Genomic DNA, 229653 nt, shown 5'->3' with positions numbered 1-229653 from the left:
CCGCGACTATCTTGGCCTGGGTACGCTCGCCGCGACACCGGACAGCCTGACCATCGCCAGCTTCTTTGGTCCCGATACGCACTCGTGGAGCTGGGCGCTGAAGCTGCTCTTTACCGTCGTGACCCTGAGCGCGGGCTTCAAGGGGGGCGAGGTCACGCCGCTGTTCTTTATCGGCGCGGCGCTCGGCAATGCGCTCGCGCCGATGTTCGGAGTACCGTCGGGGCTATTCGCAGCGATCGGCTTCGTCGCGCTGTTCGCGGGCGCGGCCAACACGCCACTGGCTTGCACGTTCATGGGGATCGAGTTGTTCGGCGCGGCCTATGCGGTGCCGATCGCAGTCGCGTGCTTCGTCTCCTACCTCTGCTCAGGCCACAACGGCATCTACCTGTCGCAGCGCGTCGCCGTGCCTAAGGTGCCTGCCGCACACCTCACACCCGACGCCACCCTGCGCGATGCCCGCACGCACCGCGCTTCTCGCCGGCGCACGCGCGCCTGATTCCGCTTCCCACCGAAAGCCATGCCATGCCCGATCGTTTCACCGTTCAGCACCGCGAAGTCGGGATGCTGCGCATCTATCTGAAGCCCTCCGACAAGATCGGCTCACGTCGCTTCTGGGGGGCAAAGCCGCTCTATCGCGAGCTGATCCGGACCGCGAAGGCGGACGACATCATCAACGCCGTCGCGCAACACACCCATTACGGCTTCAGCAATCGCGGCCCGATTCGGGAAAATGGGTCGGAGATTGCCGATCCACATCTGACGATCTGCGTAGAGCTGGTCGGTGACCGTGACCAGCTCGACTTATTTTGTCGGCGGCATGGCGATCTGCTTGGCGACAAAGTGATCGTCTACAAGCAACTGGAGCATTGGACGATCAGGCGCAAAACTTAGCGAACCAGAGCCTGATCGGCGTTCCCGGTTGGAAACGACCAGCAAGATGGCCGAGGCTTTCCCATTAGGATGGTATTTGAGACTGACAGTCAACCTGCGGTCCAAGCAGCTATATTCCCGTCCGCGTGCGGCTTTGCTAAATGGCGGATGAGGATGTGCCAGGGGGCTTGTCCGCCCTTAGACGCCCTAATGATCCGCGCCCAGCCTGTCAGTTTCTTCGACCGGATCGTAGCCTGGTCACTCCACCTTCAGCTCCCGATCGTGGTCCGGTATCTGCTCGCGGCGATCACGATCCTTGCCGTGGGCTGGGGACGTGTCCTGTTCGTACCGGACACGTTGCCGTGGCTGCTGTTCATTCCTGCGACGATCGCCATCGCGTTGGTGGCGGGCAAAGGGCCGGGGATTTTTGCAGCCTTTCTGTCGGCAGCCACCGGCATCGCATCCCTCGGCACCATCGAGCATCCCACCTGGGTGCCGCGGCAGCAATGGGTGGCGGCATCCCTGTTCCTCATCGTCATGCTTGGCATTGTCATGCTGAGCGCCGAGTTGCGCGAATCCCTGCGACGGGCACGGCGGCTCAACGAGGAGCTTGTCGAAAGCGAGCGGCAGGCGGTCGAGCGGCAGGCCTTCCTGTCCGGCGTGCTGGCCAGCTCAACGGATTGCATCAAGGTCCTCGACCTCGACGGCAAGCTGACCTTCATGAGCGAAGGCGGACAGCATGTCATGGAGATTAGCGACTTCAATGAGGTCGTCGGCTGTCCGTGGCCGGACTTCTGGCAGGATGCCGGCAACGCCGAAGCCAAGGCCGCGATCGAGGCAGCCAGGCGCGGTGAGGCGCGCAGCTTCATCGGCAAGGCCGACACCTATCGCGGAACGCCGAAATGGTGGCACGTCGCGGTCAGCCCGATCGCCGGGCTGGATGGGCGCCCCAACCGCATCCTGTCGGTGTCCCGCGATATCACGAACCTGCGCGCGAGCGAGGAAGAGCGCGACCGCTTCGTGCGACTGGCGGAGAACAGCACCGACTTCATCGGCATGGCCCGTACCAACGGCAGCGTCTTCTACGTGAACGATGCGGCGAGGCGCCTCGTCGGTCTGGAGGATGCCGACATCACGCAACTGACCATCGCCGACTTCTTCCCACACGATCGGATCGAGACGGTCATGCGCGAGGTGCTGCCGGCGGTGGACCGCGACGGCCACTGGGCCGGCGAGCTGGATTTCCAGCATTTCCGCACCGGCGAGCTGATCCCGGTCCTCTATTCCGTATTTCCGGTCACCGACGCGATGGGAACGCTGATCGGCTACGGCACCGTGACCCGCGACTTTCGCGAACGGCGCCATGCCGAAGACGATATGCGCCTGATGAACGGCGAACTGGCACATCGCCTCAAGAACGTGCTGGCGGTCGTCCAGTCGATCTCCCAACAGACATTGAGAACCGCCCCTGACATGGCCTCTGCCAGCCACGATCTTGGCGCACGTCTCGTCGCTCTGGGCGCGGCCACGGACGTGCTGACTGGCACCTCCTGGCGCTCGGCCGACCTGTGTGAGGTTGCAACGCGCGCGCTAGCACCGCACGGCGCAATTGGCGAACGCATCCTGCTCGACGGCCCAAGGGTAAACCTGAAAGCCGAGGTGACGGTCGCTTTCGCGCTGGCGCTGCATGAACTGGCAACGAACGCGGCCAAATACGGCGCGCTGTCGAACGATAGCGGTACGGTGACGTTTGGATGGGACATCGCTGGCAAAGGTGCCGACGCCACCCTGTCGATCTGCTGGCAAGAGCAGGGTGGCCCGTTGGTTTCACCACCGCAACGCAGAGGTTTCGGATCGACCCTGATCGAACGCTCACTCAAATCATATTTCAGGGGGCGGGCGGCAACTCATTACAAACCGGAAGGTTTGTCGTTTGAACTGGAGGCGCGGCTGAGTGATGCCGCGACCACGGGCGAGTAGAGAGTATGGGTCAGAGCAATCCGATCGGCAGCAACACGGTCCTCATCGTCGAGCCTGAGGCGCTGGTGCGCTTTGACATGATCGCCTTCTTTGAAGAGCGTGAATGGCGCGTGTACGAGGCCGAGGATGCCGACCAGGCGATGGACATACTTGACCAGCGCAAAGACATCCGGGTTGTACTGATCGACGCAATGGCGAGCGGGCGGATGGATGGGCTAAAGCTCGCTCATTATGTTCGCGAGCGATTTCCCCCGACATTGTTGTTCGTTGTATCAGGTAACGTCCCGATCCCGCAGGATGCTTTGCCGCAGAAGGCGACTTTCCTCCCTAAACCTTTCGACCTGCACCGGGTCATGCGTCAGATCGAGCAAAGCCCCGTCACGCCTTAGCCTAAGCTATCTTCCCAAAAACGAACATGTTGCGAGAATTGGACCTTAGAACGGTACGATTCACTGTCCGGTGGCAGGCCCATTCTCTAAACCTGTTCCCGATTGCCCATTCCCAAAACGCCTGGTCGGAGATGGAAAAGCGGGAATGGATTTGATCGGCGCCTTACCCACATGTCAGGCGATGCTCCGGCAGGACGTCGAGCAGGTAGAAGGTCCGGCGTACGTCATGTTGATCGCCATGATCATCGCCGATCTGCCGGTCGCCAGCGCGATCAAGGAATGCCAGAGCGGCATTGATCGGCTGCTTGCCCGTCAGCTCCTCGCGGGCGTCGCCGTCACATGTCCGCGAATGCAGATCCTTGTCGTTCAGCACCGTGATGCGCCACGCTAGCAGCAAATCCCTGGAACGCCTTTGCCAGCCTTTCGGCATGTCGCGACGATTGAAGGCCGGTAGCGCCATGGCCTGACGGGGAAGCGGCCGGGTGCCCCGAACGGGCAGAAGTTCCTGAACGAACGCTTCTACCTGCGCTTCCGCCTGTTGATAGCGCAGGATCGCCACGCTCGATGCCGCCAGGGGCGACAGGCCGGAAAACCACATCGGGTGAAAACTCTTCGAACCGGAATGCGAATTGCGGGCTGCGACCAACTGCTGGAGGAAGGCTTCATTGGCGCCCTCCAGCCGCTTCGCGATGCTCTCCATCAGGACGGCGACTTTTCTGGCAGCGCGGCGCGGATCGATTCCTCGTTCGTCGGCTTCCCGTTCCACCTGCACCCGAAGGCGGCGGATCAATGCGCGTTCCTTGACGAGCGGGTTGTCAGCACCTTCGTCGGTTCCGGCATCCCGATGGGCGCGATAGAGATCGAGCAGGTGGACCAACGCCTCGCGCATCTCGCGCGCGCCCCGCAGCACAGCGGCGGGTTCGACGACCGTTTTGTCGGAAGAGAGAAGATCACCGAGCGGGGCCGAGGTGATCTTTGCATTACGGGCGAGGATCATCTGCACGTCATGCGCGCACCAGAGCAGTGCCTGGCATTCTAGCGCCGCCTTGACCCTGGCACGGGTTTCCACCGTCATCGTATTGTCGCCGGACGCGATGAGGTCAGCACGAAGAGCCTGGATGACGCGACGGTGGTGCCCCGTCACCAGCCAGCGATACAGCGGCCGACAATCGCCCCGGATCTGCCAGAGGTTGTGGATATGGGCGGTGAATCGGCTCATGCCGCCGCCTCCCCCCGGCCAGCCTTCAGCGATGGTATCGACGAGATTTCGATCCCGCTTGCTGGTGATCATGCGCAGCGCGAGGTCGGACAGTTCCTCTTTGCTGTCGGGCACGTATTTGCCGGGCAACAGCTCTTCCTTCTGGTCGAGCACCCCCATTGGGAGCCGCGATAGATCGGTCAGCGCCGGATCGAAGATGCGGCTGGCGAAATCGTCACTTGCGACCCCGCCATAGTAATATTCCTGGTACAGGCACGCCATTGCCGCGTCCGGGTCGATCTCACGGCTGGTGACGACGAGTCGCACGAGCGAGGGCAGATCGCGGATGGTCAGCGTCTTGCTCGCGGCGGCGATCTTCTGGCGGCGACGGGTTTCCTCCTCGCGGGCGGTGCGGACGCGTCGCCGCTCATCTCGACTGGGTAGCAGCAGTTCCATCACAGCTTCTCCAGTTCCTGATCGATGCGCGCCTGCAGACGAGAGGCGAAATCCTGCAGCTCACGCTGCAACATCGCGGCCTTGGCATAGGCGGTGATGCCGCTGCGGCCGCGCTTCTGATCGTCTTCGACGGCCGTCACGGCGGCGGCGAGCGCAGCGGATTTATCGTCGAACAGCGCAAATGCATCGTCGATGTCGTCGGGCATGTCGATCATCTTGGTTCCTTTCAGAGGTCGGTCGGCAGGGGCGGCTCCTGCCAGTAGGTTGGGTTGCCGCCGTGGACGTGGATCCAGTCGAAGGCGTCGCCGCGGGTCGCGGGGGTCTCGGTGGAATCGGGAAAAGTGATGCCCAGCAGCTCTTCGAGCGTGCGGATGAGGAAAAGCTGGGCAGTGGTGATGTCGCGCTTGCGCCAGCGCTCACCGGGGCCGGTCCGCCCCGAGGTGATGAACCGCTCGACCTCGGCGCGGTAAAGCGGCGCACGTTGCCGCCACTGCAGCACGCGGCCCCATTGGCGGCACCACGGCCCGATGGCCGGATCGGCCAGCAGCGCCCTCACCTGCCCGGCAAAGCTGGTGTCGCCATCATGGCGCGGCAGGCGATCGATGAGCCGCGGGATCCGGTCCGAGTGGCTGAGCAGCCCGAGAAGCGCGGTGTCGTCGACCTCGCCTAGCCCGAGCATCACGAGCACCGACCCCAAGGCGTATTTGCGCGCGTCTGCAGACCCCGGCCCGCCGCGGCGCTTGTCCATGGCGTGTGCCTGACGCTGGAGCTCGCGAAGCTGCGCGTCCTCGGCGGCGATCTTCGCCTCGAGTTGCTGGCTGGTGCCATCGATGGCCGCCCGGAGCCGGGCGAAGTCTCGCTTGCGTTCGTCGTCATGGGTCATGCCGAACGGCGTGTCACGACGACGAGCAGCTTACCGTCGACCTACCCCGACGAAGTCGAACGGCGGCGCCGGCCCTTACGGGTAGGTAGACGGCACCACCCATGGGCCCAGGATAGAGCGAAGGGGTGAAGGAGTGGGGGGTGGTGCGCGATAAAGTGTATTTCGGGGCTAAACGCCCCCGAAAACTGCTCTGCGCCACCCCCCCACCATGACGGGAAGAAGGGTCGACGTGGTGAAGCTTGCAACGCTCCGGAAAGGCGCACCCGCCGTCGCCGCACAACTGGCGGCGGCGCGTAGCGCGCGCAACCGTGCGACGCGGGCGGCCCATATCGAGGCGGCGGAAGAGCGTGCCTCGGCCCGGCGCTACAAGCGCGCCCGTGCCCGCGAGGATCGCGAGCGGGCGATGACCAAGGGCGTCCGGGTCACGGTCGCCGAGCATGAACGACCGCGCACCAAAGGGCGCGCGCCGCACAAGCTATTCTATCGGCTTGGCGGCAAGGCGATCCGTGGGCGGCTGCTGACGGGAGGCGCGGCATCGGGCACCCGGTCGGTGCATTTCGCAATGACCGCGCGCGGCTTTGCGTCGAAGACCGGGCGTCGCTGGCGGACCGGCGAAGGCGAGCGCGCCGCCCAGTACATCACCCGCGAAGAGGCGCTCGAGGGCGGCGAGGCCGGCTGGTGGTCGACGATCGCGCAGGACCGCAACGAGCTCGTCGCGTTCCACCGGGCCAGCGAGGCGCTCGAGAGGCACGACCGCGGCAATGCCAACGTCTATGTGACCGAGATCGTCGCGCTACCTGCCTCGGCCAACGCACGCCAGCGTCGTCATATGATCCGTCGCTATTGCCGGTATTTCGACGAGCGTGGCCTGCCGTACACGGTCGCGATGCACAAACCTGATCCGCAAGGTGACGTGCGCAACTACCATGTCCACATCGTTTATTCGCTGCGGCCCGCCACGCGCCTCGGTCCATACGACTGGCGCTTCGCCGTATCGAAGGTGAGCGATGTCAACACGCCCGAGGGCATCGCGACGCGGCGCAAGCTGGTGGTCGACGCGATCAACGCGACGCTGCGGGCTAACGGTAGCGGGCAACGCTACACCCATTTGTCCAATCGTGCGCGGGGCATGGCACCGCCTGCGCGGAAGATCGGCCAGAAGCGGAATTGGGTCATCCGGCGGCTCGCCGATGCAGAAGCGGGGTATGCCCGATTGGTCCGGTTGAAGACGATGATTGACCGGTTCGGCGACGGTATTCAGACTATCGCCAGGGCTCATGTGGCGCAGGATGTCGCCAAAGATCGCCTGACCGACAAAGCCGATACCATTGGGAAGGCGCTGGGCGAACAGAACAGGCGGCTGGCATTCTGCCGCGCCCACCTGACGAACTGGCTGAATGATCGCCGTCTCCGTCAGCGCCTGCGCCGTCACGAGGACGCCTTGGCCAAGGCGAAGGCGGCGATCGAGGCCGATCTTGCCGCGGCGAGTGCCCTGATCGATGCGACGGATCAGCGCGCCCGTAATGTCGATACGGCGATCCGGAAGACCGCGGCGGACCGTCTTCGGGCCGTTCGCCAGCGTGTCGGCATAGTCGAAATCACTGCCATGCGGCTGGAACAGCTCCGTGGCGACGCGAGGGATCGTCTCGAACGCTGCCGAGCGGTTCTGCGCGCGCATCACACACGCGTACCGGCATTGTCACCGTCAGTCCGCGTCGCAGACGATCGGGTCGACGTTCCTCCGAACATCTCGCCCGAACCCACGATCGGCCTCGCCGAAGCACTGCGCGAGCGGGAGGTGCAGGCACTCACCAACATCCATGCGCAGACATTCGTCAAACTTGCTGGGCTGGGCGCCAGGCCGATCCGCGGCGCCAGCGGCCGTTGGACGATCGATACCGTCGGCCTGTCCGTTGCAGAGCGCCGAGCAGTCGAGCATCCCGCATTGGCCGCGGAAACCCAGCGGCGTCTCGCAATCATGGCTGCTGACCCTCCGGCACCGATTACGCCGGAAGTGGTTGTGCCACCGCAACCTGCGGATCGTGCGCCCGCCATCACAGTCGATCCCGCTGCACCAACGGTACGGCGGCAGCCCCCGATACTGAGCAAAGGGCCGAGCGATGTCGGACCCGGCTCGCCGTCCCGGCCACGTGGCCCCGAACGCTGATGGCGAAAAGCGAAGATATCAGGCGAACCATGGCCTGAGGATGAAACGGGAAAGGAGCCTGTCGGCTGCACCATAATGGTGAAAATGGACCTGAAGGCGACGCGAGCAGCCCCGCGCCGCCGGACTGGAAATGATATGAAGACGAAGACGAACGTGGTGCCCGGCTGGCTGAGTCCCGCGCAAGTGATGGATACGCTGTTCGACGTGCGCGAGCCCGGGTGCGAGGAACTGGGCTATGCTCTGCTCCGCCCCCGCGCCAAGCAGAAGGCGAACAGCAGCTCCGCGCTGATCCGCGCGAAGATGGCACCGGTCGAGCCGACCAGCGTCGCGCGCACGACCGCCTGCGGCATCCCGGTGACCGCCCGTCAGCATCGGCTCGTGCTCGCCCGGGGTGTCGGGGACATGGCACTGGCGCCGCTGCTCGAAGAATACGACCGGGCGGTTCGCCCGCACCAGCGCCTGCTCGCCGGCGTGCTGACGGTGCGCGGCGATATCAGCGCGCCGCTCCACGACCTGTTCGACATGGCGACCAGTTACGCCGCGATCCATCTCGCCTGCGGCCGCTCGCTAACCAGCGTAGTCGTGGCGCATGCCCCCGGCGATGAACTCAGCCGCGCGCTGCCGCACGTTCATATCTGCATGCTGGCGCGCCAGCACACGCCGAGCGGCTGGGCCGCCGAGCACCCCGATCTTGCTGACACGACGCACCGCATGTGGGCGGAGGAATGGAGCGCGTTCCGCAACGGGTGGGAGCAGTTGGCCGCCGCCTGATCATGTGGACGGGGCGGCGATGCCGCCCCGTCTTTAGCCGGATTGGCGAACCGCGTCAGAACGACGATTTCGGGTCCGTACCTCCACCGACCGCACGGCTGACCGCATTCTGCCACGCCCGCTCCGCCGCCACGCCTTGCGACAGGGAGATGTTCAGCTTGCCATAGACGTCGAGCTCGGCCGCAAGACCCTGATGCGGATTGCCCCAGATCTGGCGGCACCGGTCGCCGCCCGTGCACCAGTTCGCCTCGTAGATGGAGGCGGCAACCTGCGAGGTTTCGGGCTTGCCGTAGCGCTTGACCATCTCGGCGGCGATCTGCTCGGGCGTCCGTCCGGCGGCGGGGGCGACGTATTTTACCAACTTGACGGCGTCACCGGTCGGCATCGGCTGGAACTCGACGGTCAGGCGCTCGTCGCCTTTCGTCGCGTTCATCACCGCAATGCCGTTCTTCGGCTCCTCGATCGGGAAGACGTCGCGCTGCCGCTTGGCCTCGTGGTCGACGGTCGCGGCCCAATCCTCGCCCGCCGACGTCTCGACCTTCCATCCGGTACGGGCAAGCGTCGCCTGCACCTCGGGCGCGGCCATGCCGATACGGATGCCCGCGATCGTCAGCGGTGCGGCCGCGGTCTTCGTCTGCGCCGCGGCCTCCTGCTCGGCAACCGAGGCCGATCCGCAGGCGGTGAGCAGCGCCAGCGCGGCGGCGGCGGTGAATTTCGTCATCATGTCATGTCCTTCTTCTGGACGCGCGGGTTCGTTCGCCGGGATGCGTCCCGGCGTGGCAGGTCCGTTGGGGGTGTGTTTCTAGGGGTGGGCTGTGCTTGCCGGTGGCGAGCGGGCCCGTACGGCGAGCCTCATCGCAGCACCAGCGCGACGAAGCCTGCGGTGTCCTGCGCTCCGGCGACGTGGCCGGCGTCGAAGGCATGGGCGACGCCGAGCCGCAGCGAGGAGGTGGGCGACAGCGCAGCCGACCAGCCAAGCTCGACGTCCATCTCGCGTGCGGTCGGTGTCAGGTCGACGCTGGTCAGGCGAGTGGCGAGCACGCCGGTCATCAGGTCATAGGCGACGGGCGCCTCGACTACTGCGCGGGCGCGCTCGAGCCGGAGCGGTGATGATAGACCGAGCGTGACGGTACCGCCGCCGAGGCGATGCGCGGCGTCGAGCGCGAAGGCCGTCCCGGTCATCGGGCCGGTGAAGCGCAGCAGGTCCGATCCGCCAGCGATCCGAGTGGCGGCGGCTGTGGCCCGAGCCGACAGCAGGACGCCTGCAACGCTGCGGCTGGCAGTCAGGGTGGCCAGCGTAGTCCGGCTGCCGGAGAGGGCAAATCCAGCGGGGCCGCGCAGTCCCAGCACCTGACCGCGTTCAGTCAGGTCGGACAGCTCGACACCAAGTCCCAGCGGCGTCGCAAAGGTGACACTGCGCAAAGCAGAGCGGCTGTCGCGCGATGCGCCGGAAGCAAAGCTCGCCGACCAGCCGCCGCCGCTCCACGAGGAGGACGTGCCGACCGGCGCGGCGACGACACTGCGCAGGGCAGAACCGGTGATGCCCGCGCCTTGCCCGATCGCGGCATTGGCGCTGAAGCTGATCGTCTGTCCCGCAGCAGGCGAGAAGGAGAAGGTGGCCGGGCGGCCGGAACGCGCCGCGGCCCAGGGACCGGTGGCAGCGGAGGCGAACCCCAGTTTTGCGTCGTTGGCCGTGGTGGCCAGCCACGGCGTATCGATCGTCCCCAGCATCGCACCCGCTAGCAACCCCGAACCCCGGCTGCGCGGTGAGGCGCTGCCGGTCATGGAGAAGTCGCGGCCATAGCGGTCGAACACCGTCATTCGGGTGACGGCGGCGGACAACTGCCCGCCGCTGCCGAACGGGCTCGACAGGCTGAGCGACGAATAGCGCGCCAGCACCATGTCGGCGGCGGCGAAGGCGCTGGCGGGGGCCTGCGCCTTCATCGCCGCCTCGATGTTGAGCAACCCAGCGCCGAAGATTTGGTCTGCACCCTTATCGCCGAGGTCGGTCGCGGTATCGAGCAGGATGCGCGAGATCGCCTTGCCGCCGAGCTGCGGCCAGTTTTGCTTGAGGAGCGCAGCGGCCCCGGCGATCGCGGGGGCGGCGAAGCTGTTGCCCGTGACCGTGGTGATTTGTCCGTCCTTGCCAACGACGCTGACGTCCGTCGCGACCACCGCAAGCGTGCGGTCGGCAAGCTCGCCGGGCAGGCCATTGCCGCTCGGCGGGCGCAGCGTACTGTCGACACGGATGCCGAACAGGAAATTATCCCTGTTTTCCAGATTGTTGCCGAGGAGATTGCGGGTGATCGTGCCGGGTGCGGCGCTCTTGTCGTCGACGAAGTTGGAGACGGACTGGACCAGCAGCCGGTCGGCTTTGACGACGCCGTCCATGGCGGTGCGTTGGTCGATCGCCACCTGACCGGCTGCCTCGCCGTTCAGGCTCAGCGAGATGACAAACGCGCCTTTCTCCACCGCATAGGTGATGGCCGGGGCGATAGCCATCGGGTTGGCGCCATCGGCCTCCTTAATGACGGAAGTGGCGGTGACGTTCTCGAGATTCGGCGCTGCGATCTTGAGCGCAAGCAGCGTCGCGTCATAGGCGACGCCGTGCATGCCGTTCCCATTCCTGGCTGCCAGCGCAACCGAGGCGACTTCGGTGCCATGGCCTTGCACATCGTCGAGCGGGAAGGTCACCGTCTCCGGTGCACAGGTCGCGCAACGTGCGATCTTGTTCTCGAACGCCTTGCTGTCGGGCGAGATGCGGCCGGCGAACTCGGCACTGCTGGTGGCGATGCCGGTATCGATGACCGCGATGGTCACGCCCTTGCCGGTGATGCCCTTGTCATAGGCATAGGCCGTTTTCGCACCGACGACCGCACCGGACGCCTTGTACTCGGGGCTATCCGCAGCACTGGGCGGCGGGGTTGGCGTGGGAGACGGCGTCGGTGTCGGGCTGGGCGTCGGCGTGGGGGCAGGCGTCGGGATCGATCCGGACGAGTTAACGCCTCCACCGCCTCCGCCGCCACAGGCCGCAAGTAGCATGGCGGCCGAAATCACCGATGGTATTTGAAATGCTTTCCGCCACCGGCGGCTGTGTCCCGCAACCATACGCACCCCCGTGTCGGGCGATGCATCGGCTTCCCCAGCCGGCGGCACCGCCCCGTGAAACGAGGCGATGCCGGCCCGAAAGCCGGGGATTGGAAACCTGTGATGAGACAGGCGCGAGCGTCTTTGGGCCCTGGAAGAGCCTTGGACATCCACGCCCGCTCCCCGGCCGAAATCTCTTTCGACCGGGCATGCGGCTACCCATCACGAGGTTTCCACGCCTCGGTCCGCCTGCTGGCGAACCGGCCTTGTGTAAGCGGAACCCGTTAACGAACCAAGTCCTGCCGTGCAGGAACGTCGTTCGGGTTGCTGCAACATGCGGCAAGCTGGGCAGCTTCTTTTTGAACAATATGACGTAGTTCGAGATACTTACCTCCTGCGGCAGCAACAATCTGCTGGAGGAAAGAAAATGAAGCGACGCCTTACGCCCCTGTGGTTCAGCGTGAGCGCCGGACTGCTGCTGACCGCCCTAATCGCCGGGCGATGCTGGCAGCTCCAGCCAGCTGGCAGCATCACCGGCTGGGTGCCGGCCATGGCCGAGGTGTATTGCCCGGCCGCCGCGATCCATCGCTCCGGCACCATCGCCGACAGCGCCCGAACCCTCGATGGCTGGGCCTATGCCGTTATCGGTGACGCCATCGTTCGCGATGGCCGCGATCGCTGCCGCGTGAGGCAAGGAAAAGCGGCCGGGGCGGAGCGAAGCCCTGAAGAGAAATGAAAATCGAAGGGGCCTGATCCGGACCAGCCGGTCCGGGGATCACGCTTGTCCTGCAAAGGCTCCGTCACCCCATGATCCATGACACGCTGTCGACCGCCTCGGTCGCGCTGATGAACTTCGTCCTCGCAGCCCTGGGCTGCGATGAACCCACGCCGATCTTCGGCAACTCCGGCCTGCCCGGCGCGATCGAATGCCTCGATCACGACGTCATCATCGCGATGACCCCCATCACCGAGCCGATGTTCGACCAAGCGCTGCTGCGCTGTGCCGCGACGCGCCGTCGCGATACGCTGTTAATTCGACATGGTTTCCACCCCGAAACGATCGACCCCGTCCGCGTCGACGTCGCGCTGCGCTCGCTCACCGGCCCGCTGCTGCTCACCGATCTCGCCTTCTTTCGCGACCGTGACCGCGACCTGCATCTGGTGCCCGAGCGCGGGGGGCTTTCGGTGAAGATCGGCCACGACGGAATCGAGGTCGCCACCCGGCTGCCTTGGGACAGCATGTGGGACCGCGCCGCCGGACTGGAAAACGCCGCAGCCCAAATCGTGCTCGCGTGCCGCAGCGAGCACCAGGGTTGAGATGAACGACATGATGAACGGCCCCGATGCGGGGATGAAACAAGGAGATAGAATGATGACCGTCATGACCTTCGAAGCCGCAGTCACCCGCGCCATCGTCAAGCTGCTGCTCGGTAGCCGCAAGCTCAAGCCCGGCGTGGTCATCACCGGTGGCGATCCGCTCGGGATCGAGGACCAGATCAAGATGGGCCGCCACGCGGTCGAGATCGATGCCGATGTGTTGCACCTCGAATATCGCAACCATCCGACCCCGGCGCTGACCAGCATTGCGCTGTTCCTGCCACGCGATGGCCGCTGCCACATCCAGAGCGGTTGCCGCCCGTGGCTGTCGAAGTCTGGTAACCGCGGGCTGATCCTGCCGCAGGCCCATGTGCGCGGCCATTTCCGCCTCGCACCGCGTGAGATCGTGCACATCGACGGCAAGCCCGCCGACGATCTGAGCGAGGGCGTGGAACGCGCCAGCGCATGGCTCACTCGGCAGGTCATGCGGCCGGGCGTCCAATATGACGACGCGCAGTGCACACTGTGGGCGCAAGCCGCCTGATCAATCGGACGAGGGTCTATCACCCTATACGGACGAGCCGGGCAATTCGGACACCTGCCAATAAAATTGTTACCTTCGTGTCCGAATATGCCACCCTGTCCGTATAGGGTATGAGGAGGCCGCCATCTCGCTGACAGATCCAACGCCGATCACAGATGATGTCGACGACGATCCTTATCTATCGATCGACGAGGTGCGCGAACGCCTGCGGGCGTTGACCACGGATCAGTACCGGCGTCTTGCCGTGCGATCACAATATCTTGTCCGCGATCAGCGGCTGCTCGCCGCCGATCTTCGCCAGGAGGCGATCTGCCGAGCGCTCGATGGTCGGCGCAAGTGCCGTCAGAGCTGGGACATCGTCGCGTTCCTCAACTGGGTCATGCGCAGCATGATTCGCGACACTTACCGCGACGAAGCGGAAGGACGGACGCTGGTGCTGCGCGACGACCTCGACACCGCCGGACTGGACGATGACCTGCCCTCGCTCGATCAGATGACGCACGATGCCATCGATTATGGACGCACGATCGCGAGCATCCGGGAGGCGCTTCGCTTCGATCCGCAGTTGCTCGCCCTCGTGGATGCCATCGCCGACGGGAAGCGCGGCGAGGAACTGCAGCGTCAATTCGGTGTCGATGAGCATGGGCTCGCGGCCCTCCGTCGGCGACTGAACCGCGCGCGCAATCGTGCCGTCAAAGGAATGAGGCTGCCATGAACGACGAAGACGAACTCGCCCGGCTGCGCCGACTCGATGATTTCCTCGAGGGCGGCGAACCCGACCTCGACGACTGGCACGCCGAACTCGATGCCGCCGAACTGGCGGTGAAGAAGGCGCGGCTTGGCGACATTCGCACGCTGCTCGACCGTGACGGCGGCGCGTCCGTCGTATCGATCGATCGCGCCCGCCTCCGTGCCGAATTGCAACGCGCGATGGCAAGCAACGTCGACACACCGTTGACGCTGGCCGCACGCGGCACCCATCCCGACGACTGGGACGCGCTGATTGACGATCTGGCCGAACTCGAACGGATCGATGCCGACCAGTCGAAATGACGAGCCTGTCGCCGGCGGAGCAGCTGCTTCAGGAGCTCGGCATCACCGAAGCGGATGAGATCGACGTCGAGGTGATCGCCTGGTCCGTCGGCGCGCGGGTTCGCTATCGCGCGCTGCCGCAGGGTGATGCACGGATCGTCGGCATGGGCGACCGGGCCATCATCACGGTCGATGATCGGGCAAGCCGCGTGCGCCAACGCTTCTCGGTCGCGCACGAGCTTGGCCATTGGCACCATCATCGCGGGCAGCGGCTGATCTGTCATGATGCGTCATGGAATGCGCAAGCTGACACCTGCGAGCGCGAGGCCGATCATTACGCCGCGAATCTACTAATGCCGTGCTTCATGCTCGTGCCGTGGGTGGCGGAAGCGCCGATGTCGTTCGAGTTGGTGAATGGCGTTGCTCTGCGATTTCAGGTCAGCAGATTGGCGGCAGCGCTGCGATTGGCCGACGTCCACACTGGCCGGTTCGCCCTCATCGTCGACGAGCCGGATGGGCGCCGCTGGTTCAGGCGATCGGCCGCTCTGGCCAAAGGGTGGCGTTTGCGGCTTGACGTCCCAATGGACCAAGGCGGCGAACCCATATCTCAACCGAAGCAATGGTCGGTGCCTGCGCAACGTCATTTTCTCGGTCGAAACCTTAGCGGCATACGGCTTCGTTGCGAAACGGCTCACGCTGCCTCAGGACAAAGGCTGACCCTCATCACTGCCCCTGTATAACGCCAGCTGACGGCCGTCTGAAAAGCTCAGCCTGCTGCAATTTGGTGGAGAGCCGTCTGTCCGCTTTCGGACGCTGAGGTGAAGTAGGCGGCCGTTCGTTCATGAGGCTCGCGACGGCAGCTATGCGCCCCATTTTCAGCCACTCGACCGGCAGGGCCGCCGTCCTAGAAGCCGACGTTCATCCACTATTCGATCTGGGGCAATTCGGGCTACGTGATCGCAGAAATATCGATCTGAGGTGTTGTCAGAGCCGTGCCCTGCGTTCGGCTGTTACTCGCTTTCCAGAAGAGATGGGGGAAAAATGTCGATCAAGGATGTCTGGGGTCGCTGGCGGGATCTCACTCGCTTTCGTCTTGCCTGCGAGATGGCTCTTTCTAGCTACCGAAAGAGCTTTCTGGAATTGCCAATCAGAGACGTTGCGAACACGAAGATTTTTGATGAACGCGGACCTACACGGTTTGAATGCGGTTACGATGACTTCGTTGATGCTCTTACGGACGAGACTTATCTTTATCAGTTACTTCTGACCGCTCATGCTTCATTAGTCGAAGAGTTTGGCCGCACAATCGTTGCTGATTTACTTATCAGAGGGGTCCCAAGATCGGCATTTGGTGGGTTAGATACATCTAGCCCTACACATGAAGCCGCCGAGCAATATATAATGCGCTGCAACGTCGAAACTTGGGGCGGCGCCATTCTTAATGTGGTTGGGCGTGACTGGACGATAGTACCAGGTGGCGCTGGAGATGTTGTTCATGCGTTTGTCGCTAGAAATATAATCTCGCACGGTGCGAAAGCCTACAACCAAATTGCGATTAATAGGCTTAACGGAGTTGCGCCGGGTAAATTCGCTTTCGTGAGTGGAACGGCACTAGCTCTCGACCGAGAGACGTTTCAGCAGCATCTGTCCCGGTTACGCAATTTTGCTAGGGTCATTTGTGGCGTGCCCAACAAGGTCACTGTTGCACCGTAGGCCACCAGCGGAGTCTGTCGAAAAACGGGCCATTACCGCCCAGAGAAGGCGCTTGAGCTATGCGCCCGACTTTCGGCCGTTCGACGAGCGGCAGCGTTATCCCGAAAGCCGCCCTTTGTTCAGAGGACTTCGATTATTAGAGGTAAGTACCAGATGCCTGCTTCTGATCTCCGAGCTGAGGACGTGGCGCTGCGAAGCGACGCCGAACTCCGCACGCTGCGCGCGAGGGCGAAGACCGCAATCATGCGGTGGGTCGACGACGCAGAGGCTCCCGCGGGCGCGCGGGCTGCGATGTCGCGTTCCGTCGATGAGATGCTGGCAGAGTTGGCCGAACGTGACGCGTGGTTCGAGGTCATGACAGTAGTGCTCAGAGATACCGCGGGTCTCGACATCGCGCTGCGCTCCAGAACATGGCGTGCCTATCCATGCGAGACGATGCTAGCGGTCACGACCGTTGTCCCGGGCTGGGCGCGGGGCTGGCGCGAGGTGATTTCAGACGAGACGGCGCGTGACCACCTAACGTGGTTCCTGCACTATGCAAGGCAGTACATTCACCGCTCGCGTGTGGCGAGGATCTTGATGGCCGCGTGGGATCGGGACAGAAGGGTGCTGCATCCCTTTGGATCGGGCGGGACGAACCAGTTCTACAGCCCGGGGTTCAGGCCGGCGCCCTCGGTCGTACGGATGCTCGACGCGGCGGAGCGAGAGGCCAAGGTTCACTGGGGGGCGTCGGCCAGGGAACGTCGGGTCCGTTCGGTTTGGTCAACGGCGAACACGCTCGACCCCGAGATTCATCAGGCCGTCTTCCACTTCATCCGCGCCCAGTCGCTGCTCGCCCATGACTTCGAGCTGGAGGCCGTTGTCGCGCTCGACTGTGCCTTGCAGGCTGTCGCAACGATGCTGATGCGCGGCGGTAGGCTGACGAACAAGGCGACGAGGGCCGAACTGTGCGTGGCGCTCGGCCTCAAACAGTCGGCGGCCGGCGCGGCGATGGAAGGCTCCTTTGTCCGCAATGTGGTCGGCGCGCATGCCGGCGGCTGGCGCTGGTGGGACTCGGGCGAGGTCACCGAAGAGTTGGTGCCGGCGCTGACGCGGACCGTGCGACGGGCGATTGGGCGCGCCGCCGCCATCGAGCCTGAGATGCGTCGCGTCGATCCGGATCCGGCCAGCTGGTACGAATGGCTCCTAGTCAACTTCTCGACGGTTTGGGATAGCGTATGGCTCCCCAAGGCTTCCGGCTCGCGCTAGCTCGGTCTCCCGTAGACCGGCGTTAACCTTTTTCCGGCTGCCGCCGCTCGCCCGCCCGCAGCGGTCGTCTGCAGGCTAGCAACGAGAGCGACGGCTACGCGCCCCAATCTCGGTCGGTCAGATCAAGTCGGCGCGCTCCTGAAAGCTGCCATCGATTCACACGCTTGAAGTCGCGGCTGCAAACGACTGACGTTGGAACTAAGCGGCCGCCTTGTCGTGACATGCCGCTTGGCTGGTCTCGTCAGGAGCCACCCATTGGGGTTACCCGCATCGCCGCGTCAGAACTGGTCTCTGTCCTCGTTGGATGACGCATGATCTGTCGGCCCATCGTTGTCGTCATCCGGCTCGTCGCCATACCAGCTCGACAAATCGACCTTGAGCACGTCCACTTCGTCAGCGCGCTGCCCCTAATAAACTCAAAGGACTACTCGCTGGTCTCGAACGTGCGGTAAATGAACGGCAAGGCCTCCTTGCCGTAGGCCCGGTGCCAAGCTGGCTGCAGCCACGCTGCGACCGCGAGGTCGAGTGGCTCAGGGTCGTGGACATTGCCCAGCAAGTCGCTGTCAACCTCACCCGTCCGAGCTGGCTCAATGCGGCGCAGTTGCTTGAACAGGTCCTCGTCCTCTACGAGGCTGACCGCACGATCCTGCTTGGCAGGAACCTGCAACAATTGTTCGCGCCACGAATCGAGGCGAGCTTCGTTCGGCAGGCGGGCCTGATCGCTCATTTAGACGATCTGCTGGCGGACAAGGCTTGGCATCCACAGCTTCGTCCAGCAGCGGAAAACCTGCGTCTCGCAATTCGCGCGCGTCAACCGGAGAACCGCCCGCGTATAGCGCTGGAGGACCCCAGCTACCCTCTGCTGAGCGGCGTCCTCCCCGATGAGCAAGCAGGACGAGACCTCCCCGCTGATCTGGCGCAGGCGCTGGAAACAGCATTGGCGGCTCATATCTCACAGCGAGAGTTGCCGGCAAAACCGGTGGTCAACCGCATTTTCGAAAAGATCGCGTTCTCGCTCGCTGCATGTCCGGATTATCAGGGCGTCGTGCGCCAACGCTTCGATGATCTGCTTTTGCAGATCATTGCTTTCTGCTCTGACCGCCAGGACGCAGACAAGCGCACTGCAGGGACCAGAATCGCGTATCTTCGATCCAAGGCAGCCAGCGAGGCGGACCTCCAATTCGACCTACGTGAATGGCTCGCGGGCAATATGTCTGCGGCGGACGTAAGGTCCGAGGTTCCCGGGGTCGCAGCGGGCCGCACTGACCTCTATATCGGCTTTGGAGCGTTTCGGTTCATTATCGAGCTCAAGAAGTACAGCGGGCGGGTCGATCCATCGGTGGCGATGAACTACCGCGGCCAAGCCGCAACGTATCAGGCAACGGGGGTGAGGCTGGGCTTCCTTGGTATCCTTGAACTTGCCGACCGAGTCGGACCGCCGCCCAGCCTCGAGGAATGTTTTTGGCTTGACGTTTTCGTTCCGGCGGATGCCGAGCTGCCACGTTATCTGGTCACGTTCCGGGTTCCAGGGATGTTAAAGCCGCCTTCGTCGCTGCCGTGACGAGCCTTGGCAGAACGGCACGACGCTGACAGGTTCTTAACGGCGCACTGCCCCCGTGAACGCACTACCGAACGGCGGCTTTCGCCCGCTCGTGATCCGAAAGCTGCTAGTCAGCTGACGGCCCAATATCAGCCGTTAATCGGCACCTGAACGGATGTCCGGAGTTCGCGATCGGGAAGGACAGCCTGAGCGTCCGGTCCTCGGTCCCGTGACGTGATCGGTAAGGCCGTCGCCGCTCCCCCCGCCTTGTTCGCGCTTGATCTCTCGAGAGCTGTCGCGCCGAAATCCCGCGGTGTCGAGCGTGGCTTAGCTCCGTGCCCACTGAGTGACGACCCGCGCAGCCTCGCTATCACTCATAAGTTGTGCATCTCGGTCGTTAAACGCGGTCAGCTCTGAGGCAAGTTCCTTCACCCTCAACGGCGCTCCTGAGCCGAGAATTCTGATCGCGTCTAAATAGAAGGCTTGTGCCCTCGCCTTGTCCCCTTGATCACTTAAGGCTTCCGCAATCCACTTTCTCGCATAAGCACGGTTTGACTTACTATGTAGTGACGAATCCCTCTCTAAGTCATGGAACGACATCTTAAAGCATTTAAGTGCATCCTCCCCTCGTCCCATCTTTTGGAGGCATCGTCCGACGTTACCATAGACGACGCCCTCAAAGCCGTAATCCCCCCCGCCATCGAGTAGCTCGTCTAGGGGGCGACCCTTGAGAAAAAGGTCTAAAGCGAGCGCCGGTTCGCCGACGTCGCGCTGCGACAAGGCAAGCGTGTGCTCGCAGTCAAAATTTGTGTCGACGTTCGTCTCTTCCTTCAAGCGGACCCCGCGCGCAGCCCATTCTACTGCTTGGTCGAACTCACCCCTCTGCCAATGTGAAAACGCCTTCACATCACAATAATGAATGTAGCGCGCCGTTTTTTGGGGAATCGTAGCCTCGTAGTTGCGAAGCATCTCGTCGGCGGAGCTGGTCTCCCCTAACTGGTCTAAGGTACTAACCATCACCCCAACCGTCTTGTCGAATTGCTTGTACTTTGCTGATGCTGTTTCCCAGTCTATTGCCTCAAACAGAACTTTCGCAACACGGACGTATTCCTGAGTGTGGCCGCCGCCGATCAACGCGTCTTCCGCGTCCGAGAGCGTATCAAACGCCTTGTCAAACAGGCCCGCGGATACCTCCAACTCGACCTTTTGCGAATACCTATTCAGCATCGCAAACGGCATATGCACGCCCAGCAACGTGCTGAAGGTGCCTATGATGGCTTGGTAACCGTTCAGCACTACCTTGATGAACCCGGCTCGCTGCGTCGGCGAGAAGCGCTTGCGCACAAATTGCCTGACCAGCGGGTGAAGGTCAAACAGATCCGGTGCGTTTTCGGTCTGCTTGACGACGATCAGGTTGAGCGCGCGGAGTGATTTGAAGGCGCGATTGAATTTGTTGTATCCAAGTTGCGAAGTAGCAAAACGCTCGATTGTCTTTTCCGTTTCAGGCCGCAGAGCCTCGGCCATCAGCCTGAGGAGGGTCCGCTCCCTATCCGCCAGGCGTCCCCAAATCGAGGATAGGACGTCGGGAACGTTGTCATTCCCCCGCTCCATTTCGCTCAGCTGCTTCCTTAGGGTTGTGCCGGGAACTTTGTTGACCTGGACGGCGAGCAGGTCGAGCCAGAAGGCGTGACCCTTTGTGCTAACCCATGCTTCGCGGACGTCCTCGTCGGGAATATTCTGGCCGGGATTTCGGTTGGCGAACAGCTCAATTGCCTCTTCTTCGTAAATCCCGTGCAGATTAAGCGTGATGATCGATGTCGAGGTATATTGCACGTCGGGGCGACATGTTAGCAGCAGCCGACTGGTCGAAGCGGTCGCCGCCATCGCTTGCACGAGGGTGTCGAGAAGCCCGGTGAAAACGCTGTTCTCAAGATCGACATAGCTGTCGACATTGTCGAACACGAGAATGGCGCCCGCATCGCTTACGTGGCTGATGAATACTTCGACAAGCTCCGCGTCGCTCGCTGATGCGAGGTCATCGGACGTGATGCCACCCGACGAGAAACGCACGATGACCTCGACCACCTGTGTGCGGATGCGGTCGCTTTGCTCCTTGCAGTCCCGCCAGTCCCACTGGCGAAAGCCGCCTTCGATGTCGTCTAGCCGCCGGACGTATTGGGATGCCAGGACAGATTTCCCCTCCCCACCGAGACCACAAATGATGGCGACCCGAGCGCGAGAGGTCTCGAGAGCCCGCAGCTCAGCATCGCGGCCGACCCACACCTCTACATTAGGCGGACGATCACATTCGAGGTCGGTCAGCTTGAAAAGCTTGGGGCGCAGTGGTGTAGTTGCGATCGCTCCGGTCGGTGTTTTTCCGTCCTGTGGTCTCTCGCCCTGATCATGATCGGCATCCCAGGCGCTCAGCAATTCCGGAAAAAAGGTTTGGCAGTCGATACCGGCATAGGCAGTGATGCGGTTTCGAGCTAGTCCTGGCTCGAGGGTCTGACCTAGATACTCACTGATCTTGGGTTCTTGGTCATAGAAGGTCCAGATTATGTCCGGCATCAGATTGCTGTTCGCGACAACCCCTCGAATCGCCGCCGTGAAGATGTCGGGCCATCCCCCGTACGCGGTAACCACGACAATAGAGTCTTTGAGGATCGTGAGCAGACTGTTGGCCAGGTTGGGGCGATCGACCAGAAGCTGGTTCTTGTCATGCAAGGTGTCGGTGCTATGCCAATAACCGTGGATATGGGCTACTTGGCAGCCTCCTGCCTTACTTTGCGACAGAGACCCGTCGGTTGCAAGATCAGTACGCCACGCATTTCCGCCGTTCTTTTTAACGCTGACCTCAATCAACGGATCGAAGTTGGACGTGATGAGCAGCTTTCCGAAGCGCGCCGGATACCGTGCGATCAATGCACCGATTGCGTCGATGGCGGGGGGGATATTCCATACATTCCCATCATGATCGAGGGTGTTCAGCTCCTCAGCCGACAAGCTTCCGATTCGATCGGTCCAGCTGCCATTCGGCGGGTTCGTGAGCGCCTGTGCGACAGCTCGCTTCACGATCAGGTTAGCGGCATCCTGGCCTTCGCGCCCGGCCACGAACTCGAAGGCTGTTTGATAGCGATTGTCTGATGACTCTAGCCGTTGGTCCAGGGTCGCCAGCTGATTACCTCTTTTTGCGTACCGCGCGCGTATCAGTTCCACGATCTCGCCAACATTGGCCACACCTGGAACGCCGCCATAGGAAGCTGCAGCCGGAGATCCCACAACGAATACGACTGACTTGGTTGTTTCCTCCAGGCCTTCCTTGAGGCGAAATAGAAGAGCGTCCTTATCGTGAAAACTCATCGTGATATGGCCCTATTCCGTCAAAGTCACTCGGCCGCTCTGAAGGCTATTTGTGCTGCTCAGCTGGCGGGCATGGCGTGTTTAGATCCTTCGTGACAGCGGCAGGCCCGGACCGCAAGCTACCACCCTGAAGTTCCTTGAAATCGTTCAGCGTGACGGGAGGGCGGCCGCGAGCAAACCGGGCAGACCGTGCGGCGGGGCCAGCTATGCGGCTTCGATACGGACGCCGAGATGAATTGGCGACCGGAGTTGGGAAGCGGGCAGGCCGCGACGAATGACCGATAGTGGGTCAAAGCCATCCGTTCCGCCGCGCCGTGCGGCCCGCTTCGATGCGGTTCGCAGCGCCTAGCTTCCCTGCCGCGTCTGAGAGGTAATTGCGGACAGTGCCTGGGGACAGACCGAGCCGATCGGCGATGTCCTTGTTCGACAAGCCCTCTTCGGCGAGGCGCAACGTATCGCGTTCACGGTCGGTAAGCGGATCGTGACCAATCTCCCCGGCTGCCGCGGCGAGATCGGCGGGGATCGCGCGACCGCCGGCCGCGACCGTCCGTATCGCGGCAGCAAGGTCGTCGACCGGCGCGTCCTTCAGCAGATAGCCGCGCACGCCGGCGCTGCGTGCGCGGGCAAAGTAACCCGGCCGGGCGAAGGTCGTCACGATGACGACGGCGGTGCGCGATCGATCATCGGCCAGCCGCCTGGCAAGATCGAGGCCGGTTTGACCGGGCATCTCAATGTCCGTCAGCAATATGTCTGGCGCGAGATCCCGCACCATCGCGATCGCCGCATCGCCGTCGGACGCGCGGCCGACGATCGCAAAGTCCGGCTCGAGCGACAGCAATGCTGCAATGGCGCCGAGGACAAGAGCCTGATCCTCTGCGATGACGATTCGAATGGACGTCATGCCGGCACCATTGCCTCGAGGCGGGTGCCAGGATGGGCACCGCCCAGTTGCAGGGCACCGCCGGCGGCGATCAGTCGCTGGCGCATCCCAATCAGCCCGGTGCCCTCGCTGCCCGACAAGCCGATGCCATCATCCTCGACGATCAAGCGGGCGTGATCGGTCTCGGCGACGACATGGATCCTGCAATGCCGGGCGCCTGCGTGACGGATGACGTTGGTGACGGCCTCGCGCAACGTCATCGCCAACACCGCGCCCGCGTTAGACGGAACGTCGGCCGCGTTCCCGTCGACGGTCGGCTGGATGCCTGCCGTTCGCAACGCGGCGATCGATGCCGCCGCTTCCTGCGCCAGACCGCCGCCAGCTTGCCCGGCCAGCGCCGCGCGAACATCGGCGAGACCAGCACGCGCCGCGGCGGCGATCGCCTCGACCTCCGCGCGCGTCGCCTTCACGTCCCGGTCGAGCAGTCGCCCGGCAAGATCGGCCTTGAGTGCCACGAGCGTCAGCGTGCGGCCGACGACATCGTGCAGATCGCGCGTGATCCGCTCACGCTCGGCTGTACCGGCAAGCCGGCGAACCTCCTCTTGGGTTGCGAGCAGGGCCTGGGTGCGATCGTAAAAGGCTTCGCGCGAGATCGTCGCCCCGCCGGTCATGACGACAAGCAGCGTCCCAGGCAGCCACCACAACGTCGGCTGGATCAGCACAAGTCCAGTCACGGTCGTCGCTACGGCGATGGCGGCGATACCCAGGATTGCCCAGAGCCGCGGACGGGCATGCCCCATCGCCGATGCGGCGTAGATCGGAAAGACGGTCCACCCCACGGGCCAAGCGGCGAGGGCGATGCCGATGGCCGTGATAGCGGCACAGGCAGCAATCAGCCTTGGCCCCTGCCAGCGATGCGCTGCGACATAGAGCGGCAGGAACGCGACGACGCCCAGCGCCGAGGCAATGATCGTCCTCGCGTCAGGCCATTTCCACAGCCAGGGGAGGGGCAGGAACACCAGGTAGACGAGCCAGGGCCACGGCCCGTCCCACCATCGTTGTTCTGCGGTACGCATCGTACCCATGTCGGCTTTGTTTGGGTGCCCGGTCAAGCCGGGCTCCGCCGCCATCCGCTCCAGGCCCAGGCGATGCCCGCGCCCGTCATGGCGGCCACCGCCGTTGCATGCCCCATTGCCGTACCAAGCGTATCGACGTTGACGATCCAGCGTGCAAGCTGGCCGAGATGATAGGATGGCGTCAGCTGGCCGAGCGACCGCATCCATCCGGGCAGCATGACGGTCGGAATCCACAGGCCACCCAACACCGATCCGCCGAGGAACAGGGCATTGGCCATCGCCACCGCGCCCTTCCCGCTCATCCGCATGCCCATGCCGAAGCCGATCAGCGCAAAGGGGATAGCCGAGCCGAGATGCAGCAGTGTCAGCGCGGACCAGGTCGCTGCCGGCAAGCGGACACCCGCGATGATCGCCAACGCGTCGATCAGCACCAGCGCCAGCGCCGTTGTGGCAACGGCAGCGACCAGCTTCGCCGCGACATAGGCGCCGGCCGGCATCGGCGAGACCCGCTTCAGTTCGATCAGTCCCTGTTCGCGCTCCATGGCGACGCCCGCACCGAAGCCGAACAGCGCTGGGCCGGTCGCGGCGAAGACGCCATAGCCCGCCAGTGTTTGCAGCGCATAGTCGGGGGAGGGTGACCTCGCGACCGCCAGGGTGAACAGTCCGTAGAACGCGGCAGGGGTCAGGACGGTCGGAACGAGGAACTGGGGCAGCCGCGACGTCCGCTTGAGTTCGGCAATTGCTTCGCGCAGCCAAACGCCGTGCGGGGCAGCAAGGATTGCGGTCATGCGGCGATCCTTTCCGGCGGGTTGCAGAGCAGGGCGGCGATCGCGTCCTCCAATGTGGCATCGGCGACACGCAAATCGGTGAGCGTCCTATCCGCCTCGAGAAGCGCCCGCACGGTCGCCGCGGCATCCGCGGTGACGATGTGCAGGTCCGCCCCATCCATGCCAGCGTCTCTGACCGCGGGAGCCGACGCGGCGTGCTCCAAGGTCAGTCGGCTCCGGCAGCGGATCACCGATCCCCCCGCTCTTGCCCTGAGCGCGGCAGGCGTATCGTCGGCAACGATCTTGCCGGCGTCCATCACCAGGATGCGGTCGGCGAGTGCATCGGCTTCGGCGAGGTCGTGGCTGGTCAACAATACCGCCGTTCCGCTATCGGCCAGCGCGCGTACGGTGCCCCACAGCACGCGGGCGGAGGCCCGGTCCATAGCGGCGGTGGGCTCGTCGAGAACGAGGAGGTCGGGCCGGCCGCAGATCGCCAACGCATAATGAACGCGGCGTGCCTGACCGCCCGACAGTGCCGCGCAGCGGCGGTCGGCGAGGTCGTCGAGGCCCGCGAGCGCCAGCGTCTCGTCCAGCGGTCGCGGGTCAGGATAATATCCTGATTGCAGCGTCAACAGCTCGGCGATCGTCAGGACGTCGGGCAGGCCGGCGCTTTGCAGCATGACACCCAGCCGCCGGCGCGCGGCGGGTCGCCGTGGGTCGAGTCCGAAGATCTCCGCTGAGCCCGCATCCGGCACGATACGGCCGGTCAGCAGCGATACGGACGTCGTCTTGCCCGCGCCGTTCGCGCCGAGCAGCGCGGTCACCTCGCCGAGGCGGATGCCGAGATCGAGGTCGGCGAGGACGCTGCGTCCACCGAGGCGTTTGGACACGCGGTTCAATCGCGCGACGTCGGACAGACCGCCATTCATCGCAAGGTCGCCGGTGTCAGTGCGGCGTCCAGCGCGGCAAGGACTTTCGGCCAGCCGTCGATCCGCGCGGCACGGTTGCCGGCGACGCTGCCACCGAGCGGCGCAGCCGTGCCGGCCGGCTGAGTCGCAGGGTCGACGGGCGGCCCGAATGCGGCATGGCCCGCGTCGGGATAGGCAAGCACGGTGACTGGGTATCGATAGTTGGCGGCCTGCAGCCGTGTTTCGACCGCCCGCGCCATCGGGCAGGACGGCCACAGCCCATCGGCTTCGCCGCACACCATCACGATGGCAGCCTGCGCCCGCTCGGCGGGGATGGCGCCGAGCGAGGCTTTCGCCGGATCGGCCAGCGCATCCGCGTACAAGGCATGGATGCCCCGCCATTCCCCCGTCCAACCGTAAGGCGTGAAGGGCACCGGTTTGGCCCCCTCGGTCCATGAGCTTTCGGTCACGATCCCATCCCGGTCGATACCCGGCCACACGACGCTGGATGGAACGCCGAGCACCGCGATCTTCAAATCGGTGCGCCGCGCGGCGACCAGCAACGCCGCCTCGGCGCCCTTGGACGTGCCGACGATGCCGATGCGATCGCCAGCGACCCCGGGCTGCGCCTTCAACCAGTCGAGCGCGCGGGTGAAGGTTTCGATGGGGATCGACTTCAGCGCAGCGGGCTGGCCCGGGCTGCCAAAATACGAGAGCTGGAGCACGACATAACCGTGAGCTGCCAGCGCGGCTGCCTGGTTGGCGGCCGCCTTGCCAAGGCCGCCTTCCGACCCGCCGAGCAGCAGGATGGCAGGTGCCCGGCCAGCGCGCGCCGCCCGATAGAGATCGGCGATCATGCCGCCTTCGCGGATGTGTTGCGGGGCGATAGCCACAGCTGACGCCGGCGTGGACGTTGGAGCTGCGGCAGGCGCGAGGACAGCGGCAAGTGCCAAGGCAGTCAGGAGCATTGTTAACCTCGTCGATGAGGCTCAGTTCCTGCCGCACTTGGTGCGGCCGACATAGTGACAGATGTCATGCTTCGGCAGCATCAAGGCGGATTTACTCGACCTGCACCGGTCTCGTCCATGCAAGGCCGCGGATCACGTGGCGAAGCAGATCCGCGTCGCCATCGGCGTCATGAACGAATGACCGTAAGCGGGAAGCGAAGCGATAGGCGTGAGCGTCGGCAATTGGGTCTTTTTGTAAGGGCGCCGTGCACATTGATTGATGATGATGCCACAAGCTTTTGATGAATTTCAGGGTAGGTGGACCGCAAACATCTAAGAAGAATGGCACCGCTCGGTCACCATGCCGCCGGTGCCACCTCCTCTTGCGAAAGACGCGACCGCTCGGACGGCTGAAGCCGGGTGTCCGCGGGAGTTCATCGTCGACCTTCCGCCTGTGATCGGGCTTCTGCCCGGCGAGGTCGATCTCATCGTCAGCATGCTTGGCGAGGCCCTGACCCAAATGTTCAGCGAAGAAGATAAGAATGCTGCCGGGCGGCATGGGCATTAATTTTAGGATGAAAAAGCATGAGCGAGCCGCTGCGCGCCTATGGGTATGTCCGCGTCAGCAACGATGACGAGGACGGCAACAATGCCAGTATTGTGGCTCAGATCGCCGCGATCAAAGACAGGGCGAAACGCGACAACGTCGAATTGATCGAGATATTCCAGGAACTGAACGTCTCCGGACGCAAGCTCCGTCGCCCTCAATTCGACGCCATGATGGCCAAGGCGACGGGGCCGGAGCGACCGGTGGACATCATCTATGTCTACGCCTTGTCACGCTTTGCCAGGCGACTGCTGACGCAGGTAAACAGCGAGCACAAGCTCGAGCAGGCTGGCGTCCGGCTGATTTCGCTGACCGAAGAGTTTGGCGAAGACGCCAATGGTCAGCTCATGCGCGGCCTATTCGGCGTCTTCAATGAGAAGCACGCTCTGGACTCATCGATCTTCACGCGGCGCGATAGACGCGGAAATGCACAGTCAGGATATTTCAACGGCGGCCCGGTGCCGTTCGGCTACCAGGCTCGCACCGTGGTGGTCGAAGGACGCAAGGAACGCCGCAAACTCTTCATCGTGGAGGAAGAAGCCGCCGTCGTTCGGCTGATCTATGATCTGGCGCGAAGCGGCCTCCACGGCACGCCGATGGGCACACGCGCGATCGCCCAGCATCTGAACGCCTTGGGATACCGGATGCGTGGCCGCGAATTCTTTCACAGCAGCGTCGATGGCATCCTGACCCGTCAACATTACGGCGGCCATTATCTCGATAGAACGGCCGACAGCAAAGGTCGAAAGCCCTCGATCGAAGAGAGCATCATCGTGCCATGTCCAGAAATCGTTCCGCCCAAAATCATCGCTGAGGTCGCGGCGCGCCGTGCGAGGGCTGCCCCCAAGGTGACGCCGCCGCGTGTCACCAACGGCCCTACGCTGCTGACCGGTATCCTGAAGTGCAACGCACCCGACTGCGGAGCCGGCATGACGATCCGCACCGGCAAGTCCGGACAGTATATCTACTATGCCTGCAACGCCAAGCTGACCGGCGGTGCCGGGCGCTGTGAAACCCGTGCGATCCGGCAGGACGAGCTCGACAGCATCGTCCTCTCCGTTCTGACGGATCGTATCCTCCAGCGCGACCGGCTCATCGAATTGCTGCAGGCCGTGCTCGAGAAATCCGATACGGCGGATGCGCAGCGGCACCAGGACCTCGAGCGTATCAGGCGGGAGAAGGTCGAAGCGGAAAAGCGCATGCGCCGATTGCTGGAAGCGCTTGAAGAGGGCGTGATGTCGGCCAAAGACCCGCTGTTCGCCGAGCGGCTCACCCAGCACCGTCAGAACGTCGCGCAATTGGACGCCAGCGCGCGTAGCCTGACGCTCCAGCTTGAACGAGGGCCGCAGCGCATCAGCGAGGAGACGATCGCCAAGTTCGGCAAGCTGATCAGCGAGCAACTGAGAGACGGAAACCCGGCGCTGCGAAAAGCCTATGTCCGGCTGCTGATCGACAACGTCCGCCTCGACAACCAAACCATCAACATCCAGGGCAGCAAGGCGGCGCTGGAAAGTGCGGTCGTGCGGGACAACGATGCCGCCATATCCATGGTGCCCGGTTTTGACCGGAAGTGGTGCCGCTTACAGGACTCGAACCTGTGACCCCCGCATTACGAATGCGATGCTCTACCAGCTGAGCTAAAGCGGCCCGTCTCGTGAACCGGCTGGTGTCCGGTCAGGTGGGCGCGCTTAACAGGTCGGTTGGGGGCTGGCAAGCGACTTTGTGATCCCAAGGGGTGGCGTTTACGGGTGGTTAACTATGGTCTGGGCATGACAGGGCCATGGCCAGGAAGACAGTCATGAACCGCGAACCGCAGCAACCCGCCGGGCCTTCGGCACCGGCCGACCCGGCTCTGGGCGGGGCGGAGGATGCCTTGTCGCGCTTGGGCGGGGTGGAGCGGCGCCTGCATGCGCGGGCCTATCATCACTGGGTTTCGCTGTTGGGCGATGCGCGGTTTCCTGCGATCGGGGCGCTGGATACCGAGGCGATCGGGGATTTCGCGGCCAATTCGGTGCTGCTGGATTTTCGCGGCGATCGGATCGATCCCGCCATCGCCTATATCGGTCAGGCGCTGCGCGACGAAGGCGCGATGGCGCGGCGGCCGGTGCGGATCAGCGAACTGCCCCAGGGTGCGTTGCTGTCCAGGCTGACCCGGCATTTCGACCATGTCCTGACCGATCAGGTCCCGGCCGGGTTCGAAGCCGAATTCGTCAATGCGCGCGGGCGCATGACGCTCTATCGCGGTATCCTGCTGCCCTATTCGTCCGATGGCCTGATGATCGATTTCATCCACGGCGTCGTCAGTTGGAAGGAAGTGGCTGATCCGCTGCTCCAGGCGGCGCTCGATTCGGAGCTGATCGGAGCGCAGGCCGCGAACGGGGAGGTGCCGCCGCCCGGTGCCGCCGCAGCTTTGTGGAACGTATCGCCGACCGAGGCCGAGGACGGGCCGGCGCCGATCGCGCATATCCCCTGGCCGACCCAAGCCGCGCCGGGCACGCCGGTCGTGCTGGTCGGGCAGGTGGCGGAAGATGGTAGCGTTGCCATTACCGGTTCGGTGGTCGGCGATACGCGGCTGGCCGACAGGGTATTGCGCGCCTCGCAATGAAAATTGCGCTGCGGCGCAACATCTTTTCTCGTGAGTCAGAGGGTTGAGCGGGGCGAAAGCCGGGCCTAGGACTTTGCGTCTATGGCACCGAATATGTCGCATCCGATGGCCGACGCGATTGCCGCACGGCTGACCCAGGGCGCCCTTCCGGCGGAGTTGCAGGGGTTCGGCCCCGCGGAGGTGGCTGCTGCGGCGGCCTTCGTCGCGGGGGTGGCCCAGCAGCGCGCGCCGGGCGAGCCGTCGATCGCGCTGGAGCCGATGTCGGGCGACGACACGCACCGCCGCATGCGCCTCGCCATCGTCAATGACGACATGCCCTTCCTGGTCGATTCGATCGCGGCGATGGTCGGCGCGGACGGTATTGCGATCGACCGGGTGATTCACCCCGTCCTGCCCGTCACCCGCGATGCCGAGGGACAGCTTCAGGCGATCGGCACGGGCGGTCGGCCCGAATCCTTCATCTATCTGGAAATGGAACGCGCCGATGCGCGTGACCGGCGTGGGCTGGTCGATGACTTACGCGCCGTGTTGACCGATGTGCGTGCCGCCGTCGCCGACTGGTCCGGGTTGCAGGACGCGCTGGCCGCCGATGCGACCACGCTGGGCGAGAAGAATGGTGAGGGCGCCGCACTCCTACTGTGGTTCCTGAACGGCAAGCTGACGCTGCTCGGCCATGAAAAATGGTATGAGGACGGCCGTGAGGCCCCGGCGCTGGGCGTCGCCCGCACGCCGCATAAGGTGCCGCTGCTCGCCGACACGTCGCGCCAACGCGCGCTGGACTATTTCGTCGAGGGCGGTGCCGCGCCGCTCTTGCTCAAGTCCAATGCGATCTCGACCGTCCACCGCTCGGTGCCGCTCGATCTGGTGCTGGTGCCGGTGATCGAGGGGGGGCGCGTCGTCGGCCTGTCGATCCATGCGGGGCTGTGGACCAGCGCCGCGCTGGCCAGCCCGCCGCATGAGGTGCCGGTGCTGCGCACGCGCCTCGCCGCGCTGCAGGCCAAGTTCGGCTTCGACCCGCGCGGTCATACCGGCAAGGCGCTGACCCATGCGCTGACCGCGCTGCCGCATGACTTGGTGACGGCGTTCCCCGCCGAGGCGCTGGAGCAGCTGGCGCTGACCGCCATGTCGCTGGCCGACCGTCCGCGCCCCGAGCTGGTGCTGATCCGCTCGGTGTTGCAGCGGCATCTGTTCGCGTTCGTCTGGTTGCCGCGCGACGAGCTGACCACCGCGCGGCGTGTCGCGATCGGCGACATGCTGGGCGAGGCGGCCAATGGCTCGCTGCTCAACTGGTCGATCGCGCTGGAGGACGGCGTCGTCGCGCTGATCCGCTATACCATCGACCTGCGCCAGGATGGCCGCCTGCCCGACACGGCGGCGCTGTCCGAACGGCTGCGCAAGATGGTGCGCGGCTGGATGCCCGATGTCGAGGCGGCGCTGGCCGAGCAGGTGCCCGCGCCCCGCGCGGCGCGCCTCGCCCTGCGCTGGGCCAATGGCTTCCCGACCAATTACCGCAATGTCAGCGATGCGGCCGAAGCCGCCGCCGACATTCTGCGGCTGTCGTCGCTGGAGAACGAGTCGAGCCGTTCGGTCCGCCTCTTCCCGGTCCAGCCGGGGCAGGATCGCCAGCTGAAGATCTACAAGCTGAACGGTGCGCTGCCCTTGTCGGACGCGGTGCCGGTGCTGGAGAATTTCGGCTTCCGCGTGATCGGCGAGCTGCCGACCCGGCTGCGCGACGATTCCGATCCCTTCGTCCACGACTTCATCGTCGAGACCGAGGCGACCACCGAGCCTAAGGGTGCGGCGGTGCTGGAGGGGGCGATCGCGGCCGTGCTGGAGGGCGCGGCGGAGAATGACGCGTTTAACCGCCTGATCGTCGATGTGGGGCTCAGCCCGCAGGCGGTGGTGCTGTTCCGCGCCTGGTTCCGCTATCTGCGCCAGGCGGGTCTGCCATACGGCCTGACCACCGTGGTCGATGCGCTGCGCCGCGCGCCGAAGCTGGCGACCGCGTTGATCGAGCGGTTCACGGCGGCGCATGACCCGAAGGCGAAGGGCGATATCGCCGCCGCCGATGCCGCGATCGCGGCGGGGCTGGATGCGGTGTCGGCAATCGACGACGACCGTATCCTGCGCAGCTTCCGCGACATGATCGCGGCCACGCTGCGCACCAACGCCTTTGCCGAAGCGGGTAAGGAAGCGCTGGCGTTCAAGCTGGACAGCCACAAAATTCCGGGGCTCCCTGCGCCGCTGCCATGGCGCGAGGTGTGGGTCTACAGCCCCCGTGTCGAGGGCATCCATCTGCGCGCCGGACCCGTCGCGCGTGGCGGCCTGCGCTGGTCGGATCGCCGCGACGACTTCCGCACCGAGATTCTGGGCCTGATGAAGGCGCAGCGGGTGAAGAACGCGGTCATCGTGCCGACCGGCGCGAAGGGCGGTTTCTATCCTAAGCAACTGCCGTCGCCCGTTACCGACCGTGACGGCTGGGCCGCCGAGGGCAAGGAAAGCTACCGCGTGTTCATCCGCGCGCTGCTGTCGATCACCGACAATATCGTCGAGGGCGCGGTGGTGCACCCGGACGGCGTGCGCGTGCTGGACGGCGAGGACCCCTATTTCGTGGTCGCCGCCGACAAGGGCACCGCGACCTTCTCTGACGTCGCCAATGCGCTGGCGCTGGAACGCGGCTTCTGGCTGGGCGATGCCTTCGCCTCCGGGGGTAGCCAGGGCTATGACCACAAGGCGATGGGCATCACCGCCAAGGGCGCCTGGGTGTCGGTGCAGCGTCACTTCGCCGAGCGTGGCGTCGACGTGCAGACGCAACCCATCCGCGTCGTCGGCTGCGGCGACATGTCGGGCGACGTGTTCGGCAACGGGATGCTCTTGTCCAAGGCGATCAAGCTGGTCGCCGCGTTCGACCATCGCCATATCTTCCTCGACCCCAATCCCGATCCCGCGATCAGCTGGGACGAGCGCGCGCGCATGTTCGCGCTCCCCCGGTCGAGCTGGGCGGATTACGACACCAGCCTGATCTCGCCCGGCGGCGGCGTCTTCCCGCGTTCGGCCAAGACGATTGCGCTGTCGGACGAAATCCGCGAGGCTTTGGGCATCACCGCGACCTCGCTGGAGCCGGCGGCACTGATCTCGGCGATCCTGAAGGCCCCGGCCGATCTGCTCTGGTTCGGCGGCATCGGCACCTATGTGAAGGCGGCGGCCGAGAATAATGTCCAGGTCGGCGATCCGGCGAACGACCGCCTGCGCGTTGATGCCGAGGATCTGCGCGTCACCGCCATCGGTGAGGGTGCGAATCTGGGCGTGACCCAGGCGGCGCGCATCGCCTTTGCCGAGCGCGGCGGGCGGATCAACACCGACTTCATCGACAATTCGGCGGGCGTCGACTGTTCGGATAACGAGGTCAACATCAAGATCGCGCTCAACCGCGAGATGATCGAGGGCCGTCTGGCAGAGGGCGACCGCAACACGCTGCTCGCCTCGATGACCGATGACGTCGCGCATATCGTGCTGGAGGATAACCGGCTCCAGACGCTGGGCCTGTCGATCGCTGAGGCGGACGGCGCGGGCGCGATGCCGAGCTATGTCCGCGTCATCGAAATCTTCGAGAGCGCCGGGCGGCTCGACCGCGCGGTCGAGGGGCTGGGCAGCAACGACGTGCTGCTGCGGCGCGGGCAGGACGGCATCGCGCTGACCCGGCCCGAGCTGGCGGTGCTGCTGGCGACGGCCAAGCTGACCCTGCAGGACGCGATCGAGACCAGCCCGCTGGCGCTCGACGACGAATTGCGCCCCGATCTGCACGCGGCCTTCCCGCCCGCCATGCAGGAGGCTTTCGGCGAGGCGATCGACCAGCATCGCCTGCGTGGCGAGATCGTCGCGACCAAGCTGGCCAACCGGATCGTCAACCGCATGGGTATCCTCCACCCGTTCGAGCTGGCCGAAGAGGAAGGCGCGGCGATGGCCGACATCGCGGCGATGTTCGTCGTGGTCGAGCGGCTGTTCGACCTGCCCGCGCTCTGGACGGCGATCGAGACGGCGGCGATGCCCGAGGCGGCGCGGATTGCGCTGTTCGACGAGGTGGCGCGCGCCACGCGGTCGCAGATCGCCGACCTGTTGCGCGCCATGCCCGCGGGCACCTCGCCCGGCGCGGCGCTGGAGCGGTTGCAGCCGGGGATCGAGCGGCTGGCGGCGGAAACGCCTGCTTTGCTGCGCGACGAGGCCAAGGCGCAGAGCGCGCGCGTCGTCGCCGCGCTGGAAGAAGCGGGGGCACCTTCCGACCTCGCGGCACAGGTGGTGCGCGTGTCCGAACTCGACGGCGCGGTGGGACTGGCCGATCTGGGCCAGCGGCTGTCGCTGGACGAGACGCGCCTGACCCATGCCTTTACCCGTCTGGGTCAGGCGCTGGGCCTCGACTGGGCGCAGGGCCAGGCGGCGCGGATCAGCCCCAGCGATCCGTGGGAACGCCTGTTGATCGCTGGCTTGGCGCGCGATTTCCAGCAGCAGCGGCTCGACTTCCTGGGCCGTGCGGGCGCGACCGATCCCGAAGCGGCGGTCGAGGCCTGGCTGGAACGCAATGCGGCGCGGGTCGGCCAGTTCAAGGCGGTGATCGACCGGGCGCGTCTGGCGGCCCAGCCCAATGCCGCGATGCTGGCCCAGATCGCGGGGCAGGCGCGGGTGCTGCTCGGGCGCTAACTGTTCCCCGGCGAAGGCCGGGGTCCAGTTTCCGTGTCGTGTGAGGCGCGCAAAGCGCCGCGTGGGAGGCTGTTCCCGCGCGGCGCTTTTGCGTTCACGCGAAGCCGCGATGACGCGAAGATTGATTTCGCGCGGAGACGCGGAGGCGCGGAGAAGAAGGTTTGTTCGCGCAGAGGCGCAGAGGACGCAGAGAAGGTAAGCCGCGCGCAGCGCCCTCTATTCGTCAGCGTCTGAGGTAAGAGGGCCGCTGGCGCGGCGGGCGAGACACCTCCGCGTCTCCGCGCCTCCGCGCGAACAAACCTTCTTCCTTCTTCGCGTCCTCGCGGCTTCGCGTGAAAAAATCAGATCGCCGCGCACTTCTCCAGCAACCAGTCGCGATCCGCGCCCTCCAATTCCGGCGCCAGAACCTCCGCCACCCGCGCATGATAGGCGTTGAGCCACCCACGCTCCTCCGCCGTCAGCAACTCGGGAATGATCAGCGTCCGCTCGATCGGGCACAGGGTCAGCGTCTCGAAGCCCAGCATGGCGCGATCCGCGCCCGCGATTTCGCGCGGCTCGACCAGCACGAGGTTCTCGATGCGGATGCCATATTCGCCCGCCTTGTAATAGCCCGGCTCGTTGGACAGCATCATGCCCGCGCGCAGCGGCTCCATCGCCGCGCCGCCGGGATAGTTGGGGGCGGCGATGCGCTGCGGTCCCTCATGCACCGACAGATACGCACCCACGCCGTGGCCGGTGCCATGCGCATAATCCAGCCCGACCTCCCAAAGCGGGCGCCGCGCCAGCGAGTCCAGATGCCCGCCCAGCGTCCCGTCCGGGAAGACCGCGGTGGCCAGCCCGATATGCCCCTTCAGCACACGGGTAAAGCGGTCGCGCATCTCGTCCGTAGGCGCGCCGATCGGCATGACGCGCGTGATGTCGGTGGTGCCGTCCTGATACTGTCCGCCGGAGTCGATCAGGAACAGCTGGCCCGGCTCGATCGCCGCGTTCGATTCCTCGGTGACATGATAATGCGGGCTGGCACCGTGCGCGCCGGTCGCCGAGATGGTCGAGAAGCTGGTGTCCTTGAGCAGCCCCGTCGCCTCACGGCACGCCAGCAGTTGCGCGGCGGCGGACAATTCGGTCTGCCCGCCCTTGGGGCATTCGCTCTCGACCCAGCGCAGGAAGCGCACCATCGCCGCGCCGTCGCGCACCGAGGCGGCGCGGTGTCCGGCGACTTCGGCGGGGTTCTTGATCGCCTTGGTCAGCACCACCGGATCGCGAAGCGCCAGCACCTTGGCCCCGCCCGCCTCCAGTGCTTGGGCGATCGCGGCGACCGCGCGTTCGGGATCGGCGACCACGCGCTTACCCGCAAAGCCGGTGAGATAGCCCTCGAATGCCGCGCGATCATGCAGCCGCACCGCATTGCCCAGATGGGCGCGCACCTCGGGCGTGATCTTTTCGGGTGCGACGAACAGGTCGGTCTCGCCATCGGCATGGACGATCGCATAGGAGAGCGCGACCGGCGTGTGCGCGACGTCCGTACCGCGCACGTTGAGCGCCCAGGCGATCGAATCGAGCGCCGACAGCACCACCGCATCGGCGCGCTGCTCGGCCAGCCACTCGCCGATCCGCGCGCGCTTGGCGGCCGAGCTTTCGCCCGCCACCGCATCGTCCTGTACCGTCAGCACGGCAGGGGAGGGGGCGGGGCGGTCGGTCCAGACCGCGTCGATGGGGTTGACCGTGACCGCGACCAATTCGGCCTCGCGATCGGCGAGTGCGGCGGCCATGTCGGCGACCTGCTGGCGCGTGTGCAGCCACGGGTCGTAGCCGATCCGCTGCCCCGCCGCCGTCTCGCGACCCAGCCAGCCCGCCACGCTGTCCTGCGGCACCGGAATATAGGCATAGTCGTCGCCCGACACCTGCTCGCGCACCTGCAGCGTGTAGCGCCCGTCGGTGAAGATTGCCGCCTTGTCCGCCAGCACGACCGCTGTGCCCGCCGAGCCGCCAAAGCCGGTCAGCCAGCCAAGGCGCTGTGCATAGTCGCCGACATATTCGCTCATATGCTCGTCGGTCAGCGGCACGACGAAACCGTCGAGGTCTTGGGCGGCCAGTTGGGCGCGAAGGGCGGCAAGGCGGGCGGAATGGGACATGGTACGGCCTGACAGCAATAGGAAACACGGCCGGTCTAGCCCCCCGCCCGCACAGCGTCGAGCCTGTCGGGGCTTGATCCACTTGTCAGACGATATACGATCGAAGGCGTGACGTGGGAGGGGTGTGCATGATGATCGACCGGCGAAGCATCCTGATAGGCGCTGGCGCGGCGGCGCTGATCGGCGGCACGGGACGCGCGGCAGAGCCCGATGCGTTTCACCCCGGCGAGGTGTGGAACGATACCAGCGGCGTCGCGATCAATGCGCATGGCGGCGGCCTGCTGCGCCATGGTGGACGCTGGTGGTGGCATGGCGAGCACAAGACGGCGGGCGAGGCGGGCAATACCGCGCTGGTCGGCGTCCATGCCTATAGCTCGGCCGATCTGGTGAACTGGCGCGACGAGGGCATCGCGCTGCCGGTATCGGACGATCCCGACAGTCCGATCACGCGCGGCTGCATCCTGGAGCGGCCCAAGGTCGTCTATAACCGCCGCACCGGCAAATTCGTGATGTGGTTCCATCTGGAGCTGAAGGGGCGGGGCTATGGCGCGGCACAGGCGGGCGTCGCGGTCGCCGACCGGCCGCAGGGACCGTTCCGCTTCCTGCGGGCGGGCCGGGTCAATCCGGGCATTTGGCCCGCCAATGCCACGGCCGAGGACAAGGCGCCGGGCACCACGCTGGCGCGCGACTTTCCCGGCGGCCAGATGGCGCGCGACATGACGGTCTTCGTCGATGGCGACACCGCCTGGCATGTCTATGCGTCCGAGGAGAATGCCACGCTCCAGATCGCGCGGCTGGCCCCCGACTGGACGGCCCATGATGGCTATTATGTCCGCGCGCTGCCCGATGGCGGGAACGAGGCGCCCGCGCTCTTCAAGGCCAAGGGGCGTTATTACATGTTCGCCTCCGGCCTGACCGGCTGGCGGCCCAATCCGGGGCGGGTCTATGTCGCCGATAAGGTCACGGGGCCGTGGCGCTCGCTGGGCAATCCGGTGCGCGGGAGCGAGGTCGACCGGAAGACGACCTTCTACTCGCAATCGACCTTCGTCCTGCCGCTGCCGCCCGAGCGGCCGGGCGCTGAGCCGCGCTTCATCTTCATGGCCGATCGCTGGCGGCCGGAAAATGCAATCGACGGGCGCTATGTGTGGTTGCCGGTCGCGTGGGAGGGGGAGACGCCGGTGCTGCACTGGCGGGATCGCTGGACGCTGGCCGATGGATGGAAATAGCCTGACCTCCACCCCTTCCGGCGGGGGCAAAGCCTAGCTACATCCGGGCGATGACCGAACCCGCCGCGCCGACGCCGCCCATTGCCCAGATCCGTCCCCACAGCTTCACCGCGCACGGGATCACCATCACCGATCCCTATGCCTGGCTGAAGGACCCCGCTTACCCGGAGGTCGAGGACAAGGACGTTCTCGCCTATGTCGAGGCGGAGAATGCGTATTTCGAGGCCGTCATGGCCCCCCGCCAGCCGCTGATCGACCGGCTGTATGAAGAGATGAAGGGGCGGATCAAGGAGGACGAATCCTCGGTTCCCCAAAAGGACGGCGACTGGATCTACTGGACTGGGTTCGAAACCGGCGGCCAGTATCGCAAATGGTGGCGCAAGCCCGTTGCGGGCGGCCCCGACGAACTGCTGCTCGACGAACCGGCGCTGGCCGAGGGCAAGGAATATTTCCGGCTGGGCGCGTTTTCGATCAGCAACAACGGCCGCTATCTGGCCTATGCGATCGACGACAATGGTTCCGAACGCTTCGAGGTGCGGATCAAGGACCTGACCACCGGCGAACATCTGCCGGAGGTGATTCCGGGCATGTTGTCGGAGATCGTCTGGGTCGCCGACGATAGCGGCTTTCTCTACGGCGTGGCGAATGCGCAGTGGCGCACCGACAATGCCCGATTCCATCGGCTGGGCACGCCGGTCGCGGACGATGTCGAGCTGTTCCACGAGGATGACGAAGGCTACCGCGTCGCCGTCGCCGAGACCTCGGCGCGCAACTGGATCGTGATCGCGACCGGCGATCACGTCACCAGCGAGGTGCGGCTGCTGCCCGCCGATAACGTCTTTGCCGAACCGATCCTCGTCGCGCCCCGCAAGGAAGGCCGCGAGTACGACGTGGACGAGCATGACGGCACGCTGTTCATCCACACCAATGACGTGGACCCGCAATTCCGCCTGTGCACCGCCTCGATCGACAATCCCGGCGACTGGCACGAGCTGATCGGCCCGAACCCGCATTTCTACATGACCGGGGTGGAATGCTATAAGGACTTCTTCGTGGTCGAGGGGCGCGAGGACGGTTTGGACCGTATCGCCATCCACCGCTACGACACGCCGACCGTGCCGCAGCGGATCGAATTTCCCGAGGCGAGCTATACGGCGGGCCTTGGCGACAATCCCGAGTACGACGTGTCGGTCCTGCGCCTGGGCTATGAGTCGATGGTCACGCCGGGCACCGTCTATGATTATGACGTGGCGACCGGCGGGCTGACCGTGCTGAAGGTCCAGGACATCCCCTCGGGCTATGATGCGGACAAGTACCGCACCGAGCGGCTGAAGATCGCTGCGCGCGACGGGACGATGGTGCCGGTGTCGATCGTCTATCCGAAGGACTTCCCGCGCGACGGGTCGGGCAAGCTGTTCCTCTATGCTTACGGCGCGTACGGCTATGCGATCCCGCCGGGCTTCTCGACCGGGCGGATGAGCCTGCTCGATCGTGGTTTCGCCTATGCCATCGCGCATATCCGCGGCGGCGACGATCTGGGCCAGCAATGGTATCTGGACGGCAAGCTGGAGAAGCGGACCAACACCTTCCATGATTTCGTCGACGTGGCGAAGGGACTGGTCGAGGGCGGCTGGACGAAAGCGGGCCAGATCGCCATCGCGGGCCGCTCGGCGGGCGGCGAGCTGATGGGGGCGGTGGTCAATTCCGATCCCGAGCTGTGGGGTGCGGTGATCGCCGATGTACCCTTCGTCGATGTGCTCAACACCATGATGGATGCCGAACTGCCGCTGACGCCGGGCGAGTGGCCCGAATGGGGCAACCCGATCGAGGATGCAAAGGCGTTCGAGCTGATCCGCAGCTACAGCCCCTATGACAATGTCCGGCCCCAAGCCTATCCGCCGATGTTCATCTCGGGCGGGCTGAACGATCCGCGCGTCACCTATTGGGAGCCCGCGAAATGGGCCGCCAAATTGCGCGCGACCAAGACCGATAACAACCTGCTGCTGCTCAAGACGAACATGGGCGCGGGCCATGGCGGCAAGTCGGGCCGCTTCGAGTCCCTGCGTGAGGGGGCGGAGGAGCACGCCTTCATCCTGTGGCAGATGGGAGTGGAATCCTGAGTATCGAGGCGATCGTCGCGCGCTACGGGGTGGCGGCGATCGCGCTGGGCGCGGGGCTGGAGGGGGAGACTGCGGTTGTCACCGGTGGCATCCTGGCGCATCAGGGGCTGGTCGGCTGGCCGACTGCGTTGCTCGCCGCCGCGATCGGGTCGTTCATCGCTGACCAGATCTTCTTCACCATCGGGCGTCGATCGCGGGACGGGCGCTGGGTCGGCAAATTGCGCAAGCGGCGTGTCTATGCGCGGGTGACCAAGATGATGGAGCGCTATCCGATCGGCTTCATCTTCGCCTTTCGCTTCCTCTACGGCCTGCGCACGATCAGCCCGGTCGCGATCGGGACCAGCAAGGTGTCGACCCGGCTGTTCGTCGTGGTCAACGCCGCATCCGCCGCATGTTGGGCGTCGATCTTCATCGGCATCGGTTATCTGTTCGGCGAGGCGTTTCAGGAACTTGCCGCGCGCTATCGCCCGTCCTTGCGCCATATCCTGATGGCGGCGGCGCTGGTCATGGTCGCCGCTGCGATCGGCTGGGGCGTTCGTGCGGTGTGGCAGAGATACAGGGAATCGAACGAACAGGCATGAGCCGTTTCACGCTGAACTTCACCGCCCTCCCCGAGCATATCGACGAGCTGGGCCATGTGAACAACGCCGTCTGGGTCCAGTGGATTCAGGCGATCGCGGGCGCGCATTGGGAGGCCGTCGTGCCCCCTGAGCATGCCGCCGCCCATGTCTGGGTCGTGACCCGCCACGAGATCGACTATCGCGGCAATGTCGTGGCGGGCGAGACGGTGACGGCCGAAACCTGGGTGCCCGACCCGCCCAAGGGCGCGCGCTTCAACCGTCATGTCCGCTTTCTGGGCGCGGACGGACAGGTCAAGGTAGAGGCGGTGACGACCTGGGCCTTGATCGACCGCGCCACCGGCCGCCTGCTGCGCGTCACGCCCGAGATCGCCGCGCCCTTCTTTCGGCTTTGACCGCAAGAAGCGGGACGCATCCTCGCCCCGGTTGGGCTAGGCTTGGTCCATGTTGAGCGAATGCACCATGGCCTCGCCGGTGGGCGAGCTGACCCTTGTGGCGAGCGAGCAGGGCTTGCGCGCGATCCTCTGGGCCGAGGAGCGCGTGGGGCGGGTGCCCCTGCCCGAGCGGCAGAGCGATCCGGCGCATGCCATATTGGCCGAAGCGGTGCGCCAGCTGACCGACTATTTCCACGGCGGGCGGCGCGATTTCGACCTGCCGCTCGACCCCGTCGGCACCGATTTTCAGAAGGCCGTGTGGACCGGGCTCAACGCCATCCCTTATGGCGAGACGCGCAGCTATGCCGCGCTCGCCGCCGCGATCGGGCGGCCCGGCGCGTCGCGCGCGGTGGGGGCGGCCAATGGCCGTAATCCGCTGTCGATCGTCACACCGTGTCACCGGGTGATCGGCGCGAATGGCACGCTCACCGGCTTTGCGGGTGGGCTGGCGATCAAGCAGTGGCTGCTGGCGCACGAACGCGGCGAGCCGACACTGGCGCTGGCATGAGCTATCCACCGCGGGCCTTTCGCGAGACGCGGGCGGAGGTGCTGCTCGATGCGGTGGCGGAGATCGGGCTGGCATCGCTGATCGTCGTCCGGGACGGCGCGCCCGAGGCAGTGTCGCTGCCGATGCTGGCGGTCCGCGATGGCGCGGCCTGGGTGCTTGAGGGGCATGTCGCGCTCGCCAATCCCCTGTGGCGGCTGGCCGAGGACGATACGGCGGCGCTGGCGATCTTTCAGGGGCCGCACGCCTATGTCCATCCCGGCTGGTATCCGACCAAGCGGACCCATGGGAAGGTCGTGCCGACCTGGAATTATGTCGTGGTCCAGGCGCATGGTGTCCTGTCCGTCACGCGCGATCCCGGCTGGCTGGCGGCGCATCTGGCGCGGCTGACCGATGCGCGCGAGGCCGGACAGGCGGAACCCTGGTCGATCGAGGATGCACCCCCGGACTTCATCACCGGTTTGCAGCGCGGCATCGTCGGCCTGACGTTGCGTGTCGCGCGGCTGGAGGGGGTGTGGAAGATCGCGCAGCACCACCCGGCGCCGAACCGGCATGGCGTCATCGAAGGGCTGGCGGCGTCGCCTTCGCCGAACGATCGGGCGATGGCCGCGGTGATGGCCAAGGCCGAGCGCGACCGGGCGGCGTAACCCGGTGACAGGTGACGGCAATGTCACTGGCTGGGGGCGGTATATGGCCGTATCGGTCCCGATATCATGCCGTGTCGGAGACGCCGAATGCGCCTGTCGCTATCCTGCTTCGTGCTTCCTGCCGCCTTGTTGGCCGCGCCCGCGCTGGCGCGGACGCCCTGCTGTCAGAATCTGGGCGAGGTGCGGACCAATATCGACCGGATCGACGACCAGATCCTGCGCCTGATGGCCGAGCGGTCGCGCTATGTCGCGCAGGCTGGCCGCTTCAAGACTTCCGCCGCGACCGTCCGCGACGAGGCGCGCATCCGCCAGATTCTGACGCGCATCCGGGCCAAGGCGACGACGACGGGGGTGGACCCGGACGTGGCGGAAGCGACCTTCCGCGCGATGGTCGAGGGCTTCACCGCCGAGGAAGCGCGGCAGGTCGGGCACTAGAGAAGGATGACATGAGCTGGAATCGTCATTGCGAGCGTAGCGAAGCAATCCAGAGCGTCTTGCCCGGACACTGGATTGCTTCGCTACGCTCGCAATGACGGACTGGGTCAAACTGACGTCATCGCGCTCTAAATTCCTCTCCGTGCAGGGGGAGGAATCACGAAGGTTGGTCTTCGTCCCAGACGATGGCAATCGGCGCATCGATCCCCAGGACCGCATGGACAGGACAGGCCGCCGCCGCCGCTTCCAGCCTTTTGCGTTGCGCTGCATCGTACCGCCCCGGCACCCGCACCGTCACGCCCAGCGTCGTGATCCGGCGCGGGGCGTTGCCCATTTCCTTGGTGACGGTCGCGGTCGCACCGGCCAGGTCCAGCCCGGCGACCTGCCCCGCCATCGCCATGATGCTGAGCACGCAGCCGCCCAGCGACACCGACAGCAGGTCGCTGGGCGAGAAATGCTCGCCCCGTCCGCCCAGCGCCTGCGACGCATCCATGACCAGCACCGCGCCATTGTCGGGATGGGCAACATGGCAGCGCAGGCCGCCTTCATAATGAACGACGAAATCCGACATGAGGCTTACCCGCTATTCCTAAGGGCCGTGGCGATGCCGTTGATCGACAACAGGATGCCCTCGCCGATGCGCGGATCGTCCTCGCCCGCGCGGTGGCGCTTCATCAGTTCGATCTGCAGCAGGTTGAGCGGCTCGATATAGGGAAGGCGCAGGCGGATCGACGCCTCCAGCGCGGGGTTGTCGGACAGCAGCCGCGTCTGGCCGGTCACCCCCAGCAACCCGTCGCGCGCGCGGTGCCAGCCGTCATGGATGCGCCCGAAGATCGCGTCACGCAGCCTCTCGTCCTCGACCAGTCCGGCGTAGCGCCGCGCGATGCCGATATCCGACTTGGCCAGCACCATCTCCATATTGGCGAGTGTCGCGGCGAAGAACGGCCAGTTCCTGGCCATGTCGGCGAGCAGCGCCTTGTCCTCGAAATTCGCGATCGCGGTGCCGACCCCGAACCAGCCGGGCAGCATGACCCGCGCCTGTGCCCAGCTGAACACCCAGGGGATGGCGCGCAAATCCTCGATCGCGTCGGATTTCTTGCGGCTGGCCGGGCGGCTGCCGATCTTCAGCCCCGCGATTTCGGCGATCGGCGTCATCTGGCGGAAAAAGGTGCGGAAGCCCTCGGTGCCATAGACCAGGTCGCGATAGGTGGTGAAGGCGGTCGCCGACAACGCCTCCATCGCGGTGGTGAAGCGCGCGGTGTCGGCCACCGAGAGCTGGTCCGGCTCCAGGCTGGCGAGCAGCGTGGCCGAGGCCATGGCTTCCAAATTGGTCAGCGCCGAGTCGCGCGTGCCATATTTGCCCGCGATCACCTCGCCCTGTTCGGTGATGCGGATACGGCCCTGCACCGTGCCGTGCGGCTGGGCACGGATCGCGGCGAAGGCGCTGCCGCCGCCGCGCCCCACGGCCCCCCCCCGCCCGTGGAACAGCTGCATCCGAACGCCCGCCTCGTCGAAGACCGGACGGAAGGCGCTCGACGCCTTGGACAGCGACCAGGTGGAGGTGAGATAACCGCCATCCTTGTTCGAATCCGAATAGCCGATCATCACCTCCTGATGGCCCCGCGCGCGGACGATCGCGGCGATTTCGGGCAGCGCGAAATAGGCGCGCATGATCTCCGGCCCCGCCTCCAGATCCTCGATCGTCTCGAACAAGGGCACCGCCATGATCGCGGCGGTGGCGGGCGTGCCGGGGCGGTAGAGGCCGAACTCCTTCAGGAGAAGGTTGATCTCCAGCAGGTCGGACACCGACTTGCCCATCGACACGATGTAATTGGTGATGCACTTCGGCCCATAGGTGGCATGGGCATCGGCGGCGGCCTGGACGATCGCCAGTTCGGAGCGGGTCTCGTCCGAATAGTCGGCATAGCGGCTGACGAGCGGCCGGGCATTGGCGAGTTCGCGACGGAGCAGCGCGATGCGGGCATCCTCGTCCAACGCCAGATAATCCGCTTCGACGCCCGCGACCTTCAGCAGCTCGGCGACGACGCGCTCATGCACCGCCGAATTCTGTCGCAGGTCGAGCGTGGCGAGGTGGAAGCCGAACGTCTCGACCGCACGGATCAGCCGCCCGAGCGCCCCGCCACTGGCCAGCGCACCGTCGCCTTGGGCCGCCAACCCCCGCGCGATCGCGACCAGGTCGGTGCGTAAGCCCTTGGGATCGGGATAGGGCTCGCCGGTGAGGCGGCCGGGGCGGGGCGGGGTCTTGCCGGTCAGTTTCTGGTGCGTCGCGGCGAGGCGCGCGTAAATGCCCGACAGCGCGCGGCGATAGGGCTCATCCGATCGGCTCAGGGCCTCGTCGCCGCTCGCCTCGGCCAGCGCCAATACCGCCTCGTCCACCTCGGCATGTTCGGTCGAGATGGACAGCTCGGCCCCCAGCGCGTGCACCGCCTCGCAATAATGGGTCAGCACCGCATCCGCCGCCTGCGCGAGTGCGGTGGTCAGCGACTCGGCGGTGACGAAGGGATTGCCGTCGCGGTCGCCGCCGATCCACGAACCGGGGCGCAGGAAGGCGGGTACGCGCGTCCCGAACGCCTTGTCCCAACGCTGGTACAAAGCGGGCAGCACCGGCAGGAATACGTCGCGTAGGTAAGACAGCGCCGTCTCCACCTCGTCGGTGACATAGAGCCGCTCGCGGCGCAGCACGCGGGTCTGCCAGAGCAGCGCGATCTGGCGGCCGATCGCGGCCTCGACCTCGTCGCCATCGGGCGTCACGTCGCGGCCCGCATCGCGCATCGCCAGCAGTTCGGCGATGCGGTTGCGATGGTCGATCATGCTCTTGCGCCGCACCTCGGTCGGGTGCGCGGTCAGCACGGGCACGACCAATGCCTCGGCGAGCAACGCCATCGCCGCGTCGCGGTCGATGCCCTTGTCGGCCAGCGTCTCCAGCACCTGGGCCATGTCGGTGCCGGGCTCGCGCGCAATGCCCTGCCGATCCTCGGCCAGATTGGCGAGCATGGAAAACAGCATGAAGCCGCGCACGAAATCCAACGTCTCGTCGAGTGCGAGGCGTTCCAGTTGCAGGTCGACCGAGCCGTCCTCGCCCAGTCCGCGATAGCGATCGACCGAGGCCCGGCGGATCGCCTCCGTCGCCTCGAACAGCGCGTCGCCACCATAGCGGCGGATCACGTCACCCAGCTGGGAGCCCAGGAATCGGATGTCGGCATTGTTGGCGATCGGCGGGAGACTGGTCATGACCGCTATTGCTGCAACGCAATAGGGCAGTCGTCAACCGATTGCGCATGGTAATTTTGGTATAATATTAAGGCTTGTCGGGAGTCTGAAATTGCGTCGTGTAGTCGGATCAGCCACGATGGCTGTTCACCAACAGCAAAGGTTTTTTACAGAGGATTGATGTAATGTAATATCATTAATGCCATGCCGTCCATGCGGGTGTCGACGGTCGGGGCCGCCCCCAGGGGACCGCGACGGCATCCTGGCTATTCGGAAGAAGGACGGAACGATGTTCACCGACGAACTGGTACACAAGGCACTACAGACCTGGTGCGACAATGTGGTCGCGGTCGGCAAGGTTCATGCCGAAGGTGGCGATGTCCGGGCCTTCGCATCGCAGATCCTCAGCGACAATTACGATTACGACCAGGGCAAGGTCCTGTTCAAGCCGACCCTGACCTTCGGCGCGCATACCTTCCGCCCGACCAAGGAGGGAGCTTTGTCCTATTTCGTCGGTGGTAACGCGGCGTTTCCCGACGACAAGGGGTTCAAGCTGAAGCCATGGGTGAAGGTCTGGTACAGCAAGCTGGACTATATCCTGCATGGCGATCTGGCGATCGTGCAGTGCAATGTCCACTTCATCGGCGAGGACGACAGCCATATCTTCGTGAACAAGAGTTTCGTGTTCAAAGAATGTGATGACGGGAAGGTGCGCATCGTGCTGCACCAATCCTCCTTGCCCTATCAGCCCTGATGGCCCGGCGTGCGGTGGTCGTTCGGGTCGTGAGGCCCCGCGCACCATGGGAGCGATGCGTCGGATGACGGCCATCGGCATGGAGCGGCGGATCGCCATCGGCGGCGATAGCGCGTCGCTGGACCGGATCGTGCGGCCCGATGTCGCCCTGGCCATTTGGTGGCGGCCCATGCCCCAGACGCTACGGGCGGCGTTGCGCACCCTCGACCTGACCCTTGTCGACGATGTCGCGGTCGAGATCGATTTGGAAGGATCGATACAGGCCGTCCTGCGCACCGCCGGATATTCGGGGAGCGTGCTCGATCTCCTTGGCGCCGACGTGGACCGCCTCATCCGGCGTCATGCGGCGCTGACCGGGGAGGATCGCCAGCGGGTCCGGCTCTCGGTCATGGAGCGCGAGGCGGACGCGCGGTTCCATGCCGATTGCACGACATTCGGGCTGACCTGCACCTATATCGGCCCCGGACGGCAATGGTGCTGCGCCGAGGGGCAGGACGCCATCTATGAAGTGCCGACAGGGGCGGTGGGGGTGTTCAAGGGGCGGACGCTGCTCGACCCGCCGTTGATCCTCCACCGTTCGCCACCCGGCGGCCATCCCCGCCTGAGGCTGAGAATCGATCCGGTTCGTAGCGGTGATCCCGACCGACCGACGTCCGCCCGTCCCCAGGCCGATCCCTGCTGAACCGTTAGTTCGTATTTCCCGGCGCGCTGGTATTCGCGCCCGTCGCCACCGGATTGCTCGGCGTTGCCGGGCGTTCGGTGCGGGAGGCTTCGCGCTCTTCCGAGGTCACGGTGCCGTCGCGGTTCAGGTCCATCCGGTCGAAGCGGGCCAGCATGCCCTCGAAGAACTCACTCTCGGTGATCTCGCCGTCCTTGTTGCGGTCCAGTTCCCACAGGCGCGAATTGGTGGTGGGCATTTCGTCGGCGGTGATGATGTCGTTGCCGTCGCGGTCCAGTTCGCGGAAGCGGCGCGCCATCATGCTGCCGAAGTCGACGCGGGAGGTGACGGAGGGCGGCACGAAGCCCGCCTTGGCGGCTTCCCGGTCGGCCTCGGCGCGGTTTTCCGCCTTCTTGCCGCACGCGGTGGTGGTGGCGGCCAGTGCCATCAATCCCAGGCTCGTCAGGCCCCTTGCCCATCCACGCATTCGACACTCCCGGCTTCGTTACGCTTCCAACTCAACGTCCCAATAGAGCCAGTCGTGCCATGTTTCATGCAGATAATTGGGTGGGAAGCTGCGGCCATGTTCCTGTAAATGCCAGTTTGTCGGGCGGATCGGCTCGATATGCAGCGGCATTGCGGCCTGACGCGGGGTGCGCCCGCCCTTCTTCAGGTTGCACGGCGCGCAGGCGGTGACGACATTCTCCCAGGTCGTCCGGCCGCCTTGCGCGCGCGGAATGACATGGTCGAAGGTCAGGTCGCGATGCGATCCGCAATATTGGCAGGCGAAGCGGTCGCGCAGGAACAGGTTGAAGCGGGTGAAGGCTGGAAATTGCGACGGCTTCACGAATTGCTTGAGCGCGATGACCGAGGGCAGCTTGACCTTGGCGGTCGGGCTGCGCACCTCGCGCTCATAATGGGCGACGATATCCACCCGGTCGAGGAACACGGCCTTCACCGCGGTCTGCCAGGGCCAGACCGACAGCGGATAATAGGACAGCGGCGTATAGTCCGCATTCAGTACGAGCGCCGGACACGAGTCCGGGTGTCGGATCAAGTCGGGATGAAACACAGCTCCTCCCTTCGTGGTACGCCGACGCTCTTCGCGCAGGCGCGTGACATGGCTATGACACTCGGGCGTATGAGAACATGGGATGGGAATCGCGGTCAAGGGGCTGCGCGATGAGCGGAACGGCTCCCGTGACGCGGTTCGCGCCCAGCCCGACCGGGCGGCTGCATCTGGGCCATGCGCTGTCGGCGGTGCGCGCGTTCGATATGGCGCGAGGCGGGGGCGGGCGGTTCCTGCTGCGGATCGAGGATATCGACGGCACGCGCAGTCGGCCCGAGCATGTCGATGCCATCTTGCGTGATCTGGAATGGCTGGGGCTGGAATGGGACGATCTGTCCTTTCAGTCCGAGCGGCTGGACCTTTATGCGGCGGCGCAAGCGCGGCTGGCCGACCTTCTCTATCCCTGTTTCTGCACCCGCGCCGAAATCGCCGCCAGCCTGTCCGCGCCGCATGGGGCCACGCCGCTCTATCCGGGGACATGTCGTCATTTGTCGCCCGAGACGCGTGCTGCGCGGATGACCGAGCCGCATAGCTGGCGGCTGGACATGGCGCGGGCGGTCGAGCGCGCTGGGGCGCTAAGTTGGCATGACGCATATGGAGGGGAGGTCGCGGCCGACCCGCTCGCCGAAGGTGACGTGATCCTGGCGCGCAAAGATGCGCCCGCCAGCTATCATCTGGCGGTGACCGTGGACGATGCGGCGCAGGGCGTGACGGACGTGGTACGCGGAGTCGATCTGTTCGACGCGACGCATGTCCACCGGCTGTTGCAGGCGCTGCTGGGACTGCCGACGCCGTTCTATCACCATCACCCGCTGATCCTCGGCGCGGACGGCCAGCGTCTGGCCAAGCGGCACGGCGCGCCCGCGCTGGCGGCGATGCGTGAAGCGGGCAAGGACGGCCGTGCGCTCGCCGATGCGCTGCGCCGCAATATGCTTCCTGCTGGATTTCGGCTGGGGGAGGCGTAAGCTTCCGCCCATGACCATTTTTCTCGTGATCCTGCTGATCGCGGCGATGCTCGCCACCGTCGTCGCGCTGGTGCGCGGCATCGTCACCTTCATGCAGGAGGCCACGGCGGAGGCGAAGGGCGAGGGGCCGACCGCCTCCCAGCTGAAATCCAACCGGATGATGCAGCAGCGGATTTTCTTCCAGGCGCTGGCGATCACGGTCGTCGTGCTGTTGCTGTTCATGGCGGGGCGGACCTGATCCCTTGGTCAAGCTGACGAAAATCTACACCCGCACCGGCGACGAGGGCACCACCGGGCTGGTCGACGGATCGCGCCGGTCCAAGGCGGACACGCGCATGGTCGCGATCGGCGAGGTTGACGAGGCGAACAGTGCGATCGGCGTGGCGCTCTTGTCGATCGAGGGGCCGCTAGTCGAGCGGCTGACCATGATCCAGAACGACCTGTTCGATCTGGGCGCGGACCTCGCCACGCCCGGTGACATCGAGGGTGCGCTGCGCATCGTGCCCGAACAAGTCGCGCGGCTGGAGGCGGAGATCGACGCGATGAACGCATCGCTGTCGCCCCTGACCAGCTTCATCCTGCCCGGCGGCAGTGCGGCCTCGGCCCATCTGCATCTGGCGCGCGCCATCGCCCGGCGGGCCGAGCGCGCCGCCGTCGCACTGGCCGAGCAGGAGGCGACCAACCCGCCCGCGCTCGCTTACCTCAACCGATTGTCCGATTGGCTTTTTGTCGCCGCGCGCACGATGAACCAAAGCGGCGCATCGGACGTTCTTTGGGTTCCAGGAGGGGCGCGCATGGTACGGTAAAGGGCCGACCGGCCTCCCCATAATCCGGGGAGCGCCCAATGCCGACCCTCGTCCCGTCCTCCGCGGCGGCGCCGACGCCTGCCGATTCTCTTGCGTCCCGCTACCGCGCGGTGCGTGGCCTGACCCTGGCGCTGGCCGAGCCGCTGTCCGATGCCGATGCGACCGTCCAGTCGATGCCGGACGCCTCGCCCGCCAAGTGGCACATGGCGCATACGACCTGGTTCTTCGAAACCTTCGTGCTGCGCGACCATGTGCCGGGTTACGGCCTGCACGACCCGCGCTTCCCCTTCCTGTTCAACAGCTATTATGAGGCGGAAGGAAAGCGCCATGCGCGTCACCGCCGGGGCATGATTACCCGCCCGACGCTGGACGAGGTGCGGGCGTACCGCGCGCATGTCGACGCCGCGCTGTTGGCGGCGCTGCCCGACCTGCCTGCCGAAGCGCTGGAACTGGTCGCGCTGGGTTGCCACCATGAGGAGCAGCATCAGGAGCTGTTCGTCACCGACATCCTGCACCTCTTCTCCGAAAACCCCCTCGAACCCGCGCTCTATACGCCCGAGCCCAAGGCGCCCGTCGCGATGCCTGGTCCGATCGGCTGGATCGAGGGCAAGACGGGCATCGTCGAGGTCGGCCATGACGGGCAGGGCTTCGCCTTCGATTGCGAAGGGCCGCGCCATCAGGCGCTGCTCCAGCCTCATGCGATCGCCGACCGCACCGTCACCAATGCCGAGTGGATGCAGTTCATCGATGATGGCGGCTATCGCGACGCGCGGCTGTGGCTGTCGGACGGCTGGGCCTGGGCGAAAGGCGAGGGGATCGCCGCGCCGCTCTATTGGGAGCAACACGATAGCGGCTGGACCCGCTTCGGGCTGGACGGGCGGCGCGCGATCGACCCGGCCGCGCCGGTCACCCATGTCAGTTTCTACGAGGCGGACGCCTTCGCCACCTGGGCAGGCGCGCGCTTGCCGACCGAGTTCGAGTGGGAAGCCGCGGCCGCTGCGCATGACGCATCGGGCGGCAACCAGATGGACCGGGCCGGTGCGATCGAGCCGCGCCCCGCCGCCCAAGGCCCCGCCTTTTTCGGCGATGTCTGGGAATGGACCGGCAGCGCCTACCGCCCCTATCCCGGCTTCCACCCCGTCGAGGGGGCGGTCGGCGAATATAATGGCAAGTTCATGAACGGGCAGTTCGTCCTGCGCGGCGGCAGCTGCGCGACGCCGCGAGGGCATGCCCGCGCCTGTTACCGCAACTTCTTCTACCCCCATCAACGCTGGCAGTTCACCGGCGTCCGCCTAGCAAAGGACCTGTAATCATGCTGAAGCCCGAGATCGAGGACGGCCAGATGTCGCTCGCCGACCCTGCCTTTCGCGCCGACGTCCTGGCCGGGCTGGAGCGTCGCCCGCGTGCCATCCCCGCGCGCTGGTTCTATGACCGCCGAGGGTCCGAGCTGTTCGAGGCCATCACCGACCTGCCCGAATATTATCCGACCCGCACCGAGACCGCGATCCTGGAGTCGATGTGCCCCGATCTGGTCGCGCATGTCGGCAAGGGCCGCGCGGTCGTCGAGTTCGGTTCGGGCTCCTCGACCAAGACGCCGGTGCTGCTGCGCTGCGTCGCGCCGTCGGCCTATGTGCCGATCGACATTTCGGGCGACTTCCTGCGCGACTCCGCGCGCGGGCTGCAACAGGCGTTCCCGGACCTGCCGATCCATCCGCTGGAGGGCGATTTCATGCGCCCGCTGACGCTGCCCGCGATGGTGGCGGATGCGCCCAAGCTGGGTTTCTTCCCCGGCTCGACCATCGGCAACATGACGCCCGCCATGGCGACCGACCTGCTGCGCGCGATGCGTGGCTCGCTGGGCGAGGGGGCGATGCTGCTGATCGGGATGGACCGGACCAAGCCGAGCGACGTGCTGGTCCCCGCCTATGACGATGCGCAAGGGGTGACGGCGGCGTTCAACCGCAACCTGCTCGACCGGATCAATCGCGAGCTGGACGGCACCATCCCCGTCGACGCCTTTCGCCACCGCGCGATCTGGAATGACGACCGCTCGCGCATCGAGATGCATCTGGCGGCGGAGCGCGATGTCGACTTCACCATCGAGGGGCGCCCCTTCGCCATGGCGGCGGGCGAAACCATCCATACCGAGAACAGCCACAAATATGGCCCGCGCGATGCCAAGATCCTGTTGCGCGCGGGCGGCTGGACGCCGATTGCGCAGTGGAGCGATCCGGACGAACTCTTCGCCGTCTATCTAGCCGAAGCACAATCGGCTCGGCTCGCGCCATGAACGGTCCGGCGTGATAATATGACGCCAATGTAATTTTTGTTAAAGTGATGGGTCTTTTTCAGAGGTCGCGGCGTTTCGCTTCCGGTTTGGCCAAGGCTTCGCGTCATAAGAAGTCAACGGTCCCGCCCCACGAAAAGTTCTTCTGACCGTTACGCAATAACAGAAGAGTGTCTTCGTGGTTCCTTATCGGGAGGAGCATGATGACGGAAAGCGCACAATTGCTCGATGCGTTCGACGCACGGGCCCAGCGCCGCGATCAGCGGCGCGACTTCTTCAAACTCGCGATCGGGGCGGCCGCTGCCGGAGCGACCGCCTTCACCCTGACCAGCAAGGCCGGGGCACAGGCGGCGATCACCGACACCGATATCCTGAACTTCGCGCTGAACCTCGAATATCTCGAGGCGCAATTCTATGCCTATGCCGCCAACGGTACGGGCCTGCCCGCCAGCCAGCTGACGGGAACGGGCACGCAAGGGGCGGTGACCGGCGGTGTGGCGGCCAATTTCGGCGACGACAGGATCGTCCAGGCCTATGCCCGCGAGATCGCGGCGGACGAGGCCGCGCATGTCGCCTTCCTGCGCACCGCGCTGGGCAGTGCGGCGGTGGCGCAACCCGCCATCAATATCTCGGGCGAGCCCGGTGGCCCGTTCGACACGGCGGCCCGCGTTGCCGGAGTCATCAAGGACGGGCAGACGTTCAATCCCTATCGCTCGGCCAATGAGTTTCTGCTCGGCGCGTATATCTTCGAGGATGTCGGCGTGACCGCCTATAAGGGCGCCTCACCGCTCATCAGCAACAAGACCTTCCTTCAGGCCGCGGCAGGCATCCTGGCGGTCGAGGCCTATCACGCCTCGATCGTGCGCACGACGCTTTATGCGCGGGGCTATGATCCCACCAATCCGCAGCAGTCGCTGATCGATGCCGCGGGCCTGATTTCCAGCCTGCGCGACAGCGTCGACGGCTCGACCAAGCTTGACGAGGGGATCGCACGGACCACCATCAACAATCAGTTGGTGGCCAATATCGTGCCCGCCGATTCCAGCGGTATCGTGTTCAGCCGGACGCCGGGCCAGGTGCTCAACATCGTCTATCTGAACAAGGCGGCGGCGACGCTTGGCGGGTTCTTCCCGGCCGGTGTCAACGGCACCCTGCGCGCCAGCGTGGCGAACTAATCCCCTTTTTCCTCCTCTGGAGAGGATTTTCCTCATGAGCGAAGAACGCTTCATTCTCGATGTGATCGAAGAAGCCTCGGCCAAGCGCCGGGCCGATCGCCGCCGTTTCATGCGCATGGCCGCAGGCGCGGGTGCGGTCGGGGGCCTGGCGATGCTGGGTGCCTGCAACAATGACGATAACGATGTCATCGTCGTGCCCACGCCCACCCCGACGACGACCCCGACCGGTTCGGTCACCGACGCCGATGTGCTGAACTTCGCGCTCCAGCTCGAATATCTGGAAGCGCAATTCTACAGCTATGCCGCGTTCGGCACGGGCCTGTCCTCGTCGCTGCTCGGCGGCACGGGCACGCAAGGATCGGTCGCGATTAACACCAGCGCGTCGGGCGGCGCGGGTCAGCCCCGTCAGGTCCAGTTCCAGGACCCGATCGTCGCGCAATATGCGCGCGAGATCGCCTATGACGAGATCGCGCACGTCACCTTCCTGCGCAACGCGCTGGGCAATGCGGCGGTGGCGCAGCCGTCCATCAACCTGTCGGGCGACGCCAATGGCGCCTTCACCGCGGCGGCACGTGCGGCCAATGTCGTCGGCGGCAGCGCGACCTTCGACCCCTATGCGTCGGACGAGGCCTTCCTGCTCGGCGCGTTCCTGTTCGAGGATGTCGGCGTCACCGCCTATATGGGCGGCGTCACCCTGCTGACCAACAAGACCTATATCGAGGCGGCGGCGGGCATCCACGCAGCCGAGGCCTATCATGCCGGTCTGGTCCGCACGACCCTGTACCGCAAGGGGGTGAGCACGACGACGCCCATCTCCAACCCCTTGCCGCTCACCAGCTCGGCGCAGATTCCCGGCGGGGCGCTGATCCCGGCGGCGGGGGCGATCTCGGACGCGCGTGACAGCCTGGACGGCTCGGCCGATCTGGATCAGGGCATCGTCGCGACTGTCAACGGTGCGCAGGTGGCGAACCTCGTCCCCGCCGATTCCAACGCCATCGCCTTTACCCGCACGCCGGGCCAGGTGCTGAACATCGTCTATCTGAACAAGGCGGCGGTGACCGGCGGCGGCTTCTTCCCCAGCGGGCTGAACGGCAACGTCCGGACCAGCGCCGCCAGCGGCTGAACCCTCTCCCTCCCAAGGGTTCCTTGCCCCGATCGGTCGCTAGTCCCCTGGCCGATCGGGGCTTTTTTTGACGTTCGTCCCAGCGATAGGGCGTGCCGCGCAAAACCGCTTCTTATCCGCCGCAATTCCGCTTATGCAGGGGCCATCCCCGGGGGAGCGCTGGCCTGCGCTTGAGAGGGGGGCAAGAGCCCCCGACCCGCTGAACCTGATCCGGCTGACACCGGCGTAGGGAGGGAGCGGCCCCATCTCTCATGGTCCGTTTCCTCCGCATGGAGTGGACGACTATGGCAGATATTCCCGCAAAGGCCGAGATCGGCGTGACCACCGGCCCCATTCGTGGCTCGAAGAAGATTCACGTCGGCCCGCTGAACGTCGCGATGCGCGAAATCCATCTCGACCCGTCCTCGGGCGAGCCGCCGTTGCGCGTGTACGACACCAGCGGTCCCTATACCGACCCGACCGCGCGCATCGACATCATGGGCGGTCTGCCGCAAATTCGCCGCGCGTGGATCGAGGCGCGCGGCGATGTCGAGGCCTATGACGGCCGCGAAATCCGCCCCGAGGATAATGGCCAGCTCGGCCCCGACCGTTCGGGCGGCGTGCCGCAATTCCCGCGCACCGGGCTGAACCGTCCGCTGCGGGCGAAGCCCGGCATGAACGTCAGCCAGATGCACTATGCACGCCGGGGTATCATCACGCCCGAAATGGAATATGTCGCGACCCGTGAGAATCTGGGCCGCGAGATGCTGCGTGAGTATGTCCGCGACGGCGAGAGCTTCGGCGCGGCGATCCCCGATTACGTCACGCCCGAATTCGTCCGCGACGAAGTGGCGCGCGGCCGGGCGATCATCCCCAACAACATCAACCACCCCGAATCCGAGCCGATGGCGATCGGCCGCAACTTCCTGGTCAAGATCAACGCCAATATCGGCAATTCGGCGGTCGCCAGCAACGTGGCGTCCGAAGTCGACAAGCTGGTCTGGTCGATCCGCTGGGGCGCGGACACGGTCATGGACCTGTCGACGGGGCGCAACATCCACGACACGCGCGAGTGGATCATCCGCAACTCGCCGGTGCCGATCGGCACGGTGCCCATCTATCAGGCGCTGGAAAAGGTTGGCGGTATCGCCGAGGAGCTGACCTGGGAAATCTTCCGCGACACGCTGATCGAACAGGCCGAGCAGGGCGTCGACTATTTCACCATCCATGCGGGCGTGCGCCTGCCCTACATCCCGCTGACCGCCAAGCGCGTCACCGGCATCGTGTCGCGCGGCGGCTCGATCATGGCGAAGTGGTGCCTGGCGCATCACAAGGAGTCGTTCCTCTACGAACGCTTCGACGAGATCACCGAGATCATGAAGGCCTATGACATCGCCTATTCGCTGGGCGACGGCCTGCGTCCCGGTGCGATTGCGGATGCCAATGACGAGGCGCAGTTCGCCGAGCTCTACACGCTGGGCGAGCTGACCAAGCGCGCCTGGGCGCAGGACGTGCAGGTCATGATCGAAGGCCCCGGCCATGTGCCGATGCACAAGATCAAGCAGAATATGGACAAGCAGCTGGAGGCGTGCGGCGAGGCGCCCTTCTACACGCTCGGGCCGCTCACGACGGACATCGCGCCGGGTTACGACCATATCACCAGCGGCATCGGTGCGGCGATGATCGGTTGGTACGGTACGGCGATGCTCTGCTACGTCACGCCCAAGGAGCATCTGGGCCTGCCCGACCGTGACGACGTGAAGGTCGGCGTCGTCACCTACAAGCTGGCCGCCCACGCCGCCGACCTGGCCAAGGGCCACCCGGCCGCCAAGATGCGCGACGACGCCCTGAGCCGCGCCCGCTTCGAGTTCCGCTGGCGCGACCAGTTCAACCTGTCGCTCGACCCCGACACGGCGGAATCCTACCATGACCAGACGCTCCCGGCGGAGGGCGCCAAGACCGCGCATTTCTGCTCGATGTGCGGCCCGAAATTCTGCTCGATGAAGATCACGCAGGAAGTGCGCGAGTTCGCGGCCAAGCAGAACGCGCCGGTAGAGACCTTCGTTGCGGCGGAGGATGCCGAGGCGGGGATGCAGGAAATGAGCGAAAAGTTTCGCGAGAAGGGCGGGGAGGTTTACCTTCCGGCGGAGTGATGCTGTTTGATCAGTCTGAATCAGACAACATTGAATGCCGCTTTTCAACGGATTGATATTTGGCCGGAAGGGGAGCCCCTTTCGGCCAATATCCTATTCCCTTCAGATTCAAGAAGCGCTTTGAACGCCAAAGGTTTGTACCAAAAACTTTGGTTTTGTCCGTGCCTGGAAAATGAAATCCTTGGGTTTCTAGCCGCTCCATAAGCTCACTGCGCGATAATGGTTTGCCCGCCTCGATGATCAGCGCTTCGGCCGCATCCATTACGTTTTTGAGCTGTGCGCCCGTCAAGCGGTGACGTGTGGCCGCAGGCTCCTCAAGAGATAGCTCATAATTAGCTGGCTTTGCGCCGTTGAGAGTGCGAGCCTCGAGTCGAAGATAGTCCGCAATCAGGTTTTCCACCAGTTTGAGTTCCTGGCGGAGTCTCTCTCGGCGTTCATATGCTTGGCGCAGAAGCTCGTCCATGCTCAATCCCTCGCAGCCAATGCCTAATAATGACTAAAAGTCACATCTTGCAAGATTTGGACTCGAAAGAGTGTTGACGTGAGTGCTTCATGATGTATGTATGAGTCGGGTTATCAGAATCTTAAGGAGTGCCCGAGAGTTTTGCATGGGAGCCCGGCAATGCCGGAGGAGCGAAGAGGGCCGACCTTTCGGTCGGCCTCCCCGATGTCTCAACGTCGGAGCGACGCGAAACCTCTTTGGTTGCACATTGAGAATCGCACGCTCCGACGGTTGGGTCAACCCCAATCCATTCACGGAGACGTTCCATGGCCGATCAGGCAATGCGTGACGACGGCAAGACGTATATCTTCCGTCAGTGCATCACGCTTCGGAACGGGAAGCGGATTTGTAAGCCCAATGGGCAAGCATTTCGTATCCCGGTGAACGATAACGACAACAAGTAAAATGTTGAGCCGACGTCGTATGGCGTCGGCTCAATAATGATACCGGCACTGCGCCACTTGCAGCACCTGCTCGTCGCCACTGCCCGCCACGCGGTACACCAGCCGATGCTCATGGCTGATCCGGCGCGACCACCAGCCTGACAGGTTGCCGCCCAGCGGTTCGGGTTTGCCGGTCCCCTTGAACGGGTGACGTCGGCATTCTTCGATCAGGGCATTGAGCTTGGCGAACAGCTTCGCGTCATGAGCATGGAGGTCGAGATACTCGGCCCATGATCGTGACGAGAACTGGACCTTCACGGCTGGATAAGATCGTGCGTTTCGCCGCCGCCCGCTTCCAGCTCGGCGATGCTTTCCAGCAGGCGCTGGGCGTTCTTGGGCGAGCGCAGCAGGTACAGCGTCTCTTCGATCGAGGCCCATTCGCTGGCCGAGATCAGCACGGCCCCTTCACCCCGCTGGCGGGTGATCGCCACGGGCGCGCGGTCGGCGACGACCTTGTCGATCATCGCCTTTAGATTCTCGCGCGCTTCGGAATAGGAGACGGCCTGCATACAACTGAAGTTGTACAACCATCTGTCCAATGTCAAGGCTCACCGCTTCCGCACGAACTCCGCGCGCAGCACCAGGCCCTTGATCCCGTCGAACTTGCAGTCGATTTCCTGCGCGTCGCCGGTCAGGCGGATTGACTTGATGAGGGTGCCGCGCTTCAGCGTCTGGCCGGCGCCCTTGACGGTCAGGTCCTTGATCAGCATCACCTGGTCCCCGTCGCTCAGCACATTGCCGACCGAGTCGCGCACAACGACCGCCTCGTCGCTCGCCGCACCGGCCTTGGCCGCGGCGTCGGCGGCGCTGATCCATTCGCCGGTCGCTTCGTCATACACATATTCGTCGTCGGCCATCGCCCTTGTCCCTTGTCTGATCGGTGGAATGGCGGGCGCTATGCGCGCTCCGTCTAAATGATGCCAGTGTGATTACAGATGGGCGGCACCCGGAATCAGGACAGTGGCGGCAGCGCCCAGTCGATCGGCGGCTGGCCATGCGCGGCCAGAAAGGCGTTGGCCTTCGAAAAGGGCTTCGAGCCGAAAAAGCCGCCCCGCGCCGACAAGGGCGAGGGGTGGACCGAGGTCAGGACATAGTGCCGCCCCGCGCCCATATCGCGGACGAAGCCCGCCTTTTTCTGGGCATAGGCGCCCCACAGGATGAAGACGACCGGCTCGGGCTTGGCGGCGACGGCGCGGATCACGGCGTCGGTGAACCGCTCCCACCCGCGCCCCTGATGCGAGGCGGCCTGGCCCATGCGCACGGTCAGCACCGAGTTGAGCAAGAGCACCCCCTGCCGCGCCCAATGGTCGAGCAGACCGTGGGAGGGCGGCGCAATGCCCAGGTCGGTCGCCATCTCCTTGTAGATATTGACCAGGCTGGGCGGCGGGCGGACGCCGGGCTGGACCGAGAAGGCCAGGCCATGCGCCTGCCCCTCGCCATGATAGGGGTCCTGCCCCAGGATCACGACGCGCACCTGATCCAGCGGCGTCAGGTCCAGCGCGCGGAACCATTCGGACGGGCGGGGAAAGACACGCTGCCCGCCTGCGCGCTCCTCGGCGAGGAAGGTCTTCAGTGCCTTCATATAGGGCTCGTCGAACTCGGGCTGCAGCACCGACAGCCAGCTTTCGTGAAGGCGAATGTCACTCATAAAAACCTCATGCCGTTCACCACCGAAACGCGCAACCGCATCCGCCGACGATCGTTATGCAAGCGATACGGTCGCTCTCCCGGTGGCCGCCAATAGGAAGGAACTGGATCATGCAGCGTTCGACGATTCTGCTGGCCGTCATGGCTGCCGCGCTCCCGCTGGCGGCCTGTGGGTCGCACGAAACGGCCAACAACAGCGCGGCGGCGGCGGCGACCAGCAACGGCACCGAAATGAGCGCCGATGCGCTGGGCGCCAAGATCCGGGCCCTTCCCGAGGGTCAGCGCCGCGGCGTCCTGTTCCGCGCGATCCGTGACGCCGGGCCGAACGGTGCCAGCTGCCAGTCGATCACCGCGATGAAGGAAATCGCGCCGGTCAACGGCAACCCGACCTGGGATGCGGTGTGCGACGACACCACCCAGTGGACGATCGTGCTGACCGCCGACCAGTCGGCCAGCGTCACTGGCCCCGGCCCCATCACCATCAAGAAGTGAGCCGGACAGGGGCTCGACCGTCACCGTCGGGGATGGTCGAGCCTCGCTAGCGTCGCGGGGTCGTCCTGCCCGTCGAAAAAGCGTTCGAGCGCTTGGCGAAACGGGGTGGGATCGTCAGCGACGGCGGCGAACAGGGTCAGCGACGATCGCAGCTTCATTGCATCGATCCCGCCGAACACCGCCTCGGCCGAACCGGGCGCGGCCATCGCGGCGGCCACCAGCTGATGCAGGCGGGGGCCGAGCAGCGGATGCGCCAGATAGGCCCGCGCCTCGTCGCCATCGGCGATCGCATAGAATATCGCGGTGGGGCTGCGACCCAGCCCCGCAATCTGCGGGAAGATGTACCACATCCAATGGCTTTGCTTCCGCCCCGCGCGCAGTTCGGCCAGGGCGGTGGCGAAACTGTCCCCCTGGGCCTCGACAAAGCGGGCCAGCGCGGCATCATGGGGCGGTGGGCGTGTCATGCACGGGCAACCGGCCGCGCGGTCAAAGCGTTCCCGCCATCACGAGATTCGTCAGGAGAGAGAGATGCGCCGTTTCGCCTTCCTTGCCCCTTTGGCCCTGCTCGCGCTGTCGGCCTGTGGCGGTCAGGGTGAGGATGCCGACTCGGATGTGGCTCCTGGCAATTTCACACCGCCGGGCACGGCGCGTCCCACCCCGATCGCGGGGGTGGCGCAGGTCAATCCGCTGACCGCCTATATCGGCCATTATCCCAATGATGCGGTCGGCGGCGTGACCTTCTTCGACCGGACCGAGGTGGCGACCGCGCTGCACGAGGCGGTGGGCGACCAGAAGCTGATCCAGCGGATCATCTCGCGCGGCGCGGTGACGGTGCCGATCTTCCGCCAGGGCGAACAGGGGATCGCCGCGCATGGCTGCACCCCGCATGACTGCGCCGACAATAACTGGACGGTCGAGTTGGACCTGAAAACGTCCAAGGCGCGGGTCTGTTATCACGACCGCGATACGATGGGCGACCGCAGCCACTGGTATATGGGCGGCGCGCCCGTGACCCAGCCGGGGGAATGCGCGCAGGAGTGAGTTCAAAAACTCCTCCCCTGTAAGGGGAGGGGGACCAGCGAAGCTGGTGGAGGGGTGTCCCCTATCGAGAGCGGGACAACCCTCCGTCAGGCCTGACGGCCTGCCACCTCCCCTGCAAGGGGAGGAATGGCTTCAGAACGTGTAGGCCACACCCAGCGCACCCAGCCACTGGCTGCGCGAGCCGACCTGCGACACGATCGGGCTGTCGGCGAAATTGCCGAGTTCGCGGCCATAGGTCACGCCGCCGACCAGCTTCCATCCCTTCAGCAGATTGCCGGTGATCGAATAGGTGGCAAGGCCCCCGACCGACCAGTCCTTCCACCCGGCGCGGGCGTTATAGACGGGCAGGCCGCTCGCCGCGCTCTGTTCGGGGGTGATCGAGAAATAGCGGCGGGCATAGCCGCGCCCGGCATGTTCGGCGGTGGCGAACAGGCCGACCGCCGCCTTGGTCGACAGCGGGGTGAAGTAATTGACCGAAGGCTGCCAGATGCCGCTGTCGTGCACGCCGGTCACGTCATGACGATAGCTGACCGAGACGGAGAGCCGGTCATAGGGGCTGGTGATGACGCCGATCTTGCCGATACCGACATAGCCGCCCAGCTCGACCGCCGCACCGATCTTGCCCAGCGCCGCGACCTGCCGGTTGCCGATCCCCGACGTCGTGGTGCGATCGAGATTGACGACGCCGATCGGCCCCGCCTGAATATCCCAGTCCCGATTGGCCTTGTCGCCGATCAGGTCGACCGACAGGCGGTTGCCGATATAGGTGATGGTGTGCCCGTCGATATAGGCGAGCGCGGCGGGCGCGGGCGAAAAGGAATAGTCCTTCGACCCCTCATAGCGCGGCAGATAGGCCGCACCCAACCCGACCGTGATCGTATTCTTGCCCAGCTGGCCCGCCATCTCGGCGGCGGCAGGGTTGCTGGACGGCGAGGCGTCCTGCGCAAAGGCGGGGGCCGACAGGGACAGTGCGCCCAAAGCGATCAGCGGGGCGGAAACGCGCGGAGATAGGCGCAAAACGGAAAACTCCCTGAATCAGTTATCCGAAATGCAACGCGACGGTAACGATTTCGCTCCGGCGGATTGTGTCAGAATATGTACCGCATCCTGATCTGTTGTGTTTCGGCAACAGAATCCACGGTGAAGCGCGCCGCCGAAAAGCGCGGCGGGCCGAAGCGGATCACCGGGTTGCGCGAAAAGCCGAAGCCCTCGCGCGGAATGCCCGCCAATGTGTCGAGCTTGGCGTTGTTATTCTCGTCATGGATGACGGCGGCGGCGTAATTGCCATGCGGCAGGCCGTCGAGCCGGATGCCATGCTGTCCGGCGGGAACCGAACGGGTCAGCGCGCGGGCATCGTCGACGCATTGCGGGAAATTGTCGGGGTCGGCGGTCAGGCACAGCCGGATCATCCCCTTGGCCGAGCGGAGCTGGTCGATCCCGATGTCCAGCCGACTAACCGGCGCGGCGCTCATCAGCGGCAGGGCGGCCAGCAGCAGCGCCAGCCCCCGTGCTCGCCGCCCGGCGCGCGGCCTGCGCATGGGCGCGCTCGAAATCGCCGAGCCCCCGGTCGGTGCCGCATAGTCGATCCCAGAACCGGAAATAGAGTCCATAATTGCACCCATATTGCTCATGATGCCGTTGATGATGGCTTGCGGTGATGAGCCACCCCCCCAGGTGCCCCTGCCACAGGAATCGCGGGAAAATCTCCCATCCCATATGGTTGGTCACGCCCATAACGGTCATGATGGTCAGCACCAAGCCGAGCGCGGCGATGTGAATCGGAATCAGAAAGACGAGTAGCGGAATTACCACAGCGCCGGTCACCGCCTCGATCGGGTGAAACGCCATTGCGGCCCAGGCGGTCGGCGGGCGGCTGGCATGGTGAACGGCATGCGCGGCCTTGAAGACCGCCGGGCGGTGCATCCAGCGATGCGTCCAGTAGAACCAGGTGTCGTGCGCGATCAGATAGAGCAGCACCGAGACGGGGGCGTACCATAGCGGCCAGGCGTGGATATCGGCGTAGATCCGCGTCCAACCCCGATTCTGCCAGCCCCAGGCGACGATCCCGGCGGGCACGCCGTAGATGGCGGCGGAGGCGAGGCTCCACCAGATTTCGCGACGAATCTGCGGGTCGAGCCCGGCATAAAGGTTCGGATGCCGCGCCTTGGTCGCCAGCGCGAACGCCCCCGAGGCGAGCAGATAGCGGACACCGACGATCAGCGTCATGGCGATGGCGGACAGGATCAGGGCAAGCGTCACGACGGACAGTGTAACCTATTGGGGGCGGGGCTTGAACCGCGAACGTCTGATCCTGGGCCTTTTGTTCGCGCAGAGGCGCAGAGAGGTTTGGATGGGCGTCGGCGTCGGCCACCCATTCGCCCGCTACCCGTGCCGCACCGTCGATGAAGAGAAGCGGCCTGTCGGCCCGGCGTGACACCTCCGCGTCTCCGCGCGAACGGAGGATGTAGCAGGTCTTTTATTCCTCCCCTGGAAGGGGAGGGGGACCAGCGAAGCTGGTGGAGGGGTGTCGCCCTATCGATGGCAGAACACCCCTCCGTCAGGCCTGACGGCCTGCCACCTCCCCTGCAAGGGGAGGAATAGACTGCGCGTCTAATCCCGGTGGAAAATCAAAATCGCCCGGTCATGATATGTCCCCTCGACCGGCGCGGCATAACCCAGCTTCTCCGCCAGCCGGATCGACGCGGCATTGGCTGGATCGATGATGCAGCAGGTCCGCGTAATGCCTTGCCCGTCCGCCCAGTCCAGGATCGCGCGCATCGCTTCACCGGCATAGCCCTTGCCCTGCGCCGCCGGGGCCAGCGTCCACCCAACCTCCGGCACGGTCAGCTCCGGCGTGATCGCCCGCCGCGATTCCAGCAGGCCGATATCGCCCAGCACGCCGCCGGTCGCGCGGTCGCACACCACCCAGGCGCCGTATCCGAACACGCTCCACTGCCCGACCGACCGGAGCAGCCGAATCCAAACCTCTTCGCGTGGTCGGGGCTGGCCGCCGATCATGCCGTACACCGCCGGTTCTGCCCACATCGCCGCCAGCGCGTCGAGATCGTCGGGGTGGTGGCCGCGTAAGACAAGCCGATCGGTGGTCAGGGTCGGGGCGCTCATGCCCCGCAGCTTAGCCTGCGTCGCGGATCACCGCCAGAAACGCCTCGCCGTAAGCATCGAGCTTGCGCGCACCGATCCCGGACAGCAGCGACAGTGCCGCCCGGCTGGTCGGCCGCTGCGCCGCCATGTCACGCAGCACCGAGTCGTGGAAGATGACATAAGGCGGCACGCCCGCTTCCTGCGCCAGCTCGCGGCGCTTGGCGCGGAGTGCCTCGAACAGCGGATTGTCCGCCGGGTTGGCGGCGACGGGGGCGGCCCGACGCCCCTTCTTCTCGCGCTTGGGCGGCACGACCAGCGATAGCCGCGCCTCGCCCTTGATGAGCGCGCGCGCGGCGGGGCCGAATTCCAGGCCGCCATGAGGATTGGTGCGCAGTGCATCACGCAGCAACAGCGCGCGGTGGACGGGCTTGAGCAGCGCCACCTCGTCGCCCGAGACGATATTCCACACCGACAAAGCCTCATGCCCGTTCATCAGGCTGCGCTCGGTCGACTGGCCGGTCAGCACCTGCTCGATATACCCTGCGCCGAACATCTGGCCGGTGCGGAATACCGCCGACAGGAATTTCTGCGCCACGGTCGTCGCATCGACCGCGTCGGGGCTGCCGAGGCAATTGTCGCAATTGCCGCAATCCTCGGCCAGCTCCTCGCCGAAATGGCGCAGCAGGATGCGGCGGCGGCATCCGCCCGTCTCGACCAGTGCGCCCAGCGCGGCCAGCCGCGCGCGCTCGCCCGCCTGCCGCTCGGGATCGACCTCGGCCATGCGCTGGCGGGCGCGGGCGAAGTCCTCGGCGCCCCAGAAGAGGTGGGCGACCGACGGATCGCCGTCGCGGCCCGCGCGGCCCGTTTCCTGATAATAGGCCTCGATCGATTTCGGCAGGCCCGCATGCGCGACGAAGCGGACATCGGGCTTGTCGATCCCCATGCCGAAGGCGACGGTGGCGCACATCACCATGTCTTCGCTGGCCACGAAATCGGCCTGGTTCTTGGCGCGCACCGCCGGGTCCAATCCGGCATGATAGGCGCGCACCGGGCGGCCGGTGCGGGCGAGCGCCTCGGCCAGCTTCTCGGTGGCGGCGCGGGTCTGGGCATAGACGATGCCGGGGCCGGGCGTATCGGCGACCACCCGCGCGATCTGCAGGTTCACATTCGCCTTGGGGGAGATGGCATAGCGGATATTGGGCCGGTCGAAGCCCGAGACGATCATCCCCTCGGTGGGAATGCCGAGCTGCTTGGCGATGTCGGCGCGGGTATGCGCATCGGCGGTGGCGGTCAGCGCGAGCCGGGGCACGTCCGGGAACGCATCCATCAGCGGTTCGAGCAGCCGGTAATCGGGACGGAAGTCATGCCCCCATTCGCTGACGCAGTGCGCCTCGTCGATCGCGAACAGGCTGAGCGGCGCGGAGGCCAGTAACTCGCGGAAATGCCCCGATGAGGCGCGCTCGGGCGCGACATAGAGCAGGTCGAGCTGGCCGTCGCGGAAGCGCGCCACCGTTTCGGCGCGATTCTGGTCGACGCTGGTCAGCGTGGCGGCGCGGATGCCGACCGCTTCGGCCGCGCGCAGCTGGTCATGCATCAGCGCGATCAGCGGGCTGACCACGACGCAGCAGCCATCCATCATCACGGCGGGAAGCTGGTAGCAGAGCGACTTGCCCGCCCCCGTCGGCATGACGGCCAGCGTGCGCTGCCGTGCGAGCACGCGGTCGACCACCTGTTCCTGCACGCCCCGGAACTGGCTGTACCCGAAAACTTCGTGGAGCTTGGCAAGGGGGTCGGCGACCATCGCCGTGCATGTAGCGAGCCCATGGGGGCGGGGGAAGGGCGGGGGTGCGATTGACCGCGGCCGTCCGGCGGCCCCGGCCTCTTTTCGCTCCGTCCCTTAAACCGGCGACATCCGGAAACATCTGCGTCTTGCGGGGTTTTCACGCTCCATCATCCCGATCCCCAAGAGGAGATGTTTCATGAACACCGATACGATCAACGGCGCGGCCACCGACTTCGGCGGACAGGTCAAGCAAGGGCTGGGCGCCGTGCTGGGCGACAAGTCCATGCAGGCCGAGGGCAAGGGCGAGCAGCTGAGCGGCAAGACCCAGAAGGTGTTCGGCGATGCCAAGGACAGCGTCGACCAGGCGGTCCGCCCGCTGCTGGATCAGGCGCGCCAGTTCGTGAAGGATCGTCCCTTCGCCTCGGCGGCGCTCGGCGGCGTGCTGGGCCTGGCGCTGATCAACACGCTGCGCGGCAAGTAACGTGCGGCGACGGCGCGGGCGGCTTATCCGTCCGCGCCGTCCCACCGTCATTTGGGCAGCTTGATCGTCGGAGCGAGCCGTTCGAGCACGGTCTGCGCATCATAGGAATGCGGCGTGCTGGCCGTGACCGGCGTGTTCGACATCTTGATGATTGCCGTCGCCTGGTAATTGTCGATGGTGTTGATATCGACCTGATCGCCCCAAAGGGGACCATCGACCCAGGGCTGCCAGGTGCGCCAGCCGAACGGGCCATGATAGCGCCAGCTGGGCGCCCAATAGCCGCCCCAGCCATTCCAGCCGAAGCCGGGACCGGCGGGTTGCAGATCGGCATAGATATTTTCATCCAGCGCGTTGTCGCCCCGCTTCATGGTGAAGGTGCGATAGCCCTTTTGCAGGGTCAGCTGTGCCGCGCGGTAGAAGAGATAGCGGTCGACCGTGTCGCGCGACGTGACGCTGTTGCCGGTAAAGTTCACCTCATAGGTATCGGCGGACAATTGCCTGTCGCTATAGCCGGGCGTGTTGGCGCTGACATCGGCGGCGGGGTGGTAGGTCGTGGGCGTCGCGCATCCGGCCAGCGCGATCGAAAGGGCGAGGGCCGACGCGGCCAAGCCGCGACGCGCCAGGACAGTCAAAGCCATAGGACATACTCCTGTTTGCGATGGTCAATGCCGACGGATCGAGCGCGACCGTGCCGCGTCGCATGGGGGCTGCGCGACCGGAGCGGTTGGCCAACTATGTCGGCGGTTCGGCATGGTTCGGACCATCGGGCCTCGTCTCATCCATTCTTGGCGAAGAATGGATAAGGACATGGCGCGCCACAATTTACCGTATCGCCGGGCGATTGGTAAGTTGGCGTCACATGGTTCTGAACACGCCAGATGATTACGTGCCGATCTGCGAAGCGGAGATCAGCTATGGAAGCGCGATCTTCATGTCATTCCTGCTCTCCCTTTGTTGGAGGATGACTGCTTTGCTTGGGTGTGGTGAAAAATCCCGAACATGTCGCTCGGTTTCCGGGCGCTTCATTATCTTTTTGTAATGATCGCGCATATAATTGAAGCGGCGCAGGATTTTTTCCGGGCGGGGGCGGCACGCCCCGCGTCGGCATGGCATCAACCATGAGAAAAATTCCTCTTTGCCACCACCAAACATGCTTTGTCGGCGCTGCGTCGTCTGGATAGCGTCGCCTCCGGTGATCCGGCCGGTCTCCACAACCCATCAATGCATCTGCACTCACTTGTAGAGGAGATACGGATTTGTCGTGGTTCGGATGGATCGCCTGTCTGTCGGTAATCGGCCTTGGAATGGCGGACGCACCCGCTCGGAAACCGGTCGATATTCCCAAGGTTGAGCGCGAAGGCGTGTGGCAAGCGCCCGCCGGGGGGACGCAAATCCCGCTCTGGCCCGCCCATGTGCCGCTCGCCAGGCCCGATAGCGGCGATCATCCCGAGGCGACGGGCAATGGCTCTCCATTGGTGGGCGGGCGGAAATGGTATTGGGCCAGCTATATCACGCGGCCGACCATGACCCTGTACAAGCCGAAGGGCCGCAATACCGGCGCCGCGCTTCTCGTCATTCCCGGCGGCGGCTTCCACGCCGTGGCGACCGATCTGGAAGGCACCGAAATCTGCGACTGGGCGGTGCGGCAGGGGATCACCTGCGCGATGTTGAAATACCGGACGCCGCAGGTCTGGCCACGGGTCGACGGCCGGCAGCAGCGGCCCAAGATCCTGCTGGGCCTGGAAGATGCGCAGCGTGCGATGGGATTGTTGCGGCAGCACGCCTCGGCCTATGGGATCGATCCGCACAGGATCGGCGCGATCGGCTTTTCGGCCGGGGCCTATCTCGTGGCGGATATGAGCAACAGCTATGATCACACCTATCCGCCGACCGATGCGGCCGACCGGCAATCGCCGCGCCCCGACTTCGCCATCGTCGCCTATACCGCGCGGATGCTGGACAACAGCAAGGGCCGCAACAGCCTGGAGCTGCGCCCCTGGGTGACGATCAATCCGAAGGCGCCGCCGACCCTCATCATCCACGCCATGAACGATCCCACGGATAATATCCGCCAGCCCATGGCCTATGCGCTGGCGCTGAACGATGCGGGCGTGCCGGTCGACATGCGCGTGTATGCGCGAGGCGGCCATGCCTTCGGAATGCGGCCGACCGGCGATCCGGTGACGCGCGAATGGCCGGGGCAGGTCCTGCAATGGCTGCGCAACCTCCATATGCTGTAAAGCGGCAGGCGGCGGACGGGGCACGCCCAACCCGCTTGCCCCGTCCGGCCCCTTCGCCTAGCGCATGGGCCCATGAAGCGATTGGCCATTTACTGCGGGTCGGCGACCCCCTCCGACCCCCAATATATCGAGACGGCGCGCCAAGTCGGGCGTGGGCTGGCGGAGCGGGGGATCGGCGTCGTCTATGGCGGCGGGCGGCTGGGCCTGATGGGCGCGGTGGCGGATGCGGCGCTGGCGGCGGGCGGCGAGGTGATCGGCATCATCCCGCAGGCGCTGGTCGATGCCGAGGTCGCGCATCGCGGCCTGACCGAACTCCATGTCGTGCCCGGCATGCATGAGCGGAAGAAGGCGTTCACCGACCTGTCCGACGGCTTCATCACCATCGCGGGCGGCACCGGCACGATGGACGAGCTGTGGGAAGCGCTCAGCTGGGCGCAGCTTGGCTATCACGCCGATCCGGTCGGGCTGCTCAACACCGGCAGCTATTATGACCATCTCGTCGCCTTCTGGGACAAGATGGGCGAGGTCGGCTTCCTGCGGCCGCAGCACCGCGAGCTGCTGATCGTCGACACCACGCTCGACGGGCTGCTCGACCGGATGGGCGCGCATGTGCCGACCCAGCCGATCGTGCGCATGAACGCGGACGACCTGTGAGCGACACTGCCGCCCAGACCGAACGGGCGGCACTGGTCGCGGCGGCGCGGGAGTCGATCGCCAAGGGCTCGAAGAGCTTTGCGGCGGCGAGCCTGCTTTTCGACCCCGAAACGCGCGCGCGCGCCTGGCTGCTCTATGCCTGGTGTCGCCGCTGCGACGACATTGCCGACGGGCAGGATCATGGCCATGGCATGACCCGCGTCGCCGATGCGCCCGTGCGGCTGGCCGAGCTGACCGAAAAGACCGAGGCGGCGCTGGCGGGCCGGGTGGTCGGCGATCCGGCCTTCGATGCGCTGCGCGTCGTCGTCGCCGAGACGGGGATGCCGCATCGCTGGCCCCGCGACCTGATCGCCGGGTTCGCCCTGGATGCGCAGGACTGGCGACCGGAGACCGAGGACGATCTCTACCGCTATTGCTATCATGTCGCGGGTGTCGTCGGCTGCATGATGGCGGTGACGATGGGCGTCGCGCCCGATGACGAGGCGGTGCTCGACCGCGCCTGCGACTTGGGGCTCGCGTTTCAGCTTGCCAATATCGCGCGCGACATCGCCGAGGATGCGGGGGCAGGGCGGCATTATCTGCCGCGCGAATGGCTCGCCTATAAGAGCATCGCGCCCGATGCGATCATGGCGCCGTCGCACCGGCCGGGCCTGAGCGCGCTGGCGCGGCGGCTGACCGATCAGGCCGCCCGGTTCGAGGCGAGCGCGCGGATGGGCACGCCTGCTCTGTCCTATCGCTCGGCCTGGGCGGTGCTGTCGGCGGCGGCGATTTACGGCGCGATCGGGCGCAAGGTCGCCAAGCGCGGGCGGCGTGCCTGGGACGTGCGGGTCGGGACCGGCAAGCTCGAAAAGCTGGGCTTCATGACGCGCGCGAGCCTTCAGGCGGCGCGGCGGGACAAGATGCGGATCGTCCCACGCGATCCGACGCTGTGGACGCGGCCGCGCTGAACCGACATGGCGAGGGGCTCAGCCCCGCACAGGCTTGCGCTCGGCCTTCGCCATCTGTGCGCCCATGCGGCGGCAATCGGCACCGATTACCGGATAGGGAACATCGGTATTGGCGGCGATCCGGTTGGCCAGATCGGCGCGGCATTGCGCCATGGTCTGGTAACGGGCGGGCACCATCCGCGCCTCGGTGCAATCGACGCTGCCGTCACCGCAGCCCAGGATCGCCATCACATAGAAAATCGGTTCCATATAACCGCCTCCAGCTGATGGTAGAACGAGGGTGCGCGGCGAGTGGTTCCGGCTTTCGGACGACCGCCTGTACGCCCTCTTGCCTTGTCCGCCATTGAACTTGGGCGCGGTTCGTCCGACATGGGGAGGACATGCCCCCACTCGACCCCACCGCCGGCACGACCGACCGGCCGCTGCTCCCGACGCTTCGCCGTTTCCTCCCCTATCTCTGGCCCGCCGGAGAGCCCGCGCTTCGCGTGCGGATCGTGGCGGCGATGGCGCTCGTCATCCTGTCCAAGCTCGTCCAGGTGCTGGGCGCGGCCTATACGTTCAAATATGCGGTCGACCGGATGGCGGGGGGCGACCGGGGGGCGGTGACGCTCATCATCCTGCTGGTCGTCGGCTATGCGGGCGCGCGATTCGCCACGACTTTGTTCGACAATTTGCGCAATGCGGTATTCGAGATGGTCGGGCAGGACGCCACCCGGCGGCTGTCGGCCGACGTGTTCCGCCATCTCCACCGCCTGTCGCTGCGTTTCCATCTGGAGCGGCGAACCGGTGCGGTGACGAAGGTCGTCGAGCGGGGGACCAAGAGCATCGACACGATGCTGTATTTCCTGCTGTTCAACATCGCGCCGACCGTGTTGGAGCTGGCGCTGGTCCTGACCATTTTCGGGCGCAGCTTCGGTCCCGTCCTGGTCGTGACGACGATCGCGATGGTGGTCCTCTATATCGGTTTCACCCGCAAGGTGACCGACTGGCGCAATGCGCTGCGCACGCAGATGAACGACCTCGACACCGGCGCCGTTGCGCATGCGGTCGACTCGTTGCTGAACTTCGAGACGGTCAAATATTTCAACGCCGAAGAGCGCGAGGCCAAGCGCTACGAAACCGGCGTCGCCGCCTATGCGCGTGCCGCCACCAAGTCGGAAAACTCGCTCGCCTGGCTGAACGTCGGGCAGGCAGCGATCACCAGCCTGATGCTCGGCTTCGCCATGGCCTGGGTCGTGCGCGAATGGAGCCGTGGCGCGGCCTCGCCGGGTGACGTGGTGCTGGTGTCGACCTTGCTGTCGCAGCTGTTCCGGCCGCTCGACCTGCTCGGCATGGTCTATCGCACCATTCGTCAGGGGGTGATCGATATGGGCGCGATGTTCGATCTGATCGACACGCCCGCCGAAGTGGTCGACACGCCGGGCGCGCCGCCGCTGATGGTGACGGGCGGGCATGTCCGGTTCGACCATGTCGTGTTCGGTTACGATCCCGAGCGGACTATCCTGAAGGGGCTGACGCTCGACATACCGGCGGGCACGACCTGCGCGGTGGTGGGACCGTCGGGGGCGGGCAAGTCGACGCTCGCGCGGCTGCTCTATCGCTTTTACGATGTGAATCAGGGCGCGATCATCATCGACGGCCAGCCGGTGTCGGCGGTCGCGCAGGACTCACTTCGCGCCGCGATCGGGATCGTGCCGCAGGACACGGTGCTGTTCAATGAGACGATCGGCTACAATATCGCCTATGGCCGTGAAGGCGCGGACCAGAATGATGTCGAGCGCGCGGCGAAGGGCGCGGCCATTGCCGACTTCATCGAACGCCAGCCGCAAGGCTATGCGACGCGGGTCGGCGAGCGCGGACTGAAACTGTCGGGTGGCGAGAAACAGCGGGTGGCGATCGCGCGCACGTTGCTCAAGAACCCGCCGATCTTGATCCTGGACGAAGCGACCAGCGCGCTCGACAGCCGGACGGAGGCGGACATTCTGGCGACGCTCCAGGCGATCGAGCGCGGGCGCACCACGCTCGTCATCGCGCACCGCCTGTCGACCGTGGTCCATGCCGACCAGATCGTCGTCCTCGACGGCGGCTGCGTGGCCGAGCGCGGCACGCATGGCGAATTGCTGGCCAAGGGCGGGCTCTATGCCGAGATGTGGGCCCGCCAGGCGGCCGAAGTCGAACAGGCGGAGGAAGACGCGCTGCTGGTTTAAATATTCCTCCCCTGCAAGGGGAGGTGTCAGACCGCAGGTCTGACGGAGGGGTGTCGCGCTATCGAGAGGGGGACACCCCTCCACCAGCTTCGCTGGTCCCCCTCCCCTTGCAGGGGAGGAATGTCAGAGGCAACTCAGCCTTACCTGCTTGGCGGGCTTGTCGAACACGATCGACGAACAGCGGTTCAGCTGATCCGCGCCGATCGACAGCCAGTCCTTCTTGGGATTGTGCTTGCCCTTGCCGGTGACGACCACTTCGTCGGGGTCGCCGGGTGCATCGGCATCCGCGATGGTGGCCGTGCTGCCGAAATCGGTGGTCCGCACCCCCAGCTGTGACATGGCAAAGGGGCCGATCGCGATCGGCGTCTTCAACGCCAGCGTTCGGAGCGGCCGCGTCACCCCAAAGGCGATCTCCTGCTTCGTGATGGCACCTGTCAGCTGTCCGTTATACGCGCGGGCCAGTCGAACGGCACCGCCCGCATTGGTGGTGGTGCGCGCGCTTCTCGGGCTGAACAATATTTGCATCGGTTCGCCCTCGACCGTGATCACGACGGAACGCGCGCTCCAGTCGCCGAACATGCCGCCGCCAGCCATCGGCAAGATGACGGTGTGCTCGCCTGGCCGCACTGCATGGAGTTGGAAGCGGATGACGGGATCGGGCAGGCTGGCCGGACCGAAGACGCCATCGGCTCCGGGGGCGAAACGTGGCTCGGTAAAGGCCACGCGCCGCTTATAGGGGGCCGTATCGCCCAAACAGATTTCGGCGATGGCTGTCTTGCCCGGGATCTTGGTCGAACCAACACCGATGACGATCGAGAATATGCCCGGCTTCATCCCCGCCGCTTCGGCAAACGATTTGGTGATGATCGGCATGCCCGGTGCGCCGGGGTCGATCATGACGACGCGCGTGACGCCGTTGATCGACAGGTCGGCCCGTCCGTCCGGGGCAACCACCCGCTCCCGAGGAGACGGCGCGGCGGCCGTAAGGACGGCCAGCATGGGCCAGGCAAGACGGCGCATCGTGAACTCTCCCGGTGTCGTGACGACCGGGTAACGATCGGGTGTAATCGTGTCGGCTTTGTGGCCGAACCGGACTTTATCGCGTCGGGTGGTCCTGAATGAAATCCGCCATCGCCGTCACCACGCCCGGCGCGATCGGCAGATTGGGGTCGGCATAGGTCGCCAGATTCGTGCCCCGGCTGTCGCCCTCCACCGTCTTCAGCACATGATTGACGCTCGGCAGCAGCACCAGCGTCGCCTTGGGCTGGGCGGCCTTGAGGATCTTCGCGTCCTCGACCGTGACCTGAAGGTCGGCTTCCCCCTGTACAATCAGCAGCGGCTTGGCAGTCGCCGCCGCCAGTTTGGCCGGGTCCTTGGCGAAGCTGTTGACCAGAAAGGGCTGGACCGCATCGGCGAAGATCATCGGCAGCGGGGGCATCAGGCTGGCGGCGGGGATGGTCCGCCCGGCCTCCAGCGCGTCGATCGCGCGGTCGGCATCGGCCAGGATCGGCGCATTGGCCGGATTGGCGTGGAACTGCGCCCGCATCACCGCGCCCAGCCGCCGTCCGGGGGTGGAGACGGCGATGACGCCGCACAGCCCCGCCGGTCGGGCGGCGGCGGTGTCCAGCGCGACCAGCCCGCCCTCGCTATGCCCCAACACCCACACGCAGGGCGCGCCGGTCTTTGCCCGGATCGCGGCGATCCAGGCGCGGGTGTCGGCGGCGTAATCGTCGATCGTCACCCGATTGGCATCAGGGATCGCGCCCGCGCTGGCGAACATGCCGCGCTTGTCGATCCGCACGCTGGCGATGCCCTTGGCGGCGAGCCCTTCGGCCAGCAGGCGGAGCGGGGCGGCCTTGACGCCCAGCGGGGTGTTGCCGTCCCGGTCGGTCGGACCCGATCCGGGGATCATCAGCACGACCGGCACTTTGGCGCCCTCCGGCCCGGTCCAACTGCCCTTCAGCGGCCCTTGTGGCCCCGGCGCGGCGATATCGCGGTCGACCATGGGCGCGGCGGCGGCGAGCATGGCGGCGAGCAGCGCAGCCAATGACATGGACATTCCCCCTCGGTCGATGCTTCAGCGTGGGCGGCTCATCCGCCAGCGGCAATAGGAAAACACGACCGGTGTCAGCACCGCCGACAGCAGCGCGGTCATGACGATGCCGCCGCGATTCTCGGCACTGATCGGCAGCAGCGCGACGATGACGATGCCCAGTCCCGTACCCGCGAACAGCCAGGCGCCAAAGCGGTGGGTCGCGATCCAGTTATCGGTATCGCTGATCGTCCACGGCGTGCGGATGCCGACGAAAAAGCCCGGCCGCGACTTGGGCAGCGTGTTGCCGATCGCGATCAGGAACAGCCCCAGCCCGACCAGCATCAGACTATCCGGCGGCGTCCAACCCAGGGCGGGGCCCGCGACCATCGCCTCCACCCCGATGAACAGCGCCAGCATCCCGGCCCATGCGGTGCGCAGCAGCGGCGCGCTGCCCGCCATGTCCCGCTGCAACGGCTCGATCCGGGGCAGTGCTGCCATGACGGCGGACACTGCCATGGTCAGCACCACCGGCAGGAACAGGGCATAGCCCGCCTCGGCAAAGCGATCCGCTTGCCCCGCCGCATTCCAATGGGTCGGCAGCATCGTGCCCGGCGGCAACTGGGCAAGCGCGAGGGCCGAGACCAGCGCCATGCCGCCCGCCACCACGGCGGACGCGACGATCAGCGGGCGGAACGACATGCCGAATTCCCCTTATCCTCTTCGCCGACGCCCATCCGGGTCATGAATCCCATCACCACCTGTTCCAGCATGGACAGGTTGAGCGTGTAGACGATGCTTGTCCCCTGCTGCTCGGCCAGGATCAGCCCGGCGGCCTTCAGCTTGGCGAAATGCGCGGACATGGTGGGACGCGACACGTCGAACGCGTCGGCAATGGCGCCTGCCGACATTCCGCCGCCGCGCAGCATCTCCAGGATGCGGCGGCGCGTGGGATGGGCAAGGGCTTCGAACACCGGGTCCATGCCCGATGTTTAGCATAATGGCTAATTAGCGGGAAGACTAAATTGTAAGCCTGCCTCCTGCCGTCATTGCGCTCGCAATGACGCCCTATTTCCGCTCCAGCATCAGCGCCGCCGTCGCCTTGGCGCTGCCGACCACGCCCGGAATCCCCGCGCCGGGATGCGTACCCGCACCCACGAAATACAGGTTCGGAATCGAATCGTCGCGATTATGGACCCGGAAGTACGCGCTCTGGGTCAGGATCGGCTCCAGCGAGAAGGCCGAGCCCATATGGGCGTTGAGGTCGGTCGCGAAGTCCGACGGCGCATAATGGAACTTGGTGACGATCCGATCGTGGATGTCGGGGATCAGGCGGCGACCGACTTCGTCCAGAATGCGCTTTTCCAGGATCGGCCCGACCTCGTCCCAGTTCATCGGGAACTTGCCCATGTGCGGCACCGGGGCCAGCGCGTAGAAGGTCGAATGCCCCTCGGGCGCCAGGCTCGGGTCGGTAACGGTCGGGTGGTGGAGGTAGAGCGAGAAATCCTCCGACAGCACGCCGGTATCGTAGATGTCGGTCAGCAGCCCCTTATAGCGCGGGCCGAACAGGATCATGTGGTGCGGGATGCCCGGCCAGCTGCCCTTGATCCCGAAATGCACCACGAACAGCGAGGGCGAATAGCGCTTGCGCTCCAGCCGGTTGACCGTGCGCCGCGCCGAGCGATTGTCGGCCAGCAGGTCGCGGTAGCTGTGCATGATATCGGCATTGGTCGCGACCGCATCCGCCGGGATGGTCACGCCGCTCTTGGTCACGACGCCGGTCGCGCGGTCGCCCAACGTCTCGATCCGGGTGACGGGATCGCCCAGCCGGATGACGCCGCCGATCCGCTCGAACTGCGTGACCAGCCCGGCGACCAGCCTATTGGTGCCGCCGCGCGCGAACCAGACGCCGCCGTCGCGCTCCAGCTTGTGGATCAGCGCATAGATGGCGCTGGTCGTCATCGGATTGCCGCCGACGAGCAGCGTGTGGAAGGACAGGGCCTGGCGCAGCTTCTCCGACTGCACGAATTTCGACACCATGGCATAGACCGAGTTCCATGCCTGATACTTGGCCAAGGCGGGCGCGGCCTTCACCATCGAGGCGAAGTCGAGAAACGCGACATGGCCGAGCTTCTCATAACCTTCGCGGTAGACGCCCTCGGCATAATCCAGGAACTTGCCATAGCCGGCGATATCGTCGGGGTTCAGCTTGGCGATTTCCGAGCGGAGCTGGGTGTCGTCGTTGCTGTAGTCGAAATTGGTGCCGTCGACCCAGTTGAGCCGGTAAAAGGGGTGGACCGGATCGAGCTTGACGTCCTCCGACATCGACCGGCCGGTCAGTGCCCAGAGTTCCTCCAGACAGGCCGGATCGGTGATGACGGTCGGTCCGGCGTCGAAGGTGAAGCCGTCGCGCTCCCAATAATAAGCGCGGCCGCCCGGCTTGTCGCGCGCCTCGACGATCGTCGTCTGCACGCCCGCCGATTGCAGGCGGATGGCCAGCGCCAGCCCGCCGAAACCCGATCCGATGACGACCGCGCTCTTCATGCCCGGCCTCTCAGCGCCGCGATCGCGCGCAGGATCGGCACCGGCGGCCGTCCGGTCAGAACTCGTGCCTTGTCGGCCATGGTCGATTGCCCCGCATAGAATCGCCCGATCAGGTCGGGCGGAAGTCGATAGAAACGCTCGAGAACGCGGTATCGCTCATCGGGCTCCGCCGCCTTGAACAACATCGTGTCGAGCATACGGTAAAAGCCGCGTGCGTCCCATGCGTCGCGCGCCATGCGATAGGTCGCGTCGTGCAGGTCGGCGCCCTGGAAATCGGTCCGCTCGGCCAGCATCGCGGCCATGCGGATCGCATCGGGCAGCGAATAGCCGGTGGTCGGGTGGAACAGCCCGGCGCGCATCCCGGCCTTGGGCGTCTTGGCTCCGCCGCTGCGCCAATAGCCGTCGAAATCGCCGCCCATCGCGACGGGCAGCACGCCCGCTTCCTCGCGCACCACCTCGGCAGTCACCCAGTCGCGCGCCTCGGCATAGCGTTCGATCCGCTGGACGATCGCCCGCCGGTTCAACTCGGACGAGGTGGAGTAATAGGTGTCCTCGACGAAGATGCGATCCTCGGCAAAGGGCAGGGCATAGACGAAGCGATAGCCGTCGATCTGCTTGACGGTCGCGTCCATCACCACCGGCCGGGTGCAGCCATGCGGCCGCTCGAGGCGCAGTTCCTGGCCGACGAACTTCTGCCAGCCGCACGACAGCGCGGACAGGTCGCCCACCCCGCGCGCGTCGATCACCCCGGTCGCCTCCACCCGGTCGCCATCGGCAAAGACGGCGGCGGTGGCCGATACCGCCAGCACCTTGCGCCCCAGGATCAGCGCCTGCGGCGGCAGGGCGCGACGGACCTCGGTGTCGAGGCGGTGGCTCTCGATCGAATAATAGGTCTGGTTCAGCGTGCGCGAATGCGCCGGGAAGGCGACGTCGTAACTGCGCCAGCCATGCGCGACGAGCCGCTCGACGATCCAGCGGTCGCGCTTGGCCACGTCGCTGCCGAAAAAGGACCAGATATGGTTGCCGCCGATCGTCTCGCCCGCATCGACCAGGCGCACGTCGAGCGAGGGGTGGCGGGCTTTCAGCGCCAGTGCGATCAGGCCCCCGGCCAGGCCTGCACCAATGATCGCGACATCGCAGGAGATTTTGGCAGCCATCGACCTACCGCTACCGGAAAGCGGGGCCAAGGCAAAGGGCCGGTGCCATTACAGCAGGACGGCGGTGTCGGGCGCGTCGCCGGTCGCGAAGCCGCCGGTGATCGTCCACGCGGCCAGATCGACGATCGCGATCCGGTTATTCTCCAGCGCGGCGTAGAGGATCGATCCCCCGGCGGGCAGGTTCAGCCCCGGCGCGGCGGCGGGCAGGGGCAGGCGGGCTTCCTCGGCCAGGTTGGTGGGCGAATGGCGGGTCAGGCTCTTGTCGGCGGTGTTCGACACGATCAACCGGCCATCGGGCTGCACGACCACGCGTACCGCCTCGCCGCGCAGAGTCGTGCGGGCGCGGGGTTGCAGCGTCACCGCGTCGAGCGCGTGGAGAATGCCCGCCGGGCGGTCGATGACATAGAGGGTGCGCTCGTCGGGGCTGAGCGCCAGGCCCTCGGGCGCCTGACCGATATGCTGCTTGACCGGCGCGAAGCTGGCATCGTCGGGGTTCACCATGATGACCATGCCGCTCATCGTGTCGGCGATATAGGCGCGGCTGCCATCGGCCTTCACCACGAAATAATGGCTGCGCGCGCCGCCGACCGGGATCATCCGGTCGGGGCTGTCGGCGGTGGCGGGGGTGTCGAAGCGGGCGAGGAGGCTGTCGGTTTCGGACAGCGCATAGAGGCGGCCCTGCGCGTCCATCCGCATCCCGTGCCAGCGGCGATGCGGCGACAGGTCGATGGTGCGGGCGAGCTTGCGCGCCGCCAGGTCGATCACCCAGAGTTGGTGCCCGCCCTCGCCGCCGAACTGCCAGCCCTTGACCCCATATCCGCCGATATAGGCGAAGCGGCCGCCCGGATCGGCGACTATCTCATGCGGCTGCACGCCCAGCGGCACCTGACCAAGCCGTTCGCCGCCCGGCACGTCATAGAAGGCGACACGCCCTTCGCCCTTTTCGACCACGGCCAGCACGCCACGCCGTGGCGCCGCCGCCTGTGCCCGGCGCGCGGCGAGCGGCAGGGCGGAAGCCAGGCCCAGGGCGGCGAGGCTCCACAGGCCCTGTCGGCGATCGATCAGCGGCATGGGGTCGGCTCCTGTACGATGGGGACGGCAACCAGACGTGGCGCGGGGCGGTATGTTCCGCGAGCGGGCGGACCCGATGCCAAAGTGATGCGTCTTTTCCGGCAAAGCAGGCCCGCCACCAGTTGCGGTGAAACGGCCCATTGAATAGGTGAACCGCATGATCCGCCCACTCAACGAAAGCGTCGCCGTCGCTCCCCAGATCCGGCCCGAGGATGTCGCCGCGATCAAGGCGGCGGGCTATTCCGCCATCGTCAACAACCGGCCCGATGGCGAAGAGCCGGGCCAGCCGACCGGCGACTCGATTCGCGCGGCCGCCGAGGACCAGGGGCTGGCCTATACCGCCATCCCGGTGACGCCCGGCGGGTTCAGCCACGAGATGGTCGACCAGATGACCCAGGCGCTGGTCGAGGCCAAGGGGCCGGTGCTGGCCTATTGCCGGTCGGGCACGCGCAGCTGCAACCTGTGGGCGCTCGCGGCGGCCAAGGCTGGGCGCAACCCGACGCTGATCGTGATGCAGGCGGAAGGGGCGGGCTATGACCTGTCCGGCCTGCGCCCGGCGCTGGACGCGCTGGCGGGCAACGCCGGATGATCCTGCCGCTCGTCGGTACGGTGACGACCGGCGCGCTGGCCGGATCGGGTGCTGGCGTGGTGCTGGGCGGGGCGGGCATCGCCTGGCTCTGCACCCGCCGCCGCGACCGCCGGGTCGGCTCGCCCGAGGATGTCGCCGCCGCCGCCGAATCGGCGCTGGCGGGGTTCACCGTGGCGGGGGCCGTGGTCGGTGCCGATGGACAGGGCGCGCTGGCGGTGGCGACCGATGGCCGGGTCGCGGCGATCAAGCGGCACGGCCGCCGCATGGTGGTGTGCGAAATCCCTTGGGCGCGGGTGCGCTCGACCGCCGGGGGCATCGTCGCCGAGGTCGAGGGACGGGGCGGACCGGTGATGCTGGCCGGGGTGGACGTGCTGGACATCCGGCGGCTGGCGCCGCGTTGAGGGAGGGAATGCCCCTCCACCATCCTTCGGATGGTCCCCCTCCCCATCAAAGATGGGGAGGAATGATAGTGCAAAATCCTCCCCAAGCGCGCTTGGGGAGGGGGACCATCGCGCTAGCGATGGTGGAGGGGCAAGACCCCCGATGATCGACGGCGCCTTCCTCGCCCTGGCCGCCGCCGGGGGCTTTGTCGGCGGCGCGATGAACGCGCTGGCGGGGGGCGGCAGTTTCTCGACCATGCCGACGCTGATCGCGCTGGGCCTGCCCTCCACCACCGCCAACGCGACCTCCAATGTCGCGCTGCAGCCCGCCGCCATGGCCAGCGTCTGGGCCTATCGCCATGGGCTGGAGCCGGTGATGGGCGTGTCTATGCGGCGGATGGCGGTGCTGACCTTCGCCTTTGCGCTGCTGGGCAGCATCCTGCTGTTCCTGACGCCGCCGCGCGCCTTCGACCTGATCGTGCCCTGGCTGTTGCTGACCGCCACCATCGCGATTGCGGGCGGGCGGCACGCCTCGGACTGGTTGGCGCGGATCGCCCGGCCGGGGCCGCGTGCACTGATGGCGGCGCAGGCGGTGCTGGGCATTTATGGCGGCTATTTCGGCGGCGGCATCGGCATGATGCTGACCGCCGCCTGGGGCTTGCTGTCGGGCCGCGATCCCGCCCAGCTCGCCGCCCCGCGCACGCTGATGCTGGCGACCGCCAATGCGGCGGCGACGCTCGTCTTCGTGCTGACGGGTATGGTCGCCTGGGCCCAGTGCCTGCCGATGCTGGCGGGTGGCATCGTCGGGGGATGGAGCGGGGCGCTGATCGGGCGCAAGCTGCCCGCCGGACTGATCCGGGGATGGACGCTGCTTCTGACGACCGTGACGACGATCGTGTTTTTCTACCGGGGCTATGTCGCCTGACCGATCAGGCGGGCGCGGATACCGCCTGTCCCTCGATCTCGGCCAGCATGTCGTACAGGCATTGTCGTTCCTGCTGGACGCGCTGGCGGATGTTGCGCTCGAGCGGGGCGGCATCCTGGCGATAGCCTTCCCAGTCGGTCGCGATGGCCTCCAACGGCCAGCGGGCAATGAAGGCCGACACCGAGCCGCCGAACGCCGGCCATGTCTCGCGCAGGGCAAGCAGTCCGGCGCCGCCCTTCGTTTCGGCATGGCGCTGCGCCAAGGGGAAAATCTGCTCCGTTAGAAAGCCTGCATGGATGCGACCGAGTCGGGCTAGTTGCCACCGGGAATGGGCCAGTGCCGGATGGTCGGGCTCCGCCGCCTCACATAGCCGCTGCTGCGCCTCCATCGCCTGCTCCATGGCGGCGAGATTGTCTTCGAATTCGGTCAGCATGATGGGGCCTCGGGCAACATGCGCCCATCATAGGTGAAAGACGTTGCAAAGCCGTAACCACCTCATGCGGTCGTAAGGCAGGAAGAAGGGGGCGGGCATCGTGGCCCGCACCCCTTGCCGGTCGAAATCGCTTACTTCGCGCCGTCGCACGCGCCGATGCGGCGGCCCTCGGTATGGACCTTCTGGGACATGGGATGCGCGCCGGTCATCTCCATCTCCTGATCGGTGGTGAAGCTGGTCGCGGTGAAGCTGCCCCTGGTCTTGCTGTGCATCGTCATGTCGCCGGGCATCTTGCAGGTCAACTCGCTCTCCACCTTGCCGCCTTCGAAGGTCGAGCTTTTGACGGTGCAGTCCGACTGCGCCTGCTTCAGCAGTTCGGCGGGGCCCTTGGCGGCCTGTTCCGCGGTCAGGCAGATGCTGTTGGTGGCAGCCGGCGGGGTCGAGCTGACGCCCTTGGGCATATTGGCCATCTTCAGGTCGCTGACCTGCGTCTTGACCTCCCATTTGCCGGGTTCGAGCTTGGCGACGGCCGATCCCGATCCGGTCTGGGTTTCCGTTACTTCGCCGGTCGCGGCATTGCTCGTCACGGTGGTCGAGCCGGTCTTCTGGTCGCAGGCGGCGAGCGGCAGGGCGCCGATCAGGATAAGCGGGACGAACAGCTTCATAGGGGAAACCCTCCTTTGGTTGGTCAAGCGATTATCGACGACGGCCGTTTCGCTTGTGGCATCCCAACACTTTGAAACGGCTTTGGGTTTCGCCTCCCGCCGCGCGGTCAGCTTTGGGGGCGGACCGGGGCGGGGTGGGGAGAAGAGGCGGACGGCCCGGTCGATACGGGCGCGTCGCCCGCTCGCCATTCGACCTCGGCGATCAGCGTGCGCAAATGGCGTTCCTCCGCCAGAAGGCGCTTGTCGGCCTCGCGGCGATAGGCGTCGGCGGCGCGGGCATAGCCGTCCGTATCGGCGATCACCACGTCCATCGGCCAGCGTGCGATGAAGGCCGACAGGATCTGGCCATAACCCGGCGTTTCGTTGCGCAGCGTCAGCAGCCCGGCGGCGGCCTTCAATCCGGCATGGCGCTCGGCAAAGGGAAAGACGACTTCGGCCAGGAAGAGCATCCGTTTGCGGCTGGCCTGTGCGCTCTGCCACCGGACGTGCCGCAGGGCCTGATAATCGGGTCGTGCGGCGTCGCACAGGTTGCGATGGGCATCCAGCCAGCGCACGACGGCGGCGTGATGGTCCCGAAGCTGGGTCAACATGATGGGCCTTCTCAATACCCTTCTTAATACATGGCGCCACTCATGAACCCTATGCGTTACAAAGCCGTAACCGATTACGGAAGGGCCGCGCCGCTGTCCGTCGAGGCGCGGGATCAGGCGTCGGGCCGTCGCATTTCGAACCGGGCGGCTTCCGTCACCTCGAAATAATCGACCGGCCCGCCACCGCGCAGGATCGGGCGGGCGCGGGCGGTCTGGTAGATGCCGTTTTCGATCAGATCGGCGGCGATATGGATGCCCACCGCCTCGCCGATGACCAGCCACTGGTCGAGTTCGCGCCCCTCCTTGGTCTCCAGCCGGATCAGCTGGGTCAGGCGGCATTCGAACGATACCGGGCTCTCCGTCACGCGCGGGGCGGCGACCAGCCGGCCGTCCTCGGCCGTCATCCCGGCCAGCGCGAACTCGTCCACCTCCGCCGCCACGGTCGCCGCGCTGGCGTTCATCGCCTCGGCCAGCGTCATGGTGGCGAGGTTCCAGGTGAAGACCTTGGTCTCGGCGATGTTGGCGACCGAATCTTTCCACCCCTGCGACGAAAAGCCGATCAGCGGCGGGCGGTAGTTGAAGACGTTGAAAAAGCTGTAGGGTGCCAGATTGTTGACGCCCGCCACCGACCGGCTACCGATCCAGCCGATCGGGCGCGGGGCGACGATCGCGTTCAACGGATCATGCGCCAGCCCATGACCGTTGACGGGTTCGTAGAAATGCCAGTTGTCGATCATGGTGGTCACCGAAAGGGAGTGGAATGCAAGCCGGAACGCCGACCGAGCCGGAAAGAGCCCCGGAATCACCAGGCGCCGTCATCCGTCGCCACGGATGGGTGACGCGGATCTGGCACTGGGTCAACGCGGTGGCGGTGCTGATCCTGCTGGGGTCGGGGTTGGGCATCTCCAACGCGCATCCCCGGCTCTATTGGGGACGGTACGGCGCGAATTTCGATCACGCCTGGGCTAGCCTGCCCTATTTCCCGGCCTGGCTGACCATTCCGGCGCGCTATAATCTGGCGATCTCGCGACGTTGGCATCTGTTCTTCGCGCTGGTGCTGGGCTTCGGGCTGCTGGCCTATATGATCGGCGGGCTGGTGACGCGGCATTTCCAGCGCGATCTTCGTATCCGGGGGCGCGAGCTTCGGCCCGGTGCCGTCTGGGCCGACGTCCGGCGGCATCTGGCCTTTCGCTTCCATGACGCACGCGATCCGCGGGCCTATAATCTGTTCCAGAAGCTGAGCTATGCGGCGGTGCTGTTCGTCGCCCTGCCGCTCGCCATCCTGACCGGCATCGCCTTGTCGCCCGCGATGGACGCGGCCTGGCCCTGGGTGCTCGAGATTTTCGGCGGGCGGCAATCGGCGCGGTCGATCCACTTCATCACCGCAAGCGCACTGGCGCTGTTCACCATCGTCCATCTGGTACTGGTCATCCTGGCCGGGCCGCTCAACGAGCTGCGGTCGATGATTACCGGCCGCTGGAGGGTGCCGGAATGATTGCCCGTCGCACCATCCTGACCGGCGGCGCGGGGCTGCTGCTCGCCGGTTGCGACAAGGTCATCCAGCAGCCGACCGCGCGCAAGATCCTGTTCGCAGGGGAAGACATGCAGAAGGGCCTGCAACGTGCGCTGATGAACCGGGGTGCGCTGGCCCCCGGATATCGCCGCGATCAGATGTCGCCGATCTTCCGCACCAACGGCACGCGTAATCCGGGCACGCCCGAATATGCCGCACTCGCCGCCAATCGGTTCGAGGATTGGCGGCTGACGGTCGGTGGGCTGGTCGGCAAGCCCTTGTCACTGTCGCTCAAGCAGATCGGCGAATTTCCGGCACGCCGCCAGATCACCCGCCATGACTGTGTCGAGGGATGGAGCGCGATCGGCGAGTGGATGGGGCCGATGCTGGGCAATATCCTGAAGGCCGCCGATATCAGCACGCGGGCGCGCTACATCGTCTTCACCTGCGCCGATCTGTATGGCGGGCAGCCCTATTATGAATCGATCGACCTGATCGACGCCTTCCACCCCCAGACGATCCTCGCCTGGGGCATGAACGGGCGGATGCTGGACATCGGCCACGGCGCGCCCTTGCGGCTGCGGGTCGAGCGGCAATTGGGGTATAAGCACGCCAAATATCTGATGCGGATCGACGCGGTCGACAGTCTCGCCAACATAGGTTTGGGCAAGGGCGGGTACTGGGAAGACCATGTCGATTATGACTGGTATGCCGGAATTTAAGGCACTAGGGCGTGCCATATGGCGCTGATCGATCTCTTTCTGTCGCGCGCGGTCCGCAAGGGCCGCCTGACCCTCACCCATCATGATGGAAAAATTCGTGAATTCGGCTCGCCCGAGCCCGGTTATCCCGATGTCGCGATTCGCTTTACCGATTCGCGGGTTGCGGGGCAGATCGTCCGCAACCCTGCGCTGGCGGCGGGCGAGTCCTTCATGGACGGTCGCCTGGTCGTCGAGAAGGGCGATGTCCGCGATCTCGTCGAGCTGCTGACCGCCAATGACAAATGGGAAGCGGGCCGCGCGAACCTGAACCCCTCATGGGTGGTGCGCGCGGGCGGTGCGATCAAGCACCGCATCGACCGGATCAACATGGAGCGCCGGTCGAAGAAGAACGTCGCCCATCATTACGACCTGTCGGCCACGCTCTACGAACTCTTCCTCGATACCGACAAGCAATATAGCTGCGCCTATTTCACCGATCCGCAGAACGACCTGGAACGCGCGCAACGCGACAAGAAGGCGCATATCGCCGCCAAGCTGGCGATCCAGCCGGGGATGAAGGTCCTCGACATCGGCTGTGGCTGGGGCGGCATGGCGCTGTACCTGCACCAGAAATGCGGCGCCGAGGTGCTGGGCGTTACCCTGTCCGAGGAACAGCTGAAGGTCGCCCGCGCGCGGGCCGAGGCGCTGGGCGTGGCGGACAAGGTGAAGTTCGAGCTGATCGACTATCGCCGAGTGGAGGGCCAGTTCGACCGCATCGTCTCGGTCGGCATGTTCGAGCATGTCGGCCCGCCGCAATATCGCACCTTCTTCCGCAAGTGCCGCGACCTCCTCACCGAGGACGGGGTGATGCTGCTCCACACGATTGGACGGCTGAACGGGCCGGGCGTCACCGACGACTGGACGACCAAGTACATCTTCCCCGGCGGCTACAACCCTGCGCTGTCCGAGATCGTCCGCGCGCAGGAAGGCTTGCGCATGTTCCTGACCGATGTCGAGGTGCTGCGCTGCCATTATGGCTGGACGCTCGACATCTGGTACGACCGCACCGTGGCGGCGAAGGACCGCATCGTCGCGCTGTATGACGAGCGCTTTTATCGCATGTGGCTGTTCTACCTCGCGGGCGCGGGCGCGGCGTTCCGCAATGGCGGCTTGTGCAACTATCAGGTGCAGCTGACGCGCGGGCGGCTCTCGGTGCCGGTCACGCGGGATTATATGTACGAAGGCGAACGCGCGCTGCGGGATTGAGTCGTCTTCTCACCGTAGGGGCATGCCCTCACCCTTCCGGCGCTTCGCGCCTCCCTCCCTCTCCCAGCGGGAGAGGGAAGGGGCCCGCCCGCGATAGCGGGTGGGAAGGGTGAGGGCAGGTTTCACCCCAAAGCCGCGAACTTCTCTTCCGCCTCGCGGTCCAGCTGTGCGCGGCTCTTCTTTTCCGCAGCCGTCTTCAACTGGCCGCAGGCCGCATCGATATCGCGCCCGCGCGGGGTGCGTACCGGCGCCGAGATGCCACCCTCGAACACGATGTCGGAGAACCGCCGAATCCGCTCCGGCGTCGAGCATTCGTAATCGGCACCCGGCCAGGGGTTGAACGGGATCAGGTTCACCTTGGCGGGCAGATCGTAATGGCGCAGCAGCCGGACCAGTTCATGCGCATCGGCGTCCGAGTCGTTCTTGTCCTTCAGCATCACATATTCGAACGTGATGCGCCGGGCGTTGTTCGCACCCGGATAGTCGGCGCAGGCCTGCAGCAGTTCCTCGATGCCGTATTTCTTATTGAGCGGCACCAGCTCGTCGCGCACGTCCTTGGTCACGGCGTGCAGCGACACGGCCAGGTTCACGCCGATCTCCGCACCCGCCCGCGCCATCATCGGCACGACGCCGCTGGTCGAGAGCGTAATGCGACGCTTGGACAGCGCCAGCCCGTCGCCGTCCATCACCAGCTTCAGCGCGTCGCGCACCGCATCGAAATTATAGAGCGGCTCGCCCATGCCCATCATGACGATGTTGGTCAGCATCCGCCCCTCGGGCTGGCTGGGCCATTCGCCGAGCGAGTCGCGCGCCAGCATGACCTGCCCGACGATCTCGCCCGCGGTCAGGTTGCGGACCAGCCGCATCGTGCCGGTGTGGCAGAAGCGGCAGTTGAGCGTGCAGCCGACCTGGCTCGACACGCACAGGGTCCCCCGATCGGCGTCGGGGATGAACACCATCTCGTAATCCTGCCCATCGGCCGAGCGCAGCAGCCACTTGCGCGTGCCGTCGCTCGACACCTGCGCCTCGACCACCTCGGGGCGGCCGATGACGAAGCGTTCCTCCAGCCAGGGATGCTGCGCCTTGGCGATGTCGGTCATGTCGGCGAAGCGAGTCGCGCCGCGATTATAGAGCCAGTGCCAGATCTGCTTGGAGCGCAGCTTGGCCTGCTTCAACTCCATGCCGCCGGACAGCAACGCCTCGCGCAGCTGGTCCTTGGTCAGGCCGATCAGGTCGACGCGACCATCGGGACGCGGTTGCACGCCACGCGGCACGGGCACGGGATCGATGTGCCCCGGAATGGGCATGAGGGCGGCCGAAACTGTCTGCATTGCGCGGCCATAGCGCAAAATCGCGGCGATTTCCATCCTCCCCTGCAAGGGGAGGTGGCAGGCCGAAGGCCTGACGGAGGGGTGTCGCGCTATCGAGGGGGGACACCCCTCCGACGCGCTACGCGCGCCACCTCCCCTTCCAGGGGAGGAAAGCTTTTAACCCGCCACACACACCAGCGTCGCCGCATCGATCGCCGCCGCCGCGCCTGCCAGCGCATAGGTGTCGGCAAAGGGCCGGTGGCGCGGGTCGACGGCGGAGACGCTCATGCTGCGGCCCGATCGCATGGCCATGACCAGCGCGTGGTCGGTGGCGGCATCGGGGGCCCAGACATCTTTGTCCGTGCCGACCAGCGGAAAGCGCCGCTCGCCGATCGCTAGCGTGACGGCGGCGGCGCGGTCGCGCGGGAGGCTCAGATGCGCGTGGAAGGATTCGCGCAGGCGCTTGGCGGGCCAGGTGCCGACGCTGGCGAATCCGCCCGTCCGTCCGTTCGCCAGCACCGGCTTGGCGATGGCATAGCAGCGATCGGGATCGCGAAACGCACCCCAGCCCTTGTAGATGCCGATCGTCTCGCGCGCGAGGACGGGGGCGGCGACCAGTACGAGGCAGAGCGCGATGCGCCTCATGGGCAGGCCCGGTGGATCACCGTCTCTTGGCCGCCCTCGACCATCACGATCGATCCCTGCGGCAGGCGTTCGGCGACGGGTACGCCGCATAGCGAATCGTCGGGCAACCCCAGCAGCAACCCGCGCAGCACCCGGCTGGACAGGCCGTGCATCAGGATCAGCCGGTCGCCGTCATGTCCGGCAGTGTCCGCCATCCACGCCGACAGTCGCGCCGCCATCGCCGCATAGCGTTCGCCATCGGGTGCGCCCACCGCCATGCCGTGCGGATGGACGATGGGGCCATGGATCGCGGTCAGCGCCGCGAAATCCTGTCCGCCCCAGCTGCCGAAACCCAGTTCGATCAACCGCAGATCATGCCGCGTGTCGTGCCAGTCGAGCACCAGATGCTCGGCGATCACCGCCAGCGTCTGAAGCGCGCGGCCCGCCGGCGAGGACCAGAGGGTCAGCGCAGGGGACTCGCCCAGTCGTTCGCGCAACGCTTCGCCGATCGCTTCGGCCTGCGCGAATCCCCGGCGGGTCAGCGGTGTGTGCAGCGCGACCCGGTCGCCCTGGATGCGTCCGATCCGGTTGAACACCGTCTCGCCATGCCGGGCGATATAGTCGCGGCCTTTGCGGGCGGGCGGGGCGGGGCGGGTGGTCATGACCCGCCATCCCTGTCGCGGCTGTTGCGTCTATGCAACGCTTTTTCCTGTTTAGCTGAGGTTCATGCAACGTCCGACGTTTCGCGCCATTGGTGCCGCAACCGCCGAATGTAACGGCGGCCGGTACAGTAATGGAGTATAGTGTATGCGTAAGCTCATGCTCGCCGCCCTGGCGACCTCGGCAGCCATCGCCGCTGCGGCCCCCGCCGCCGCCCAGACCGCGCAGCCCTTCACTGGTTTCCGCGTCGAGGGCCTGATTGGCTATGACAGCCTCAACGATCGTCAGGGTCAGGACAAGAGTTCGAGCGACGGCGTGCTCTATGGCGCCGCGATCGGGTACGACATTCCGGCAGGTCCGGTGGTGCTGGGCGCCGAGGGCGAGATTTCGGGCAGCAGCTCGGATACCCGCAGCAACGGCATCCGCGTGCCCGGCGACCAGTTCCGCCTGGGCGCAGGCCGTGACCTCTATGCCGGTGCGCGCGTCGGCTATATCATCTCGCCGGTCGCGATGGGCTATCTGAAGGCCGGTTACACCAATGCCAAGTTCGATGCGCGCTACACGACGGCGGGCGTCACCACGTCCAACGATCAGGAAGTCGGCGGCTATCGCCTGGGCGCAGGACTCGAATATGCGATCAGCCCCAACACCTTCGTAAAGGGCGAATATCGCTATTCGCATTATGACGAACTGGACGGCGTCGGCATCAACCCGAACCGCCACCAGCTGATGGCGGGCCTGGGCCTGCGCTTCTGACGCGGGATTCTTTTCCACATTAACGGTGGTTTTACTACCAATGATGGAGGGGTCGGAGCCTTGCTTCGGCCCCTTCTTGGCGGGTAGGAACCAAGGCCATTTATCACTATCGGATTCAGGCCATGCGGTCGTTCCGGCGGGGGATCAGGAAATGAAGGCGACGATCGAACGCGCAACGCTGCTCAAGGGGTTGAGCCATGTCCAGTCGGTGGTGGAGCGGCGGAATACCATTCCGATCCTCTCCAACGTGCTGCTGGAGGCGACCGCCGAGGGCCAGCTGCGCATGATGGCGACCGACCTGGACCTGCAGATCAACGACAGCGTGGCGGCGGCGGTCGACCAGCCGGGTTCGACCACCGTGTCGGCGCACACGCTGTTCGACATCGCGCGCAAGCTGCCGGAAGGGTCGCAGGTCCAGCTGACCGCTGCCGAGGGGCGGATGACCATCGTGGCGGGCCGCGCCCGCTTCTCGCTCGGCACCCTGCCCCGCGACGACTTCCCGGTCATTGCCGAGGGCGAACTGCCGACCCAGTTCGAGCTGTCGGTCGAACTGCTCAAGCAGATCATCGACAAGACCCGCTTCGCCATCTCGACCGAAGAGACGCGTTACTACCTCAACGGCATCTTCCTGCACGTCGCCGAGGATAACGGGGCGCCCGTGCTGAAGGCCGCCGCCACCGACGGCCATCGTCTGGCGCGCGTTACCATCGAGCGCCCGAACGGCGCCGAGGGCATGCCCGATGTCATCGTGCCGCGTAAGTGCGTCGGCGAGCTGCGCAAGCTGCTCGACGAGGTCGACGGCTCGGTCGGCGTGTCGCTGTCGGGCACCAAGATTCGCTTCGACCTGGGCCAGGCGATCCTGACCTCCAAGCTGATCGACGGCACCTTCCCCGATTACAGCCGCGTCATCCCGACCGCGAACGACAAGATCCTGAAGCTGGACCCCAAGGCGTTCATGCAGGGCGTCGACCGCGTCTCGACCATCGCGACCGAAAAGACCCGCGCGGTGAAGATGGCGCTCGATCGCGACCGCATCACCCTGTCGGTGACCAGCCCCGAAAACGGCACGGCATCGGAAGAGGTGCCGGGCGAATATACGTCGCTGGGCTTCGAGATCGGGTTCAACAGCCGCTATCTGCTCGACATCCTGGCGCAGATCGACAGCGACACGGTGGAGGTCCACCTGGCCGACGCCGCCGCGCCGACGCTGATCCGCGAGAATGACAAGGCGCCCGCGCTCTACGTGCTGATGCCGATGCGGGTGTAAGCGCCGGTCGATGGCACTGCTCTATTATCCGCGAGCGGGGGAGATTCTGATCTGCCGCTACGACGAGGTGGTAATGGAGCCGGAAATGCGAAAGGCGCGGCCGGCGCTGGTCGTGGGGCCGCGCCTTCGGCGTCGGGGGCGTCTGGTGACGGTGGTGCCACTCAGCACCACGGCACCGGAGCCGCCCGAAGCCTATCATTGTCAGATCACTCTGACCGTACCTCTGCCGCCGCCGTTCGACAGCCCGGTCATGTGGGCAAAATGCGATATGCTGTCGCCGGTCTCGATCGATCGATTGGATCGTTTCAAACAGCCCCGACAACGCGGCGACCAAGGTCGGCAATGGGTTTCCGGACAGGTCGAGCCGGATACGTTGCGAGATGTGAAGGCTGCCATTCTGTGCGGACTCGGTCTCGATTCCTTGACAAAATGGCTTTGATCGACTAGGTGAACGGAGTTCCCGCTCTGCTTCGGTATCGGGCTTGGAGACTGTCCTTTCGGGGGCAGCCGACCTCACTCCCGGCGATAACAAGCCTGTGGGGTCGTAGATAGGAAAGGGCCGCTTCGGTGGCCCTTTCTTTTTGCGTGCGGGACACGGATTTCTGCCATAGCCGTCTGGCAACCATGCTCACCCGCCTTGTCCTCACCGATTTCCGCAATCATGCCGACCTCGCGCTTCATCCGGGCGCGGGGTTTGTCGTGCTGACCGGCGAGAATGGGGCGGGGAAGACCAATGTGCTGGAGGCGGTGTCGCTGCTCGCGCCCGGCCGGGGCCTGCGGCGGGCGAGCCTGTCGGCGATGGCGCGGCAGGGCGGCAAGGGCGGGTTCGGCGTCGCCGCGACGATTGTCGGGGACGTCGAAATCGCGACCGGCGCACTGCCCTCCGCGCCCGAGCGGCGGGTGGTGCGGGTGCAGGGGGCGGCGACGAGCGCCAATGCGCTGGCGGACTGGCTGTCGGTCCTGTGGCTGACCCCGGCGATGGATCGGCTGTTCGTCGAGCCCGCGTCCGAGCGGCGGCGGTTTCTCGACCGGCTGGTGCTGGCACTGGCCCCGGCGCATGGGATGCACGCGACCCGCTATGACGCGGCGATGCGCGAGCGCAACCGGCTGCTCGCCAGTGAGGGGCCGGTCGATCCCGACTGGCTGAGCGCGCTGGAGGCGCGGATGGTCGAGCATGGCGCGGCGATCGATGCCGCGCGCGTGGCGGCGGTGGCGGCGCTCGACCAGCGGCTGGTGGAGGTGCCTGACAGCGTGTTCGCGCGCGCCTCGCTCGCGCTGGAGGGAGAGGCGATCGATCCGGCGGGTTTCGGCCATGCGCTGGCGATGGGACGCAGGCGGGATGCGGCGGCGGGGCGGACGCTGGTCGGGCCGCACCGTGCCGATCTGTCGGTGACGCATGTGGCGAAGGGGCAGGCGGCGGCGCTGTGTTCGACTGGTGAGCAAAAGGCCCTGCTGCTGGGCATCGTGCTCGCCCATGCCGATCTCGTGACCGAGCGGCGTGGGCAGCCGCCGGTCCTGTTGCTGGACGAGGTGGCGGCGCATCTCGACCCTTCGCGCCGGGCCGCGCTGTTCGAGCGGCTGGCGGGGCGCGGGCAGGTGTGGATGACGGGGACCGAGCCCGCCCTGTTCGTCGATGTGCCGGGAGAGGCGACACGGGTGGCGTTTTAGACCAGGATGACATGAGCTGGAATCGTCATTGCGAGCGTAGCGAAGCAATCCAGTGTCCGGGCAAGACGCTCTGGATTGCTTCGCTACGCTCGCAATGACGGATCGGGTCAAACTGACGTCATCGCGCTCTAGACCCGGCGACAGACCCGCATCGCCACCATATCCAGCGCACGGTCGTAACTGGCCGTCTCGCCCGCGCTCAGGAACCCTTGCTTCGCCACGAAGCGGTTCGCGTCGCGATGGATGCGCGCGACGTCGTTCCACAGCTTTTGCGCCTCGCGCTGCGTCAGGCGGCGGGCGGTGCGGGCGTTGCCGATATCGGCCTGCAGGATGTTGGCGCGCATCGATATATGCGCCTGGCGCGGATCGCGGTTGATGCCGCCGACCTGTCCCTTGATCGCGCGCTGCTGCGCCAGGTTGCAGCTGGGATAGTCGCGCCGCATCGGCTGGGCCGACAGCGGGGCGGCGGCGAGCGTCGCCAGCATGGTCGCGAGGATGAAGGCTTTGCCGGTCATCGCAATCTCCAATGGCAAAAGGCGGGAAAGGATACGCGCAAGGGCGGCGATGGGCTCCCGATCCGGGCATGAAATCGGCGTCACGGACGCTTCGTCACACGCCGGTTTCGTCGCCTGTCGCAAGAGGGCGTGAAAGGGGCGCGCTGCGTGCCATTTTGCTTCCCCTTAGGGGCGGTAATTCCTATATACTCGCTATGGCAGATACCCCCCAGACGAATGAGTACGGCGCCTCCTCGATCAAGGTGCTGAAGGGCCTCGACGCGGTGCGCAAGCGGCCGGGCATGTATATCGGCGACACCGACGACGGCTCGGGCCTCCACCACATGGTGTTCGAGGTCAGCGACAACGCGATCGACGAAGCGCTGGCGGGGCATTGCGACCGCATCGATATCCAGCTGAACGCCGACGGCTCGGTCAGCGTGACCGACAATGGTCGCGGCATCCCAACCGGCATCCACCCCGAAGAGGGCGTGTCGGCGGCCGAGGTCATCATGACCCAGCTGCACGCGGGCGGCAAGTTCGAGAATACCAGCGACGACAACGCCTATAAGGTCTCGGGCGGCCTGCACGGCGTCGGCGTGTCGGTGGTCAACGCGCTGTCCGAATTCCTGGACCTGACCATCTGGCGCGATGGCGAAGAGCATTACATGCGCTTCGCGCACGGCGATGCGGTCGCGCCGCTGAAGGTCGTCGGCAAGGCCGAGCCGGGGCAGAAGGGCACTCGCGTGACCTTCCTGCCATCGCCCGCAACCTTCAAGATCACCGAGTTCGACTTCGCCAAGCTCGAGCATCGCTATCGCGAGCTGGCCTTCCTGAACTCGGGCGTGCGTCTGTTCCTGACCGATGCGCGGCATGACGAGCCCAAGACGGTGGAGCTGTATTATGAGGGCGGGATCGCCGCTTTCGTGAAGTGGCTGGACCGGTCCAAGTCGCCGCTTTTCCCCGAACCCATCGCCATTCATGGTCAGCGCGATGCGATCGGCATGGACGTCGCCCTGGAATGGAATGACAGCTATTATGAGAACGTCCTGGCGTTCACCAACAACATCCCCCAGCGCGACGGCGGCACGCATATCGCCGCCTTCCGCGCGGCGCTGACCCGCACGCTCAACAATTATGCCGACAAGTCGGGCCTCCTGAAGAAGGAGAAGGTCACGCTGACCGGCGACGACATGCGCGAAGGGCTGACCGCGATCGTCTCGGTCAAGCTGCCCGATCCGAAGTTCAGCAGCCAGACCAAGGACAAGCTGGTCTCGTCCGAGGTGCGCCAGCCGCTGGAGTCCTTGATCGCCGACAAGCTGGCCGACTGGCTGGAGGAAAATCCGCAGAATGCGCGCGCCATCATCGCGAAGGTGATCGACGCCGCCGCCGCGCGCGAGGCCGCCAAGCGCGCGCGCGAACTGACCCGGCGCAAGGGCGTGATGGACATCGCCTCGCTGCCCGGCAAGCTGGCCGATTGCCAGGAGCGCGATCCCGCCAAGTCCGAACTCTTCCTGGTCGAGGGTGACTCGGCCGGTGGTTCGGCCAAGCAGGGGCGCAACCGCCATTTCCAGGCGATCCTGCCCTTGCGCGGCAAGATCCTGAACACCGAGCGGGCACGGTTCGACCGCATGATCTCGTCGCGCGAGATCGGCACGCTGATCCAGGCGATGGGCACCGGCATCGGTCGCGACGATTTCAACACGGACAAGCTGCGCTACCACAAGATCGTCATCATGACCGACGCAGACGTCGATGGCGCGCATATCCGCACGCTGCTGCTGACCTTCTTCTACCGTCAGATGCCCGAGCTGATCGAGCGCGGGCACCTCTATATCGCCCAGCCGCCGCTCTACAAAGCGACCAAGGGGCGGTCGGAGGTCTATCTCAAGGACGACACCGCGCTCGACGAATATCTGGTCGAGGCGGGCGTTGCGACCATGGTGCTGGAAGGGCCGGGGGGCGCGCGGTCGGGCAACGACCTGAAGGCGCTGGTCGATCACGCACGGCGGATGCGCACGCTGATGCGGTATGTGCCGCGCCGCTATGACGCGTCGATCATCGAGGTGCTGGCGCTGGCGGGCGCGCTCGACCCCGTGCTGACCCGCGAGCAGCGCATGGCGACGGTGGTCGAAACCACGCGGCGGCTGGAATCGGGCGATCACGAGGCGCGCTGGTCGGCACGGCTAACCGAGGATGGCGGCGTCCATTTCGAGCGGCTGTGGCGCGGCGTGACCGATCACCATATCGTCGAGGCCAGCTTCATCGCCTCGGCCGAGGCGCGCAAGCTGCACACGCTGGCGTCCGAACAGGCCGAGAGTTTCGCCCAGGCGGGCAAGCTGGTGCCGCTGCGCAGCGCCGCGACCGAGCCATCGGCCGATGTCGTACCGACTGACGAGGAGGGCCACACCACCACGCTGGCGCGCGGCGAAACCCGCGTCGCGCGGCCGAGCCAGTTGCTGGAGGCGATCCTGACTTCGGGCCGCAAGGGGCTGGCGATCCAGCGCTATAAAGGCCTGGGCGAGATGAATGCCGAGCAGTTGTGGGAAACCACGCTCGACCCGGCCGTTCGCTCGATGCTGCGCGTGACCTCGGACGATGTCGCGGCGGCGGACGAGGTGTTCAGCCGGTTGATGGGCGAAGTCGTCGAACCGCGCCGCGAGTTCATTCAGGACAATGCGCTGAACGTGGCGAATCTGGACGTGTAAGCCACCGGGACCCCGCGCTGTCGATGCAGAGCGGGGGACATCGGGATCGAGGAGAGCAGGCATGAAGGCGATCGCACTGGGACTGATGCTGGCGGCGGGCACCACCGTCGCGGTGGCGCAGCACAAGCCTGCCGCTCCGGCCAAGGTCCCCGCCACGATCGCCGCCGCGCTGGCCGATCCCGCACGAGCCGATCAGGCGGGTGACGACGAACGGCGTCAGGCGGCGGCGGTGCTCGCCTTTTCGGGTGTGAAGCCCGGCGACACGGTAATCGATTACCTGCCGGGCAAGGGCTATTGGACGCGCATCTTCTCCGGCATCGTCGGGCCCAAGGGGCATGTCTATGCCTATTGGCCCGCCGCCGGGCAGAAATATGCGGAAAAGTCCCTGCCCACGATCCAGGGTTGGAAGTTGCCCAACGTGACGGCGCAGGTGCAGGCGGTGAACCTGCCCGCCTCGGACAAGCCGGTCGACCTGTTCTGGACCGTCCAGAATTATCATGACGTCGCCAATAATGCGGGCGAACCGGCGCTGCGCGCCTTCGACCAGGCGGTGTTCAAGCTGCTGAAGTCGGGCGGCACCTATGTCATCATCGATCATGCCGATACGGTGGGCAGGGGGCTGGCCAATACCAACACGACCCACCGGATCGATCCCGAGGCCGTCAAGCGCCAGGTCCAGTCGGTCGGTTTCCGCTTCGTCGGGGAAAGCCGGGTGCTGCGCAATCCCGAGGACGATCATTCGAAGAATGTCTTCGACCCCGCCATTCGCGGGCGGACCGACCAGTTCGTCTACAAATTCCGCAAGCCCTGAGGCCGGTAAGCGAAAGGGGCGCCTGGAGAAGGATGACATGAGCCGGATTCGGCATCGCGAGCGTAGCGAAGCAATCCAGTGTCCGGGCAAGACGCTCTGGATTGCTTCGCTACGCTCGCAATGACGCAGGGCAATCTGACGTCATCCCGCTATAAGGCCTCTCCCGGTGGGGGGAGAGGCGCAGGCTGGCTTCGCCCGACGCTGGCTTAGACGGGTACGCGCAGCATCGCCCGCACCCCGCGATGGGATGGGTCATATTCCACCGCCGTCTGCAGGCTCTGCGCCATCGCGCGGATCAGCTTGGCGCCCAGGCCGGTGCCTTGCGGTTTCTGGTCCGCCGCCATGCCGCAGCCGTCATCCTCGACTGCCAACAGGCAATGGCCATCCGCCTGGGCGACCGAAATCCGAACCTCGCCCGCGCGGCCCGGATAGGCATATTTGCAGGCATTGGTGACCAGTTCGGTGACGATCACCCCGATCGACACCGCGCGGTCGGTCTTCACCCGGATCGGTTCGGCGGACAGGGTCAGCGTACGGGGCAGGACATCGCTCGACCAGCTTTCGCCCAGTTCCTCGATCAGCGCGCCCAGATAGTCGCGCAGGTCGACCTGTTCGACGTCATTGGCGGTATAGAGCCGCCGGTGCACCTGCGCGATCGCGCGGATGCGGCGTTGCGTATCCTCCAGCGCCTCGCGCGCCAGGCCGTCGGGCATGACGCCCTTCTGCAACCCGATCATCGCCGAGACGAGTTGCAGCGAGTTGGCGACGCGGTGATTCACCTCGCTCAGCATCGCCTCCAGCCGGGCGTTGGTGGCGCGCAGCTCGGCCTCGGCACAGGCCTTGGCCCGCTCCAGCCGGGCGCGGTCGAGCACCTGCGCGAAGGTGGCCGAGAGCAGGTCGAAGAAATCCTCCCCGACCGTCTTCACCACATAATCGGCCGCCCCCGCCTTCAGCGCGGCGACGGCGATCCGCCCCTCGTCCGATCCGGTGACATAGACGACCGGCGGTGATCCCGGCAGGGCGGTGATCGCGGCCAGCGTCTCCAGCCCGTCCATGCCGGGCATATAATGGTCGACCGCGACCAGATCGAAGCCGCCGTCCGCCGCCATCGCAAGGCCCTCGCCACCCGAGGCGGCGCATGCGACCGCATAGCCCCGCCGCTCCAGCGCGCGCGACACCAGCCGCCGCAGCGCGTCGTCATCGTCGATATAGAGGATGCGGGGGGCCGGGCCGCTCGTCATGACGGGGCGATCAGCCCTCGACCTCGGGCACCTGGATCACCGACAGGAACAGGCCCAGCTGGCGGATCGCCTGGGCGAAATTCTCGTAATTCACCGGCTTGGTGATGTAGACGTTACAGCCCAGATCGTAGCAGCGCTGGATTTCCACCTTGTCGTCGGTGGTGGTCAGCACGACGACGGGCGCACGGCGCAGCGGGCTGCTGTCGTCCTTGATCTTGGCCAGGATGTCGGTGCCGCTCATGTCGGGCAGGTTGAGGTCAAGCAGGACCAGCGCCGGGCCGCTCTTGGCCGGGCCGTCGGGCGCATGGAACAGATAGTCGAGCGCGGTCGTCCCATCGGTGAAGTGCCGGATGTCGTTCAGGATACCGGCGCGCCGGATATTCTTCTCGATCAGGCGGGCATGGCCTTCATCGTCTTCGATCATGACGATGCCCACGGAGCGATGGTCGTTCATTCAGGCGCCTTCGATGGAGAGGGTGGGAGGTAGCGACAGGAAGAAGGTCGCGCCTTCACCCAGTTGAGATTCGACCGAAATCGTGCCGCCCAGCCGATAGGCGAGCGCGCGGACATGGGCGAGGCCGATGCCTTCGCCCGGCTGGTCCTGCTGGCCCGAGCGGCGGAACAGGTCGAAGATGCGCTGATGGTCGCGCGGATCGATGCCGCGGCCATTGTCGCGCACCGCCACGATCACCCGGCCGTGCGTCTCCTTGGCGGAGACATGCACCTCGGCGGCACGGTCGGGATGGCGATATTTGGTGGCGTTCTCGACTAGGTTGGAGAGAATTTGCTCCAGCGCGATCCGGTCGCTGACGATCATCGGCATGGGGCGCTCGATCGTCACGGTGACGCCGCGATTGTCGATCACCTGACGCATCGAATCGGTGATCTGCTCGACCAGCTGGTCCAGCGGAATCATCTCGGGTGCCAGCACGCGGCGCCCTTCGCGGCTGAGCTTCAGGATGGCGTTGATCAGCCGGTCCATCTTGGCGGTCGAGGTGCGGATGAAGCCGATCGCCTCGGGCAGGTCCTCGCGCGCGGCCAGGCGCGCCTCCTCGGTCACGATCTGCGGCGCCTCCGCCTCGGCCCGGTCGATCAGGTCGGCCAGCGGCTGGGTCGCGGCCGACAATTCGGCGGTGAAGCCCATGACATTGACCAGGGGCGAGCGCAGATCGTGGCTGACGATATAGGCGAAGCGCTGAATTTCCTCGTTCGCCAGCGCCAGGTCGGCGGTGCGTTCCTTGACCTGTTCCTCCAGCGTCGCATTGAGGTCGGCCAGCGCCAGCCGCGATTGCTGAAGATCATGGGTATAGCGGCGAACGGTCAGGAAGGAGAGGATCGATACCAGCAGGAACAGCAGGAGCGCGACCGCCGCCACGATCGAGAAGTGGCGGCGACCGGCGACCTGTTCGGCATCGCGCAGGGTCAGCAGGCGGCGTTCCTCGTTCGCCATGCGCTGGAAGACGGCGCGCAGTTCCTGCATCCGCCGCAAGCCGCTGTCCGTGCGGAACAGGCGAAGGGCTTCCGCGCCGCGCCCCTGTCGGACCAATTCGTTGGTCCGGCGCTGGGCGACGTCGAGCGCGGCCAGCCGCTGGATGACCAGGGCCATCGGCTCGCGCTGGTTCGGATTGTCGGCGGTCAGGCGGCGGAGTTCGGCGATCTGCGGGATCAGCGCGGCATGGGCGCGCGTGAAGCCTTCGAGAAAGGCCGGGGTTCCCGCCAGCATATAGCCCCGCCGCGCCGTTTCCTGCTGTTCGGTCAGCCGTCGCGCTTCGACCAGTACGGATTCGACGCGATAGGTGTGGATGATCCAGTCGGTATGCTCGTTTTCCTGGCGAATGGCATAGCCCGCCGCCACGACCGCCACGAGCAACGCCAGAAAGCCCGTCGCCATGGCGGCGATCAGGACACGGCCGACGGGTATCCCGCCAAATGGCGTGCGAGCCAACCCTTGCATGGATCATGCCTTATCGAAGGAATGGCAAAGACGCCAGACCGGTTTAGTTACGATCGTGACGACAATTAGGGACAGTTAGAGGAGCAGTTCCTGCGGGCTGGGACGCCCGACATGCCCGCCGCCGCGTCGGCGGGCCATTTCGGTTTCGGCGGTGAAGCGGATGTCGGGATCGCGGTCGCTCAGGAAGCCGATCAGCGATTCCTCGTCGATCTCGCGCCAGTCCTTGCCGCGATCGGGGCCGTAGCGGACGCGTGGCAACAGACCGGGACTGCGCGACCATTCGAGCAGCTGCGCCAGGCTCGCCTCGTTCAGCTGGTCGCGCAGGTGATGCGCGGTGACATAGGCGTCGGGAAAGGCGCGGTGGATGGGCAGGCCGCGTTCATGCACCAGCCCCTGCGGCTTGCGCCAATAGCGCAGCACCTGGTTGGAGAAGCTGGGGCTGTCGGGCCACAGGCGCAGCGCGCATTTCCAGGTGCAGATCCAGTCGGCCGACTGGGTCATCGCGGGCGTGCAATATTGCTGCTCGAAATCCGCCCGGTGCGCGGCGAGCGCGAGGCGGCGCGGCCAGGGGTCGAGCACGCGGCGCGCGACGTCATGCCACCAGGGCGCATCGGCGACCTGTTCGTCCAGGATATGGTGGATGGCCTGGGTGATCGGCGGGATGGGGCGGCCCGGATTGACCAGGATGCTGCCGCCTTCGCCCTCCAGCTCCCAGCGGCCGTCCTTGCCCAGCGCCACGTCCTGCCAGCCGATCTCGCACACGCCGTGGGTGGGCGGGGCCTGTCCGGTCGTCTCCAGGTCGATGACGCGGATAATCTGGGGCTGGGGACGTTGCATCGCCCCTATGTGGGCGTTCGGGCCCCGAAAAGCGAGAGTTTATCCCATCAGCGCGCGGTCGCGCAGCCCCCGCCAGACATGCAGCGCCTGTACGGTTTCCGCCACATCGTGCACGCGGATCAGTTGCACCCCCGCCTCGGCCCCCTTCACCGCCAGCGCCAGCGAACCGCCGAGCCGCGCATCGACGGGCGCCTCGTTCGACAGCGCGCCGATCATCCGCTTGCGGCTGGCCCCCAGCATGATCGGGCAGCCCAGGCCGTGGAAGATGGCCAGCCCGTTGATGAGGGCCAGATTGTCGGCCAGCGACTTGCCGAAGCCGATACCGGGATCGACCATGATCCGCGACCGGTCGACCCCCGCCGCCGCGACCGCCGCGATCCGCGCCTCCAGCCAGTCGAACACCTCGGTCAGCACATCGCCATAACCGACGCGGCCATGCCCGCCCTGCGCTGGATCGGGCGAGTGCATCAGGATCACCGGGCAGCCCGCCTTCGCGACCACCTCCAGCGCGCGGTCGTCCCACAGAAGTGCGGCGACATCGTTGACGATGCCAGCCCCCGCCGCCAGCGCCGCTTCCATCACGGCGGCCTTGCGCGTGTCGATCGATACCAGCGCACCGCCCTTGGCCAGCCGCTCGATGACGGGGGCGGTGCGGGCGATCTCGTCGCCTTCCCAGACGGGGGCGGCGCCGGGGCGGGTGGACTCGCCGCCCAGGTCGATGACCGCCGCACCCTGCGCGGCCATCGCCATGCCGCTGTCGGCCGCGGCGGCCGGGTCGCCGACATGCTGGCCGCCATCGGAGAAGCTGTCGGGGGTGACGTTCAGGATCGCGGCGACCTGCGGCTGGTCGAAGCGCAGGGTGCGCGGCCCCATGACCCAGGGCGCACGGGGGCTGATGAAGGCGGCGTGAAGCGCCTCGGCGCGGGGGGAGCCGCCCAATTCCTGCGCAAACCGCGCGATGGGGACGATGCGACGCTTGGTCCCTTCGCGGACTTCGTAGGCGGCGAACCACTGCATCCCACCCGCCAGCCGCGCGACGCTACCATCCTCCAGCCCGACGGGGGTATCGACGAATTGGACGGGGCGCAGGTGCATGTAACGATTCCTGATTCCTCCCCTGTAAGGGGAGGTGGCAGGCCGGAGGCCTGACGGAGGGGTGTCGCGCTATCGAGAGGGGTACACCCCTCCACCAGCTTCGCTGGTCCCCCTCCCCTTACAGGGGAGGAATAAGCGGTGTCAGGGCTGTGTCGCCAGCAGCCAGGTCTGGCGCATCGCGTCGATCGGCTTCAGCGCGCCCTTCTGCTCATAATGCCAGAAGGTCCAGCCATTGCAGGTCGGCCGGTTCTGAAGCAGCGAACCCAGCCGGTGGATCGACCCCGCCTGCCCGCATTCCGACAAAAGCGACCCGTCCGCCCGCACCGTCGCGCGCCATTTGCGCTTGGCATCCATGAGCGGCATGCCGGGCATCAGATAGCCATTTTCGACCAAGGTCCCGAACGCCACCTTGGGCTGTGCCTTGGGGCTCTGCATCGTCGCCAGCGCGCTTTCGTCGAGCGGCAGTGCGGCCTCGATCCGCTCGATCGCGGCGGCGCAATAGGTCGGCTCGCGCTCGATCCCGATCCAGCGGCGGCCGAGCCGCTTGGCGACCGCGCCGGTCGTGCCGGTGCCGAAGAAGGGGTCGGCGATCACGTCGCCCGGCCGGGTGCAGGCGAGCAGGATGCGATAGAGCAGCGCCTCGGGCTTCTGGGTCGGATGGACCTTGTGCCCGTCCTTCTTCAGCCGCTCCTGACCGCCGCAGATCGGAAATTCCCAGTCCGATCGCATCTGGATCTCGTCGTTCAGCGTCTTCATCGAGCGATAGTTGAAGGTGTATTTCGCCTTCTCGCCCTTCGATGCCCAGATCAGAGTTTCATGCGCGTTGGTGAAGCGGGTGCCCTTGAAATTGGGCATGGGGTTCGACTTGCGCCAGATGATGTCGTTCAAGATCCAGAAGCCCAGATCCTGCACCGCGGTCCCGACGCGGAAGATGTTGTGATAGCTGCCGATCACCCAGAGCGAGCCATTGTCCTTCAGCACGCGGTAGCATTCGGCGAGCCAGGCACGGGTGAAGGCGTCATAGGCGGCGAAGGTGTCGAACTTGTCCCAGGCGTCGGTGACGGCATCGACATGGCTGCCATCCGGGCGGAACAGTTCGCCGCCGAGCTGGAGATTATAGGGCGGGTCGGCGAAGACCATGTCGACCGACTTGTCGGGCAGCGAACGGAGCGCGGCGATGCAGTCGCCCATCAGGATCTGGTCGAGCGGCAGGTCGCTTTCGCGGTGCGCCGATACCGGCCGCGTCCCGATCGGCTTTGCCACCGTCTGGATCACCCCCATGTTAACCGTTCCTTCTACCCTCGAACCTTCGCATCCACCCGGAATGAGTCAGTCGTCAAGAGGCGATTCGCGTCCGCGACTCGCGGGAATCCGCCAGATTCGGCACAGCGTTGCGGTTTCGGGGCAGATATTGGGGGTGTGGATAACTTTGCCCCCAAGGGAGTGGGTGTGGCGATTGCGACTCGGGTTAATCTAAAATCCTCCCCATCGGAAGATGGGGAGGGGGACCGCGGCCGAAGGCCGTGGTGGAGGGGCATGGCCGGTCCGGCTCGCCCCTCCACCATTGCTGGCGCAATGGTCCCCCTCCCCAAGCAAGCTTGGGGAGGAATTAGAGGTCGAGGTAACACTGCGCCACGGGCGCGAAGCTGCGGCGGTGGAGGGGTGTCGGCCCATGGTCGCGAAGCGCCGCCAGATGTGTCGCCGAGCCGTAACCCTTGTTCGAATGCCAGCCATAAGCGGGCCATTGCTCGGCCGCTTCGATCATCATCTGGTCGCGGACATGCTTGGCGACGATCGAGGCCGCGCCGATCGCCAGCGACTTGGCATCGCCGCCGACGATCGCGGTGGCGGTATAGCCCCATTTTGGCAGGCGGTTGCCGTCGACCAGCACATGCGCGGGATGGCATCCCAGCGTCTGGGTCACCGCGTCGACCGCCAGGGTCATCGCCTTCATCGTCGCCCAATAGATATTGAGCCGGTCGATCTCCTCGGGGTGAACCACCCCGACGCCGACCACCGCACAGGCGCGGATTTCGGCACATAGCCGCGCGCGCGTCTTTTCGGTCAGCTGCTTGGAATCGTTGATGCCGCCGGGGCAATCGCGTTCGGGCAGGATCACGGCGGCCGCGACCACCGGCCCCGCCAGCGGTCCGCGCCCCGCCTCGTCCACGCCGCACAGGGGCATGGGGAAACCGGTATCGACCATGGCTGGGGCTTTATCGCGGGCGAGCGGGGATGGGAAGGTGCCTATTCCTCCCCTGTAAGGGGAGGTGGCGCGCGAAGCGCGTCGGAGGGGTGTCCTCCTCTCGATAGCGTGACACCCCTCCGTCAGGCCTCCGGCCTGCCACCTCCCCTGCGAGGGGAGGAATTTCACCCCCAACGCGCGGCGAAGGCGGCCGCGTCCCAGCCTTCGCGACTGATCGCGGCGAGCAGGTGGTAGAAGGGGACCATGCCCATCGCATGGCCCATCGGCCCATGTCCCCGGCCCAGCCCCGGCGCGGCGGCGAGCGCGGCCTGGACGAAGGCGATCGCGCGGTCGACCGCATCGGCGAGCGGCAATCCCTGGCCCAGCCCCGTCGCGATCGCGCTGGCCAGCGTGCAGCCGGTGCCATGGGTCGCGCTCGTCTCCAGCCGGGGATGCTGCCAGCGCTGTTCGCCGTTCGGCTCGACCAGCCGGTCCTCGATCACCGGGCCTTCGCCATGCCCGCCCTTGACCAACAGCGCGGGCGTCTGGTGCCGTACCACCGCCTCGCCGCCCAGCGCCGCCAGTTCGGGGAGATTGGGGGTGGTCAGCGCGGCAAGGCTCAGGAAGCGTCGAAAGGCGGCGATCACATCCGCGTCCGCCAGCACCGATCCGCTGGTCGCGATCATCACCGGGTCGAAGACGACCGGCAGCGCCAGCGCCTCCAGCCGGTCGGCCAGCGCATGCGCGGTCTCGGCCGATCCGATCATGCCGATCTTCACCGCATCCGCGCCGATATCGGCCAGCACGCTGTCGATCTGCGCCATCACCATGGCGGTGGGGACGGGGTGCACCGCCTGCACCCCCAGCGTGTTCTGCGCGGTGATCGCGGTGATCGCGGTCATCGGATGGCCGCCCAGCATCGCGACCGTCTTGATATCTGCCTGTATGCCCGCGCCGCCCCCGGAATCGGAGCCTGCGACGATCAGGATGCGGGGTAGGGGCGTGGCGCTCATATTTTTTCGTCATGCCCGGCGGGCCGGTGCCGGGCAAGCGCCACCGCGCGGGCAAGGGCGGAATCGGATGGCCGGTCCAGGCGGGAATGGTCGCGGAAAGAAACACTTGGCCGCCAATCGAGCGGCGGTGCACGGGCTGCGGGAATATGGCCTGTTCGTGACGTTTGGTTTCCGAACGCCGCAGCCCCTTCTCCCGCTGCACCGCGTCATTATTTCGGCCCCGCATCCATCGGCGTGCTTTCGCGTTGCAGCGCATCGTGGATGATGAGGGAGACCGAATTTGATCGTCGACGCCGTACCCCGCACCCGTATCATCATCGCCGAGGTGTGGCGGCCTTTGCTGGCGCTGTTCATCTGGGACGTGATCGTCACGGTCGCCTATTATGTCCTGCCGTTCAAGGCGCCTTCGCTGCCGCTGACCCTGTTCGGCACCGCGCTGGCGCTGTTCCTGGGGTTCCGCACCAATTCGGCCTATCAGCGCTGGTGGGAGGGGCGGCAGCTCTGGGGCCTGATGATCAACGCCTCACGCAATATCGCGCGTAGCACGCGCAACTTCCTGCCCGAGCCCGAGGCGCATGACCTGAAGCGCTCGATCGTGCTGCGCCAGATCGCCTATGTGAACGCGCTGCGCTGCCAGTTGCGCAAGCAGCCGGTCGACGGCGAAGTCCTGCGCTTCCTGTCGCACGGCGAGGCGGAGCCTGCGCTGGCGCGGACCAACACCGCCAACGGCCTGCTCGACGGCACCGGCCGCCGCATCGCCGACGCCCAGCGCAAGGGCTGGATCGACACCATCCAGCAGACCCAGATGGAATCGGTGCTGGTCGACATCGCCAATTCGCAGGGCGGCATGGAGCGGCTGAAGAACACGCCGCTGCCCAACCAGTATCGGTTCATCCCGGCCTTCTTCACCCGGCTGTTCTGCGTGCTGCTGCCGATCGGGCTGGTCGAGACGCTGGGCTTCGCGACGCCGGTCGGTTCGTCGATCGCAGGCCTGATGTTCCTGGCCGCGTTGCAGATCGGCGACGACCTGGTCGATCCCTTTTCCGATACGGTCCACGACCTGCCGCTGAGCGCCATGTGCCGGACGATTGAGATCGACCTGCTCCAGGCGATCGGCGACCCCGCGCCCGAACCGATGAAGCCGGTCGACGGGGTGTTGTGGTAAGCGGCTCTTACATTCCTCCCCTGCAAGGGGAGGTGGCAGGCCACCAGGCCTGACGGAGGGGTGTCGCCCTCTCGATAGCGGGACACCCCTCCACCAGCTTCGCTGGTCCCCCTCCCCTTACAGGGGAGGAAAATGCCCTTACGCCGCGTTGTCGATGCCCAGTTCGCCCAGCTTGCGATAGAGGGTCGAGCGGCCGATCCCCAGCCGTCGGGCGACTTCGGTCATGCGGCCGCGATAATGGCCGATCGCCAGGCGGATCACATCGGCCTCGATATCCTCCAGCGCGCGCAGATGGCCGTCGGGGCGGAACAGGCTGATCCCGCCATTGGCGCTGCCCGCCGAGACACCCGAGCTGACCGAAGGACGATCGCCCAGCGAGGCGATCTGCGGGAAATCGGCGGGGGTCAGCGCATCGCCCTCGCACAGCACGGCGGCGCGGAAGAGGGCGTTCTGCAACTGGCGGACATTGCCGGGCCAGTCGTATCGGCGCAGCAGGTCGAGTGCGTCGTCGGTGATGTCGAGGGCGCACAGGCCCGGTTGCTGTGCGATACGGCCCAGCAGATGGCGGGTCAGCGCGGGCACGTCGTCGGCGCGGTCGCGCAGCGGCGGCACCGCGACATGGACGACATTCAGCTTGTGATACAGGTCCTCGCGGAACCGCCCGGCCTCGACCGCCTCGATCAGCCGCCCGTCGCTGGCGGCGATGATACGGACATCGACATTGCGGGCATGGCGCGCGCCCAGCGGCACGATCGCGCCGGTTTGCAGCATGTCGAGCAGCCGCGCCTGCGTCTCGTTCGGCATGCCCGACACTTCGTCGAGGAACAGGGTGGACCCGTCCGCCTCGACCATCTTGCCGATGCGGCGCTCGAAGGCACCGGCAAAGGCCCCTTCCTCATGGCCGAAGATGATGCTGTCGAGCAGATTGGCGGCGGTGGTCGCGCAGTTGACCGGGATCATCGGCCGTTCGGCGCGGGGCGAGGCGGCGTGGATCGCCTTGGCCAGCGATTCCTTGCCGACGCCGCCCTCGCCCTCGATCAGGACGGCCGCGCGGGTGTGCGCCGCCTTGGACGCGATGGCCAGCGCGGCGCGGAAATCGGGGGCGTCGCCGACGATCTCGTCAAAGGCGAGAAGGGCGGGGATCTTTTCGGTCAGTGGGCGGAGTTCGCCGCTGCTTTGTCCTGCGACGCACGCCTCCAGCGCGGCGAGGAGGCGTTCGGGGGCCAGCGGCTTGACCAGGAAATCGGTCGCGCCCGCGCGAATCGCCGCCACCGCCTGTGCCACCGAGTCGTTGGCGGTCAGCATCAGGATGGGCAGTTCGGGGCGAAGCGCGTGACAGTCGGCGATCAGCGACGTGGCACCGTCGCCGGGTGCCCAATGGTCGATCAGCACGGCGTCGAGTTCACGTCCCTGCGCCGAACCCAGCACCGAGGCCGCCATATCGGCATCGGTGGCGAACAGCGTGCGCCAGCCGCCACGCTGCGCCAACGCCGCGATCAGACGTCGCTGCGCCGGTTCGTCATCGATCAACAGCAGCAAACGTTGGCCGTTGCGCGTCATAACTCGTCCCGTTGCCCCAATTGGCGGTTGTATAGCGCAACTTTATTAAAATCTGCGTTAAATCGGGACAATTTCTTTTACCTATTGCCGCCGCCCCGCACCGCCGCCGAAATTATCCCGGCGGGGCAGGAGGATGCGTGCATCGCTTCGCGTCGTTTCGGGGTTGATCCCTGGGCTTGGGTGAATAATCTCGGTGCCGGTTCATGCGGCGCGATCGACGGCGGCAGGCCGATAGCGGAGGTGAGGATCATGGCGGGCAACGACACCGGCATCAACGGCAACGCCGGCGGCATGAAGGCGCATGTCGCCACCTATGACCTGATGATCGGCCTGCTCAAATGGGGCGCGGTCGTCGCCGCCGTGCTGGTGGCCATCGTCCTCTGGCTGATCGCCTGATCCGGTGAGCCTGCGGATCGCCGTCCTTCGCGAAACCATGGCGGACGAGGCCCGCGTCGCCGCCACGCCGGAGACCGTAAAGAAGCTGACCGCGCTCGGCGCGACGCTGGCGGTCGAGCGGGGGGCGGGGCTGGCGGCCGGGATCGCCGACAGCGATTACGAACAGGCGGGCGCCCGGATCGCCGCGCGCGCCGACGCCGTGGCGGGGGCCGGGATCGTGCTGGCGGTGCAGGCACCCGAGCCTGCGACCCTGGCCGGGGCCGCGCCCGGTGCCTGGGTGGTCGCGGCCTTCGATCCGTTCCGTACGCGTGAGAGGGTGGCCGCCTATGCGGCGGCGGGGCTGGAGGCGCTGGCAATGGACTGGATGCCGCGCATCACCCGTGCCCAGTCGATGGACATATTGTCGTCCCAGTCGAATCTGGCGGGCTATAAGGCGGTGCTGGAGGCGGCGGGCGCCTATGGGCGGGCCTTTCCGATGATGATGACGGCGGCGGGCACGATTCCCGCCGCGCGCGTCTTCGTGATGGGGGTGGGCGTCGCGGGGCTTCAGGCGATCGCGACCGCCCGGCGGCTGGGGGCGCAGGTGTCGGCGACCGATGTGCGCTCTGCGACCCGCGAGCAGATCCAGTCGCTCGGCGCCAAGCCGATCTTTGTCGAGGGCGTGGCGGGGATCGAGGGCGAGGGTACGGGCGGCTATGCGGGCGAGACGAGCGAAGCCTATCGCACGGCGCAGGCCGAACTGGTCGCCGGGCATATCGCCAAGCAGGACATCGTCATCACCACCGCGCTGATCCCCGGCCGCCCCGCGCCGCGCCTGGTGACGGAGGCGCAGATCGCCACGATGCGGTCCGGCAGCGTCATCGTCGACCTGGCGGTGGAGGCGGGCGGCAATGTCGAGGGTGCGGTCGCGGGCGAGGTGGTGGAGCGGCACGGCGTGAAGATCATCGGCCACCGCAACATGCCCAGCCGGTTGGCCGCCGATGCCTCCGCGCTGTTCGCGCGCAATCTGCACAATTTCCTCGCCGCCTTCTGGGACAAGGACGCCGGGCGGCCGGTCCTCGATGCGGAGATCGGCGACGCGATCCGGCTGACCCAGGGCGGACAGGTGGTGAATTCGAGGTTGCAGTCGTGACCGTTATTCCTCCCCTGCAAGGGGAGGTGGCGCGCGCAGCGCGACGGAGGGGTGTCGGGCTATCGAGAGGGGGGACACCCCTCCGTCAGGCCTTCGGCCTGCCACCTCCCCTTGCAGGGGAGGAATTGAGTGTTGCAGGGCTATGAAGACGTTGGCGTTCGGGCGCGCGGCTTGCGGCAGGCGATGTCGCCGCCCGAGATCACGCTATGGCAAGCCCTGCGTCGTCGTCCAGGCGGTTTCAAGTTTCGACGCCAGCATCCGTCAGGCCCCTATATAGCCGACTTTTATTGCCACGAAGCGAGACTGGTCATCGAAGTCGATAGCGAAGCGCACGGCTATGGAGATCGGCCAGAGCGGGACGCTCTCCGGGATATGTGGTTCGCGGAGCGTGGTCTTATGACGCTCCGCATCGCGACCAACGATATTCAAAAAGACATCGAAGGTGTGACCAGACATATCCTAACCACCGCCGCCAGCCGTCATTCCGGGGAGGAGTAACATGGACTTCATAGCGATCCTGTCGATCTTCGTGCTGGCGTGTTTCGTCGGCTATTATGTCGTCTGGTCGGTGACGCCGGCGCTGCACACGCCGTTGATGGCGGTGACCAATGCCATTTCCTCGGTCATCATCGTCGGTGCGCTGATCGCGTCGGCGGCGACATCGGGGGCGACGGGGTCGGGGGTCGCCAAGTGGCTGGGTCTGGGCGCGGTGGTGCTGGCCAGCATCAATATCTTCGGCGGCTTTGCGGTAACGCAGCGGATGCTCGCCATGTACCGCAAGAAGGAGAAGCGCTCGTGATCGCGCCCGTGCCGCCCGCGCTGTCCACCGGGCCGCTCGCCCCGGCGGTCGAAGCCGTTGCCGCGAACCCCTGGGTCTCGCTCGCCTATCTGGTGGCGGGGGTGTGCTTTATCCTGGCGTTGCGCGGGCTGTCGAGCCCGACGACCAGCCAGCGGGGCAATCGCTTCGGCATGATCGGCATGGGCATCGCGGTCGTCACGACGCTGGTGACGCATGTGCCCCTACGAGCCGACGCACTGCCAGTGGGGAATCCCCATGATCTGATGATCGACTGGACCGCCGCCTTCGAAATCCTCGCCGCCATCGGCCTGGGTGCCTTGATCGGCATCACCACCGCCCGCCGCATCGCGATGACCGCGATGCCGCAACTGGTCGCCGCTTTCCATTCGCTCGTCGGCCTCGCCGCCGTGGCGGTCGCCTGCGCCGCCTTCCTGAACCCGGTCGCCTTCGACATCGCCGATATGGTGGTGCCGATGATCGGCCAGCCCTTTGCCAGCATCCACGTGGTCAGCCGGGTCGAAATGGCGCTGGGCGTCGCGATCGGTGCGATCACCTTTTCGGGATCGGTCATCGCCTTCCTGAAGCTCAACGGCAATATGGGCGGCAAGCCGATCCTGCTGCCCGGCCGCCATGCGTTGAACCTGGGTATCCTCGGCGCGATCGTCATCCTGGTCGCGATGTTCACGCGGGATCAGGCGCCCTGGATCTTCTGGACGATCACCATCCTGTCCTTCGTGATCGGCTTCCTGCTGATCGTGCCCATCGGCGGCGCGGACATGCCGGTCGTGGTGTCGATGCTGAACAGCTATTCGGGCTGGGCGGCCGCCGCGATGGGCTTCACGCTCCACAACAGCGCGATGATCATCACCGGCGCGCTGGTCGGTTCGTCGGGCGCGATCCTGTCCTACATCATGTGCCGGGCGATGAACCGCAGCTTCATCAGCGTGATCGCGGGCGGCTTCGGTGCGAGCGATGCGGGCGGCGGCGCTGGCGGTGCGGCGATCGATCGCCCGTGGAAGCGCGGCAGCGCGGAGGATGCGGCCTTCCTGATGAGCCAGGCCGAACAGGTCGTGATCGTCCCCGGCTATGGCATGGCGGTGGCGCAGGCGCAGCATGTCCTGCGCGAGATGGGCGACCTGCTGAAGAAGGAAGGGGTGCGCGTCAAATACGCCATCCACCCGGTCGCGGGGCGGATGCCGGGCCATATGAACGTCCTGCTGGCCGAAGCGAACGTGCCCTATGACGAGGTGTTCGAGCTGGAGGACATCAACGCCGAATTCGCACAGACCGACGTCGCCTTCGTCATCGGGGCCAACGACGTGACCAATCCGGCGGCCAAGACCGACAGATCCTCGCCCATCTACGGCATGCCGGTACTGGATGTGGAAAAGGCCAAGACGGTGCTGTTCATCAAGCGGTCGATGGGCGGCGTCGGCTATGCGGGTGTCGATAACGAGCTATTTTATCGCGACAACACCATGATGCTGCTGGCGGACGCCAAGAAGATGGTCGAAGAGATCGTCAAGGCACTCGGCTGAGTGTCCGATTCGGACTGACGTCGACTCCCGGACGTCGGTCGGGTCGTATCGGTGGCATGGGCGAAGGAGCGGGGGCTCCGCGCCTGTCCGACCCTTGCGGCCAGGACGATGGAGCAGCCCGCATGGCGGGCTGCGGGGGAGCGGCATGGACGATCAGGATCTATACGGCACCGGCTTTGCGGTCGTGGTGATCGGCGTACCCGCGCTGGCCATGGCGGCGGGCGACATGGTGCGGCAGGCGGGCGGCCGGGTGCTGCGCACGGTCGACTGGTCGGCGGTGGCGGAGGAGATCGGGCAACAGGCGGGACGGCCGCTCCTGCTGGTCGACACGCACGGCGCAGAGGCCGCGACGATGGAGATCGCGCTCGCCCGGATCGATGCCGTGGCGACCGCGCTCGACCTGCCCATCGTGGTCAGCCTGGCGACCGCCGATATCGATCTGGTCGCCGCGATGCTGCTGGGGCCGCGCGTCGCGATGCTGTGCGATGCGAGCCCGTTGGAGCTGGTCGCCGCGCTGGCGATTGCGGGCGCGAACAATGGCGGCGCGACCATGCTGCATGCGCATGTCCGCGAGGGCGAGTCCGAACGCCTGCGCAAGCTGAATGCCGAGGTGGCACGCATTGCCGAGGCGCTGACCCGGCTGTCGGTACAGGAGGATGAGGATTTGCGCGGCGGCGTCAGCGATCGGCATCAGAGTTTCCACGCCGCCCCACCGCGCCCGCAGCCGGGCGATGCCGAACTGGTCCGCCGCATGATCCGCGCCCGGCGGCTGCGCGACGGCTTTTTCGGCGGCGGCCTGTTCGAGGAACCCGCCTGGGACATGCTGCTCGACCTCTATGCCGCGCAACTGGAGGGGACGCGCGTATCGGTGTCGAGCCTGTGCATCGCCGCCGCCGTCGCGCCGACCACCGCGCTGCGCTGGATCGGCAAGATGACCGAGGCGGGGCTGTTCGCACGCCAGCCCGATCCTGCCGATCGCCGCCGCGCCTTCATGGTGCTGACCGACGCCGCATTGGAGGGGATGCGCGGCTATCTGAACGCGATCCGGCGGTTGGAAAGACCATAGCCTATCCCGCCAGCGCCCAGCGGATCGCACCGCCCAACCGCCGTGTGCCCGCCCGGATCGCGGGGCGGACCGCGCCATAGCCGTCCAGTCCATGCAGTCGCGCCGCCCAGTCGGGCAGCAGCGCGATCCCCGCCTGGGTCAGCCAGCTGCCGATCGGGGCAAGCGCGGGGCTGGGCGCGGGCTGGTTGAGAAGGGTGCGCGCCACCGCCCGCGTGCGGGCATCGACGCGCAGTTCGGGGCGGATCGAATCCAGGAAACGCGCCAGTTGCTGCCGGTTCTCGGGCACATGCTCGGCCCCCAACCGCCGGGCGATCGTCGCCATCTCCGCCAGATAGCGGTCGGCTTCCGCATCCGGGAAATCGGAATCGCGATAGGTGCGGTGCGCGCGCAGGAAACTGTCGACCTCGGCGGCATGGACGAAGGTCAGCAGGTGCGGATCGTTCGCGCTATAGGGCGTTCCGTCGGCCAGGGTGCCGCCGATCCGGTCGTGCACCGCCCGCACGCGCGCGATCATCCGCTCGGCCGCGTCGGTCGCGCCGTAAGTGGTGACCGAGATGAACCCCGCCGTGCGCCGCAGCCGCCCGGCCATGTCGCGGCGGAAATCGCTATGATCCCAGACCCCGGCCAGCGCGGCGGGGTGGAGCATCTGGACGAGCAGCGAGGCGATGCCGCCCGCCATCATCGCGGTGAAGTCGCCATGCACCGTCCAGGTCGCCGATCCCGGCCCGAACAGCCCGTCATCGCCCGGCGGCCGGGTCAGGTCGAGCTGACGACTGCCGACCACGTCGCGTATCTGGTCGGCAATCTGGCGGCGGACGGGAAGCATGGGACGAGAACGCACCGGCACAGGCTTGCGTTGCGTCGGCGATCGATGGCCGGTCAGCCCCGCTTGGCGGCGTCCCAGGCGGCGATTTCGTCCGCGAAGTGCCGATCGATCACCAGATCGCGCGCCGTCTCGCTCGCCAGATCGACCTCGACCGAGCCCGCCCATTCATAGGTGGCGTTGCCCGACAGCGTGACCATGCCGTCCTCGCCCGCAAAGGCACGGACCAGCCCGCCGCGATTGAACACGACGGTCGGCCTATCCCAGGCGATCCGCCCGGTCAGGCAGGCGGCATAGGTGGAGGCGGCCATCGCGCTGCCGCAACTGTCGGTCAGGCCGACCCCGCGCTCGAAGGTGCGCACGAACAGCGAATCCCCTCGCATCGCGACGAAGGACACATTGGCGCGGTTGGGCAGCCATGCGGGCGCGGCCTCGCACACTGCGCCCAGCCGGATCAGTTCGTCCTCGTCCACCGTCGTCTCGACGAAATGGACGAGATGCGGATTGGGCATGGTGACTGCGGTGAAGCGCCGCTCGGCATCCAGCATCGGCAGCACCGCATCGACCAGCGTCTCGGGCGCGCCATGGATCGGCCAGGCGGCGGTCGACAGTCCGGCGGGCCCGGCGGTCTCGCGCACCGTATAGACGCCCGGCGCCAGATCGGCATCGCGCACCGCATCGGCGTACGAGGTCTTCAGCCGCACGGTCGCCGCCTCGATCCCTAGCGCCTCGAACCCCGCCCGCGCGACGCAGCGCACGCCGTTGAGGCAGGTCTCGGCCTCGCTGCCGTCGCTGTTGCGCATCACCATGCCGAACGCCGCGCGCGCGTCGCCCGGCACCAGCAGGAGCAGCCCGTCACCGCCCACCGGGCCGCGCCGGTCGGCCAGCGCCCGTGCGACCCCGGCCCAGACGTCGGCGTCCAGCGACAGCGCGCGCGCATCGATCATCGGGAAGTCGTTGCCCGACCCATGGCATTTGACGATCGCGAACCGCATGCTGGGGCTATCTCCGCCATCCGAAAAGACGCGCCCGTCTAGCCCAGCCGGCGGCGCTTCGCCAGCGGGCGGCCACGGGACTTGCCAAGCCCGACCGGCTGTAGGACATCGGGCGATCAACCGATATAAAAGCAAGGGGTGGGGGAGCGATGATCACCGCGATCCGCGAGGTGCGCCGGGCCAAGGGGATGACGCTGGACGATGTCGCGCGCGCCTGCTCACCCCCCACCACGCCGCAGACGATCGGGCGGCTGGAAATGGGGACGCGCACCGTCTCGCTGCCCTGGCTGAACCGGATCGCCGCCGCCTTGGGCTGCACCCCCGCCGATCTCGTCACCCTGCCGATCCGCGAGACATTGCCGGTCGCGGCCCTGCTCGGCCCGCGCGGGGCGGTGGCGCCGCGCAGTGCGCGCTCGGTATCGCCCCCTTGCGCGACGCCGGGCATGCTGGCGGTGACGGTCAGCGGCGCGGTCGGCGATTACCGCGCGGGCGATGAGCTCTGGTGCGAGCCGCTCGCCCCGGATAGATTCGCCGATGCCATGAATCGCGATATCCTCGTGCCCCGCGCCGCCGGTGGCTATGTCTTTGCCCGGCTGGCGGGCGTGATGCCGGACGCGCTGCACCTGTTGCCGCTGGAGCCGGGTGCGGCGGGCGTGACGATCGCCGCACCCGCCTGGATCGCGCGGGTGGCACGGCTGGTGCGCACGCTATGATCCGCGCGATTCTGTCGCTGGCCTTCGCGCTGGCGCTGCCCGCCGCCGCGCAACAGGCGGTGCCGTCCGCACCGACGCCGCCGCCGGTCGAAAAGCCCGAGCTGGTCCGCGCGTTCCCGCATGACCCCACCGCCTTTACCGAGGGGCTGTTGATCGCCGACGGCAATCTGTACGAAAGCACCGGACGCGAGGGTGAGAGTGTCATCCGCCAGGTCGATCTGACGACCGGCAAGACGCTGCGCCACGCCACCGTGCCTGACGGGCTGTTCGGCGAGGGCATCGTCGCCTGGGGCCCCGAACTGCGCAGCGTCACCTGGCATGGCGGACGCGGTTTCCGCTGGAGCCGCCCTGCGCTCAAGCGCACCGGCGAGTGGCGCTATGAGGGCGAAGGCTGGGCGATGACCGATGACGGGCATCATATCATCCTGTCGGACGGGACGCCGCGTCTGCGCTTCCTCGACCCCGCGACGATGAAGGTCGTGCGCACCTTGGACGTGACGGTCAATGGACGGCCGCTCAAGAACCTGAACGAGCTGGAATATATCGACGGGCAAATCTGGGCCAATGTCTGGATGACGCCCTATATCGTACGGATCGATCCGGCGACCGGCGTCGTCGCGGGCGTCGTCGACCTGAGCGACCTGGTGGCGCGCGAGGGGCTGACCGACCGGGATTCGGTCGCCAACGGCATCGCCTATGACCGGGTGAAGCACCGTATCTTCGTCACCGGCAAGAACTGGCCCGAACTGTTCGAAATCCGGCTGCCCAAGGCGGCGCGCTGATTCCGGTCCCTCGCGGTTCCCGCGGATCGTCAAGGCTTGGATACGGCGGCGGACTTGCGCGTTAACATCGTATATTGCCTCGATTATAACATGGATTATAGCGGATGACGCCGTCATGATCCGATCGTGAGGGGATGCCGCAATCACGGCCCGCTGGGTCGGGTGTGCGGAACAGGTGGATAAGGAGCGCAGTTTCTTGCCGACGAGTACTCGTTTTGTCGTGTCGTTGCACATGCTGGCGCTGATGGCGGAGCATGGCGACACGCCGCTGCGCTCCGAGGATATCGCGGTCAGCGTCAATTCCAACGCGGCGGTGGTGCGCGCGCTGCTGCTGCGTCTGGCGGCGGCGGGGCTGACCCGGTCGCAACTGGGCAATCGCGGTGGCGCGATGCTGGCCAAGCCCTCCTCCGACATCCGGCTGGTCGATGTGTACCAGGCGGTCGAGGACCGGAACTTCTTCGCCTTTCACCGCCAGCCGCCCGAGGGCGACGGGATGATCGACCGGCACATCACCGCCAGCCTGGAGACGATGCTGACCCCGGTGCGCGAGGCGCTGGAGAACAAGCTCGCCGGGCTGACGCTCGACGACGTGCTGGAGGATATCCGCGCGCGCGCCGGGATCGAATCAGACGAGTTTCAGATCGACCGGACGGGTGTCGGGAAAGAGCGTCGCCAGGCGGTCGCCTGACAGGCCGAACTGCCGCTGGACCAGCCCGCCGATCAGCGTGCGGTAATCGGTCAGCACCGGCAGGTCGCGATTCTGGTTGAGCGTGGCGGCGGACAGGGCGACCTGCTCGCCCGCCATGCGCCCGCCCGACACGCCGCCGCCCATCACCCAATAGATGCTGCCATGGCCATGGTCGGTGCCCCGGTCGCCATTTTCGCGGAAGGTGCGGCCGAACTCCGACACGACGACGACCGTCGTGTTTCGCCAGGCGTCGGGCCCGATCGCCTGCGCAAAGCCGGCCAGGCCGCGTCCCAGATCGCCGATCCGGTCGGCGAGATAGCCGGTCGCACCGCCCTGGTTCACATGGGTATCCCAGCCGCCGACATCGACGAATGCCAGGTTGAACCGGTCGCGCATCAGCGTGCCGATCCGCTGCGCCGATAGCGCAAAGCCCTTGGCCGAAACGGCGCCCCGGCTGGCGGCCTTCATCTCCTGATCCAGCGTCTTGTATACGGTGTCGCGTACATTGAACCCCTCGCTGACCGAGCGGGCGAGGTCGGGATGCCCGGCATACATGCTCTGGATCAGTGCGGCTTGGCGCTGGTCGATCGGCTTGCCGACATTGGCGAGCGCGAGATTGGGGATGGGGTCCTCGCCGCCGCGAAAGCACAGCGGCAACTGGTCGGTAAAGGCGATCGGCTTGTCGCCCGTGCCGAGAATGTCCGCCAGCCGCGCCATGAAGCCAGAGCCATAGTCGCGGTGGCCGCCGACCGGCTGGCCCAGCTCGATCGTGTCCTGAGTCTCGAAATGGCTGCGGCTCATATCGTCGGTGCCCGCAAAGGGGACGAAGGCGATCTGCTTGGCCTGCCAGAGCGGCAGGATCGAGTCCTTCAACGCCGGGTGCAGCGCCCAGTCGGCGTCGAGCGGCAGCGGGGCGTTCGGGTTCGCCGGATCGGGCTTGGGCAGCGCGATGGTCGGGCGCGACTGGCGGTAGAAGTCGCTGGCGCTGGGCACTACGATGTTCACCGCGTCATAGGCCCCGCGCAGGAACACGACGAGCAAGCGGCTGCCCGCCTGCGGCGCGGCAAAGGCGCGGCCCGCCATCACCATGGGGGCCATGGCGGCGGCGCCCAGCAACAGGTCGCGGCGGTGGATATGGGGAATCCTCATGCGATCCTCCTATCGGTGCATGAATTCGGGCGAGGAGAAATAGAGCGCGTTCCACTCCGCCGGGGACCGCGCCTGGGCGAGCGCGGCAAGCGTGGGCTTACCCAACGACGGCATCCGAGCGGCAAGGATCGGCGAATCCTTCAACACCGGCACCTGGGCGGGCGGGGGCGGCGTGCCCGGCGCGGCGTCCACGGGCTGGAACAGCCGGGCCGCGCCGTTCCCGATTTGCCGCGCGATATCGAACCGCGTCGCCATCTGCCCCGGCGCGACCCAAGCCACGCTCGACAGGTCATAGCCGTCGGGCGTCTCGTGATCGTACAGCCCTTCGCCCATCTGGCGAATCCAGCCGACGACCGGCTGGGCATTGGTGACCATTCGGTCGCCATAGGCCAGCCGCACCGCCGACAGTGTATAGCCGACCGGGTCCTTGAACCCACTGCCCAGCGAGCCGGAAAATTCGCGCGAACGGATCATCGTCTTCAGCACCGCCGCGATGTCGCCATGCGTCCGGCGGAAGGTCGCCGCCATCCGATCGACCAGCGCGGGCGGCGGCGTGTCGCCCATGAAATAGGTCGCCAGTTTCAGCGAGACGTGATGCGCGGTCGCCGGGCTGTCGGCGATCAGGTCCAGTGCCTGCTCGACCTCGGCAAAGCCCGACCCCTTGATCTCGTGGCCCAGGAAATGCTTGGTGCCGAAATCGTGGCGCGCCGGGTTGAACTCGAACAGTCCGGCACGGAGATAAAGCGGCTGGAGTTCGGGTTTCAGCTTGGGCGCATCGGGTTTCTGGTTGACCCCGACCCCGGTCAGGATACGCGCCAGCTCCTGCACGTCCTGCTGGCTATAGCCCGAGCCGACGCCCATGGAGTGCAGCTCCATGATCTCGCGCGCATAATTCTCGTTGATCTTGCCCCTGGCGTTCTGGTCGTTGTCCAGATAGCGCAGCATCGCCGGGTGGCGCAGCGTCGCCTCCAGCAGGTCGCGATAGCGGCCCAGCGCATGGGCGCGGATCGTCTCTTCATAATCGCCGACCATCGCGCGAATGTCGCGCTTGCCCGCCTGGACGTTGAAATGGTTGAACCAGAACCAGGTCATCCGCTCGCGCAGCTGGTCGGGGGAATAGAGCGCGCGCAGGACGAAGCGTCGCCGCGCCTCGTCGGCCAGCCCGTTCATCGCTTTCTGATAGGCTTCGCGCGCGGCCTTTTTCTGGTCGGGGTCGGTGATCGCCTTCAGGTCGCGCTGCATGGCGTCGGTTTCGACGACAAGCGCGGCGACCGGCTCGCGGGTGATGCGCATGGCATCGATCTGTGCCTGGACGGCAGGGGGCAGGGGATCGGGCCGGTCGTCGAGTTGATGGCGCAGCCAGGCATCGCTGCCCGGTGCGGGACCGGTCGCAGGCGCGGCGGACGGCCCCCAGCCTAGCCGTTCCGCCCAGGCCGCGTCACGGGCTGCATCGGCGGCATAGGCCGGGACCGAGGCCATCAGCGCCGATGTCAGTAGCAGCCAGGAAGCGATCCGCGCCATGCCTCGCTCTCCATGTCGGCCTGCCGCCAACGGATTGGGCGCAGGCTTCTTCGGACAATAATGTCGCGGATGGCGGCTGAACACCGGCTTGCCCGGACATGAAAAGCGCGTCAGCGGACGGCCATGAGGGCGTGAAATTCCTCCCCTGTAAGGGGAGGTGGCAGGCCGTTAGGCCTGACGGAGGGGTGTCCCGCTCTCGAGGGGGGACACCCCTCCACCAGCTTCGCTGGTCCCCCTCCCCTTACAGGGGAGGAAAGGGTTACTTCGGCAACGTGCACCCCTTAGCTCGCGTCACCGGGTTGCAGCGTTCCATCACCCCGCCGGGCAGGGTCACGGTGAAACCGCGATTCCAGGGGCGGGTCGGTGCGCCGGGATAATAGTCGGTCGACACGGCCTGCGCGCCGCTGTCGATCGCGGCCTGTTGGCGGCTATGGTCGTTCTCGCGTGCTTCCTTCGTGTCGGCGTCGCTGCGGGTGCGGACGATGAAGCCCTGCTTCACCCACGCCCGGATCTCCGCGCCATCGGTGCGCGGATCGCCGACGATCTCGACCGAGGCCTCGGGCTGGTCGGTGTCGTACCAGCCGAAGATCGGGCGACCTTTCAGCGACGGATGCCCGGCGCGGTAACGGTCGGACACGTCGCTGGGGGTATCGAGGACGAAATAGATTTTCCCGCGGGCCTGCTCCAGTGTCGGCCAGCCCTTGGTCGTGACCGCCTCACGCAACGTCTTCGCATTGCCGCGCACGTCATCGGGCGTGATGATCCGGTTCGGCTTCAGCACATCACGAATCTCACCGTCCAGCGCGTCGAGCAGCGGCGCGGTCAGCGGCAGCGGATCGGTGACGCCGGGCTTGTTGATCGGCCGGTCGGCGGCGTTGATCGTCACCATGATCGGCAAATGACGCGGATGCGCGCGCGACCAGGCGTCGATCTGGCCGATGCACTGTTTGAAGGTGCCGCAGGAGCGGTAATCGACTTCCGGGATGTGGAAGACCTTGAAGCCGGGCTTCATCATCGCCGTCTCGTCGAAGCCGGTCTTCTCACCCGCCGCACGGGCGATCGCCTCGCCCTTGGGATGGGCGAAACGGCCGCCTTCGGGGTCGGCGAAGATGTCGATTTCCAACTGGCGCACGCCCCGGTCGAGCTGCTGCGCCAGCGTCAGATGATCGTAATCCAGCGCGGCGGCGAGTTTGGGATCGCGCCGTTCCAGCGCGGCGAACACGGCGGGCGCGATCCGCTTCTTATAGCTGTTGTGCGAGCCGATCACCTGGATGTCGTTCATCCGGAGCGGCTGTCGCGGCGCCGGGGCGGCAGCGGTCGCGAGGACCGCCGCCAAAGTGAGGAAGACCTTCATCAGAACTCCGCCCGCACGCCGAACAGGATCGTCCGGCCATAATAGTTGATCTCGCCGAAGCGCAGGCTGTTGTCGTTATAGGTATCCTGATGCGCGCCCGCGATGTTGATGCCCTCCAGGCTGAGCGTCAGATTCTCGGCCGCGCGCACCGACAGCTGCCCGTCGAGCGAGCCGAAGGCGGCGACGTAGGTGGGCGCCTGCACCGTGCTGCCCGTGCTCGACAGATACTTGTCGCGCCAGACATAGGACAGGCGCGCCGACAGCGGCCCCTTGTCGTAGAAGCCGACCAGGTTGAAGCTGTTCTTCGACAGGCCGATCAGCTGGTCCTTGATGGTGCGCGACCCCGCCGTATAGTCGGCCTTCACTTCGGTATGGGTGTAGGACCCTTGCACGCCGAAGCCGTCGAACGGCGCGGGCAGGAAGGTGAAGACCTGGCTATAGGCGGCCTCCGCGCCATACACCTTGGCATCGCCGCCATTGACCGAGGTGGTCAGGCGCACGGTGCCGCGCCCCGGAATATTGATCTCGGTATTCGACTGGGTGATGTAGTCGTCCATCGCCTTGTAGAACACCGCGCCCGACAACATGCCCGACGGCGCAAAATACCATTCCAGCGAGCCGTCGAACTGGGTGGCGAGGAAGGGGACCAGCTGCGGGTTGCCGCCGCTGGCGGTGGGGGCGTCGGTCGACACGGTGATGCGCGGCGCGGTGTCGGTGACGTTGGGACGGGTCAGCACCCGGCTGGCGGCGAGGCGACCGACCAGCTTCGGCGTCAGGTCGGCGCGCAGGTTGAAACTGGGCAGGACGTTGTTGAAGGTCTTCGGATAGCTGACCGGGGTCGCGGTGTTGCCGCTGGTCAGCGTGCCGCTCGCCACCTGATCGGTGTGGACGTAACGGACGCCCAGATTGCCGCTGACCGGCACTTGCCCTGCATCGAACTGGTAATCGGCGCGGACATAGGCGGCGGCGATTTTTTCCGACACGACGAAGGACGAGCGCAGATCGCTGTTGGTCAGCGGTGCATTGGCGACGGCGGGGGTGAAGAAATTGCCGACATAGGCGTCGGTCACCGGGACCAGCCAGTTGCGGAAGGCATTGCCGCCGACGCCCGACAGGAAGTCGCCATAGGGCATCTGCTGATAGGCGCCCGCCCCCAGGCTGGTCAGCGGCGCGCCCGCAGGCGGATTGACGATGAAGTCGCGGCGGAAATAGTCGCGCTTGCGCCAGTGATATTCGCCACCCGCCGCCAGTTTCGACAGGAAGCCGTCGAAATCATGGCCCACGTCGAGGCGCGAGAAGACGTCCCAGTCCTTGCTGTCCTTGGGCGCGATGTTGAACGGGTACAGCTTGTAGTTTGCCGGATTGGTCACATCGACCGGCGTGGTGAAGGTCGGCATCGTCTGATAGCCCGCCGACGCGTCATAGCTGAGCGGCGCGATGAAATAGGCGCGGCTGCGCACGGTGCCGGTCCGGTAATCCGGGTGATAGCTGTGCGCCGCCGACCAGTTGACGTTGGCGGTGACGTGCCAGCGATCCGGGTTCCACGTCTGTTTCAGGCCGATGGTCAGCAGGTCGTGGCGGTTGAGGCTGTATTCGCGCGACGCCATGAAGCGGACATTGTTGATCGTCGCCTTGGTGATGGTGTCGCCGGTGACGGTATAGCCGGGCTGCAGCACCGTGCCGCCATCATCGGGATAGATATCGAGGCCGAACTCGTCATAGGCCACGTCCAGCCGCGTCGCGATCACGTCCAGTGTCGTCTGGAGTTCGGGGGTCGGCGCCCACTGCGCCGACACGATGCCGGAGATGCGCTTGCGATCCTCGGTCTCGACGGTGGGGCGGGTGCGGGTCGGCGAATAGAGGCCGGTCGGCGCGCTGCCCGCCTGGGGTGAGGTGTAGCGGTTGAGCAACCAGCCGAAATTCATGAACCGGTCGTTGCGGACCGTCTTGCCCCAATATTGCGCGCCCGCCAGGATGCCGAAGTTGCCGTCGCTGTTCTTCGCGCTGGTCAGCACGGTGACGTTGGGTCGCACGTCCTTGGTCTGGGTCGTGTAGGTGCCGCGCATGTTGATCGTCGTCTTCGTGCCGACCTCCAGCGGGTGGAAGGTCTTGACGTCGATATTGCCGCCCAGCGCGCCTTCGCTCATGTCGGCGGTCGGGGTCTTCACCACGTCGATGCTGGCGGTGAACTCGGCGGGCAGCATCTCGAAGCGGAACTGACGCCCCGCCGCGCCGCCATTCTCGATCAGGTCGTTCAGCGCGATGGTGCGGCCGTTGAGCAGCGTGTTCTGGAACTGCGGCCCCAGGCCCCGCACGCTGACATATAGCCCCTCGCCGCGCGGACGGGTGATCGCCACGCCGGGAACGAGTTGCAGCGCCTCGGCGACATTCTGGGTCGGGAACTTGCCGATATCGGTCGAACTGATCGAATCGACGCCATAGGCTGCACGGCGCTTGGTCTCGATCCCGGCGGCCAGGCTGCGGGCATAGGTGCCGTTGACGACGATATCCTCGCCCTCGGTGCCCGCATCGCCGGCCTGGGCGGCCTGTGGCGCGGCGGCGGCGGCCGTGGTGGCCGTGGCGTGGTCCTGAGCATGGGCGACCAGCGGGCCGGTCGTCAGAATGAGCGAAGCCGATGCCTTTAACAGGCTGCGAAACGTCAACATGAAATGGTCCCCCATCGGCTGTCTTGCCGGTTCGGCGGGGGCGTTAGGTATGGTCGATGTCAGCTTGGCGTAAAATTGATGACGCTGATGTGAAACGCGCCAAGTGGATCAAAAAGCCATCAAAATCATGGCGGATTGACGATTGATCGCCAAAAAGCGGTGCTGCGGCGCGTGCCCGAAAAGGGATCAGCCGGGGGTGATGGCGGGCAGTTTCTGAGTGCCCGTCACCTGCGGGCTGAAGCGTCCGATGGTGCGCGCGGTGCGCTCGGGATCGCGCAGCAGCACGCGGCCGGACTTCCACATCAGCTCGCCGTCGCGTCGCGCCTGCTGGATCATGCGGTTGACGTGCACCGGGGTCAGCCCGAGCGCATCGGCCAGCATCTCCTGGGTCAGCGGCATCTCGAAACTGCCGCCCACGGTCAGCCCGGCCAGCGACAGCCGCTCATAGATTTCGAGCAGGAAGTCGCCGATCCGCTCCTGCGCGTTCAGTCGGCCGAGCTGGACGACATGGCCGAGCAGATAGGCCTCGTCCAGCGCCTCGCCCACGGCATAGGCCTGGGCCAGACCCGATCCGGCGGGGGCGGCGGGGGCGGGGCAGGCGGTGCATTCGGTCAGCGCGATCACCGTCGCCGACGCGATGGGCAGCGCCTGATGCGCCGAGCCGATAACGTCGCCAGGCAGGTAGAAGCTCATGAACTGGCGCCGCCCGTCGGGCAGGATGCGGACCCGCGCGGCCCAGCCGTGGAGCAGCAGCAGCGGCTCGGGCATCGGGCGGCCGATCGTCATGAAGGCGTGGCGCAGCGGATAGCCGCGCGCCCGGTCGGCGGCCGCGTCGAGGCAAGCCAGGTCCGTCTCGTCAAGCGGGGTCAGCGCGGTCAGTCGGCGGATCGCGGCGGCGGCGACGCCTTCGGACACGGCAGGCGACTGGACGGGAAAAGGGGCGGCGGGAAAAGAGGTCATGCGCATCCTTTGTCGGGTATCAACGCGCCGATCGCATGGATGATGCGATCGGGCTGGAACGGCTTGGCGACGATCGACGCGGATCGATAGGGGGCGGGCAGCGCCCATTCGTCATAGCCGGTCAGGAAGGTCCAGGGCACGTCGCGCGCCGATAGCCGGTCGGCGATCTTGAAGGCGCGCTCACCCGCCAGATTGACGTCGAGCACCGCGGCATCGAGCGGCTGGGTTTCGGCCAGGTCCAACCCCTGTTCCAGGGTGGCGACGGGGCCGACCACGATCGCATCGACCGCCCGCAGCGCACGCTCCAGGTCGCGGGCGATGAAATACTCGTCCTCGACCACAAGGATACGCTTGTCCGCCAGCGGCGATCGACGGTTCATCCCACGGTGCTCCGGTTCGGCGGGTCGGCATCGTCTGCGTTCCATGGTAGCGTTATCACGCATAGGACGCCGCCACCGCGAAAATCCAATCTGGTCCGCGCACCCAGCCCATAAGGCAGAGCCTCGCGGATCAGTTCGGTCCCGAATCCCTGTCGAACGGGCGGAACCGGCATCGTTGGTACACCTGTTTCATCCCATTTTACAATCAGTTCGCATTTGCCATTTGATTTAAGTTCAATCGCCCAGGCGATCGACAGCCGTCCGGTGGCGTGGCGCAGGGCCCCATATTTAAGCGCATTGGTGGTCAGTTCGTGGATCGCCAGCCCCATCGACTCGGCGGTATCGGCGGGAAGCGAGACGTCGGGCCCCTCGATCGACAGCCGTTCGTCCTCGATCGCACCCACGCCCAGCAGTTCGTCACGGATCAGATTTTCCAGGTCCACCCGCCCCGACCGGGTCTGGGTCGCGACCACCTGGGTCCGGGCCAGCGAGTCGAGCCGCCCGCGGAAATGATCCGAAATCTCGTCGATCGGCCCGCCGCTGTCGACGGTGCGGGTGAAGATCGAACGAACGATGGTCAGGATGTTGCGCACCCGGTGCTGCAACTCGGCGACCAGGGTTTCCTGCCGCTCGCGCAGACGGCGCAGCGTATCGATGTCGGTCGAGGTGCCGAACCATTCGACGATCGCGCCATGATCGTCGCGCACCGGGGTCGCGCGCGTCTTGAACCAGCGATAGCGGCCGGACTGGGCATGGCGCAGCCGCCCCTCCATCGCCAGCTTGCCGCGCTCGCCCGCGCCTTCCCAGAAACGGCGGGCCGCCTCACGGTCGTCGGGATGGACGGCGGCGAGCCAGCCATGGCCCAGGCTCTCTTCGACGCTGAGCCCGGTCATCGCCACCCATTGCGGACTGGCCCAGGTCCATTGGCCGTCCTTGGTCGCGGTCCAGACGAGCTGGGGTATCCCCTCGATCAGGCTCAGCAGCCGCCGCTGGCTGGCGCGCGAGGCGATTTCGGCGCGTTTGCGCAGCAGCGCCTGGACGATCGCGGGGGCCAGTTCCTCGGCAATGGCGCGCTCGCGCTCGGTAAAGCCGGTCGGATGATTGCCCAGCGCGAACATGGCAAAGGTCTCGCCGTCACGGCGCAGCGGCACGCCCAGGAAATTGTGCAGGCTCGGATGCCCCTCGGGCAGGCCGACCCGGTCGGGGTGATTGGCCGGATCGTTGACGATCATGCTGCGGTCCTGAAGGATCACCTGGCCGAAAATACCCTGGATCTTCATCCCGTTGGGCAGTTGCCGGTTGGTGTATTCGGGATCGTCGCCGTGATAGGCGGCCCAGCCGCGCTCGCTGATCGCGATATGGTCCAGCCGGTCGTGCGAGGTGCGCCGCTCGCCGAAGAAACTGAACGCCGCGCCGGTCAAATCCTCGGCCACCGCCAAGCACAACTGCCCCAGTTCCTCCTCGGTCGAGGCGCGCAACGCTTCCTGCAGGATGCGGTTGATTCCGGCGAGGACATGGGCGCCATGCGGCACCAGTCCCTGTGGGGGGACTGACAAAGGCGTTTGCCCGTGGAGAGAAGCAAGTTCAGTCATGCGTGACAATGTCCGATCGACGTCAACGATCCCGGTCGCTGCGGGCTCCCCGATACACACGATTTCGGATCAACTGGCAAATGGCCGGGGCGGACCGAATGGCGCAGGCGCGTGCACGGCTCTCGCCTCCCGAACGGTGCGGGGCTATGAGCCGGGTGTCTGCAACCACTGGTCCGGTCCATGCCCGCCTCCTTTCCGTTCCCTCGCGCCATGCTGCGCCTGATCCTCCTGGCCTGCGCCATGGTCGGCATGATCGCGACGGGCGTGCCGGTACGGGCGCAGGGCAATGCGGCGGAGCCCGCCGCTTCGCGCATCGCCCAGGCCGAGCTGGACGTGCGTGCGGTCGACCGCGCGCTCGACGCACGGGTCGATGACGAAGACCGCCGCGCCCTGCGTGACCGGGCGCAGGGGGCCAAGGACGCGACGACCCAGGCCGTGTCGGACCTGACCGAGCAGCTGGCGCTGGTCAATGCGCGGATCACCGGGCTGGGCACGCCGACCCCCGGCGAGGTCGAGGCCCCCGAACTCGCCGCGCAGCGCAAGAGCCTGTCGGCGATGCGCTCCACCCTGGACGCCGCGATCAAGCGCGGGCGGCTGGCGGGGGTCGAGGCGGGCCAGCTGATCGACGAGATCGACCAGAGCCAGGCCGAGCAGTTCAACGAGAAGCTGTCGTCCAAGGCGCCGTCGCCGCTAAGCCCGGCCTTTTGGAGCATCGTCCTGGAACAGGCGCCGCGCGACCTGCGCCGGGTCGGGCTGTTCCTGCAACAGGGCAATACCCAGGTCGCGCGCCAGTGGCGCGGCGGCATTCCATGGGACGCGCTGCTGGGGCTGGTGCTGGCGGTCATCCTGATCGGCCCGGCGCGGGCAGGGGCGCATCGGCTGGCCCGGCGCCGCCTGATCGCCGAGGCCCCGCCCAGCCGGGTGCGGCGGTCGGCCTATACCTTCTGGCGGGTGGCGGTGGGTACGCTCTGTCCGCTCGCGGCGGCCTTTGTCTTCGTCCAGGGACTGCACTGGTCGGGGCTGTTGCCGCAGCGCTGGAGCAGCCTGCTCGACGGCTTCGTCTTCGCCTCGGGCGTGGCCGGGTTCACCGCCGCGGTGACGGGCGCGATCCTGATGCGCAGCCAGCCGTCATGGCGGATCGCCCCCCTCGACGACGAAACCGCCCAGCGATTGCGCCCCTTGTCCTGGGTGCTGACCCTGCTCACCTTCACCACCGCGCTGGTGGGGGCGTTCGAAAGTGCGATCGGCAGCAGCCGCAGCGCGGTAATCGCGACCCAGGCGGCCGAAGCGCTGCTCCATCTATTGCTGATCGTCGCGACCCTGGTGGTGCTGGGCCAGTTGCGCGCCCGCCGCGCCGCGCAGGCCGAGGAGGCGACGAGCGCCGGGGTCAGCGCAGGCCTGAGCGTCGCGACGCTCATCGCCTGGATCGCGGTCGGGGTGGCGGGGCTGGCGCTGCTGATCGGTTATATCTGGTTCAGCTGGTTCGTGGCACTCATGATCGGCTGGACGGTGCTGCTCGGCTCGGCGCTGTATCTGATGCTGGTCGCGGCGGACGATATCGCGACATCGATCTTCGTGCGCGACAGCAGGATCGGCGTCACCCTGACCCGCGCGCTGGGCGTGCGCGGCAGCATGGTCGATCAGTTCGGCCTGATCCTGTCGGGTATGGCGCGGCTGGCGCTCGTCCTGGTCGCGCTGGGCGTCTTGCTGCGTCCGTTCGGGGCGAGCGGCGATCCCGGCGCGATCTTCGACCAGTTGGCCAGCGTCGCCGACGGGATCAAGGTCGGCAATGTCTGGATCTCACCCGGCGCGATCCTGCGCGGGCTGGCGGTGCTGTTCGTCGGGCTGGGGCTGGTGCGCCTCTTCATGCGCTGGCTGGAGCATCGCTATCTGCCCGCGACCGACCTCGACGGGTCGGGGCGCAATTCGGTCAGCCTGGTCGCGCGCTATATCGGCATCGCGCTGGCGGTCATCTGGGCGCTGGCGTCGTTGGGCATCGGGGTGGAGCGGATCGCGCTGCTCCTGTCCGCCCTGTCGGTCGGTATCGGTTTCGGCCTTCAGGCGATCACCCAGAATTTCGTCTCCGGCCTGATCCTGCTGGCCGAGCGGCCGATCAAGATCGGCGACCTGATCCGGGTCGGCACCGACGAGGGCGACGTCAAGCGGATCAGCGTGCGGTCGACCGAGATCGAGCTGGCCGACCATTCGACGCTGATCGTCCCCAATTCCGAACTCATCACCAAGTCGGTGCTGAACAAGACGCTCGCCGGACCGCTCGGGCGCATCCAGATTCAGTTCTCCGTGCCCATCGAGACGGATGCGGACATGGTGCGCGCCATCGTCCTCGACGCGTTCACCGCCGAAGAGGCGGTGCTGGCCGACCCGGCGCCCAAGGCGTTCATCGACTCGATCGTCGACGGGCGCATCCACTTCAACTGCTTTGCCCATGTCGAAAGCCCGCGCGCCGCCTATGGCACGCGGAGCGCCGTCCTGTTCGCCTTGCTCGCGGCGCTTAGGGAAAAGGGGATCGAGATCGGCACGCTGCCCCAGAAGATGGAACTGGTGCGCCAGAGCGGGACGACAAGATCGCCAGCACCGGCCGAGTCCGACCAAGATGAAACGAAAATGAAATGAACAAGTCCGGATTGGTCATGGAAAGGTAACACCAGCTTCTTCGAGCGTCCCTATCCGCGCGGCCAGCGACGACCGGAAGGTCGATCGGGGGATAAGGACAATAACCACCATGAATACCAACTTCGTTCGCGCCGCGCTGCTGGGCGGTTCCGCGCTTCTGGTTCTCGCCGCCACGCCGGCCTTCGCCGCCGACACCAAGCCTGCCGCCGATCCGGCCCCGGCTGCCGCCGCGACCGATCCCGCCACCGATGCCGGTGAGCTGAAGGACATCGTCGTTACCGCAACCAAGCGCGAGACCAGCCTTCAGAAGACGCCGATCGCCATCTCGGTCCTCGATCCGGTCGCGCTGAAGGACCGCCACGTCCAGAGCCTGCTCGACCTGGCCGATGGTTCGGTGCCCAGCCTGCGCGTCGCCACCTTCGAGGCGCGCCAGTCGGCGCTGACCGTCGGTATCCGTGGTATCGTGCCGTTCGACCAGAACCAGACCGCGCGCGACACCGGCGTCGGCGTCTATTTCGACGGCGTGTATCTGGGCCGTTCGCAGGGTCTGAACGCCGCGCTGTTCGATATCGAGCGCATCGAAGTGCTGCGCGGGCCGCAGGGCACGCTGTTCGGCCGCAATACCGAGGGCGGCGCGCTGTCGATCGTCACCGCCAAGCCGACCGGCAAGTTCGGCGGCTCGATCACCGCAGGGTTCGGCAATTACGGCGCGTACAACACCACCGCCCACGTCAACCTGCCCGAGTTCAACAACATCGCGATCAAGCTGGACGGCGTGATCCAGCACCAGAACCCGTTCGTGAAGAACCCGCTGCCCGGCAGCGTGGGCTGGGGCGCGTTCAACCGCGTCGGCGGCCATGTCGCGGCGGTGTGGAAGCCGGTCGAAGGCTTCTCGGCCGAACTGTCCTATGACCAGGCGAAGGACGAGAACTCGCCCTTCTACAGCCAGCTGCTCAACTATAACCCGAAGGGCCTGCCGGTCGCGACCCTGGCGCAGATCAATGCCAATGGCGGCAAGCTGCCGGCCGGGACCATCGCACCGCTGTCGCCGCTGGTCGTGGTGTCGGGCGACAACCGCATGAAGACCGCCGATATCGGCGTGCCGCAGCAGTACAGCGTCGACCGCACCCACGGTTTCTCGGCCAAGCTGAACTATGACGTGGCGCCGGACCTGCAGCTTCGCTCGATCACCGCATGGCGCGGCGTGTCGACCGACCAGTGGGACAATTCGGGCGGTGCGCACCGCACCATCTTCCTGCCGAACGGCAAGTTCAGCCGCTACAGCCTGTCCTTCATGCAGCAGCACCAGTTCAGCCAGGAATTCCAGGCGGTGGGCAGCCTGCCGCAGCTCGATTACGTCGCGGGTCTCTATTATTATACCGAAAACGCCCGTGAGACGGCGGCGACCCCGTCGACCAACCAGTGGAATTCGGACGGCACCGGCTACACCATCCTGTCGCAGACCGCGCTGGGCAACATCACCTCGGGCAACCAGGGCTGGGCACCGGGTTCGTTCTTCTTCCAGCGCGGCAGCTTCGCGCGCGCCTATAGCTATGCGGCGTTCGCGCAGGCGACCTATACCCCGGCGGGCTTCGATGCCTTCCACCTGACGCTGGGCGGTCGCTACACGAAGGACAAGCGCAACGGCACGCTGTATCTGGTGCAGGGCAAGTCGACCAACTTCCCCTTCACCTTCAACAACAACCGGTTCGATCCGATGGTGACGGCGGCGTTCGACGCGACCGACACGATCCATCTCTATGCCAAATATTCGACCGGCTACCGCGCGGGCGGCGCCAACGACCGGTCGCAGACCTTCGCCGCTTTCGGCCCCGAATCGGTCAAGTCCTATGAGATCGGGTCGAAGATGGAGTTGCTCGATCGCCGCGTCCGCCTGAACCTGGCCGGCTATATCATGGACCGCACGGGCACCCAGATCGACTTCGACAATGTCGACACCAACCCGGCGAGCCCGACCTACAACCTGCATACCGAGGAAACCCGCAACGCGCCGGGCACGTCCAAGATTCGCGGGATCGAGGCGGACGTCACGGTCAACCCGGTCGACGGGGTGACGGTGGGCGCGTCCTACGCCTATACCTACACCCGCATTCCGGCGACGCCGAACCCGTTCCTGAACAACGCGCTGACCCAGGTGTTCGTGGTCTATACCCCGCGCAACGCCGCCTCGGCCTATGCCGATTACGAAGTGCCGCTGGCAGGGTCGGATGCCAAGGTCCGTTTCCACCTGGACGCCAATTATGCGGGCCCGGCCTATAGCTTCCAGAACGAGACGACGCGTACCGACAAGACCTTCGTGGTGAACGGTCGCATCGCGCTGGCCGACATCCCGCTGACCGAGGGCGGCACCAAGATGAGCGTCTCGCTGTGGAGCCGCAACCTGCTCAACAACAGCTTCGTCTATCGCCGCTCGGCGGCCAATGCGACGACGCTGGGCGATTACGGCAACTTCAACCCGCCGCGCACCATCGGTCTGGAGGGTACGGTTCGCTTCTGATCCTTGCGAGAATACCCCAAACTTCAGGGCCGTCCTTCGGGGCGGCCCTTTTTTGCTTATCGTTCCTCCCCTGCAAGGGGAGGTGGCAGGCCGAAGGCCTGACGGAGGGGTGTCCCGGCTGGCGAGAATGGGGGCTCCTCGCGACCGGGGACACCCCTCCACCATCCTTCGGATGGTCCCCCTCCCCTTGCAGGGGAGGAATGAGTGTCAGCGGCGGGGCAGGATCAGCGTCACCACCAAGCCCGGCGCGGCGTCGCCCAGTGTCAGCCGCCCGCGATGCAGCCGCGCGATCGCCTCGACCAGCGGCAGGCCCAGGCCATGCCCTCCCGCCGCCTCCCGCGCCGTATCGAGCCGTCCGAAGCGGCGCAGCGCCTGGGCGCGATCCTCGGGCGCGATGCCGGGGCCGTTATCCGCCACACTCAGGGTCAGCGCCTCCTGCGCCGCGTCGAGCGAAACGGTGATCGTGTTGCCGCCATATTTGATCGCATTGCCGATCAGGTTGACCAGCGCCTGGGTCAGCAACTGCCGGTCGCCGGCGAAATCCGGGACCGCGATATTTACGGCCACATCCAGACGATGCCCGGCATCCTCGGCGACCGGGATCATCATCGTCGCGGTATCGCGGACCAGTTCGGACAGGTCGAAGGCGGTGAAACCCGCCTTGCGATGCCCGGCCTCGATCTCGGCGATACGCAGGAGCGCGGCGAACATGGCGAGCAGCGCGTCGCACTGCGCCAGCGCGGCGCTGGCCCGCTCGGCCTGCACCGGATCGCGCGCGTCCGCGACCAAGCGTGCCAGCTGGCCGCGCAACCGGGACAGCGGCATGCGCAGGTCGTGGGCGATGTCGTTGGCCTGGCTGCGCATCGCCTCCATCAGCCCGGTGATGCGGTCGAGCATGTGGTTGAAGGCGGCGGCCTGGCGGTCGAACTCGTCACCCGATCCGGTCACGGGTACGCGGTGGCGGATATCACCGGCGATGATCGCCTCGACCGTGGCGCGCTGATCGGCGATGCGGCGGCCGACCAGCATCGAAAAGGCGATCAGGCCGCCGACCACGGTCAGGATGATCGAGCCGAACCCGACCAGATAGATGCGGGTCCGCGTCGCACGATAGCTGTCGAACGGTTCGGTTTCCGCCACCACCGCCAGCCGCCGCCCGTCACCCGCGTCGCGGACCAGCGCGCGGCCATGCGACAGGCCGATGATCCCGTCGCGCTGGCGCAGGTCCGACCGGCCCATCGGCAGGGCGAAGCGCGGCGCGATGTTGCCGCCCAGCCGCCGCCCGTCCGCCCCCAGCAGCAACAGGCCGACATCGCCGGTGTCGCGCTGGCCCGACAGGGTCGCGATCCGCGCGAGGAGCAGCGGGGTGGACAGCCGCGTCTCGCCCGCATCCCGCTCCAGCACCAGGTCGGCGATCACCTCGATCCGCCGGTCCACCGCCCGCGCAACCGTCACCCGGTTGGCGGCCAGGATGGCGATGCCGGTGGCGATCGTCGCGATCAGGAACAGCGCCAGCACGCCGACGGTCAGTCCGCGCAGCGACATCCGACGGATCGCGCCTTCGATCATGGCTTCAGCGAATAGCCGATCCCGCGCACCGTTTCGATCGGGTCCTCGCCGCCATTCTCGGTCAGCTTGACGCGCAGCCGCCGGATATAGACGTCGACGATATTGGTCTCCGGCTCGAAATCATAACCCCAGACCCGCTCGATCAGCATCGCACGGGTCAGCACCTCGCCCGCATGACGCGCCAGTTCGGCCAGCAGCTTCAGTTCCAGATTGGCCAGCGTGATCGGTCGGCCAGCGCGCCAGGCGCGAAAGCTGGTCGGGCTGACCACGATATCGCCCGCGCGGATCGTGTCGGTTTCGCTCACCGTCCAGCGGCGACCGCGGATCACCGCCTGGATGCGGGCGACCAGTTCCTGCGGATCGACCGGCTTGACGACATAATCATCGGCCCCCGCCTCCAGCCCGTCGACCTTGTCCGCCGCCATGGACAGCGCAGTCAGCATGACGACGGGCACCGTGATCCCGCTGGCGCGCAACGTCTCGACCACCGACAGCCCGTCGAGGCGCGGCATCATCCGGTCGAGGATCACCGCGTCATATTGCTCGCGGTCCATCGCGGCGAGCGCCAGGCGTCCGTCGCCGACATGCTCGACCCGGTGACCCAGCGCGATCAGGTCGGCGGCGAGGCCGTGGGCATAGGCGTCGTCGTCCTCGACCAGAATCAGATGCAGGCTCATCGCATATTTTCCAAACCGTGATCGCCTTCGCCCTACCGGGCAAAAGCGCGGTGGCAAGTCCTACCCCGCCAGCGGGGCCAGCCGAGCCCCGAACAGCTGGACGAAGCGGTCGAGCGGGCAGGGCACGCCCACCGGACAGCCGCGAACCTGAACCCGCTTGACCGAGACGGCGGCGGCATGGGCGCGAATCTGCGCGGGCGACTGGGTGCGATAGTCGACGGTGACGAAGGCGCGGCCCTTGGCATCGTGCCAGCGCTCGATCAGGATCGCGCCGCCGGGTGCTGCGTCATTGGTCGCATAGCCCGGCGCGACTAGGTCGAAGCGGAGCAGCGCGGCGAGCGCGGTGACGTTGGTGTCGTGCCCGACCAGCATGTCGAGCTTCGTGCCATCCCTGGCGGTCAGCGCCGCGATCATATGCCGCCCGAATGCCGCCGACTGGTGGGCGGCCATATAGGGCGAGCGGCTATAGACGTCGAACAGCGCGGCATGGACCGTCCCCAGCCGCGCCAGCACCGCGCCATCGACCGGCAGCCCGCCGACCGAGGGCGGCAGGCCTTCGGCATATTGCAGCAACAGCACCTGCGCGGTGCCCGAGGCGGTGCGGATCGGCCCGCTCAGGTCGATGCCATGCCCGTCCGCCGAGGGCGTCAGCCGCGCCGGTCCCGCCGGATCGCAGCCCTTGGGATCGCCACAGCCCAGCACCTGGTTCAGCAGCCGCAGCGCCGGGCGATTGCGCGCGACCAATGCATCCATGCCGCCGGTGAAGCGGTCGATGTCCGCCACCGCCGCCTTTGCATCGAAACGGGTGGCGCGGGCGCGTAGCGGCTCGAACAGCGGATCGACCTGGCCCAAGGGCTTGTGCGCGACCGGGATCGCGCAATCGGGGGCGAGACCCTTGGCATAGGCGTCACCGCTGGCGATGGTGCGGGACGAGCTGTTGGTCCAGATGCGGATGCTGCCGGGGACGGGGCAGCCATGGGGTAGCAGGCCTTGCGCGGTCCACGCGGCCCGGTCGGCGCGCGCTTCGGCGGCGAGGGCTTCGGCCCCGTGCGGGGTCAATTCGCTTTCCGGCGTCGTCCATGTCGGCCAGGGCTTTGCGGTGCGGGTGCCATGCGGGACTTCGCCGTCCAGCGGCGCGCGCACGCCGTGGCGCATCAGCACCACCACCCGGTCGAGAGTCAGGCCCTGGGGCGCGGCGGGGGCCTGCGCCGTCACCGGCGCGGCGAGCATCGGAAGCGCGAACAGGGCCAGCGGCGCGCGCAGGCGGCGGAGAAGGGCGGAGATGGCGATCATCGCGCGGGTTTGGACCGATTTCGGGTCAGAACTGTGACATTGCCCTCGTCTACTTGGAGGTAGGCTACGCCGCCGCCAGAGAATTTTTCGAAGTCATCAAAATCCGGTCAATAAGTCATCGGACTGTCACAGGCCGTCTCTAGCGGGGCCGTCGAAGGCGCCCAGAGGCGTCGCCCATCATAATTGTTCCAGGGGGAATTCCATGACCGCTTCGTCCAAGCGGGCGCATGTCGTGCGCCTGTTGTGCAGCACCGCCGCAACCTTCCTGATCGCCGGGCCCGCGCTGGCCGCCGATCCGATCGCCGCCGCCAACGAACCGGCGGTCGCCAGTGCCGATCCGCAGGTCGGCGAGGACGTGGTGGTCAAGGGCCATCGCCAGGCCGTGGTCGATGCGCAGGACGAAGCACTACGCAGCCAGTCGCTCGCCACCGTCGTCTCGGGGGAGGAACTGCGCCTTCAGCCGCAGCAGAATCTCGCCGACCTGCTGACCCGCCTGCCGGGCATCAGCGCCTCGGTCGACCAGTCGCGCAACGCGGCGGCGACCGGCGAGGCGCAATATGTCTCGATCCGGGGTCTCGACACCTCGTACAATGCCTATTCGTTTGACGGCGTGCGGCTGGCGCAGACCGATGCGCGCACCCGCGCCATCTCGATGAACCTGCTGTCGCCCTTCTCGCTCCAGACGGTGCGCGTCGACAAGGCGCCGACCGCCAAATATGACGGCGACGCGATTGCGGGCATCATCGACATGATCCCGATCACGGCCTTCGACCTGCCCAATCATCGCAGCCAGATCCGCCTGCAAGGCCAGGTCGCGGGCCGTGCCGCCGCGCGGGGCGAAGACCCCTGGGGCGGCGTCGCGCAGTTCGAGACGGCGCAGCGTTTCGGCGATTTCGGCATCTATGCCTCGGCCTATTATGGCCTGAAGCATGTGCTGGGCGAGTCGACCGCCGTGCAGCATGACTGGGAGAAATATAACAACAACATCCCCGGCATGATCCGCGACAATCTGGACAATCTGTTTGCGCGCGGTGCCCAGTGGCAGGCGTTCCGCAACCGCATCCAGCGGCTGGGCGGTACGCTGAACCTCGACTGGAAGGGCGAGACGACCGACCTCTACTGGCACTCGACCTATGGCCAGTATAATCTCAAGAGCTGGATGGACCAGACCGCGCTGCGCCAGACCAGCCTCGCGCCGTACCAGATCAATCCGAACCCCAATAAGGGCTCGTATGACGCCGCCGGATACCGCGCCGATTACGGCCTGACCGCGACCGACTATTTCCGCACCGAGCATAGCAACCAGTCGCTGGTGACAACCAAGATCGGTGGCCAGACCCGCTCGGGCGATTTCACCTTCGACTATCACGGCGCCTATTCGCGGGGCACACAGGATTATCCCTTGCGTATCCAGTCGGGCTTTGCGGGCGCCCCCTATATCGGCACCGCCGACAATACGGGTGTCGCCAATTACCGCATGGTCACCTCGATCGGCCAGCGCACCTTCCCGCAGGTCGTGCTGACCGACGCGGCGCGCGCGTATCTGACCGATCTGACCAAGCTGAAGCAGTGGTACGTTACCCAGCAGTTCGAAAATACCTGGGAACGCCGCCTGGAGGGGCAGTTCGACACGACCTGGCACCATGCCGACCAGGGTCTCGTCTCGATCTCGGCGGGCGCCAAGGTCGAGGATGCCAAGCGCTACGCCAATGCGCTGGGCGATGACGGCGCGCTGCAATATACCTTCCCCAACGCCGATGGCAGCAATTCGCCGCGTTATGCCGCGACGGGCCCCGGCCTGATGACGCTGCCCGGCCGGATGCTCGGCGGGTTCATGAACAATGCGGCGCAGGTGCCGATCTTCCTGATCGACACCCGCTACATCGAGGATCAGGTCGCGCGGCTGTCGAGCCCGAAGATCGCCAGCCTCGACCCGGTCAAGCTGAAGGAAAACCGCCTCGACGGGCGCGAGAACCGGCTGGCGGGCTATGTCATGACGACGCTGCAGTTCGGCGACCTTCAGGTCGTGCCGGGCGTGCGCTACGAATATAACCGGTTCAAGGGCACCTATTGGCAGGACCAGGGCAACGACACCGGCAAGTTCGTCACCTCCAGCCGCAACTATGACATGTGGCTGCCCAGCGTCATCGCCAACTACCGGCCCAATGACGACATGGTCATCCGCGCCTCGATCCGGAAGAGCTATTCACGGCCGGCCTTCGACCTGCTGCTCGGGCCGACGCAGGTGACGCGCAACGATCTGGGCGAGGTGACGGGGGTGTTCATCCCCAACCCCAATCTGAACGCCCAGACGTCGTGGAACTACGACGCCTCGTTCGAATATAAGGGGCCGGGCACCGACTTCTTCTCGATCAGCCCCTTCTACAAGTCGCTGAACCACGTCCTGTTCGCGACCGGCACCACCAACGCGACCGGCGACTACAATATCTGGGGTAACCCCCAGTCAGAACAGCAGGGCGGGGTCGAGGTGTCGAGCCTGACCACCGATGCCACCGGCAAGATCTACGGCGTCGAACTGTTCGGCCGCTATGCGCTGAAAGGGCTGCCCGGCCTGCTCGACGGGCTGGGTCTGCAGGCCAACGTCACGGTGCAGCGTGCCACGGCGCGGGTGTTCGTCAACGGCCAGATGCGCGACCAGCGCATGACCCAGGCGCCCAAGATCATGTACAATGCCGCGCTGTTCTACACCCATGGCGGGCTGTCGGCGGAGTGGAATTATAATTATACCGGCGACCGCCTGTACGATCTGCGCTCCAGCCGCCCGGATACCTATATCCAGCCGACGACCATCTCGAACCTGATCGTCAACTACACCCTGCCATCGGGCATGACGGTCGGCGCGTCGGTGCAGAATCTGTTCAACGAACACAGCTATTGGGCGACGACCAGCGAGCGTAAGGCCTATCTCTCGAACGACCGCAAGGGCGGCTATGTCGAGACGGGGCGCATCTACATGCTCAACCTGACCTACCCCTTCTAACTCCATCCCCTCCCCGATCCGGTGCCCGCCCCCTATGGGCACCGGAGCGCTCCTGCGCCGACGGTGCGTTCGCTCGCGCCGTCGGCGGTTTTGTGTGGGGTTCCTGACCCCATGGTCGCGCGCTAGCATGACGCGAACGAGAGGACGTAGCCGACATGATGAAACGCCAGCGCCGCCAGCATGAGATCGTGGCGCTCCTGGGAGAAGGCGGGTTTCACGGCATCGGCGAACTGGCCGGGGCGCTGTCGGTATCCGAGGAGACGGTGCGGCGCGAACTGCGCGTGCTGGAGGCGTCGGGCACGGTGGTCCGCGCGCACGGCGCGGTGCGCATCGCCAAGGTCGAGACCGAGGGGTCCTTCGCCACCCGCCTGCAACGCCATGCCGAGGCCAAGCAGCGGATCGCCGCCGCCGTCGCGCCAGTGGTGGCGGACGGACAGGCCGTCTATATCGATGCCAGCACCACCGGCCATTATGTCGCGCGGGCGCTTCGCGATCATCAGGGGCTGACCGTCGTGACCAATGCGGTCGGCGTCGCCGCCGAACTAGGCGGGCGCAACGACAACCGCATCATGCTGGCGGGCGGCGAGATGGATTATGAGTATCGCGCCTGCTTCGATGCCACCGCGCGCGAGTATCTGGCCATGTTCACGCCTGCGCTTGCCATATTGTCGGTCGAGTCGGTCAATCTCGACCATGGTTTCGCCGACTATCATGCGGGTGAGGCGGCGGTGTGCCGGATGATGATCGCCCGCGCGCGCCGCACGCTGATCGCCGCCGACCAGAGCAAGTTCGACCGCCCCGGCACCATCCAGGTGGCGGCGCTGGACGCGGTGGCGATGCTCGTGACCGACGCGGCCCTGTCGCCCGCTTATGCCGAGGCGCTGGCGGGCGTGGAGGTGGTGGTCGCCTGACCACGCGGGATCAGCAGCGCGACGCCGGTGCCCGCCAGCGCGAGTGCGGCGTGGATGGCCCAGAAATGCGGCTGCACCATGCGGGGATAGAGCGCGCCCAGCTCGCCCACGACGAGGTGCGCGACGAAGCCGTGCAGATAGAACAGCCCGGTCATCAGCCCGCGCCGTGACGGCGGCGCGGCGGCCGCGACGATCGCCAGTGCCGAGGGCCAGGACAGGACGACGCCGAGCGACAGCAGCAGCACCGCGCAGAGCGGTCCGCCGAGCCCGATCATCGCACCGCCACGGGAAAACCAGGCAAGCAGCGCATACGCCAGCGCCATCGCCACGCCCCCGGCGGCCAGCTTGTGCGCGGCGCTCGGCTCGCGGGCAAGGCGGGGCCACAGGCGATAGGCGAGCAGCGCCAGCGCGATGGTGAACAGGCCGTCCGCCGCCGCCAGCCAGTTCGGGGGGACGGCCCGTCCGCCGAGCGTCAGGTCGACATGCGCCTCGGCCCAGAGCAGCACCATGTTGTTGAGCTGTTCATAGGCACAAAAGCACAGGGTGACCGCCGTGATGGCGGGGATCACGCGGCGCCAGTCGGTCGTGCGCGGTGCCGCCGCCGGGGTGATGGCGACGGGGACGGGCGGGGCGGACCGCAGGATCAGGATCGCCGCGATCATGCTGCCCGCCATGGCGACGAAGGCGGCGGGAAAGCCGAACCGAAGCGCCAGCCAGCCGCCGATCAGCGGCCCCAGCATCGCGCCGCCGTTGAGAAACGCCAGATAGCCCGCGAACATCCGTTCGCCCCGCGCCGCCCCCCGCAGCGCGCCCACTTCGGCGGCCAGATTGCCCTTGAGCAGTCCGATGCCGCCGATCAGCAGCGCCAGACCGGCCAGCGCCCAACTGCGGCTCGCCAGCGCGAGCAGGCCCAGCGTCATCAGCACCGCGCCGCCATACATGGCGCCCCGCCGTCGCCCGCTCCTATCGGCAATCCATCCGCCCAGCGGTAGGACCAGATAGGTGAGCGCGCCGTACAGCCCGTAAAGCTGCGATGCGAAGGCGATGTCGCCATGCGCGCCGGTCACGCTCTCGATGCCTGCGCGCAGAGTGGACAGCCCCATCACCGCGCCGCCCCCGGCGAGCAGGTCGGTCACCAGAAACAGGGTCAGCAGCGACTTCGCCCCCTGGATCGCAAAGCGCTCCCACCCCTCGACGCTGGCGAGCGTCCAGAAACCGGGGGCGGGCGGGGTGGTGTCCTGCGGACGGATGACATGAACAGGATTCGTCATTGCGAGCGTAGCGAAGCAATCCAGAGCGTCTTGCCCGGACACTGGATTGCTTCGCTACGCTCGCAATGACGTGTCGGGTATGGGGCGGATGGAACGGATGCCGTCACGCCCTAGCGTCGGTTTGTGACGGGTTCGCGGCGGCTCGACAAAGACGGTCGCGCGGGGCACCACAGGGCATGGACCTGTCCGCGATCGTCGCCGATATCGCCGCCGAGATGGCCGAGGCCCCCGACTGGGGCACACCGGCCGATTATATCCCCGCGCTGGCGGATATCGACCCGCACCGCTTCGGCATCGCCATCGTCGAAGCGGACGGGCAATGCCATCTGGCGGGTGATGCCGAGGAGAGCTTCTCGATCCAGAGCATTTCCAAGGTCTTCGCGCTGACCCTGGCGCTGGGCGCGGTCGGTGACCAGCTATGGCGGCGGGTGGGACGCGAGCCGTCGGGGACGGCGTTCAACTCGATCGTGCAGTTGGAAACCGAAAGCGGCATCCCGCGCAACCCGTTCATCAACGCAGGCGCGATCGTCGTCGCCGACGTGCTGCTCGGTGGTTACGAACCGCGCGAGGCGATCGGCGAGATGCTGCGCTTCGTCCGTGCGCTGGCGGGCGAGGAGGATATCGTCATCGACGCCGCCGTCGCGCAAGCCGAGATGGATACGGGGCACCGCAACCAGGCGCTGGCGCATTACATGCGCGCCTTCGGCAATCTGCATCACCCGGTCGAGCGGGTGCTGGGCGTCTATTTCCACTTCTGCGCGCTGGCGATGAGCTGTCGACAGCTGGCGCTGGCGGGGCGTTACCTGATGGCGCGGGGCGTCAATCCGGGGACGGGGCGCTCGGTCGTGTCACCGCAGCGCGCGCGGCGGATCAACGCGCTGATGATGAGCTGCGGCCATTATGACGGGTCGGGCGAGTTCGCCTTTCGCGTCGGCCTGCCCGGCAAGTCGGGTGTGGGCGGCGGCATCTTGGCGATCGTGCCCGGCCGGGCCTCGATCGCCGTCTGGTCGCCCGGCCTCAACGCGCGCGGGAATTCGCAGCTTGGTACGCTGGCGCTCGAACGGCTGGTGCAGCGGACGGGCTGGTCCGTGTTCGACCCGCAAGCCGGTTGACCGCGCGTAAAGGAGCAAAGGCGGCACTGCCCCGCACCGACAGGATCAGGTTCAGCGCGATCCCAGCGATCGAGGCCGCACCGAACAGCCGCACGATCCGCTCGCCGGTGACCGCCGTGCCACATGCCGTCAGGGCGAGCAGCAGCACCGCGCCGCCGAGCAGTTTCAGGCCACCGCGCAACCGCGCGTCATGGTGCGTCCCCGCCTCCTTGGCATGGCGGTGGGACCCGGCGGCGAGCAGCCAGAAGCCGACAAAGCACAGGGCGATCGTATCAAGCATGGGCAGGCTCCATGGACCGGCGTAACCGGCTGGGGGGCAGAGGGGCGGGGCGGGCGCTGATCCGGGCGGCGACGGCAAAGCCGATGCCGATGGCCAGGCAGGACAGGTCGAAGGCGACGAACAGCCGGTCGCCGTCGAGCAGCGAGGGGACTAGCCAGCGCGAGGTGGTCAGCGCGTTGACCACCGGGATCGCCGCCCAGAAGGCGGCGGCGATGCCGAACAACAGCGTCCAGGCACGCCGGGCGGACAGACCCAGTTGCGCCAGCGCGAGCAGACCCCAGGTCCAGAACATCGCCGACACTTCCATATCGGCGCGGCCTGCCATCTCGGCCGGGATCAGCCGGTTGGCGAGCAGATAGGCCGCCATGCCCGCCGGAAAGGCGGCGATGACCGCGATGTTCAGCCGTTCGGCCAGCCTCAGTCCGAAGAACGGCGCTGCGCCGGGCTTGCGCCGCTTGGCGGTCCACAGCAGCAGGCCGGTGCCGACCATCGCCGCGCCGGTCAGCCCCATGACAAAATAGGCCCAGCGCAGCGCGGGTCCGGCGAAGGTGGCGAGGTGCAGGCCCAGCATCACCCCCGCCGTCTCGATCGACGAGGCGGGAGCGCCGCTGCGGCCCAGGAAGCGGCCGGTCGCGCCGTCATAGGTGGCGATGGGGGTGCGCGAACTGATCGCGCCGCGCTTGGCTTGGGCGATGGTGACGCGGGCGGCGGCATCGCCGGGATTCTGGATGATGACGCGGGTGGCCGGACCGCCCAGCCGCTGCTCGGCATTGCGGACCAGCGGGGCGATCGCGACCAGCGGTTGGCGCACGCCGCTGGCGGGCACATCGGCGGGCGTGCCATAGGCAACCTGCATGAACCTGGCCGGGCTGGCATAGTTCATCAGCACCGGCCAGGGCATGTACATGGTGATGAGCGTGATGAGCCCGGTATAGGTGATCATCGCGTGATAGGGCAGACCGAGCACCGCCGAGACGTTATGCGCGTCCAGCCAGCTGCGCTGCCCCTTGTTCCAGCGCAGCGTGAAGAAGTCGGCGAAGATGCGCTTGTGCGTGATGACGCCCGAAATGATCGCGCCCAGCATCGCCATCGCGCACAGCCCGGCCAGCCAGCGTCCCCAGGGATGCGGCAGCTGAAGCTGGAAATGGAAGCGATAGAATTCCTCGCCGCCCCGCGTCTCGCGCGCGGTCAGGGGGGCGCCGCTGACCGGATCGAGGTCCAGTTCGTCCTTGCGATGCCTGGGGTCGGGCTTGGCAGGCACGCGGAAGACGCGGGTCGCGACCGTGCGCGCGTCGGGCAGATAGATATACCATTGCAGGTCGTCGGGCCCGACCCGCGACAGATACCGGACCGCCGCGCTCGCCGCCTGGGCCGGGGCAGTGGCCTGGGCATGGATTTCGGGCTGCATCCACCGGGTGATCTCGGGCCGGAAATAGGCCGAGGTGCCGGTGAGGAACATGGTGAACAAGATCCACCCGGCGATCAGGCCCAGCCAGCCATGCGCCCAGGCCATGGTCTGCCGCCAGCCGCGCTGCACCCCCGCACCGCTCATGCGCGCACGCCCAGCAGCTTGAGCAGCACCGCCATGCCGATCGCACCGCCCCAGATCACCGCGCTGACCCGGCCCAGCCGGACCTCGTGCAGCGACCAGAGGCCGATTGCGGCATAAAGCAGGAAGGACAGGATCATCGGCCAGCCCGTCGCCTCGACCCGCGCGGTCGCATCGGGGGCGGGCAGCAGCCGCGCGCCCAGCATCGCGGCCGCGACGGTAAAGCCATAACCGCCCAGAATCGCGGTAACCCAGCGCCACGCCATGGCGATGCCGCTGCGCCACCGGCGTCCGGCTGGTTCGTCAATGGCTTGGCCCGATGCCACCCGCGCTTTCCCCTTGTCATCTCGATGTCACCGCTTTAGCAGCATTTGAGAGTCACTATCAATAGCAGGGAGTAAATTTATGCGCGCACTTCGCGGAGCGCTGCTGGCAGCGTGCGCCACCGGGGGAATGCTGGGCGGCGCGCTTCCTGCCCATGCGCTGACCCTGTCGGACGAGGACCAGCAAAGGCTGCGCAACGAGGATATCGTGGTCGAGGGGCAGCGCGACAAGAAAAGCGCATCCTCGGGCACCAAGACCGACGTGCCGCTGATCGCGACGGCGCAAAGCATCACCGTCATCGATCAGGAGGAGCTGACCCGGCGCAATGCCCTGTCGATCAACCAGGCGCTCGGCTATGTCGCGGGCGTCGCGCCCAACCAGCGCGGTAATGTCGCCACCCGCTATGACCAGCTCTATCTGCGCGGTTTTGCGCCGGGTGTGTTCATGGACGGGATGCGGCTGCTCGGCGGCGTCTATGCCAGTCCGCAGGTCGATTTCCATCTGGTCGAGTCGGTCGATGTGGTGAAGGGTCCGGCGGGCGTCACCTATGGCTCGGGCACACCCGGTGGCCTCATCAACCTGACCAGCAAGCTGCCCTATGCCGGATCGGGCGGGCGGATCGAGCTGGCGGCGGGCAATTACGCGCTGCTGCGCTCCAGCATCGACGTGAACCAGCCGCTCGACGCCGATAATCGCTGGCTGTTCCGCATGATCGCAGGCGCCGAGGAGTCGGACGGCTTCATCAAATATACCGCCAATCGCCGCTATTATGCGCGTCCCATGCTGACCTTCGCCCCCGACAAGGCGACCAGCCTGACCCTGATCCTGAATTATCAGCGCGATCCCGAATCGGGGTCGTATAGCGGTGTGCCGGTCTATGGCTCGGCGCTGCCCAATCCGTTCGGGGGGCTGCCGGTCGATTTCAACACGTCCGAGCCGTCCTACGAAGCCTTTGACCGGACGCAGAAATCGGCGACGATCCTGTTCCGCCACGACCTGAACGACCGGCTCAGCTGGACCACCAACGCGCGTTATCTGGCGATCGGGCTGCATTATCGGCAGATTTACGGCTCGGGTTTCGTCACGCGCGGCACGGGCGCGAACGCCAATAGCGACTTCTCGACGCTTCAGCGCGGCGGTGGCGGGTCGGACGAGGCGTTCCAGACCTTCACCGTGGATAATCATCTGGTCGGCAAGCTCGATACCGGCCCGGTCAAGCACACCCTGTTGGGTGGCGTCGACTGGCAGCATAATCGTGGCGAGAATTATCAGGCGTTCTTCACCGGGCAGAATGCCAATCCGGTGTTCAACATTCCGAACCTCAGCCTGTTCGCGCCGGTCTACGGCGTGCCGCTGCCGAGTTTCCCGATCACCCAGACGCACAATTACACCAAGCGCGATCAGGTCGGTGTGTATCTGCAGGACCAGATCGCGATCGGCGGCCTGCAACTGATCGCCAGCGGGCGCTGGGACACGTATAATCAGACGACGCAGAATCTGAACGCGAACACCGTTACCCGGTTGAATCAGACGGCGTTCACCACCCGGCTGGGCGCGCTGTACGAGACGAAGATCGGCCTCTCGCCCTTCGTCAGCTATTCGGAGAGTTTCGAGCCGCAGGCGGGCAGCAGCTGGGACGGCAGCAACTTCATCCCCGTGACGGGCCGCCAATATGAGGCGGGGCTGAAATATCAGCCGCGCGGCACGACCGCTTTGTTCACCCTGTCCGCCTTCGACCTGCGTCGCCGCAACGTGCCGGTCGCCGATCCGCGCGCGGGCACCGGCAATATTCCCAGCAATGCACAGATACAGATCGGTGAGGTGGCGATTCGCGGGATCGAGCTGGACGGGCGCGGTACGGTCGCGCCCGGCTTCGACGTGGTGGTCGCCGCCACCTATAACGACCCGCGCGTGACCCAAGGGTCACCCGTGGTCGGCACCGGCGACCAGTTGAGCGGCGTCACCGGCACCCGGCCGCTGGGCGTGCCGCAATGGAGCGCGTCGAGCTTCCTGTCCTATGATCTGGGCAAGGCGGGTGTGGCGAGCGCACTCGGCGGCCTGAGCGTCGGCGCAGGGATACGCTATGTCGGCGAATCGGACGGCACCGCGACCACCGTGGCGGCCGGAAAGACCGTCGTCCGCCGCTTCCAATCACCTGATTACTGGCTGGCGGACCTGATGCTGGGCTATGATCTCGGCCGGATCAGCCCGGTGATGGAGGGGCTGCGCTTCACCGCCAATGTCGCCAATCTGTTCGACAAGCGCCACATCACCAGCTGTTTCTTCAACAATGGCTGCTATTACGGGGCATCGCGGACCTTTGTAGGCAGCCTGCGCTATTCTTGGTAAGGGCGCATCCGATTCATTCGCATTTGACGTGTCCGTCCCGCCCGCCGACCGATCGGCGGGGCCGGGGCGCAAAGGAGTTTTGAGGTTTGTCGACCGATACTGCCCTGCCCGAACTGACCCCGACCACCGCGCTGAGCGTCGAGACGGTTCAGAGCGTCCATCACTGGAACGAGCATCTGTTTTCGTTCTCGGTGTCGCGCCCCGACAGCTTCCGTTTCCGCTCGGGCGAGTTCGTGATGATCGGGCTGCAGGGCGACAACGGCAAGCCGCTGTTGCGCGCCTATTCGGTGGCCAGCCCGTCCTATGACGAGAAGCTCGATTTCCTGTCGATCAAGGTGCAGGACGGCCCGCTGACCAGCAAGCTGCAAAAGGTGCAGCCGGGCGACCAGATCTATCTGGGCCGCAAACCCACCGGCACGCTGGTCGCCGACGCGCTGCTGCCCGGCAAGCGGCTGTTCATGCTGTCGACCGGCACCGGCCTGGCCCCCTTCCTGTCGGTTGCGCGCGATCCGGACATTTACGACATGTTCGACGAGGTGGTGATCGTCCACTCGGTCCGCCGGGTCAGCGATCTGGCCTTCCACGACGAGCTGGCGGGCAAGCTGGCCGACGATCCGCTGGTTGGCGAGGTCGCGGCGGAGAAGTTCCACTATGTCCCGACCGTCACGCGCGAGCCGTTCCACACCTCGGGGCGCATCGACGCACTGATCGACGATGGCCGGTTGTTCGCCGGGCTGCCCAGCGCGCATGGCTTCAACCCGGAAACCGACCGGATCATGATGTGCGGCAGCATGGAGATGATCAAGTCGCTGGGCGCGAAGTTCGAAGAGATGGGCTTCCCCGAAGGCTCGAACGCGCAGCCGGGCGCCTATGTGATCGAAAAGGCGTTCGCGGGCTGATCCCTTCCTCCCCTGCAAGGGGAGGTGGCAGGCCAAAGGCCTGACGGAGGGGTGTAACCCGTTGTGATGGATCGGTTCCTCGCAACCGGTGACACCCCTCCACCAGCTTCGCTGGTCCCCCTCCCCTTACAGGGGAGGAATGTATGGATGTCCCATCCGGCTTATCCTTCTTCCGCGCCCCCGCGACATTTGTCGGCACGCACGGCACATTTGTGCGACATTTGCGTCCTAACGCCCGAAAGCTCGGATAAGGGGAAAGGGACGGACATGCGGCTTTGGGCGGGTTTGATGCTGGCGAGCGCGATGCCCGCGATCGCACAGGCGCAGGTGACGGCCGAGCCCGCGCCGCAGACCCCGACGCAACAACCTCCGGCGACAGCTTCCGCCCCGGCGACCGCCACCCCCGCGACGCCGCAGGGGCAGACGACCAGCCCGCCCCGCACCCAGGCCCAGCCCGAGGCGGACGAGGAAGGCGAAGAGGCCGAACCCGACGTCGTCGTCACCGCGCGCCGCGAACCCGGCAAGGTGATCGGCGACATCCCGCCCGACCAGCAGCTCAGCCCCGCCGATATCCGCTCTTACGGGGTGTCGAGCGTCTCCGACCTGCTGACCGAACTCGCGCCGCAGACGACCAGCGGACGTGGCGGGTCGCCAGTAATCCTGCTCAACGGTCGCCGCATCGCGGGCTTCCAGGAGATCCGCGACCTGCCGACCGAGGCGATCCTGCGCGTCGACATCTTCCCCGAAGAAGTCGCGCTGAAATATGGCTATCGCGCCGATCAGAAGGTCGTGAACTTCGTCCTGCGCCCGCGCTTCCGCTCGCTGGCGGCCGAGGCGATCGGCAAGGTGCCGACGCAAGGGGGGAGCGCGACCGGGCAGGGCAGGCTCGACTGGTTGCAAATCCGGCGCGACAAGCGGCTGAGCATTCACACCGATTATTCCGAAACCTCGCGCCTGACCGAGGCGGAGCGCGGCATCATCGCGCCCGCCTCCAACGCCTCGCTGGGCGGTAATATCGTCACCGCCGATCCCGGCCTGGCCGCACTGACCGGGACCAGCCCCAGCGTCGTCGGCGTGCCCGCCGGGCTTTCGGCCGCGCCCAGCCTGGCGCAACTGGCGGGCAGTCCGGCGACCAGCACCGACGTCACCCCCTATCGCACGCTGCAATCGGCGCAGCGGCAATGGGACGCCAACGTCGTCTATTCGCGCAACATCTTCGACAAGGTGTCCGCCTCGTTCAATGCCGAGGTGCAGACGACGCAGAGCAACAGCTGGAACGGCCTGCCCTCGGCCAATCTGGTGCTGCCCGCGGGCAATCCCTATTCGCCCTTCACGACGAGTGCGACGATCAGCCGGTTGATCGACGCCTATGGCCCGCTGGTCCAGAACAATACCGGGTTGACGGCGCATTTCGGCACGGTGTTCAACGGCGATCTCGGCAAGTGGCGCTGGTCGGTGACCGGCTCCTATGACCGCGCCGAAAGCCGGATCGCGACCGATACCGGGCTGGACACCGCAGGGTTTCAGGCGCGGCTGAACGCGGGCGATCCGACCGCCAATCCCTATGGACCGCTTGATGGGCTGAGCTTGGCGGCGCGCAATTTCGCGCGCTCCACCTCGTCCTCGGGTGAGGTCGATGCGCTGCTCAACGGCCGGGTCTTCGCGCTGCCCGCAGGCGATGTACAGGCCAGCGTCAAGGTCGGCGGCCAGACCAGTGATTTCTCCAGCAGCTCGACGCGGTTCGGCATCCCCCAGTCGGGGGACGTGTCGCGCGACATCGTCAACGGCCAGGCCAATATCGACCTGCCGATCGCCAATCGCGACCGCCAGGTGCTGGGGGCGATCGGCGACCTGTCGCTGAACCTGAATGTCGGCGCGGATCACCTGTCGGACTTCGGCACGCTGACCACGGTCGGCTACGGGGCGAACTGGTCGCCGCTGGAGGGGGTGCGGGTCATCGCCTCCTGGACCGATCAGGAGGATGCGCCGACCGCGCAGCAGCTGGGCAACCCGACGATCACCACGCCCAATGTCCGCCTGTTCGACTATGTGCGGGGTACGACCGCGACGATCACCGCGATCACCGGCGGCAATCCGAACCTGGTCTCCGACAACCGCCACGTCATGAAGCTGGGCCTGACGCTGAAGCCCTGGCGCGACCGCGACATCAACCTGACCGCCAATTATTATCGGATCAACACCGACGATCCGATCGCGTCCTTCCCGACGCCGACCGCCGCGATCGAGGCGGCCTTCCCCGACCGCTTCACCCGTGACGGGGCGGGCAATCTGCTGCGTGTTGATTCACGTCCGATCAATTTCGCCGGGACCGAGCGGTCGCAGCTTCGCTGGGGCATCAATTTCTCCAAGCCGATCAAGTCGAAGATCCAGAAGGAACTGGCGGCGTTCCGCGCCGGGACCGGGCCCAATCCCTTTGCCGGGCTGAACTTCCCCGGTCGCCGTGGTGGCGACGGGGAGGGGCCGCGTCGCGAAGGGCAGGGCGGCCCCGGTGGGCCGGGTGCGGGTCCGGGCGGGCCTGGGGGACCAGGCGGACCGGGCGGGCCCGGCGGCGGCTTCCGGGGCGGCGGCTTTGGCGGCGGTCGCGGCGGTGGTGGCGGGCGCGTACAGTTCGCGCTCTACCATACCTGGACCTTTGCCGACCGGGTGACGGTGGCCGATGGCGGCCCGGTGCTCGACCTGCTGCGCGGTGATGCGATCGGATCGAGCGGCGGCACCTCGCGCCATCAGGTGGAGGCGCAGGCGGGCTATTCCAACAACGGCGTCGGCGTGCGCCTGTCGGGCAATTGGCAAAGCGCGACGCGGGTCAATGGCGGTACGCCCGCCAATCCGCAGGCGCTCAACTTCGGCAGCCTGGCAACGGTCGATCTGCGGCTGTTCGCCGATCTGGGCCAGCGGCTCGATCTGTTGAAGGCGCATCCCTGGCTGCGCGGCACGCGGGTCAGCCTGTCCTTCGACAATCTGTTCAACCAGCGTCAGCGCGTCACGGACGCAAACGGCACCGTGCCGATCGGCTATCAGCCCGGCTATCTCGATCCGCTGGGCCGGACCGTTCGGCTGTCGATCCGCAAGCTGTTCTTCTGATCCACGGGGCGGCCCGATTCGGCGCCGCCCCACAACTACATCCGATCCGGGATCGATTCGGGATCAGCGCCATAAGATTTTGGTTAACCTACCCTAATTTTGCTGCCATCTCGTAATTTCAGGAATTGCGGCGCTGCGGCGGAACCGGGATAGCAGCCGGTAAACCGCATGAGTCCGCTTCGATCGCGGGGGATGCATGGATTGGGGCGGAGAGGTCATGGGTGACCGCTATGACAGGCGGGGTGAGGACGGGCCGGACGGGATCGACGATCGTCTTCGTCGCATCCGCGACGAGCTGGCGGTCGTGGAATCCATGGTTCGCCATGACAATGACGTGCGGATCGGGGCTGCCGATATCGGCGCCGTGCTGCGCGCCGCGCGCGAGGGGATCGGGGGCTTTTTCAGCGCGGACCTGTTCGCCGATCCGGCCTTCGACATGTTGCTGTTCGTCTTCCTGGAGGAAGAGGCGGGGCGCAGCGTGGAAACCAGCGCCTGCTACCGCGCATCGGGCGTACCGCGCACCACGGCGGTCCGCTGGATCAACATGCTGGTGTCGATGGGCATGTTCCACAGCGCGCCGCATCCGACCGATCGTCGGCTGGCGCTGCTGAGCCTGAGCGACGAGACGCGCGCCTCGGTCCGGCAATGGCTGGAAGGGCTGCGTCCGCTGGTCGAGCGGATGACGGCGCGGACCGGGAGCGTTCCGAAACCCGCCTGACGGGTTCCGGCCGGTCTCAGGCCGCCTTCGCCATCCGCATGCGCAGCCGGTCGGCCAGCGTCTCCAGCGTCACCCCGTCGATCCGCGCCGCAACCGGCGCGTCGGACCGCAATATGTCGGCGATCGCCAGTTGCGCCTGGGTGATCCGGTCGACGTCCTGGATGCTGACCATATGGCGGCGCAGCGTGTCGGGATCGCTGCCCAGCTCATAGGCCAGGTCGGCGAGCGAGCGGGTCAGGTCGACCAGCTCGTCCGCCAATGCCCGGGCGAGGACCGGGTCCATGCCCGCGATCGTCATTTGCTGCACAGCTTCACGATATTGGCGAAGATCGCGTCGCCCGCCACCGGCTGCGACACCGCGCCCTTGTTCAGGGTGAAGTCGGTGCCGTTGCGACCGATGGCATAGGCGCCGCCCGCCAGCATCGCGCGCAGGCCCGCCGAACCGTCCTCGTCGTCCAGCGCCAGCAGCACGCCCAGGCCGTTGCTGCCCGCCGCCTTGGCGACCGAGGCGAAGAGCAGCGAGATGGACGGCCGCTCGCCCGACACCGGCTCGCGCGCCAGCAGGCGCAGCGTGCCTTCGGGCCAGGTATCGACGACCATGTGCGTCTCGCCCTGCGGCGCGAAATAGATGGTGCCCTGTTCCACCTTCATGCCGTCGGTCGCCTCGACGACCTTGGGCGCGATCTGCTCGCGCAGCTGCTCGATCATCGGGGTCAGCAGGCCCGGCGACATCTGCTGCACGACTAAGGTCGGCGGGCAGTTGGCGGGGAAGCTCTGGAACAGGTCGAACAGCGCCTGGGTGTTGGCGGCATCCGCACCGATCGCCAGCAGACGGCCGTTCCAGGTAATGTCGGGGGTGGGCTGCTTGCGCGCCGATGCCGCCTTGCCCGCCATGGCGCGCTTCAGATCGGCGTTGCGCGCCGACTTGATCCGCTTGCCCAGCTTGCCGATGATCGCATCCAGCTCGGACTGGACCGCGACCTTGGGCTTGGGGAAACAGTCGATCGCACCAAGGCGCAGCGCCTCGACCGATTCGGCGGCGCCCGCGGCGGTCCGGGTCGAGAACATGATGACCGGCATCGGCCGCTCCGCCATGATCTCGGCCAGATATTCCAGGCCGCTCATGCCGGGCATTTCGACGTCCAGCGTCATCACCTCGGGGCGATACTGGTCGACCATCTTGCGGGCCTCGGCCGCACCGTCGGCGGCGCCCACCACCTGGACGCCCTTGATGCGTTCGAGCGCGCCCGAGATGAGGACCCGCATCGTCAGCGAGTCGTCCACGACCAGAACCTTAACGTCCGCCATTACTCAATACCTTCCAACGGAAACGCCGTTACGTCTTGAAAAAGCTGGGATTACGCGGCTTCGGCCGTCAATGTCACGCTATCGGTCAGGCGATCAAGCGCCAGGATCAGGATCAGCCGCTGTTCGATGGTGGCCAGCCCTTCCAGATAATGCGCCGCCGTTGCGTCGCCCATGTCGGGCAGCGGCTGCATCGCCTCGGGCGGCACGGTCACGATGTCGTTGACCGCATCGACGATCAGGCCCTGAAGCTGCTCGCCGATTCGGACCACGATAATGACGTGGCGCGCGCTGGGATCGGTCACGCCCCAGCCGAGCCGATGGCGCAGGTCGAGCACCGGCAGGACCACGCCGCGCAGGTTCACGACGCCGCGCACATGGGCGGGCACGTTGGGCAGCGGGGTCGCGGGCGACCAGGCGCGGATTTCGCGGATGGCCATGATGTCGACGCCCAGGATCTGGTCGCCGAGCTGGAAGGTGATGAGCTGACGCGACATGGTCGGTTCCTCTCCGGAGGGGATCAGTGCAGCACGCGGCGGATGGCCGCGGCGAGCTTTTCGGGGTTGAACGGCTTGACGATCCAACCGGTCGCGCCCGCTTCACGCGCGCGCGCCTTCTTCTCGTCGGAGCTTTCGGTGGTCAGCACCAGGATGGGCAGGTTGCGGCGATCGGGCTGGCGGCGCAGCGCCTCGATCAGGCCGAAGCCGTCCATGCGCGGCATGTTGATGTCGGTGATGACCAGGTCCGGCGTGGTATCGGCGGTGACACCGTCCAGCGTATCGAGCGCATGGACGCCGTCTTCGGCTTCCAAGACGCGATATCCCATATCGGTGAGCGCGGCGCGCAGAAGCATTCTCATGCTGGGCGAATCGTCCACGGTCATGATGAGTTGGGACACGAACTGGCCTTTCAGGTAAGGATCGAGGGACATTAGAAAAACTCCACGTCGCCGGTGGCGGCGGGTGGCGGTGGCGGAGCCGGGCGGGCGACGCGCGGCAGGGGGACCGCCGTGTCGGTCACGTGCCGACACCGGGCCAGGCCCAGCGCCGGGCGAAACTCGACGCGGCGGGCGCTGACCCCGCCGACATCCTCGCCGACCAGCGCGATCCGCTCGTCCGCCAGGAAGCGGCGGGCGAATTGCGCATTGGCGGTGCCGATGTCGCGAAACCCGTCGCGCATCATCGCACCACCGAACAACCTGGCTTTCAGGCTGTGCCGCTGTGCGCCGAGCGCCATCATCGCGTTGATCAGAACTTCCATCGCATACACACCATAGCGCTGCATGGATTTAGGATCGGTTTCCGCGACGCCCGGTTCGGCGAGCAAAAAGTGATTCAATCCGCCGATTCCGGCGATCGGATCGTACAGGCACGCCGAAATGCAGCTGCCCAGCACGGTGGTCAGGACAACGTCCTTGTCTTGGCTGACTCGCGTCTCGCCCTGGATGACGTTGATTCGGCGAAGCCCGTCGCCCCGCGCCAGCCGGGTGAAGGGCATTGGCGGCGGCGGTGGGGGGAGGGAGCTGGCCATGGCGGGGATCACGCCCGGCACCGGTCGATCAGCGCGGGCGCGATTCGCGTCAGCGTCAATTGCTTGGTCACCGCTCCGATCTCCTGCGCGACGCCGGGCATGCCGTACACGACGCAACTGTCGCGATCCTGGCCGATGGTGAAGCATCCCTTGCCCCGCATGGCGAGCAGGCCGTCGGCCCCGTCGCGGCCCATGCCGGTCAGGATCGCGCCCACCGCCTTGGTCCCCGCCGTCTTGGCGACGCTGTGGAACATGCGGTCGACCGAGGGGCGGTGGCCGCTCATCGGATCGTCGGGGATCAGCCGCGCGCGATACTGGCCCTCGACGCCGCCGACTTCCATGTGATGGGTGCCGCCGGGCGCCAGATAGACATGGCCGGGCAGCAGCGGCTGGCCGTGACGCGCCTCGGCCACGGTCGGCTTGGACAGCCGGTCGAGCCGGGCGGCGAAGCTGGTCGTGAAGGTCGCGGGCATATGCTGGACGATGACGGTCGGCGGGCAGTTCGCCGGAAAGCCGCTCAGTACCTGGATCAGCGCCTCGACGCCGCCGGTCGACGCGCCGATCGCGATCAGCGATCCGGGGATCGGCTTGAAATCGGCCATCGGCACGGGCGCGGCCGGGGCCATGTCGCGCACGCGGATGCGGCGGCTGCTGGCGGCGGCCTTGACGCTTTCGGCGATGCGCGGGTCGACGCAGTTGGTCGCGGGCTTGGCGCAGCATTCGACCGCGCCCAGTTCCAGCGCGCGGATCGTCGTGTCCGCGCCCGCCTGGGTCAGGGTCGACAGCATCACCACCGGCATGGGGCGCAGCCGCATGACGCGCTCCAGGAAGTCGAGCCCGTTCATGTCGGGCATTTCGACGTCCAGGGTGATGACATCGGGGTCGAGCGCCTTGATCATCTCACGCGCCTGGTGCGGGCCGTTGGCGGCGCCGACCACTTCGATCTCGGGGTCGCGACTCAGCATACCCGCGATCAGCGCGCGCATGGTGGGGGAGTCGTCGACAATCAGCGTACGTACGGCCATCAGGATACTTTCTGGAAAGCGGTGCGACCGATGCAGTGAAAGCGCGCCGATACTTCCGGCGGGATGCGTTCGGCATGACCAATATAAAGGATGCCGCCGTCGACCAGCTGGTCGGCAAAGCGGGCGAGCAATTGGGCCTTGGTCGGTTCGTCGAAATAAATCATGACGTTGCGGCAGAAGATGACGTCAAATGGCCGCCGCATCGGCCAGTTGCGCAGGAGGTTGAGTTCGCGAAACGCAATCGGATTGCGCAGCGCGGGAAGCAGTTCGTCCATATCGCCGACCCGGCGACACCAGGTCGAACGCATCGCGGCGGGCATGGCGCGGGTGGTGTCGAGCGGATAGCGGCCCGCACGCGCGGTCGCGATCACGCTGGGCGACAGGTCGGTCGCGAGAATCTTGAAGTCCTGGTTCGCCAACTTCTCGGCGGCGCGGACTTCCTGGCCCGCGATGGTCATCATCAGCGAATAGGGTTCCTCGCCGCTGGAACAGGCGGCCGACCAGATCCGCACCCGCCCGCCGCTCGCCAGACGCTGCGAAAAGCCGGGCCAGAGCTGGTCGTGGAAATGTTCGAAATGATGGTTTTCGCGGAAGAAGGAGGTGTGGTTGGTGGTCAGCGAATCGACGGCACGGGCGCGTTCCGCCGGATCATTCTCGATCAATGCGAGATAATCGGGGAAGTTGCGCAGCCCGCAGGCTCGCAGCCGCCGTGCCAGCCGCCCATAGATCAGCTTCGCCTTGGTCTCGGGCAACAGGATGCCCGATTCGGCGTAGATGATGTCGGCGATCGCGCGGTGGTCGGACGCCGAGAAGGCGAACTCCATCTCGCGTTCGGTCTCGCGCGACGAAAGGGCGGCAAAGGCGTTCACGCCGCCATATCCTCGATGAAGGCGCTGGTCCCGCGCCCGTCACGGCGCCAGCGGCCGATCAGCGCATCGACGTCGAGGATGAGGGCCACCCGGCCATCGCCCAGGATGGTCGCCCCGGCCAGCCCGTGGATGGCGCGGTAATTGGCCTCCAGGCTCTTCACGACGACCTGACGCTGGTCCTGGATCGAGTCGACCATCAGCACCGCCTGGCCCTGGTCGCTTTCGACCACGATCAGCACCGCATTTTCGGGCTTGGCGATCGCGCCGGTCACGCCCAGCTGCTCGCCGACGCGGTGGACGGGGACATAGGTGCCGCGCACGTCGAGCAGCGGCGACTGGCCACCCACGACATGCACCTCGTCGATACCGGGGCGCAGGCTCTCGACGATATGGGTCAGCGGGATGACGAAGGTCTGGTCGCCGACCGTGACGATCATGCCGTCGAGCACGGCGAGCGTCAGCGGCAGGCTGAGCGAGAAGCTCGACCCCTTGCCCAGTTCGGACTGGATGCCGATGCGGCCGCCCAGCGCCTGGATGTTCTTGCGCACCACATCCATGCCGACGCCGCGGCCCGAGATGTTGGAGACGACGGCGGCGGTCGAAAAGCCGGGGGCGAAGATCAGATTGTCGATCTCTTCCTCGGACAGCTGCGCATCGGGGGCGATGATGCCGCGCTCGATCGCCTTGGCCTTGACGCGCGCCCGGTCGATGCCGCGCCCGTCATCGGCGACGGTGATGACGATCCGGCCCGACTGGTGCGCGGCCGATAGGGTGACGACACCCTCGCCGTCCTTGCCCGCCGCCTTGCGATCGGCGGGGGTCTCCAGGCCATGGTCGACCGCGTTGCGGATCAGGTGGGTCAGTGGCTCGCCGATGCGCTCGACCACGGTCTTGTCGACCTCGGTCATCTCGCCCTCGACCTCCAGGCGGACACGCTTGCCGGTTTCGACCTCGAGTTCGCGGATGATACGCGGCACGCGGCTGAAGACGGTCTTCATCGGCTGCGCGCGGATCGCCATGGTCGAATCCTGAAGCTCGCGCGTCAGGTGGTCGAGGTCGGACAGCTCGGGGATCGAGCCCATTTCATTTTCCGACAGGCGCTGCGCCAGCATCGCCTGGGTGATGACCAGCTCGCCGACCAGATTGACCAGCCGATCCAGCTTATCGAGATCGACGCGGATCGTCTGGGCGGCGGCGGCGGCGACACGTGGGCTGTTCGCCGCTTCGACCACCGACACGACCGGAGCGGGTGCAGCGGCGGGCGTCGGTGCGGCCACGGGGGCGGGCGCGGCGGCCATGACGGGCGCCGGGGCCGGTGCGGCGACGGCGACCGGGGCGGGGGCCGCCTCGACCGGGGCGACCGGCAGCGGGATGACCTCGGCCACCGGCTCGGCGGCGGGTTCGATCTCGGCCTCGACCACCACGGCGTCGGCGCGGGTGACGGTCAGGCGGCATTGCGGATCGGCAAAGTCGAAGACCGCGCGGATATCGTCCTCGTCCAGCGTGCCGGGCAGCGCCATGGTCACGCCGATATAGGCGCGTTCGGCGTCCAGCCCGTCGAGCTGCGGCAGTTCGGACAGATCGGCCGACAGCGTGCGGCCACCCATGCGGACCAGTTCGCGCAGCGCGAGCATCGGCTCGGCGCCATGGTCGAAGGCGCGCGGGCCGGGATGCACGGTGACGATCCACTCGGCCGGACCGGCGGGCTCGGCCGCGGGGGCCGGGTCTTCGAGCATCGCGAACAGCGCGTCGAAATCGTCGAGCGCGGCGGCCGCGGCTTCGGACGTCGGTGCGGCGGCGGCGGGTTCGGGTTCCGGTTCGGCCTGGCCCGCGCCGCTGCCGATTTCGCCCTTGGCGGCGGCGTCCAGCCGGTCGAGCATCGCCTGGTCGGCGGGCAATCCGCCCTCGCCCCGCGCGGCGGCGACATGGTCGGCCAGCGTGTCGAAGGCGGCGACGATCAGGTCGATCAACGGCTCGCTCAGCGGCAGCGTGCCGTTGCGAATCAGGTCGAGGACGGTTTCGTAATGGTGCGAGAAATGCTGGAGCCGTTCATGCCCGAACGCGCCCGCGCCGCCCTTGATCGAATGGACCGAGCGGAAGACGGTGTTGATCGTCTCGTCGTCATGGCGATCACGCTTCAGGTCGGCAAAGGCGGTCTCGAGCGCGCCGAGTCCTTCCTCGCATTCCTGGAAGAAAATCTGCTGAATCTCGTCGAGGTTCATCGGGTCAGGCCTTTCAGGCAGCGGCGACGAGGCTGTCGAGCCCCGCCAGCGCGATCATCGAAGCCAGCGGCTCGGATGGGCTGTTCAATTCGAAGTCGGTCGGGATCGACGCGGCCATCGCCTGCGCGCTGGCCAGCACCTGGAGACAGGCCTGTCCCGCCTGGGCCACCTGCGACCCGTCGAGCGTGATCGGGTCACCCGACGCGATCAGGTCGAGCAGCGCCTGACGCAGCGGGACGGCGGCAGCGGTGTCGAGCAGGGGAGGAAGGGACAGAGCGGTCACAGCGAGACTCCAGTCGCAGGGTTCTGTACGCAGCATGCCGCACAGGTCGTTAAGAAAGCGTGGGTTAACCGAATTTTACGCTTGCCCGCCGGTGCCCTTGGCGGGCGCCGAGGTTGGGGCCGGGGTGCGGACCGATCAGAATTCGGTCCAGTCGTCCTCATTGACCGCCAGCGCGGCATTACCGACCGACTGGGGCGCGGCATGAACCGGCGCGGCCGGGCGCGTGGTCTGGGCGATCCGGCGTCCTGCGGCGGCGGCGCGCTGCTGCAACTGATGGACCGGTTGGGCCGACGGAGCCGGGGCCATGCCGTGGCCCGGTTGATGGTCGATGCGGAAGCGGGCGATCTCGCGCGCCAGGCCATCGGCTTCGACCGCCAGCGAACGGGCGGCGGCGGTCGCCTGTTCGACCATCGCGGCATTCTGCTGGGTCACGCCGTCCATTGCGGATACGGCGGTATTGACCTCCTGAAGCCCGACGGCCTGCTTCTCGGCCGAGCTGGCGATGTCGCCGACCAGCGTGCTGATCTCGGCGATCTGACCGATGATCCGCTCCAGCGCACGGCCGGTTTCGCTGACCAGGCTGACGCCCGATTCGACCTGGTCGGAGCTGGCGAGGATTCGCGACTTCACGTCCTTGGCGGCGTCGGCCGAACGCTGGGCGAGGGCGCGCACTTCGGAGGCGACGACCGCAAAGCCCTTGCCCGCGTCCCCGGCGCGCGCCGCCTCGACGCCCGCGTTGAGGGCGAGCAGATTGGTCTGGAACGCGATGCCGTCGATCACGCTGATGATCTCGGAGATTTCGCTCGACGCGCGTTCGATCCCGGCCATCGCCTCGACCGCACGGCGGACGACTTCGCCCGACTGCTGCGCCTCGATCCGGGCATCGGCGACGGCGCGATTGGCGCGGTTCGCGCCCTCGGCGGTCTGGCGGACGGTCGAGGTGATCTCGTCCATCGCGGCGGCGGTTTCCTCCAGGCTGGCGGCCTGCTGCTCGGTGCGTTGCGACAGGTCGTCGGAGGCCTGGCGGATATCGCTGGCGCCCGCATTGATGCCATGCGTCGCGACCGTGACGGCGCCCATCGCGCGCCCCATCGATTCCATCGCGCGGTTGAAGTCGGTGCGCAGCTTTTCATATTCGGGCGGGAAGGGGGTGTGGATCGTCTCGGTCAGATTGCCCTCGGCCAATTCGCCCAGGCCCTTGCCCAGCGAATCGACGACGATCTGCTGTGCCTGCCCCGCCTTCTTCACATCGGCGGCGTTGCGGCGGAAGACGTGCATCGCCTTGGCCATGCGGCCGATACAGTCGTGATAATCAGCATAGAGAAGCTCGCGATCGACGTCCCCGGCGGCCAGATGCTCCATGGCGACGACGCTGCCGACATAAGGGTCGCAGATCAGCTTGCGCGCCACGCGCATCGCGACCAGCGACAGCACCAGTGCCGCCCCCGCCAGGATGACGGGCAGCGACAGCGACAGGCCGCCCTGGGCCATGATCGTCGACGCCAGGCCGACCGCCGCTATGCCCCCATATAGCGCGGTCAACACGTCGAACTTCAGACGAATCGGTGCCGTCTTGGCAAACCAGGACAACATAAAAGCATTCCCTCCAGAATCGGGATTGCGAGCGTTATCGCTCGCAGGGTGCGTCGGAGGGGGCGGGCAGAGACCAATTCCTCCGGCGTGTGTGACCATAATGGGCAGGAACGGTAAAAATCCTGTTTCGATTCGGTCACGAAACCGGAGGGATCGTGCGATTTTATCCTTTTTCCATGAGACTTTGTGTCATTCCGCCCGCCGACAATATCTCGATCCAATAGCCATCGGGATCGGTGATGAAGGCGATGTCCTTCATCTTGCCGTCCTGCGGGCGCTTCTTGAAGGGGACGCCCAGCGTTTCGAAACGCGTGCAAGCCTCGGCGACATCGGCCACGCTGATGCCGATATGGCCAAAGCCGCGCGGCTCGCTATTGCCGTCATGATAGCCTTTGAAATCGGGGTCCGCTTCGGTGCCCCAATTATGGGTCAGTTCCAACGTCGTTTCCCGGTTGAAGATGAACCGGGCGCGCTCGGCCGGGTCCTTGGGGATCGTCTCACCCTCGCCGAGATAGGCGAGGAAGTAGAGCGAGAAGCGCATCTCTTCGAAATCCAGCTGCTGGAGCAGCGTCATGCCCAGCACGTCCTGATAGAAGGCGAGCGAAGGCTTGGGGTCGCGGATGCGCAGCATCGTCTGATTGAGCGTGAAGCTCTCGGTTCCGGCGGGACGGGTCATCATCGGGTCCTTTGAAACGGCAAGGCCCTCCGCCTTGTGGGGGCGAAGGGCCTCGGGTCGGGAATGGCGGGGTTCAGGCGAGCGTCAGGCCGACATCCACATTGCCCCGGGTCGCGTTGGAATAGGGGCAGACCTGATGCGCGGCGTGCATCAGCCGTTCGCCATCGGCCCGCTCGACGCCGGGCAGGTTCACCAGCAGATCGACGGTGATGCCATAGCCGCCTTCCTCACGCGGGCCGAAGCCGACCTCGGCGGTGACGGTCGCGTCCTGCGGCACCTTCACGCCTTCCTTGCCCGACACCGCCTTCATCGCGCCCAGGAAACAGGCCGAGTAACCGGCGGCGAACAGCTTTTCCGGGTTGGCGCCATCGCCGCCGGGCCCGCCCATTTCCTTCGGTACGACCAGCTTGACGTCGACCGAGCCATCGTCCGACCGCGCCGCACCGTCGCGCCCGCCGGTCGCCGTCGCCTTGGTCTTGTAGATCACGTTCACGCCCATGTTGCTCTCCTGTAGGTCATTGGGTCCAGAATCGATTCGATGGCGTCAGCGCGTCAAGGTCCTGTGCGTTCCATCGCGACCCGATTACCGCGCCGTCGCCTGAATGGCATCCGCCGACCAGCCGCCGCCCATCGCCTGATACAGGGTGATATAGGCGGTGAGCTGATTGGCCTGCGCCTCGGCCAGGGCGAGTTCGGCGGAGAGCAGGCCGCGCTGCGCATCGAGCTGTTCGAGATAGGAGGAATAGCCCGCGCGGTAGCGGTTGGACGCGATGCGCAGTGCCTCGGCCTGCGCCGCGCGCTGCCCGGCCAGCGCCACCGCCTGCTCGCCCGAGCGGCGGACCGAGGCGAGGCTGTCGTCCACTTCGCGAAAGGCGGTCAGCGCGGTGCGGCGATAGGCGAAGGCCGCCTGGTCGCGCCGGGCCGCACTGGCATCGGCCTGGGCGCGCAACCGTCCCGCGTCGAAAATCGGGGCGAGCACGCTGCCGCCGATCGAGAAGATGGTGATCGGATTGTTGAGCGCGTTGGACAGCACCACGCCCGCCGTGCCGGTCAGCCCCAGGCTGGGTAGCATCGCCGCCCGCGCGCTGTCGAGCGAACGGTCGGCGGCGACCAGCGCCTGTTCGGCCTGGAACAGGTCGGGGCGGCGGCGGAGCAGGTCGGCGGGCAGGCCGTCGGGGATGGCGGGGCGGACCAGCCTGTCGATCGGAAGCCCGCGCGGAATCGGGCCGGGCGCGCCGCCGATCAGGACGCTAAGCGCGTTCTCCTGCCGGGTCACCGCCAGCTTGGCGGCGGCGACCAGCTGTTCGGTTGCGCGATACTCGCCTTCCGCCTGGCGCAGTTCCAGATGGGAGGTATAGCCCGTCTCGGCCCGCCGCCGCGCGATGCGCAGCGCATCGGAGCGGGCGGCCAGCGTTTCCTCGGCGATGTGCAGCCGATGGTCGAGCGCGCGCAACGTGACATAGCCGCTCGCCACCCCGGCGGCGAGCGCGAGGCGGACGGTATCGCGGGCCGCCTCGGTCGCCAGCAACTGCGCACGGGCGGCGGCGCGGGTGTTGCGCAGGCGGCCGAACAGGTCGAAGTCGTAACTCGCCTGAACCAGCGGCTGCGCACCGAACTGGTCGAGCCCGGTGCCGAAGGCGGTGACGCTGCGCCCCTCGGTCAGCGGCAGGCCCGCCGTGACATTGGGGGACAGCTGCGCGCGGGCCAGGCGTTCCTGCGCGCGCGCCTCCTCGATCCGCGCCGCCGCGCTGCCCAGATCGGGGCTGTCGGCCAGCGCGCGGGTGACGAGCGCGGTCAGTTGCGGATCGCCGAACGCCTGCCACCAATCACCCGCGATCGGACTGCCCGGCCCCAGCGTGGTGCGCCAGGCGGGCGGCGGCACGACGGCGCTGGCGATGGGCGCAGCAGGGCGCGGGCCGATGCACCCCGCCAGGAGCAGGGCGGCGGCGAGGGGGAGGGCGGCGTGTCTCATCGCACGCTCGGCCCGCCCGTCGTGTCGACGCTCGCCTGCACCGACATGCCGGGGCGCAGGCGGGCGGCCAGGGGCTGGCCCGGATCGACGCGGATGCGCACCGCGATACGCTGCGGCACCTTGGTAAAGTTGCCGGTGGCATTGTCGGACTTCAGCACCGCGAACTCGGACCCGGCGGCGGGCGAGATCCGCTCGACATGGCCCTTCAGCCGGGCATTGCTCAGGCCGTCGACGGTGAAGCTGGCGGGCTGTCCCACCGCCATGCGCGCGGTCTGCGCTTCCTTGAAATTGGCGATGACCCAGGTTTCGGGCGGCACCAGGAACATCAGCTGCGAGCCCGCCGTCACATATTGGCCCAGCCGCACGCCGACTTCGGACAGGCGGCCATCCTCCGGCGCGCGGACCACAGTGTTGGCCAGGTCGATCTGCGCCAGCCGCCGTGCCGCCTCCGCGCCCGACACGCCCGCCTGCTGCCCGCCGCGCCCGACGACGACGGTACGGACATCCTGTTGCGCGATGTCGCGTGCGGCCTTGGCCTGTCGCAGCTGCGCCTGCGCCTGGCGGAGCGCGGCAAGCGTCTGGTCGCGCTCGCGCAAGGATACCGAGCCGTCGGTAACGAGGTCGTTGACCCGCGCCATATCGGCCTGGGCGCGCATCAGCTGCGCCTCGGCATTGGCGACGGCGGCACCCTGCGCGGTCAGGCTGGCGGCGCGCGAAGCCTGGGCCTGGCGGCTGTTGGCGAGCGTGGCGGCCTGTGCGGCGACCTGCGCGCTCGCCTGGTCGACCCGCTGGCGATAGATGCGGTCGTCGATCCGGACCAGCGGCTGGCCTGCGCGCACTGTGTCGAAATCCTTGACCAGAACCGCGGTGACATAGCCGCTGACCTGCGGCGCGATCACCGTCGTCCGGCCGCGGACATAGGCATTGTCGGTCGACTGCACCTCGCTGGAAAAGGGCGGCAGCCGCCACGCCGCCAGCACCGCCGCGATCCCGCCGATCACCAGCAGTGCGATCAACGCGCGCGATCGCCACCCGCCCGAGGGCGGACGCCACCCCGAGGCGGGGGCGGGCGGCGGAACCGGTGCGGGTGCAGGTGGGGGCGCCCCCGCTTCGGCGGCGGCTTCCTCGGTCATCGGGGTGGGGGAGACGGGCGATCGGGTATCGGTCATGGCTGCACCTTGGCCGCATGAGCGCGGCGCGCACGCCGCCAGGTCAGCAGCGCGAGGAAAAGGGTGACGGCCGCCGCCAGCGCGGCGACCAGTCGGAAGACGTCGTTATAGGCGCGGATATTTGCCTCCCGCGTGGCGGCCCGCGACAACAGGGCGGCCCCCTCGGCACGGGCTAGTGTCGCGTCGCCGACCACGCCCGACACCCGCATGCCGGCCGCCGCGATACGTTGCGTCACCTGTGGGTCGGTGGGGTCGATATTCTGGACGATGGCGGCGCTGTGCGCCTTTTCGCGGATCACCTGATAGGTGCCGAGCAGCGCGGTGCCGCCCAGGCCGCCGACCGAATTGAGCATCCCGAACAGCGCGATGAAGCTGATGACATGCCCGGCCCCCTGTTGCAGCGCGCGGGTCATGCCGAACAGCAGCGACGGGCCGAGGAAGAAGGTGGTGGAGAAGGCGATGACCGCCTGGGTGGCATAGAGTTCCGGCGCGCGGGTCAGGTTGGTCGAGAAGCTGTCGGCATAGGCAGCGATCGCGACCAGCCCGATCGCGAACATCACCGGATGGGTCAGCCGGGTCACGTCCAGCGTGATCGCGCTCATCGCCACCCCCGCGATCGAGGCGATGAAGGCGATAGTGAACAGCGTGCCGAACTGGTCGTTATTCTGGCCGAGCGCGGTCAACAGGCCGACCGCGCCGAAATTCTGCTCCGAAAACACGATCCGCGCCATGATCGTGACGATCGCAAAGCGGACGATGTCCATCGACCCCAGCCAGCGCGTGTTGAGCAGCGGATTGGCGCGGTTATGCTCGATCCAAAGGGCAGCGGCGAGCAGCGGGATGGCGATGGCCAGCGCCCAGCCGATCCACGCCGCCTGCGTCCACCAGACCAGCCGCCCCTGGCCCAGCACCGCGCAGAACAGGCCGATCGCGGGCGCGTAGAGCGCAAAGGTCAGGAAATCGAGCGGTTCGAACGCCTTGACCCGCTGCGTCGGCGGCAGGCGCAGCGCGATGATCGCCGCCAGGCTGACCGCGGCCAGCCCGAACTCGAACAGATAGAGGGTGCGCCACTGCGACATCGCCAGCAATTCGGGTGAGAAGAGCCGTGCCAGCGGCGTCGCGCATTGCGGCACGCCGATGCCCAGCACGATCGCCTTCAGCCGCCATTTCGCCGGCAGCGCCTGCATCATGTAATACAGGCCCAGCGACGACAGCGCGGCGGCCGCCATGCCGCTCGCCCCGCGCACCGCGATGGCGGTGGCGAAGTCGCGGACGAACAGATGGGCGAAGGCCAGGATCGTATAGAGCCCGGCGAACAGCAGCGCGAAGGGCCGCAGCCCGAATTGCTGGCGAAACTTGATGAGCAACAGGTTGATTGACGCGTTGGTCATCACATAGACGATAGGCAGCCAGGCGATCTCGGTCGGGTCGAGCCCCAGTGCGCCCTGCAACTGCACCGTGTTCACCTGGACCAGCGCATTGCCCAGGCCGCCGGTCAGCCCGATCAGTACCGCGATCACGCCGTACGCGATGCGTCGCCGGTTGGGATGGTCGAAATTGCCGGGCGAGCCGGGAATGGTCGGCCGCTCATGCGGGGCGAAGGACCATTCCTCCTCGCTCCAGAATTGCCGAAATCGCGATGCCATCCCTGTCCTTTCGCGCCAGCGCCCCCAACGCGCAAGCGGCCAACTCGGGCTCGTCGGCGCCGATCGCCCCATGCGCAGGGGCGGGTGGCGGCGCTGACGATGATGAATGGGCGGGGCATCCTCCATTTCGGCAGACATGGCCGGGCACGCAACCGGCTTGTGCGTGGGAATCTTAAAAGAAAATACGTTATTATCGTCGCTTATCCTGCTTCTTCGGGCAGGATGACCTTCGCCGAGGACCGATTTGCCGCGCTCTCCGATGGGGCAGAAACTTGACGATATCGTCAATCAATCGGTGCGTCTTAAATCATTGTTGATATCATGGGTTTAAACATTCATCGGGGATACATGAAAAGGCTTCGGATGAACGCGCTGTTGCGAAGAGACGAACCGGAGCCCGTATACCGCGAACTCGTCGACGGCCTTGCCGACAATATCGTGCCGATGGCCATCCTGTGCGGCATGATCCTGTCGGGCGGCATTCATATCCTGTCGATCATGCCCAGCCGCCTGGTCCTCGTCGCGACGATCTGCGGCGTGCTGAGCTGTCTCCTGAAGATCGGTGTGATCCTGGATCATCATCATCGCCGGGCGTCGTATCGCAGTGCGTCGCTCGACCGGGTGCGGCGGCATGAATGCGTCCATGCCGTCACCACCCTCACCGTCTGCCTGTCGATCAGCCTGTATTCGGTGGCGATCTACCGATTGCCGCTGGTCGTGCTCCATTTGCTGCCGGTCGCGATCACCTTCGGCTATAGCGCAGGGCTGATCGCTCGGGTGTCGATCCGGCCGAATATCGCGAGCGGTGCGATTATCTGTCTGGGGGTGCCCAACGCCCTGGCGATCGGTGCGCGCGGCGGGCAATATCTTTTCGTCGCGGCGATCGTGGCGATCTTCGTCGCGGCCGGATTACAGAGCGTCGGCTATGTCTATGCGACCGCGCGGCGCGCCGTCACGCTGCGGCTTCAGATGGAGACGCTGGCGCGCCACGATCCGCTGACCGGCCTGTTGAACCGGCTGGGTCTGCGCGAAGCCTTTGAGACGCTGACCAGCGGCGAGGCGGGGCGGATCGCGGTCCATGCCTTCGACCTCGACGGGTTCAAGGGCATCAATGACGGGTTCGGCCATGCGGCGGGCGACAAGCTGCTCACCATCCTTGCCGCGCGAATCCAGGCGGTCGTTCCCGAGGGTACGATCGTCGCGCGGGTCGGCGGCGACGAGTTCATCGTGGTGCAGCGGGGCGGGGCCGAGGCGGCGCAAGGGCTGGCCGAGCGTCTCCATATGCAGCTGACCCAGCCTTGCGACCTGGTGGGGGCCTGCGATCCGGTGCATGGCGATTCGAGCGGCCCTGTCGGCAAGGCGTCGACCGTCGCGGTCGGGATCAGCCTGGGCTATATGGTCGGCGTGGTGCCCCATGCCGATCTGGAAGACATGATCCAGCAGGCGGATGCGCGCTCCTATGCCGCCAAGCGGGCCGGTGGCGGCATGCGGGGGCCGGGCGATGCCCCGGACCCGCGCTTCATGCGTCGAGCATCGCCCGAATACGCGCTGCCAGATCGGCAAAATCAAATGGCTTTGTAATCAGCGCCACCCCGGCGTCCAGTCGCCCGCCATGGACGATCACGTCGCGGGCATAGCCGGTGGTGAACAACACCTTCAGCTCCGGATGCAGCGTCCGCGCGGCCGAGGCCAGATCGGCCCCGGTCATCCCGCCGGGCAATACCACGTCGGAAAACAGCAGCGCGATACGCGCCGCATCCGGCGCATCGAGCAACGCCAGCGCCGAGGCGCCATCCTCCGCCTCCAGCACGTCATAGCCCAGTTCGCGCAGCGCCTCGGTCGAATAGCTGCGGACATCGGCATCGTCCTCGACCACCAGGATCGTCTCCGACCCGCGTATCGGGTGCGCGGCGGGCTGCGGCAATTCGGGCGCGGCGGTCCCCTCGCCGTGAAAGCGCGGCAGGAACAGGGTGACGCAGGTCCCCTCGCCGGGATGCGACTCGATCTGCACCTGGCCGCCCGACTGTTTGGCGAAGCCGTACACCATCGACAGGCCCAGGCCGGTGCCCTTGCCGACCTCCTTGGTCGTAAAGAACGGCTCGAACACCCGGCCCAGCGTCGCGCGGTCCATGCCGGTGCCGGTGTCGCTGACATCGATCGCGACATAATCGCCCGGATCGGTGGGATAGGGCACCGGCCCCGCCGCCATCGTCGCCAGCCCGTCGAGCGTGGCGTTGCGCATCGCGATCGACAGGGTGCCGCCATGCGGCATCGCATCGCGGGCATTGACCGCCAGGTTCAGGATCGCGCTTTCCAACTGGTTGGGATCGGCCTCCACCAGCCACAGATCGGGGGCAGATTCGACCGCCAGATGGACCTGTTCGCCCAGCGTCCGGGTCAGCAGGTCGGACAGGCCGTCGACCAGCCGCCGCGCATCGACCGATTGCGGGGCGAGCGGTTGCCGCCGCGAAAAGGCGAGCAGCCGCTGGGTCAGCGTCGCGGCACGCCTGGCGCCCGTCATCGCGTTGGTGGCGGCCCGCCGGGCGCGCGGATGTTCGTCGATGGGCAATAGCCGGTCGAGCATCTCCAGATTGCCGACCACGACCTGAAGCAGATTGTTGAAGTCGTGCGCGATGCCGCCGGTCAGCTGGCCGACCGCCTCCATCTTCTGGCTCTGGCGCAGCTGCGCCTCCATGTCGTGCAGCCGCTCCTGCTGCGCCAGTCGTTCCGAGACATCGGTGGCGAACTGATAGGCGCCGATCGGCGTGCCCTCGGCCGAGACCAGCGGGCTGAAGCGCAGCTCGTAATGCCGCCGTTCGCCCGCCATGTCCTCCAGCGCCTGGATGACCGAGAAATCCTCCCCCGCCAGCGCGCGGGTCCAGTAATCGCGCATCACCGACAGGATTTCGGGGCGGCCCGCCATCGCCTCGCTCTTGTGCTGGCCGATCATGGGGCGGAGGCCGAAGATGCGTTCGAAATCCTCGGCGGCGGCGCGGTTGATCGCCAGATAGCGATGGTCGAAGCCCAGCACCTGGACCATGGTGCCGGTCGAATCGATGATGTCGGCGAACAGCTTGCGCTCGGCCAGCGCCTCCACCACCCGGCGCTCCAGCACTGCATTGACGTCGCGCAGCGTCGCTTCGGCCCGGCGGCGCTCGTCGATGTCGATGACCGAGCCGATCATGCCCAGATAGGCGCCGTCGTCGTCGAAGCGCGGAATGGCGGTGACCATCATCCAGTGATAGCCGCCGCCTGCCTGGGTCAGCCGGAACTCGGCCTGGAAGGCCCGCGTCTCCGCAATGGCGCTGCGAAAGGCCTGCTCGACCGATTGACGGTCGTCGGCGTGGAGCGTCTTGATCCAGCCGAAGCCCAGGCCCTGCGCGACGTCCTGCCCGGTCTGCAGCTGCCAGGCGCGGTTGATATAGGTGCAATGCCCATCGGCATCGGTGACCCACATGATGATCGGGGCGTGATCGGCGACGTTGCGGAACCGCGCCTCGCTCTCGCGCGCGGCGGACAGCGCGACCTCGCGATCCTGCCGGTCGCGCATCCGCGCGCTGCTGTCGATCACGGTCGCCAGGATTCCCGCCGGGCGGCCGGTTTCGTCGGCGATGGGGGTATAGTCCAGGTCCAGCCAATGCTGTTCGGGCAGGCCCTTGTGATCGAGCAGCATCGCCTGATCGCGATAGGCGAGTGTCCGGCCCGCGAGCCCTTCGGCGATGATCTGCGCGTTGAACGCCGCCGCCTCGGGCCATATTTCGACCAGCGGCGCGCCCAGCATCGCAGGGTGCCGGTCGCCCGAAAATTCGGCATAGCCCGCATTGTAGATCAGGATGCCCTCGGGCCCCCAGATGGTGGCGATCGGAATCGCGGAGGCCAGCGCAATGGCGATCGCGGTCATCCGGCTCTGCGGCCAGGTCGCGATGGGCCCAAGCGGCGTCGCAGCCCAGTCATGCCCGGCGATCAGCCGACCCATCTCACCCGCGCGCGCCAGAACAGCGGCAAAACCGGCAGGGATATCGGCAGGGTCGTGGGCAGTCTCGATCATGCTCGGTTCGTCTCCCCTCGAAACCTGGCGCACATCCCGCTGTAGCGTTGCTTTGCCACGAGGAATAGAGGGGCAGGCCGGTATCTTGCTCTGAATGGATGCAAATGTCCCGCCCAGCACCGCCTTGTCTTGGCGAAGGCGCGTCGCGACTGTTACGATCGGTCGTCATCGTGGTGACATTTTGCACGGCCCGGCCGCCCCGGCTCGCACGCAGCACTTTGTCACGGAGCCGATAGGCATTTGCCATGTTGGACTGCTAGAAGGTCGATAAAAGACAGGAGAGACTGGCATGAGCGCACATCTTCACCCCGTTCCGGACTGGGCCGATAGCGCGTCGATGGATGCCCAGGGCTATGCCCGCGCCTATGACGCCGCGCGCACCGATCCCGATGCCTATTGGGGCGAGCAGGCGAAACGCCTCGACTGGATCACGCCCTTCACCACCGTCAAGGATACCAGCTTTGCCGAGGCGGATTTCCGCATCAACTGGTTCGCCGACGGGCAACTGAACGTCGCGGCCAACTGTATCGACCGCCATCTGGACAGCCGCGCCGATCAGGTCGCGATCCTGTGGGAGGGCGATGCGCCCGGCACCGAGCGGCGGATCACCTATCGCGAACTCCACGAACAGGTCTGCCGCCTCGGCAATGCGCTGAAAGGTCTGGGCGTCGCCAGGGGCGACCGCGTCACCATCTATCTGCCGATGATCCCCGAGGCGGCCTTCGCGATGCTCGCCTGTGCGCGGATCGGCGCGATCCATTCGATCGTGTTCGGCGGTTTCTCGCCCGAGAGCCTTGCCAACCGCATCGTCGATTGCGACTCGCGCATCGTGATTACGGCCGACGGCGGCTGTCGCGGGGGCAAGGCGGTGCCGCTCAAGGCCAATGTCGATGCCGCGCTGGAGCATGACGGCGTTTCGGTCGACCATGTCTTGGTCGTCCGCCACAGCGGGGCCGAGGTGACGATGAAGGACGGTCGCGACCAATGGTATGGCGATCTGGTCGAGGCCGCCGCCGCCGACTGCCCGGCCGAGGCGATGGGGGCGGAGGACCCGCTGTTCATCCTCTATACCAGCGGCTCGACCGGCAAGCCCAAGGGGGTGCTGCACAGCAGCGGCGGCTATCTGCTCTGGGCGGCCTATACCCACCAGCATGTCTTCGACTATCGCGAGGGCGAGGTCTTCTGGTGCGCCGCCGATGTGGGTTGGGTCACCGGGCACAGCTATGTCGTCTATGGCGCGCTGGCGAATGGCGCGACGACCCTGATGTATGAGGGCGTGCCCAATTACCCCGATTTCAGCCGCTTCTGGCAGATCGTCGACAAGTACAAGGTGTCGACCTTCTACGCCGCGCCGACCGCGCTGCGCGCGCTGATGCGCGAGGGCGACGATTGGGTGAAGAAGACCGACCGCTCCTCGCTTCGTGTGCTGGGCTCGGTCGGCGAGCCGATCAATCCGGAAGCCTGGGAATGGTATTACCATGTGGTCGGCGAAGGCCGCTGCCCGATCGTCGACACCTGGTGGCAGACCGAGACCGGCGGCCATATGATCGCGCCGATCCCCGGTGCGGTGCCGCTGAAGCCCGGTTCGGCGACCAAGCCGCTGCCCGGCGTGCTGCCCCAGATCGTCGATGCCGAGGGCAAGGTGCTGGACGGCGCGGTCGAGGGCAATCTGGTCATCGCCGACAGCTGGCCGGGGCAGATGCGCACTGTCTGGGGCGATCATGATCGCTTCTTCCAGACCTATTTGACCACCTATCCGGGCAAATATTTCACCGGCGACGGATGCCGCCGGGACGAGGACGGCTATTACTGGATCACCGGCCGGGTCGATGACGTCATCAACGTGTCGGGACACCGCATGGGCACCGCCGAGGTCGAGTCCGCGCTGGTCGCCCATGCCAAGGTCGCCGAAGCGGCGGTCGTCGGCATGCCGCACGACGTGAAGGGGCAGGGCATCTATGCCTTCGTCACGCTGAACGCGGGGGTCGAGGAAGACGAGGCCCTGCGCGCCGAGCTGATCCAATGGGTCCGCCGCGAGATCGGCCCGATCGCCACCCCCGACGCGCTGCAATTCGCGCCCGCTCTCCCCAAGACCCGCTCGGGCAAGATCATGCGGCGCATCCTGCGCAAGATCGCCGAGAATCAGGTCGATGCGCTGGGTGATACCTCGACGCTGGCCGATCCTGCCGTGGTCGATCACCTCGTCGCCCATCGGATCGAGCCGGGCAAGAAAGCGGCGGCCTGACAGGGGCTGCCTGACGGGGGCTGCCTGATAGGGGCGGGGGCCGCCGCGCGTTCGGCGGCCCCCGTCTGACGGGCTATCGGGTCAGGGCGTCTTGCGCACCGGCGGCAGCGCGGCGCAAATGTCCACGCCGCCGGCGGGCACGGTGAAGAAGTCGTTCCGCCGATTCTCCCGCGCCTTGATCCAGGCGGCGAAGCGCGGGGACACCGTCTCGCGATACTGGAAATGCGGGCGCTCGGCGGCGGGCATGTCGCTGGCGAGCCGGGCGGACACGATGCGCAGCCGCTGTCCTGCGTCCTTGTAGAAACCCAGATCGCCAGTACCGCGCGGCAGGGTGGAGAGCGCGTCCATTCCGTCGACCACCCGGCCGACCACCGCGATATTGCGGTCCAACGCGCGCGGCGAATGGCCGATGATCGTGTAGAGTTCGGCGCCGCTGCCCGTGCTGGGCGCCAGATCGCGCGCGACCCCGACCATGCCATAGCAATGCGGCATCCACTCGCTGGACGCATCGCCCGCCAGCGGCCAGCCGTCACGGCTATAGCCCGCCCAGGCCGCATAGGGATCGGGCTTGCTCAACCGCGCGGTCGCGCTGTTGCCGCTGTGCACATATTCGGCCGGGGGATTGGCGACGATGCCGGGGGGCAGCGGCTTCTTCTCGGTCGCATCGCCCCATTGTGCGACGTAATTTTCCTGCATGCGGTAGACGCTGGTCCCCGCATCCCACCAATGCGCCCGCGCCAGCGCCCGGATATTGGCGACATGGACCGGCGCCTGCCCCGGCGCGAGCCGCAGCGTCACCGTCCGGCCGTTCGCCAGGGTGAAGACCAGCAGTTCGTCATCGGGCACCGCGATCCAGTCGCCAGGCAACGGATCGCCCGCTTGCGCGACAGGAGCGGGGGAGGGCGAAGCCTGCGCCAGAAGCGCGGCGAGCAGAAGCGCGATCGTCATGGTCGACCAGACTGCCCCAGCCCAACGCGCCACGCAATCGCTTGCGCGGCGCGTGGAAGCGCATTAGGGGCGCGTGTTCCAGGCATGGACTCAATGCGGAGCGGTGGCCGAGTGGTCGAAGGCGCTCGCCTGGAAAGTGAGTATACGGCAAAACCGTATCGAGGGTTCGAATCCCTCCCGCTCCGCCAAAAATCCCTGATTTTATTGGGTAAAATAACAGTCGGGATCACTGCGCCTATATTCATGCCCACTTTTGATTCGGTTCTTTGCGGTCGAACGTGAACGTTGGCGAAGCGTGCGTTAGGTGATCTTTAGATCAACCTGCTTTCCATAGACGGATGGCAGAAGGACGCGTGTAGATCTGCGCACGCCGGATGTCATGATTCGTCCCGGCTGCGTCCAGAACATGTCGCGCGGTCAGCGCTCCGGGCAGTGCGCGGCCAGGCAGCGTAGCGGGAGGGACATCACCCGGCATCGCTACGATCAGGCGCACCGGGATGCTGCGTGCCATCGCCCCGTCCGGTAGCATGGGAGACGTCCACCGTCGCCCTGGCGGAGTGGCAGAACCTTGCAAGCCAGGTCGCGGCTTTCAAAGACGGACAGCACCGGTGAGGCGCTTACTGCCCCTGTGGGGGTGGCGTGTCGGTCTTGGCCTCCGTCGGCGTGCTGGTGGCGGCCTGGGGCAGGTCCACCTTGATTTCCACCCGCCGGTTCTTGTCGCGGCCCTCGGGATCGTCCGTTCCGTCGCGCTTGCGGTTCGGCGCGATCGGGTTCGCCTCGCCCATCGCGATAACGGTGATGCGATCGGGCGCGGTGCCCTTTTTCACCAGATAGTCGCGCACCGCCTCCGCGCGGTGGCGGGAGGCGACCAGATTGGTGGCGTCGGAGCCGGCGGAATCGCTATGCCCCCAGAGCGTGATGGGGCCGCCCAGTCGATAGGTCGGGTCGGCGACCAGCGTGTCGAGCAGCGCCAGGCCCGCCTGGTCCGGCTGCGTACCCTTGGCGGGGAAGGGGATGGTGCGCTCGATCGGCTCGGGCGTGGGCGACGGGGTGGGCGCGGGTTCGATATCGGGGCGGATGATCGATTTGGTCTCGACCGGGGGCTCGGCCATGGCGCTGTTGTTCATCGCCATCGCATTGTCGTCGGCGGGCGCTTCCACCGCCTCGTTCGCCACCGTCTTGCCGCCGGGCTGGCACGCCGCCATGCCCAGGCCGAGCGTCGCCACCGCCATGGCGCGCGCCGCCCGATAGGTCCGCTTCGATATCGTCATGCCATGGCCTCCCCATTCTAGAATATGGTCTTGTTGTCCGAATCCGCGTGGCGCGACGGTCCGTAGGATATGACGATATCACCATTTTGCGGCGTCGGTCGCGCGGCGTGCGTGAAGAAGCGGATGCGGCCGTCCTTGCGCAGCACGAAGAGCATGTCGGCTTCGTCGGGCAGGGTCGAGCGAGCAGTGTCGAAATTGAACTGTTCGCTGATCCGCGTCTTGCGGAAGGTCCAGCCCGCCGCCTCGCGCTGAAGAATGTCCTCCACGCCGTGCCCGGCGGTGAACATGGCGCGCCCGCGCAACGCCTCGGGCAGGCTGCGATGATCCTCGTCATCGCCGCTGCCGCCCAGCTGATAGACCGAGTCGCGGCCGATATCATGGGCGAATTCGTTGCAGACCAGCGCGTTATAGGCTTCGTTCTCGGTCGTCGCGACCATCACCTGGAACTGGCTGAGGTCCAGCCGCTCCTCGGTCGTCTCGGCCAGGATTTCGCCATGATAGGTCTCGATCCCCGCCTGGCGCGGGCTCGCCAGCCGCTGCCAGCTGGTATCGGCGATCATCACCGGCAGCCCCAGCGACTGGATCTGCTGTGCCAGCGACACGCTCCAGGGGGTGCTGCCGACGATCAGCAATCCCTTCTGGGTGGCGCCGGTGACCTTCAGCCAGCGCGCGACGAAGCGGATGCTGAAGCCATGCGCGATGATCGTCGCCACCACGACCGCAAAGGACAGGGTGACGAGGATGTTGCCGTTGCCATAACCGAGCTGGTCGAGCCGCAATGCGAACAGGCCCGATACCGCCACCGCGACGACGCCGCGCGGCGCGATCCAGGCGATCAGCAGGCGCTCGTTCCAGGGTAGCTTGCTGAAGGCCAGCGCGATCAGCACGGTCGCCGGGCGCACCAGGAACAACAGCGCCAGAAGGAAGGCGGCAAAGCGCCATTCGAACAGGCGCAGCACCTCGAAATCGAGCGAGGCGGACAGGAGGACGAAGACGCCCGAGATCAGCAGGACGGTGACATTCTCCTTGAACGGATGAATGTCGCGCAGCGAATCCAGCCGCATATTGGCGATCGCCACGCCCATGACGGTGACCGCCAGCAGCCCGGTTTCCTGCTGGATCAGGTTGGACAGGACGAAGGTGCCGATCACCGCGACCAGCAACACCGGCGCCTTCAGATATTCGGGTACATGCCCGCGTGGAAAGGCCCAGGCGATCGCCCGCGCCATCGCATAGCCGATCAGCCCCGACACCACCGCCGCACCCAGCAGCGCGGTGACGACCGACAACAAGGTGCCGCCCTCGTCGACCCGGCGCAGATATTCATAGGTGATGACGGCACAGAGCGCGCCGAAGGGATCGTTGACGATGGCTTCCCATTTCAGGATCGCGCGGGGCCGCGCGGCGATATTGCTCTGGCGCAGCAGGGGGATGACGACGGTCGGCCCGGTCACGACCAGGATGCCCGCGAACAGGATCGCCACCGGCCAGACCAGCCCGGCGACATAATAGCAGGCCAGCGACCCCAGCACCCAGCCGAGCGGGATGCCGATCATCATCAGCCGGGTCACCGCCCCCTCGGTCTTGCGCAACTCGCGAAAGTTCAGGCTCAATCCGCCTTCGAACAGGATCAGCGCGACCGCGACCGAGATCATCGGCTCCAGCAGTTCGCCGAAGATATGTTCGGGCACGATCAGGCCGGTGATCGGTCCGGCGACCACGCCCGCCGCCAGCATCAGCGCGATCGCGGGCCATCCGGTCCGCCAGGCGATCCACTGGGCACCGATCCCCAGAATACCGATCAGCGCGAAGACAAGGGCTTGTTGTTCCATAGGGCGACTTAACCCGTGGCGCCTCCAAAGGTAACCGGGGATGTGACGGCTGGCGGCGTCGGCGGTGCTACAGGTCGATGGCGAAACTGGTCTTGATCGTCCGCGGCAGACCCTGCGCCAACAGGCTCGACCCGGTCGAGGCCCAGTAGCGGCGGTCGGTGATATTGTCGCCATAGGCACGGATCGTCGCGCGCTTGCCCAGCAGATCGAACCGATAACCCAGGCCCAGGTCGAACGTCTCGTAACCCGGCGCATAGCCCTGGTTGAGCGCATTCACCGCGCGCCGCCCGACCCGGAACATGCCCGCCGACACGCTCAGTCCCGGCACGCCGGGCAGGCGATATTCGGCGAAGAGCGAACCGGAGAATTTCGCGGCATTCTCGATGTCCTTGCCCACGACATTGGCCGCGCCGGTGCGCTGGCGCGCCGACAGCGTCATCGCGCTGGCGGTGATCGATAGATATTTGCCCAGTTCGCCGACCGCGCTGAACTCGCCGCCCTCATAGACCGCCTCGCCGTCCTGCACGAAGACATTGGCGCTGTTCAGATAGGCGGACGGCCGCGCGATGTGGAAATAGGTGCCGGTCAGCAACAGTCCGGCCAGCGGCTCGATCTTGACCCCGGCCTCCTTCTGGCGGCTGATCGCGGCGGGCAGGATTTCACCGGCATTGTTGGCGATCTGCTGGGCGATCGGGCCGGGCTCCAGCCCCTCGATATAATTGGCATAGGCGCTGACCCAGCGCACCGGCTTGACCATCAGGCCATAGGAGAGCGTATCGGGCTTCACTTCATAGGCGCTGGTGCGGCTGACATCGGTGTAGCGGGTCTTGCGCCAGCCGATCGTCGCCTGCAGCCAGTCGCCCAGCGAAGCCCGGTCGAAGACATAGACGCCCAGATCCTCGGTCCGTGTCGGGTTGGGAATGATCCGGGGCGGCGACGGTTGATAGGGGATGAGGACCGGGTTGTAGAGATTCTGCGCGAAAGTGCGGCGCACGGCGGTCGGCACATTGCCGTCGCGGGTCTGATAGGCGACACCGACCAGCAGGCTGTGTTCGATCGGGCCGGTGCGGACGGTGCCCGACAGGTCGGTGCGATAGACGATGTTGGTATAGTCGTTGCCGGTCGTCTGCGCGACGGTGAGCGTGCCGTCGCCGGTCGCCGGATTATAGCGGCCGAACGAGGAATAGGCCCGGTCGCGGGTCAGATAGGACCGCCCCACCGCGCCCGCCAGTCGCCAGCCGGGCGCGAAGTCGTAGTTCACGCGGGCGAGCAGGTTGGTTTCCTTCCCCCGCGCCTGCATCCAGTCCGCACCCAGATTCTGACGCGGCGAGAGGAGCGGCGGCAGCGTGATCCTGCCGTTGACCGCCGTCAGGCTGAACTCGGTCGGCTCGGTGATCGTCTTGTAGATATATTCGGCGTCGAGCAGGATCTGGAGGCCGTCGACCGGTTTCCAGTCGAAGGCGCCGGTCACGAAGCCGCGCATCCCCTGGGTACGGCGGACGCCGGTTTGCAGGATATCGGTGCCCGCATTGATCCGCACCCCCGCGGTGCCGAAGCGGCGGCTGACATCGGCATGGGCGCCGACCGAGCCGTTGCTGTCGCCCTGAATCGCGATCCGGGTCAGCGGGCCGTCGGTTGGCCGCTCGGTGACCAGATTGACGATGCCCGAGGGGGTGGCGAAGCCGTAATAGAGACCGGCGGCGCCCTTCAGCACCTCGATCCGGTCCTTGCTCTCGATCGGCTGTTCGATGAGGTTGACGATCGGCAGCACGCCGTTCCACCGGACATTGGTGAAATTGTTGAGCGTGATGCCGCGCACCGCCAGATTGCTGTAGATGCTCGTATTGATCTGCGCCTGGCTGACCCCGGCGGTGTTGCGCAGGGCATCGTTGATCGATCGGGCCTGCTGCGCATCGAGCAGCGGCCTGGTCATGATCGCGACGGTCAGCGGCGTGTCGAGCAACCGCGCATCGCGGAACGTGCCCGCCTGGACATAATCCGCACCGAAGCTGTCGCGCCGGTCGGCGGTGACGACGATCTCGCTGCCGGTCACGTCCGCCGCCGTCTGCGCCATGGCCGGTACGGCGAACACCGATCCGGGGGAGGCGAGTGACATCCAGAGCAGAAGGCCCCGCGCGGAGCAGGACGGCGGCACAGCAAACATGGACGATCCCCTTCGGGAACGGGGCAATGCCATTTGTGCGAATGACATGCAATAGCGCAATTATTTTGCAGAAGGGCCCGCGTGCCTGATGGCTGCCTATCCCATTGCTTTGACGCCATAAGCTGCGCCAGCACGTCCGAACTTTCCCACCGATCGCGCGCATGGATCGGGAAGATTCGCTTTTATAACAATGGCTTGCTGGAACTTATGCGTCTGGCATTCGCTGGATTGGCCATGACCCATGACAGGCAGGCATCGGCGCGGCGCGGCAATCTGGTTCTTGGCGGCACTGCTGCCCTGGGTGCCGTGGCGGGATTGCTATGGCTGACCCGTGGCGCGGCGAGTGCGAAGGGCGCCATCACATATCCGCCCGTCGACACGCCCAAGCCCTTTGCGGCCGATATCTGGATCGTCGATAGCGGGCCGATCCGCGCCATGGGGATGACGCTTCCCATTCGGATGACGGTCGTCCGGCTGACGGATGGCGGGCTCCTGCTCCATTCGCCGACCCGCTACACGCCCGCGCTGGGGCAGGCCCTGACCGCGCTCGGCCCGGTGCGGCATCTCGTCGCGCCGACCGTCGCGCACTGGACGTTCCTGAAGGACTGGCAACAGGCCTGTCCCGAGGCGACCAGCTGGGGCGTGCCCGCGCTTCGCGCGCGGGCGGCGGTCCGCAAGGCCGGGGTGCGGATCGATGCGGATCTGAGCGATCAGGCGCCCGAGGCCTGGGCGAGCGATATCGCGCAGGGATTGGTGCGGGGCGGCGGCGGGTTCGAAGAGGCGTGGTTCCATCACCGGGCCAGCGGGACGCTGATCCTCGCCGATCTCGTCGAGAATCTGGAGCCCGCCAAGCTGACCCCGATGACCGCTGCGGCGATGCGTGCGACCCTGGCGACGCGCGCGACGACCGGCCTGCACGTGCGCGCGGCGCTGCGGATCGGTGGGGCGCGGGTGCGGGCAGCGGTCGGGACGATGATCGCCACCGCGCCGGAGCGGGTCATCTTCGCGCATGGTGCCCCGTTCACGCGCGATGGTGCCGACCGGCTGCGGCGGGCCTTTGCCTGGCTGATCTGATCGGAGGGGGCGAGGTTTATCGGCCGGATTCCCTGTCCGCATACCAATCGGCATAGCCGGTGTTGCGGACCATGTGACGGTTGAGATCGGGCGCGCCGTCGTCCCACCATACCGGGCCCCGCTCGCCCAGCGCGACCTTCGCCGCCTGAACCTGCGCCCTCGCCTGACGGAGCCCTGCTTCGTCCTCCTGCGCCATCGCGCTCCGCACCGCGCGCCGGGCCTGCATCAGCGCATCGACCAGCTTCTGTCGTGCCTCCGGCGTCAAGGCGGGGTTGCTCCTGCGCCACAATCGCCCCCGCACGACGATATAGCGGCCATCGGGCGTGGTCGGCGGCTGGCCTGTCGACGTCGCCACCGCATCGCCCCCGTCGCACGATTCCGTCGCCTGCCGACGCGTGGGCCGTTTCGTGCTGGTCCCGCTGTCTGCCTCGGCCATGGAAGACAGACGAATGCGGGGGCGTGTCGTTCCGGATGGTCTGGCGGTCCGACGGCGAAAGGCCTAGGTTGGGGCATGGCCGCTTTTGACGACAGCATCGATCCCGAGCTTGGCGCCGCCTGCAATCGTCTGGCGGCATGGGTGGAGGCGTTGCCCGAGGGCGCGGTGATCGATCCCGCCTCCGACCTGCGCGAAGACGATCTGGCGCTGATCCTGCGGCGTCTCTACGCCACGCGGCATCTGGGGCGGGATGTCCCGGCCCCGACCGCGCGGGCGTCCGTTCCGGTGACGGCGAAAAGCTGACGGCCCGGCCGAGTACGACATCGGCCTTTCGGTTTTTTCCTTGGTTTCGAACGGCTCCGATTGCGTTCGGGGGCGTTCTGTGGCGTGACCGGCGGACAAGCGTCGGACGCGCCCATGGAGCCGTGATGTCCGATCAGCCCAGCCAAACGCCCGATCCAAAGGCGCCGTTGCCCGACTACGAGACGGCCAGCGACAGGCCGCCCGCCAGTCCCGACACCGGCCCCGATCATTCCCCGCCGGACGAAACGTCGCTGTCCCAACGCACCGAAGACGAAGCCGCCGCGCTCGGCGACTTCGCCTGACCGCCGCCCTCCGGCGCCCCCCTGTTTGTAATCGGGAGATCTGTCATGGATGATGAACGCCTCTGGAGTTTCGAGGAAAGCCTGTGGACCCAGGGCCCGGACAATTACCGGGAAAAGGTCGATGCCGAGGTCGTGATGGTGCTGCCCCGCCCGCCCTTCGTCGTGACCGGCGACGCGGCGGTGTCGGCGGTGGCGGATACCCCCGTCTGGGACAGCGCGGCGTTGACCGAGCGACAGGTCTCGCGCCCGCAGGAAGGGCTGATCGTCATCGGCTATCACGTCGCGGCCAGCCGGGGTGACGAGGCCTATGAGGCCTATTGCACCTCGGTCATCCGGCGGCTCGAACATGAGGTGTGGCGCGTCGTGCAGCATCAGCAGACGCCGAAACTGGCAAAGCCGCTGGCCGAGGCGTAACGACCGGGATCGGACACGGCCGGGCACGTCCGGCCGTGTCGCCTGCGATCGATCCCTGCCCCGCGTCCGCGTGTCGTGGTGCCGGGGCGAGCGCCCGGTCCAGCGCGGCGGCGAGCACCGGCGCGGCGCTCCCTCGGACCATCGTCTCATGGTCGCCGGGAATTTTCGCGCTGGTCAGCCTGCCCCGCACCACCGCACCCCAGCCGGTATCGGTGCGCCGCGCGGTCGGCTCCAGCGAAAGCACGTCGCCGTCATAGGGGCGGGCGACATAGCGGTGGGTGGCCTGTTCGACCCGCTGGCTGACACTGGCGCTGCCCGACGGCGTCGCCTTGCCGTGCCGCAGATGGGGCCGCAGATGGGACAGCCAAGTGCGGGCGTCTTGGATCAGACGTCGCCGGGGCCGGTCGGCATCGAGCAGGACGAGCAGATCGACCGCGCGGCCTTCCTCCGCCAATTGCCGCGCGAGCTCATAGGCGACGATGCCCCAGCGGCACCATCCGCCCAGCCGGAACGGACCGACCGGCTGGGTCGACAGCAGATGTTCTTTCAGCCGCGCCGCGACCGCCGCGATCGACAGCGCGCCCGCGCCGAGCGCATCCTCATCGCGCGGATCGATGTTGAGCGCCAGGACCGGCTGATCGGCGGACAAATGGCGCAGGATGGTGCGCATCAGCGGCCCGGTGTCGAGCCAGAAGAGCGGCGGCCGTGTCCCCTCCGGATTGAGCAGCATCATTCCCCGGTCGGCGGGCTGGTCGCCCAGCGCGATGCGCGCCGCCATCGCGGACAAGGTGGAATGGCGCATCAGGTCGATCAGCGCCAGGCGGACGCCGAACGCCGTCTCGATCCGGCGGGCCAGCCGCACGGTCATCAGCGAATAGCCGCCCAGGTCGAAGAAATCATCGTCCGCCGCGATCGACCCGATATTGAGCAGATCGCTCCAGATCGCGGCCAGCCGCCGGTCGATCGCATCGGTCGCCTCCGCCGGAAGCGCGGGCGGTGCCGCGGCAAAGGGATCGGGCAGGGCGGCGCGGTCGATCTTGCCATTGGGGGTCAGCGGCATGGACGACAGCGTCGTGATCCGGTCGGGGATCATATAGGCGGGCAGGCGGCTTGCAAGAAACGTCTTGATCGCCCGCGTGCCGAGCGGTCGTTCGCGCGGCACGGCATAACCGACCAGCAGCGCCTCGCCCGACGGATCGGTCCATAGGCGCACCGCGCTCCAGGCGATGTCGGGATGCAGGGACATCGCCGCCTCGACATCGCCCAGCTCGATGCGAAAACCGCGCACCTTCACCTGATCGTCGATCCGCCCCAGGCAATAGAGCGCCCCGCGCTCGTCGAACCGACCGAGATCGCCGGTCCGGTACACGCGCGACCCATCGGCCATGCGCACGAAGCGCTCGGCGGTCAGCTCGGGCCGGTTGCGATAACCACGCGCGACGCCGGTCCCGCCGATCACGATCTCGCCGACCTTGCCCGGTGGCACCGGCCTCAGGTCGCTGTCGGTGACGTGCACCGAAATCCCGCTCATCGGCCAGCCGATCGGGATGGCGTCGTGACTGGGCGTCACGTGGCAGGCGGTGGACCAGACGGTCGTCTCGGTCGGGCCATAGATGTTCCACAGTTCGTCACAGCGCAGCAGCAACCGGTCGGCGAGCGAGCGGGTCAGCGCCTCGCCCCCCGCCAGGATGCGCAGGCCGGGGAGGCCGCTCCAGCCATGTTCGACCAGCGCGCGCCAGGTGGAGGGCGTCGCCTGCGCCAGATCGGGGCGATGCGCGGCGAAGGCGGCGGCGAGCCGGGCGGGATCGGCGGCATCCTCCAGATCGACCAGCGCCAGCGACCCGCCGACGTAAAAGGGCAGGAACAGGTCCGGCACCGACAGGTCGAAGCTGATCCGGGTGAGCCCCAGCATCGTCTCGCCCGCGTGGAAGCCGGGGCTCGCCGCCATGGTGGCCAAGAGGGCGACGAGCGAGCCATGTTCGATCTCCACCCCCTTGGGACGGCCGGTCGAGCCCGAGGTGAAGATGACATAGGCCAGGGTCGCGGGCGTGATCGCCGGGGTGGGGACCATCATCACCGGCTCGCTTTCGTCCTCGGCGATCGTCACTGCTACGCCCAGACCGGCGACGATGTCGGCATGGCAGCGATTGGCGACGATCAGCGCGGGCCGTGCATCCTCCATGATATGCGCCAGGCGGCTGGGCGGGGTCGACGGGTCGATCGGCAGATAGGCCGCGCCGATCTTCAGGATGGCGAGCAGCCAGGCGGGCAGGTCGACGTCGCGCGCCAGGCAGACGCCGATCAGCGGATGATCGTCGGCGAGCAGATAGGCCAGCCGCGCCGCCAGCTGGTCGACCCGTGCCGCCAGTTCGCCATAGCTGCGCCGTTGTCCCCGCGCCGTGACCGCCGGGGCGTCGGGATTGCACCAGGCATGGCGGGCGAAAATATCGGGCAGGGTGCGCCAGGCGCGTGTCGTGACATGGCCGGTCGTCTCTTGCTGGCGCAGCACCTGCTATCCCCTTCCTCAAATCCCCCGGTCCTGGCCGGTCACCCCCAGCATCGAACGGTCCGTCGTGCCCCGATATGTCGAATGATGGATTGGCCGAGGGGGCGGGCGGCTAGGCGGAAGGCATGGCTTTGCACTCTTTGCCGCGCGACGCGCTTTTCCGTAACGGCTCGCGATCGGAGCGGCCCTGTCTGTTCTTCAACGGCAAATTCTATTCGGGCAAGACCAACGGGGTCCACCGGGTCGCGGATCGGCTGTTGCGCGAACTGGATGCGCTGGCGGTGGCGGGCGCGGCCCCGGCGGGTTGGGATATGCGGTTGCTGCTGCCCATGCGCGCCAACTGGGCACCGCGCTTCGCCGCGATCACCCCGATGCCGCAGCGTTATGGCGCCAGCCAGTTCTGGGAGCAGATGATCCTGCCCGTGGCCGCGCGGCGCGGGGTGCTGGCCAGCTTCGCCAATCTCGCCCCCGGCTGGCATTCCGCCAAGGTGACGATGGTGCATGACGCGCAATTCCTGCTGTCCCCCGAAAGCTATGCGCCCAAATTGCGCTGGGGTTATCGGCTGCTCGTGCCATGGGGCGCGCGGTCGAGCCGGGTGGTGCTGACCGTGTCCGACTATGCGCGCGACAGCCTGGCGACGTTCGGCATCGCGTCGGCCGCGCAGACGCAGGTGCTGCATAATGGCGCGGACCATATTCTGGACGTGCCCGCCGATCGACGCGTCCTGGACAGGCATGGGCTGACGCCCGGCTCCTATGGCCTGATCTTCGGATCGACCTCGGCATACAAGAATGTCGCGGCCGTCTTTGCCGCCTTTGCCGATCCGCGTCTGGCCGTGATGCCGCTGGTCGTGGTCGGGCCGTCGCGTTCCGTGCTGGAGGCGGCGGGACTGTGGCCGCCGCCGGGCGCGGTATTCGTCGGCGGGGTCGATGATAGCGGCCTGCGGGCGCTGTACGAAGGCGCGCATTGCCTGCTCTATCCGTCGCGGACCGAAGGTTTCGGCCTGCCCCCGGTCGAGGCGATGCTGTGCGGCTGTCCGGTCGTCGCGGCCCCGGCGGGGGCGATCCCGGAAGTATGCCGCGACGCGGTCGTCTATGCCGGGATGGACGATATCGGCGAATGGGTCGGCGGCGTCCTGATGCTGGGCGAGCGACAGGTGCGCGCGGCCAAGATCGCCGCCGGTCGCGCGCGCGCCGGGCATTTCACCTGGGCGGCGGCGGGCGTCAGGCTGGCCGGGATATTGAACGCTGTGCTGACGCCCTGACCCGGCGATCGCCGTCCCGCACACTCAGTCCGAAGTGACTCTCCGCCAGCCCCATGATGCGCGCGGCATGACGTTCGGGCGACAGGAAACGGCGAAGTGCGCCGTGCTGCCGGGTGGGCGAGGGGGGCATCGCCAGCATGGGCGTCAGCGTCGCCGCCAAGGCGCCGGGCTGGCCCGGATCGAAGATCTGCCCCCCGCCGAAGCGGCGCACCAATTCGGCGGAGCCCGCGCGCGACGACACCAGCACCGGCACCCCCGCCGCCATGGCCTCGGCCACGATCAGTCCCCAGGTCTCGTTCCACAGCGAGGGCAGGACGACGACGCCGCAGGACCGCATCGCCGCCGCCATCGCCTCGCGCGGGGCCCAGGGACGGTGGGTGAGACCGGGCGTTTCGGCGAGCATCGGCTCCAGCGAGCCTTGACCGACGAACAGCCCGGTGCGGCCGGTTTCGCGTAGCGCCTCGACCAATAGTCCCACGCCCTTGTCCGCCTCCAGCCGCCCGAAATAGCCGATATCATAGGTCGGCGGCGGCGCGGGCGGCGGCGCGGCATCGGGGATCGACAGGGGATTGTGCAGCACCGCGTGCCGCTGATCGGGGAGCAGCGGCATGATGGTCCGCTGCGCATGTTCGGACAGATGCAGGAACAGGCGGCGGCTCGGCCGGGTCGCGGTCGCGGCATGGCGCACCGCGTGGCGAGCGAGGCGGCCGAGTTTGGGCACGCGGCCCTGCCGGTCGCAATCGCTGGTCAGGCAGTGCCGCCGCATCGGCCGCCGGTCGCAGGGCTGGCCGGCCGCGAAGTCGTAATAGATGCCGTTCGGACAGACCCAGAAATAATCGTGCATGTAGATCATCGTCGGAAACCGGCTGGCGATGCGCAGTGCGGCGGGCGACAGGTAGCGGGTCCATTGGTGGAGCACGATCAGCGTCGTGTCGGTGTCCATCCCCGCCAGTTCGCGCGACACCGCCGCCCCGGCGTCGGGATTGTAGATGGCGCGCAACATTCCAGCCGGGCCCGCACCGCGCAGGTCCGCGCCGCCCAGGCCGCTATACCGCTCGGGCTCGACCTCGGGATGCGTGCCGAACCCGGCCATGGCATGGACATCCGCCCCCGCCGCCCGGAGCGCGCGGTAGCTGTCGAGCGCGGCATGGCCCGCGCCGCCGCTGCCCGGCCCCTCGCCGCCAATATAATCGGACAGCAGGACGATGCGACCGCTACGCATGCGCGACCCGTGGTGCCGCCATGCGCGTCTCCTGCGCCACCGGTGACAATTCGGCATAGAGCGCTGCCAGCTCGGCATTCATCCGCTGTGCGGTGAACATGGCCTCATAGCGGGCACGCCCGGCGGCGCCCATCGCCTGCCAGGTGGCGCGGTCATGGCGGGCGAGCGCGCGCATCAGCCGTTCGGGGTGGTCGGGGGGCACGAGATAGCCGGTCACGCCATCGACCACGATCTCGCGCAGCCCCCCCACATCGGAGGCGACGACCGCGCAGCCGCCGCACATCGCCTCCAGCGCGACCAGGCCAAAGCCTTCCCAGCGCGAAGGCACCACGACGACATCGGCGGCGGCGATCTCGGTCGCGACCTCGGACAGCGATCGCCAGCCGAGATATTCGATCTGCGGGCTGCGCTTGCGCGGGGTGGTGGCGGGGCCGGCCACCGCCTTGCCGATGACGCGCACCGCGACATGGTCCTGAATCGGCTCGACCGCGTCGAGCAGCGTGTCGAACCCTTTTTGCGTGTCGAGCCGCCCGACGAACAGCACGCGCACCCGGTCATCCTGCCACCGTGCGGGGCGTTCGCTGTGCAGGTCGGTGATGCCGTTCAGGACCAGGGTCAGGGCGGCGGGATCGATGCCGATCCGCGCGCCTTCGCGCCGTTCATGGTCGGAGATCAGGACGATCCGGTCGGCGGCGGGGGCGAGGATGCGTTCGGCCCCCTCGACCAGGCGGCGCTTCCAGGCCGAGGAGCGGCGGTCGAACGCCCAGCCATGCGGGCAATAGACGATGCGGAACGGCGCGCGCCGCCATCCGCCATACATCAGCCGCAGCACGGCCCCGGCAAAGCTGGAATGGGCATGGACGATCGTCGGCCGGACCTGTGCGATCGCCTGCGCGATCGCGCCCGCCAGCGACACCATGCCGCGGACCGAGCGATGCTTTCGCCGCCAGGGGATCAGCAGCCGCCGGTCCACGCCGCTCAGATGCGCGGCATGTTGGGCGGGGACGAGCGCACGAACCCGATCGCCGCCATAACGCCGCGCCTGATCCGACAATATCTCGGTCAGATAGGTGCCGACGCCGCCCTGCGCGGATTCGGCGATGTGAAGAATCCTCATCTGCCCTCTCCGAAAAGCCGGTAATAGGCTTGGCCTAGCCAGCGCGTGTGTCGGCAACTCCATCATTTGACATGATTGGCCGTACGTCGCCGTGGTCGGATGTGGCATGACCAGAAAGGGCGGCGGAGAAGCGATACAGGCAGCGGTCCGGCCCGTCGGCGCGGCACCGGCGACGCGCACGCTGTGGACCGTCCAGGCGCTGCGCGGGGCCGCCGCGCTGATGGTGGTGATCGGCCATGGCCAGAGCGCGGCGGCGGTAATCGTGACCGCCGCCGGGGGCGATTTCGCGCGCTCGGCGCTGCTGCCCTGGGGGGCGGGGGTCGACCTGTTTTTCGTCCTGTCGGGCTTCATCATGGTCCATGCCTCGACCCGGCTGTTCGGACGGCCCAATGCCCGCGCGGAGTTCCTGCGGCGGCGGCTGATGCGGATCGTGCCGCTCTACTGGCTGGTCACGACGGTCTTCCTCGCCCTGCTCGCGGCGGCGACGATGAAGGGGGGCGATCGCTTTCCGGATGCGGCGGCGGTCCTGGCCTCCTATGCCTTTTTTCCCGCCGACACCTATGGCGACGGGCGGCTGTTTCCGGTCTTCGACCTGGGCTGGACGCTGAATTACGAGATGTTCTTCTACGCGCTGTTCGCGCTGGTGGTGGCGTTGCCGCGCCGGGCCGCGCTGGTGGCGCTCGCGGGATTGCTGGTCGCGCTGGTCGGGATCGGGACGGTGGTGCCGGGGCCCTCGGCCTTGTGGTTCTGGACGCGGCCGATCATCCTGGATTTCGGGCTGGGCCTGGCGGTCGGGGCGGTGATGGGGCGGGGGATGACCCTGCCGCCGATCGGCCGGATCGTGCTGGCGGGGGGCGGTGCGGCGATGCTGCTCGCCGATCCCTTTCATATCTTCGATGGTGGGGCGGGCGTGACCGTCGCCAATGACTGGCCGCGCGTGCTTTGTGCCGGGTTGCCGATCGCGATGCTGCTGGCGGCGGCGGTGCTGGGGCCGGAGCCGGGGATGCCGCGTATCCTGCTGCCCGCCGCGCTGGTCGGGGATGCGTCCTATTCGCTCTATCTCGTCCACCCCTTCGCGCTGATCCTGACCGAGAAGCTGGCGCAGAAGCTGCCCGCCATAGGTGCGGCCGCCGGGGGGGCGTTGGCGGGTTTCATGGTCGTCGTCGCGCTGGTCCTGGCCTTTGCCGTCCATCGCTGGATCGAGCGGCCGATGACCGCCCATCTCGCGCGCCGGGTCGGGCGCGCGTCCCCGCTCTTGCCGCGAAGGGTCGCGGCGCATTCCGGAGAGTGAACGATGCAAAGCCTGCGCCACCGATTGCGCCATTGGACGGGACGGGCCGATGCCTTCGCCCCCGAACCGGGGCTGGAGGCGATCTATCGCGACCTGTTCCTGCGCGAGCTGAAGCTGTTGGGCGAGGAGGATCGTTTCTTCCCGACCGGCGGTGCGGCCAATTACAGCCTGCTCTATCTGATCCTGCGCATCGGGGTGGAGTTCCGGCCCGTCTCCGTCCTGGATGTCGGGGCGGGGCAGAGCAGTCTTCTTTGGGCGATGCTGCAACGGCGCGGTCTGGTCGGCGAGGTGCTGACGCTGGAGAACGACCCCGAATGGGGCGAGCGGATCGCGGCGCAGGTGACGCATGAGGTGCTGGTCACCCCGCTTACGACCCGGACGGTCGGCAGGCGCGCGGTAGCGACCTATGACTGGTCGGCGGCGCGGGCCGGGCGGCGCTTCGATGTCGTGCTGTGCGACGGTCCGCGCGGCACGCCGCGCCATTCGCGCGGCGGCGTGCTGGCGATGCTGGACGATCTGCCGCCCGACTTCGCGCTGATCCTCGACGATGCCGAGCGGAACGGCGAGCAGGATACGGTCGGGGCGATCCATGCCCGGTTGCAGGCCGACAAGGTCGATTACGGCGTCGGCGTGGTGCGCGCGGCCAAGACGCAGGTCCTGTTCGCGGGCGGTCGCTTCCTGCCCGCTACCTTCCTGTAACCGCCGCATCCGGCGCCGCCCCGCGCGCGAGCAGCGCGGCCAGCGTGCGCCGGACATGCAGGTGCAGCGCGGCGTAGCAGGCCAGCACGGCCGCGCCGTAAATCCCCGTCGCCGCGATCCACGCCGTCCAGCTCGCCGGATGCAGGCCCGTGGTGATGGCCACCCCCGCAATACCCGCCCCCGTCGCGAGCAGCGCGGGGGCCAGCGCGCGGGCCAACCGTTCGACACTCAGGCCGGTCAGCAGGACGGTCATCGCCAGAAAGGCCAGGCTCATCACCGTGATCGCCGCCGTATAGGCCTGGACCAGCGCCATCAGCCCATGCGGCAGCGCCAGCACGAAGGTCGCTACCAGCAAGGCCGTATTGACCACGCTCAGCAGGAACTGCGCCCGCACGCGCCCCGCGACCATCAGCAGCGCGCCGTTATAGGAAGCGATCGCCTGAAGCGCTCCCGCCGGTGCCAGCCAGGCGACGATTCCGGGCACCGCGGCCCAATGGCCCGAGAGCAGGCGGTCGACCGGAAAGGCAAGCCCGAAGGTCAGATAGAGCATGGCGGGCGTGACGATCAGCGCGGTGGCGGACAACACGCCCTCCACCGTCGCCTGTGCGCGGGCGCCGTGCGGGTCCTCGCCCCGCAATGTCGACAGCAGGATACCGCTGGTCGGCCAGGTGATCGCCATCAGCGGCGCGAGCATGAACTGATAGGCCAGGCCGTACACCCCCACCGCCGCTGAGCCCAGCCACGCGCCGATCAACAGATTGTCGCTGTTGCGCGCCAGGAAGTTGAGGATGTTGTTGGCCAGCACCCAGCCGCCGAACGACAGCAACCCCGCCAGCCGGTTAAACCGGGCATTGGGCCGCAGGACACCGCGCATCGTCCATCCGAACGCGCCCAGCCGCATCGCCTGCACCAGCAGATTGTACAGGACCAGCGCCCAGACCCCGGCACCGCTCCAGGCGGCGGTGAGCCCCGCGATGGCGGCGAGCGCGATGGCGATGGCCTCGATCCGTGCGATCCCGGCATAGCGCAATTCGCGCTCCATCAGCGCGCGCGGCGTGGCGGCGGAAATCGACAGCAGCACGACCCCCGCCATCGCCGCCATCACGGGCGCGAGCCCCGCCATGCCGATCGCCCGCTCCAGCGGCCAGGCACCCGCGACCAGCAGCGCCGCGCATACCGCGCCGCCGGTCATCATCGCCCCCATCGCCGCCCCCGCCTCGTCGCGCGACAGGGTCGGCGCGCGGGTGATCGCGCTGGTCATGCCCAGGTCGGTCAGCATCGCGATCAGCACCAGGAACGGCGTGGTGAAGACGATCAGCCCGTAATCGCCGGGCAGCACGAAGGCGGCGATGGCGATGTTCATCCCGAACTGGACGGCGTTGCGATAGAGGCTGAGCCCCGACATCGAGAGCATGTTCTTGGCAAGCATGGCGGTCTCCTGGTGTCGCGCCTGCCTGACCATGGCGGGGCTCCATGCCATGCCTCATTTGAGGCATCCGGGGTTGGGCGGCGGGGTTAGGCCAAGGGCATGGGCATCTCGGTACAGGGTGGCGCGCGGGCGCCGATCGATCGCGATGAACCGGTGCCGCGCCGGTTGCCGTTCGGGGCGATCGTCGCACTGACCGCCGCGCTGGCGCTCAACTGGGCCTTGGCGGCGGCCTTTCCGGGCACGCTGTTCTCGCTCCTGTCGTTGATCCTGTTCGGTGGCCTGTTGGTGCTGGTCGGGCGGATCAGCGAGGCGGGGCTGATCCTCTTGCTGCCGCTGGTCATCACCCGCGGCGCGACGCTCGTCTCGCTGCTGGTGATCGAGGCGGGGGCCTATATGCCCGAGGTCAACCAGCTCGGCGCGCCGGGCGATGCCAGCGCGTCGTTCGTCGCCTTCACCGCCTTGTTCTTCCTCGTCTTCGCGCTGGTCTTTCGCCGGTTCGAGCGGCTGTTCCTGGCCTATGCGCGCTCGCCTTTGCTCGATCGGCTGGTGGCGTGGCTCGGCTGGCCGGTGGTGGGGCTGTGCATGGCGCTGGGCGGGTTGGCGCTGCTCCACGGGATGCAGAGCGGGTTTCCGCTGCTCGCGGGCGTCGACCGGTTCCTGTACCGGCGCGAATATAGCAGCGGGCTGGTCCTGATCCTGCTCGACAACAAGTTCCTGTTCGCCGCGATGCTGGGCGCGGTCGCCTTCGCGCCGCGATACCAGCCGCTTTTGAAGACCGCCGCGATCCTGACCTTCCTCGCGCTGACGGCGCTCTATTTCCTGTTCGGCGACAAGTTCTTCACCATCCTGGCCGAGGTCGCCTTCTTCGCCATGCCGCTGCTCCTTGCGCGGCAGGGGCGGTTGGCGGGGACGATGCTGCGGCTGGCGGTGCCGGTCGCGGCGTTGCTATGCGCGGCGCTGGGGGCGACGCTGTACATCTATTCGGGCTATGGCCGCCTGCCGCTCGACCGCACCGTGACCTTGGTCGGCGAGCGGATCGCGGGGCAGGGCGAGTTGTGGTTCGTCGCCAACCGCGACGCGCGCCGGGTCGCCCATTGGGACGCGCATCTGGTCCAGCGGAATCTCGACACGCTGGGCGACAAGTCGCCGCCCGCCTCCGCCTTCGCCAACGGCGTCGAGACCTATTATTTCATCCAGCATTACGCCCCCGCCGCGCTGGCGCGCAGTTTCCGCAAGAATGGCGGCTGGGTCCAGCTGACCATGGGGACCGAGGCGATGGCGCTGGTCATGTTCGGCTATCTCGGCGTCGCGGCGATCATGACCTTTCTGGGTGTGCTCGTTGCCTTCGCCACCCTCTATCTGCGGCGCGCCTTTGCCTCGGCCTTTCCCTTGAGCCTGTTCTTTGCGGTGTGGACCTTCCTTCAGGTCTATTTCTCGGCGCAACAGGCCTCGCTCTGGAGCATCGCCGCGCCGGGGCAGATCAACCGGCTGCTGCTGTTCGTCACGATCGAGATCATCCTGCTGGCGGTCAATCGCGCGCAGATCCTGGTCGGCTGGGACCGGGCGCGGGCGGCGCTGTTCGCCGCGAGACGCACGGCGTGATCTGGACGCGGCGCGGCATCGTCGGCACCGGGCTGGCGCTGGCGGCCGCGCCGGGATGGGGCGGGCCCAGGCGCTATCCGCGTCAGGTGCTGGCCTTTTATTATCCCTGGTACGGCAATCCCACGACCAGCGGGCGCTGGCTCCACTGGCAGGGTCCGCGCGGCGAAGCGCCCCGGCAAAGCCCGACCCTCAACCATCCCCTGCTCGGCCTGTATGACAGCCATGATGCGGGCGTGATCCGCACCCATGTCGCCCAGGCCAGGGCGGCGGGGATCACCGCGCTGATCGTCAGCTGGTGGGGGCCGGACTCGTTCGAGGACAAGGCGTTGCCGATGATCCTCGATGCCGCGCGCGGGGCGGGGTTGCACGTCACCGTCTATCTCGAACAGCAGAAGGACGGGGCGGGCGGGGCGGCGCGTGACATCGCCTATCTGACCCGGACTTACGGCGCGCATCCCGCCTGGCTGCGGGTGAAGGATCGGCCCGTCCTGTTCCTCTACCTCCAGGCGCTGCGCGACCTGCCTGCGCGCGACTGGCGGAAAGCGGCCGAGGGGCTGTTCCTGGTCGGCGACGTATCCCCGCGCGAGACGCGGGACTTCGCCGCCTGGGCGCCGTTCATGGACGGCATCCATGTCTATGTCCTCGCCCCCTATCTGAAGGGGATGACGCCGCCCCAGATGAAGGCCTGGGCCGACCGGACCTATCCGCTGTGGCGGCGGATGAGCGGCGACAGGCTGTTCTGCGCCACCGTCATTCCCGGCTTCGACGACACCCGCGTTCCCGGCCGTCCGGCCCCGCGCCCCACGGTCGCGCGGCATGACGGTGCGACCTATCGCACGCTGTGGGACGCCGCGATCCGCCACGATGCCGACTGGGTGCTCGTGACCAGTTTCAACGAATGGCATGAGGGCTCCGAGATCGAACCGTCCACCGAATATGGCGACCGCTATCTGACGCTGACCGCGCGCGCCGCGCGCCGCTTTCTGGGAGCCTGATCCGATGCGCGTGCTTCATGTCAGTTCGGTCTATCCGCCGCATGTCGTCGGCGGCGCGGAAAAGGTCGTCGCCATGCTCGCCGAGGCGCAGGTGCGGCACGGGCATCAGGTGGGCGCGGCCTATCTGTCGCGTGAAGCGCAGGCCCCCGGCGAACGGCACGGCGTCACCGTCCTGCCGCAGCGCAGCCGCAACCTCGTCTGGATGGAGGAGGTGTTCGCCGCGCCGCGCGCGATGCGTACCGCCAACAAGCTGGGGCAGATGGTCAATTATCGCGGGGCGGCCGATGTCGCGCGCGCGGTCGCACAGTTCCGCCCCGACATCGTCCACACCCATTCGATGGTCGAGCTGCCGCCGATGATCTGGGGCGCGATTGCGGACAGCGGCGCGCGCAGTGTCCATACGCTGCATGATTACGACCTGATTTGCTCGCGCGCGTCGATGTTCCGGGGTGGCCGCTCCTGCGAGGAACGTCATGCTTCGTGCCGGATCACCGGCGCGTGGAAGGCGCGCTTCGCCAGGCGGATCGATGCGGTCGCGGCGGTGTCGCAACCGGTGCTCGACGAACATCGCCGCTTCGGCCTGTTCCAGGAAACGCGCGCGACGGTGATCTGGAACGGGGTCGATGTGCCGCCGGCTCGGCAGCGCTCCGACCGGACGGGCGACGTCATCTTCGGCTTTCTCGGGCGGCTGGTCCCTGAAAAGGGAATCGAGACGCTGCTCGCCGCGTGCCGCTTGCTGCCGGAGACCGGCTGGCGGTTGCAGGTCGCGGGCCGCGCCCAGGAAGGCGATGCCGGCTATCGCGCGCTGGCGGAGGGGATGCCGGTCGAATTTCTGGGCTTCACCGATCCGCAGGCGTTTCTGCGCAGCATCGACCTGCTCGTCGTACCGTCGATCTGGCGCGAGCCGTTCGGGCTGACCGTCGTCGAGGCGTTCGCGCAAGGCGTGCCCGTCATCGGGTCGCGGCTGGGCGCGATCGGCGATCTGGTCGGCGCGGTGGGCGAGGAATGGCTGGTGCCGCCCGGCGATCCGGCGGCGCTGGCCGCGCGGATGTTGGCGGTGATGCAGGCCGGGCGATCGGCGCTGCCCGCACCGCCCGCCTTTGACGGCGTGCTGTCGGTGGTGACGCCGCAGCGGATGCTCGACGCCTATGATGCGCTCTATGCCGAGGTGCTGGCATGAGCCCGCGCGTCCTGCATCTCTCCAGCCTCTATCCACCGCATATCGTCGGCGGCGCGGAGCGATCGGTGTCGATGCTGGCCGAGGCGCAGGCGGCCGAGGGTTGGGATGTCGCCGCCGCCTGCCTGACCCCCGGCGACGCGGTGGAAGAGGCGCGGCACGGCGTCACTGTCTTTCGCATGCCGCACGGCAACGACTTCTGGCTGGAGGACTGGGCGGCGCATAGCCAGCGCCAGCGCGAATGGGCCAAGTTCAAGCAACAGGCCAATTTCGCGATCGAACGCCGCTTCGGCGCGGTGCTCGACCAGTTCCGGCCCGACATCGTCCACACCCATTCGATGGTCGATATCTCGACCCGCGTCTGGCACGCGGCGCGCGCGCGGGGGATTCCGATCGTCCACACGCTGCGCGACTTCGACCTGCTCTGCGCCGCCAGTTCGATGTACCGGGAGAGCGGACCCTGCGCCGGGCGGCATCTGAAATGCCGGGTGCTGACCTTTACCAAACGGTTCGACCAGCGGCTGGTGACGGCGGTGACGGCGGTCGGGGCGGACGTGCTGGCGCGCCATCTGCACCATGGCTTTTTCGGCCATGTCGCCGCCGACCGGCGCCGCGTCATCTGGAACACCGCCGCGGTCGAGGGGGTGGCGGCGGACTATGCCAAGCCCGCGCTCGATGGCCCCATCACCTTCGGCTATCTGGGGCGGATCAGCCCGGAAAAGGGCGTCGATACGCTGTTGAAGGCCGTCAGGCGCCTGCCGCCGACCGGCTGGCGTCTGCTGATCGCGGGCGCGGCGCTGGGCGATCTTGCCCCCTATGAAGCCTTGGCCGAAGGGCTGCCGGTCGAGTTTATCGGCTTTCAGAAACCCAGGGCGCTGTTCGACCGGATCGACTGCCTCGTCGCGCCGTCGCTCTGGGCCGAGCCGCTCGGGCGGACGGTGCTGGAGGCCTATCAGGCGCATGTCCCCGTCATCGGTGCGCGCAGCGGCGGCATTGCGGAGATCATCGCCGACGATGCCTGGCTGGTGCCGCCGGGCGATGTCGCGGCGCTGGCGCAGCGGATGCAGGCGCTGCTGGTCGCCGGGCGACCCGGCCCGCCCCAGGGCCGCGCACGGGTGGTGGCCCGCACCACGCCCGAGGCGGTGGCGCGGGCTTTTGCCGAGGTTTACGCCGACATTCTTCAATAGGCACCCTGCCGCGTCACCACGCAGCGTGCGGTGCCGATCAGCACCTCGGCATAGAGACGCGGCGACATGCGGCGCGCCATCAGGCAATCCATCGCGACGCGGCGGCGATAGCCGATGTCGTTGCGCCCGCTGATCTGCCAGATGCCGGTCATGCCCGGCCGTACCGAGCAATAATCGACGAAGCGGCGGCCATAGCGCCGCACCTCGGCCGCGACGATCGGACGCGGGCCGACCAGGCTCATCTCGCCGCGCAGGATGTTGAAGAGCTGGGGCAGCTCGTCCAGGCTGGTCCGGCGGATGAAGCGGCCGATCCGGGTGACGCGCGGGTCATGGCGCAGCTTGTGGTCGCGCGCCCATTCGGCCCGCGCGGCAGGATCGCTGGAAAGCAGCCGCGCCAGCCGGGCATCGGCATCCCGCGCCATCGAACGGAATTTGTAGCACAGGAAGGTCCGGCCATCCTTGCCATAGCGGCGATGGCCATAGATCGGCGAGCCGCCACCGCTTTCCAGCACGATCAGCGTCGCCACCACCACCATCAGCGGCGACAGCAGGATCAGCAGCAGAAACGCCAGGATCATGTCCGCCGTCTGCAACAGTCGGGGACGCGAAAGGGGTGGGGATTGGGAGACGTTCATCGTTGCACCTCGCTCTGGGAATGAGCGAGGCAACGATCTTGGTGCCATTTTCCGCCGATCATTTGATGGGTTCTTGTGGCCCGTATCGCGTCCGTCGATCGAAACACATCAAAAGACAAGTTCGCACCTAGTCTTTTGGTAAGAATGTATATCAGGTTAGTGCGCTGCACCATTTTCTAGATCATCATGGTTAACGAATCATAAAGATGATGACGATTGCAGCCGGATCACCGGCTGTAACTGCAGGATTACGGAAGTCCGCCGGATAAGGGGGCGGGGCTATCCAGTCGAACGGCCGATTATCGCGAATGGAAACAGGCAGGGAACTGCCAAGGGAGGATCTATGCGCAGTGGCGTATCGCGTAATTTTGCGACCCGTCTGATGACCCTGTTCCTGGCCACCGCCCTGCCGGCGGCGGCACCGGGGCAGCAACAGGCGGTTTCGGCGGCGACCGACGCATCGGCGCAGCTTCCCATCTATAATTACGTCCTATCGGGCGGCGACCGGGTGCGGGTCGTGGTGTTCGGCGACCCGGCATTGGGCGGTGAGTTCACCATCGCCGGATCGGGGCTGATCGCGATGCCGCTGATCGGCGAGGTCGATGTGCGCGGCCTGACCTCCACCCAGTTGCAGGACCGTATCGTCGCCAGGCTGGCCGACGGCTATATCAAGGACCCGCGTGTCGCGGTCGAGGTGCTGTCGACCCGGCCCTTCTATATCCTGGGCGAGGTCAACAAGCCCGGCCAATATCCCTTCGCCAACGGGCTGACCGTGCTGGGCGCGGTGGCGCAGGCGGGGGGCTATACCTACCGCGCCAAGACCAAGCAGGTCTTCATCAAACATGCGGGCCAGGATGTGGAGGTCGCGGAGCCCGTGACCGCCACGACGCTGGTGGCGCCCGGCGACACCATCCGTATCAAGGAACGCTGGTTTTGATCCTGCACGGCGCGTCCTGGCGGCTGTCGCGCCTGGCGTTGCTCATGATCGCCGGGGCAGGCGCCGCGCCGCTGGGCGCGCAGCTTTTGCAGGACGCACCGACGGTGCAGGTGCCGCCCGAACCGCCGCTGACCCAGGCGCGGTCGGCCTTCGCCCGCGACCGCGACACCGGCGTCGCCGACCGGACTTTGCCCGCCTTCACCGCACAAGGCATCACCATGGGCGCGTTCGACGTGTTTCCGGCGGTGTCGGTCGGCGGGCTGTTCACCTCCAACCTGTTCGCCAACAATGACGACCGGCGCAGCGATGTCGCCCTGGTCGTCCGGCCAGAGGTGACGGTGCGCACCAGCGGCGGCCCCTATCGCCTGACCGCCTATGGCCGCGCCGACCTGCGCCGCTTCGCCACCTATACGAGTGAGAACACAGAAGAGGGCCTTGCCGGGCTGGAGGGCAGCGTCGCGGTCGGTGCGCTCAGCAGCCTGACGGCGGGTGCCAGCTATGGCAGCTTCATCAATCCGCGTTTCGCGCCCGACTCCCCGATCGAGGCGGCCAAGCCGCTCGAATACAACGCGCTGAACGGCTATGCGGGCGCGACGATCGAGCAGGCGAATAGCCGCGTCATCTTTCGCGCCGATGTCGTCGACCTGCGCTTTCGCGACACGCCCGCGCGGGGCGGCGGCACGCTGTTCACCCGTGACCGCGACCGGACCCGCTATCAGGCGCTGGTCCGGGTCGAGCGCGCGCTGAGCCCCGCCGTCTCGATCTATGGCGCGGCGACCCTCAACAAGGTGGATTTCCGGCTGGCGCCCGGCGGCACGCGCGATTCCAAGGGATATGGCGTCTATATCGGGTCGAGCTTCGAGGTGACCGACCTGATCCGCGGCGATGTGCGCGTCGGCTATATCCGCCAGGATTTCGACCGGGCCGATATCCGCGCGCTGTCCGGCGTCGGCGTGCTGGGCAAGCTGGTCTATTTCCCGACCCGGCTCTGGACCCTGACCGCCGCCGCCGAGAGCAGCATCCAGGACAGCGGCGTGCCCGGCACCGGGGGCTTTCTGCATCGCGGCGGATACGTACACTCGGATCACGAACTGCGCCGCTATCTGATCGCGTCGGTCGAGGGGGGCTATTTCCGCGACACCTATCGCGGCATCCCCCGGCGCGACTCGCTGCCCTATGCCGATGCCGGGCTGACCTATCTGTCGCGCAACCATTGGAATGTGCGGCTCGGCTATCGCTACCTCGCGCGCGACTGCACCTGCGCCACGGGCGTCACCGATTTCGACGATCATCGCGTCTCGCTGACGCTGACCTTTCAACAATAGCAACGGGAGTATCGATGATGGCCAGCCTGCCGATCCGCTACGATAGCGCGACCCTCGAAACCCGTCCGATACCGGCCTATGTCGATCGGCCACCATCGCCGCAGAACGGGGTGATGGACCTTATCAAGGCCTATCGCCGCCACCTGACCTTGTTCCTGGCGGTTGCGGGCGGCATCATGGTCCTGGTCGCGGCCTATACCTGGTTGCAGACCCCCCGCTACACCGCGACCGCGACGCTGGTCATCGCGCCCCAGCCTGCCCAGATCGGGTCCGAGCGGACCAGCGCGCTCAGCGATCCCGCCGCCGATTCCAGCGTCGACACCCAGGTCGAACTGCTCAAGAGCCGGACGCTGGCCGGGCTGGTCGTCGATCGGCTGGGTCTGGCCGAGGAGGGGCGCTTCCAGGCGCTGGTCCATAACCCGTCGCCGGTCGAGCGGATTCCGGGGATGGCGCGCAGGTCCGCACCCTTGCCCGCATCGGCCCGGCGCGACGCTGCGATCGACCGGCTGGCCAGCGGGATCGAGGTGCATCGCAACGCCCAGACCTTCATGCTCAGCCTGTCCTTCGAACATCCCGACCGCCAGCTCGCCACCGCGATCGTCAACACCTATGCGCAGGAATTCGTCACCCAGTCGGGGGCGGTGAAGCGCGAAGGCGCGGACGCCGCCGCCGCATTGCTGCGCGGGCAGCTCGACGAAGCGCGCCGCGAGGTCGAGGAAGCGGACGGCGAACTCGGCCGCTACAAGGTCGCACATAATCTGATGAGCGTGCAGGGCGGCACCATCGCCGAACAGCAGCTCTCCTCGCTCGACGGGCAGGTCGCGCTCGCCCGCGCCGGAGAGGCGGAAGCAACCGCCCGGCTCCAGACCGCACGCCAGCAGCTCGCGCGCGGGTCCAAGGGTGACGATCTGGGCGAAGCGCTCGGCTCGCCGGTGATCCAGCAACTGCGCAGCCAGCGCGCGGTGGTCAGCGCGCAGGTCGCCGATCTGGGCGGCAAATACGGCCCCAAATACCCCCCGCTCGCCGCCGCCCAGCGCCAGGTCGCGGATATCGACAGCCAGATCGAGGGGGAGATCAAGCGCACCATCTCCAATCTGGAGGCGCAGCGCGATGTCGCCGCGCGGCGGACCGCCTCGCTGGCAGGCAGCGCGTCGGGTGCGCGGTCGCAGGTGGTCGGCAACAATGTCGCCTCGATCGCGCTGGGCGGGCTTCAGCTTCGGTCGGACACCGCGCATCAAAGCTATGCGCTGCTGCTGACCCGGCTGAACGAGATCGGTGCGCAGGCCGCCTCGACCCGGTCGGACGCGCGCATCGCCAGCCTGGCGGCGCTGCCCATGCGTCCCAGCTCGCCCAACCGGCCGATCAACATGCTGGTCGGTGCGCTGCTGGCGGTCGCGACGGGGCTGGGCGTCGTGTTCATGCGGCAGGGCACCGATCGCGGTATCCGGACGCTGGAGGATGTCGAGGGGCGGTTGCAGCTTCCCTATCTGGCGGGGCTGCCGACGCTGAACTCGGCGGTGCGCCATATCGGCGGCAGCGATCCGATCAGCGCGCTGGTCGACCATAGCGGCTCGGCCTATGCCGAGGGCTATCGCAACCTTGCCGCCTCGGTCCTGCAATCGGCGGCGGCGGGGACGGTGCGCACCGTGGCGCTGACCTCGGCGCTGCCCAATGAAGGCAAGACCACCGCCGCGATCGGACTGGCGCGGATCGTCGCGATGAGCGGGGTGAGCGTGGTGCTGGTCGACGCCGATATGCGCCGCCCCAGCATCGCCAGCGCGCTCGGCCTGCGCCCGGCGGTCGGGCTGCAACAGGTGCTGGAGGGCGAGGCGCGGCTCGACGAGGCGCTGATCCGCGATTCGGACTCGCCGCTGACCATTTTGCCGATGGTCCGTGCCGGGCTGGGCGGCGCGGCGGCGCTGGGCGGCGGTGGCTTCGATGCGCTGATCGAGGATCTGAAGGCGATGTTCGACGTCGTTATCTTCGACGCCTCGCCGGTATTGCCGGTGGTCGACGGGCGGCTGGTCGCCAAGAAGGCGGATTCGACCGTGCTCCTGGTCCGCTGGCGCAAGACGCCTGACGCGGCGGTCGAGATGGCGATCCATCTGCTCCAGACGCTGGGCGTGAAGATGACGGGCGTGGCGCTCAGCCGGGTCGATCTTCATGCGCTGTCGCGGTCGGGCTATGGCGATCCGGCGCAGTTCATGGGGTCTTACAACACCTATTATGCGAATTGACCATGGGCAGCCTTGCTTTGAGCAGCCATCGGCCCGCCCCCGCCCCGCGTGCGATCACCAGCGAATTGCTGCTGCATCGCCTCCGCAACTTCGCCACGCTTGCGCCCCATGAGGTCGAACTCGTCCTGTCGCTGGCCGAACCGCCCAAAGCCCATGCGGCGGGGACCAGCATCTGTCCGCGCGACGACGGCAGCCCGCATCCCCGGCTGATCGTCGGCGGCTGGGCCTGTCGCCCGCGCATCCTGCCCGATGGCCGCCGCCAGATGCTGGGGGTATTGCTGCCCGGCGACATGATGGGCGACCGGGGGGACCGGCGGCCGCTCGCGCTGAACCCCGTCGTCGCGCTGACCCCGGTGCGGACCATCGGCATCGCCCGGCTGATCCAGGCGGTGCGCACCGAGCCGCAGGCCTATCCCGGCATCGTCCGCGCCATGGCGGCGATCGACCGGTGCGAGGAGACGGCGCTGCTGGACCATGTCGTGCGGCTGGGGTGCCAGAGCGCGCTCCAGCGGACCGCGCACCTGCTGCTCGAATTCCATCACCGGCTCTCGGTGATCGGCTTCGTGCACAGCGGCACCTTCCCGATGCCGCTGACCCAGGACACGCTGGGCGAGCTGCTGGGGTTGAGCCTGGTCCATATCAACCGGATCGTGTCGCAGATGCGGCGCGAGGAACTGGCGCTGATCCGGGGCGGGGTGGTGACGATCCAGGACTTTGCTCGGCTGGCGCTGCTCGCCGACCGGATCGATCCGACGAGCCATGTCGGCTCGGCCTGATCGGGCGGGCGCGCTGGCGGCCTGTCTGCGCGATCTGGCGACGGTCCCGGTCGGCGCGGCGATGGCGGCCGATCTGGGCAAGGGGCGGATGCTGCTGCTCGCGCCCTCCGCCGCCGACCGGGATGCGGCGGCGGCCCGGATGACGGGGCGCGTGACCGTCGTCAGCCGCAGCAGCGCCTCGGGATGCCATGCCGCCGCCTGGGCCCGGTGCGGGCGCATCGGGCTGGACGTGGAGACGGTGTCGCGCGTTGCCCTGAACGCCGATGTCGGCGATTCCTGGCTGGCGGACAGCGAGCGTCCCCTGGTCATCGCCGCGGCGGACCCGGTGATCGAGCTGGCCTGTCGCTGGGTCTTGCGCGAGGCCTATGGCAAGGCGCTGGGCGTCGGTCTCGCCCTGCCGCTCGACCGACTCGCCTTTCATGCGCGGGCGGGGCGGATCGTGCTGGAGACGCCCTGGCCCAGTGCCGGATGGGAGTTCGCGCTCTACCGCCGGGGCGAGACGCTGTGCGCGGTGGCGCATCATGCCATGCCGGGCACCCCCTGGGGCAGGAATCCGCCGGGCCCGGTGCTGGAGAGGTAGAGCGCGCTCAGCACCTGGCGGTCGGTGCGGGTGAAGGGGATGGGCCGCCCCTCCGCGTCCAGCAGGTTGGAGCTGTTCGCGTCGCCGCCGGGCAGGATCTGGTCGCTGCCCTGCGTTCCGTCGAGCGCGGCCAGCATCGTGCCGATCCGCGCCAGCATGGCATCGACCTGGGGCGTGGTAGCGGCGCGATCGTCGAGCAACGCGCGGATCATGCCGCCATGATAGATGGAATCGGCCAGTTGCGCGGCGACCATCGTGCCGCTCGCCGCATCCTGTTCGACCATCAGCAACCGGCGATAGGTCGCCGCCACCGCATTTTCGAGCAGCAGCGCGCCGATCAGGAAATGGGTGTCGTCGGCATAAGGATCGAAGGACTGGCCCGATGCGACGATCCCGGCACGCTGGGCGGCCTGTGAAAAGGCGCCGCCGGCGGATGCCGACAGATCGATGGCGGGCTGGGTCGGGGCCGAAGCGCCGATCTGTCCGCGCAGTGCGGTGATATGCGCGGCCTTGTCGTCGGCCAGATCGGCGGCGAGCCGGGCGATGGCCGGGTCGGTGAAGGCCAGTTGCCGCGCCCCGGTCGCGCTAGCCGCACCGGTCCCGGTCAGCACGCTGGGCAAGGGCGCGCCCCGCGCGGCGTAGGAGAAATATTGCCCGCCCAGATAGGCGAGCGTCAGCGCCAGGGTCAGCGGATGCGCCGATGATGCGGCGGGGGGCGGGGCGGTCGCGGTTGGCGGCGTGACGATCGAATCGTCCCCGCCACCGCCGCCGCACCCGGCCAGCAATGCGCCGGTCGAGAGCGTGGCGATCAGGCGAAGGACGCTGCGCCGATCATGTGGGCGGCGGTCATGGAGAGGGGGCGGGTTGTGCATGAACCGCCCCTTTTCGCCCCATTGCTTGACGCTGTGTTAACGGCGGCGGCATTTGGCGAAAGGTACATCAAATGATGTAAAAATAGCTGTTTTTCAAAAGCTTGTGGTGGAACTTTTTACTGATCCGCGACTAAGCGCGCCGCATGACCGCACCCATGGCCCCGACCGACATGACCACCACCCTGCAAACCGCGCTCGACGCGGCGGCACGGACTCGCAGCGCCTATACGATACCCGCGGGCGGCCACCGCCTGCTGGCGACCGGGCTGGGTTATGCCAGCAATGCGCGTATCCTGGTCGCAGGCGATGTCTATAACGATCATGGCCCGGCGGTCGGCACCCAATACTGCCTGACCAACCGTTCGGGCGAGCGGCTGTCGAACGTGACCATCATCGGGGCGGGCGGCGCCTTTGTCGGGGGCGATAGCGATCCGGCGGGGGCGACGCGCAAGGGGCTAGGCGTCGTCGCGACCGATGGCTTCACCGTCATCGGCGTGAAGACCGCCGGGCCGCTGACCGGCTTCGGGATGGAGGTGAAGAACGCCACCGGCGGCCACCTCAACGGCCTGCAACTCTTCTCCGGCGTCAATCGCCCCGGTGCCGACGGGCTTCACTTCTTCGGGGCCTGCGCGCGGGTCAGCGGATCGAACATCACGGTGCGCAGCGGCGACGATGCGCTGTCCTTCACCTCGGAAAATCATGAATCGATCGATGCGGTGATGGAGCGGATCACGCTGACCAGCCTGACGCTCGACAGTGCCGCCTTTTCCTGCATCAAATTCTTCACCAGCACCACGACCGGCAAGGCGGTGATCCGCAACATCCTGGTCAGCGGGGTGAAGGGACGGATCACGCAAGGGCCCACCGGTTGCCCGCTGATGATGCAGAATAACGGCGTCGCGCAAGGATGCGAGATTGCCGACATCACCATCGCCAATGCCGATCTGGATTTCGGCGCGGCGACGCAGGACGGGCCGACCGCCTATCTGACCGACTGCCGCAACGTGACCCTGCGCAACGTCACGCTTCGCGGGCGGCGCAACGGCCAGTTCCTGCGCGCGATCCGCTGCTCCGGGCTGCGCGTCACCGGTGAGGTGTGGGACACGATCCCCGGCAATTCGATGAACGACCTCGTCCAGCTCGAATATTGCTCCGATTACGACATCAACCTGATCGTGCGATCGGCCAGCGGTGAGCGGATCGGCTCGCTGCGCGTCCGCAACGGCGGCACCGATGGCGCGATCCGCTATATCGGGATGACGGGGGCCTGAACCATGCCCGCCCTGTGCTGGGGCGGACGGTACTGGACGCATCGACGCTTGGGAATGCCGTTCCCTCGGCCTAGGGGAGCGGGCGAAGCCACCTGGGAGTTGCCGATGAATCACGAACCGGGTCGGGAGGCCGCCCTTGCCGAGGCGCTGGCCGCCGGTACGCCCGCCTATCGTCGTCTGACCTGGGCGATGCTGTTCGCGGGCTTCTCGACCTTTTCGACGCTCTATGCGGTGCAGCCGCTGTTGCCGCTTTTGGCGGCGCATTACCGGATCAGTGCCGAGGCGTCGTCGCTGGCGGTGTCGCTAGCGACCGGGCCGCTGGCGCTGGGCATATTGGTGGCGGGCGCGGTGTCGGATCGGATGGGGCGGCGGTCGCTGATGGTCGCGGCGATGATGGTCGCCGCCGCGCTGACCCTGGCGGCGGCGCTGGTGCCCGGCTGGCACGCGCTGCTGGTCCTGCGCTTCCTGGCCGGGCTGGCGCTGGCGGGCGTTCCCGCCGTGGCGATGGCCTATGTCGCCGAAGAGGTGGATGCGGGGTCGATCGGGTCGGCGATGGGGCTTTACATCGCGGGCAGCGGACTGGGCGGCATGGGTGGACGACTGCTCGCCAGCATGGTGGCCGCGTTTGCCGACTGGCGCTGGGCGCTCGCCGCGGTCGGGGTGAGCGGCCTCGTCATGGCCGAGGCGTTCCGGCGGCTCGCGCCCCCGTCGCGCCGCTTCGTGGCGAGCGAGGCGGACTGGCTGGCCCTGCCGCGCGGGGCGGCGATACTGTTCCGCGACCCCGGCCTGCGGCTGCTCTACGCGGAGGGCTTTTTGCTGATGGGGATATTCGTCACCATCTTCAACTATGCCGGGTTCCATCTGCTCGGGCCCCCTTATGGGCTGAGCCAGGCGACGGTGGGCGCGATATTCCTGCTCTATATCCTGGGGTCGATCAGTTCGAGCCTGTTCGGCAAGCTGGCGGGCAAGGTGGGGCGTCGCCGAGTCTTCTGGATTCCCGCCGCCTTGTCGATCGTCGGGGTGTTGCTGACCGCCGCGGCACCGCTCGCGCTGGTGGTGGCGGGGATCGCGGTGGTCACGATCGGCTTTTTCGGCGCGCATTCGATCGCCAGCGCCTGGGTCGGCAGGCGCGGCGGCGCGGCGCGGGGGCAGGCGGCGGCCTGGTATCTGTTCTTCTATTATATGGGGTCGAGCGTGCTGGGCTCGGCGGGCGGCATCGCCTGGACGCGCCGGGGATGGCCCGGCGTGGTCGGGTTCTGCGTGATGCTGGGCGCGCTGGCGCTGGCGGGCGGCATCCTGCTGTTCCGCGTCCGCCCGCTCGCCGAGCCGGAGCAGGCGCGACCGGTGGGACCGGTCACGCCTGCCTGATGCGAACGTTGTTACGGCGCCAGCCCGCTACGCGCCTTCAGCGCGTTTCCAAACGGGTTCTGATGCGCGTCAGAACGAGAAACGGACGCCTGCATCATAGCGTGGCCCGAAATTCTGGTAGCGCAACAACTGGTTGTCGAAGCGGCCAGTCGCAAAATACTTCGCGTTGAACAGGTTCGTGCCCTCGACGAAGACCTGGGCGAAGGGGGTGACATTCACCGCCACGCTGCCGTCGAACTGACCGTAATCGCGCACGAACACCGGCTCGTTGCCGGGACCGCCCGCCAGCTGCTGAAGGAAGCGTTCGCGCCGGTTATAGGCGATACGCGCCGACACGCCGAACTTCTCGTAGAAGATCGTCGCATTCTGCGAATTGCCGATCCCTTCGGCGGCGAAGGACTGGCCGACCTGGCTCACGTCGAATTCGCGATTGGTGGTGACGAAGGTCGCATTCGCCTGCACGCCGAAGCCGCTGAGCGCGCCCGGCAGCCAGTCGAGGGTGTGGACGAGGTTCAGCTCCAGCCCCTTGATCGTCAGCGACTGGGCATTGCGCGGGCGCCGGACGCTGAACTTCGCCGTGTTGGGACCGACGATGAGCCCGCCGACGGGCAGGTTGCCCGCATTGGCGATGGTGAACAGCTCTTCGCCAAAGGTCTGGACGATGAAGTCGTCGACCGTCTTGTGGAAGACCGCCGCCGACAGCGTGGTGGTCGCGGTCGGATACCATTCCAGCGACAGGTCGAAATTGGTCGCGCGGTACGGCTTCAGATCGGGATTGCCGCCGCTGGCGGTCAGCGTTGCGGGGCGCAGCGTGCCGATGTCGAGGCTGGGTGCCAGATCGCTGATCGCGGGCCGCGTCAGCGTCTTGTACGCGGCGAAGCGCGCCTGGAGCTTGGGCGTCAGGTTCAGCTTGGCGTTCAGATTGGGCAGGAAATTGCTGTAGGACGAACGCCGGTTGACCGACACCGCCGCGCGGTTGTTGGCGAACACGCCGTTATAGGTCGTCGGATCGCCCGGCACGGGGAGCAGATCGGTCAGCTGCAATTGCTGCCCGGCCGACACCAGCTCGGTATATTCATAGCGCCCGCCGACATTGATGAACCAGGGAAGCCCGGCGACCGTACCCTCCAGGTCGACATCGGCATAGCTGGCGAACACCTTCTCACGCACCCGCGCCGAGGGCTGCTCGGTCACTGCATAGCCGTTGGTGCGCGCGAAGATCGCCGCCGTCGTGCCCACCGGCTGGCCGCGTGCGCGGTCGAGCGCGGTGGTCGCCGCGGTGCTGGTCAGGAAGTTGAAATAGGCCTGCGGGTCATAGGTCAGGAAGGTGGTCGGCACGCTGCCGCTGCGCTGTCCCAGCGACCCGAGGGTGAAGGGCGACAGCAGCGACGGATCGGCCAGCGTCGGATAACCGCAATAGAGGCAGCCGATATTGGGGTCCGAGGTGAAGGGCACGTTGCGCTTGTCACGCGACGTACCGGTCAGGCCGAAGCGCAGCGCCGAGACGATGTCCCAACCCGGCTTCCATTCGGTGTTCCAGCGATATTCCTGGACCTTCTCGGTCACGTCGTTGCCGCTGCGCCCGGCGATATGGGTGCGGCCCAGCGCCGGATTGGTCAGCACGCCGCCCGCATAGCCCGAGGTGGACGGGATGCCGTTCCCTTCGGCCGCGTTGAACGAATATTGCGTCGGTACGCCGATGACGGTGAAATAGGATTTGCCGCCGCCCGCATTCTTGGCCTGCGAATAGGTGGCGTCGAACACCATGCGGACATTGTCGGCAGGCCGCCATTCGGCGTTGAACCCGGCCTCATAGGTCGTCGTCTCGCGCACCCCGCCCGAGGCGATGAAGTCGGCATTGCCGTTGGTGGTCAGCGAGGTGACGGTACGGTTCGAATCGATCCCGGCGGCGGTGAAGCTGGTCGGTTCGAACCAGCTGCCCAGCCCGCGCGTCGTCGTGTCGCTCTTGAACCGGTTGTAGAGGCCGTCGACGGTGAAGGTCAGTTCGTCGGTCGGCGCATATTGCGCGACCAGCGTCGCGCCGAGGCGGGTGCGGTCGTCGCGCGTCTGGTTCACGTCCTGGTTCCGGGGCGAATAGACGTTGGTATAGAGCGGCGCGTTATTGGGGCCGACCGAGGTGCCCGGAATATAGCCGTCGGTGTTGATCGCGCGGATCGAGGCGATACGCTTCTGGTACGAGATCGACGCGAGCAGGCCCAGCTTGCCGTCGGCGAAGGTGTCGCTGAGCAGGCCGAAGAGCTGCGGCGTGACCTTCTTGCTGTTGCCCTCGTACAGCGCCTTGCCCGTGAAGACGCCCTTGAACTCCTTCAGCGCCAGGGGGCGCGGCGTCTGGACGTTGATCGTCGCCCCGATGCCGCCGCCCTGAAGCGAGGCCTGCGAGCTCTTATAGACCTGCGCGCCGCTGATGAGTTCGGCCGGGATCAGGTCGAACGAGAAGGCGCGGTTGTAATTGTCCGAGGCGAAGCTGCGACCGTTGAACAACACCGTGTTGAAGGCGGGCCCCAGGCCGCGCACGCTGACCGAGGCGCCTTCGCCGTTGCTGCGGTCGATCGCGACGCCGGGAATGCGCTGCAGCGACTCGGCGACATTGGCGTCGGGGAATTTGCCGAGGTCTTCGGATGAGATGGCGTCGAGGATACCGGCCGCGTCGCGCTTGATCGCGGCGGCCGATTCGATGCTGCGGCGGATGCCGGTGACGACGATGTCGCCCGACGTGCCGTCGGCTTCGCTCTGGCTGGGCAGCGTCGCGGTCTGGTCCGCCGGTGGCGACTGGGTCTGGGCGAGAGCGGGCGTTGCCGCGATAAGTGCGACAAGTGCGCTGGCCAGCCCCTGGGCGGCATAGCGGGCACTATTCTTCCGATTTCCAGCTATCTTCATCATCGCTCTCCCCTGACAATTATATATTCGGTGCTTCTTGGCGAGCACGCATGACGTCCTTGTTATATTCTATGTCAGACAAGTACAAGCAGCGATAAACCAACCCTTTTACCGGCTCGTCCGATATAGAAGGGGGCATGGAACAGGAGAGGTGGGTGGTGGCCGAGACGGGGGTGACGCGCGTGGTCGTGGTGGGCGGCGGATCGGCGGGCTGGATCGCGGCCTGTCGCCTGGCCGCGCAGGGGCGCCGGACGGGCAGTGATGTGCAGGTCACACTGGTCGAGTCGCGCAACGTGCCCACGGTCGGGGTGGGCGAGGGCACCTGGCCGACGATGCGCAACACGCTGGCCAGGATCGGCATTTCGGAAACCGACTTCATCCGCTCCTGCGATGCCGCGTTCAAACAGGGCGCACGGTTCGTCGGCTGGACCGACGGCACGCCGGGCGACGCCTATTACCATCCGCTCAATCCGCCCGCGGGGGCGACCGAGATCGACCTGGCGCCGCACTGGCTGCACCGGGGCGCGGGGGAGGCCGCCTTTGCCGACTGGGTCGATTATCAGGCGATGCTGTGCGACGCCGGGCTGGGGCCGAAGACGATCGTGATGCCCGAATATGCGGGTCACGCGAACTACGCCTATCATCTCGACGCGGGCAAGTTCGCGACGCTGCTGCGCGATCACGGCGTGGACAGGCTGGGGGTCGCGCATGTGCTGGGCGATGTGGTCCGCCCGCATATGGCGGACAATGGCGATATCGCTGCGCTGGAACTGGCCGATGGCCGCACGGTGCCTGGCGATCTGTTCGTCGACTGCACCGGCTTTGCCGCACTGCTGATCGGTGGTGTGTATCAGGTGCCGTTCCGCCGGTGCGACGACATATTGTTCGCCGACCGGGCGATCGCGCTTCAGGTGCCCTATGCGCAGGACGACGACCCGATCACCTGCCATACGGTGTCGACGGCGCAAGAGGCGGGTTGGATCTGGGACATCGGGCTATGGGCCCGGCGCGGCGTCGGCCATGTCTATAGCAGCGCGCATAGCAGCGACGACGCGGCCGAGGCGGCGCTGCGCCGCTATGTCGGCCCCGCCGCCGAGGGGCTGAATGCGCGCCGCATCACCATCGAGGCGGGGCATCGCACGCGCTTCTGGCAGAATAACTGCGTTGCGGTCGGCCTGTCCGCCGGCTTCCTCGAACCGCTGGAGGCCTCCGCCTTGATGCTGATCGAAACGTCGATGGACGCGATCGCCGACCGGTTGCCCCGCACCCGCGCGGCGATGGAGGTGATGGCACGCCAGTTCAACGCGACCTTCGCGCATCACTGGATGCGGATCATCGAGTTCCTGAAGCTCCATTATGTCCTGACCAGGCGGACCGACACGGATTTCTGGCGCGACAATGTCGCGGCGTCCTCGATCCCCGACGGCCTTGCCGAGCGGTTGGAGATGTGGCGGCATCATTCGCCCGGCCCGCAGGATTTTACCCATGCGCGCGAGGTCTTTTCCTGGCCCAGCTATCAATACATCCTGCACGGCATGGGGTTCGAGAGCCGCCAGCCGCGCATCGATCCGGCCGCGCCCGATACAGGCCTGGCGCAGCGTTTCGTCACGCGGACGCAGCGGGCCAGGGACGAACTGCGCGCCCGTGCCCCGCGCCACCGCGACCTGTTGCGCGCGATCCGCGAACATGGTCTGCAACGGGTATGACCGGCATCACCCCGCTCTCCCCGGCCGCGCATGGCGCGCTGCGTTTCGACCATCATGCCGCCGGGGCGTCGCGCCGCTTCGTGGCGCTCGGCCTGTCGGAGATCGCCTTCGCCGCCGCCGATATGCCGCTCTGCCTGGCCAAGGACGCGCAGACCGGGCGGTTCAACCTGATCGCGCTGATGAGCCTGGTCGAACCCGCCAATCTGTTCGTGTTCGGCGGCGGGTTCCAGGCGACCTATGTTCCGCGCGCGGCCTTGCTCGGCGGGTTCCGGCTCGCGCCGACCGGGGCGGGCGGCCTGGCGATCGATCCGGGCGACCCCAGCCTGGGCACGGCGGGGGAGGCGCTGTTCGACGGCGATCGTCCCGCCCCGCTGCTGACCGATATCGCGCGTGCGCTGGAGCAGGTGGTGGCCGATGTCGCGGCGGCGCAAGACCTGGTCGAGACCTGGGCCGCGCATCGCCTGATTCGCCCGCTATCCCTGTCGCTGACCAGGGCGGACGGGTCGGTGCATGACCTGGCCGGGCTCTACACGATCGACGCGGCAGCGGTGCAGGCGCTGCCCGATGCGGCGGTGCAGGCGCTCCACCGTGCCGACCGGCTTGCCCCCGCCGCCGTGCTGGCCGCCTCGCTGGCGCAGGTCGAGCGGTTGCGACAGCTTCACAACGCCCGTTTCACGCCCGCCATCACCGGTTTCTCGCTCGATTAGCCGTTGCTGGCGGCGGGGGCACTTCTGCTGGTTTTCTTCCGCCAACCCGGTGTAGAGGCGGGATATGGCCGAGCAGAGTCCGTCCCACCCATCTATCCGGAAATGGACACCCGCCCGCTACCGCGCCCTGTTGCGGGCGCAGGGGCCGGGGTCGGTGCGGTTCCGCACCCGGCTGGCGATCCTGATCGGCGCGGTCGCGATCGGTCTGGCGGCGACGGTCTTTGCCGAGGCGTCCGACATGGCGGGCGAGGTGTTCCACCGTTTCGAGTCGCGCCTGCCCTGGGCACCGTTGATCGTGACGCCGCTGCTCTTTGCCGTGCTGGTCTGGATCACCCGGCGGTTCGCGCCGCTGGCCCGCGGATCGGGCATCCCCCAGGTGATGGCTGCGCAGGCCGATCCCGAGCAGGCGACCAGCGGGCTGGTGTCGATCCGCACCGTGATCGCCAAGGCCGGGTTGACCCTGGCGGCGGTGCTGGGCGGCGCGTCGGTCGGGCGGGAGGGGCCGACGGTGCAGATCGCGGCGGCGGTCATGGGACTGACCCACCGTATCCTGGGCGTGCCGTTGCGCGGCGCCGTGTTGATCGCGGGCGGTGCGGCCGGGGTCGCGGCGGCGTTCAACACGCCGCTCGCCGGGCTGCTCTTTGCGATCGAGGAACTGGCCTCGGCCTATGAGCAGAAGGTCACGTTGCTGGTCGTCGCCGCGATCGCCATCGCGGGCATGGTCGCCCAGTCGGCCCAGGGCGACTATATCTATTTCGGGCTGATCGGCGCGCATATGCCGATCGTCACCGCGCTGGTGGTCGCGCCGATCGCCGGGGTCATCGGTGGGCTGGCGGGCGGCGGCTTTGCGCGGCTGACGCTGATGATGGCGGCCGGGACCAACCGCGTCACCCTGTGGAGTAAGCGGCAGCCGATCCTGTTCGCCGCGCTGTGCGGTGTCATCGTCGCCGCGCTGGGCGTCGGGACCGGGCTGACCTGGGGCACGGGATATGGCGCGGCGCGGGCGATGATCGTCGGCGTCGATGCGCCCTTGTGGTACGGCCCGGCCAAGTTCCTGGCGACGCTGGCCACCGCCGTCGCCGGGCTGCCGGGCGGCATCTTCGCGCCCTCGCTGTCGGTCGGTGCGGGGCTGGGCAACCTGCTGCGTTCGATCTTCCCGGACTCGCCCGCCTCGGCGATCGTGATCCTGGGCATGGTCGGCTATTTCGCGGGCGTGGTCCGCGCACCGCTGACCGCCGTCATCATCCTGTCGGAGACGACCGCCAGCCGCGAGCTGATGCTGCCGATGTTCGCCGCCGCCTTCATCGCCGACGGGGTCAGCCAGCTGGTCTGCCGCGACAAGCTGTACCATGGCCTGTCGCGCACCTTCATGACGGGCGGAGCGACCATTCCCGTCCCGGAAGAGGAGGCGGCAGAGCCGGACCCTGACGGAGCGGTGTCCTCCCGATAGCGGGACACCCCTGCCTTACAGGGGCGGGCGATTTCGGTGGACCCGGCCCAGCGCGATTCCGGCCAGGTTCTGGGTGCGCTTGATGTGACGCAGCCGGAAGCGTGCCGGGCGGGGCAGGGCGGACCACTCGGCGAAATGCCCGACATGGGCGGGCGGCACCCGCACCTTGCCGTTCGCTTGCGCGATGACCGCCGCCGCATCGCCCAGCAACAGCGCATCGGTGATCCCCGCCGCATGCGCGATCCGGGTGGCGGCGATCAGGGCCAGCCATTCCGCCGCCATGCTGGTGCCCGCTCCCACGTCGCGCGTGATATGCACGCGCCCGCCCAGCACGACCGCCCATTCCATGCCCGCCGGGCGGAGGCCGCCATCGAAAAAGACCTTCACGCGGCCGCGATGCTGTGCGCGACCGCCTCCGCCGTCTTGATGCCGTCGACCGCCGCCGACAGGATGCCGCCCGCATAGCCGGCACCTTCGCCCGCCGGGAACAGGCCGATCGTGTTGAGGCTCTGTCCGTCCTCGCCGCGCGTGAAGCGGACCGGTGAGGAGGTGCGCGTCTCGACGCCCGTCATCACCACATCCGGGTGGTCATAGCCGTCGATCTGGCGGCCGAAGACGGGAATCGCCTCGCGCATCGCCTCGACCACGAAGTCGGGCAGGCATTCGGACAGGTCGGTCGGCGTCACGCCGGGGCGATAGGAGGGGGTGACCGACCCCAGGCTGGTCGAGGGGCGCCCGGCCAGGAAGTCGCCGACCCGCTGCGCCGGGGCCTTGTAGTTCGATCCGCCCGCGACGAACGCGCGCGCTTCCCAATGGCGTTGCAGCGCCAGCCCCGCGAGCGGGTCGCCGGGATAGTCGCGCTCCGGGTCGATCGCGACGACGAAGCCCGAATTGGCGTTGCGCTCGTTGCGCGAATATTGGCTCATCCCGTTGGTCGCGACTCGGCCCTCTTCGCTGGTCGCGGCGACCACCGTGCCGCCCGGACACATGCAGAAGCTGTAGACGGTACGCCCGTTCCGGCAGTGGTGCGAGATGTGATATTCCGCCGCGCCCAGGACCGGATGCCCGGCCTGATGCCCGAAGCGGGCGCGGTCGATCCACCCTTGCGGATGCTCGATCCGCACGCCGATCGAAAAGGGCTTGGCCTCGACATGGACGCCCGCCGCCTGCAGCATCGCGAAGCTGTCGCGCGCGCTATGCCCGATGGCGAGGACGACATGATCGGCCTCCAGATAGCCGCCGCCGTTCAGGTGAAGCCCGCGCACCCGGCGCGTGCCTGCCCCGTCGGTCTCAACGTCCAGCCCGTCGACGCGGGTGGAGAAGCGATATTCGCCGCCCAGTTCCTCGATCGTCGCGCGGATGCTCTCGACCATCGTCACCAGGCGGAAGGTGCCGATATGCGGATGCGCCTCGGTCAGGATTTCGGGTGGCGCGCCCGCCTTCACGAACTCGGTCAGGACCTTGCGGTTCAGGTGGCGCGGGTCCTTGATCCGGCTGTAGAGCTTGCCGTCCGAAAAGGTGCCCGCCCCGCCTTCGCCATATTGCACGTTGGATTCGGGGTTCAGCACGCTCCGGCGCCACAGGCCCCAGGTATCCTGCGTCCGCTCGCGCACCACCTTGCCGCGCTCCAGGATGATCGGGCGGTATCCGGCCTGCGCCAGCACCAGCGCGGCGAACAGGCCGCAGGGCCCCGCGCCGATCACGACCGGGCGCCGGGTGCCGGGCGGTGGGGCGGAGGGCAGGTGATAGCGGGTGTCGGGCGTCCGCTGCACATCGCGGTCGCGGCGGAACCGCTCCAGCACGACCGCCTCATTCTTCACGTTCACATCGACCGAATAGACGAGCTGGATATTGTTCTTGTCGCGCGCGTCATGCCCGCGCCGGGCCACGACGAAGCGGACCAGCTCGCGCGGCGTCACGCGCAATCGGCGGCAGATGGCGGCGGGCAGGGCCTCGTCCGCATGGTGGAGAGGCAGTTTCAGTTCACTGAGGCGGATCATCCCCGCGCCATACAGATTTGCACGCCGTCCCGCCATGGCGGCGTCGGGCGATGTGCCGCGCCGATCCTATCGCCCGCCCGCCGCCCGTTGCGGCGAAATCATGGAATCGTCGAGATGGGCCAGGATTTCGGCGCGCAGCGTCGGCCAGCGGTCGCCGAACCAGTAATCGCCGCGCTCCGCCCGGATGATCGGGTCGTTGGCGGTGGCGACGTCTTCGATCCTGATGGGCGACTGGTCTGGGATGTGAAAGAAGGTGCGGACGATCGGTGTGGTCGGGTTCGCCCCTTCGCGCACCACGATGCCCAGCCGGTTGGACTGAAGCCGGACCAGCGCGGCGAAGGGCTGGATGAACAGGGTGGCGATGAAGGCACGCACCATGTCGGGATCGAAATGGCCCTCCCATTCCTGCATCTGGGCCAGCGCCTCGTGCGGCGACCAGGCGCGCTTATAGGGGCGGATCGAGGTGAGCGCGTCATAGACGTCGCAGACCGACGAGATACGGACGAACTGGCTGATCTCGTCGCCCTTCAGTCCGTCGGGATAGCCCGCACCGTCCATCCGTTCGTGATGGTGTCGGCACACGTCGAGGATACGCGGGTCGAGATCGGCCATGCCCGCCAGGATGTCGTGGCCCAGGCCGGGATGCCGCCGGATGATCTGCATCTCCTCGGCCGTCAGGCGGCCGGGCTTGTTGAGGATGGCGACGGGAATGTGCAGCTTGCCGATATCATGCAGCAGTCCGGCCATCCCCGCGACATGGACGGCCTCCTCGCTCAGGCCCAGTTGCCGGGCCAGGCTCATCATCAGGGTGCAGACCGCGACGGAGTGGATATAGATATACTGGTCCTGCTCCTTCAGCCGCGTGACGGCGATCATTGCCGCGGCGCTCTTGGCGATGGCCTCCTTGATCGTCTCGACGATCGGCAGCAGGTCGCTGGTCTGGATGGAGCGGCCGAGCCGTACCTCGCCGAACAGCTGTTCGATGGCGGCGGCGGCGTGCGCCGAAACGACGCCGGCCCGTTCCAGCTCGGTCAGCGGCTTGGCGCGGCGCGGGCGGAGCGGGGTGACGGCAGGCTCGGTAACGACCGGCTCCGGAGCCACGTCGACGGGCGTGGTCGCGCCGATCAGCGTCAGTCCGCGCCCCTTGGTCAGATCGATCGTGACTGCAGGCACCGACTCGCGAATCTTGGCGACATCATCGCGCGTCGTGACCAGGAAGGATTTCGACCAAAATGGGTTCTGAAGCCATGGGCAGTGCACGGCATGAACGTACATGCCCAATTCGACCTGATCGCCGCGGATTCTGATGTATCGATTCGTGCCCGAATGGTCTTCCATTCCTGAAAAATAACGCATGTGTCTTAAAAATTTGGTTTCCTTCGGGCCCGTGCCCCGATCGTTAACAAATTCCGACCGCCATCACTGTCCGTTTTCGGCAGATTGGCGGGGGGCCGCGATCCACAGAACCGCGCTCCATCCTGTCGACGTTAGATTTTGATAATAGTTATCAGTTACATTGACAGTGCGAATGTTTCGCAATAGCGACCCTCTCAAAGAGGGAAATCATCATGTCACATTCGTTCATCGCCTTGTCGTGCGTCGGCTTTCTGGCGACCGCGCCGCATGTCGCGGCGGCAGAGACGACCCCGCCCGCACGGGCGCAGGACTCGACCGGCCAGCGCGATGTGGTCGTCACCGGCCAGCGTGCTGCCGGTGCCGCGATCCTGGAAAGCCCCAAGGCGACCGCCGCGCTGCTCGACACGCCGCAGACGATCACCGTGGTCAGCGAACAGACCATCCGGAAACAGAATCTCCAGACGCTGCGCGACGTGCTCCAGACGCTGCCGGGCATCACCTTCGGCGCGGGCGAGGGCGGTGGTGGCTATGGCGACTCGATCAACCTGCGCGGCTATTCGGCCAGCAACGACATCACCATCGACGGCGTTCGCGACAGCGCGCAGTACAGCCGCACCGACCCGTTCAACCTGCAACAGGTCGAGGTCTATAACGGCGCGAACAGCGTCTTCAACGGATCGGGATCGGTCGGCGGCACGATCAACCTCGTCTCCAAGGTGCCGACGCCCGAGACGCTGACCATCATGCAGGGCTCGGTCGGCACCGACAATTATTATCGCGGCGCGATCGACAGCAATGTCCGCGTGTCGGACCTGGTCGCGGTACGCCTGAACGGCGCCTATCATCACAACGACGTGCCCGGCCGCGATGTCGAGAAGATGCAGCGCTGGGGCATCGCGCCCTCGGTCACCATCGGTATCGACGGGCCGACCAGCCTGACGCTGGCCTATGTCCATCAGGAGGACCGCAACACGCCGGTCTATGGCATTCCCTGGTTCGACAACGGGTTGGTCGACGGCTTCGTGCCGGGGGCCAAGCGCAGCAGCTATTTCGGGATCGCCAATCTCGACCGGCAGGACGTCACGGTTGACCGCTTCACCGCGACCTTCCGCCACCAGATCGACGAGCATATGAGCGTGCGCAACCTGACCCGCTGGCAACAGGTCACGCAATATAGCGTCACCTCCGCGCCGCAGGGGACCTTCTGCCTCGCCACGACCAACCGCCAGCCGGTGACGGCGACGCCGGGCGCAACCATCGGTGCGGCCTGTCCCGCCAATCTCCAGCCGGGCTTCTACCTCCCCTCCGGCCCGCGCGGGCTGGTGCGCGATCAGCAGAACCAGATGCTGGTCGACCAGATCGACCTGCGCCATGAAACAGGCGCGAAGGGCGGTTTCCACAATGTCCTGAACATCGGCATGTCGGGCGCAATTGAGAATTACCGGATCACGCAGGGCTCCCTGCTGCGCAATGCCGATGGCAGCGTGGTGGCGCAGCCCGCGATCGAGATCGCCAATCCGAACACCAACTATACCGGTCCGATCAACTTCACGACCACCGCCCAGTCGCGCAGCGAGACGCGCAACCTGGCGGTCTATGCCTTCGACACGCTGGCGCTGAACCGCTTCTTCGAGCTGAACGGCGGCGTGCGCTGGGAATATCAGGAGGCGAATTTCCGTGCCCTGCCGCTGACGGCGGCCAATGCGGGGCAACTCGCCTATCTGCCGCAGATCAGCCGGGAGAAGCTCTTCTCCTGGCGGGCGGGCGCGGTGTTCCACCCGGTCGAGAATGTCAGCGTCTATGCCGGGTACGGCAATGCGAAGACGCCGTCCTCAACGACTGTCCGGCTGGGCTGCGGCGTGCCGTCGACGCCGACCGCTGCGAACCCCTGTGCCGTGGCCCCCGAAACCGCCAAGAATTACGAGGCTGGCGTGAAGGCCGGGCTGTTCGGCCGCCGCCTGGAACTGACCGCCGCGGTCTTCCGCAACGAGCGGACCAATTACCGCGTACCCTCCAACGATCCGGCGCTGCCGGTCGGTTTGCAGGTGCTGGACGGGCGCAGCCGGGTCGACGGCATCGCGCTGGGCGCGTCGGGATCGATCACCCCGGCCTGGACGATCTTCGCCAACTATACCTATCTCGACGGCAAGGTGCTGCAGAGCATCTCCAACCGCGACAAGGCGGCGGGCGTGCTCGATCCGCAGGCGGGCGCGCAACTGATCCAGACGCCCGAGCATTCGGGCAGCCTGTTCACCACCTACAAGCTGCCCTTCGGCCTGGAGGTCGGGTACGGCCTGACCTATCAGGGATCGTTCGCGACCAATTTCCCGGTCGCGGGCAACCGGGCGCAATTCTATGTCCCCGATTATCTGATCCACCGCGCCTTCCTGGCCTATACCATCGCCCAGCGTTGGACCGCGCAGCTCAACGTCCAGAACTTCACCGACGAGAAGTACGTGACGGGCGTGCGCAACAACATCAACGCGACGACGGGCAACATCACCGGCGGTTGGGCGGTCCCCGGCGACCGGCGGCAGGCGACGCTGAGCCTGTTCTACAACTTCTGACCGGACTAGCCTGCGTCCATGCTGATCGTCCTTCCCGATATCCTCGACCCCGCCGGGGTCGCCCAGGTCCGCCGCGTCATCGACGGCGGGCCCTGGGCGGACGGCAACGCCACCTCCGGCCCGCAGGCAGCGCTCGCCAAGCGCAACGCGCAACTGCCGGAGGATTCCGGCGCGGCGGTCGAGGCGGGACGGATGGTCCTCGACGCGCTGGGCCGCTCGCCGCTGTTCGTGGCAGCGGCCCTGCCGCTGAAAGTCTATCCGCCGCTGTTCAACCGTTATGCGGGCGGCCAGGCGTTCGACGTCCATGTCGACAATGCCGTGCGGCTGAAGCGGGGCAGCGATTTCCGGATGCGCTCCGACCTGTCGCTGACCCTCTTCCTCGAAGAGCCGGACGCCTATGACGGCGGCGAACTGGTGGTCGAGGATCTGTACGGCGAGCAGCGGGTGAAGCTGTCCGCCGGAAGCGCGGTCCTCTATCCCGCCTCCAGCCTCCACCGGGTCGAACCGGTCACGCGGGGCACGCGCCTGGCCTCCTTCCTGTGGATTCAGTCGATGGTTCGCGACGATGGCGAGCGGCGCATCCTGTTCGACCTCGACCGCGCGGTCCAGCGGGTGGGCGCGGACAAGGGGCAGGGGGATCGCTCGGTGGTCGAGCTGACCGGCGTGTACCACAATCTGCTGCGCCGCTGGGCCGACGCGTGAGCGCGGCCGCTATCCCCAAACCGAAAAAGCGAAAATGGCGCGGCTGGTGGCTGAAGCAGTTGCACACATGGCACTGGATCAGCGCGGCGGTGTCACTGGTCGGCATGATGCTGTTCGCGATCACCGGCCTGACGCTGAATCACGCGGCCAGCATCTCGGCCAGCCCGACGACCGTGCAGAAAAGCGGGCTGCTCGCCCCTGGCCTGCTGCCGTTGCTGGCGAAGCCCAAGGCCAATGATGCACCGCTGCCGCCGCGTGTGGCGGAGGCGGTGACGCGTGCGGTCGACCTGAACCCTGCCGGGCGCCCCGGCGAATGGTCCGATGGCGAAGTCTATGTTGCCATGCCGCGTCCCGGCGGCGATGCCTGGGTCAGCATCGACCGGACGAGCGGCGCGATCACCGCCGAGCGGACCGATCGCGGCTGGGTCTCGTACCTCAACGACCTGCACAAGGGGCGCAATGCGGGTGCCGCCTGGTTCTGGTTCATCGACGCCTTTGCGGTCGCCTGCATCGTCTTCACCCTGACCGGGCTGCTGCTGCTCCAGATGCATGCGCGGCACCGTCCCTCGACCTGGCCGCTGGTGGCGGCGGGGTTCCTGCTTCCGGCGGCGATCGCCGTCTTCTTCCTGCACTGATGGAGAATCTCGCGATGCGATCGACCGCTGTTTTCGCGCTGGGCGTGGTGGCATGGCCGGGGGCGGCGAGCGCCGCGACGGTGAACGTCACCATCCCCCGGCTGAACGTCGCCGAATATCACAAACCCTATGTCGCGGTCTGGCTGGAGCCCGCGACCGGCGGCCCGGCGCGCACGCTCGCCATCTGGTACGACGTCAAGAAGACCGGCGGCGAGCCGGGCACCAAATGGCTGGCCGACCTGCGCGCCTGGTGGCGGAAAGGCGGGCGGAGCATGGCGATGCCCGCCAGCGGCATCAGCGGCGCGACCCGCGCGCCCGGCACCCATGCCGTGCCCCTGCCCGCCGACCTGAAGCCCGGCCAATATGTCCTGAACGTCGAGGCCGCGCGCGAAACCGGCGGGCGCGAGCTGGTGCAGGTGCCGCTGACCGTGCCGAACCCGAACGGGCGGGCGAGCGGCAGCCATGAACTCGGCGCCGTGACTGTTTCGGCGCGCTGACAGGGAGGATCATCATGAAGAGGCATCGCCTGAAACTGTTCGCCGCCGCCACGTTGCTGGCCATACCCGGTCTCGCCTCGGCGCATCGCATGTGGCTGCTGCCATCAGGCACGATCTTTTCGGGGACCGATAGCTGGGTGACGGTAGACAGCGCGGTGTCCAACGACCTGTTCTATGCCGACCACCAGCCCGGCCGGATCGAGTGGGTGAAGGTCTGGCAGCCCGACGGCACGCCGGGGCGCATCCAGAACGGCTCGACCGGGCGCTATCGCTCGGTGTTCGACGTGCAGCTCGACAAGCCCGGCACCTGGAAGATCGCCAATGAGATTTCCAGCATCATCGGCAGCTTCAAGGTCGACGGCGTCGAGAAGCGCGTCGGTGGACGCGGCGGGCCGCCGGGCCCGAACGGCGTGCGCCAGCCGCCGCTGACCGTCGCCGACATCCCCGCAGGCGCGACCGACGTGGCGTTGACCGAGGCGACCGCGCGCAACGAAATCTTCGTGACCGCAGGCGCGCCGACCCGCACCGTCCTGAAACCCACGGGCAAGGGGCTGGAACTCGACCCCATCACCCATCCGGACGAGCTGGTCGCGGGCGAGACGGCGAAGCTCCGCTTCCTGGTCGACGGCAAGCTCGCGCCCAATCTGAAGGTGACGATCGTCCCCGGCGGCAAGCGCTATCGCGATGCCGAGGGCGCCAAGGAGGTGACGACCGACGCGCAAGGGGTACTAAGCTATGCTTGGCCCGCAGCGGGCATGTATTGGCTGAACGCGACGCTGACCGACGACAAGCCGACCGCACCGCGCACCACCCAGCGGCGGATGAGCTACACCACCACGCTGGAAGTGATGACGCCGTAAGCATGCGCATCGTCCTGCCGCCCCGGATCGATCCGAACGCCGTGGCGCGCGGTGATCCGGCGGCGGTCGTCACGCTGGGCGGCGAGACGATGGGGACGATGTGGCGGCTGCTCTATGCCACCCGCGACGTGCCCGGCGCGCAGGACGTGGGCGAAGCGGTGCAGGCGCGGCTGGACGATCTGGTCGCGCAGATGAGCCATTGGGTGCCGGACTCGGTGCTGTCGCGCTTCAACCGTTCGGCGGCGGGCAACTGGAGTATGCTGCCGCCCGACTTTGCGCGGGTGATCGACACCGGCTTGCGCATCGCGGCATTGAGTGACGGTGCGTTCGATCCGGCGATCGGGCATCTGGTCGATCTCTGGGGGCATGGGCCGAAGGGGCCGCAACCGGTGCCCGATGCGGTCGCGATCGACCGTGCCCGCGCGGCTGGTGGCTGGCGACGCCTGCGCTGGGATGCGAAGGGCGGGCGACTGTGGCAGGCGGGCGGCGTCGCGCTCGACCTGTCGGGTATCGCCAAGGGCTATGCCGCCGATATGGTCGCCGACGAACTGGCGGCGCGCGGCTTTCGCCATTGCCTGGTCGAGGTGGGCGGCGAACTGGTGGGGCGGGGGACACGGCCCGATGGCGATCCCTGGTGGGTCGATCTCGAAACCCCGCCGGGTGTCACCCTGCCGCCGATGCGCGTCGCGCTGCACCAGATGGCGGTGGCGGGCAGCGGCACCTATCGCAAGGGCGAACATGGCCTCGACCCGCGCACCGGCCGTCCGCCGACGAACGGCGTGATCGGCGTCCATGTGATCGCCGACACCGCGATGCTGGCCGATGCGCTGGCCACGGCGGTCGCGGTGCTGTTTCCCGACCTGTCCGCACTCGCGCCGCTGCGCGTGGCGGCCCGTATCCTGGTCCGGCGGGGTGACGCGGTGGAGGAAGTCCTGACCGAACCGCTCCGGGCAATGCTTGGCTGACTTTCCTCCCCCTGTAAGGGGAGGGGGGCCAGCGAAGCTGGTGGAGGGGTGTCACCCTATCAAGAGCGGGACACCCCTCCGTCAGGCCTTCGGCCTGCCACCTCCCCTTGCAGGGGAGGAATAAAGACCGATCAGAACCGTCCCCGCAGCGTTACCCGGACATTGCGCGGCGCGCCGGGCATCGTCCACACATCGGCATAGCTGCTCGAAATATAATAGACGTCGAACAGATTCTCGAGGTCGAGCCGCACGTCGAAGCGCGGATTGACCGCCCAGGTCGCGTCCGCCCGCACGATCGTATAGGCGGGCAGGCGATAGCCGGTGGCATAGGGATCGCCGTTGCGCGCGCCGACATGGGTCACGCCGCCGCCGATCGTCACATCGCCCAGCCGCTGATGCAGGTCCAGCGCGGCGAGATGCTTGGGGACGTTGGACAGCATCGTGCCGATCAGCGCGGCATTCTTGTCGTTGCGCACCGTTGCGTCGGTATAGGTATAGGTCGCGGTGCCGGTCAGCCCGCTGGTCAGGCGCCAGTCGGCGACCGTCTCCACCCCGCGCGACCGTTGCCGCCCGATCTGCGTCTTGACGAACGGATCGGTGGCATTGGGGTTCAGCACGTTGCGCTTGGTCATGGTGAACAGCGCGGTCTGGCCGGTCAGCGCGCCGCCGAAGAGCGTGTATTTCGCCCCGACCTCGGTCGAATCGCTACGCTCGGCATCGAAGCTGCTGATCCCGTCCGAGGGGTTGAGCCGCAACGACTGGCCCCAGCTGGTGAAGAGCGAGAATTGCGGGCTTGCCGCCCAGGTCAGCGCGGCGCGCGGGGTGATGCCGCGATCGACCGTGTTCAGCACCAGATTGCCGCGCAGATAATTCACCATCGTCTCGCGGAAGCTGTTCCAGCGTGCGCCGATCAGCGCGGTGACGTCGCCGAAGCGGATCAGGTCCTGCGCATAGATGCTCTCGCTGCGGAAGGAATGATGCCGGTCCTGAAAGGGCGTAGGGGTGGGCAAAGGCTGGCCATAGACGGGGTTGAAGGCGTCGATGGTCAGGATCGGCGCCCCCGGCCGCCCGCGCGCCTGGTCCATGCGGAAGTCCAGGCCGTGCCGCACCCGGTCGACGCCGACGCGAATGTCGTGCGACAGGCCCAGCCAGTCGGCCTTGGCGGTCAGCTCGACGCGCGCGGTCAGGTCCTGCCAGCGGAAGTCGTGGAAACGGCGCGATCGGCCGATCGTCCGCCCATCGGCCTGCACCCCGCGCGCGCCGAAATCGACCTGGGTCGCATAGCCGGTCAGGAAGCCGTCGCGGCTCGACAGGCCCGCCTCCAGCGAGACACGGTCGGACAGCGCGGCAAAGACGCTGCCCTGCTGCCACAGCATCCGCTGCGTCATCCGCCCGTCGGCGGGCTCACCGAGAAAGGTGTCGCGGTCCATGGCGCGGGGATTGCCCTTGATCGCGGCGACGCCCCGGTCGATCGGCGCGCGGTTGCGCATGAACTCGGCCTGGTAGAGGAACCGCAAATCCTGAGTCGGGGTGAAGGACAGCGACGGCGCGAGGAGCAGCCGGTCGGTGTGGACATAGCGGCGGAAGCTGTCGCCTTCCTCGCTGACGCCGATCAGCCGGGCCGACAGGGTGCTCGACACCGGTCCGCTGATATCGCCGGTCGCCCGCACCCGGTTCCAGCTGCCATAGCTCAGCGACACCTCGCCCTGCGGCGTGGCGGTCGGTTGCTTGGTGACGATGTTGAGCGATCCCCCCGGCTCGCCCAGCCCCGACAGCGCGGCGGCGGCGCCCTTCAGAAACTCGAACCGCTCGACCGTGGCGACGTCGACGGGCGCGTTGAAGCCGAGATTGCTGTTGAACCGGTTGATGAGGATGTCGGGGCCGCTATTCTCGTTCCCCGCAAAGCCGCGGATCGAATATTTGTCCCACAGTCCGCCAAAGTCGTTCTGCCGCGCGACGCCGCCTGCCAGATCGATCATATCGTCCAGCCGCGTCGCACCGACCCGGTCGATCAGCGCGCGGTCGATGACGCGCAGCGATTGCGGATAGCGATTGGGGCGCGTGTCGGTGCCGGTGATGCTGGCATTGGCATCGCGCAGGCCGGTGACGACGACCTCTTTCTGATCCTCGGCGCTGCCCCCCTCGACCGGCGCGGCCAGTGTCTGGGCCGCCGCCGCCTGGCCCATCGCCACCCCGCTCAGCAGCAGGATGCGCCACATTGCCTTCGTTATCATTTCGAGCCCCCAATCGATTTCGGCGTGCCAAATATCGATAATGATAATAACTCGCAATCAATAATTGGATCGATTTTGGTCCGCCCTCTTGTCACGCGACTGCCATGCTGGGCGGCCATGGGCGCGGGGCGGCGGGATGCCGTGGGCTTGGGTGGTAAGGATGCAAGGAATGGCGGCGATGCGGCGATCGATACGAACCCTGGTGGTGCTGGCGGCGGGCCTGCTCGCTGCGACCGGGGCGGTGGCCGAGCCGCTGAAGGTGATGACCTTCAACGTCCGCTATGCCTCGGACGACGGGGCGGAGCGCTGGGCGGTGCGGCGGCCGGTGATGGTCGAACTGATCCGCCGCGCCGCGCCCGATGTGATCGGGACGCAGGAACTGCTCCAGCGCCAGGGTGACGATATCGTCCGCGCACTGCCCGGCTATCGCTGGTTCGGGCGCGACCGGCGGGGCGGGCATGGCGACGAGCATATGGGCATCTTCTACCGCCCCGACCGGCTCGCCCTGCTCGATCATGGCGATTTCTGGCTGTCCGACACGCCCGATATCGTCGGCAGCCAAAGCTGGGGCACCGACCTGCCGCGCATGGCGAACTGGGCGGTGTTCGAGACGAAGGAGGCCAGGCCGCATCGTTTCCTGTTCGTCGACACGCATCTGGCCCACCGCGACGAGGATGCGGAGGCGCGGGACAAGGCGGCCAGGCTGATGCTGTCGCGGCTGCCTATGCTGGCCAAGGGGCTGCCCGTGGTGCTGGCGGGCGACATGAACGCCCGGCCCGACACGGCGGCCTATCGGACCTTTGCCGACGCGCTGACCGATGCCCGGATCAGCGCGGCGCGGCGCGCGGGTCCGGAGATGACCTTCCACGACTTCACCGGCACGCCCGACCGGCGGATCGACTATCTGTTCCTGAAGGGCATGACGGCGGATAGCGTCACCACCGACACCTACCACCGGGGCAAGACCTATCCGTCGGATCACTTCCCGGTCGAGGCGGTTTTGTCGTTCGGGGATGAGGTTTCCCACTCCTCCCCTGCAAGGGGAGGTGGCAGGGCGAAGCCCTGACGGAGGGGTGTCACCCTATCGAGAGCAAGACACCCCTCCGGCGCGCTGCGCGTGCCACCTCCCCTTGCAGGGGAGGAATAACGAGAAAGCCGTTTCCCGATAGCGTTATCATTTGGCCTCTCATATGATTGCCCGCACAGGCTTTGGGTGCGTGAAATCATGAGCGTGCCGGGCGTAGGAGAGGGACGACATGCGAATGGGGCATTCACGGTCCGGCGCCAGACGGCGCTTGGGTTTGGCGTTGCTGCTGGGCACGGCGGCGGCATGGCCCGCCATGGCGCAGGCGCGGCCGCGCATCCTGACCCCGATGAGCGCGCATGCCGTCCTTCAGCGTGACCGCCCGATCATCGTTGAAGGCTCGGCCGAGGCGGGCGAGGGCGTCACCGTGACGCTGGGCAGCGGTAGCGCCACCGCGACCGCCGATGGTCAAGGGCATTGGCGCGCGACGTTGCCCGCCATGGCCGCCACCGCGACCCCGCTGACCCTGACCGCGACGGGCAAGGGCGGCACGGCGGACACGATGGACGACCTGCTGGTCGGCGATGTCTGGCTGTGTTCGGGCCAATCCAACATGGAATATCCGACCAAGCAGGCGCTGAACGGCGAGATGCTGGTCAAGGGGGCGGCCAATGACCGCATCCGCCTGCTCGATGTGGCGCATCATGTCGGGCTGTCCGCCGACGAGCCGCTGGAGAAGCGCCCGGTCTGGGCCGCTGCCGCACCCGCCAGCGTCGCCGACTTTTCCGCCGCCTGCTATCTGATGGTCAAGGACCTCGCGGCCAAGGCGAACGTGCCGATGGGCGCGATCGATTCGAGCTGGGGCGGGACCAAGATTCTGCCGTGGATCGCCGGGACCGATGCGCGCAAGCTGCCGGGCCTGTCGGCCGATGCCGACCTGCTGGCGCTCTATGCGCGCGACCATGCGGCGGGGCTGCGCGCGTTCGGGGATCGCTGGGGCGAGTGGTGGCGCAAGGCGAGCGGGACGAAACGCGGGCAGGAGTCGTGGAACGCGCCCGATCGCCTGACATGGTCTCCGGTGCCCAAGTTCAGCCCCTGGGAGGAATGGGGCGTGCCTGCGCTGGCCGACTATAACGGGCTGGTGTGGTTCCGACAGAGCTTCGACCTCCCGACCGCCCCGACCGGCGACGGGGTGATCGAGCTGGCGGGGATCGACGAGTTGGATACCGTCTGGGTCAACGGCGTGGTCGTCGGCGCGACCTTCGGCTGGGGCGACTGGCGACGCTATACCGTGCCGCGCTCGGCGCTGAAGAAGGGGCGCAACGAGATCGTTATCGGTCTGGGCGACACCTATGGCCCGGGGGGGATGTTCGGGCCCGGCGACAAGATTCAGTTCACCCCCGCCGGTGGTGCACCGATCCCGCTCGGCACCGGCTGGCGCTACTCGGTCTACAAGCGCGACGACCAGAGCTATCCGCGCAGCCCCTGGGAAAGCCATGCCGGGCTGGGCACGCTCTATAACGGGATGATCGCGCCGCTGGGGCCGATCGGGCTGAAGGGCGTCGCCTGGTATCAGGGCGAGTCCGATGTTGGCCGCGCCGATTATAGCGATCGGCTGGCGGCGCTGATGACCGGCTGGCGGCGGCAGTTTCAGAACCCGGACCTGCCCTTCCTGATCGTCCAGCTCGCCGATTTCGGATCGCCGCCGGTCAAGATCGAAAACAGCGCCTGGGCGGCCTTGCGCGAGACGCAGCGTCTGGCGGCGCTGCGCGATCCCCATGCCGCACTGGCGGCGACGATCGATATCGGCGTGCGCAACGATATCCATCCCGCCGACAAGAACGAACTGGCCAAGCGGCTGGTCTTCGCCGAACAGCATCTGATGGCGGGCGACCGCGCCAATGCCTCCGGGCCGATGATCGCCTCGGCGACCCGTGCGGGCGGTGAGGTGGTGCTGCGCTTCAACGGCGTGCAGGGCGCGCTTCATGCGTGGAGCGCGGCGGCGCCGATCGGGTTCGAGCTGTGTGATGCATCGGCGTGCCGCTATGCCGAGGCGACGGTGAACGGCTCGGACGTGCGATTGGCGGGGGCGAAGCCCGGCGATATCCGCGTCCGCTATGCCTGGGCCGATGCGCCAGTGGTCAATTTCTATGACGAAGCCCCGCATCCGGTCGTGCCGTTCGAGATGGCGATTACGGGGAACTGATCCAAAATTCTTCCCCTGCAAGGGGAGGTGTCAGGCCGTCAGGCCTGACGGAGGGGTGTCCCGCTCTCGATAGGGTGACACCCCTCCACCAGCTTCGCTGGTCCCCCTCCCCTTACAGGGGAGGAAAGCGGGAAAAACGCCGCCACGCGACGCGTTACGCTGGACGAAGCGCCGCAAAAGGCGCTTGAAATAAAATGTCAGTCGGTTGAAAGATAGCAACGACCCGAGCAGACTCGGGCGAAGCGTTGAGGAGAGAGCATGGCCGTGCCGCCCGAAGGCTATTCGCGCGCCAATCTGGCCCCGTTGCAGCTGCATGTCCCTGAGCCGAAATTCCGGCCGGGCGATGCGGTCGACTTTGCCGGGGTGGAGGTCCCGCCCGCCGGTGCCCAGCGCCGCCCGGACACCGCCGCGCCTGCCGACAGCTTTCATGAACTTGCCTATACGCTGGTCCGCGTGCTGGATGACGAGGGCCGCGCGGTCGGTCCCTGGGACCCCAAGCTCTCGCCCGATCGCCTCCGCCGGATGCTACGCCATATGGTGCTGCTCCGCGCGTTCGACGAGCGGATGTTCCGCGCGCAGCGCCAGGGCAAGACCAGCTTCTATATGAAGGCACTGGGCGAGGAGGCGGTTGCGGTCGCCGCCGCCCATGCGCTGGACTACGAGGACATGTGCTTTCCCTCCTACCGCCAGCAGGGGCTGCTCATCGCGCGCGACTGGTCGCTGGTCGACATGATGAACCAGATCTATTCCAACAGCGCGGATCGGCTGGGCGGCAAGCAACTGCCCATCATGTATTCCGCCAAGGAAGCAGGGTTCTTCTCGATCTCGGGCAATCTGACGACGCAATATCCGCAAGCCGTGGGCTGGGCGATGGCCTCGGCCGCCAAGGGCGATACCCGCATTGCCGCCGTATGGTGTGGCGAGGGCTCGACGGCGGAGGGCGACTTCCACTCGGCCTGCACCTTCGCCGCTGTCTATCGCGCCCCGGTCGTCATGAACGTCGTCAACAACCAGTGGGCAATCTCCAGCTTTTCGGGCTTCGCGGGGGCGGAGGCGACGACCTTTGCGGCGCGCGCGATCGGCTATGGCATTGCGGGCCTTCGGGTCGACGGCAATGACGCGCTGGCGGTCTATGCCGCTACCTTATGGGCCGCCGAGCGGGCGCGGACCAATCAGGGCGCGACGCTGATCGAGCATTTCACCTATCGCACCGAAGGCCATTCGACCTCCGACGATCCGACGCAGTACCGCTCGGCGGGCGAGCCGACCGCTTGGCCGCTGGGCGACCCGATCCGGCGGTTGAAGGATCACCTGATCGCACTCGGCGAATGGGACGAGGAGCGCCACGCGACCCAGGACCGCGAGGTCGCCGAGGAGGTCCGCGCCGCGCAGAAGGCGGCCGAGGCGAACGGTATTCTCGGTCACGGTCTGCACCAGCCGCTCGACAGCCTGTTCGACGGCGTGTTCGAGGAGATGCCCTGGCATTTGCGCGAGCAGCGCCAGCAGATGCTCGACGAGGAAGAAGCGAGCGGACGGCCATGGGCGCGGAAGTGACCCCCTTTCGGCACCACCCCGGCGAAGGCCGGGGTCCAGTCGCCGCGTCCTCGCGACCGCAGGGCATCGCGTGCCTCCTTTCGTCTCGTAACTGGGCCCCGGCCTGCGCCGGGGTGGAAGATCATCAATGAGCGATCTGATCACCGAAACCGCGCCCGAAACGGGCGAAACCACCCGCATGAACATGATCCAAGCGATCAACTCCGCCATGGACGTGATGATGGCGCGCGACCCGGACGTGGTCGTGATGGGCGAGGATGTCGGCTATTTCGGCGGCGTCTTCCGCGCGACGGCGGGCTTGCAGAAGAAATACGGCAAGACCCGCGTCTTCGACACGCCGATCACCGAATGTGGCATTATCGGCGTCGCGGTCGGCATGGGCGCATACGGCCTGCGTCCGGTGCCGGAGATCCAGTTCGCTGACTATATCTACCCCGCGCTCGACCAGCTGGTCAGCGAGGCGGCACGGTTGCGCTATCGCTCGGCGGGGGAGTTCACCGCGCCGATCACCGTGCGCTCGCCCTTCGGCGGCGGCATTTTCGGCGGGCAGACGCACAGCCAGAGCCCTGAGGGCATCTTCACCCATGTCTCCGGCATCAAGACGGTGATCCCGGCGACGCCGTACGACGCCAAGGGCCTGCTGATCGCGGCGATCGAGGACAATGACCCCGTCCTCTTTTTCGAGCCCAAGCGCATCTATAACGGCCCGTTCAATGGCCATTGGGATCGCCCGGCGGAGAATTGGTCCAAGCATCCCGGCGGCGCGGTGCCGACCGGCTATTACCGCATACCCCTGGGCAAGGCGGCGACGGTGCGCGCGGGCGAGGCGGTGACGATCCTCTGCTACGGCACGATGGTCCATGTCTGCGCCGCGGTGGTTGCCGATATGGGCGTGGATGCCGAAATCCTCGACCTGCGCACCCTGATCCCGCTCGACATCGAGGCGATCGAGGCGTCGGTCAAAAAGACCGGCCGCTGCATGATCGTGCACGAGGCGACACGCACCGCGGGTTTCGGTGCGGAGCTGTCCGCGCTGGTCCAGGAACGCTGCTTCTATCACCTCGAAGCGCCGATCGCGCGCGTGACCGGCTTCGACACGCCCTATCCGCACAGCCTGGAATGGGCCTATTTCCCCGGCCCGGTCCGCATCGGCCAGGCGCTCAAGAACTTGCTGAAGGACGCCTGACATGGCTCGTTTCACCTTCCGCCTGCCCGATATCGGCGAAGGCATTTCCGAGGCCGAGATCGTCGCCTGGCACGTGAAACTCGGCGACCGGGTCGAGGAGGACCAGTCGGTCGCCGACATGATGACCGACAAGGCGACCGTCGAGATGGAGTCGCCCGTGTCCGGCACGGTGGTCGAACTGGCGGGTGAGGTCGGCGACCAGGTGCCGATCGGATCGGCGCTGATGGTGATCGAGACCGATGCGGCGGAGGCATCCCCGGCGACGCAAGAGGCGGTGCTCGAAGCCGAAAATCCCGGCGTCGAGGAAGTATCCACTCCCTCTCCCCCCCGGGGAGAGGGTCGGGGTGAGGGGGCGCCGCAAGCGACTCCGCCAGCCGAATCGCCCGTGGCGGGGGGGCCCCCCCCCCCCCCCCCCCCGGGGGGGGGGGGGGGGGCGGCGGGGGGGGGGGCGGCCGCC

210 protein-coding genes, 2 tRNA genes and 1 riboswitch (1 of these 213 only partly in view) are annotated in these 229653 nt (G+C 66.9%); of the genes, 109 read left to right on the top strand and 103 right to left on the bottom strand.

Annotation, left to right across the window (positions count from 1 at the left end):
- The 4 genes from U1H82_RS12815 to U1H82_RS12800 all read left to right on the top strand — a co-directional run.
- Positions 1 to 496: the 3' portion of a voltage-gated chloride channel family protein gene (locus tag U1H82_RS12815; protein WP_058717471.1), read on the top strand. Its footprint begins 863 nt before the window's first position; 496 of the gene's 1359 nt are visible here — the last part of the coding sequence; its start codon lies beyond the left edge, outside the window; the stop codon is at positions 494 to 496.
- 26 nt (positions 497 to 522) lie between these two features.
- Entirely contained in the window at positions 523 to 891 is a 369-nt protein-coding gene (locus U1H82_RS12810; protein ID WP_058717470.1) for a DUF190 domain-containing protein, read from the top strand.
- Positions 892 to 1080: 189 nt separating this feature from the next.
- Positions 1081 to 2850, top strand: coding sequence for a PAS domain-containing protein (locus U1H82_RS12805; RefSeq protein WP_322965340.1), 1770 nt, complete (start codon positions 1081 to 1083; stop codon positions 2848 to 2850).
- A gap of 5 nt (positions 2851 to 2855) precedes the next feature.
- Positions 2856 to 3239, top strand: coding sequence for a response regulator (locus U1H82_RS12800; protein ID WP_058744373.1), 384 nt, complete (start codon positions 2856 to 2858; stop codon positions 3237 to 3239).
- Positions 3240 to 3402: 163 nt separating this feature from the next.
- Here U1H82_RS12800 and U1H82_RS12795 read toward each other — a convergent pair whose 3' ends face one another.
- From U1H82_RS12795 to U1H82_RS12785, 3 genes are read right to left on the bottom strand one after another with little or no spacing between them, the layout of a single operon-like run.
- The gene (locus U1H82_RS12795; RefSeq protein WP_322965338.1) at positions 3403 to 4893 is read right to left on the bottom strand and encodes a hypothetical protein; all 1491 of its coding nucleotides are present in this window, start codon (positions 4891 to 4893) and stop codon (positions 3403 to 3405) included.
- Positions 4893 to 5108, bottom strand: a complete 216-nt coding sequence (locus tag U1H82_RS12790) for a hypothetical protein (RefSeq protein ID WP_322965337.1) — start codon at positions 5106 to 5108, stop codon at positions 4893 to 4895. The genes U1H82_RS12795 and U1H82_RS12790 overlap by 1 nt, the downstream gene beginning before the upstream one ends.
- 11 nt (positions 5109 to 5119) lie before the next feature.
- The gene (locus U1H82_RS12785; RefSeq protein ID WP_322965335.1) at positions 5120 to 5776 is read right to left on the bottom strand and encodes a hypothetical protein; all 657 of its coding nucleotides are present in this window, start codon (positions 5774 to 5776) and stop codon (positions 5120 to 5122) included.
- A 232-nt stretch (positions 5777 to 6008) separates the two neighbouring features.
- On the opposite strand from U1H82_RS12785, the gene U1H82_RS12780 reads away from it, so the two are divergent.
- Positions 6009 to 7943 (top strand): MobA/MobL family protein, encoded by a 1935-nt coding sequence (locus U1H82_RS12780; protein ID WP_322965334.1) that lies wholly within the window; start codon positions 6009 to 6011, stop codon positions 7941 to 7943.
- Positions 7944 to 8147: 204 nt separating this feature from the next.
- On the top strand, positions 8148 to 8714 hold the full coding sequence (locus U1H82_RS12775; protein ID WP_322965333.1) for a hypothetical protein: 567 nt from the start codon (positions 8148 to 8150) through the stop codon (positions 8712 to 8714).
- Positions 8715 to 8769: 55 nt separating this feature from the next.
- Here U1H82_RS12775 and U1H82_RS12770 read toward each other — a convergent pair whose 3' ends face one another.
- Positions 8770 to 9438: a hypothetical protein gene (locus U1H82_RS12770; RefSeq protein ID WP_322965332.1), complete on the bottom strand. Its 669-nt coding sequence runs from the start codon at positions 9436 to 9438 to the stop codon at positions 8770 to 8772.
- A gap of 128 nt (positions 9439 to 9566) precedes the next feature.
- Entirely contained in the window at positions 9567 to 11771 is a 2205-nt protein-coding gene (locus U1H82_RS12765) for a S8 family serine peptidase (RefSeq protein ID WP_322965331.1), read from the bottom strand.
- Between the two features lie 457 nt (positions 11772 to 12228).
- On the opposite strand from U1H82_RS12765, the gene U1H82_RS12760 reads away from it, so the two are divergent.
- The 9 genes from U1H82_RS12760 to U1H82_RS12720 all read left to right on the top strand — a co-directional run bounded on the left by U1H82_RS12760 (position 12229) and on the right by U1H82_RS12720 (position 19216).
- Positions 12229 to 12537: a hypothetical protein gene (locus U1H82_RS12760; protein WP_322965330.1), complete on the top strand. Its 309-nt coding sequence runs from the start codon at positions 12229 to 12231 to the stop codon at positions 12535 to 12537.
- A gap of 71 nt (positions 12538 to 12608) precedes the next feature.
- A complete protein-coding gene (locus tag U1H82_RS12755; protein ID WP_322965329.1) occupies positions 12609 to 13118 on the top strand; it encodes a hypothetical protein in 510 nt (169 codons plus the stop codon).
- 55 nt (positions 13119 to 13173) lie between these two features.
- Positions 13174 to 13662 carry a hypothetical protein gene (locus tag U1H82_RS12750; RefSeq protein WP_294192031.1) on the top strand — a complete coding sequence of 163 codons (489 nt, stop codon included), beginning with the start codon at positions 13174 to 13176 and terminating at the stop codon, positions 13660 to 13662.
- Positions 13663 to 13855: 193 nt separating this feature from the next.
- Complete coding sequence (locus U1H82_RS12745; protein WP_322965327.1) at positions 13856 to 14377, top strand: hypothetical protein; 522 nt, start codon at positions 13856 to 13858, stop codon at positions 14375 to 14377.
- Positions 14374 to 14715 carry a hypothetical protein gene (locus U1H82_RS12740; protein ID WP_058717449.1) on the top strand — a complete coding sequence of 114 codons (342 nt, stop codon included), beginning with the start codon at positions 14374 to 14376 and terminating at the stop codon, positions 14713 to 14715. Before U1H82_RS12745 ends, U1H82_RS12740 begins: the two co-directional genes overlap by 4 nt.
- Positions 14712 to 15434, top strand: a complete 723-nt coding sequence (locus U1H82_RS12735; RefSeq protein WP_322965326.1) for an ImmA/IrrE family metallo-endopeptidase — start codon at positions 14712 to 14714, stop codon at positions 15432 to 15434. The genes U1H82_RS12740 and U1H82_RS12735 overlap by 4 nt, the downstream gene beginning before the upstream one ends.
- A 301-nt stretch (positions 15435 to 15735) precedes the next feature.
- Complete coding sequence (locus U1H82_RS12730; protein ID WP_322965324.1) at positions 15736 to 16407, top strand: hypothetical protein; 672 nt, start codon at positions 15736 to 15738, stop codon at positions 16405 to 16407.
- A 153-nt stretch (positions 16408 to 16560) separates the two neighbouring features.
- Positions 16561 to 17655 carry a hypothetical protein gene (locus U1H82_RS12725; protein WP_322965323.1) on the top strand — a complete coding sequence of 365 codons (1095 nt, stop codon included), beginning with the start codon at positions 16561 to 16563 and terminating at the stop codon, positions 17653 to 17655.
- Between the two features lie 538 nt (positions 17656 to 18193).
- Positions 18194 to 19216 carry a hypothetical protein gene (locus U1H82_RS12720; RefSeq protein WP_322965322.1) on the top strand — a complete coding sequence of 341 codons (1023 nt, stop codon included), beginning with the start codon at positions 18194 to 18196 and terminating at the stop codon, positions 19214 to 19216.
- Positions 19217 to 19522: 306 nt separating this feature from the next.
- Here the strand turns inward: U1H82_RS12720 and U1H82_RS12715 are convergent, their stop codons facing one another.
- The 7 genes from U1H82_RS12715 to U1H82_RS12685 form a co-directional block, all read right to left on the bottom strand.
- Entirely contained in the window at positions 19523 to 22555 is a 3033-nt protein-coding gene (locus U1H82_RS12715; protein ID WP_322965321.1) for an NB-ARC domain-containing protein, read from the bottom strand.
- Between the two features lie 289 nt (positions 22556 to 22844).
- Positions 22845 to 23456, bottom strand: a complete 612-nt coding sequence (locus tag U1H82_RS12710) for a response regulator transcription factor (RefSeq protein WP_322965320.1) — start codon at positions 23454 to 23456, stop codon at positions 22845 to 22847.
- On the bottom strand, positions 23453 to 24520 hold the full coding sequence (locus U1H82_RS12705) for a sensor histidine kinase (RefSeq protein ID WP_322965319.1): 1068 nt from the start codon (positions 24518 to 24520) through the stop codon (positions 23453 to 23455). Before U1H82_RS12705 ends, U1H82_RS12710 begins: the two co-directional genes overlap by 4 nt.
- Before the next feature lie 23 nt (positions 24521 to 24543).
- Positions 24544 to 25299, bottom strand: a complete 756-nt coding sequence (locus U1H82_RS12700) for an ABC transporter permease (protein ID WP_322965318.1) — start codon at positions 25297 to 25299, stop codon at positions 24544 to 24546.
- Positions 25296 to 26207 carry an ABC transporter ATP-binding protein gene (locus U1H82_RS12695; protein WP_322965317.1) on the bottom strand — a complete coding sequence of 304 codons (912 nt, stop codon included), beginning with the start codon at positions 26205 to 26207 and terminating at the stop codon, positions 25296 to 25298. Before U1H82_RS12695 ends, U1H82_RS12700 begins: the two co-directional genes overlap by 4 nt.
- A complete protein-coding gene (locus U1H82_RS12690; protein WP_322965316.1) occupies positions 26204 to 27043 on the bottom strand; it encodes an acyl-CoA thioester hydrolase/BAAT C-terminal domain-containing protein in 840 nt (279 codons plus the stop codon). Before U1H82_RS12690 ends, U1H82_RS12695 begins: the two co-directional genes overlap by 4 nt.
- 202 nt (positions 27044 to 27245) lie before the next feature.
- Complete coding sequence (locus U1H82_RS12685; RefSeq protein ID WP_322965315.1) at positions 27246 to 27692, bottom strand: hypothetical protein; 447 nt, start codon at positions 27690 to 27692, stop codon at positions 27246 to 27248.
- A gap of 26 nt (positions 27693 to 27718) precedes the next feature.
- On the opposite strand from U1H82_RS12685, the gene U1H82_RS12680 reads away from it, so the two are divergent.
- Complete coding sequence (locus tag U1H82_RS12680; protein WP_322965314.1) at positions 27719 to 29341, top strand: recombinase family protein; 1623 nt, start codon at positions 27719 to 27721, stop codon at positions 29339 to 29341.
- On the opposite strand, the gene U1H82_RS12675 is transcribed toward U1H82_RS12680, so the two are convergent.
- Positions 29312 to 29387, bottom strand: a tRNA-Thr gene (locus tag U1H82_RS12675). The genes U1H82_RS12680 and U1H82_RS12675 overlap by 30 nt on opposite strands.
- A gap of 151 nt (positions 29388 to 29538) precedes the next feature.
- Between U1H82_RS12675 and U1H82_RS12670 the strand changes: the two genes are divergently transcribed.
- Both U1H82_RS12670 and U1H82_RS12665 read left to right on the top strand, forming a co-directional pair.
- On the top strand, positions 29539 to 30345 hold the full coding sequence (locus U1H82_RS12670; protein ID WP_322965313.1) for a hypothetical protein: 807 nt from the start codon (positions 29539 to 29541) through the stop codon (positions 30343 to 30345).
- Between the two features lie 93 nt (positions 30346 to 30438).
- Complete coding sequence (locus U1H82_RS12665) at positions 30439 to 35040, top strand: NAD-glutamate dehydrogenase (RefSeq protein WP_322965312.1); 4602 nt, start codon at positions 30439 to 30441, stop codon at positions 35038 to 35040.
- Between the two features lie 341 nt (positions 35041 to 35381).
- Here U1H82_RS12665 and U1H82_RS12660 read toward each other — a convergent pair whose 3' ends face one another.
- Complete coding sequence (locus U1H82_RS12660) at positions 35382 to 37172, bottom strand: M24 family metallopeptidase (protein WP_322965311.1); 1791 nt, start codon at positions 37170 to 37172, stop codon at positions 35382 to 35384.
- Positions 37173 to 37303: 131 nt separating this feature from the next.
- On the opposite strand from U1H82_RS12660, the gene U1H82_RS12655 reads away from it, so the two are divergent.
- The 7 genes from U1H82_RS12655 to U1H82_RS12625 all read left to right on the top strand — a co-directional run bounded on the left by U1H82_RS12655 (position 37304) and on the right by U1H82_RS12625 (position 43117).
- Positions 37304 to 38398 carry a glycoside hydrolase family 43 protein gene (locus U1H82_RS12655; protein ID WP_322965310.1) on the top strand — a complete coding sequence of 365 codons (1095 nt, stop codon included), beginning with the start codon at positions 37304 to 37306 and terminating at the stop codon, positions 38396 to 38398.
- 50 nt (positions 38399 to 38448) lie between these two features.
- Positions 38449 to 40518, top strand: a complete 2070-nt coding sequence (locus U1H82_RS12650) for a S9 family peptidase (protein ID WP_322965309.1) — start codon at positions 38449 to 38451, stop codon at positions 40516 to 40518.
- Positions 40494 to 41099 carry a DedA family protein gene (locus U1H82_RS12645; RefSeq protein ID WP_322965308.1) on the top strand — a complete coding sequence of 202 codons (606 nt, stop codon included), beginning with the start codon at positions 40494 to 40496 and terminating at the stop codon, positions 41097 to 41099. The genes U1H82_RS12650 and U1H82_RS12645 overlap by 25 nt, the downstream gene beginning before the upstream one ends.
- A complete protein-coding gene (locus U1H82_RS12640; protein ID WP_322965307.1) occupies positions 41096 to 41491 on the top strand; it encodes an acyl-CoA thioesterase in 396 nt (131 codons plus the stop codon). Before U1H82_RS12645 ends, U1H82_RS12640 begins: the two co-directional genes overlap by 4 nt.
- A 49-nt stretch (positions 41492 to 41540) precedes the next feature.
- Positions 41541 to 42038 carry a methylated-DNA--[protein]-cysteine S-methyltransferase gene (locus U1H82_RS12635; RefSeq protein ID WP_322965306.1) on the top strand — a complete coding sequence of 166 codons (498 nt, stop codon included), beginning with the start codon at positions 41541 to 41543 and terminating at the stop codon, positions 42036 to 42038.
- Positions 42035 to 42682, top strand: coding sequence for an FMN-binding negative transcriptional regulator (locus U1H82_RS12630; protein WP_322965305.1), 648 nt, complete (start codon positions 42035 to 42037; stop codon positions 42680 to 42682). The genes U1H82_RS12635 and U1H82_RS12630 overlap by 4 nt, the downstream gene beginning before the upstream one ends.
- 87 nt (positions 42683 to 42769) lie before the next feature.
- Entirely contained in the window at positions 42770 to 43117 is a 348-nt protein-coding gene (locus tag U1H82_RS12625) for a chorismate mutase (protein WP_322965304.1), read from the top strand.
- Positions 43118 to 43274: 157 nt separating this feature from the next.
- Here the strand turns inward: U1H82_RS12625 and U1H82_RS12620 are convergent, their stop codons facing one another.
- Positions 43275 to 43688: an OsmC family protein gene (locus U1H82_RS12620; protein WP_322965302.1), complete on the bottom strand. Its 414-nt coding sequence runs from the start codon at positions 43686 to 43688 to the stop codon at positions 43275 to 43277.
- Positions 43689 to 43693: 5 nt separating this feature from the next.
- Entirely contained in the window at positions 43694 to 46369 is a 2676-nt protein-coding gene (gene ppc / locus U1H82_RS12615) for a phosphoenolpyruvate carboxylase (RefSeq protein ID WP_322965301.1), read from the bottom strand.
- 268 nt (positions 46370 to 46637) lie between these two features.
- Between ppc and U1H82_RS12610 the strand changes: the two genes are divergently transcribed.
- A complete protein-coding gene (locus tag U1H82_RS12610; RefSeq protein ID WP_322965300.1) occupies positions 46638 to 47102 on the top strand; it encodes a metal-independent carbonic anhydrase family protein in 465 nt (154 codons plus the stop codon).
- A gap of 55 nt (positions 47103 to 47157) precedes the next feature.
- Entirely contained in the window at positions 47158 to 47784 is a 627-nt protein-coding gene (locus U1H82_RS12605; protein ID WP_322965299.1) for a DUF1826 domain-containing protein, read from the top strand.
- A 4-nt stretch (positions 47785 to 47788) separates the two neighbouring features.
- On the opposite strand, the gene U1H82_RS12600 is transcribed toward U1H82_RS12605, so the two are convergent.
- Positions 47789 to 48208: an EF-hand domain-containing protein gene (locus U1H82_RS12600; RefSeq protein WP_322965297.1), complete on the bottom strand. Its 420-nt coding sequence runs from the start codon at positions 48206 to 48208 to the stop codon at positions 47789 to 47791.
- Positions 48209 to 48265: 57 nt separating this feature from the next.
- The gene (locus U1H82_RS12595; protein WP_322965296.1) at positions 48266 to 48832 is read right to left on the bottom strand and encodes an HNH endonuclease; all 567 of its coding nucleotides are present in this window, start codon (positions 48830 to 48832) and stop codon (positions 48266 to 48268) included.
- A 110-nt stretch (positions 48833 to 48942) separates the two neighbouring features.
- Between U1H82_RS12595 and gluQRS the strand changes: the two genes are divergently transcribed.
- From gluQRS to thiC, 8 genes are all read left to right on the top strand, one after another.
- Entirely contained in the window at positions 48943 to 49794 is an 852-nt protein-coding gene (gluQRS, locus tag U1H82_RS12590; RefSeq protein WP_322965295.1) for a tRNA glutamyl-Q(34) synthetase GluQRS, read from the top strand.
- A 10-nt stretch (positions 49795 to 49804) separates the two neighbouring features.
- On the top strand, positions 49805 to 50032 hold the full coding sequence (locus tag U1H82_RS12585) for a twin transmembrane helix small protein (protein ID WP_322965294.1): 228 nt from the start codon (positions 49805 to 49807) through the stop codon (positions 50030 to 50032).
- A 4-nt stretch (positions 50033 to 50036) separates the two neighbouring features.
- Positions 50037 to 50600: a cob(I)yrinic acid a,c-diamide adenosyltransferase gene (locus U1H82_RS12580; RefSeq protein ID WP_322965293.1), complete on the top strand. Its 564-nt coding sequence runs from the start codon at positions 50037 to 50039 to the stop codon at positions 50598 to 50600.
- Between the two features lie 38 nt (positions 50601 to 50638).
- A complete protein-coding gene (gene egtB / locus U1H82_RS12575) occupies positions 50639 to 51910 on the top strand; it encodes an ergothioneine biosynthesis protein EgtB (protein WP_322965292.1) in 1272 nt (423 codons plus the stop codon).
- A 2-nt stretch (positions 51911 to 51912) separates the two neighbouring features.
- Complete coding sequence (egtD, locus tag U1H82_RS12570; RefSeq protein WP_322965290.1) at positions 51913 to 52890, top strand: L-histidine N(alpha)-methyltransferase; 978 nt, start codon at positions 51913 to 51915, stop codon at positions 52888 to 52890.
- Positions 52891 to 53090: 200 nt separating this feature from the next.
- Positions 53091 to 54062, top strand: a complete 972-nt coding sequence (locus U1H82_RS12565; protein ID WP_322965399.1) for a ferritin-like domain-containing protein — start codon at positions 53091 to 53093, stop codon at positions 54060 to 54062.
- A 34-nt stretch (positions 54063 to 54096) separates the two neighbouring features.
- Positions 54097 to 55185, top strand: a complete 1089-nt coding sequence (locus U1H82_RS12560) for a ferritin-like domain-containing protein (RefSeq protein WP_322965289.1) — start codon at positions 54097 to 54099, stop codon at positions 55183 to 55185.
- 145 nt (positions 55186 to 55330) lie between these two features.
- Positions 55331 to 55421: riboswitch (TPP riboswitch) on the top strand.
- Between the two features lie 48 nt (positions 55422 to 55469).
- The gene (thiC, locus tag U1H82_RS12555) at positions 55470 to 57317 is read left to right on the top strand and encodes a phosphomethylpyrimidine synthase ThiC (protein ID WP_322965287.1); all 1848 of its coding nucleotides are present in this window, start codon (positions 55470 to 55472) and stop codon (positions 57315 to 57317) included.
- Positions 57318 to 57327: 10 nt separating this feature from the next.
- Here thiC and U1H82_RS12550 read toward each other — a convergent pair whose 3' ends face one another.
- From U1H82_RS12550 to ung, 5 genes are all read right to left on the bottom strand, one after another.
- A complete protein-coding gene (locus U1H82_RS12550) occupies positions 57328 to 57780 on the bottom strand; it encodes a hypothetical protein (RefSeq protein WP_322965286.1) in 453 nt (150 codons plus the stop codon).
- 473 nt (positions 57781 to 58253) lie between these two features.
- Positions 58254 to 58520, bottom strand: a complete 267-nt coding sequence (locus tag U1H82_RS12545; RefSeq protein ID WP_183952547.1) for a Txe/YoeB family addiction module toxin — start codon at positions 58518 to 58520, stop codon at positions 58254 to 58256.
- Positions 58517 to 58771, bottom strand: a complete 255-nt coding sequence (locus tag U1H82_RS12540) for a type II toxin-antitoxin system Phd/YefM family antitoxin (RefSeq protein ID WP_058733588.1) — start codon at positions 58769 to 58771, stop codon at positions 58517 to 58519. The genes U1H82_RS12545 and U1H82_RS12540 overlap by 4 nt, the downstream gene beginning before the upstream one ends.
- 39 nt (positions 58772 to 58810) lie before the next feature.
- Entirely contained in the window at positions 58811 to 59119 is a 309-nt protein-coding gene (locus tag U1H82_RS12535) for an alkylphosphonate utilization protein (protein WP_322965285.1), read from the bottom strand.
- A gap of 95 nt (positions 59120 to 59214) precedes the next feature.
- A complete protein-coding gene (ung, locus tag U1H82_RS12530) occupies positions 59215 to 59910 on the bottom strand; it encodes a uracil-DNA glycosylase (protein WP_322965284.1) in 696 nt (231 codons plus the stop codon).
- A gap of 110 nt (positions 59911 to 60020) precedes the next feature.
- On the opposite strand from ung, the gene U1H82_RS12525 reads away from it, so the two are divergent.
- Entirely contained in the window at positions 60021 to 60401 is a 381-nt protein-coding gene (locus U1H82_RS12525) for a hypothetical protein (protein ID WP_322965283.1), read from the top strand.
- Between the two features lie 20 nt (positions 60402 to 60421).
- Here U1H82_RS12525 and U1H82_RS12520 read toward each other — a convergent pair whose 3' ends face one another.
- Positions 60422 to 60865 carry a DUF1810 domain-containing protein gene (locus U1H82_RS12520; RefSeq protein ID WP_322965282.1) on the bottom strand — a complete coding sequence of 148 codons (444 nt, stop codon included), beginning with the start codon at positions 60863 to 60865 and terminating at the stop codon, positions 60422 to 60424.
- Positions 60866 to 60929: 64 nt separating this feature from the next.
- Between U1H82_RS12520 and U1H82_RS12515 the strand changes: the two genes are divergently transcribed.
- Positions 60930 to 61442 (top strand): Ivy family c-type lysozyme inhibitor, encoded by a 513-nt coding sequence (locus U1H82_RS12515; RefSeq protein WP_322965281.1) that lies wholly within the window; start codon positions 60930 to 60932, stop codon positions 61440 to 61442.
- Between the two features lie 132 nt (positions 61443 to 61574).
- Here U1H82_RS12515 and U1H82_RS12510 read toward each other — a convergent pair whose 3' ends face one another.
- The 5 genes from U1H82_RS12510 to recQ form a co-directional block, all read right to left on the bottom strand.
- Entirely contained in the window at positions 61575 to 62459 is an 885-nt protein-coding gene (locus U1H82_RS12510) for a MipA/OmpV family protein (protein WP_322965280.1), read from the bottom strand.
- A gap of 71 nt (positions 62460 to 62530) precedes the next feature.
- Positions 62531 to 62980 (bottom strand): DUF2141 domain-containing protein, encoded by a 450-nt coding sequence (locus U1H82_RS12505; RefSeq protein WP_375339526.1) that lies wholly within the window; start codon positions 62978 to 62980, stop codon positions 62531 to 62533.
- The gene (locus U1H82_RS12500) at positions 62895 to 63668 is read right to left on the bottom strand and encodes a sterol desaturase family protein (RefSeq protein ID WP_322965397.1); all 774 of its coding nucleotides are present in this window, start codon (positions 63666 to 63668) and stop codon (positions 62895 to 62897) included. Before U1H82_RS12500 ends, U1H82_RS12505 begins: the two co-directional genes overlap by 86 nt.
- A gap of 384 nt (positions 63669 to 64052) precedes the next feature.
- Positions 64053 to 64565, bottom strand: a complete 513-nt coding sequence (locus U1H82_RS12495) for a GNAT family N-acetyltransferase (protein WP_322965279.1) — start codon at positions 64563 to 64565, stop codon at positions 64053 to 64055.
- Positions 64566 to 64575: 10 nt separating this feature from the next.
- Complete coding sequence (gene recQ, locus U1H82_RS12490) at positions 64576 to 66345, bottom strand: DNA helicase RecQ (protein WP_322965278.1); 1770 nt, start codon at positions 66343 to 66345, stop codon at positions 64576 to 64578.
- Between the two features lie 178 nt (positions 66346 to 66523).
- Between recQ and U1H82_RS12485 the strand changes: the two genes are divergently transcribed.
- Positions 66524 to 66808 (top strand): CsbD family protein, encoded by a 285-nt coding sequence (locus U1H82_RS12485; RefSeq protein WP_322965277.1) that lies wholly within the window; start codon positions 66524 to 66526, stop codon positions 66806 to 66808.
- Positions 66809 to 66855: 47 nt separating this feature from the next.
- On the opposite strand, the gene U1H82_RS12480 is transcribed toward U1H82_RS12485, so the two are convergent.
- Positions 66856 to 67446, bottom strand: a complete 591-nt coding sequence (locus tag U1H82_RS12480; RefSeq protein WP_322965276.1) for a CC0125/CC1285 family lipoprotein — start codon at positions 67444 to 67446, stop codon at positions 66856 to 66858.
- A 50-nt stretch (positions 67447 to 67496) separates the two neighbouring features.
- Here U1H82_RS12480 and U1H82_RS12475 point away from each other — a divergent pair, with 50 nt between their 5' ends.
- From U1H82_RS12475 to U1H82_RS12460, 4 genes are all read left to right on the top strand, one after another.
- Complete coding sequence (locus U1H82_RS12475) at positions 67497 to 67847, top strand: hypothetical protein (protein ID WP_322965274.1); 351 nt, start codon at positions 67497 to 67499, stop codon at positions 67845 to 67847.
- Between the two features lie 265 nt (positions 67848 to 68112).
- Positions 68113 to 69048: an alpha/beta hydrolase gene (locus U1H82_RS12470; RefSeq protein WP_322965273.1), complete on the top strand. Its 936-nt coding sequence runs from the start codon at positions 68113 to 68115 to the stop codon at positions 69046 to 69048.
- Between the two features lie 72 nt (positions 69049 to 69120).
- A complete protein-coding gene (locus U1H82_RS12465) occupies positions 69121 to 69702 on the top strand; it encodes an LOG family protein (RefSeq protein ID WP_322965272.1) in 582 nt (193 codons plus the stop codon).
- Positions 69699 to 70649, top strand: coding sequence for a phytoene/squalene synthase family protein (locus tag U1H82_RS12460; protein WP_322965271.1), 951 nt, complete (start codon positions 69699 to 69701; stop codon positions 70647 to 70649). The genes U1H82_RS12465 and U1H82_RS12460 overlap by 4 nt, the downstream gene beginning before the upstream one ends.
- Positions 70650 to 70667: 18 nt before the next feature.
- On the opposite strand, the gene U1H82_RS12455 is transcribed toward U1H82_RS12460, so the two are convergent.
- Positions 70668 to 70898 (bottom strand): hypothetical protein, encoded by a 231-nt coding sequence (locus U1H82_RS12455; RefSeq protein WP_322965270.1) that lies wholly within the window; start codon positions 70896 to 70898, stop codon positions 70668 to 70670.
- A gap of 131 nt (positions 70899 to 71029) precedes the next feature.
- On the opposite strand from U1H82_RS12455, the gene U1H82_RS12450 reads away from it, so the two are divergent.
- Entirely contained in the window at positions 71030 to 72856 is a 1827-nt protein-coding gene (locus U1H82_RS12450) for an ABCB family ABC transporter ATP-binding protein/permease (protein ID WP_322965269.1), read from the top strand.
- A gap of 123 nt (positions 72857 to 72979) precedes the next feature.
- Here U1H82_RS12450 and U1H82_RS12445 read toward each other — a convergent pair whose 3' ends face one another.
- The 7 genes from U1H82_RS12445 to U1H82_RS12415 all read right to left on the bottom strand — a co-directional run bounded on the left by U1H82_RS12445 (position 72980) and on the right by U1H82_RS12415 (position 79660).
- Positions 72980 to 73876 carry a pepsin/retropepsin-like aspartic protease family protein gene (locus U1H82_RS12445; protein WP_322965268.1) on the bottom strand — a complete coding sequence of 299 codons (897 nt, stop codon included), beginning with the start codon at positions 73874 to 73876 and terminating at the stop codon, positions 72980 to 72982.
- Positions 73877 to 73952: 76 nt separating this feature from the next.
- A complete protein-coding gene (locus tag U1H82_RS12440; protein WP_322965267.1) occupies positions 73953 to 74909 on the bottom strand; it encodes an alpha/beta hydrolase in 957 nt (318 codons plus the stop codon).
- Positions 74910 to 74933: 24 nt separating this feature from the next.
- Positions 74934 to 75590 carry an SdpI family protein gene (locus U1H82_RS12435; protein ID WP_322965266.1) on the bottom strand — a complete coding sequence of 219 codons (657 nt, stop codon included), beginning with the start codon at positions 75588 to 75590 and terminating at the stop codon, positions 74934 to 74936.
- The gene (locus U1H82_RS12430; protein WP_322965265.1) at positions 75572 to 75871 is read right to left on the bottom strand and encodes a metalloregulator ArsR/SmtB family transcription factor; all 300 of its coding nucleotides are present in this window, start codon (positions 75869 to 75871) and stop codon (positions 75572 to 75574) included. Before U1H82_RS12430 ends, U1H82_RS12435 begins: the two co-directional genes overlap by 19 nt.
- Before the next feature lie 85 nt (positions 75872 to 75956).
- Positions 75957 to 77432 (bottom strand): phytoene desaturase, encoded by a 1476-nt coding sequence (locus U1H82_RS12425; protein ID WP_322965264.1) that lies wholly within the window; start codon positions 77430 to 77432, stop codon positions 75957 to 75959.
- Positions 77429 to 78589, bottom strand: coding sequence for a lycopene beta-cyclase CrtY (gene crtY, locus U1H82_RS12420; protein WP_322965263.1), 1161 nt, complete (start codon positions 78587 to 78589; stop codon positions 77429 to 77431). Before crtY ends, U1H82_RS12425 begins: the two co-directional genes overlap by 4 nt.
- Before the next feature lie 48 nt (positions 78590 to 78637).
- Positions 78638 to 79660, bottom strand: a complete 1023-nt coding sequence (locus U1H82_RS12415; RefSeq protein ID WP_322965262.1) for an NHL repeat-containing protein — start codon at positions 79658 to 79660, stop codon at positions 78638 to 78640.
- 157 nt (positions 79661 to 79817) lie between these two features.
- Here U1H82_RS12415 and U1H82_RS12410 point away from each other — a divergent pair, with 157 nt between their 5' ends.
- From U1H82_RS12410 to U1H82_RS12400, 3 genes are all read left to right on the top strand, one after another.
- On the top strand, positions 79818 to 80249 hold the full coding sequence (locus U1H82_RS12410; protein ID WP_322965261.1) for a protein tyrosine phosphatase family protein: 432 nt from the start codon (positions 79818 to 79820) through the stop codon (positions 80247 to 80249).
- Positions 80246 to 80650, top strand: coding sequence for a hypothetical protein (locus U1H82_RS12405; protein WP_322965260.1), 405 nt, complete (start codon positions 80246 to 80248; stop codon positions 80648 to 80650). The genes U1H82_RS12410 and U1H82_RS12405 overlap by 4 nt, the downstream gene beginning before the upstream one ends.
- Before the next feature lie 142 nt (positions 80651 to 80792).
- On the top strand, positions 80793 to 81554 hold the full coding sequence (locus U1H82_RS12400; RefSeq protein ID WP_322965259.1) for a sulfite exporter TauE/SafE family protein: 762 nt from the start codon (positions 80793 to 80795) through the stop codon (positions 81552 to 81554).
- Between the two features lie 4 nt (positions 81555 to 81558).
- On the opposite strand, the gene U1H82_RS12395 is transcribed toward U1H82_RS12400, so the two are convergent.
- The 4 genes from U1H82_RS12395 to U1H82_RS12380 all read right to left on the bottom strand — a co-directional run bounded on the left by U1H82_RS12395 (position 81559) and on the right by U1H82_RS12380 (position 83979).
- The gene (locus U1H82_RS12395; RefSeq protein ID WP_322965257.1) at positions 81559 to 81987 is read right to left on the bottom strand and encodes a hypothetical protein; all 429 of its coding nucleotides are present in this window, start codon (positions 81985 to 81987) and stop codon (positions 81559 to 81561) included.
- Positions 81988 to 82118: 131 nt separating this feature from the next.
- Entirely contained in the window at positions 82119 to 82652 is a 534-nt protein-coding gene (locus tag U1H82_RS12390; protein WP_322965255.1) for a DUF3617 domain-containing protein, read from the bottom strand.
- 107 nt (positions 82653 to 82759) lie between these two features.
- Complete coding sequence (locus tag U1H82_RS12385; protein ID WP_322965254.1) at positions 82760 to 83242, bottom strand: TenA family protein; 483 nt, start codon at positions 83240 to 83242, stop codon at positions 82760 to 82762.
- Between the two features lie 113 nt (positions 83243 to 83355).
- Positions 83356 to 83979, bottom strand: a complete 624-nt coding sequence (locus U1H82_RS12380) for a flavin reductase family protein (protein WP_322965253.1) — start codon at positions 83977 to 83979, stop codon at positions 83356 to 83358.
- Between the two features lie 23 nt (positions 83980 to 84002).
- Here U1H82_RS12380 and U1H82_RS12375 point away from each other — a divergent pair, with 23 nt between their 5' ends.
- From U1H82_RS12375 to U1H82_RS12365, 3 genes are read left to right on the top strand one after another with little or no spacing between them, the layout of a single operon-like run.
- Positions 84003 to 84737, top strand: a complete 735-nt coding sequence (locus tag U1H82_RS12375) for a cytochrome b/b6 domain-containing protein (protein ID WP_322965252.1) — start codon at positions 84003 to 84005, stop codon at positions 84735 to 84737.
- The gene (locus tag U1H82_RS12370; RefSeq protein WP_322965250.1) at positions 84734 to 85477 is read left to right on the top strand and encodes a molybdopterin-dependent oxidoreductase; all 744 of its coding nucleotides are present in this window, start codon (positions 84734 to 84736) and stop codon (positions 85475 to 85477) included. Before U1H82_RS12375 ends, U1H82_RS12370 begins: the two co-directional genes overlap by 4 nt.
- Positions 85478 to 85495: 18 nt before the next feature.
- Positions 85496 to 86722 carry a class I SAM-dependent methyltransferase gene (locus tag U1H82_RS12365; RefSeq protein WP_322965249.1) on the top strand — a complete coding sequence of 409 codons (1227 nt, stop codon included), beginning with the start codon at positions 85496 to 85498 and terminating at the stop codon, positions 86720 to 86722.
- Positions 86723 to 86844: 122 nt separating this feature from the next.
- Here the strand turns inward: U1H82_RS12365 and rlmN are convergent, their stop codons facing one another.
- From rlmN to U1H82_RS12350, 3 genes are all read right to left on the bottom strand, one after another.
- Positions 86845 to 88053 carry a dual-specificity RNA methyltransferase RlmN gene (rlmN, locus tag U1H82_RS12360; protein ID WP_058744475.1) on the bottom strand — a complete coding sequence of 403 codons (1209 nt, stop codon included), beginning with the start codon at positions 88051 to 88053 and terminating at the stop codon, positions 86845 to 86847.
- Between the two features lie 156 nt (positions 88054 to 88209).
- Positions 88210 to 88677, bottom strand: coding sequence for an invasion associated locus B family protein (locus U1H82_RS12355; protein ID WP_322965248.1), 468 nt, complete (start codon positions 88675 to 88677; stop codon positions 88210 to 88212).
- The gene (locus tag U1H82_RS12350; RefSeq protein ID WP_322965247.1) at positions 88674 to 89318 is read right to left on the bottom strand and encodes a histidine phosphatase family protein; all 645 of its coding nucleotides are present in this window, start codon (positions 89316 to 89318) and stop codon (positions 88674 to 88676) included. Before U1H82_RS12350 ends, U1H82_RS12355 begins: the two co-directional genes overlap by 4 nt.
- 145 nt (positions 89319 to 89463) lie before the next feature.
- On the opposite strand from U1H82_RS12350, the gene U1H82_RS12345 reads away from it, so the two are divergent.
- The 4 genes from U1H82_RS12345 to recF all read left to right on the top strand — a co-directional run bounded on the left by U1H82_RS12345 (position 89464) and on the right by recF (position 93007).
- A complete protein-coding gene (locus U1H82_RS12345; protein WP_257575250.1) occupies positions 89464 to 90072 on the top strand; it encodes an outer membrane protein in 609 nt (202 codons plus the stop codon).
- 151 nt (positions 90073 to 90223) lie between these two features.
- Entirely contained in the window at positions 90224 to 91339 is a 1116-nt protein-coding gene (dnaN, locus tag U1H82_RS12340; protein WP_322965246.1) for a DNA polymerase III subunit beta, read from the top strand.
- A gap of 10 nt (positions 91340 to 91349) precedes the next feature.
- Positions 91350 to 91778: a type II toxin-antitoxin system PemK/MazF family toxin gene (locus U1H82_RS12335; RefSeq protein WP_322965245.1), complete on the top strand. Its 429-nt coding sequence runs from the start codon at positions 91350 to 91352 to the stop codon at positions 91776 to 91778.
- A gap of 185 nt (positions 91779 to 91963) precedes the next feature.
- Positions 91964 to 93007 (top strand): DNA replication/repair protein RecF, encoded by a 1044-nt coding sequence (gene recF, locus U1H82_RS12330; RefSeq protein ID WP_322965396.1) that lies wholly within the window; start codon positions 91964 to 91966, stop codon positions 93005 to 93007.
- Between the two features lie 128 nt (positions 93008 to 93135).
- Here recF and U1H82_RS12325 read toward each other — a convergent pair whose 3' ends face one another.
- Positions 93136 to 93522: a hypothetical protein gene (locus tag U1H82_RS12325; protein WP_322965244.1), complete on the bottom strand. Its 387-nt coding sequence runs from the start codon at positions 93520 to 93522 to the stop codon at positions 93136 to 93138.
- Between the two features lie 194 nt (positions 93523 to 93716).
- Here U1H82_RS12325 and gyrB point away from each other — a divergent pair, with 194 nt between their 5' ends.
- Positions 93717 to 96209 (top strand): DNA topoisomerase (ATP-hydrolyzing) subunit B, encoded by a 2493-nt coding sequence (gyrB, locus tag U1H82_RS12320; protein WP_322965243.1) that lies wholly within the window; start codon positions 93717 to 93719, stop codon positions 96207 to 96209.
- A 61-nt stretch (positions 96210 to 96270) separates the two neighbouring features.
- A complete protein-coding gene (locus tag U1H82_RS12315; RefSeq protein WP_322965242.1) occupies positions 96271 to 97020 on the top strand; it encodes a class I SAM-dependent methyltransferase in 750 nt (249 codons plus the stop codon).
- A 206-nt stretch (positions 97021 to 97226) separates the two neighbouring features.
- Here U1H82_RS12315 and U1H82_RS12310 read toward each other — a convergent pair whose 3' ends face one another.
- From U1H82_RS12310 to thiD, 8 genes are all read right to left on the bottom strand, one after another.
- The gene (locus U1H82_RS12310) at positions 97227 to 98261 is read right to left on the bottom strand and encodes a sensor histidine kinase (protein WP_322965241.1); all 1035 of its coding nucleotides are present in this window, start codon (positions 98259 to 98261) and stop codon (positions 97227 to 97229) included.
- Between the two features lie 10 nt (positions 98262 to 98271).
- Positions 98272 to 98715, bottom strand: coding sequence for a response regulator (locus U1H82_RS12305; RefSeq protein ID WP_322965240.1), 444 nt, complete (start codon positions 98713 to 98715; stop codon positions 98272 to 98274).
- Positions 98716 to 100215: a sensor histidine kinase gene (locus U1H82_RS12300; protein ID WP_322965239.1), complete on the bottom strand. Its 1500-nt coding sequence runs from the start codon at positions 100213 to 100215 to the stop codon at positions 98716 to 98718. It abuts the gene before it with no gap.
- A gap of 75 nt (positions 100216 to 100290) precedes the next feature.
- Complete coding sequence (locus U1H82_RS12295) at positions 100291 to 101052, bottom strand: exonuclease domain-containing protein (RefSeq protein WP_322965238.1); 762 nt, start codon at positions 101050 to 101052, stop codon at positions 100291 to 100293.
- Positions 101053 to 101091: 39 nt separating this feature from the next.
- The gene (gene folP / locus U1H82_RS12290) at positions 101092 to 102147 is read right to left on the bottom strand and encodes a dihydropteroate synthase (protein ID WP_322965237.1); all 1056 of its coding nucleotides are present in this window, start codon (positions 102145 to 102147) and stop codon (positions 101092 to 101094) included.
- Positions 102148 to 102288: 141 nt separating this feature from the next.
- Positions 102289 to 103428: a site-specific DNA-methyltransferase gene (locus tag U1H82_RS12285; RefSeq protein ID WP_322965236.1), complete on the bottom strand. Its 1140-nt coding sequence runs from the start codon at positions 103426 to 103428 to the stop codon at positions 102289 to 102291.
- A gap of 328 nt (positions 103429 to 103756) precedes the next feature.
- On the bottom strand, positions 103757 to 104353 hold the full coding sequence (rnhB, locus tag U1H82_RS12280) for a ribonuclease HII (protein WP_322965235.1): 597 nt from the start codon (positions 104351 to 104353) through the stop codon (positions 103757 to 103759).
- 164 nt (positions 104354 to 104517) lie between these two features.
- A complete protein-coding gene (thiD, locus tag U1H82_RS12275; protein WP_322965234.1) occupies positions 104518 to 105345 on the bottom strand; it encodes a bifunctional hydroxymethylpyrimidine kinase/phosphomethylpyrimidine kinase in 828 nt (275 codons plus the stop codon).
- Positions 105346 to 105625: 280 nt separating this feature from the next.
- Here thiD and U1H82_RS12270 point away from each other — a divergent pair, with 280 nt between their 5' ends.
- Positions 105626 to 106510 (top strand): bestrophin family protein, encoded by an 885-nt coding sequence (locus U1H82_RS12270; RefSeq protein ID WP_322965233.1) that lies wholly within the window; start codon positions 105626 to 105628, stop codon positions 106508 to 106510.
- A gap of 138 nt (positions 106511 to 106648) precedes the next feature.
- Here U1H82_RS12270 and U1H82_RS12265 read toward each other — a convergent pair whose 3' ends face one another.
- The gene (locus U1H82_RS12265) at positions 106649 to 108070 is read right to left on the bottom strand and encodes a sigma-54-dependent transcriptional regulator (RefSeq protein WP_322965232.1); all 1422 of its coding nucleotides are present in this window, start codon (positions 108068 to 108070) and stop codon (positions 106649 to 106651) included.
- A gap of 249 nt (positions 108071 to 108319) precedes the next feature.
- On the opposite strand from U1H82_RS12265, the gene U1H82_RS12260 reads away from it, so the two are divergent.
- The 6 genes from U1H82_RS12260 to U1H82_RS12235 all read left to right on the top strand — a co-directional run bounded on the left by U1H82_RS12260 (position 108320) and on the right by U1H82_RS12235 (position 113001).
- Entirely contained in the window at positions 108320 to 108466 is a 147-nt protein-coding gene (locus tag U1H82_RS12260) for an aa3-type cytochrome c oxidase subunit IV (protein WP_322965230.1), read from the top strand.
- 10 nt (positions 108467 to 108476) lie between these two features.
- Entirely contained in the window at positions 108477 to 109598 is a 1122-nt protein-coding gene (locus tag U1H82_RS12255) for an NAD(P) transhydrogenase subunit alpha (protein WP_322965395.1), read from the top strand.
- 129 nt (positions 109599 to 109727) lie between these two features.
- Positions 109728 to 110096, top strand: coding sequence for an endonuclease domain-containing protein (locus U1H82_RS12250; RefSeq protein ID WP_322965229.1), 369 nt, complete (start codon positions 109728 to 109730; stop codon positions 110094 to 110096).
- Position 110097: 1 nt separating this feature from the next.
- Complete coding sequence (locus U1H82_RS12245) at positions 110098 to 110397, top strand: proton-translocating transhydrogenase family protein (RefSeq protein WP_267432777.1); 300 nt, start codon at positions 110098 to 110100, stop codon at positions 110395 to 110397.
- 20 nt (positions 110398 to 110417) lie between these two features.
- Positions 110418 to 111935: an NAD(P)(+) transhydrogenase (Re/Si-specific) subunit beta gene (locus U1H82_RS12240; RefSeq protein ID WP_322965394.1), complete on the top strand. Its 1518-nt coding sequence runs from the start codon at positions 110418 to 110420 to the stop codon at positions 111933 to 111935.
- Positions 111936 to 112080: 145 nt separating this feature from the next.
- The gene (locus tag U1H82_RS12235) at positions 112081 to 113001 is read left to right on the top strand and encodes a winged helix DNA-binding protein (RefSeq protein ID WP_322965228.1); all 921 of its coding nucleotides are present in this window, start codon (positions 112081 to 112083) and stop codon (positions 112999 to 113001) included.
- A 1-nt stretch (position 113002) separates the two neighbouring features.
- Here U1H82_RS12235 and U1H82_RS12230 read toward each other — a convergent pair whose 3' ends face one another.
- Both U1H82_RS12230 and dapF read right to left on the bottom strand, forming a co-directional pair.
- Positions 113003 to 113827: an oxygenase MpaB family protein gene (locus U1H82_RS12230; RefSeq protein WP_375339528.1), complete on the bottom strand. Its 825-nt coding sequence runs from the start codon at positions 113825 to 113827 to the stop codon at positions 113003 to 113005.
- Positions 113828 to 113880: 53 nt separating this feature from the next.
- On the bottom strand, positions 113881 to 114819 hold the full coding sequence (gene dapF / locus U1H82_RS12225) for a diaminopimelate epimerase (protein WP_322965226.1): 939 nt from the start codon (positions 114817 to 114819) through the stop codon (positions 113881 to 113883).
- A 149-nt stretch (positions 114820 to 114968) separates the two neighbouring features.
- Between dapF and U1H82_RS12220 the strand changes: the two genes are divergently transcribed.
- The 3 genes from U1H82_RS12220 (at position 114969) to U1H82_RS12210 (ending at position 117002) form a co-directional block, all read left to right on the top strand.
- A complete protein-coding gene (locus tag U1H82_RS12220) occupies positions 114969 to 115532 on the top strand; it encodes a helix-turn-helix domain-containing protein (protein WP_322965224.1) in 564 nt (187 codons plus the stop codon).
- Positions 115529 to 116314: a glutaminyl-peptide cyclotransferase gene (locus U1H82_RS12215; protein ID WP_322965223.1), complete on the top strand. Its 786-nt coding sequence runs from the start codon at positions 115529 to 115531 to the stop codon at positions 116312 to 116314. The genes U1H82_RS12220 and U1H82_RS12215 overlap by 4 nt, the downstream gene beginning before the upstream one ends.
- Before the next feature lie 196 nt (positions 116315 to 116510).
- Entirely contained in the window at positions 116511 to 117002 is a 492-nt protein-coding gene (locus U1H82_RS12210; RefSeq protein WP_322965222.1) for an Rrf2 family transcriptional regulator, read from the top strand.
- Here the strand turns inward: U1H82_RS12210 and U1H82_RS12205 are convergent.
- The 7 genes from U1H82_RS12205 to U1H82_RS12175 form a co-directional block, all read right to left on the bottom strand.
- Positions 116940 to 118151, bottom strand: a complete 1212-nt coding sequence (locus U1H82_RS12205) for a DUF1501 domain-containing protein (protein ID WP_322965221.1) — start codon at positions 118149 to 118151, stop codon at positions 116940 to 116942. The genes U1H82_RS12210 and U1H82_RS12205 overlap by 63 nt on opposite strands.
- A gap of 9 nt (positions 118152 to 118160) precedes the next feature.
- A complete protein-coding gene (locus U1H82_RS12200) occupies positions 118161 to 119672 on the bottom strand; it encodes a DUF1800 domain-containing protein (protein WP_322965219.1) in 1512 nt (503 codons plus the stop codon).
- Positions 119673 to 119931: 259 nt separating this feature from the next.
- Positions 119932 to 121026 (bottom strand): phosphatidylinositol-specific phospholipase C1-like protein, encoded by a 1095-nt coding sequence (locus U1H82_RS12195; RefSeq protein ID WP_322965218.1) that lies wholly within the window; start codon positions 121024 to 121026, stop codon positions 119932 to 119934.
- A complete protein-coding gene (locus tag U1H82_RS12190; RefSeq protein WP_322965217.1) occupies positions 121026 to 123692 on the bottom strand; it encodes a TonB-dependent receptor in 2667 nt (888 codons plus the stop codon). Before U1H82_RS12190 ends, U1H82_RS12195 begins: the two co-directional genes overlap by 1 nt.
- A gap of 186 nt (positions 123693 to 123878) precedes the next feature.
- Positions 123879 to 124652 carry a Crp/Fnr family transcriptional regulator gene (locus tag U1H82_RS12185; RefSeq protein WP_322965216.1) on the bottom strand — a complete coding sequence of 258 codons (774 nt, stop codon included), beginning with the start codon at positions 124650 to 124652 and terminating at the stop codon, positions 123879 to 123881.
- Positions 124649 to 125032: a response regulator gene (locus tag U1H82_RS12180; protein ID WP_322965215.1), complete on the bottom strand. Its 384-nt coding sequence runs from the start codon at positions 125030 to 125032 to the stop codon at positions 124649 to 124651. The genes U1H82_RS12185 and U1H82_RS12180 overlap by 4 nt, the downstream gene beginning before the upstream one ends.
- The gene (locus tag U1H82_RS12175; protein WP_322965214.1) at positions 125029 to 126588 is read right to left on the bottom strand and encodes a sensor histidine kinase; all 1560 of its coding nucleotides are present in this window, start codon (positions 126586 to 126588) and stop codon (positions 125029 to 125031) included. The genes U1H82_RS12180 and U1H82_RS12175 overlap by 4 nt, the downstream gene beginning before the upstream one ends.
- 246 nt (positions 126589 to 126834) lie before the next feature.
- On the opposite strand from U1H82_RS12175, the gene U1H82_RS12170 reads away from it, so the two are divergent.
- Together U1H82_RS12170 and U1H82_RS12165 are read left to right on the top strand one after the other, a co-directional pair.
- Entirely contained in the window at positions 126835 to 129258 is a 2424-nt protein-coding gene (locus U1H82_RS12170; RefSeq protein ID WP_322965213.1) for a DUF3772 domain-containing protein, read from the top strand.
- Between the two features lie 109 nt (positions 129259 to 129367).
- The gene (locus tag U1H82_RS12165; RefSeq protein ID WP_322965212.1) at positions 129368 to 131776 is read left to right on the top strand and encodes a TonB-dependent receptor; all 2409 of its coding nucleotides are present in this window, start codon (positions 129368 to 129370) and stop codon (positions 131774 to 131776) included.
- 207 nt (positions 131777 to 131983) lie between these two features.
- Here the strand turns inward: U1H82_RS12165 and U1H82_RS12160 are convergent, their stop codons facing one another.
- The 3 genes from U1H82_RS12160 to U1H82_RS12150 are packed head-to-tail and all read right to left on the bottom strand — an operon-like array spanning position 131984 to position 135315.
- Complete coding sequence (locus tag U1H82_RS12160; protein ID WP_322965210.1) at positions 131984 to 133345, bottom strand: sensor histidine kinase; 1362 nt, start codon at positions 133343 to 133345, stop codon at positions 131984 to 131986.
- On the bottom strand, positions 133342 to 134022 hold the full coding sequence (locus tag U1H82_RS12155) for a response regulator transcription factor (protein ID WP_322965209.1): 681 nt from the start codon (positions 134020 to 134022) through the stop codon (positions 133342 to 133344). Before U1H82_RS12155 ends, U1H82_RS12160 begins: the two co-directional genes overlap by 4 nt.
- 60 nt (positions 134023 to 134082) lie before the next feature.
- Complete coding sequence (locus U1H82_RS12150; protein ID WP_322965208.1) at positions 134083 to 135315, bottom strand: histidine-type phosphatase; 1233 nt, start codon at positions 135313 to 135315, stop codon at positions 134083 to 134085.
- Positions 135316 to 135517: 202 nt separating this feature from the next.
- Between U1H82_RS12150 and U1H82_RS12145 the strand changes: the two genes are divergently transcribed.
- On the top strand, positions 135518 to 138316 hold the full coding sequence (locus tag U1H82_RS12145; protein ID WP_322965207.1) for a TonB-dependent receptor: 2799 nt from the start codon (positions 135518 to 135520) through the stop codon (positions 138314 to 138316).
- 155 nt (positions 138317 to 138471) lie between these two features.
- Positions 138472 to 139227 carry a DeoR/GlpR family DNA-binding transcription regulator gene (locus tag U1H82_RS12140; RefSeq protein ID WP_322965206.1) on the top strand — a complete coding sequence of 252 codons (756 nt, stop codon included), beginning with the start codon at positions 138472 to 138474 and terminating at the stop codon, positions 139225 to 139227.
- On the opposite strand, the gene U1H82_RS12135 is transcribed toward U1H82_RS12140, so the two are convergent.
- Positions 139185 to 140498: an MFS transporter gene (locus U1H82_RS12135; protein WP_322965205.1), complete on the bottom strand. Its 1314-nt coding sequence runs from the start codon at positions 140496 to 140498 to the stop codon at positions 139185 to 139187. The genes U1H82_RS12140 and U1H82_RS12135 overlap by 43 nt on opposite strands.
- A 176-nt stretch (positions 140499 to 140674) precedes the next feature.
- Between U1H82_RS12135 and U1H82_RS12130 the strand changes: the two genes are divergently transcribed.
- Positions 140675 to 141610 carry a glutaminase gene (locus tag U1H82_RS12130; RefSeq protein ID WP_322965204.1) on the top strand — a complete coding sequence of 312 codons (936 nt, stop codon included), beginning with the start codon at positions 140675 to 140677 and terminating at the stop codon, positions 141608 to 141610.
- Here the strand turns inward: U1H82_RS12130 and U1H82_RS12125 are convergent.
- The 3 genes from U1H82_RS12125 to U1H82_RS12115 are packed head-to-tail and all read right to left on the bottom strand — an operon-like array spanning position 141516 to position 143765.
- Positions 141516 to 141890, bottom strand: a complete 375-nt coding sequence (locus tag U1H82_RS12125) for a DUF3325 family protein (protein WP_322965203.1) — start codon at positions 141888 to 141890, stop codon at positions 141516 to 141518. The genes U1H82_RS12130 and U1H82_RS12125 overlap by 95 nt on opposite strands.
- Positions 141883 to 143442 (bottom strand): PepSY-associated TM helix domain-containing protein, encoded by a 1560-nt coding sequence (locus U1H82_RS12120; RefSeq protein ID WP_322965202.1) that lies wholly within the window; start codon positions 143440 to 143442, stop codon positions 141883 to 141885. The genes U1H82_RS12125 and U1H82_RS12120 overlap by 8 nt, the downstream gene beginning before the upstream one ends.
- Entirely contained in the window at positions 143439 to 143765 is a 327-nt protein-coding gene (locus U1H82_RS12115; RefSeq protein ID WP_322965201.1) for a hypothetical protein, read from the bottom strand. The genes U1H82_RS12120 and U1H82_RS12115 overlap by 4 nt, the downstream gene beginning before the upstream one ends.
- Before the next feature lie 79 nt (positions 143766 to 143844).
- Between U1H82_RS12115 and U1H82_RS12110 the strand changes: the two genes are divergently transcribed.
- The 4 genes from U1H82_RS12110 to U1H82_RS12095 all read left to right on the top strand — a co-directional run bounded on the left by U1H82_RS12110 (position 143845) and on the right by U1H82_RS12095 (position 150831).
- On the top strand, positions 143845 to 146112 hold the full coding sequence (locus tag U1H82_RS12110) for a TonB-dependent siderophore receptor (protein ID WP_322965200.1): 2268 nt from the start codon (positions 143845 to 143847) through the stop codon (positions 146110 to 146112).
- 86 nt (positions 146113 to 146198) lie between these two features.
- Positions 146199 to 147011: a ferredoxin--NADP reductase gene (locus U1H82_RS12105; RefSeq protein ID WP_322965199.1), complete on the top strand. Its 813-nt coding sequence runs from the start codon at positions 146199 to 146201 to the stop codon at positions 147009 to 147011.
- Between the two features lie 267 nt (positions 147012 to 147278).
- Positions 147279 to 150113 (top strand): TonB-dependent receptor, encoded by a 2835-nt coding sequence (locus U1H82_RS12100; protein WP_322965198.1) that lies wholly within the window; start codon positions 147279 to 147281, stop codon positions 150111 to 150113.
- A gap of 217 nt (positions 150114 to 150330) precedes the next feature.
- Entirely contained in the window at positions 150331 to 150831 is a 501-nt protein-coding gene (locus tag U1H82_RS12095) for a hypothetical protein (RefSeq protein WP_322965197.1), read from the top strand.
- Between the two features lie 16 nt (positions 150832 to 150847).
- On the opposite strand, the gene U1H82_RS12090 is transcribed toward U1H82_RS12095, so the two are convergent.
- From U1H82_RS12090 to U1H82_RS12020, 15 genes are all read right to left on the bottom strand, one after another.
- Positions 150848 to 151129, bottom strand: coding sequence for a hypothetical protein (locus tag U1H82_RS12090; protein WP_322965196.1), 282 nt, complete (start codon positions 151127 to 151129; stop codon positions 150848 to 150850).
- Positions 151126 to 152139 carry a chemotaxis protein CheB gene (locus U1H82_RS12085; RefSeq protein ID WP_322965195.1) on the bottom strand — a complete coding sequence of 338 codons (1014 nt, stop codon included), beginning with the start codon at positions 152137 to 152139 and terminating at the stop codon, positions 151126 to 151128. Before U1H82_RS12085 ends, U1H82_RS12090 begins: the two co-directional genes overlap by 4 nt.
- Positions 152140 to 152189: 50 nt before the next feature.
- Positions 152190 to 152633: a chemotaxis protein CheW gene (locus U1H82_RS12080; protein ID WP_175312004.1), complete on the bottom strand. Its 444-nt coding sequence runs from the start codon at positions 152631 to 152633 to the stop codon at positions 152190 to 152192.
- Between the two features lie 23 nt (positions 152634 to 152656).
- Complete coding sequence (locus tag U1H82_RS12075) at positions 152657 to 153034, bottom strand: response regulator (protein ID WP_322965393.1); 378 nt, start codon at positions 153032 to 153034, stop codon at positions 152657 to 152659.
- A gap of 32 nt (positions 153035 to 153066) precedes the next feature.
- Positions 153067 to 153633, bottom strand: a complete 567-nt coding sequence (locus U1H82_RS12070; RefSeq protein WP_058746544.1) for a chemotaxis protein CheD — start codon at positions 153631 to 153633, stop codon at positions 153067 to 153069.
- Positions 153634 to 153674: 41 nt separating this feature from the next.
- Positions 153675 to 154691 (bottom strand): protein-glutamate methylesterase/protein-glutamine glutaminase, encoded by a 1017-nt coding sequence (locus U1H82_RS12065; protein WP_322965194.1) that lies wholly within the window; start codon positions 154689 to 154691, stop codon positions 153675 to 153677.
- Positions 154691 to 155560, bottom strand: coding sequence for a CheR family methyltransferase (locus U1H82_RS12060; RefSeq protein ID WP_322965193.1), 870 nt, complete (start codon positions 155558 to 155560; stop codon positions 154691 to 154693). The genes U1H82_RS12065 and U1H82_RS12060 overlap by 1 nt, the downstream gene beginning before the upstream one ends.
- Complete coding sequence (locus tag U1H82_RS12055) at positions 155557 to 157782, bottom strand: chemotaxis protein CheA (protein WP_322965192.1); 2226 nt, start codon at positions 157780 to 157782, stop codon at positions 155557 to 155559. Before U1H82_RS12055 ends, U1H82_RS12060 begins: the two co-directional genes overlap by 4 nt.
- A gap of 13 nt (positions 157783 to 157795) precedes the next feature.
- Positions 157796 to 158065, bottom strand: coding sequence for an STAS domain-containing protein (locus tag U1H82_RS12050; RefSeq protein WP_322965191.1), 270 nt, complete (start codon positions 158063 to 158065; stop codon positions 157796 to 157798).
- Positions 158066 to 158200: 135 nt separating this feature from the next.
- Positions 158201 to 159658, bottom strand: coding sequence for a methyl-accepting chemotaxis protein (locus U1H82_RS12045; protein ID WP_322965189.1), 1458 nt, complete (start codon positions 159656 to 159658; stop codon positions 158201 to 158203).
- Between the two features lie 163 nt (positions 159659 to 159821).
- Entirely contained in the window at positions 159822 to 160334 is a 513-nt protein-coding gene (gene gloA / locus U1H82_RS12040; RefSeq protein ID WP_322965187.1) for a lactoylglutathione lyase, read from the bottom strand.
- 73 nt (positions 160335 to 160407) lie between these two features.
- Positions 160408 to 160833 carry an organic hydroperoxide resistance protein gene (locus U1H82_RS12035; RefSeq protein WP_322965186.1) on the bottom strand — a complete coding sequence of 142 codons (426 nt, stop codon included), beginning with the start codon at positions 160831 to 160833 and terminating at the stop codon, positions 160408 to 160410.
- Between the two features lie 84 nt (positions 160834 to 160917).
- Positions 160918 to 162306 carry an efflux transporter outer membrane subunit gene (locus tag U1H82_RS12030; RefSeq protein WP_322965185.1) on the bottom strand — a complete coding sequence of 463 codons (1389 nt, stop codon included), beginning with the start codon at positions 162304 to 162306 and terminating at the stop codon, positions 160918 to 160920.
- Positions 162303 to 163475 (bottom strand): HlyD family secretion protein, encoded by a 1173-nt coding sequence (locus tag U1H82_RS12025; protein ID WP_322965184.1) that lies wholly within the window; start codon positions 163473 to 163475, stop codon positions 162303 to 162305. The genes U1H82_RS12030 and U1H82_RS12025 overlap by 4 nt, the downstream gene beginning before the upstream one ends.
- A complete protein-coding gene (locus U1H82_RS12020; RefSeq protein WP_322965183.1) occupies positions 163472 to 165121 on the bottom strand; it encodes an MFS transporter in 1650 nt (549 codons plus the stop codon). Before U1H82_RS12020 ends, U1H82_RS12025 begins: the two co-directional genes overlap by 4 nt.
- A 348-nt stretch (positions 165122 to 165469) precedes the next feature.
- Here U1H82_RS12020 and U1H82_RS12015 point away from each other — a divergent pair, with 348 nt between their 5' ends.
- Positions 165470 to 166702 carry a diguanylate cyclase domain-containing protein gene (locus U1H82_RS12015; RefSeq protein WP_322965182.1) on the top strand — a complete coding sequence of 411 codons (1233 nt, stop codon included), beginning with the start codon at positions 165470 to 165472 and terminating at the stop codon, positions 166700 to 166702.
- Here U1H82_RS12015 and U1H82_RS12010 read toward each other — a convergent pair.
- Entirely contained in the window at positions 166641 to 169169 is a 2529-nt protein-coding gene (locus tag U1H82_RS12010; protein WP_322965181.1) for a PAS domain-containing hybrid sensor histidine kinase/response regulator family protein, read from the bottom strand. The genes U1H82_RS12015 and U1H82_RS12010 overlap by 62 nt on opposite strands.
- A gap of 289 nt (positions 169170 to 169458) precedes the next feature.
- On the opposite strand from U1H82_RS12010, the gene acs reads away from it, so the two are divergent.
- The gene (acs, locus tag U1H82_RS12005; protein ID WP_322965180.1) at positions 169459 to 171414 is read left to right on the top strand and encodes an acetate--CoA ligase; all 1956 of its coding nucleotides are present in this window, start codon (positions 169459 to 169461) and stop codon (positions 171412 to 171414) included.
- An 81-nt stretch (positions 171415 to 171495) separates the two neighbouring features.
- Here the strand turns inward: acs and U1H82_RS12000 are convergent, their stop codons facing one another.
- On the bottom strand, positions 171496 to 172362 hold the full coding sequence (locus U1H82_RS12000) for a peptidylprolyl isomerase (protein WP_322965178.1): 867 nt from the start codon (positions 172360 to 172362) through the stop codon (positions 171496 to 171498).
- Positions 172363 to 172459: 97 nt separating this feature from the next.
- Between U1H82_RS12000 and U1H82_RS11995 the strand changes: the two genes are divergently transcribed.
- Positions 172460 to 172550, top strand: a tRNA-Ser gene (locus tag U1H82_RS11995).
- A 429-nt stretch (positions 172551 to 172979) separates the two neighbouring features.
- On the opposite strand, the gene U1H82_RS11990 is transcribed toward U1H82_RS11995, so the two are convergent.
- The 3 genes from U1H82_RS11990 to U1H82_RS11980 form a co-directional block, all read right to left on the bottom strand.
- Positions 172980 to 173633 carry an OmpA family protein gene (locus tag U1H82_RS11990; RefSeq protein ID WP_322965176.1) on the bottom strand — a complete coding sequence of 218 codons (654 nt, stop codon included), beginning with the start codon at positions 173631 to 173633 and terminating at the stop codon, positions 172980 to 172982.
- Positions 173634 to 173650: 17 nt separating this feature from the next.
- Complete coding sequence (locus tag U1H82_RS11985) at positions 173651 to 175465, bottom strand: cation:proton antiporter (RefSeq protein WP_322965175.1); 1815 nt, start codon at positions 175463 to 175465, stop codon at positions 173651 to 173653.
- A gap of 67 nt (positions 175466 to 175532) precedes the next feature.
- Positions 175533 to 177629 (bottom strand): TonB-dependent siderophore receptor, encoded by a 2097-nt coding sequence (locus tag U1H82_RS11980; protein ID WP_322965174.1) that lies wholly within the window; start codon positions 177627 to 177629, stop codon positions 175533 to 175535.
- A 234-nt stretch (positions 177630 to 177863) separates the two neighbouring features.
- On the opposite strand from U1H82_RS11980, the gene U1H82_RS11975 reads away from it, so the two are divergent.
- The gene (locus U1H82_RS11975; RefSeq protein ID WP_322965173.1) at positions 177864 to 178703 is read left to right on the top strand and encodes a DUF4336 domain-containing protein; all 840 of its coding nucleotides are present in this window, start codon (positions 177864 to 177866) and stop codon (positions 178701 to 178703) included.
- A 16-nt stretch (positions 178704 to 178719) separates the two neighbouring features.
- Here the strand turns inward: U1H82_RS11975 and U1H82_RS11970 are convergent, their stop codons facing one another.
- Complete coding sequence (locus U1H82_RS11970) at positions 178720 to 179058, bottom strand: hypothetical protein (RefSeq protein WP_322965172.1); 339 nt, start codon at positions 179056 to 179058, stop codon at positions 178720 to 178722.
- A 156-nt stretch (positions 179059 to 179214) separates the two neighbouring features.
- Between U1H82_RS11970 and U1H82_RS11965 the strand changes: the two genes are divergently transcribed.
- The 3 genes from U1H82_RS11965 (at position 179215) to U1H82_RS11955 (ending at position 180158) form a co-directional block, all read left to right on the top strand.
- Positions 179215 to 179442 carry a hypothetical protein gene (locus U1H82_RS11965; RefSeq protein ID WP_322965171.1) on the top strand — a complete coding sequence of 76 codons (228 nt, stop codon included), beginning with the start codon at positions 179215 to 179217 and terminating at the stop codon, positions 179440 to 179442.
- 125 nt (positions 179443 to 179567) lie between these two features.
- Positions 179568 to 179744 (top strand): hypothetical protein, encoded by a 177-nt coding sequence (locus U1H82_RS11960; RefSeq protein ID WP_322965170.1) that lies wholly within the window; start codon positions 179568 to 179570, stop codon positions 179742 to 179744.
- Positions 179745 to 179789: 45 nt separating this feature from the next.
- Positions 179790 to 180158 carry a DUF4440 domain-containing protein gene (locus tag U1H82_RS11955; RefSeq protein ID WP_322965169.1) on the top strand — a complete coding sequence of 123 codons (369 nt, stop codon included), beginning with the start codon at positions 179790 to 179792 and terminating at the stop codon, positions 180156 to 180158.
- Here U1H82_RS11955 and U1H82_RS11950 read toward each other — a convergent pair.
- Positions 180073 to 182667 carry an amino acid adenylation domain-containing protein gene (locus tag U1H82_RS11950; RefSeq protein ID WP_322965168.1) on the bottom strand — a complete coding sequence of 865 codons (2595 nt, stop codon included), beginning with the start codon at positions 182665 to 182667 and terminating at the stop codon, positions 180073 to 180075. The two genes, U1H82_RS11955 and U1H82_RS11950, sit on opposite strands and share 86 nt — an antisense overlap.
- A gap of 122 nt (positions 182668 to 182789) precedes the next feature.
- On the opposite strand from U1H82_RS11950, the gene U1H82_RS11945 reads away from it, so the two are divergent.
- Positions 182790 to 183929, top strand: coding sequence for a glycosyltransferase family 4 protein (locus U1H82_RS11945; RefSeq protein ID WP_322965167.1), 1140 nt, complete (start codon positions 182790 to 182792; stop codon positions 183927 to 183929).
- Here the strand turns inward: U1H82_RS11945 and U1H82_RS11940 are convergent.
- Both U1H82_RS11940 and U1H82_RS11935 read right to left on the bottom strand, forming a co-directional pair.
- Positions 183889 to 185151 carry a glycosyltransferase gene (locus U1H82_RS11940; protein WP_322965166.1) on the bottom strand — a complete coding sequence of 421 codons (1263 nt, stop codon included), beginning with the start codon at positions 185149 to 185151 and terminating at the stop codon, positions 183889 to 183891. The two genes, U1H82_RS11945 and U1H82_RS11940, sit on opposite strands and share 41 nt — an antisense overlap.
- On the bottom strand, positions 185144 to 186268 hold the full coding sequence (locus U1H82_RS11935; protein ID WP_322965165.1) for a glycosyltransferase: 1125 nt from the start codon (positions 186266 to 186268) through the stop codon (positions 185144 to 185146). The genes U1H82_RS11940 and U1H82_RS11935 overlap by 8 nt, the downstream gene beginning before the upstream one ends.
- A gap of 106 nt (positions 186269 to 186374) precedes the next feature.
- Between U1H82_RS11935 and U1H82_RS11930 the strand changes: the two genes are divergently transcribed.
- Together U1H82_RS11930 and U1H82_RS11925 are read left to right on the top strand one after the other, a co-directional pair.
- Entirely contained in the window at positions 186375 to 187559 is a 1185-nt protein-coding gene (locus U1H82_RS11930) for an acyltransferase family protein (RefSeq protein ID WP_322965164.1), read from the top strand.
- A 3-nt stretch (positions 187560 to 187562) separates the two neighbouring features.
- Positions 187563 to 188258, top strand: coding sequence for a small ribosomal subunit Rsm22 family protein (locus tag U1H82_RS11925; RefSeq protein ID WP_322965163.1), 696 nt, complete (start codon positions 187563 to 187565; stop codon positions 188256 to 188258).
- Here U1H82_RS11925 and U1H82_RS11920 read toward each other — a convergent pair.
- Positions 188245 to 189687 (bottom strand): oligosaccharide flippase family protein, encoded by a 1443-nt coding sequence (locus U1H82_RS11920; protein WP_322965162.1) that lies wholly within the window; start codon positions 189685 to 189687, stop codon positions 188245 to 188247. The genes U1H82_RS11925 and U1H82_RS11920 overlap by 14 nt on opposite strands.
- A 99-nt stretch (positions 189688 to 189786) precedes the next feature.
- Between U1H82_RS11920 and U1H82_RS11915 the strand changes: the two genes are divergently transcribed.
- Genes U1H82_RS11915 through U1H82_RS11900 form a run of 4 tightly spaced genes read left to right on the top strand, consistent with a single transcriptional unit; the run spans position 189787 to position 194648 of the window.
- Positions 189787 to 191289, top strand: coding sequence for a DUF6418 domain-containing protein (locus U1H82_RS11915; protein ID WP_322965161.1), 1503 nt, complete (start codon positions 189787 to 189789; stop codon positions 191287 to 191289).
- Complete coding sequence (locus tag U1H82_RS11910) at positions 191286 to 192284, top strand: glycoside hydrolase family 71/99 protein (RefSeq protein ID WP_322965160.1); 999 nt, start codon at positions 191286 to 191288, stop codon at positions 192282 to 192284. The genes U1H82_RS11915 and U1H82_RS11910 overlap by 4 nt, the downstream gene beginning before the upstream one ends.
- Before the next feature lie 4 nt (positions 192285 to 192288).
- Positions 192289 to 193464, top strand: a complete 1176-nt coding sequence (locus U1H82_RS11905) for a glycosyltransferase family 4 protein (RefSeq protein WP_322965158.1) — start codon at positions 192289 to 192291, stop codon at positions 193462 to 193464.
- Positions 193461 to 194648, top strand: coding sequence for a glycosyltransferase family 4 protein (locus U1H82_RS11900; RefSeq protein ID WP_322965157.1), 1188 nt, complete (start codon positions 193461 to 193463; stop codon positions 194646 to 194648). The genes U1H82_RS11905 and U1H82_RS11900 overlap by 4 nt, the downstream gene beginning before the upstream one ends.
- On the opposite strand, the gene U1H82_RS11895 is transcribed toward U1H82_RS11900, so the two are convergent.
- Complete coding sequence (locus U1H82_RS11895; RefSeq protein WP_322965156.1) at positions 194642 to 195226, bottom strand: sugar transferase; 585 nt, start codon at positions 195224 to 195226, stop codon at positions 194642 to 194644. The two genes, U1H82_RS11900 and U1H82_RS11895, sit on opposite strands and share 7 nt — an antisense overlap.
- 400 nt (positions 195227 to 195626) lie before the next feature.
- On the opposite strand from U1H82_RS11895, the gene U1H82_RS11890 reads away from it, so the two are divergent.
- The 5 genes from U1H82_RS11890 to U1H82_RS11870 are packed head-to-tail and all read left to right on the top strand — an operon-like array spanning position 195627 to position 201138.
- Complete coding sequence (locus U1H82_RS11890) at positions 195627 to 196220, top strand: polysaccharide biosynthesis/export family protein (RefSeq protein ID WP_322965155.1); 594 nt, start codon at positions 195627 to 195629, stop codon at positions 196218 to 196220.
- Positions 196217 to 197545: an outer membrane beta-barrel protein gene (locus tag U1H82_RS11885; protein ID WP_322965154.1), complete on the top strand. Its 1329-nt coding sequence runs from the start codon at positions 196217 to 196219 to the stop codon at positions 197543 to 197545. Before U1H82_RS11890 ends, U1H82_RS11885 begins: the two co-directional genes overlap by 4 nt.
- Positions 197546 to 197559: 14 nt before the next feature.
- On the top strand, positions 197560 to 199782 hold the full coding sequence (locus U1H82_RS11880; protein ID WP_322965153.1) for a GumC family protein: 2223 nt from the start codon (positions 197560 to 197562) through the stop codon (positions 199780 to 199782).
- A 17-nt stretch (positions 199783 to 199799) separates the two neighbouring features.
- On the top strand, positions 199800 to 200558 hold the full coding sequence (locus tag U1H82_RS11875; protein ID WP_322965152.1) for a Crp/Fnr family transcriptional regulator: 759 nt from the start codon (positions 199800 to 199802) through the stop codon (positions 200556 to 200558).
- Complete coding sequence (locus U1H82_RS11870) at positions 200542 to 201138, top strand: 4'-phosphopantetheinyl transferase superfamily protein (protein ID WP_322965150.1); 597 nt, start codon at positions 200542 to 200544, stop codon at positions 201136 to 201138. The genes U1H82_RS11875 and U1H82_RS11870 overlap by 17 nt, the downstream gene beginning before the upstream one ends.
- On the opposite strand, the gene U1H82_RS11865 is transcribed toward U1H82_RS11870, so the two are convergent.
- On the bottom strand, positions 201078 to 202010 hold the full coding sequence (locus U1H82_RS11865; RefSeq protein WP_322965149.1) for a ferritin-like domain-containing protein: 933 nt from the start codon (positions 202008 to 202010) through the stop codon (positions 201078 to 201080). The genes U1H82_RS11870 and U1H82_RS11865 overlap by 61 nt on opposite strands.
- 143 nt (positions 202011 to 202153) lie before the next feature.
- On the opposite strand from U1H82_RS11865, the gene U1H82_RS11860 reads away from it, so the two are divergent.
- On the top strand, positions 202154 to 203281 hold the full coding sequence (locus U1H82_RS11860; protein ID WP_322965148.1) for a hypothetical protein: 1128 nt from the start codon (positions 202154 to 202156) through the stop codon (positions 203279 to 203281).
- Between the two features lie 105 nt (positions 203282 to 203386).
- A complete protein-coding gene (locus U1H82_RS11855) occupies positions 203387 to 204649 on the top strand; it encodes an MFS transporter (RefSeq protein ID WP_322965147.1) in 1263 nt (420 codons plus the stop codon).
- A 69-nt stretch (positions 204650 to 204718) separates the two neighbouring features.
- On the opposite strand, the gene U1H82_RS11850 is transcribed toward U1H82_RS11855, so the two are convergent.
- Complete coding sequence (locus tag U1H82_RS11850; RefSeq protein ID WP_322965146.1) at positions 204719 to 207550, bottom strand: TonB-dependent receptor; 2832 nt, start codon at positions 207548 to 207550, stop codon at positions 204719 to 204721.
- Positions 207551 to 207684: 134 nt separating this feature from the next.
- Between U1H82_RS11850 and U1H82_RS11845 the strand changes: the two genes are divergently transcribed.
- From U1H82_RS11845 to U1H82_RS11835, 3 genes are all read left to right on the top strand, one after another.
- The gene (locus tag U1H82_RS11845; protein WP_322965145.1) at positions 207685 to 209253 is read left to right on the top strand and encodes a tryptophan halogenase family protein; all 1569 of its coding nucleotides are present in this window, start codon (positions 207685 to 207687) and stop codon (positions 209251 to 209253) included.
- Entirely contained in the window at positions 209250 to 209960 is a 711-nt protein-coding gene (locus U1H82_RS11840; RefSeq protein ID WP_322965144.1) for a SapC family protein, read from the top strand. The genes U1H82_RS11845 and U1H82_RS11840 overlap by 4 nt, the downstream gene beginning before the upstream one ends.
- A 64-nt stretch (positions 209961 to 210024) precedes the next feature.
- The gene (locus tag U1H82_RS11835; RefSeq protein ID WP_322965143.1) at positions 210025 to 211410 is read left to right on the top strand and encodes a chloride channel protein; all 1386 of its coding nucleotides are present in this window, start codon (positions 210025 to 210027) and stop codon (positions 211408 to 211410) included.
- A gap of 15 nt (positions 211411 to 211425) precedes the next feature.
- Here U1H82_RS11835 and U1H82_RS11830 read toward each other — a convergent pair whose 3' ends face one another.
- From U1H82_RS11830 to U1H82_RS11820, 3 genes are all read right to left on the bottom strand, one after another.
- Positions 211426 to 211797 (bottom strand): reverse transcriptase-like protein, encoded by a 372-nt coding sequence (locus tag U1H82_RS11830; RefSeq protein WP_322965142.1) that lies wholly within the window; start codon positions 211795 to 211797, stop codon positions 211426 to 211428.
- Positions 211794 to 213410 carry an NAD(P)/FAD-dependent oxidoreductase gene (locus U1H82_RS11825; RefSeq protein ID WP_322965141.1) on the bottom strand — a complete coding sequence of 539 codons (1617 nt, stop codon included), beginning with the start codon at positions 213408 to 213410 and terminating at the stop codon, positions 211794 to 211796. Before U1H82_RS11825 ends, U1H82_RS11830 begins: the two co-directional genes overlap by 4 nt.
- A gap of 66 nt (positions 213411 to 213476) precedes the next feature.
- Entirely contained in the window at positions 213477 to 214748 is a 1272-nt protein-coding gene (locus U1H82_RS11820; RefSeq protein ID WP_322965140.1) for a cyclic di-GMP phosphodiesterase, read from the bottom strand.
- 230 nt (positions 214749 to 214978) lie between these two features.
- Between U1H82_RS11820 and U1H82_RS11815 the strand changes: the two genes are divergently transcribed.
- From U1H82_RS11815 to U1H82_RS11790, 6 genes are read left to right on the top strand one after another with little or no spacing between them, the layout of a single operon-like run.
- Positions 214979 to 217333: a TonB-dependent receptor gene (locus tag U1H82_RS11815; RefSeq protein ID WP_322965139.1), complete on the top strand. Its 2355-nt coding sequence runs from the start codon at positions 214979 to 214981 to the stop codon at positions 217331 to 217333.
- An 18-nt stretch (positions 217334 to 217351) separates the two neighbouring features.
- On the top strand, positions 217352 to 218035 hold the full coding sequence (locus U1H82_RS11810; RefSeq protein WP_322965138.1) for a Fe2+-dependent dioxygenase: 684 nt from the start codon (positions 217352 to 217354) through the stop codon (positions 218033 to 218035).
- Positions 218032 to 218670 carry a PepSY-associated TM helix domain-containing protein gene (locus U1H82_RS11805; protein WP_322965137.1) on the top strand — a complete coding sequence of 213 codons (639 nt, stop codon included), beginning with the start codon at positions 218032 to 218034 and terminating at the stop codon, positions 218668 to 218670. Before U1H82_RS11810 ends, U1H82_RS11805 begins: the two co-directional genes overlap by 4 nt.
- A 14-nt stretch (positions 218671 to 218684) precedes the next feature.
- Complete coding sequence (locus U1H82_RS11800; RefSeq protein WP_322965136.1) at positions 218685 to 219167, top strand: DUF2271 domain-containing protein; 483 nt, start codon at positions 218685 to 218687, stop codon at positions 219165 to 219167.
- Positions 219168 to 219181: 14 nt separating this feature from the next.
- A complete protein-coding gene (locus U1H82_RS11795; protein WP_322965135.1) occupies positions 219182 to 220027 on the top strand; it encodes a DUF4198 domain-containing protein in 846 nt (281 codons plus the stop codon).
- Between the two features lie 2 nt (positions 220028 to 220029).
- Positions 220030 to 220992 (top strand): FAD:protein FMN transferase, encoded by a 963-nt coding sequence (locus tag U1H82_RS11790; protein WP_322965134.1) that lies wholly within the window; start codon positions 220030 to 220032, stop codon positions 220990 to 220992.
- 131 nt (positions 220993 to 221123) lie between these two features.
- On the opposite strand, the gene U1H82_RS11785 is transcribed toward U1H82_RS11790, so the two are convergent.
- Positions 221124 to 223226 (bottom strand): TonB-dependent siderophore receptor, encoded by a 2103-nt coding sequence (locus tag U1H82_RS11785; RefSeq protein ID WP_322965133.1) that lies wholly within the window; start codon positions 223224 to 223226, stop codon positions 221124 to 221126.
- A gap of 178 nt (positions 223227 to 223404) precedes the next feature.
- Between U1H82_RS11785 and U1H82_RS11780 the strand changes: the two genes are divergently transcribed.
- The 5 genes from U1H82_RS11780 to U1H82_RS11760 all read left to right on the top strand — a co-directional run.
- Entirely contained in the window at positions 223405 to 224292 is an 888-nt protein-coding gene (locus U1H82_RS11780) for an endonuclease/exonuclease/phosphatase family protein (protein ID WP_322965132.1), read from the top strand.
- Positions 224293 to 224527: 235 nt separating this feature from the next.
- Entirely contained in the window at positions 224528 to 226456 is a 1929-nt protein-coding gene (locus U1H82_RS11775; RefSeq protein ID WP_322965131.1) for a sialate O-acetylesterase, read from the top strand.
- Between the two features lie 258 nt (positions 226457 to 226714).
- Positions 226715 to 228010 carry a 3-methyl-2-oxobutanoate dehydrogenase (2-methylpropanoyl-transferring) subunit alpha gene (locus tag U1H82_RS11770; protein WP_322965130.1) on the top strand — a complete coding sequence of 432 codons (1296 nt, stop codon included), beginning with the start codon at positions 226715 to 226717 and terminating at the stop codon, positions 228008 to 228010.
- Positions 228011 to 228188: 178 nt separating this feature from the next.
- Positions 228189 to 229196, top strand: coding sequence for an alpha-ketoacid dehydrogenase subunit beta (locus U1H82_RS11765; RefSeq protein WP_322965392.1), 1008 nt, complete (start codon positions 228189 to 228191; stop codon positions 229194 to 229196).
- A gap of 1 nt (position 229197) precedes the next feature.
- On the top strand, positions 229198 to 229653 hold a 456-nt coding region (locus tag U1H82_RS11760), incomplete at its 3' end, for a biotin/lipoyl-containing protein (RefSeq protein ID WP_322965129.1).

This window comes from Sphingomonas fuzhouensis, assembly GCF_034659795.1.
In the GTDB taxonomy this organism is placed as follows: domain Bacteria; phylum Pseudomonadota; class Alphaproteobacteria; order Sphingomonadales; family Sphingomonadaceae; genus Sphingomonas; species Sphingomonas fuzhouensis.
This window is presented reverse-complemented; position numbering and strand designations above follow the sequence as displayed.

Coding starts and splice junctions, on each gene's coding strand:
- U1H82_RS12810 (WP_058717470.1), top strand. CDS start 523: ATGCCCGATCGTTTCACCGTTCAGCACCGCGAAGTCGGGATGCTGCGC.
- U1H82_RS12805 (WP_322965340.1), top strand. CDS start 1,081: ATGATCCGCGCCCAGCCTGTCAGTTTCTTCGACCGGATCGTAGCCTGG.
- U1H82_RS12800 (WP_058744373.1), top strand. CDS start 2,856: ATGGGTCAGAGCAATCCGATCGGCAGCAACACGGTCCTCATCGTCGAG.
- U1H82_RS12795 (WP_322965338.1), bottom strand. CDS start 4,893: ATGGAACTGCTGCTACCCAGTCGAGATGAGCGGCGACGCGTCCGCACC.
- U1H82_RS12790 (WP_322965337.1), bottom strand. CDS start 5,108: ATGATCGACATGCCCGACGACATCGACGATGCATTTGCGCTGTTCGAC.
- U1H82_RS12785 (WP_322965335.1), bottom strand. CDS start 5,776: ATGACCCATGACGACGAACGCAAGCGAGACTTCGCCCGGCTCCGGGCG.
- U1H82_RS12770 (WP_322965332.1), bottom strand. CDS start 9,438: ATGATGACGAAATTCACCGCCGCCGCCGCGCTGGCGCTGCTCACCGCC.
- U1H82_RS12760 (WP_322965330.1), top strand. CDS start 12,229: ATGAAGCGACGCCTTACGCCCCTGTGGTTCAGCGTGAGCGCCGGACTG.
- U1H82_RS12755 (WP_322965329.1), top strand. CDS start 12,609: ATGATCCATGACACGCTGTCGACCGCCTCGGTCGCGCTGATGAACTTC.
- U1H82_RS12750 (WP_294192031.1), top strand. CDS start 13,174: ATGACCGTCATGACCTTCGAAGCCGCAGTCACCCGCGCCATCGTCAAG.
- U1H82_RS12740 (WP_058717449.1), top strand. CDS start 14,374: ATGAACGACGAAGACGAACTCGCCCGGCTGCGCCGACTCGATGATTTC.
- U1H82_RS12735 (WP_322965326.1), top strand. CDS start 14,712: ATGACGAGCCTGTCGCCGGCGGAGCAGCTGCTTCAGGAGCTCGGCATC.
- U1H82_RS12730 (WP_322965324.1), top strand. CDS start 15,736: ATGTCGATCAAGGATGTCTGGGGTCGCTGGCGGGATCTCACTCGCTTT.
- U1H82_RS12725 (WP_322965323.1), top strand. CDS start 16,561: ATGCCTGCTTCTGATCTCCGAGCTGAGGACGTGGCGCTGCGAAGCGAC.
- U1H82_RS12715 (WP_322965321.1), bottom strand. CDS start 22,555: ATGAGTTTTCACGATAAGGACGCTCTTCTATTTCGCCTCAAGGAAGGC.
- U1H82_RS12710 (WP_322965320.1), bottom strand. CDS start 23,456: ATGACGTCCATTCGAATCGTCATCGCAGAGGATCAGGCTCTTGTCCTC.
- U1H82_RS12705 (WP_322965319.1), bottom strand. CDS start 24,520: ATGGGTACGATGCGTACCGCAGAACAACGATGGTGGGACGGGCCGTGG.
- U1H82_RS12700 (WP_322965318.1), bottom strand. CDS start 25,299: ATGACCGCAATCCTTGCTGCCCCGCACGGCGTTTGGCTGCGCGAAGCA.
- U1H82_RS12695 (WP_322965317.1), bottom strand. CDS start 26,207: ATGAATGGCGGTCTGTCCGACGTCGCGCGATTGAACCGCGTGTCCAAA.
- U1H82_RS12690 (WP_322965316.1), bottom strand. CDS start 27,043: ATGATCGCCGATCTCTATCGGGCGGCGCGCGCTGGCCGGGCACCTGCC.
- U1H82_RS12685 (WP_322965315.1), bottom strand. CDS start 27,692: ATGCCGCCCGGCAGCATTCTTATCTTCTTCGCTGAACATTTGGGTCAG.
- U1H82_RS12680 (WP_322965314.1), top strand. CDS start 27,719: ATGAGCGAGCCGCTGCGCGCCTATGGGTATGTCCGCGTCAGCAACGAT.
- U1H82_RS12670 (WP_322965313.1), top strand. CDS start 29,539: ATGAACCGCGAACCGCAGCAACCCGCCGGGCCTTCGGCACCGGCCGAC.
- U1H82_RS12665 (WP_322965312.1), top strand. CDS start 30,439: ATGTCGCATCCGATGGCCGACGCGATTGCCGCACGGCTGACCCAGGGC.
- U1H82_RS12660 (WP_322965311.1), bottom strand. CDS start 37,172: ATGTCCCATTCCGCCCGCCTTGCCGCCCTTCGCGCCCAACTGGCCGCC.
- U1H82_RS12655 (WP_322965310.1), top strand. CDS start 37,304: ATGATCGACCGGCGAAGCATCCTGATAGGCGCTGGCGCGGCGGCGCTG.
- U1H82_RS12650 (WP_322965309.1), top strand. CDS start 38,449: ATGACCGAACCCGCCGCGCCGACGCCGCCCATTGCCCAGATCCGTCCC.
- U1H82_RS12640 (WP_322965307.1), top strand. CDS start 41,096: ATGAGCCGTTTCACGCTGAACTTCACCGCCCTCCCCGAGCATATCGAC.
- U1H82_RS12635 (WP_322965306.1), top strand. CDS start 41,541: ATGTTGAGCGAATGCACCATGGCCTCGCCGGTGGGCGAGCTGACCCTT.
- U1H82_RS12630 (WP_322965305.1), top strand. CDS start 42,035: ATGAGCTATCCACCGCGGGCCTTTCGCGAGACGCGGGCGGAGGTGCTG.
- U1H82_RS12625 (WP_322965304.1), top strand. CDS start 42,770: ATGCGCCTGTCGCTATCCTGCTTCGTGCTTCCTGCCGCCTTGTTGGCC.
- U1H82_RS12620 (WP_322965302.1), bottom strand. CDS start 43,688: ATGTCGGATTTCGTCGTTCATTATGAAGGCGGCCTGCGCTGCCATGTT.
- ppc (WP_322965301.1), bottom strand. CDS start 46,369: ATGACCAGTCTCCCGCCGATCGCCAACAATGCCGACATCCGATTCCTG.
- U1H82_RS12610 (WP_322965300.1), top strand. CDS start 46,638: ATGTTCACCGACGAACTGGTACACAAGGCACTACAGACCTGGTGCGAC.
- U1H82_RS12605 (WP_322965299.1), top strand. CDS start 47,158: ATGCGTCGGATGACGGCCATCGGCATGGAGCGGCGGATCGCCATCGGC.
- U1H82_RS12600 (WP_322965297.1), bottom strand. CDS start 48,208: ATGGCACTGGCCGCCACCACCACCGCGTGCGGCAAGAAGGCGGAAAAC.
- gluQRS (WP_322965295.1), top strand. CDS start 48,943: ATGAGCGGAACGGCTCCCGTGACGCGGTTCGCGCCCAGCCCGACCGGG.
- U1H82_RS12585 (WP_322965294.1), top strand. CDS start 49,805: ATGACCATTTTTCTCGTGATCCTGCTGATCGCGGCGATGCTCGCCACC.
- egtB (WP_322965292.1), top strand. CDS start 50,639: ATGCCGACCCTCGTCCCGTCCTCCGCGGCGGCGCCGACGCCTGCCGAT.
- egtD (WP_322965290.1), top strand. CDS start 51,913: ATGCTGAAGCCCGAGATCGAGGACGGCCAGATGTCGCTCGCCGACCCT.
- U1H82_RS12565 (WP_322965399.1), top strand. CDS start 53,091: ATGACGGAAAGCGCACAATTGCTCGATGCGTTCGACGCACGGGCCCAG.
- U1H82_RS12560 (WP_322965289.1), top strand. CDS start 54,097: ATGAGCGAAGAACGCTTCATTCTCGATGTGATCGAAGAAGCCTCGGCC.
- thiC (WP_322965287.1), top strand. CDS start 55,470: ATGGCAGATATTCCCGCAAAGGCCGAGATCGGCGTGACCACCGGCCCC.
- U1H82_RS12550 (WP_322965286.1), bottom strand. CDS start 57,780: ATGGACGAGCTTCTGCGCCAAGCATATGAACGCCGAGAGAGACTCCGC.
- U1H82_RS12540 (WP_058733588.1), bottom strand. CDS start 58,771: ATGCAGGCCGTCTCCTATTCCGAAGCGCGCGAGAATCTAAAGGCGATG.
- U1H82_RS12535 (WP_322965285.1), bottom strand. CDS start 59,119: ATGGCCGACGACGAATATGTGTATGACGAAGCGACCGGCGAATGGATC.
- ung (WP_322965284.1), bottom strand. CDS start 59,910: ATGAGTGACATTCGCCTTCACGAAAGCTGGCTGTCGGTGCTGCAGCCC.
- U1H82_RS12525 (WP_322965283.1), top strand. CDS start 60,021: ATGCAGCGTTCGACGATTCTGCTGGCCGTCATGGCTGCCGCGCTCCCG.
- U1H82_RS12520 (WP_322965282.1), bottom strand. CDS start 60,865: ATGACACGCCCACCGCCCCATGATGCCGCGCTGGCCCGCTTTGTCGAG.
- U1H82_RS12515 (WP_322965281.1), top strand. CDS start 60,930: ATGCGCCGTTTCGCCTTCCTTGCCCCTTTGGCCCTGCTCGCGCTGTCG.
- U1H82_RS12505 (WP_375339526.1), bottom strand. CDS start 62,980: ATGCGCAGGCCGCGCGCCGGGCGGCGAGCACGGGGGCTGGCGCTGCTG.
- U1H82_RS12500 (WP_322965397.1), bottom strand. CDS start 63,668: ATGACGCTGATCGTCGGTGTCCGCTATCTGCTCGCCTCGGGGGCGTTC.
- U1H82_RS12495 (WP_322965279.1), bottom strand. CDS start 64,565: ATGAGCGCCCCGACCCTGACCACCGATCGGCTTGTCTTACGCGGCCAC.
- recQ (WP_322965278.1), bottom strand. CDS start 66,345: ATGGTCGCCGACCCCCTTGCCAAGCTCCACGAAGTTTTCGGGTACAGC.
- U1H82_RS12485 (WP_322965277.1), top strand. CDS start 66,524: ATGAACACCGATACGATCAACGGCGCGGCCACCGACTTCGGCGGACAG.
- U1H82_RS12480 (WP_322965276.1), bottom strand. CDS start 67,446: ATGGCTTTGACTGTCCTGGCGCGTCGCGGCTTGGCCGCGTCGGCCCTC.
- U1H82_RS12470 (WP_322965273.1), top strand. CDS start 68,113: ATGGCGGACGCACCCGCTCGGAAACCGGTCGATATTCCCAAGGTTGAG.
- U1H82_RS12465 (WP_322965272.1), top strand. CDS start 69,121: ATGAAGCGATTGGCCATTTACTGCGGGTCGGCGACCCCCTCCGACCCC.
- U1H82_RS12455 (WP_322965270.1), bottom strand. CDS start 70,898: ATGGAACCGATTTTCTATGTGATGGCGATCCTGGGCTGCGGTGACGGC.
- U1H82_RS12450 (WP_322965269.1), top strand. CDS start 71,030: ATGCCCCCACTCGACCCCACCGCCGGCACGACCGACCGGCCGCTGCTC.
- U1H82_RS12445 (WP_322965268.1), bottom strand. CDS start 73,876: ATGCGCCGTCTTGCCTGGCCCATGCTGGCCGTCCTTACGGCCGCCGCG.
- U1H82_RS12440 (WP_322965267.1), bottom strand. CDS start 74,909: ATGTCATTGGCTGCGCTGCTCGCCGCCATGCTCGCCGCCGCCGCGCCC.
- U1H82_RS12435 (WP_322965266.1), bottom strand. CDS start 75,590: ATGTCGTTCCGCCCGCTGATCGTCGCGTCCGCCGTGGTGGCGGGCGGC.
- U1H82_RS12430 (WP_322965265.1), bottom strand. CDS start 75,871: ATGGACCCGGTGTTCGAAGCCCTTGCCCATCCCACGCGCCGCCGCATC.
- U1H82_RS12425 (WP_322965264.1), bottom strand. CDS start 77,432: ATGAAGAGCGCGGTCGTCATCGGATCGGGTTTCGGCGGGCTGGCGCTG.
- crtY (WP_322965263.1), bottom strand. CDS start 78,589: ATGGCTGCCAAAATCTCCTGCGATGTCGCGATCATTGGTGCAGGCCTG.
- U1H82_RS12415 (WP_322965262.1), bottom strand. CDS start 79,660: ATGCCGCTGATCGATCGCCGACAGGGCCTGTGGAGCCTCGCCGCCCTG.
- U1H82_RS12410 (WP_322965261.1), top strand. CDS start 79,818: ATGATCCGCCCACTCAACGAAAGCGTCGCCGTCGCTCCCCAGATCCGG.
- U1H82_RS12405 (WP_322965260.1), top strand. CDS start 80,246: ATGATCCTGCCGCTCGTCGGTACGGTGACGACCGGCGCGCTGGCCGGA.
- U1H82_RS12400 (WP_322965259.1), top strand. CDS start 80,793: ATGATCGACGGCGCCTTCCTCGCCCTGGCCGCCGCCGGGGGCTTTGTC.
- U1H82_RS12395 (WP_322965257.1), bottom strand. CDS start 81,987: ATGCTGACCGAATTCGAAGACAATCTCGCCGCCATGGAGCAGGCGATG.
- U1H82_RS12390 (WP_322965255.1), bottom strand. CDS start 82,652: ATGAAGCTGTTCGTCCCGCTTATCCTGATCGGCGCCCTGCCGCTCGCC.
- U1H82_RS12385 (WP_322965254.1), bottom strand. CDS start 83,242: ATGTTGACCCAGCTTCGGGACCATCACGCCGCCGTCGTGCGCTGGCTG.
- U1H82_RS12380 (WP_322965253.1), bottom strand. CDS start 83,979: ATGATCGACAACTGGCATTTCTACGAACCCGTCAACGGTCATGGGCTG.
- U1H82_RS12375 (WP_322965252.1), top strand. CDS start 84,003: ATGCAAGCCGGAACGCCGACCGAGCCGGAAAGAGCCCCGGAATCACCA.
- U1H82_RS12370 (WP_322965250.1), top strand. CDS start 84,734: ATGATTGCCCGTCGCACCATCCTGACCGGCGGCGCGGGGCTGCTGCTC.
- U1H82_RS12365 (WP_322965249.1), top strand. CDS start 85,496: ATGGCGCTGATCGATCTCTTTCTGTCGCGCGCGGTCCGCAAGGGCCGC.
- rlmN (WP_058744475.1), bottom strand. CDS start 88,053: ATGCAGACAGTTTCGGCCGCCCTCATGCCCATTCCGGGGCACATCGAT.
- U1H82_RS12355 (WP_322965248.1), bottom strand. CDS start 88,677: ATGAGGCGCATCGCGCTCTGCCTCGTACTGGTCGCCGCCCCCGTCCTC.
- U1H82_RS12350 (WP_322965247.1), bottom strand. CDS start 89,318: ATGACCACCCGCCCCGCCCCGCCCGCCCGCAAAGGCCGCGACTATATC.
- U1H82_RS12345 (WP_257575250.1), top strand. CDS start 89,464: ATGCGTAAGCTCATGCTCGCCGCCCTGGCGACCTCGGCAGCCATCGCC.
- dnaN (WP_322965246.1), top strand. CDS start 90,224: ATGAAGGCGACGATCGAACGCGCAACGCTGCTCAAGGGGTTGAGCCAT.
- U1H82_RS12335 (WP_322965245.1), top strand. CDS start 91,350: ATGGCACTGCTCTATTATCCGCGAGCGGGGGAGATTCTGATCTGCCGC.
- recF (WP_322965396.1), top strand. CDS start 91,964: ATGCTCACCCGCCTTGTCCTCACCGATTTCCGCAATCATGCCGACCTC.
- U1H82_RS12325 (WP_322965244.1), bottom strand. CDS start 93,522: ATGACCGGCAAAGCCTTCATCCTCGCGACCATGCTGGCGACGCTCGCC.
- gyrB (WP_322965243.1), top strand. CDS start 93,717: ATGGCAGATACCCCCCAGACGAATGAGTACGGCGCCTCCTCGATCAAG.
- U1H82_RS12315 (WP_322965242.1), top strand. CDS start 96,271: ATGAAGGCGATCGCACTGGGACTGATGCTGGCGGCGGGCACCACCGTC.
- U1H82_RS12310 (WP_322965241.1), bottom strand. CDS start 98,261: ATGACGAGCGGCCCGGCCCCCCGCATCCTCTATATCGACGATGACGAC.
- U1H82_RS12305 (WP_322965240.1), bottom strand. CDS start 98,715: ATGAACGACCATCGCTCCGTGGGCATCGTCATGATCGAAGACGATGAA.
- U1H82_RS12300 (WP_322965239.1), bottom strand. CDS start 100,215: ATGCAAGGGTTGGCTCGCACGCCATTTGGCGGGATACCCGTCGGCCGT.
- U1H82_RS12295 (WP_322965238.1), bottom strand. CDS start 101,052: ATGCAACGTCCCCAGCCCCAGATTATCCGCGTCATCGACCTGGAGACG.
- folP (WP_322965237.1), bottom strand. CDS start 102,147: ATGCACCTGCGCCCCGTCCAATTCGTCGATACCCCCGTCGGGCTGGAG.
- U1H82_RS12285 (WP_322965236.1), bottom strand. CDS start 103,428: ATGGGGGTGATCCAGACGGTGGCAAAGCCGATCGGGACGCGGCCGGTA.
- rnhB (WP_322965235.1), bottom strand. CDS start 104,353: ATGGTCGATACCGGTTTCCCCATGCCCCTGTGCGGCGTGGACGAGGCG.
- thiD (WP_322965234.1), bottom strand. CDS start 105,345: ATGAGCGCCACGCCCCTACCCCGCATCCTGATCGTCGCAGGCTCCGAT.
- U1H82_RS12265 (WP_322965232.1), bottom strand. CDS start 108,070: ATGACGCGCAACGGCCAACGTTTGCTGCTGTTGATCGATGACGAACCG.
- U1H82_RS12260 (WP_322965230.1), top strand. CDS start 108,320: ATGGCGGGCAACGACACCGGCATCAACGGCAACGCCGGCGGCATGAAG.
- U1H82_RS12245 (WP_267432777.1), top strand. CDS start 110,098: ATGGACTTCATAGCGATCCTGTCGATCTTCGTGCTGGCGTGTTTCGTC.
- U1H82_RS12235 (WP_322965228.1), top strand. CDS start 112,081: ATGGACGATCAGGATCTATACGGCACCGGCTTTGCGGTCGTGGTGATC.
- U1H82_RS12230 (WP_375339528.1), bottom strand. CDS start 113,827: ATGCTTCCCGTCCGCCGCCAGATTGCCGACCAGATACGCGACGTGGTC.
- dapF (WP_322965226.1), bottom strand. CDS start 114,819: ATGCGGTTCGCGATCGTCAAATGCCATGGGTCGGGCAACGACTTCCCG.
- U1H82_RS12220 (WP_322965224.1), top strand. CDS start 114,969: ATGATCACCGCGATCCGCGAGGTGCGCCGGGCCAAGGGGATGACGCTG.
- U1H82_RS12215 (WP_322965223.1), top strand. CDS start 115,529: ATGATCCGCGCGATTCTGTCGCTGGCCTTCGCGCTGGCGCTGCCCGCC.
- U1H82_RS12205 (WP_322965221.1), bottom strand. CDS start 118,151: ATGAGGATTCCCCATATCCACCGCCGCGACCTGTTGCTGGGCGCCGCC.
- U1H82_RS12200 (WP_322965219.1), bottom strand. CDS start 119,672: ATGGCGCGGATCGCTTCCTGGCTGCTACTGACATCGGCGCTGATGGCC.
- U1H82_RS12195 (WP_322965218.1), bottom strand. CDS start 121,026: ATGAAGGTCTTCCTCACTTTGGCGGCGGTCCTCGCGACCGCTGCCGCC.
- U1H82_RS12190 (WP_322965217.1), bottom strand. CDS start 123,692: ATGTTGACGTTTCGCAGCCTGTTAAAGGCATCGGCTTCGCTCATTCTG.
- U1H82_RS12185 (WP_322965216.1), bottom strand. CDS start 124,652: ATGACCTCTTTTCCCGCCGCCCCTTTTCCCGTCCAGTCGCCTGCCGTG.
- U1H82_RS12180 (WP_322965215.1), bottom strand. CDS start 125,032: ATGAACCGTCGATCGCCGCTGGCGGACAAGCGTATCCTTGTGGTCGAG.
- U1H82_RS12170 (WP_322965213.1), top strand. CDS start 126,835: ATGCTGCGCCTGATCCTCCTGGCCTGCGCCATGGTCGGCATGATCGCG.
- U1H82_RS12165 (WP_322965212.1), top strand. CDS start 129,368: ATGAATACCAACTTCGTTCGCGCCGCGCTGCTGGGCGGTTCCGCGCTT.
- U1H82_RS12160 (WP_322965210.1), bottom strand. CDS start 133,345: ATGATCGAAGGCGCGATCCGTCGGATGTCGCTGCGCGGACTGACCGTC.
- U1H82_RS12155 (WP_322965209.1), bottom strand. CDS start 134,022: ATGAGCCTGCATCTGATTCTGGTCGAGGACGACGACGCCTATGCCCAC.
- U1H82_RS12150 (WP_322965208.1), bottom strand. CDS start 135,315: ATGATCGCCATCTCCGCCCTTCTCCGCCGCCTGCGCGCGCCGCTGGCC.
- U1H82_RS12145 (WP_322965207.1), top strand. CDS start 135,518: ATGACCGCTTCGTCCAAGCGGGCGCATGTCGTGCGCCTGTTGTGCAGC.
- U1H82_RS12140 (WP_322965206.1), top strand. CDS start 138,472: ATGATGAAACGCCAGCGCCGCCAGCATGAGATCGTGGCGCTCCTGGGA.
- U1H82_RS12135 (WP_322965205.1), bottom strand. CDS start 140,498: ATGACGAATCCTGTTCATGTCATCCGTCCGCAGGACACCACCCCGCCC.
- U1H82_RS12130 (WP_322965204.1), top strand. CDS start 140,675: ATGGACCTGTCCGCGATCGTCGCCGATATCGCCGCCGAGATGGCCGAG.
- U1H82_RS12125 (WP_322965203.1), bottom strand. CDS start 141,890: ATGCTTGATACGATCGCCCTGTGCTTTGTCGGCTTCTGGCTGCTCGCC.
- U1H82_RS12120 (WP_322965202.1), bottom strand. CDS start 143,442: ATGAGCGGTGCGGGGGTGCAGCGCGGCTGGCGGCAGACCATGGCCTGG.
- U1H82_RS12110 (WP_322965200.1), top strand. CDS start 143,845: ATGCGCGCACTTCGCGGAGCGCTGCTGGCAGCGTGCGCCACCGGGGGA.
- U1H82_RS12100 (WP_322965198.1), top strand. CDS start 147,279: ATGCGGCTTTGGGCGGGTTTGATGCTGGCGAGCGCGATGCCCGCGATC.
- U1H82_RS12095 (WP_322965197.1), top strand. CDS start 150,331: ATGGGTGACCGCTATGACAGGCGGGGTGAGGACGGGCCGGACGGGATC.
- U1H82_RS12090 (WP_322965196.1), bottom strand. CDS start 151,129: ATGACGATCGCGGGCATGGACCCGGTCCTCGCCCGGGCATTGGCGGAC.
- U1H82_RS12085 (WP_322965195.1), bottom strand. CDS start 152,139: ATGGCGGACGTTAAGGTTCTGGTCGTGGACGACTCGCTGACGATGCGG.
- U1H82_RS12080 (WP_175312004.1), bottom strand. CDS start 152,633: ATGTCGCGTCAGCTCATCACCTTCCAGCTCGGCGACCAGATCCTGGGC.
- U1H82_RS12070 (WP_058746544.1), bottom strand. CDS start 153,633: ATGCCCTTCACCCGGCTGGCGCGGGGCGACGGGCTTCGCCGAATCAAC.
- U1H82_RS12065 (WP_322965194.1), bottom strand. CDS start 154,691: ATGGCCGTACGTACGCTGATTGTCGACGACTCCCCCACCATGCGCGCG.
- U1H82_RS12055 (WP_322965192.1), bottom strand. CDS start 157,782: ATGAACCTCGACGAGATTCAGCAGATTTTCTTCCAGGAATGCGAGGAA.
- U1H82_RS12045 (WP_322965189.1), bottom strand. CDS start 159,658: ATGTTGTCCTGGTTTGCCAAGACGGCACCGATTCGTCTGAAGTTCGAC.
- gloA (WP_322965187.1), bottom strand. CDS start 160,334: ATGACCCGTCCCGCCGGAACCGAGAGCTTCACGCTCAATCAGACGATG.
- U1H82_RS12035 (WP_322965186.1), bottom strand. CDS start 160,833: ATGGGCGTGAACGTGATCTACAAGACCAAGGCGACGGCGACCGGCGGG.
- U1H82_RS12030 (WP_322965185.1), bottom strand. CDS start 162,306: ATGAGACACGCCGCCCTCCCCCTCGCCGCCGCCCTGCTCCTGGCGGGG.
- U1H82_RS12025 (WP_322965184.1), bottom strand. CDS start 163,475: ATGACCGATACCCGATCGCCCGTCTCCCCCACCCCGATGACCGAGGAA.
- U1H82_RS12020 (WP_322965183.1), bottom strand. CDS start 165,121: ATGGCATCGCGATTTCGGCAATTCTGGAGCGAGGAGGAATGGTCCTTC.
- U1H82_RS12015 (WP_322965182.1), top strand. CDS start 165,470: ATGAAAAGGCTTCGGATGAACGCGCTGTTGCGAAGAGACGAACCGGAG.
- U1H82_RS12010 (WP_322965181.1), bottom strand. CDS start 169,169: ATGATCGAGACTGCCCACGACCCTGCCGATATCCCTGCCGGTTTTGCC.
- acs (WP_322965180.1), top strand. CDS start 169,459: ATGAGCGCACATCTTCACCCCGTTCCGGACTGGGCCGATAGCGCGTCG.
- U1H82_RS12000 (WP_322965178.1), bottom strand. CDS start 172,362: ATGACGATCGCGCTTCTGCTCGCCGCGCTTCTGGCGCAGGCTTCGCCC.
- U1H82_RS11990 (WP_322965176.1), bottom strand. CDS start 173,633: ATGACGATATCGAAGCGGACCTATCGGGCGGCGCGCGCCATGGCGGTG.
- U1H82_RS11985 (WP_322965175.1), bottom strand. CDS start 175,465: ATGGAACAACAAGCCCTTGTCTTCGCGCTGATCGGTATTCTGGGGATC.
- U1H82_RS11980 (WP_322965174.1), bottom strand. CDS start 177,629: ATGTTTGCTGTGCCGCCGTCCTGCTCCGCGCGGGGCCTTCTGCTCTGG.
- U1H82_RS11975 (WP_322965173.1), top strand. CDS start 177,864: ATGACCCATGACAGGCAGGCATCGGCGCGGCGCGGCAATCTGGTTCTT.
- U1H82_RS11965 (WP_322965171.1), top strand. CDS start 179,215: ATGGCCGCTTTTGACGACAGCATCGATCCCGAGCTTGGCGCCGCCTGC.
- U1H82_RS11960 (WP_322965170.1), top strand. CDS start 179,568: ATGTCCGATCAGCCCAGCCAAACGCCCGATCCAAAGGCGCCGTTGCCC.
- U1H82_RS11955 (WP_322965169.1), top strand. CDS start 179,790: ATGGATGATGAACGCCTCTGGAGTTTCGAGGAAAGCCTGTGGACCCAG.
- U1H82_RS11945 (WP_322965167.1), top strand. CDS start 182,790: ATGGCTTTGCACTCTTTGCCGCGCGACGCGCTTTTCCGTAACGGCTCG.
- U1H82_RS11940 (WP_322965166.1), bottom strand. CDS start 185,151: ATGCGTAGCGGTCGCATCGTCCTGCTGTCCGATTATATTGGCGGCGAG.
- U1H82_RS11935 (WP_322965165.1), bottom strand. CDS start 186,268: ATGAGGATTCTTCACATCGCCGAATCCGCGCAGGGCGGCGTCGGCACC.
- U1H82_RS11930 (WP_322965164.1), top strand. CDS start 186,375: ATGACCAGAAAGGGCGGCGGAGAAGCGATACAGGCAGCGGTCCGGCCC.
- U1H82_RS11925 (WP_322965163.1), top strand. CDS start 187,563: ATGCAAAGCCTGCGCCACCGATTGCGCCATTGGACGGGACGGGCCGAT.
- U1H82_RS11920 (WP_322965162.1), bottom strand. CDS start 189,687: ATGCTTGCCAAGAACATGCTCTCGATGTCGGGGCTCAGCCTCTATCGC.
- U1H82_RS11915 (WP_322965161.1), top strand. CDS start 189,787: ATGGGCATCTCGGTACAGGGTGGCGCGCGGGCGCCGATCGATCGCGAT.
- U1H82_RS11905 (WP_322965158.1), top strand. CDS start 192,289: ATGCGCGTGCTTCATGTCAGTTCGGTCTATCCGCCGCATGTCGTCGGC.
- U1H82_RS11900 (WP_322965157.1), top strand. CDS start 193,461: ATGAGCCCGCGCGTCCTGCATCTCTCCAGCCTCTATCCACCGCATATC.
- U1H82_RS11895 (WP_322965156.1), bottom strand. CDS start 195,226: ATGATCCTGGCGTTTCTGCTGCTGATCCTGCTGTCGCCGCTGATGGTG.
- U1H82_RS11890 (WP_322965155.1), top strand. CDS start 195,627: ATGCGCAGTGGCGTATCGCGTAATTTTGCGACCCGTCTGATGACCCTG.
- U1H82_RS11880 (WP_322965153.1), top strand. CDS start 197,560: ATGATGGCCAGCCTGCCGATCCGCTACGATAGCGCGACCCTCGAAACC.
- U1H82_RS11870 (WP_322965150.1), top strand. CDS start 200,542: ATGTCGGCTCGGCCTGATCGGGCGGGCGCGCTGGCGGCCTGTCTGCGC.
- U1H82_RS11865 (WP_322965149.1), bottom strand. CDS start 202,010: ATGCACAACCCGCCCCCTCTCCATGACCGCCGCCCACATGATCGGCGC.
- U1H82_RS11860 (WP_322965148.1), top strand. CDS start 202,154: ATGACCGCACCCATGGCCCCGACCGACATGACCACCACCCTGCAAACC.
- U1H82_RS11855 (WP_322965147.1), top strand. CDS start 203,387: ATGAATCACGAACCGGGTCGGGAGGCCGCCCTTGCCGAGGCGCTGGCC.
- U1H82_RS11850 (WP_322965146.1), bottom strand. CDS start 207,550: ATGATGAAGATAGCTGGAAATCGGAAGAATAGTGCCCGCTATGCCGCC.
- U1H82_RS11845 (WP_322965145.1), top strand. CDS start 207,685: ATGGAACAGGAGAGGTGGGTGGTGGCCGAGACGGGGGTGACGCGCGTG.
- U1H82_RS11840 (WP_322965144.1), top strand. CDS start 209,250: ATGACCGGCATCACCCCGCTCTCCCCGGCCGCGCATGGCGCGCTGCGT.
- U1H82_RS11835 (WP_322965143.1), top strand. CDS start 210,025: ATGGCCGAGCAGAGTCCGTCCCACCCATCTATCCGGAAATGGACACCC.
- U1H82_RS11825 (WP_322965141.1), bottom strand. CDS start 213,410: ATGATCCGCCTCAGTGAACTGAAACTGCCTCTCCACCATGCGGACGAG.
- U1H82_RS11820 (WP_322965140.1), bottom strand. CDS start 214,748: ATGGAAGACCATTCGGGCACGAATCGATACATCAGAATCCGCGGCGAT.
- U1H82_RS11815 (WP_322965139.1), top strand. CDS start 214,979: ATGTCACATTCGTTCATCGCCTTGTCGTGCGTCGGCTTTCTGGCGACC.
- U1H82_RS11810 (WP_322965138.1), top strand. CDS start 217,352: ATGCTGATCGTCCTTCCCGATATCCTCGACCCCGCCGGGGTCGCCCAG.
- U1H82_RS11800 (WP_322965136.1), top strand. CDS start 218,685: ATGCGATCGACCGCTGTTTTCGCGCTGGGCGTGGTGGCATGGCCGGGG.
- U1H82_RS11795 (WP_322965135.1), top strand. CDS start 219,182: ATGAAGAGGCATCGCCTGAAACTGTTCGCCGCCGCCACGTTGCTGGCC.
- U1H82_RS11790 (WP_322965134.1), top strand. CDS start 220,030: ATGCGCATCGTCCTGCCGCCCCGGATCGATCCGAACGCCGTGGCGCGC.
- U1H82_RS11785 (WP_322965133.1), bottom strand. CDS start 223,226: ATGATAACGAAGGCAATGTGGCGCATCCTGCTGCTGAGCGGGGTGGCG.
- U1H82_RS11780 (WP_322965132.1), top strand. CDS start 223,405: ATGCGGCGATCGATACGAACCCTGGTGGTGCTGGCGGCGGGCCTGCTC.
- U1H82_RS11770 (WP_322965130.1), top strand. CDS start 226,715: ATGGCCGTGCCGCCCGAAGGCTATTCGCGCGCCAATCTGGCCCCGTTG.
- U1H82_RS11765 (WP_322965392.1), top strand. CDS start 228,189: ATGAACATGATCCAAGCGATCAACTCCGCCATGGACGTGATGATGGCG.